This window comes from Streptacidiphilus cavernicola (assembly GCF_042510955.1).
Taxonomy (GTDB): domain Bacteria; phylum Actinomycetota; class Actinomycetes; order Streptomycetales; family Streptomycetaceae; genus Streptacidiphilus; species Streptacidiphilus cavernicola.
Genome location: NZ_JBHFAB010000012.1, coordinates 1 through 205,228, shown reverse-complemented (window position 1 = coordinate 205,228; position 205,228 = coordinate 1). Strand labels below are relative to the sequence as shown.

Here is a 205,228-nt window from a genome sequence, read left to right as displayed (position 1 = left end):
CGACGCGACAAGCCGCCTACGAGCTCTTTACGCCCAATAAATCCGGACAACGCTCGCACCCTACGTATTACCGCGGCTGCTGGCACGTAGTTAGCCGGTGCTTCTTCTGCAGGTACCGTCACTTGCGCTTCTTCCCTGCTGAAAGAGGTTTACAACCCGAAGGCCGTCATCCCTCACGCGGCGTCGCTGCATCAGGCTTCCGCCCATTGTGCAATATTCCCCACTGCTGCCTCCCGTAGGAGTCTGGGCCGTGTCTCAGTCCCAGTGTGGCCGGTCGCCCTCTCAGGCCGGCTACCCGTCGTCGCCTTGGTAGGCCATCACCCCACCAACAAGCTGATAGGCCGCGGGCTCATCCTGCATCGCAAAAGCTTTCCACGCACACCCCATGCGGAGATGCGTCGTATCCGGTATTAGACCCCGTTTCCAAGGCTTGTCCCAGAATGCAGGGCAGATTGCCCACGTGTTACTCACCCGTTCGCCACTGATCCACCCCGAAGGGCTTCACCGTTCGACTTGCATGTGTTAAGCACGCCGCCAGCGTTCGTCCTGAGCCAGGATCAAACTCTCCGTGAATGTCAATGCGACACACAAAGAGCGGCACAGCAACCACCGGAATAGGTGATCCCGTGCACTGCGTCCTCGCTATATAAAACAGTTACTGCCAAATGAAACATTTGGCGTTGACTTTTGGCACGCTGTTGAGTTCTCAAGGAACGGACACTTCCTTCAGGACCCTTACCGGGACCCTCCGGGCGCTTCGTTCTTCGTTCTGTTTCGAGCTTATCAGACCGAACCGTTGTTGTTTCCGGCCCGTTCCGACGAGTGAAACTCTAGCGGAATTTCTCGGTGCAAGCCAATTCCGCGATTCCTTTCGAAAAACCGCATGCCAAAGAACGGCCCTGCGATTTGTTCGAGTGGAGTGTCCGCCCCAGGACCGGCCGCGCTCAGCGCGTTCGGGGCTCCTGATCAGGCAGCTCGACGTACATTAGGCGGCTGCCCTGGCGATGTCAAACCGATTGCTGACGCGTCGTCTGACGTGGTGCGGGGAGCACGAAGTCGCACCAGACGGCCTTGCCGCCGTCGGGGGTGCGGCGGGTGCCCCAGCTGCTGGCGATGGTCGCGATGATGGCGATCCCCCGCCCTGACTCGTCGGCAGGTTCCGCCCGCCTACGGCGCGGCAGGTGGTCGTCGGCGTCCGTCACCTCCACGGTGAGCCGGCGGTCGGTACGGCGCAGCCGCAGCCGCATCGGCGGGTGGCCGTGGGTGAAGGAGTTGGAGACCAGCTCGCTCACCGCCAGCACGCCCAGGTCCAACAGCTCCTCCCCCAGTCGCCAGCTCGACAGCACGCCCGTGGTGAAGGCCCGTGCGCTGGAGACCGCTTCCGCACCGCCGAGCAGGTCGAGCGCCGCGCCGCGGAACAGTTCGCGGGTGTCGGCGTCGTGGTCCGGGAGTTGGAAGACCAGTGCGGCGACGTCGTCGTCGTGGTCGGGGGTGACGCCCATCGCGCGGAGCAGCCGGGAGCAGATGACGTCCGGCATGCCGTGGGCGCCGGAGAGGGTGCGGGCCAGTGCGTCGAGGCCCTCGTCGATGTCCTGGCCCCGGCGTTCGACCAGGCCGTCGGTGTAGAGGACGCCGGTCGCGCCGGTGCCGAAGGGCAGCGTCCCCGAGGTGTGCAGGTAGCCGCCGGTGCCGAGCGGCGGGCCGCAGGACTCCTCGGGGCGGCTGACCGAGCCGTCGGTCTCACGGATCATCAGCGGCAGGTGCCCGGCCGACGAGTAGGTGATCTCCTGCTCGCTGGGGTCGTACACGGCGTAGACGCAGGTGGCGATGAGGGTGGCGTCGATCTCGGAGGCCAGGCCGTCCAGGAGTTGCAGCACCTCGTGCGGGGGCAGGTCGAGCCTGGCGTACGCGCGCACCGCCGTGCGCAGCTGGCCCATGACCGCGGCGGCGCGCATGCCGCGGCCCATCACGTCGCCGATGACCAGGGCGGTGCGTCCGCCGCCGAGGGTGATGACGTCGTACCAGTCGCCGCCCACCGCCGCGTCGGCGCCGCCGGGCTGGTAGGTCGCGGCGACCCGGATGTCGTCCGGTTGTTCGAGCTTCTGCGGGAGCAGGCTGCGCTGCAGGGTGACGGCGGCCTCGCGGTGCCGACGCTCGCTCTCCCGCAGCCGCTCGGTGACCTGGACCTGGTCCGTCACCTCGGCGCCGAAGACCAGCACGCCGCAGACGTCGGCGGCGGCGCTGTTGCGGCGCAGCGCGCCGAAGGGGCTGCGCGGGCTGGTGGTGACCCGTCCCTGCTGGTGCTGGTGGGTCGCGGCGAGGGCGGTGATCTGCTGGCCGAGGTCCTCGCTGTCCCGTACCGGCGCGCAGACGAAGGTGTAGTAGCGCGGACGCTCGGCAGCAGTGGCGGCACTCGCGCCCGCACCCGAGCCGGCTCCAGTGCCGGTCCCCCCGCCGGCACCCGCCGCTCCGCCGCCCAGGACGACCGCGTCGGCCGAACTGGCGGCCGAGGAGTGAGTGACCCTGCGGGCCTTGACCGTGCGCGGACGCCCGGTGCGGAAGGCCTGGTCCATCAGCGGCAGCAGCCCCAGCTCTTCGAGCTCGGGCATGACCTGGTGCGCGGGCACCCCCGTCGGCCGCTGGCCGAAAACGTCCGTGTAGGCGCGGTTGAGGTAGCCGATGCGGTGCCCGGGACCGTAACTGACGGCGACCAGGGCGGGGAGGTGGCCGAGCACGTCCTGGACGGTCGGCCGCTGGTCGGCCCGGCTCTCGCCGCTCTCCTTGGCCGCGACCGCGCTCCCGCCACCGGAGGCACCCGAGCCACCGGAACTACCCGACGCACCCGAGGAGCCCGAACCGTGGGCGTCGAGCAGCTCCCGGGCGGTCGGGAAGCGCGCGTCGGCGCCCCCCGCGCCGTCGACCGGCTCCGTGGTCCGGGGTGGCGTCGAGGCGCGTCGCTGTCCTCCGGGGAGCCGGGCGCTCCAACGCGTGAGATTCACAGGACCTTTCCTGAAAACGTATTCAGCCACAGACCGATCCGGTCCGGTCCTGAGGGGGTCCGGGCCCGGATCTTCCGGCCTGAGGGGTGTTCAGTCGGCGGGCAGTCCCGCTGTGGGGCGCGGGGCGTCCGACCCAGTGTGGCTGATGTCCTCGGCGAGCGACATCATGCCTGTCCGTTGCCTGGCTGTTCCCAGGAGATACCCATCTCCGGTACCTCCTGACCTCTTTCCTGGTCAGCTCGCGGTCGGGCCCGGCCCGTTCACTCCCGGTCCTGCTCCATAACGGTCTCGAACCCGGCGCGTGGCTGTTCCAGTGCGCCCATGGACACGATCTCCCGTTTGAGCACCCCGGCCAGGAACCAGTCCGCCAGCACCCGGGCCTTGCGGTCCAGGGTGGGCACCCGGCGCAGGTGCACCGCCCGGTGCAGCAGCCAGGCGGGACGGCCGTGCAGGGCGCGTCCGCGCAGCTGGGCCACGCCCTTGTGCATGCCGAGCGAGGTGAGCGTGCCCTTGAGCTCGTGCCGGTACTCGGTCATCGGCTCGCCGCGCAGCTGGGCGATGATGTTGTCGGCCAGCACCCGGGCCTGACGCACCGCGTGCTGCGCGTTGGGCGCGCAGGTCTCCCCCGGCCGGGCCAGGTCGGGGACGGCGGCGCCGTCGCCGGCCGCCCAGACGCCGTCCTGGCCGAGCACCCGCAGCTCGGCGTCGCAGCGGAGCCGCCCCTGCGCGTCGCAGGGCAGCCGGGTGGCGCGCAGCACCGGACCGGCCCGGACGCCGGCCGTCCAGACCAGGGTGCGGGCGGCGAAGCGGCTGCCGTCGGAGAGGGTGACCACGCCGTCCGCGACGGATTCGAGCCGGGTGCCGACCCGTACCTCGATGTTGCGGCCGCGCAGTTCGGCGGTGGTGCGCAGGCCGACCTCGGGGTCGGTCTCGGGCAGGATCCGCTTCCCGGCCTCGACCAGCACCCAGTGCAGGTCCTCGGGGCTGACTCCGGGGTAGTGCCGGGTGGCGTAGCGGGCCATGTCCTCCAACTCGGCCAGGGCGCCGGTGCCCGCGTAGCCGCCGCCGACGAAGACGAAGGTCAGCGCGGCCTCGCGGAGCGCGGCGTCCCGGGTGGAGGAGGCCAGGTCGAGCTGCGCCAGCACGTGGTTGCGCAGCGAGACGGCTTCCTCGACGCTGTGGAAGCCGATGCCGTGCTCGGCCAGGCCGGGCACCGGCAGTATCCGCGGGATCGCGCCGGGTGCCAGCACCAGCAGGTCGTAGCGGAGGTCGAGGTCGCGCTCGTGGTGCCCGTGCACCGGCGCGGGGACGGTCACCACCGCGGTCCGCGCGGCGTGGTCGAGGCCGCTCAGCCGTCCGAGCACCACCTGGGCGCTGGGCAGCACCCGCCGGAACGGGACGACGACATGCCGGGGGTCGACCGCACCGGCCGCGGCCTCGGCCAGCAGCGGCTGGTAGGTCATGTACGACTTGGGGTCGACCAGGGTCAGTTCGGCCTCGCCGGGGCGCAGCCGCTGCTGCAGCCGCAGCGCGGTGTAGAGGCCGACGTGGCCCCCGCCGACGAGGAGGATGCGCGGGGGTGGGGCTGGTGGGGTGGTCACCGGTGTCACCGGTCCATTTCGCACCCTCGACGGCCGCTTGTACATAGGCCGCGCGGGAATCCGGTGGGACCGGTGTGCCGCGGGGGGTCGGCGGCGGACGTCCCAAGGGTGGGCAGTACACCCCGGATTGTCCGTAACTGACTCAGTGCTTCTTCCCATATGCCCTGTGTTGCGCCCCTGTTGGCCCGCGGACCGAACCGGGTGGGTGCCTTTTCATCCTCGCGAAGCCCCCTGTTCGGTCCGATCTGCTCTCAACTATGGTCTTGACGTGTGTGCGCCGGTGACCGGCTCACTACATCGTGTGCGTGTCGGGGGGGCATCGCGTGAAGACGGGGTGCCCACGGGGGAGGACGATCGTGATGGCCCAGCAGGAACATACGCTTCCGCACAGTGCGGAGAGGTCGATACCGGAGCAGCGGAACGGACGGCCGGGGGGCCAGGGCATGATGGGCGGCGCCGGCGGCAGACTCCGGGTGGACGCCCGGCGGAACCTGGAGAGCGTGCTGCGCGCGGCCCGCGAGGTCTTCGGCGAACTCGGTTACGGCGCGCCGATGGAGGAGGTGGCCCGGCGGGCCGGTGTCGGCGTCGGCACCGTGTACCGGCGCTTCCCCAGCAAGGAGGTGCTGGTCCGGCGGATCGCCGCGGAGGAGGTCAGCTGGCTCACCGCCCAGGCGCGGGAGTCGCTGGAGGGCGGGTCCCAGCCCTGGGACGCGCTCTCCGGGTACCTCACCAGGGCCGTGGCCAGCGGCGCGGGACGGCTGCTGCCGCCGGAGGCGTTCCGGCACGCCGAGCGGATGGACCGGATCCCGTCCCAGCGCCGGGCGGGTGACATCCCCTCACTGGAGGTCGCGGCGGAGCCGACCGGCGAGAGCGGCGGGGACGCGGACCCGGCCGGGCTGCTGGAGCTGCTGGCGCAGCTGGTCGAGCAGGCGCGCGCGGCCGGCGGGCTGCGGGACGGGGTGACGGTGTCCGACGTGGTCCTGGTGCTCACCGCGTCGGTCCCCCCGTACACCTCGCCCGGTCACGGCGAGGGCGCGGAGGGCGGGAGCGACGGCGGGGACGCGGACGGTTCGCACGGCGGAGGACACGGCGGCGGACAGGGCTCGTCCGCCCGGCTGCTGCGCATCCTGCTGGACGGCCTGCGGGCGGTCTGAGGGCGGTCTGCGGGTGAGTCGGGACGGGACGGAAGGCGGACTGGGGTCGATCTCATGGGCGAACGAACACGCTTACGACTCACGCACGCCGATCCAGGACGCTGCTACCCGGAAGGGTGGTCGGCGGCCGAACGGGCGGTGAGGCCCGGCCCGCCGTGGGAATCTGGGCCCGTGGATCGATTCGGGGACTGCCATGCGCGCTGACGGCCAGGACGACGAGCAGGGAGTCGGCGCGCAGGGGACGGACGACCCGGGGGTCCTGACCACCCCTCACCTGTCCTCGCAGGTACCCCCGCAGGGGCCGCGGCACCGCGCTCCGGACGCTGCGCCGGAGGGCGCGGACCAGGCCGCCGCTGCCGGGCCCACCGCCGCCGCACCCGGCCCCACCGTGCCCGCGCCCGGCGGCCCGGTGGACGACCAAGAGCTGCCCGCCTCCGACGCCGCGCTCACCGCCGCGGTACGGCTCGGCGACGACGCCGCGTTCGAGGAGCTGTACCGGCGTCACGCCGAGGCCGTCCGCCGCTACGCCAGGACCTGCTGCCGGGACGCCTTCACCGCCGAGGACCTGGCCGGCGAGGTGTTCGCCCGGACGCTGCAGGCCCTGCGGGCGGGCAAGGGGCCCGAGTTCGCGGTGCGCGCCTACCTGCTGACCGCCGTCCGCAACATCGCCGCGACCTGGAGCCGCAGCGACCGGCGCGAGCAACTCGTGGACGACTTCACCCTGTTCGCGGCGACCTCGGCCGCCGTCGCCGATGTCAGCGTGACCGATCCGGGCGCGGACGCCTGGGCCATGGCCGGGGTGGACCACTCGCTGGTGCTGCAGGCCTTCCGCAAGCTGGAGCCGAGCGACCAAGTGGTGCTCTGGCACACCGAGGTGGAGCAGGAACCGCCGCGCCAGGTCGCCGAGATCATCGGCAAGACCGCCAACGCGACGGCGGTCCAGGCGTACCGGGCCAGGGAGCGGCTCGCCGCCGAGTTCCTGCAGGCGCATGTCTCCGCGTCGCAGACCCGGGCCTGCGAGGACTACGCGAGCAGGCTGGGCGCGTTCGCGCGGGGCGCGCTGGGGAAGCGCGCGGCGGGGGACGTGCGCGGGCACATGAAGGACTGCGACCGCTGCTCGGCGGCCTACCTGGAGCTGTTGGACCTCAACCAGGGCCTGCGCGAGGTGCTTCCGTCCGGGCTGCTGGTGTGGGTCGGGTCGGGGTACTTCACCGTGCTGGCGGCGGGCGCGGCGAGCGCCGCCGGGGTCGGCATCGGCCTGGGCGCGGCGGGGGTCGCGACCGGCGGCGGCGCGGCGGCGGGTGCGGCGGGCGGTGCGGGCGGCGGCTCGGCCGGGGCCGGGGCGGCGGCCGGGGAGGGGCTGGGGCTTCCGGCGAAGGCCGGGATCGCGGCCGTGGTCACCGTGGTGGCCGTGGCCGCCGTGGCCTTCGCCCTCAGCGGCAGTGAGCACAAGCCGCCGCCGCCCAAGCCGCGCGCGGTGAAGGTGGTGCCCAGTCCGGTGGCGACACCGCCGCCGCCACCGCCGTCCCCGGTCAAGGCCGTTCCGCCGCCCGCTCCGGTGCCCCCGGCACCGACGGTCCGTCCGAAGCCGCGCCCGGTGGTCAAGCACACGGTGAAGCCGACCGTGCCGCCCAAGCCCCCGGCCAAGCCGAAGCCCACTCCGACTCCGACGCCCGCACCGCCGCCCCCGGCCGACTACTTCGTGGACGCGTTGCCGTACAGCGGCGTCGGCGTCAGCAACGGTCCGAGCATCGACGGCAGCGCGTCCAGCGGGGTGTGGCAGCGCAGTCGCGGCGTCCGGGTCGGCGGGCAGTCCTACCCGCGCGGGATCACGGTCCGGGCGCCCTCCTCGGTGACTGTGCAACTCAACCGTCAGTGCCGGGAGTTCGACGCCTCGGCCGGGATCGACGACCTGACCCTCGGCCTCGGCTCGGCCCGCTTCTCGGTGCTGGACGCGACCACCGGGCGGATGCTGTGGCACTCCGGCGTGGTGCACGGGGGCGACAGCGCCGTGCCGGTGAGCGTGCCGCTGTCCGGGGTGACCGCGATCCGGCTGGTGGTGCGCCCGGGGTGGACCGGCCCGTTCGGCGGCTTCGGCGTGGCGGACGTCGCCGACTGGGCGAACGCCCGCTTCAGCTGCAGCTGACGGCAAATCAGGCGGTGGATCAGACCGCGCAGCTGCCGTCCACGCAGCCGTCCGCGTCCTCTGCACTGGCCGCGCCCGCCGCACCGCTCTCGGCTGCGGGTTTGGCGGCGACCGAGGCCTGCTCCAGCGCCCGCAGGAAGGTCGAGGTCTCCTGTGCGCCCTCGATCGCCCAGGTCTGGTCGATGACGAAGGTCGGGACGGAGCGGATGCCGATGGCGCGGGCCTGCTCCAGCTCGGCGGTCAGCTCGGCGCTGCCCTCGTCGGAGGCCAGGTAGTCCGCGACCCGGGTGCGGTCGAGACCGGCCGCGACCGCGATATCGGTCAGCGCGGCGTGGTCGCCGACGTCGACGCCGTCGGAGAAGTGGGCCGCGAGCAGCCGCTCCTTGAGGTCGCCCTGCACCGCGAGGCCGTACTCGGCGGCGGCCAGCCGCAGCAGCCGGTGCCCGTCGAAGGTGTTGACGTGCAGTGCGGCGTCGAAGTCGTAGCTGATGCCCTCGGTCGCGCCCAGTGCGGCGACCCGGTCGTCCATGGCCCGCGACTGCGGCCCGTAGCGCTCGGCCAGCCAGGCCCGGTGCGGGGTGGCCTGCGCCGGAGCGTCCGGGACCAGCTGGTACGGGCGGTAGACCACCTCGACCGGCTGCGGGAAGGCGGACAGGGCGCGCTCGAACCGGCGCTTTCCGATGAAGCACCACGGGCAGGCGATGTCGCTGTAGATCTCGATCTTCACGGTCCGGGGCTCCTTTTGTCTGCTCAGTCAGGATTACCCAACCGGCACGGGCTCCGGCGTATTCCTGGCCGGGACCAGCAGCACCGGGCAGGCCGCGTGGTGCACCAGCGCGGACGCCACCGAGCCCAGCAGCAGCCGGCTGAACCCGCCGTTGCCGCGGGCTCCGACGATCAGGGTGTGGTGCCGGGCGGACGCGGCGAGCAGCGTCTCGACCGGGTCGCCGAGGACCACGTGGAGCGCGGGCGGGGCCGCGGCGGGGTGCCGTCGGACCACGGTGGCGACGGCCCGCTCGGTCACCGCGAGCATGCCCTGGCGCAACCGTTCCGCACTCTCTTCGGCGAGCTCGGCCACGCCGGTGGCGTAGGCGCCGGGAGCGGGGTTCACCACGGAGAGGACGTGCAGCGGGAGCGCGAGCGCGGCGGCCTCGGTGAAGGCGCGGTCCAGCGCCCAGAGCGAACCGTCCGACCCGTCGACCCCGACCACGACCCCGGTCGGAGCGACGACCAGCGGCGCGGCGGGGTCCGCCACGGGCGGGGAGGCCGGGGCCGGGGCTGCCGCAGGTGGGGACGCCGGGCCCAGGTCTGCCGAGGCCGGGGAGACCGGGGCCGGATCTGCCGGAGCCGGGGAGGCCGGAGCCGGATCTGCCGGGGCCGGGCCCGGGGCTGACGGAGTGGTGGACGACGGGGCCGGATCTGCTGGGGTGGGTGGGGTGGCCATGGCACCCATCGTTCGCCCTGCGGCGCGCACAGCCGCTACGGCACGCCGATGGGGTCCCGCCCGGCCTCCCGCCCGGGGTCGCCGTCCCGGTTCCTGTCCGCGGCACCCCCGCCACCGTCCGCACCGCTACCGCCCGCGCTGCCGTCCCCCGGTCCGTCCCAGCCACCGCCACCCCCGCCGTCGCCCGGCGCCCTCGCGCCGATCGCGCGGCGCTCGGCCAGCGGCAGGCCGGTCCAGCAGGAGCCCTGCCGGGCGTGCAGGCGGCGCAGCCACAGCTCGGTGGAGACCACCGCGGCCAGGCCGTCCAGCGGGACCGGACGATCCCCCGCCGCGGCGTGCAGCGCCCTGCGGAAGACCCGGGCGTCCAGCAGGCCGAGGTCGGCCAGCAGCGGGGCCGCGAACATCCGGTCCAGCGCGGGCAGCGCGTGCCGCAGCCCGGCCCGGACGGTGGCGACCGCGGTGTACGGGTCGGGCGGGGCGGACGCCCCCCACCCGGCGGGCAGCGCGGTCACCCCGGCCCCGGCCAGCACCGCGCGCAGGATCGCGTGCCGGGAGCCGGGCTGGATCCGGGCCGACGCGGGGACCAGGCCGCAGGCGCGGACCACCTGGTTGTCCAGGAACGGCGCGTGCAGCCGCTGGCCGTCCTCGGCGACCTGGGCCAGCACCCGGAACTCGGCCGCCTGCCGTTGCAGCGCCAGCCGCGCGCGCCGTTCGCCGGGACGCTCGTCCGGGGCGGTCCGCCGGGTGGCCAGCCGCAGCCGCACCGCGACCGCCGACAGCGCGTCATCGGTCAGCCAGCGGGCCGCCGGAGAGGGATCACACCAGGTCAGCGACTGCACCGAGGCCGATCCCGCGGTGGTCGGGACCCGCCGCCGACGAGCCATCAGCTGGGTTGCGGCGTCCTCAAGACCCTCCGCGTAGCCGGTGCGGGCCAGCCTGCGGGCCGCCCGGAGCACGCTGATCGGGGTGCCGAACGCGCCCTGCAACGGGTGCTCGCCGCTGTCCGCGCGGGCCAGCGCGGTGATCGGCCGCAGCAGCGGGAACCGCTGGTGCTCGATCAGCAGGTCGGCGAGCCGGGCCGGGTGGCCGTCCAGGGCCTGCCGGCCGCCGTGGCCGCCGAGGTGGTCGGTGCCGGCCGCGGCGAGCCGGCCGCGGTGCCGGGCCCCGGCGACCAGCGCCGCGCCCGGCTCGTCGGTGAGCGGTCCGGCCAGGTCGGGGGCGAGCAGGTCGGCGTACGGGAGGGTCTCCGGGCCCCCGGCGACCAGCAGGTGTTCCAGCCGGGCGTCGGCGGAGCCCAGGGCCTGGGCCCGGACCAGCTCCGCGGTGTGCGCCGGGTCGGGTGCGGCCGGGCCGGTCGCGGTGCTGCTGTCGGTCCAGGTGACGACGAGCAGCGGCTGCCCGTCGGCGGCTCCGGCCGCGCTCCCGGTCCTGGCCCAGGAGCCGCGGACAGCGCCGGTGCGGGCCGGCTCGGTGGCCGGGGCGGTGCTGGGCGGTCCGTGGTGCAGGGTGCGGGAGCTGCGCGGGTCGCCCCAGCGCTCGTCCACCGACTGCACCGGCACCGGCAGGTGCCGCGGGTGCGCGCCCGGGTGCGCCCCGGTGTCGGAGCCCGGTCGCGGCGGGCCGCTCACCGGGCGGGGGACGGCCGCCGCGAGCAGGGTGAGCACGGTGGAGGCGCTGCCGCCGGACAGGTCGGTGCTGATCCGCCGGGGCTGGTCGCCGCCGCTGCGGACCCGGCTGCGGACCGCCTCCAGCAGGCTGCGGGTGACCTCGCCGGTCGCGGTGGCCTCGGCCGCTCCGGCCCGGTCCGGCGGGGTTCCGCCGCCCACGCCGGGCCGGTAGGGCTCGAACGCGTGCTCCTGCGGCCGTCCGGCGCGGATGCTGAGGGCCCGCGCGGGCGCGACCCGGTGCACGCCGGTGAACGCGCTGTGCCCGGCCACGATCTCCGGCGCGTCCGGCACGGCCAGCCCGGCGGCCAGGTAGAGCGGATCGGGACGGGCGCCGACCAGGTCGGCCAGCGGCAGCGCGGCGGTGGCGTACGCCGTCCCGCCGCACCAGGGGGTGTGGAACACCGGGCGGACCCCGACCAGGTCGCCGAGCAGGGTGGTCCTGCTGCCCTGCTGCAGCACCACGGTGTAGCTGCCGGGCCAGGCGGTGAGGTGGCGCAGCGCCCCGCCGCTGGCCCTGAGCAGCGCGGCGCGCAGCGCGGAGTCGTCCGCGCCGCAGCGGCCGACCACGGCGAGCCGGGCCGCCGCGCCGTCGGCGGCGGACGGGTCCTCCGGGTCCTCGGGCAGGTCGGGGAAGCCGGTGCCGACCGCGTCGGCGGTCGCCCGGTGCTGCCGGTACACGCGGACGGTGCGGATCTCCTCGGGGCGCCAGTCGCCGACCGCCCACAGCGGGTCGGGGCCGGGCCAGAGCAGCCGCCCGCCGAGCGGGCGCAGGTCGCGCAGGCGCGGCTCGGCGCCGACTCCGGTGCCGTTCCACCCCACCAACCACCGCATCGACGCCTCCTGGGGCTCCGAGACGTGCGCGGCAAGCATCTTGTCGCACCGTCAGGGCTGTCGAAGACATCGTGCCATCAGCGCACCGGGTCAACCTCCGGCGGTGCGCGGTCAATTTCGAAAAAGAACGAAGCGACGTGGGCGCCCGGGTCCGGGCCGCTCCCTCCAGCGACCCGGTCGCGGTCGTCGTCCGAACCCCGGATCCGGGAGGTGTCCGCACACCCCCCGGACCGGACGACCACCGCGCGGGGAGAGCGGCGGCTTCCCCCGACCTGCCCTCCTCGACCGCAGGCCGACCCACACCGGCCATCGAAGCCCCGTCCACGGGCCGCCGGGAGGGGGCACGGCAGGGCGCACTGCCACACGCCGCAGGGGCATGCTCCGGCCGTCCCGCCGGAAGACCGTGAGAGCGGTATCTCGCCATCCGGGACGCAGCCCCTTAACCCTGGGCAGGCGGGGAACTACTCTGGGTGTATGCATGGCGCGGAGCAGGTGCTCGCGCAGCTGACGGGGAACCGGCGGGGAGGTGGCACAGGGCATGACCACCACGGGGCGAGAGCCCAACGAGCGGCTCGGCGCGCTGCTCGCGCTCGCCGGCATCAGCAACGCCGGACTGGCGCGGAGGGTCAACGACCTAGGCGCACAACGGGGTCTGACGTTCCGTTATGACAAGACCTCGGTGGCCCGCTGGGTCGGCAAGGGCATGGTGCCGCAGGGCGCGGTGCCGCAGCTGATCGCCACCGCGATCGGCGGGAAGCTGGGCCGCGGCGTCCCGTTGGAGGAGATCGGACTGGCCGGAAGCGACCCGGCCCCGGAGATCGGCCTCGCCTTCCCGAGGGACGTCTCCGAGGCGGTCCGGCAGGTGACCGAGCTGTGGCGGCTGGATTCCGGCGCGGCCTCCCGCGAGGGCCGCAACCGCGGCTGGTGGGACAACCTGGCCGGAACCTTCTCGGTGACCGCGTACGCGACCCCGGTGTCCCGCTGGCTGATCACCCCGGTGGACGGCTCGGTCGCCCGCGAGGCGGCGGGGCACCTGCGCGCCGACTTCCAGGAGGTGCACGGCGAGGCCGTCCGGATACGGGCGGCGGTGGGCGAGGGCCACTCGTACCGGGTGGGCCACGCCGACGCGTCCAAGCTGCGGCAGGCGGCCGAGGAGGCGCGGCGCTGGGACTCCCGCTACGGCGGCGGCGACTGGCGCTCCTCGATGGTGCCGGAGTGCCTGCGGCAGGACGCCGCGCCGCTGCTGCTCGGCTGCTACACCGACGAGGTCGGCCGCGCGCTGTTCGGCGCGACCGCCGAACTGACCCGGCTGGCCGGGTGGATGGCCTTCGACACCGGCCAGCACGAGGCCGCCCAGCGCTACTACATCCAGGCGTTGCGGCTGGCCCGCGCCGCCGCCGACGTGCCGTTCGGCGGCTATGTGCTGGCGTCGATGAGCCTGCAGGCGACCTACCGCGGCGCGGCCGAGGAGGGGGTGGACCTGGCCCAGGCGGCGATCGAGCGCAACCGCGGCCTGGCGACCGCGCGGACCATGAGCTTCTTCCACCTGGTCGAGGCGAGGGCGCACGCCCGCGCCGGGAGCGCGCACGCCTGCGCCCAGGCGCTGGCCGCGGCGGAGAGCAGGCTCGAACGCGCCCGCGCGGTGGACGACGACCCGCCCTGGATCGACTTCTACTCCTACGACCGGCTGGCCGCCGACGCCGCCGAGTGCTACCGCGACCTCGGTGTTCCGCTGAAGGTCCGTCAGTTCACCGCGCAGGCACTGGCCAGCCCCACCGAGGAGTACGTCCGCTCGCACGGCCTGCGGCTGGTGGTGTCCGCCCTGGCCGAGCTGGACGACGGCGACCTGGACGCCGCGGTCGCCGCCGGGACCCGCGCGGTCGAGGTGGCCGGGCGCATCTCCTCGCAGCGGACCAGGGAGTACGTGCAGGAGATGCTGCGCAGGCTGGAGCACTTCAAGGGCGAGCGCGCGGCGGTCGAACTCGCCGAACGGGCCCGCCTGGTGCTCACCGCCCCGGCCTGACCGCCCGGCGCCGTCCCCCGCCACACTCCCGTCCCGGCCCCGTCCCTGCCCCTGGCCTTCGCGGATGTCCGACCCGCGTGGGACGATCCACCGGTCGGCGCGGAAGCGACAGGCGGCGGAAGGAGCGGGGCGTGCGGTACGACTGCGAGGTCGTGGTGGTCGGCGGCGGGATCGTGGGGCTCTCCACCGCGTACGCGCTGAGCCGGGCCGCGCCCGGGGTGTCGGTGATCGTGCTGGAGAAGGAGCCCGCGCTGGCCCGGCACCAGACCGGGCGCAACAGCAATGTGGTGCACAGCGGGCTCTACTACAAGCCCGGCTCGCTGAAGGCGGAGTACGCCGTCGGCGGCGGCCGTGAGCTGGCGGAGTTCTGCCGCGAGCACGGGCTGCCCTACCGCCGCACCGGGAAGCTGGTGGTCGCGAGCAGCGGCGAGGAGCTGCCACGGCTGCACGCCCTGGCCCAGCGCGGGCGCGAACACGGCCTCGCGGTCAAGGAGTTGGGCGCGCTCGGGATCGCCGAGCACGAGCCGGAGGTGCACGGCGTGGGCGCGCTGCACATCGGCGACACCGGCATCACCGACTACCCGGCGGTCGCGCACGCCTACGCCAAGCTCTCCGGCGCCGAACTGCGCACCGGCGGCCCGGTGGTGGGGATCGCGCGGGGCGCGGACGGGGTCACCGTCAGCACCACCCTCGCCGAGGTCCGCGCCAGGGTGCTGGTCAACTGCGCCGGGCTGTACAGCGACCGGATCGCCCGGATGGCGGGCGACGAGCCGGGCGTGCGGATCATCCCTTTCCGCGGCGAGTACTTCGAACTGTCGCCGCGGACCGCGGAGTTGGTGAACGGCCTGGTCTACCCGGTGCCCGACCCGCTGTTCCCGTTCCTCGGCGTGCACCTCACCAAGGACCTGCACGGCGGCGTCCACGTCGGCCCCAACGCCGTCCCGGCGCTGGCCCGCGAGGGCTACGGCTGGCGGACGGTGCGCCCGCGCGAGCTGGCCGGGACGCTCGGCTGGCCAGGCGCCTGGCGGCTGGCCGCGCGGCACTGGCGGGCCGAGGCGGTGGAGGTGCGGCGCTCGCTGTCCCGCCGCGCCTTCACCCGCGACCTGCAACGGCTGCTCCCCGCGGTGACCGAGGCCGACCTGCTGCCGGTCGCGGCTGGAGTCCGGGCCCAGGCGGTGGGGCGCGACGGAGCCCTGCTCGACGACTTCGCCTTTGCCGAGGCCCCGCGCACCGTCCACGTCCTCAACGCGCCCTCCCCGGCCGCCACCGCGTCCCTCCCGATCGGCCGCGAGGTGGCCCGCCGCGCCCTGGCTGCCCTGGACGGGGACCGGTCACGCCCTTGACCCGGACCACCGCTGCCAGGTCGGCGTCCAGACCTCGGCGTCGGACGGCTCCGGCCCCCGCCTGGCCAGCAGGTAGTCGCGGAACGCGGCGAGCGCCGGATGCGGGTTGTCGTCGCGCCAGATCATCGACAGCGGGTAGACCAGCGCCGGTCCGCGCACCGGGATGCGGCGCAGGTCGTAGCTGTCCGGCCACAGGTAGCGGGTGTGCTCGCCGACCAGGGTCGCCAGTTCCGCGGAGTCGGCGATCTCGGCCAGCAGCACCTCGTTGCCGAAGGCCGGGCCGATCAGGTCGATGCCGAGCCCGAAGGCGGCGGCCAGTTCGTCGAAGTACCCGGTCACCTCGGTCCCCGCGGGAAGTCCCGGCATCCAGATCCGGTGCCCGACCAGCTGCGCGGGGGTGACCGCGCGGGCGTTGGCGAGTGCGTGCCGGGGGCCGACCAGCAGCTGGTGCGCTTCGTCGATCACCCGGGCGGTCCTGAGCGCCTCCGGCAGCCGCAGTTGCGGGGCGACGGCGTGGAAGCTGGCGTCGACCGTCCCGGCCTCAACCGCGCCGACCGCCGCCTCGACGTCCGCGCCCAGCAGCGCCACCACGTCCAACTCGATCTCCGGGCGCGTCCGGTGGAAGTCCTGGAGCAGCACCGCGGGCGCGATCCGCCGGCTGACCACGTCGACCCGCAGCGCGCGCCGACCGGGGCGCACCGACGCGTCGGCCCGTTCCTCCACCCGCAGCAGCTCCCGGGCGTGCGGCAGGAACGCCTGGCCGTCGACGGTGAGCTGGGCGCCGCGGGCGGTGCGGGTGAACAGCCGCACCTCCAGGTCCTTCTCCAGCGCGGCGATGCGCTTGGAGACGGCCTGCTGGGTGATCGAGAGCGCCACGGCGGCCTCCTGGAACTGGCCCGCGTCCACGGCGGCGACAAAGGTGCGTACGGCGTCGAGATCCATGCGCCGAGCCTAGGGCAACAACACGGGGTTGTGGCTCGCCGCTGATTCGGTTGTTTGATCTGCGGTTACCGGCTTGCTTGGATGAGTCAGCTCAACGGCAGGTTGTCCAATAGCGGGGGTGCGGAGCATGGTGGCGAGACGGTCGCTGGGCCGGGACTTCGGCTGGTTGTGGGCGGCCTACGCCGTCAGCGCCTACGGCTCCGGGCTGGGGTTCGGCGCGTTCCCGCTGATCGCGGTACTGGTGCTGCACGCCGGTCCGGCCGAGGTGTCCGCGCTGTCCGCGGTGGGCCCGGCGGTGGGCGCGCTGATCGCGCTGCCGCTCGGCCCGTGGGTGGAGTTCCGCCGGAAGCGGCCGGTGATGATCGCCATGGACCTGACCCGGTTCGCCGTGATGGCGACGATCCCGGTCGCCTACGCCCTCGGCCGGCTCGGCTTCCTGCAGCTGCTGGTCGTCTCGGCGCTGGTCGCCGCGTCCAAGATCGCCTTCAACGCCGCCAGCGGCTCCTGCCTCAGGACGCTGGTCCGGCCGGACGACTTGCTGGTGGCCAACGCCCGGTTCGAGTCGACCAACTGGAGCTCCATCGCGGTCGGGCCGCCGCTGGGCGGCGCGGCGATCGCGGTGTTCGGGCCGGTCACCACGGTGGTGGCGGACGCGCTCAGCTACCTGCTCTCCGCGCTGGGGGTCAGCGCCATCCGCGGCCGGGAGGAACGCCCGCGGCGGACCGGGGCGGGCCGGGTCAGGGCGGGCGAGCTGCTCGATGGCTGGCGGCACATCCTGACCCATCCCGGCCTGCGGGCGCTCTACTTCAACAACCTGCTCGTCGGCGGGTTGATCATGGCCACCGAACCGCTGCTGGCCGTGCTGCTGCTGGGCCGGCTCGGCTTCCCGCCCTGGCAGTACGGCCTCGCCTTCGCCGTGCCCTGCGTCGGCGGGCTCATCGGCTCCCGGCTGGCCCGCCGGGTCGTGGCCCGCTACGGCCAGTACCGGGTGTTCCGGACCGTCGGCACGCTGCGCGCGGTCTGGCTGATCGGCCTGGCCTTCGTCCGCCCCGGCGTGGTCGGCCTGGTCACCGTGATGGCCGTGGAACTGGCGATCATCATCAGCATGAGCCTGTACAGCCCGGTGCTCGCCACCTACCGGCTCGAACAGACCCCCGCGGACCGCACCGCCCGCACCCTGTCGGCCTGGTCGATCGGCTCGCAGGCGTCCATCGCGGTCTTCACCGCGCTCGGCGGACTGCTCGCCGACGCCACCGGACCGCGCACCGCGATCACCGTCGCCGGACTGCTCATCCTCGCCAGCCCGCTGCTGCTGCCCCGCCGCGAAAGCCCTTCGCCGACCGCCGACCGGGAACTCGCCGCCGCAACCGCACAACCGCAGTGACCTGCGGAATCACTGGTCAGCTCGACCCATCCGGCAACAACGGCGTGGTCGTTAGACTGGACCGCACTGTGACCAGCCATCCCACACCCCCCACCGCGCCCGCGCCTGCCGTGCCTGCGCCCGCCGCCGTAGCCGCGCCCGCCGCCACCGCGATGCCCGCGCCGCCCACCGCCCCCGCGGTCGGCGACGACGTCCCGCCGCGTCCCGGCACCCCGGTGTCCGCGGAACTGCACCAGGAGCGCCGGGTGCGCAGCTTCCACCCGCGCAAGGGCCGGATGAGCGACGCCCAGCGCGAGGCGCTGTCCCGACTCTGGACCAGCTACGGCATACGCGTCGACGGCAAGCGCCTGCTCGACCTGGACGCCCTCTTCGGCGTCACCCCGAGCGCCGGCCCGGACGCCACCCCGCCGGCGCCCCTCCCCGTCGTCCTGGAGATCGGCTTCGGGATGGGCGACGCCACCGCCGCCATGGCCGCCGCCGACCCGTCCACCGGAATCCTCGCGGTGGACGTGCACACCCCCGGCCACGGCAACCTGCTGCGCCGGATCGAGTCCGACGGCCTGGCCAACGTCCGCCTCGCCGAGGGCGACGCAGTCGTCCTGCTGCGCGACCAGCTCGCCCCGGCCGCGCTGGCCGGGCTGCGGATCTACTTCCCCGACCCCTGGCCCAAGGCCCGCCACTTCAAGCGCCGGCTGATCCAGCCGGAGTTCCTCGAACTGGCCGTCTCCCGGCTGCGCCCCGGCGCGACCGTGCACTGCGCGACCGACTGGGAGCCCTACGCCGAGCAGATGGCCGAGGTGCTGACCGCCTCGCCCGAGCTGGAGAACCTGTACCCGGACCAGGACGGCGGCTACGCCCCGCGCCCCGACTGGCGTCCGGTGACCAAGTTCGAGCGGCAGGGCATCGACAAGGGACACGTCGTGCACGACCTCCTGTTCCGCCGCCGATGAGCCGCGCCGGGGCCGCGCAGCCCAACCTGCCTGCTGAAACCGCTTACGGCCGACTCCGACGCCCGGCTAAGGTCGTACGGTGAGCAGCCCCCTACCCGACGCCGAGCCCGTCGCCGACCCGGCCGAGATAGCCGACATAGCCGCGCCGCCCGTCCCGCAGCCGGAGCAGCAGCCGCAGTTCCAGCCGGCCGGACGCCTGCGCTACAAGCCGCGCCGCAACCTCTTCGCCAGCCGCACGCTGCGGCTGGTCGCGGTGATCGTGCTGCTGGCGCTGTGCGGGGTGGCGATCATGGCCCGGGTGCAGCGGATGACCGGGACCTCGGGCCTGCTGATCGGGGTGGCGCTGGCCGTGCTGCCGGTGCCGCTGGTGCTCGGGGCCTTCTACTGGCTGGACCGGATCGAGCCCAAGCCGCTGCGCAACCTGCTGTTCTGCTTCGCCTGGGGCGCCTGCGCGGCCACGCTGGTGGCGCTGCTCGCCAACACCTGGGCGACGTCGCTGCTGATCGAGCACCAGGTCGGCAGCGGTGAGACCCTCGGCGCGAGCGTGGTCGCCCCGCTGGTGGAGGAGTCCGCGAAGGGCTCCGCGATCCTGCTGCTGTTCCTGTTCCGGCGGCGCGACTTCAGCGGCATCGTGGACGGCATCGTCTACGCCGGGTTCACCGCCACCGGCTTCGCCTTCACCGAGAACATCCTCTACATCGGCCGCTCGGTCGGCGACGGCAGCAAGGACGGCCAGGGGTTCGCGCTGACCCTGCTGACCTTCCTCCAGCGCGAGGTGATGTCGCCGTTCGCGCACCCGCTGTTCACCGGGATGACCGGGGTCGGCTTCGGTGTGGCGGCGATGACCCGCAAGCGCTGGCTGCGGATCCTGGCGCCGATCGGCGGCTGGGTCTGCGCCATGATCATGCACGGCACCTGGAACGGCTCCTCGACGCTGGGCGGCCTGGGCTTCCTCGGCGTGTACTTCCTGTTCATGGTGCCGGTGTTCGGGCTGATGGTGTGGCTGGTGGTGTGGTCCCGGCGGAGCGAGCTGCTGGTGGTCCAGCGCCAGCTGCCGGTGTACGCGACGGCGGGCTGGCTGCCACCGCAGGTGCCGCTGGTGCTGTCGGCGATGCGGACCCGGCGGCAGTCCGAGGACCTGGCCCGGTTCACCCAGGGGCAGGACGGCGCCAGGGCGATGGCCGAGTACCTGGGCTTCGCGACCTCGTTGGCGTTCCTGCGGCAGCGGGCCGAGCGCGGGCTGGCCGGCCGCGACTTCACCGAGCGGGAGCAGGAGCTGCTGCACCACCTGTGGGAACGGCGCGACCAGGTCGCCGAGGTGTTCGTCCGGGTCGGCGCACAGGAGTGGTACCGCACCCACCCCCAGCCGCCCCGCCCGTACGCCTACCCGGGCGGCTACGGCCTCCCGCAGACCCCCCACCCGGGCTACGGCCCCCCGCCGGGCCCGTACCCCGGCCCGGGGTACGGGTTCGCCCAGCGCCCCGCCCCCGGCGGCCAGGGCTACCCGCAGGCTGGCCCGAACCAGGGCCACCCGCAGCCGGGCCCCGGGTACGGCTACCCGCAGCCGGGCCCTGGATACAGCCACCTGCAGCCGGGCCCGAACCACGGCAACCTGCAGCCCGGCCCGAACTACTCCGCCCCGGGCCACCCCGCCGCGGCCCCGGCCGAGGCCACCGGCCCCAACGGCGGCTACCCGGGCAACGCCCAGGACCCCTTCGCCGTACCCGACTCGAACACCACCCCCCGCCCGTACCAGGCCCCGGGCCCGTACGCAGCCCCGAGCCCGTACGGGACGCCGCCGCCGTACGGCACCCCCGGCCCGTACGCCGCGCCGCCGTACCCGGCCGCCGCCCCCGGCCCGTACCCCGCGCCGACGCCGTACAACGGCCCTGGCCCCGGCCCCTACGGTCCCGCCCCCGGCTACCCGGCCGCCCCGCGCTACGTCACCCCGTCCAGTCATCCCAACCAACCCAACTACGACCCCTACGCCCGCCAGCCCTCCGGCTTCCGCCGCACGAACCGGCCGCAGCCACACCCGCAGGCACAACCCCAGCCGCAGCCGCAGGCCCCCGCGCCGTACCTGCCTGCCCAACCCCTCCCCGGAGCACAGCCGCCGCTGGCCTCCATCCCCCAGCAGCACCGCCACCCCCAGCCCGACCCCGCCCCCGCCGACACCCCGCTCCCCGCGCCGGCCCCCACCCCCGCCGAAGGCGACGGCGTGCAGTGACGGCGCGTACCACCCCCCTCCGCGCCCCCAGCTGATCGCACCGGAACCATCCGGGGCCCTCCCCACGTTGTCCCTCTTAACACCCGCACGCAGCGTGCGGTGACGCCGAGACAGCGTCAGGAGGCCAGCGGATGACAGACGGCATCTATCGCATGGCCGTGGCCAGCGGCCACAGCCACCGGGACACGGTTTCCCTCGCCGGGCAGCAGGTCAGACACTGGCTGAAGGCGCAGCACTACGAGGACCCGGGCGCCGAGGACGGTCGGCACCGGGTCGGCCCGCAGGCCGTCCTCGACTGCGCGCTCAAAGAGCGCATCCGCGGTGCCACCGGCGCGAAGGAATCCGTCGCCCGCTGGCGACTACGCGAGTTCACACCCCAGGGAATCTGGCAGACCTCACTGACCGTCAGCACCCCTCCGACCGGCGCCACCTGGGTCAGACTCGACGCCGAGCAGCTGCCGGTCCGCGGCGCCTCGGCGACGAAAGCCCCGGTGCCGACCCTGGCCAGGGGCCTGCTGGACGTACTCGCCGCCACCGAGGGCGAGCACCCGAACGCCGCCAGGCTGCACGGCCTCCCCACCGTGATCGAACGCGGCGACGTGGACGAGGTGCTGGACGAGCTGTGCGACCCGGACCGGCGGATGCCGATCGTCGTGGCCAGCACCCCGCCCCGGGTCGACTTCGACGACTGGCTCGCCGAGAGCGTCGACCCGCTGCTGCGCGGCTGCGCCGGCCTGGCCGTCCTCTACGCGCTCGCGCCGGGCGCCGAGCGCGACTTCAACCGCGCGCTTGAGCACCACCGGGTGTACGGCGGCGCGGTCCGCACCTACCTCCCCGGCCTGGACCCGGCCTGGGCGCCGGAGGCCCAGCGCCACCGGGTGATGGGCCGGCACACCCTGGACGCCGACCTGCGCCGGGCCAGCGGCCTGCTGGCCTGGCTGCCGCGCCGACTCGCGGTGCAGTCCCCGCTGCCGGACGCGCTGGCCGGGCTGCCCCCGCTGCGCGCGGGCGGCCGTACCAGCGGCCCGGTCGAGGCCAACCCCGAGATCGACGGTGTGCAGCCCGGCTCCCTGCTGGTGGACCACCACGAGGAGGAGGTGCACGAGGAGCGCGCCCGCGCCGAGGAACTGCAGGAGGTACGCCGCTGGCTGCGCGCCGCGGAGGAGCGCGAGTCCCAGCTCGCCGCCGAGTACGACGAGCAGTACAGCGAGCTGCGCGAGGCCCGCACCCAGGTCCGCTCGCTGCGCGGACGCCTGGCCGAGGCCGACGACTCCTCCGCGCCCACCCTGTCGGGGACACTCCGGGAGGACCCGCTCTCCTTCGCCGAACTGGTGGAGCGGATGGACGAGTTCCCGCTGCTCTCGTTCACCGGCGACCCCCGGCTGGCCCGCGAGCTGGACGACCAGACCGACCACCCGACCTGGGTCCGGATGGCCTGGGATGCCCTGCTGGCGCTCCAGGACTACGCCGAGGCGGCCGTCCACGGCGAGTCCGGCGGCGACTTCCGCAGGTGGTGCGAGAACACCCCGGGCGACTGCCATGTCTTCCCGCCGCGCAAGGTGATCCGCGACGAGTCCCGCACGGTGCGGACCAACGGCAAGTGGAAGGGCGAGCGCGAGCTGCCGGTCCCGGTCGAGGTCAACCCGGCTGGCAAGGTCTTCATGGGCGCCCACCTCCGGATAGGCGGCGGAGGCACCGCCCCCCGGCTGCACTACCACGACGACTGCTCCGGCACCGGCCGGATCTACATCGGCTACATCGGCCTCCACCTCCACAACACCCGCACCAACTGACCCGCACAGCCCCCGGACGACTCAGCTCCTACGGGCCCCGCTCAGCGCCGAGGACGGCGCATGAGAGGCTCGGAGCCGTACCGGAACCAAGGAGGCTGACCGACGATGGCAAGGATTCCCTCGTCCCTGGTCGCGGCGAGCGGGCTCGTCGGCGGCTACGGGATCGCCAGGACCACCGAGCGCCGCGAACTGGGCGGCGTGGTCCTGCTCGCAGCCGGCGCGGTCGCCGCGACCCAGTGGAAGCGCGCCGCGGGCCCGACCACCGCGGTCGCGCTCACCGCCCTCTACACCGCCGCGTTCGCCGGCTCGCACCCCCTGGCCAGGAAACTCGGCGCCTGGCCCTCCATCGCCACCGCAGCCGGAACCGTAGCCCTGGCCTCCTGGGCCGCCGCCGACCGCCGCGCCTGACCGTACAGAAAGGCCTACAGGATGCGGGTCGGCTGGTCCGGGTGGCAGACGCCGACCTGGTGCTCGCCCAGGGCTTCGCGGTAGGCCAGGATGTCCTCCACGTCCGTGGTCACGACCAGGGCTCGGCCGTGGTGCGCCGCGACCACCAGCACCAGGGCGTCCACCACGTCGAACTGCTTCTTCGCGGGCAGCTTCACCCGCGCCGCGAGCGCGCCGACCCGCTTGCCGTCGCGCTCGGTGTGGCCCGACGCGCACGGCAGGCAGGGCCGTGATCCGTCGCCCCAGCCCTTGGCCTCGAAGGAGGGCGGCCGGGAGTCACGCGCCGCGTAGACCGTGCAGCCGGCCAGAATCGGCTTCAACGTCGTGTAGTTGCCAGGACCCGGCCGCCACACCTGGCCGAGCACCGGCAGCGGCACGATCGGACGGTGTCCCCCGCGCTCCAGGAACTTGCGGTGTAGGGCGACCGCTCGATCCCGGCCCTGCTCCAGGTGGATCAGCATGCCCGCGTCGTAGACGACCGGCATCAGGCCGCGCCGCGCGGATGCCGTCGGTCCAGCGGCGGGGTGTCGAAGAAGTCGTCGAGAGCCTGGTCGATCGACTCGCTCTCGCCGCGGTCGATCGGCTCGGTCCCGGACTGCGGCCACGGCAGGTCGGCGTCGCGCTGCTCGGCCTCGTCGATCAGCACGTCCAGCGGTGCGAAGGCCCGCGCGACCAGGTCGTCGCGATCCATCGCCGCGCTGATCGCCGCGGACACATAGGTGCTGAGATCGACCCCGGCCGCTTCGGCGTAGGAGCGGACCCGCTCCTTGGTCTCCGCGTCCGCCGCTATCGTGATCATGCTGCGCCTGGCTGCCATGCCACCAGCGTACAACAGCGTTGTACCGCCCGCCGGGGGCTGGACGCACCGAGGGTCCCGCTGTCGGGGGGATGTCAGCGGGACCCTCGGAACTTGTGGGGCCTCGTCAGAGGGCGAGGCCGTGGGCGGAGAGCCAGCTCGACGGGTCGACCGGTTCGCCGCCGGACGGGCGCACCTCCAGGTGCAGGTGCGGGGCGCTGACGTTGCTGCCGGTCGCGCCGACCCGGGCGATCGGCTGACCGGCCGTCACCTGGCCCGCGCCGACGCCGATGGCCGAGAGGTGGCAGTACCACAGCTCGGTGCCGTCCGGCAGGGTCTGCACCACCCGGTAGCCGTACGCCCCGGCCCAGCCGGCCGAGGTGATCACGCCCTCGCCGACCGCCACCACCGGGGTGCCGGTGGGCGCGGCGAAGTCCTGGCCGGTGTGCAGGTGGGCCCAGTAGGAGTCGGACTGCCCGAAGCCGTCGCCGCGAACCGCCCCGGCCACCGGGGCCACCAGCGTGCCGACCGCCGTACGGGCGGGAGTCGCGGTCGCCGTGGCCGACCCGGCGAACGGAGCCGCCTGCGCCTGCCCCGCCCACTGCTGGGCCTGGGCGGCGGCCTGAGCCTGAGCAGCCTGCGCCTGGACCTGCGCGGCCTGGGCCTGCGCCTGAGCCGCCTGCGCGGCCTCCGCCTCCGCCGCCCGCAGCGCCGCCGCGTGGGCCTCGGCGGCCCGCGCCTCCGCCGCGCGCTCGTCCGCCGCCTGCGCCCGCGCCTGGTCGTCCGCTGCGATCTGCTGCGCCATGGCCAGCTTGGCCGCCGCCAGTTGCGCGGCCTGCCGACGGGCCGCGTCCTCCGCGGTGGCGCGCTGCTGGACCGCCTGCGCGCGGATCCGGTCGGCCAGGGCCAGGCCGGGGTCGGTGGCCGGAGCGGCGACGGCGGGCTCGGCCCGGTCGTGCTCCTGGGCGACGAGCGTGGTGCCCCGCGCGGAGCCGTCCACCGCCGAGGCGGGCTGGGCGGCGAGACCGGTTGCTCCGACCGCGGCCATGGCCGCGAAGCCGAGCACGGCCGTGGACTGTGCGGGTGCCCAAGTGGGCTGGTGCGACGCCACGTTCGGCGTACTCCTTTCCTTCCCTCTCGCCGACCGGGTTAGCTGACGGGTTCGGGGAGGAAGGTCCCCTACGACCGGTTTCGGCCGATTCACCCCAGGAAGTACGTGGTTCCCCGGTTCCAACACGCTGGATTAGGCGATCACATGCGACGCCGTCCGTCGAACGGCTGAACTTCGCACTGCGTTATAGAAAGGTAATCCTAGTGACGATTGAATCCAAGAGATCCCGGGGGTGCAGTTGGGGACGGAGCGTCAGTTCTTGGTAAAGAGCCAGTCCACCAGCAGGTTTGCGACCTGGTCAGCGCCGAGGTTCCTGGCGTCGGCGAACTGCTGGGCGCCGGGGGCGGCCCGCTTCGAGCCGTCCGGGGCGAGCACCACCAGAGCCGGGATGCCGTCGCCCGGCAGCGTCACATAACGGGCAGCCAGCTCCGTGTTCCGGTCGTAGTGCCCGACGTCGACGGTGACCAGGTGGTAGTCCCGGGCCAGCAGTTGGTGCACGCCGGGGCTCTGCACCAGCGTGGTCAGCGCCTGGCAGTCCTCGCACCAGGACGACCCGAAGTCCAGCAGCACCGGCCGCCCGTCGGCACGCGCCGCGGCGAGCGCGGCGGCGAGGTCTGCCGCGGCGTCGGCGGACGGGTCGTAGCCCTCGGGGACGGCGGCCGGGGCGACCACAGGCAGCGGCAGGAACGGACGGGCCAGCCCCATCGAGTCCCCGGAGACGCCCCCGGGCCGGTTCGCACCGCCCGCGGGACCGCCGACCGGCCTGCCTCCGACCACGACGCAGCCGCTGAGCAGCAGCAGGCCCGAGAGCGCCGCCAGCACGCCCCGCAGCACCCGTCCCGGCCGACCGGTCATGGTCATCGGACGCGCCTCTCCTCGCCGCCGTGTACGTCGCGTACCTCAGATGCACGCCGATGTACGTCGGACGATCATTCGAGCAGAGGAACCGCCCCAGGACCGGTTCACGCGCCGCCGAGCCACCCGTACGGGTCAGGTCGGGTCACGCCGGGTCAGGTCAGGGTCAGGTACGCCAGGCTGCCCAGCCCGGCCACGAAGCAGTAGATCGCGAACGGGGTCAGCGTCCTGGTCTCGAAGTACTTGGTCAGGAACCGCACCGCGACGTACCCGGCCACGAACGCCGCCACCGCACCGGCCAGCACCTGGCCGCGGATGCCGTCGCCCGCCGAACCCATCAGCGAGGGCACCTTGAGCAGGGCTGCCGCCCCGATCACCGGCGTGGCCAGCAGGAAGGCGAAGCGGGCGGAGTCCTCGTGCCGCATGCCCTTGAAGATCCCGGCGCTGATGGTCACGCCGGAGCGGCTGATGCCGGGCAGCAGGGCCAGGATCTGCGCCGAGCCGATGACCAGCGCCTGCCCCCAGCGGAGCTTGGTGATCCGGCGGTCGGACAGCACGTCAGGATGCACGTTCTCGTCACCGGGAGCCGGGACGGCCGGGTCGTCGCCGGCCCGGCGCCGTCCGGTGCCGCCGCGCCGCAGCCGTTCGGCGACGTAGAGCACCACGCCGTTGAGGGTGAGGAAGATCGCCGCCGGGATCGGCTTGCCGAGCGACTCCCGGAACACCTTGTCGAGCGCGAGCCCGGCGATGCCGACCGGGATGGTCGCCACGATCAGCAGCCAGGCGAGCTTCTCCTCGACGGTCTCGATCCGGCGGTGCCGTATCGAGCTGACCAGGCCGGATATCACCCGGACCCAGTCCCGCCAGAAGTAGACGACCAGCGCCAGTGCGGTGGCCAGGTGCAGCCCGATCAGCACGTTCAGGTACGGGGAGTCGGCGGCGGAGACGTTGAGGTCCGCCTTCCAGTGCCCGCCGAGCAGCGCGGGCACCAGGATGCTGTGGCCGAGGCTGGAGACGGGGAACAGCTCGGTGACACCCTGGAGCAGGCCGACGCCGATCGCTTCCGGGTAGGTGAGCACGGACATCGGCGGCCTTCGACAGAGGACGGATCAACGGGCAGCTCAGAAACTACTACAGCGCTGTAGACCCTCAACCCCCCGCCGACCCTTGTTCATCACCCTGCCGCCCAGCGTTCACCTACCGCTCCCGCACCGCCTCGGCAGCCCCGCCGCCCCGCGGTCAGGCGGCGAGGCTGGGCTCGATCAGGTCCCGGCGGCCGGAGGCCACCAGCGTGGTCCGGCGCACCGCGTTGTCCTGCACGCCGGTCAGCTGGGACCTCAGCCGCAGCGCCAGCGTCACGATCAGCACCGTGCAACCCGCCATCACCGCCAGGTACACCGGAGACAGCCCGGAGCCGACCAGCAGTACTCCGGCGGCCGGGCCCATCGCCACCGCGACCTGCTTGACCAGCGAGAACGCCGCGTTGTAGCTGCCCAGCAGATGCGCCGGGGCCAGATCGGCGACGATCGGGCCGAGGGTCGGCGCGAGCAGCGCCTCACCGACGCCGAACAGCATGTAGACCGAGAGCATCGCCGCGGTCGCGACCGTGCCGTTCGACACCAGCCCGGCCGCGGCCGCGGCCGCCCAGGCGCCGAGCCAGACCAGCCCGGTCGCGGCGATCGCGGTGCTGCGGCGGCGGCGCGCGGTGATCCGCACCACGACCATCTGCAGCGCGACGATGGCCAGCGTGTTCGCGCCCAGCGCCAGGCCGAGCACGGACGGCGAGGTGCCGACCACATCGGTGGCGTAGGCGGCGACCCCGGACTCGAACTGGCCGTAGCAGGTGAAGAAGATCAACCCGGCGAGCACGCAGATCCGGATCATCGCCTTGTCGGCGAGCAGGATCCGCAGGTCCGAGCGCGGCCGGTCGCCGGGCGCGGCGGAGACCGCGGCCGGCACCTCGGGCAGCGCCGGGATGCGGACGCTTCCGGTCACCGCCGCGAGCACCAGGAACATCAGCGCCTCGATCGTGAACAGCAGGGTCAGACTGGCCGGGCGGTTCACGTCGACGATCTGGCCGCCGATCATCGCGCCGATCCCCATCCCCAGGTTGACCAGGGTGAACTGCAGCGCGAAGGCATGCGCCCTGGTGGCCCGGGTGGAGCAGCGGACGATCATCGTGGCCAGGGCCGGCTGCACCGCGGCGACGCCGCCGCCGAAGAGGAAGGCGGACATCAGGATGTGCCCGCTGCCGGTGGCGTGCCCGAAGGCCAGCGCGCCGAGCGAGGCGGTGACCGCCCCGGCGACCAGCACCGGGCGGGGGCCGTAGCGGTCGATGCCGCGACCGGCCAGCGGCAGCGCGACCAGGGCGGCGAGGGCGAACAGGGTGAAGACCAGCCAGGCGGTCATCGAGCCGAGGCCGCGCACCTGGTTCACGTACACGAACATATAGGGGACGGTGAAGCCGCTGCCGAACGCGCTGAGCGCGTTGCCGACCTGCACCTGCCGAATCGTGCGCGCCATGCTGCACCGCCCTTCTCCATGTCGTCCCTGTCCGCTACAGGTTTCCTCCGGAAGAGTACACTACTAAAGTCTTCGGTGAGAAACCTTATAAGTCGGAACCCTTTAGCCTTCGTGCGACACTGGAGGGCATGACCACTGAGCTGCAGATCGACGAACAGGTCGCGGCGTACCAGCGTGAGTTCCCGATGGTCGACCCGCAGGTGGAGACCATCGTCTCGACCCTGACCCGGCTGACCCGGCGGATGTCGGTCGCCTACGGGCGGCAGCTCACCGAGCTGGGCATCAGCTCGGCCGACTGGGAGGTGCTCAAGGCGCTGATCGTGGCCGGCAGCCCGTACCGGCTCGGCCCCGGGGAGCTGGCCCGGCGGCTCGGCCTCACCCCGGCCGCGATGACCCACCGGATCGACCGGATGGCGGCGTCGGAGCTGGTCACCCGCACCCGGGACGAGAGCAACCGGGTCCGGGTCAACATCGAGCTGACCCGGCTCGGCCGGGAGAAGTGGCTGGAGTCGATGCGGATGGCGGCGGTCTTCGAGGAGGAGCTGCTGCAGGACGCGTCCACCGAGGAGCGCGCGGTGCTCTCGGCCCAGCTGGGACGGATGCTGCGCCGGGTCGAGGAGCACCAGCCGGACGCGCTGGGCCGCTGCGACGACCTGGACGACTAGGCGACGGCTTGGGCGGCTTGGACAGCCCGCACGACCGAGGCCCGTCCGGCCCCGGAGCAAAAGTTAGGGCTCACTCACCGCAGGACGCGGTGGGTGAGCCCTCACTCACTACTCGGAGCCTCGGAGCCTCGGAGCGGAATCCGGATCAGCCCAGGCCGACCGACTTCAGCCAGGTCTGGGCCGCGGCCAGCGGGTCGGTGCCGTTGCCGACCTTGGTGTCCAGGTCCAGCAGGGTCGCCGTGTCCAGCTTCGCCGACACCGCGTTCAGCGCATCGGTGGCGGCCGGGGAGAGGGCGCCCTTCTGCGCGACCGGGATCACGTTCTGGTAGCCGAAGAGGCCCTTGTCGTCGACCAGGGTGACCCACTTCTTGGCGGAGATCGTGCTGTCGGTGGTGAAGATGTCGCCGACCTGGATGTTGTTCTTGGCCAGCGCGCCCTCGGTGAGCGGGCCGCCCGCGTCCAGCGCCTTGAAGCTCTTGAAGGTCAGCCCGTAGACGGACTTCAGGCCGGCCAGGCCCTCCAGCCGGGTCTGGAACTCCGGGGCCCCGCCGATGACCATCTCGCCGGCGATCTTCGACAGGTCGGAGATCTTGGACGCCGAGGTCAGGTTGTACTTGGCCGCCGTGGCCGCGTTGACCGTCAGCGAGTCCTTGTCCTCGGCCGGGGACGGGTTGAGCAGGGTCAGGTTGCTCGCCAGCTTGGCCGTCAGCTGGGTGTCGGTGTCGTCCTGCGAGGTCGGCACGGCCTTCGGGTCCAGGTACGCCAGCAGCGCGCCGTTGTACTCCGGCATCACCGTGACCGAGCCGTTCTTCAGCAGGCCGTAGCTGATCTCGCGGCTGCCGATCTGGTACTTGTACGTCACCGCGACGCCCTTGGCCTTGAGCGCCTCGCCGTAGATGTCGGCGAGCAGGGTGCTCTCGGCGAAGTTGTTGCCGCCGACGACGACGGGACCGCCCGCGGAGGCGGAGGCAGAGGGCTTGGCCGCCAGCGGGTTGCTGTCACTTGACTTGGTCGCCGAGGAGGAACCGCAGGCGGCCATGGAGACAGCGGCAGCAGAGGCGATCAGGGCGGCGGCTATGCGTCGGCCGTTGTTACCGTTGGTGATCATGTTCCATTCCGAAGGTGAGGAGGTGCCTGGGCGGTGCGTGCAACGGGTGTGGCAGCGGTTGCGACTGATGCTCTCGGAGGATCAAATCCGTTCGCGTCAGCGGCAGTCAACTGCCGTCCGAGCCTCGACCGGCCCCGTCCGAACCCCCGTTCCGGGCCTGACCTGCCCCTCGACACCCGCAAAGCAGTGATACTGCGATGCGAACCCGTGATCGGGGAAGCACTTTGGTGACTTCGTATCACAATGTTCACAACCCCCACTGACGATCTTTGCCCGTGAGCCGGTAGTCTCCGCGAGGTCGGATTTTCGATGCCGGGATTCCGGTTCGAAACTGACGCACCATCAGTCATCAGGCTCCCGAGCCGATCGAGGAGATTCGCTTGTCCCGGCAGGACGTGCGCCCGGCCACATCGGACGCTCCCTCGACTACCCAGCTCCCCGAGCCGCCGCGGCTGACCGAGAGGGCGCAGGGCGGCGGGTTCCGTGCCGCCTTCGGGTTCGCCATCGAGCGGGTGCCGTTCCGGCAGAAGCTGAACCTCCTGGTGGCCATCCCGGTCGTGGTGATCGCGGTGCTGTTCGCGCTGATCGTCAACGGCCAGGTGCAGAACGCCGAGTCGGCGGGCAACCAGGCCGACCTGTTCCGCTCCAGCGAGCAGGTGGCCCAGCTGGTCGACGACGTCCAGGCCGAGCACCAGCAGGCCAACGTGCTGTCCGCGCGCTTCGACCTGGCCCACATGATGTCCGGCTACAAGTCCCCGAGCACGGCCGCGTTCCAGAAGGCGGTAGCCGCCACCAGGACGCAGACCACCGCCGTCCGCGCCGCCTTCGGCTCGTCGCTGCCCCCCGCGGAGTCCGTCGCGCTGAGCCAGGTCGACGCGCTGGAGATGATCCGCAGCCAGATCGTCTCGGGCGAACTGGTCGCCAACAACATCGACGCCGGGTACGAGCTGGCCGCCGACGGCCTGGTGGACGGCCTCGGCCTGGACACCGACCACAACGGCGACCAGCAGCTGAGCCAGCGCCTCGACGCCCTGCTGCGCACCGACAGCACCCACTCCGCCTACGAGACCAGCCTGCTGTCCGCGCAGACCAGCGGCAGCAACGCGATGATCGAGTTCATGGCCGCCGTCGGCTACCAGGCCCAGTACCTGGAGCAGAAGGACCGCTTCGGCCGGCTCGCCACCGCGGACCAGGCCGGCGTCCTGAACGGGATCGACTACAACCCCGACGAGAAGTTCCTCGACCAGCAGTTCTCGCAGCTGGAGGTCGACCCCTCGCCGCTGACCGGGCTGACCACGGCCGCCGCGCTGCAGGGCGCCGAGCGCGACGTGGTCGAGCCGACCTTCGTCAAGGTGGTCGCCGAGGCGAGCACCCGGCTCGCGATCACCCGCAAGCTGACCGAGCAGATCGCCTCCACCGCGGACGACTCCTCCACCACCGCCTGGTGGCACGCCGCCCTGCTGATGCTGCTGGCGCTGCTGATCTCGGTCACCTGGGTCACCCTGTCGGTGCTGATCCGGCACTCCGTGGTCCGCCCGGTGCAGCGGCTCACCGCCGCCGCGCGCAAGGTCGCCAGCGTCTCCGAGGCCGAGCTGTCCCGGGTCGCCGACGACGACGCGGTGGACGAGAGCCCGGCCCGGCTGGAGGCCCTGCCGGTGGTCGCCCGGGACGAACTCGGCTCGCTGGCCGAGGCGTTCAACCAGGTGCAGGTGACCGCGGCCGGCCTGCTGGAGCGCCAGGTCACCGGCCGCCGCAACATCGCCGAGATGTTCGGCAACATCGGCCGCCGGGTCAGCAACCTGACCACCCGTCAACTCGCGCTGATCGACGGGGTGGAGCGCAGCGAGACCGACCCGGACCTGCTGGAGCAGCTGTACCGGATCGACCACATCGCGGTGCGCATGCAGCGCAACGCGGACAGCCTGATGCTGCTGGCCGGCATCCGCGAGTCCGAGCTGGACGGGCGGCCCGCCGCGGTCACCCATGTGCTGCGCGCCGCGCTCGGCCAGATCGAGGGCTACCAGCGGGTGGTGCTGCACACCCAGTCGGACGCGACGGTGTCCCCCGACATCGTCGGCGACCTGGTGCTGATGCTGGCCGAACTGCTGGAGAACGCCGCGGCGTTCTCGCCCGCGCACAGCAACGTCGAGGTCACCGTGCGGTCGGCGCCGGGCGGGCAGGCCGCGATCGAGATCATGGACCACGGCCTCGGCATGGGCTCGGAGCGGCTGGCCGAGGAGAACGCCCGGCTGGTGCGCCGCGAGCGGCTGGACCTGGTGCCGACCAAGGTGCTCGGCCTCTTCGTGGTCGGCACGCTGGCCCGGCGCTGGGGCATCACGGTCACCCTGACCAGGACCCCCGGCGGCGGCGTGACCAGCCTGGTCACCATCCCCCGCGGACTGCTGGCCGGCCCGATACCCAGCCCGACCCCGGCCCCGGCCACCCCGGCGGCCCTCAGCGTCCAACCGCAGGCCGCTCCGGAACCGGCGGTCGGGCAAGCGGTCGGACAGGCGCCGTACCCCGCGCCGGTCGCCCAGCCCGGCTACCAGGGTCCGGCCCACCAGGCCCCGGCCGCCCAGACGCCCGGCTACCCCGCACCCGCCGGCGACCCGGCGTATCCCGCGTACCCCGGCGCAGCCGCCCAGGCCCAGCCCCCCGGGTACCCGGCCCCCGCCGAACCCGGCTACCCGGCCCAGGCGTACCCCGCCCCGGCCGCCCAGCCCGGGTACCCGACCCCGGCTCAGCTCGGATACCCCGCACCTGCCGCCCAGGGCCAGGCGCAGCCGGCTCCCGCAGCCCAGACTCAGCCCTACCCGGCCCAGGGTTACCCGTCCCCCGCGGGCCAGGCCCAACTGCCCTACCCCGCACCGGTCGCCGAGCCCGGCTTCCCCGCACCGGCCGCCCAGCCCGGCTACCCGACCCCGGCCGCCCAGACGCCCGGCTACCCCGCGCCCACCGGCGACCCGGCCCACTCCGCCTACCCCACCGCAGCCGCGCAGTCCGCGCTCCCCGGCGCGTACCCCGCCCCCGGAGCCCACGCCGCGCCCCCAGCCGGCTACCCGACTGCGACCCCGGCCCCGATTCCCGCCCCAGCGGCCTACACCGCACCGCCCGCACAGCCCGCGCCCCCCGGCGCGTACGCCCCGCCCGCGCCCGTCCCCGCGCCGCCCGCACAGCCCCAGCCCCCCACCGGGTACGCCCCGCCGCCCGCACAGCCCGCGCCCCCAGGCGCGTACCCGCCGCCGCGGAGCGCCCTCGGCTCCGCCCCGGTGTCGATCCCGCTGCCGCCCGCGACGGAGGGCGGCCTGCCGCGCCGCGCCGTGCGCCGTCCCGCCGACGAACCGGTGCACACCCGCACCGCCGAGCCGCTCCAGCAGCCCGCACCCACCCAGCAGGCACCCGTCCAGCAGCCGACGCCCGTCCAGCCGCAGGCACCGGGCCAGCCGCAGGCCCCCGCCGCGAACGCGACCCCCGCCGGCCGCCCCGAGGGCCTGCGCCGCCGGGTCCGCGGAGCGACCCTCAACCAGCCGAACCAGGCCCCCCGGGCCGACGTCGTCCCGGCCGCTCCGCTCCCCGAGCAGAACGCCGAGGAAGTCCGCAACTCCCTGGAGGAGTTCGAGGCGGCCGTGGACCGCGCCCAGCGCGACAGCACGCTGACCGACCTCCAGGTCCCAGATTTCCGCAGTACCGAGCACACCGCACCGCATGACCTTTCGGAAGGAGTGGGACCGTGACCACGCCCACAGACGGCGCAGCCGCCCCCCACGCAGAGACGCCCGACCCGGCAGCCCTGGCCAGCGCGGCCGCGGACTTCACCTGGCTGCTGAACCGTTTCGCCACACAGACGGCCGGCGTCGTGGACGCCATCGCGGTCTCCTCCGACGGGCTGCTGATAGCCGTGTCCCGGCTCCGCGACCCAGCCGACTCCGAGCGGCTGGCCGCGATCGTCTCCGGCATCACCAGCCTTGCCGCCGGCGCCTCCGGCAACTACGGCCTCGGCGCGCTGAACAAGGTCATCATCGACCTGGAGGGCGGGCACCTCCTGGTCTCCGCCATCGGCAACGGCTCGGTGCTGGGGGTGGTGGCCTCCAAGGAGGCCAAGCTCGGCAACATCGCCTATGAGATGACCCTGTTCGCGAACCGGGCCGGGGCCGCGCTCAGCCCGCAGCTGATCATCGAGCTCAAGAACGGCGTGGGCGCGGCCGGTCAGGTCGGCTGACGCTCCGTCAATCCTGCACGTACGGGAACTGGATCCGAGGAAAGGACGACGACCGATGGTGGGCAGCGCGACAACCGCCCAGGGCGGGTACGACACCCCGTCCGCAGGGGTCGTACGCCCCCTGCGCCCGTACGTGATGGCCGACGACGACCCTCCTCCGCCGCCCCCCGAGCCGAGACCGGCCCCCGCGCCGGCCCCGGCCCCCGCGCCACCCCCCGCCCCGCTGCCTCCGGCGCCTCCGTCCCCGGCGCCGGCGCAGCAGTCCGAGCAGGGCCCTCCGGCCGCAGCACCGCCCCCGCCGGAGGCCACCCGCAGCAGCCTCGCCGTCCGCCCGTTCCTGCTCACCGCGGGCCGGGTGGCCGGGGCCGGCTTCGCGGCCGGCGGCGGCGCGGACGCGGGTCCGCTCCCCCTGGAGACCCAGGTGGTCTCCACCACGCTGGGGCTGGACGCGCTGGCCGGACTCACCTTCGAGCGGCACGCCATCATCGACGCCTGCCGCGTCCCGCAGTCCCTCGCCGAGCTGGCCGCCCGGCTCCGGCTGCACCTCAACGTGGTCCGGGTGATCGCCGACGACCTGCGCACCGCAGGGCAGTTGACGGTCTACGCGCCCCAGGCGAACACTGCCCAGGACGTCTCCGTACTGCGGAGGGTTATCGATGGTCTCCGGGCCGTCCCCGACTCCCGAGGGGTCCCCCGTGACAACCGCCCTGCCTGACCCGTCGCCCCTGATCACCACGAGCACCCGGAGCACCGCCGTGTCCACCCGTCCCCCGCTGCCCGTCAAGATGGTGATCGCGGGTGGTTTCGGCGTCGGTAAGACCACCACCGTCGCCGCGATCTCCGAGATCGAGCCGCTGACGACGGAGGCCAGCATCACCGAGGTCGCCGCAGGCGTGGACGACCTCACCCACACCCCGCACAAGACCACCACCACCGTGGCGATGGACTTCGGCTGCATCACGCTCGACCCCACCCTGAAGCTCTACCTCTTCGGCACGCCGGGGCAGGACCGCTTCGGCTTCATGTGGGACGACCTGGTCGAGGGCGCGCTCGGCGGCCTGGTCATCGTGGACACCCGGCGGCTCGACGACTGCTTCGCCGCGGTCGACTACTTCGAGAACAAGGGCCTGCCGTTCGCGGTCGGGGTGAACGTCTTCGACGGCAGCCTCGGCCACGACCTGGACGAGGTGCGCTGGGCGCTGGACATCGGCGAGAGCGTGCCGCTGGTGCTGTTCGACGCCCGTGAGCGCGGCTCGGTCCGGGACGCGCTGCTGGTGGTGCTGGAACTGGCACTGGCCCGCGCCGAGCGCTGACTGACGCAGAGCGAAGGGGCCCCGCCGTCGGCTGGGCCCCTTCCGTATCCGCTACCGCTGCTGCCGCCGCACCCCCGGTGAGACGAACAGCCGTCCTGCCAGCCAGAACAGACACAGCGTCACCAACGCCAGCCCGGCCACCAGGCTCGCCCCGCCGACCACCTGGCTGTAGTCCTCCTGGTAGAGGCCGTCCACGATGTAGCGGCCGAGGCCGCCGAAGGAGACGTACGCGGCGATGGTCGCGGTGGAGACGATCTGGATGGCCGAGGAGCGGATCCCGCTGAACACCAGCGGCAGCGCCACCGGCAGTTCCACCTGGAACAGCACCCGCAGCGGGCCCATCCCCATCCCCCGCGCCGCGTCCACCAGCGAGCGGTCCACCGAGCGGATCGCCTCGTAGGTGGTGACCAGCATCGGCGGGACAGCGAGGGCGACCAGCGGCACCATCACCGGGGTCATCCCGAGGCCCATCAGGATGGTGAGCAGCACCAGCAGCCCGAAGCTCGGCAGTGCCCTGGCCGCGGTGGCGAGGAAGGCCAGGGCGTTGCCGCCGCGGCCGGTGTGCCCGGTGATCAGGCCGATCGGGAGCCCGATCAGCGCGGCGATGCCGAGCGCCTCCAGGGAGTACTGGACGTGCTCGCCCAGCCGGGTCGGGATGCCGTCCTGGCCGCTCCAGTACTTGTGGTCGCTGAAGAAGACATGGGCGAAGTGGAAGAGGTTCACCGCACCGCCCAGGGTGTGAGGAGCCGGCGCAGCAGCACCAGCAGGCCGTCGATGAGGATCGCCAGGACCGCGGTGGTGAGCACCGAGTTCCAGGCCAGGATCGGCCGGTGGTACTGGCTGGCGTCGGCGAGCAGGTTGCCCAGCGCGCCCTGGTTGCCGATCAGCGCGCCGACGCTGACCAGGCTGATGCTGGAGACCACGGCGACCCGCAGCCCGGCCACGATCGCCGGGACCGCGATCGGCAGCTCGACCTGGACGAAGCGGCGGATCGGGCCGAAGCCCATCGCGGTCGCCGCGGCGTGGGTCTCGTCCGCCACCGAGCGGACGCCGTCGACGATCGCGGGGATCAGCACCACCAGGCTGTAGACGGTGAGCGGGATCTCCACGGTGGTGTCGCTCTGGCCGGTCCAGTCGATCAGGACCACGAAGAAGGCCAGCGACGGCAGCGCGTACAGGACGGTGCTGACCCCGAGCATCGGCCCGTAGAGCCAGCGGTAGCGGGCGCACAGCAGGCCGATCGGCAGCGCGATCAGCAGCCCGAAGAACACCGGGATCAGCGCGAGTTGGACGTGCCAGCCGACCAGTCCGAGCCAGCTGTGCTGGAGGTCGCTGGGGAGCTTGAAGAAGTCCCCCATCAGGCGCCCGCCCCGTCCGGCCGCACCGGCACGGCGGCGTCCTCGGCGGCGGTCCCGGCCGGGCCGCCGTCGCCGTCCGGCTCCGCCACCTGGGACGGCAGCAGCACCGGGCGCTCGGCGTGGGCGTCGCGGATGGCGGCGGCGATGGTCTCCTGCGCGGCGACGCCGACCGCCCGGCCGCTCTCGTCCACCGCGACGGCCCACCCGGTGGGCGAGAGCACGGCGGAGTCCAGCGCGGCGCGGAGCGAGTCCCGACCGGCCGTGAAGCTGTGGCCGTACGGGGTGAGCGCGGTGTCGCCGGCCGCGCGCAGCTTGGCGTCGGCCCAGCCGAGCGGGCGCCCCTCGGTGTCGGTGACCAGCAGGTAGGGGGTCTTGCCCAGGTCCAGCGCGGGCAGCGTGCGCTCGGTGAGCTGCTCGGCGGTGCTGTCCACGGCGACGATCGGCAGCGAGGTCAGCTCGACCCCGGCCGCGGTGAAGAAGGACAGCCGCCGGACGCCCCGGTCGGTGCCGAGGAAGTCCTCGACGAACGGGTCGGACGGCGCGGTCAGCAGTTCGGAGGGCGGCGCGTACTGGGCCAGCTTCCCGCCCTCGCGCAGCACCGCGACCATGTCGCCGAGCTTGATCGCCTCGTCGATGTCGTGGGTGACGAAGACGATGGTCTTGCCCAGCTCGGCCTGGATCCGCAGCAGTTCGTCCTGGAGGCCCTTGCGGACCACCGGGTCGACCGCGGAGAAGGGCTCGTCCATCAGCATCACCGGCGGGTCCGCGGCGAGCGCGCGGGCCACCCCGACGCGCTGCTGCTGGCCGCCGGAGAGCTGGTAGGGGTAGCGCTTGGCCAGGGCGGGGTCCAGGCCGACCCGCTCCATCAGCTCCAGCGCCCGGGTCTTGGCCTGCCGCCGGTCCCAGCCGAGCAGCCGGGGGACGGTGGCGATGTTGTCGGCGATGGTGCGGTGCGGGAACAGCCCCGCGTTCTGGATCACGTATCCCATGGAGCGGCGCAGCGCGTTGACGGGTTGGTCGCGGATGTCCGCGCCGTCGAGTGTGATGCGTCCCTCAGTGAGGTCGATCATGCGGTTGATCATGCGCAGGGTGGTGGTCTTGCCACAGCCCGAGGGTCCGACCAGAACCGTGATGGACCCGTCGGGTATCTCGAGCGTGAGACGGTCCACCGCGGTGGTTCCGTCCGGGTACCGCTTCGTCACAGCGTCAATCAGTATCAAAGCAGTACATAACCCTTCGGGCACAGCGCGATAACGGACCCTTATTTTCCGGTCGGTCACGCAGCTGCGTCAACGCTCAAAAGTTCGATCGGCAGCGTCGGCAAGGTACCCTCCGAAACGTTCTCCTTATGTACTACTCACAATCGCTTGCTACATTGCGCAGCCTGGAACCGGACGCCGGGGGCGTGCAGTCCTACTCCCCAATGCACCGTGCCGAACCGAAGGATGTGACCATGAGCGACACCAGGACCGGCGGCCGGGCCGCCGCCCGACGCGGTGACGGGTTCGCATCCTCCGGCGGCAGCGGCATGGAGTTCGGCGGGCGCGCGGCGGCCCGGAAGAGCCGCAAGCGCGGACGCCACCGCGGCCTGAAGATCGCCGCCATGGTCGTCGGCGGTGTGGTCCTCGTCTCAGGGAGCTACCTCGGCTACACGGCCTGGACCCTGGACCACAACATCAAGAGCGACAGCCTCTTCAACGGCACCAGCGGCAACGCCGGTACGGAGAAGGCCGACGCCTTCGGCCGCACCCCGATCAACATGCTGGTGATCGGCTCGGACGGACGCGACAACAAGGCCGACTGCAAGCTCGGCGGCGACTGCGGCCCGGGGGCGAACGCCGACGTCGAGATGGTGGTCCACATCTCCGCCGACCGCTCCAACGCGACCGTGATGAGCGTCCCGCGCGACCTGGTGACCACCCTCCCGGCCTGCACCGACGCCAAGACCGGCGCCCACACCGACGCCCACACCGGAATGATCAACAGCACCCTGGCCTACGGCCCCGGCTGCACCGTGGCCGCGGTCCACGATCTGACCGGAATTCCGATCGACCACTTCGCCATGATCGATTTCAGCGGCGTGGTCAATATGTCGGACGCGGTGGGCGGGGTCAGCGTCTGCGTCGACAACAACGTCTACGACCCCTACTCGCACCTGAAGCTCGCCAAGGGCACCCACGAGCTCCAGGGCACCGCCGCACTGGAGTTCGTCCGGACCCGGCACGGCTTCGGCAACGGCGGCGACCTGGGCCGGGCCGACGCCCAGCACATATTCCTGACCCAGACGATCAACGCGATGAAGAGTTCCAAGACCTTCACCAACCCGTCCCGGATGCTGAACCTGGCCACCGCCGCCACCAAGGCGCTGACCGTCGACGACGGCCTCAAGAGCATCTCCTCGCTGCTCGGCCTGGCCTCCGACCTCAACAAGGTCCCGACCAACCGGATGACCTTCACCACCATGCAGACCGGGGCCGACCCGTCGGACGTGAACCGGCTGGTGATAGGGCCGGGCGCGCAGACCCTGTTCAACACCATCAGCAACGACCAGTCGCTGACCACCGCCTCCGGCGGCAAGAGCGCCGCCGCGAGCGCCACCGCCACGGCCGCCCCGAGCACCCCGTCGACGCCGCCGGGCGAGATCGCGGTCCAGGTCGAGAACGGCAGCACCACCAGCGGCCGGGCCACCGCCCTGCACGACCAGCTGGTCAAGCTCGGCTACAGCAGCGACAGCACCATAGGCAACGCGCCCAGCAGCAGCGTGCAGACCAGCACGGTGGAGTACGGCACCGGCCGCAAGGCCGACGCCCAGCAGGTCGCCGCGAGCCTCGGCCTCGCCGCCTCGGCGGTGAAGCCGGCCAGCAGCGGCAGCAAGGTCACCCTGGTGATCGGCGCCGACTGGCCGTCCGGTGTGGTCTTCCCCGGCGGCACCGCCAAGGCGCCCGCGGCCAACACCAAGGTCGCGCTGGCCAACGCCAGTGCCAAGACCGGCAACCAGGTCAACAGCTGCGCCCATGTGAGCACCCAGGCCACGGTGTCGCTGCCCGGCTACGGCGGGATGAACCCGACCCGGGCCTACGCGCTCAGCCCGAAGGTCAAGAACTCCGCACCCTAGCCTGTCCGGTAGGTCTTCGCAGGCGGGCGGGCCCCGGTCAGATCGGGGCGGCCTCGACCGCCCGTTCCAGCTCGGCCAGGTCGAGACCGTGCTCCCGCAGCACCACCCGGGCCAGCCCTCCGCCCTCCCGGATCAGCCCCAACAGCAGGTGCCCCGGGCCGAGATGGTCGTCCTTGCGGCCCTGCGCGGCCCGCAGCGACAGCGCCAGGCTCCGCTTGGCCCGCTCGGTGAACGGCGTCCTGGTCCGCGCCCGGCCCCGGCCCGCGGCGCCGGACGGGCGGCTGAGCGCACCCGCGCCGAAGGCCGCCTCGACCCGCTCGGTGACCGCGTCCAGGTCGATCCCGATGGCCCCCAGCGCGTCCCCGTCCAACTCCTCGCCGCCGACCCGCAGCAGCCGCTGGACGGCCGCCCCGGCGGTGTCCAGGTCGAGGCCGTGCCGGACCAGCACCGCCACCCCGGGGGAGTCCGGCTGGTGCAGCAGCCCGAGCAGCAGGTGCTCGGTGCCGACGAAGTCGTGCCTCATCCCGCGGGCCTCTTCGGTGGCGGCGACCACGGTGCTCCGCGCGGCCTGAGTAAAGCGTTCGAACATGGCTACTCCTCCCCCTTCCCGAACAGCCCCGGCCCGCGCCGGGAGTGCTTCTTGTGCACGGCCTGCTTGCTGACGCCCAGGCAGACCGCGATGTCCTGCCAGGACCAGCCCTGCGCCCTGGCGTTGCCGACCTGCAGCTGCTCCAGCCGCTCGGCCAGCTCCCGCAGCGCCCGTACGGCCCGGAGGCCGACGGCCGGATCCCTGCTGCCCGCGTCGTCCGCGAGCTGTCTCGTCTCGCTCATGCCGTCAACATACATTGACGATCGCGCCGCCGTCAACCTTCATTGACAGTGCGGCTCAGTCGCCCAGCACCAGCCGCAGCCCGAAGCCGACCACGACCACACCGGTCACCCGGTCCAGCACCCGCCGGGCCGCCGGGCGGCGGAGCCAGCCCCTGAGCACCCCGGCGAACCCCACCAGCAGCGCCGACCAGAGCACCCCCTCGGCCACGTGCACGCAGGTCAGCAGGACCCCCATGGCCAGGTGCGACGCGCCCGCCGGGATGAACTGCGGCAGGACCGCGACATAGAAGACGCCGATCTTGGGGTTCAGCAGATTGGTGAGCAGCCCGCGCCGGAACCCCAGCAGCACCCCGCCGGGCCCGTCCCGCTCCTCGGCGACGTCCGGGTGGGCGTCGACGCCGCCGTTCCCGTCCCTGTCCCGGCGCAGGCTGCCGAGCAGCATCCGGCCGCCCATCCACAGCAGGTACGCCGCCCCGGCCAGCCGCAGCGCGTCGTAGGCGGTCTGCGACGCGGTCAGCAGCACGCTCACCCCGAGCGAGCTGAGCGTGCCCCAACTGAGGGTCCCGGCCTGGATTCCGGCGACCACACCCCAGGCCTCCGGTCGGCCGCGGAGCGCGGCGGTGCGGAGTATCAGCGCGGTGTCCAGCCCGGGGGTGACCGTCAGCAGGCCGACGACCAGCGCGAACGACCAGAGGGCGGCAGAGGCGTCCATGCCCGCGCAGCCTACCGACGCGGCTCCGCGGCCCGGTGCACGGGTGGACAGGCCGTCAGGCCGTCAGGCCGTCAGCGGCAGCAGCAGCACCGGTGCGGTGGTCGGCCGGACCGAGCCCCCGGCCGGTTCCACCGTCACGCCCACCCCGTTCGCGCCGCCGGGCGTCCCGGTCAGCATGGTCGCGCCGTCCACCGCCCCGGACGGCACCAGCCCGGCCGAGACCATCCGCCCGTCCTTGCTGTACCAGAGCTGGTAGACCTTGTGCGACGGCAGCGGAGCCAGCCCCCGGTAGACGAACGCGGTCTGCCGCAGCGCGTCCGAGCTGACGACCGTGCTGCTGCCGCCGCCCTTCACCTGCCCGGTGTGGAAGGTCGCGTCCGGCGCGGCGAGCAGCGCGCTCAGCGCCGACGCCTCGGACTGCATCTGCGCGGAGCGGGTACGTTCCTGCTGCACCTGGTTCTCGGCGTTGACCGCGATCCCGCCCGCCGCCACGGCCAGCACCAGGCAGGCCGCCAGCGCGAGCCGCGGCACGGCCCGCCGCCAGCGGCGCCAGCGCTTCGAAGCGGACGACCAGGACGAGACGTCCACCGGCACCAGCGGCGGCAGCTGCCGCACCTCGGGGATGGCCGCCATGACCCGGGCCCGGAAGTCACCGGACGGGGTCTCCGCCGCGGCCAGCGCCAGCCGGGCCGCGGTCTCCTCCAGCTCCCGCACCTCCTGGGCACAGGCCGCGCAAGCGGCCAGATGCCGGGCGAACTCCTCCGACTCACGGTCGGAGAGCGCGTGCAGCGCGTAGGCACCGGTCAGCGTGTGCAGGTCGGCACTGGTCACGCGGTCACCCCCAGGCAGTCGCGGAGGCGGATGAGTCCGTCCCGCAGGCGAGTCTTGACAGTCCCCAGGGCGGCGCCGAGCAGGTCGGCGGTCTCCTGGTAGGTGCAGCCGCGGTAGTAGGCGAGCAGGACCGACTCGCGCTGCAGTTCGGTCAGCGAGCTGAGGCAGCGGCGCACCTGCTCGCGTTCGAGCCGGCGCTCCACCTGCTCACTGACCTCGTCGAAGGCAGGGGTGTGGTCGCGGGCGGCGGCCCGGTGCTCCCGGTCGGTCGAAGCCTGCGCCGAGCGCACCCGGTCCACCGCGCGGCGGTGGGCCAGGGTCATGATCCAGGACATGGCGCTCCCCTTGTCGGGGTCGAACCTGGCGGCGCAGCGCCACACCTCGATCAGCACCTCCTGGGCCACTTCCTCCGACTGCGCCGGATCCCGGAGCAGTCGGCGGACCAGCCCGAGGACGGGTCCGGCGACGGCCGAGTAGACGGTCTCGAAGGCCCGTTGATCGCCCCTGGAGACGCGTTCGAGCAGGGTCTCCAGAGCGCCGGGACCCGGGACCGCGGGCTGGTCGCCTTGTGCTGCCGCGTGCATGCATTGCCTCCGGGGATACGGGTGTGCACCCATCATTCGGGGCTGCCACCCGAAAGGATTGGTCCGGACGGACATTCATCCGGACCGTCCCGGGTCGGCTACTGCGCCGGGGGCATCAGCACCGTGTCGATGATCTCGACATTGGCGTTCGATGTCTGCACATTCCCGCAGACGATGTTCGCCGTGCCGTTCACCTTGTACATGTCGCCGCTGCCCGCGGTGGTCAGCGACTGCTTCTCCAGGGTCGGGTGGCTGCCGCTGGCCAGCTGCGCCGGGGTGAGCTTCTGGCCCACCACGTGGTAGGTCAGGATCTTGGTCAGCATGGCCTTGTCGGCCAGCACCTTGTCCAGGGTCGCCTTCGGGATCTTGGCGAAGGCCGCGTTGTCCGGTGCGAACACGGTGATGTTCTGCGCACTGTTGAGCGTGTCCACCAGGCCGGCCGCCTTGACCGCGGCGACCAGGGTGGTCAGCTGCGGGTTGTTGGAGGCGGCGGTGGCCACCGGGTCCTGGGCCATCCCGTTGAAGCTGCCCGCGCCGGTCGCCGGGACGGTGGCGCAGGCCGAGCCGAAGGGCTTGTCCGCGGCCGGGCTCGCCGCGGCGGGCGAGGACGGTGCGGCCGAGGTCGCCACCGAACTCCCCGACGCTCCGGCCGAACTGCTGCCGCTGCTGCCGCAGGCGGCCACACCGATCACCAGGCCGGTGGCCGCGGCCGAGGCCACGGCTATCCGGACGGCGCGCGTGGTGCGGTTGGCATGCGTGTTCATGACTGTCTCCTTTATGGCCGGTCTCTCCTAGGTCATTCGTGGCCGGGAAAGAGATGGATTGGTGCTTTTCTTATGATTTCTGGTGATTCGTCAGCCGACGGACACGACCACCGAATGCCATCCGGTCGCCCCGTTCGGCACCGTGCCGACCCGGGCGTCGGTCTGCGTGTAGCCGGTGCGGTCGGTCGCCCTGACCTCGATCTGGTGCGATCCGGGCGTGGCGGGCCACTGCCAGACCCACTGCCGCCAGGTGTCCACGGTGTCCTGCGCGGCCAGGTCGGCGACCTGCCACTTTCCGCCGTCCACCCGCACCTCGACCCGCTCGATGCCCTTGTGCTGCGCCCAGGCGACCCCGGCGACGGCCACCTTGCCGGTGCTGAGCTGCGCGAACGGCTTGGGGGTGTCGATCCGCGACTCGGTCTTGATCGGGGCACGCTGGGACCAGCCGCGGCGCACCCAGTAGGCGTCGTAGTCGGCGAAGTCCGTCAGCTCCAGGTCCTTCAGCCACTTGCAGGCCGAGACGTACCCGTACAGCCCGGGTACCAGCATCCGCACCGGGAAGCCGTGCGCGAAGGGCAGCGGCTCGCCGTTCATGCCGACCGCGAGCATGGCGTCCCGCCCGTCCATCACGGTGTCGACCGGGCTGCCGATCATCATCCCGTCCACCGAGCGAGCCAACAGCTGGTCGGCGGGGCCGCCTTGGGAGGGCGGACGGACCCCGGCCTCCCGCAGCAGCGGGGCCAGCGGCACGCCGATCCAGCGGGCGTTGCCCAGGTAGGGGCCGCCGACCTCATTGGAGACGCAGGTCAGGGTGATGTCACGCTCGATCAGTTCCCGTGCGAGCAGGTCGCGGTAGCCGAGGTCCAACTCCTTGCTGACGCCCTTGCCGTGGATCCGCAGCCGCCAGGTCTCGGCGTTGACGTCGGGCGCGACCAGGGCGGTGTCGACCCGGTAGAACGAGGGGTTGGGAGTGGTGAACGGGCTGAGTCCGGGCAGCTTGAGATCCACCCCGCGCGGCAGCGGGGCAGCGCGGGAGCCTGGCGTAGGAAGCACCACGGACGCCCGCTCGGCGGCGGCCCTGGCCCCGCTGTCGGCGTTCAACCGCCGCCCCAACACCCCGGCCCCAGCCGAGAGCGCGGACGCCGCCAACGCCAACACCATGAACCCGCGCCGATCGAACGTCCCGGCGGGGGAGGCAAGTTGCGGCTGGGCGACGGGCTCTGCCGCGGCGACGGGCTCCGGCTCCGGCTCAGCCGCAGGCGCTGCCGTGGCCTCAGGCTCCACCTCGCCCTCAGGTCCCGGCTTGGCGCCGGACTCCCGCACCGCCACCGGCCCTGCCTCAACTCCCCGCTCCCCCGCAACCCCTGTCCCGGGGCCCCACGCGCCCGCGCGCCCGCGCCCCCCGGGCCCCGCCCCCTCCCCTGCTCCGGGCTCCCGCGCTGTCGCGGCCCCCGCGGTGGCGGCCCCCGCCGTGATCCGCAGCTTCCCCGCAAGGAAGTACAGCACCGCGGCCCCGGTCAGCGCCCCGACCGCGGAAGGGATCCAGTCCCACCGGCCCGCGTCCGGTCGGGACGCCGCCGCGACAGCGCCGAGCAGCCCGAAGACCAGCACTCCGCTCGTGCCGACCCGTCGCCACCGCAACGCGACCACCCCGATGACCAGCGCGAAGCCGGCCAGCAGGGCGAGGATGCCGAGTTGCAGGAACAGCTTGTCGTTCGTGCCGAAGTGCCGGACGGCGAAGTCCTTCACCTGTCCCGGCGTGCGGTCGATGACCGCCCCGCCGACCGCGGTGACCGGACTCGCCTGTGGTCGGATCGCCGAGGACACCAACTCCGCCACCGCCAACGCGGTGAAGGCCGCCACCAGCCCGCTCAACGCGGCCAGCGCCACCCGCAGCCACGGGACCGCGGCCACCAGCCGCCGCACCCGGGTCCTGCCGGATTCCTCCGTGGTGTCTCGTTTTCCGCTCACACGTGCGATTCGGAACCGCCCTCCCCCCGGATTGGCCCCAGCTGCCCCAGCCTCCCCACCTACCCCGGCGGCACCTTGGGCCTCAGCCCCGCCCGCGCACCCGACCCCGCCCGCGCCCCCGCCACCACGCCGCGCCCACCCCCAGCGCCGTCGCACAGCCGACACCGGCCATCAACAGCAGCCAGTTCCGCAGATACGGCAACGGCAGCAGCGTCGCGTTGCCCTTGTGCTGGTTCTCCCGCAGCACCGCGGGCAGCCCGATCGCGGTCAGCGTCACCATGGTGATCAGCCCGACCACCAGCGGGCCGCGCACCCGGCCCGGCACCGCCCTTACCAGCAGGGCTACCGCCAGCAGCACGATCGGCATCCACACCCCGTCGTGCAGCACGATCGCCCCCGCGCCCCAGACCAGCACGTGGAACCGCTGACCGTTGAGATACGGCTCGCCCAGGAACCCGGACACCCCGAAGCCCACCAGCGCCAACCCGCAGGCCAGCACCAGGCCCCGCGCCACCGCCTGCCCGGACGGCCACGCCACCGAGCGCAGCCACTCCCCCACCGGATTCCGCCGCCGCGACGCCGTCACGCGATCACCTCCAGTCGGGACACCCATTTCGTCTGCAGCACCCCGGGCCGGTTCGGCGCGATGATCCGCGCCGGGTAGCCGTGGTCGGCCGCCAGCACCTCCCCGTTGACCCGCAGCGCCAGCAGCGTCAGCGGGTCGCGCACGTAGGAGGCCTCCATCTCGGTCACCCCGTAGGCGCCGCCCTGGTCCAGCGAGACCACCCGGACCCGGGCCGACCCGTCCGCACCGGCCCGCGCCAGCAGGTCGCGGACCCGCACCCCGGTCCACTGCGCGGACGCGCTCCACCCCTCCACGCAGGAGATCGGCAGCCGCGCCGTGTGCTGCGGCAGCGCGGCCAGCTCGGCCAGGGTCAGCGTGTACGGGCGCGGCCCCGCGACGACCAGCCGCCAGTCCGCGCCGGAGACCCGCTCGGTGCCCGCCGCCTGCGCCGTACGGTTGACCGGCAGGCCCTGCGGGCCGATGTCCGGACGCCGCGGGGCCAGCAGGTCGAGCCGCCGCAGCCACGGCACCGTCTGCCCGGCGGTGACCAGGGTGACGGTCAGCACCGACAGCGCCACCCCGCCCAGGAACGCCCGCCGCCCCGGCACCACCGCAGGCCCAGCCCCACTTCCCGCAGCAGCCCCCGCCTCCGCCCTGACCCTGCGCCAGTTCGCCCCGATCTCAGGCCACTTGGCCCCGATGTGGAGCAGCAGCCCACCGATCGCGATCCAGGCCAGCCAGAAGTGCGTCTGCCGGAACGGGAACGGCCAGGGGTACCACTGCAGGGTGTTCAGCAGCCCGGTGAAGACCTCCAGCAGCGCCGAGCCGACCAGCAGCACGATGCCCAGCCGCTCCAGCGCCTGCAGCACGCTCTTCGCCGGGGGCCAGGCGAACAGCCGGGGGTAGACCGTCCACAGCTTCGCCCCGAGCAGCGGGATCGCCGCGATCCCGCTGATCACGTGCAGGCCCTGGGTGACCCGGTAGCCGTTCACCGGGCGGCTGGGCAGGTGGTCCCTGAGCCACCCGGGCGGGTCCTGCAGGGTGTGGCTGAACAGCCCGGTGACGAAGCACACCACGAAGGCCGCGCCGAGCCAGCGCCCGATCATCACGGCGGTCCGCGGCTGGTGCAGCCTGGAGCTGAAGGCGGCCTGGACCTCCGAGGGATGCGGAGGACGCGGCAGCCGCGGCGGACGCGGAACCCGCGGAAGCCGAAGGCGCGGAGGGGACGGAAGGGGGTTTCTTGGCACCCACCCATCAGACAGCCAGGACCCGCCGCCGTCCCCGACCGACGTGCTTACGGAATTCCTACGCCGCGACCCCGCCGTGTCACAACCCTGCAACAGCTGGGCCCGGAACCCAGCCGGGACGGCCGCTCCGCGGTTCCACTCACAGAAAGCCTGCATACGATCGAGGACCGAGCCCAGGAAGACCCTCCCTCGCGCACCCGAGCCCAGGAAGTCCTTTCATGTCCCACCCCGCTCTCCGTTCCGTCGGCCTCGGCTTCCGCCTGCTCGGCGCGAGCGTCCTGGCCGGCGCCCTCGTCGCCGGGATCGCGCTGCCCGCGGTCGGTTCCGTGGGCTTCGGCGCCAAGTCCGCGGTCGACGAGTTCGACAACCTGCCGGATGACCTGATCACCCCGCCGCTGTCGCAGGCGTCGACCATCTACGACGCCGACGGCGGCGTGATCGCCACCGTCTACTCCCGCGACCGCACCGTGGTCCCGCTGAGCAAGATCGCCCCGGTGATGCAGAACGCCCTCATCGACATCGAGGACAACCGCTTCTACCAGCACGGCGCGATCGACCTCAAGGGCACCCTGCGCGCCCTGACCAACAACGCCGACTCCAGCGGCGGCACCCAGGGCGGCTCGACGCTGACCCAGCAGTACATCAAGAACGTCGGGATCGAGAAGGCCGGCAACGACCCGGTCAAGCTCGCCGAGGCGGTGCGGCAGACCACCGGCCGCAAGATCACCGAGCTGAAGTACGCCATCAAGATGGAGCAGACCCACACCAAGGCCGAGATCCTCGCGGACTACCTGAACATCACCTTCTTCGGCAACCAGGCCTACGGCATCGAGGCCGCCGCCGAGCGTTACTTCAGCGTCCACGCGTACCAGCTCACGCTGCCGCAGGCGGCACTGCTGGCCGGTCTGGTGCAGTCCCCGAGCGAGGACGACCCGATCTCCCACCCGGTCGCCGCGCTGGCCCGCCGCAACACCGTGCTGGACGCGATGGCCAGGTACCACAGCATCACCCCGGCCCAGGCCAAGGCGGCCGAGGCGACCCCGCTGAAGCTGAAGACCAGCCTGCCGCAGGGCTGCACCGACGCCAAGCACGGCGAGGCCTTCTTCTGCGACTACGTCGAGCACATCGTGCTGCAGGACCCGGCCTTCGGCGCCACCGCGGCGATCCGGCAGGAGGTGTGGGACCAGGGCGGGCTGAAGATCCACACCACTCTTCAGCCCAAGGACCAGAAGGCGGTCCAGGCCGCGGTCACCGGCCATGTGAACGCCGGGGACAAGGCGGCGGCGGCGATGACCATCGTCCAGCCGGGCACCGGCAAGATCCTGGCCATGGGCCAGAGCCGCCCGTACGGCACCGGCGCGGGGGCCGACCAGACCACGCTGAACTACAACGTGGACCAGTCGATGGGCGGCGGCGGCGGATTCCAGACCGGCTCCACCTTCAAGCCGATCACCGCGGCGGCGGCGCTGGAGCAGGGCATCGGCATGGACCAGACCTACGCCTCGCCGTACTCCGCGGACTACCCGCAGATGACGGACTGCGACGGCAACACCCTCGTGCCCCAGCCCGGCGACCGCAACGACGAGACCAGCCTGGTCGGCCCGTTCAACATGCCGCAGGCGATGGCGCAGTCGGTGAACACGTACTTCGTGCCGCTGGAGGCGCAGGCCGGCCTCTGCAACGTGGTCAAGATGATGAACAAGCTGGGGATCACCACCCAGGCGATGCAGACCTACGACAAGAAGACCAAGACCTACTCGCCGGCCCCGATCCAGCAGGTCCAGTCGCTGACCCTGGGCACCAACAACCTCACCCCGCTGCAGATGGCGAACGTCTACGCGACCTTCGCGGCCCGCGGCACCTACTGCTCGCCGACCGCGATCACCTCGGTCACCGGCCCGACCGGCAAGAGCCTCTCGGTCCCGCAGCCGAACTGCAACCAGGTGATGTCGCAGACCACCGCGGACGACATCACCACCATGCTCAACGGTGTGGTCCAGGACGGCACCGGCACCCCGGTGAAGTTCGCCGACGGCCGTCCCAGCGCGGGCAAGACCGGCACCACCAACGGCAGCAAGCAGGTCTGGTTCGTCGGCTTCACCCCGGAGCTGGCCGGCGCCACGGTGCTCAGCGACACCGGCCTCAAGGTCACCGACCTGGACGACGGCCAGAGCATCGGCGGCCACATTCCCTACGTGGTCACCGGCGGCGGGCTGGCCGGGCCGATCTGGCACGACGCGATGTCCGGCGCGCTGGCCGGGGTGCCGTTCGGCCAGTTCAACCTGGTCCCGCTGCCGGGCGGGGCGAAGCCGTCCAGCCCCTGAGGCCGTGGCCGGACCCGCGCCGGACCCGGCTCGCCCGGGTCCGGCGCGCCCGGGTCCGGCGCGCCCGGGTCCGGCGCGCCCGGGTCCGGCGCGCCCGGGTCCGGCGCGCCCGCCTGGCCGCGCGGCGGCGCGGCGGCGGCGTGCTCGGCGCGCGGCAGCGGCGTGCGGCCGGACGGCGTGCGCGGCGTGCGGCGGCGTGCTGTCCGAGGGCCGACACGCCGGTTCCACCCCCTTCGGACGTGTCCCGACGGCGAGGTCGCACATTCGCAGGTAGCGTGATGCTCAGTAGCAGTCGTGGTTCCCGAGACCTTCTCGCCCGTGATCGCTGATCACGGGCGTTTTCGCTGCCCGCGACGGTGCTCCCGGAGGGTCGCTCGGAGACATGGTGCCCGCACAGAGCGCGCGCTGATGCAACTGCCCTCGCAAGGAGAACAAGCATGGCCAGTGGCACCGTGAAGTGGTTCAACGCCGAAAAGGGCTTCGGTTTCATCGAGCAGGACGGCGGCGGCCCCGACGTCTTCGCCCACTACTCCAACATCAGTGCCCAGGGCTTCCGTGAGCTCCAGGAGGGCCAGAAGGTGAACTACGACGTCACCCAGGGCCAGAAGGGCCCGCAGGCCGAGAACATCGTCCCGGCCTGACGCACCCGCAGGAAACGGACGCCCCGTCCGCGGCTCACACAGCCGCGCACGGGGCGTCCGCGCGTGACGGCGACTTCATCTGCGCCGATATGCGTAGATGTGAACGATATCGATCCCCGGCACGCCCCGATTCGGAACACTTGAGGCCCTTCCTGGGCGAAACCGGTCACTGCATCACCGCCGCGGGACGACTTCGCGACGCTGCTGAGGCAGGACGGCGACGTCGTCCAGCCCTCGACCGAGCCGGGAGACCCGTCATGACCGACCCGCAGTGGCGCACCCTGATCGACCACGTCGAATCCGTCCCCGAGCGCGTCTACGAGGGCTGGGACCCGCACGGCGGCTGGGACAACGACACCCAGTGGGGCCGCGAGTTCGGCGAGAACCTGGTGCCCTGGTGCGTGATCTGGGCCTGGGACATGTACCACGAGGCCGGGCTCACCTCGATCGTGCCGAAGGTCGACAACGTCGTCGTCTTCGCCAACTGGGCCCGGTCGCACAGCCAGTGGTCCGAGTACCCGAGCGTCGGCGCCTGGACCGACTTCGGCAACGGGCACTGCGAGCTGGTCGTCGGCTTCGACGCGACCACGGTCAGGACCAAGGGCGGGAACTCGGTGAAGGCAGGCGCGGCCGACAACGGCCAGGGCAACGGGGTCTGGTCGCACACCCACGCCCGCCGGGACCCGTACGTCGTCGGCTACTTCGCCCCCCGCTTCGCCGACGGCCACTGCCCGCCCACCGCGGACCCGGCCGACCCGCGCGGCGGCAAGGCCGTCCCCGCCTGGCACTGGACCGGCCCCGCCGCCCCTTCGCCGACCGCCCCGACTCCCCCGCCCGCCCCCGGCAAGCCGCAGGCCGGCGTCCCGGCCGTCTCGCTCGCGGCGGTCATCGCCGCCGCCGCGCACGACGGCCCGGCCCCGCAGGGCTCCGCGCTGCACCGGGCCGACGTCCTGCCGGTGGAGCAGGCCCTCGCCGCCGAGGGCCTGCTCGCCGCCCGCTGGGTCGACGGCAGCTACGGCACCGAGACCGTCACGGCGTACGCGGCCTGGCAGCGCCGCTACAGCGACGCGCACAGGCTGGGCTGGACCGGCGCCGACGTCAACGGCATCCCGGGCCGGGAGTCGCTGACCGCGCTCGGCGCCAAGCACCGCTTCACCGTCACCAACTGATCCGTCACCAACTGATTTAGCATCAACTGGCCAGTTGTGACTGGCCAGTTGGCCTACCTCTTGGAATCTCTCGGGAACCCCTCGCGACTTTCCGCGTCCCAGGCGTCACGTTCCGGCAACAACCGGCGACAACCGGCGACGCGCGCCACCGATCCTGCGAGTCTGACGCGAACACGTGTCGCAAGGGGATTCCGAGCATGGCGTTCACCAGGTCGTCCGAGCCGTTCCAGGAGCCGCCGGAGCACCGGTCCCGCTGGCTGTTAGCCACGGGCATCGCAGCTCTGCTGGTCTTCTTCGTGCCGTTGCTCGTCATCATCGCCATGGGCCAGAACTCGACGCCCGCCCAGGCCACCAGCACCACACAGCCCCGGGCCGCCGTCTTCCCGCAACCGCGGCTGATGCCCCCGCTGCCACCACCCGGCGCGCCCTGGCCCCCGCCGCCGGGTGCGCCGGTTCCGCCGGTGTGCACCCTGGAGTACCGGGTCGACCCCGGCGGGGCCACCAGCTGGACCGGGTTGATCACCCTCGGCGGCACGCTGGCCACCAGCGCCTCCGTCCCCGCCAAGGGCTCCCGGCCGGACACCCGGCAGGTCCCGGTGGGCGTCGAGGCCATCGCCCTGCCCGCCGCGCTCGCCCGGGACCACGGCCTCAGAGCCGTGCTGACCACCGGCAGCGGCAGCTTCGACTGCCTGGTCGGGCCCCAGTCCTGACCCCGGGGCCCCTCACTGCCTGGGGGCTTCGTTCCGGTAGGCCGCCGGCAGCAGGGACGTCACGACCTCCGCCGGAGCGGCGGGGCCGGACCAGGCCTCGTAGCGGCCGTTGGTCGCCGGCCTGCATCCGTCCAACTGCTGGTCGACCTCCACCATCCGGGTCCGTGCGGTGTCGGAGAAGACCTCCAGCACCGCGTACCCGCGCACGGCCGGGCAGTTGTACGTGCCGCTGGGCGGCGGTTCGGCCCGGTCGAGGGCCGACCGCAGCCGCTCGACCACGGCAGGGTCGGTGACCAGCACCTGCACCGCGAGGCGGACCGGCGCGGGATCGGCGTCCGTCGGCCGGTACGCGCACAGCCGGAGCCGGTCCGCGGACTGCGGGACCAGCGAGTGGTCCGCCCCGGGTTCGTTCGTGACCAGGGTCTTCGGCATGCCGGCCGGACAGCGGTCCGGCACCGTCGCCCCCGTGCCCGGCTCCGCCCCCGGCGTCGAAGGACTGCCCGGCGCCGACACCAGGGCCACCGGCCCGGGGTCGCCCGCCCTCGGACCGCCGCAGCCCGCGACCCCCGCCACCAGCGCCGGAGCCAGGGCCAGCGCGGCCACCGCGACCACCGGGTTGATCCTCCGCCGTCCCACCATCACGACCGCCTCCCACGTACGTACGCACCTGTTCGTACCGTCAGCGCTCGGACGCACCTCACCCAGACCCGGTTCCACCCGGCAGCCCCAGCACCGGTCACGGCTGTTGGGCGGACTCCTCGGCGGGCTGTTCCACGGCGGGCCGTTCCTTGTCGGACTGTTCCTTGTCGGGCGACTCCTTGGCGCCGTACGCGGCTCGGCTGGCCAGGATCTCCGCGTTGTGCTCGATGGCCCAGCCGGCGAGCGCCAGCGCGGGCGGGATCAGGCTCTTGCCCAGCGGGCTGAGCTCGTACTCGACCCGCGGCGGAACCTCCGCGTAGGCGGTGCGGGAGACCAGCCCGTCCCGTTCGAGATTCCGCAGGGTCAGGGTGAGCATCCGCTGCGAGATGCCGGGGATGTGCCGCTGCAGTTCGGTGAAGCGCATCCGCCCCTGGTCCAGCGTGGCCACGATCAGCATCGTCCACTTGTCGCAGATCCGGTCCAGGACGGCGCGGACGGTCCGGCCGCCGTCCCCGCGGATCATGCAGGTGTGCTCGTACCGCGCCTGCTCCCGCGCTTGCGCCCGCGCCATGACAGCTCCCTGTGCGTAGCTCACATCCGTGTGCCTTTTGTAGGCCCCGCTCCAGTGACTCATGATGGGGCAACTTACGATCCGTAACCATCGGAGGTCCCCCGTGCACGTCGCCTACTGGATCGTCGCCGGGCTGCTGGCGCTGTTCTAGGCCTACGCGGGCGGCAAGAAGCTGCTGCAGAGCCAGGAGCAGCTGCGGCCGATGATGGGCTGGGTCGACCAGGTGCCGATGCCGCTGGTCAGGGCCATCGGGACGGTGGAGGTCCTCGGCGCGCTGGGCCTGGTCCTGCCGCCGCTCACCGGCATCGCGGCCTTCCTCGCCTTCGCCGCCGCGGTCGGCCTGGCCGTGGTGCAGATCGGCGGCATGACGCTGCACCTGTCCCGCGGCGAGGTCCGGGAGATCGGACTGAACATCGGCCTCCTGCTGCTGGCCGCCGCGGCTGCCTGGCTGGGCACCATCTGGCTGTGAACCAGCAGATGAGCCCCCGCATTACCAAAGCCTTGCCCGCCCCGCCGGAAGCTACCTCTCCGCCCTCCCCGGGCATAGCCTGGAACTGCGAAGACGCACGGACTCGCTCATACGAGAGGAGAGTCCCATGTTTCTCTCGATTTCGACCGCCGCCGGGGGATCGGCCCTCACCGGCGCAGAAGCCGTCACCGTCGGCACCGTCGTCGGTGTGGTCATCATCGCGGTGCTGATCCTCGCGTTCGTCCTCGGCTCCCGCCGCAAGGAGCGCGAACCCCGCCCGGACCCGACCCCGCACTCCCCCGAGCGCGACGCCTGGTCCACCCCACCGAGCACCCCCGGCCACGCCCCCCACGGCGACGCCACCGTCCCCAGCCACTACGTGAACCTGCGTCCCTAGCCGGGGGTCGGGGGCAGGGCGGGGGCGGGCTCAGTAGTGCCAGTGGTACCGCCCGCTCACCATCCCGCAGGTGATGGTGTTGCCATGGGCGTCGACGGTCGAGAGCCCGGCGTCCTTGGTCGGGCAGAACTCCCCCGCCCGGTAGAAATTCCCCGACGGGGACTTGAGCACGCCACCACCCGCCCCGGCCCCTGACCCGCCACCGCTCGTCCCTCCGCTCGTCCCCCCGCCAGAACTCGGCTGATGGGTCGCAGCATGGGTAGCCGCATGCGTCGCGGCGGCGTGGGTCGCCTTCGGCGCGGCCTTGACGGTGTGAACCGGAGTAGGACTCGACGTCGGCGCGACCGTGGTCGGCACCACCGCCGAACTCGGCGCACTGACGCCGGCCCCCGACCCCGGCGACAACGTCCCACTCCTACTGCCGACCGCCACCGGCCGAGTCGCGCCCGAGGGCACCGTCTTCGGGGGATCGACGGCGGCCCCGATGGCACCGATTCCAACGAACAGCAGAAGCAGTCCGCCACAGCCGATCCCGGCTATCTTCCACTTACGCCGAGCAGTAACCGGCCGCGTCGGCGGCAACTGCCAAGGCCCTTGCGGAGTGGGGTAGTTGGACACAAGCTGCTCCCTGGATGGTCGAGGGGCGCAACCCTTCCAGAGTTGTGTACGTTCCATGGAGGAAGTAACCGAACAGTTACCGACCCACCCAGGCGTCCCCGTGGAAGTCTTCGCCGCACCCGCACCCGCACCCGCACCCGCACCCGCATACCGCAGCCCGCACCAGCCCGCTAGGGTGTGCAACCTGATCAAGGGGGGCACAGGGCGGGTGCACTACATATACGCGTTCGAATCGAGCACGCGGGACCAGGCAGCCTTGTGGCTCCTCACCGCGGTACTCATAGGTGAGATCGCCACATGGGCCGCCCCGAAACGCACCCGCCCCTGGCAACACGCCCTCGTCGCCACAGCGGTCACCGGGACACTCGTCCTGATCCCGATCATCGCAATTGGGTAGAGCATCTTCGCCTGACCGCGGCACACACGGACATCCCACAAGGGCCCGCAAGGCCATGCCCCTTGCCTGCGATGCAGGAGTCACATCCCAATTACTCGCCATCGAACATCCCCGTCGCCGTCCACTCCACCGTCACCGGCACCGACCCGGTGCGCGACTGCACGAGGCGGGCAGGGCCGAGGACGTCGGGCACGGGTTCCTCCAGGATGGTGGCCGTCCGGGGGACGTTGGTTGCCCGGACGGCCGTCTGTGGGGCGGCCGAGGCCTACAACTGGTACGTCCGGGCACGGTTGGACCGGCTGTGCCTGATCGGCCGCGGGCAGTCCGTTGGACAACGCACGACGGTCGCGCCTGCACCGGAGTCGCTGTGGATCTCGGCGACGATCCGGGCTGACTTGGACCAGGTACCACAGCGGTGGCAGTGGCCTGCGGCGGTGGCGTCCGCCGGGATCCCGGTGTCGCTCACGATGGGCCTCCTTCGGCGTGGTGCGGGCAGGCGCACGGTCGGGCTTGCCAGCCGAGCACCGGGTGCCGGTAGCCGGGGGCTGGGCACTTGGGGCAGCCGTGGACGAACTCCGGGTCTGTGTAGCCGACCTGGCACTCGGCCTGCATGTAGTCGGCCGGGTAGCCGGTGTTCGGCGGCACCAAGGCTGTGCTCATACGGCGCCGCCGAGGTGCTCGGGGCAGGCGACGACGGCCCAGCCGAGGCGACCGCCCTGCGGGGTGCCGGTGTAGACGTGGCCGGCCGCGGTCAGCGGGCCCGCGGTGGTGCCGCAGGCAATGCAGGCTCGGCCCTGAAGTTGGAGCAGAGTGGAGGCGTCGACCGGGAGCGGCTGGACGGGTGGCTGAGGTGGCGCGGTGGCCGCGATATCTGCCATGACCAGCACGTTAGGGACTGGCGATTCACCGTATGGGCACTGATTCTCAGATATTCGCCTGCCGCGGGGCGTGCTTCGCCGGGATTCTCACGGAGCTTCGAGGGCGGCCTGTGCAAGTGAGATCAGGTGCCGTGCCTGGCGACCGAAGACCGCGGTGTCGTTCAGCCACTCCCAGGCCTTGAGGTACAGCTGGACATCCGCCGCGTCGTCCAGCCACATCTCGGTGTTGAGGGTCTCGACCGTCACCAGGCGCTCGTCATAGATCATGAAGCCGTGTCCGGGTGAGCGGCGCATGGGCGCGCGTAGCGGGATGATGCCCAGCGAGACCGTGTCCAGGCCGATCAGTCCGCCGAGCCGGTCGAGCTGCGAGGCCATGATCTGACGGGGGCTGAGCAGGGTGTGCAGGGCCGCTTCCCAGACGAGGAAGTGGGAGCGGCGGTCGCGGTCGTACAGGGCTTCCTGCCGTTTCAGGCGGGCCCGCACGGCGTCTTCGGTGTCGCGGGGCGTCTCGCGGAAGTCGGCGTTCCTGGTGAAGACGCACCGGGCGTAGTCGGCCGTCTGCATCAGGCCGGGGATGATCGCGGGCTCGTAGCAGCACACCGTCTGGCTGCGAGACAGCTCGGTGGTGCCGAGTTCCTGGCGGGCCCGGTGGCCGGAGGCCAGTTGGCGCTTCCAGGTGCGGTACCGGGTCTCGAAGCCGCGCAGGCGGGCGACCAGCTCGGCGGCGACGTCGGGAGCGCCCACACCGTCAGCCCAGGCGCGCAGGTCCTCGGCGGTCGGGGTCTGCTTGCCCGTCTCCAGCTTGGAGACCTTCGACTGCGGCCAGCCGAGGCGTTCGGCGAGCTGGCGTCCAGTGATGCCGGCCTCGGCGCGAAGCTCCTGGAGCCGCGCGCCGAGGGTGACCCGGGCCTGTTGGAAGTCGGTGCTCACATGGCTGAAGGTACCGCCGCCGCGAACACCTGCGCAGGCTGTGCGTAGTGCCAAGCGGCGTCCCTGAGTTGGCACGCACCGAGCACCTCGGCCGAATCCTCGATCAGCTCGACACCGAGCGTGCGGTCCGAGCCGTCGAAGTGCAGCCGTGCCAGGACCTTGGAGTCGAACAGCCAGAAGTCGGCCTGGGGCAGCTTCAACTCCTCAGCCTTGCGCCGCCCGAGGATCCTGATGTCCTCGGGACGGCCCAACGCGCTGACCAGCAGGAAACGCTGATTGTCGGTCATCGGCTCATCCACGATGCGTACCCGCTCGAACCGCTTGCCGAGGGCCTGTTGCCGGGTCACGTTGAGCACCCACGGGCTGTCGGCCACCGGCGGTACGGCACCGGTTTGCAGGAACGCGCGGAAGTCGTCGGTGACCAGGTCAGCGGCGTAGGTACGCCTGCTCTCCAGTCTCCAAGCGGTGTGCTCGAAGTCTTTGAACAGGTGCGCGATGTCGCTGAAGGGGAGCAGTTGCCGCACGTCACGCCTTCGGCGCGAAGCGGGTGAGCAGGTCGCGCGGGACGATCACGAACGTCTCGGAGTCCTTGACGTCCCGCAGCTGCTCCAGCGCCTCCGAGTCGGTGAGGCGGTCGCCCTGGACGACGTAGCGGCCGTCGTCGGTCTCGTACAGGGTCGGGCATTCGCCGTCCTGCGAGGTCGTGCCGATGAACGTGAGCTTCATGGTGATCACCTTTCGCTCGATCCCGGATGCGTTACCGGGCTGCTGCGCACCGTAGCGCTGTTAGGGCGAGAATCAGAAGACCGCCCACGCCGCGCCGCCCCAGCACGCAGTGCTGCGGAGAGCAGGTGCAGACTGGAAGTCGAACCTGCTGAGGAGGTCGACCGGGACATCGCCGGGTTGGCTGCGGGCGTAGTCGGAAGGCTGCGCCAAGGCCGTCGGCAGCACCTCCGGGCTCACCTGCCGCCGGGAACGCGAAAGCGCCCCGACCGGTAAAGCCCAGTCAGAGCGCTAAGCAGCAGCTCAATGCAGGTTTCCCCGTGTTCGATCAGGGTGGGCCGTGTGGGACTCGAACCCACAACCTATGGATTAAAAGTCCACAGCTCTGCCAATTGAGCTAACGGCCCCTCGGCTGGTGGAACCTGTCGGGTGACGACGGCAGCCAGGGTGATCCTACCCGGAGATACCGGGGGCTTGGCCACCGGCTTTCCGTGGCGTCCCCCGCCCGGGTCAGCCACGTCGGGAGGGGCGGCGAACAGAAGGGACGGCGCGAGGGCCGCTGCCCCCGTCCCGTGGTGCGGGCGGGGCAGCGGCCCTCGGATGGTCGGCGCGTGGTCAGCGGTGCGGCTGCGCGCCGGGGGTGTCGCGGGGTGGGTCAGTTCTTCCAGCGCGGCTTGTTGTCGCGGTCGCCGAAGGAGCGGCCGGCGCCGCCCGTGGACGGGCCGCGGTCGTCGCGGCGCTGGAAGCCGCCGGTGCGGTTGTCGCGGTCGCCGAAAGAGCGGCTGCCGCCGGCCGAGGCCGGACGGTGGTCGTCGCGGCGGCCGAAGGACGGACGGCTGCTGCCGGACGCCGGACGGTCGCCGTAGGAGCGGCTGCCGCGGTCGTCACGGCTCTGGTACGGGGTGGACGGACGGCCGCTGCGCTCGCCGTAGCCGCCGCCGGTGTTGCCGCGGCTGCCCTGGTAGCCGCCGGTGCCGCGACCCGCGCTGCCCGAGGACGGACGGTCGTCACGACGCTGGAAACCACCGGAACGGTTGTCACGGTCCCGGTCACCGAACGAACGCCCACCCGAAGACGGACGGTCGTCGCGACGCTGGAAACCACCGGAACGGTTGTCACGGTCCCGGTCACCGAACGAACGCCCACCCGAAGACGGACGGTCGTCACGGCGCTGGAAACCACCGGAACGGTTGTCACGGTCCCGGTCACCGAACGAACGGCCAGCCGAGGACGGACGGTCGTCGCGACGCTGGAAGCTGCCCCGGTCGTCACGGCGCTGGAAGCCGCCGCGGTCGTCGCGGCCACGCTCGTCCCGGACCGAGGTGCTGCGCACCGGACGGGAGTCGTCGGCGTCTCCGGTCGCGCCCTGCGCCGGGACGGACGCCGCGGTTGCGGTCCCCGCCTCGCCGACGGAGGAGGCGGCGGATGCAGAAGCAGTCGCCGCATCGTCGTCGTCCTCGATGCCCAGCTCGGCTCGCTCGCGGGCCGCGCGGGCCTGCAGGCGGTCGGCGTCGGCGCGCAGGTCGGCGGCGTGCTTGGTGGCGCGCTCCAGCTCGCGGGTCAGCTCCTCGACGTCGCGCTCGGCCTGCTTGGCCTGGGTGGCGACGGACTCGGCCTGGACCTCGCTCAGCGAACGGGCGCCGGTGATCTTGATCAGGTCGGCGTCGAAGGCGCCGCCGACGATGTGCCGGGTGGCCTCGACCCCGGCGTCCTCCAGCAGGCGGAACACGCCGCGGCGCTGGTGCGGAAGGATCAGGGTGACGACCGTGCCGGAGCGGCCGGCCCGCGCGGTGCGGCCGGAGCGGTGCAGGTAGTCCTTGTGGTCACCGGCCGGGTCCACGTTCAGCACCAGGTCGACGTCGTCGACGTGGATGCCGCGGGCCGCGACGTCGGTGGCGACCAGGACGTTGACGTAGCCGTCCTTGAAGTCGCCCAGGGTGGCGGTGCGCGCGCCCTGGGTCATGCCGCCGTGCAGGGCGTCGGCGCGGACGCCGGCGTCGCGCAGCTGCTCGGCGACGCGGTCGCAGCCCATCTGGGTGCGGACGAAGATGATCGTCCGGCCCTTGCGGGCGGCGATGGCGTTGGTGACCGGGGCCTTGTCCTTGGGCTTCACGACCAGGACGTGGTGGGTCATGGTGGTGACGGCGCCGGCCGACGGGTCGACCTCGTGCGTCACCGGGTTCTTGAGGTAGCGCTTGACCAGGGTGTCGATCTCGTTCTCCAGCGTGGCGGAGAAGAGCATCCGCTGGCCGCCGGACGGGACCTGGTCGAGGATCTCGGTGACCTCGGGCATGAAGCCCATGTCGGCCATCTGGTCGGCCTCGTCCAGGACGACGACCTCGGTCTCGTCCAGCTTGCAGGCGCCGCGGTTGAGCAGGTCGCGCAGGCGGCCGGGGGTGGCGACGAGGACGTCGACGCCGCGCTCCAGCGCGTAGATCTGGTTGGACATCGAGGTGCCGCCGCAGACGACCTTGAGCCGCAGGCCGAGCACCGAGCCGTACGGCTCCAGCGCGTCGGCGACCTGCATGGCCAGCTCGCGGGTCGGGACCAGGATCAGGCCGCGCGGGTGCTTGGCCGTGCTGCGGCTGCCGCCGAGGCGGGTGAGCAGCGGCAGGCCGAAGCTCAGCGTCTTGCCGGAGCCGGTGCGGCCACGGCCGAGGACGTCCTGACCGGCCAGCGCGTCCGGGATGGTCGCGGCCTGGATCGGGAACGGCTCGGTGACACCCTTCTTCGCGAGAGTGCGGACGATGTCCTGGTGCAGGCCCAGGTCGCCGAAGGTGATCTTGGGGGTGCTGGGCTCGGCGTCGGCCTCGACGGACGCGTCGGACTCGGTGGTGGTGTTCGCGGTGGTGTCGGTTGCGGTGTCGACGGACTCGGTGGAGTCCGCGGTGACGGTGGCGGCGGGAGCCTCGGTGCCGTTTTCGGGCATGGCGAAGCGGTCGTCGTCAACGAGAGACATGAAGAACCTTCCGGGTGTTGGCACGCGCCAATTCCGCGGGGTTCACCTGCAACCGCCTCAATGCGGTCAGCCACGGAGTGCACGGTACGCGCCAGGGCGCCTGTTGGGAGTAAGCAGCGGCGCCGGGCAAATGAAACAAAGTAACGATCTACCAAGATAGCCTACGGCGTACCCGAGGTGCAAACGCCCTCAGGGGCGCCGCAGGCCGGGCCGTTCCGCGGGCGCTGCCGCCCGCTGCCCCTTCCACAGCAAGCCGGCCGCGCCGATTGTTCCCGACTCTCAAGAGCCGGTGCTGGCAGGGGCGGTGGGGGTGGAGCCGGGCGCAGTCGACGGCGCGTCAGTGGGCTCGGTACTGGTGGGGGGCTCGGGCGTGGGGCTCGGGGACGCGCTCGGCGCGCCGGTGGCACCGCCCGCGGCGCCGCCGTCGGCAGCGCCGCCGGGGGTGGGCGCGTCACCGCCGGTGGCCGCCGTCGGCTGCAGCCCGCCGGCCACCGCACCGGCCGGTGGGGGCGTCCCCGGACCGACACTGGCGCCCGCACTGGGGACGGCAGTTGAGGAGGCGTCAGGACTGTCCGCGGGCCTGCCGCCGATCCGGGCGCGCGCCGTGCCGTCCTGCGAGGTGGACGCCGCGGTCGAGCCGCCCACCAGCGGCGTTCCGGCGGAGCCCACGCCACCGGCGCCACCCGTGTCCATGCACCCCGACAACGCGCCCACCGCGAGCGCGGCCAGCACGGCCGCGCCGACCGCCCGGTTCACCCCGGCACGGCCGACTCCGGTACCGCTCACCCCGACATCGATGACTTCGGTCTTCCCCACCGCGCGCGGCCCCGCTTCCCGATCGGTCGACGGCCGCCCGCGACGGCCCCCTCTCCGGATCCAACGGCGGCACCGGGGAAAGGACACGGCCGACCACCCACGCCACCCGGGCGACCCGCCCGTCAGCCGTAGCCGAGGGCGTGCAGCCGCTCCTCGTCGATGCCGAAGTGGTGGCCGATCTCGTGCACCACGGTCACTCCGACCTCGGCGACCACCTCCTCCGTGGTCGCGCACATCCGCAGCGTGGGGTTGCGGTAGACGGTGATCCGGTCCGGCAGCACCCCGGCGTACCAGTCCCCGCGCTCGGTCAGCGGCGTGCCCTCGTAGAGGCCGAGCAGCTCGGGCCGTCCGGGCTCGGGGTCGTCCTCGACGAAGATCACCACGTTGTCCATCAGCCGGGTCAGCTCGGGCGGGATCCGGTCGAGTGCTTCGCCGACGAGCTCCTCGAACCGCTCTCGGGACATCTCCAGCACGGCGCTCCTCAGGGACGGTCCGCGGACGGTACGAGGTCAGGACCCCGCCGACCGGGTGGACGCTTGGAAACCATTTTGGCGATAACCGCCCCGATCCCATATGCTTCTGAACGTCCCCGACGGCCGCAAGGAAGCCGGGAGGGCCAGCGCCCTCATCGTCTAGTGGCCCAGGACGCCGCCCTTTCAAGGCGGTAGCACGGGTTCGAATCCCGTTGGGGGTACGCATTAAACCGCGTGCAGGTTCGCCTGTACGAGGCCTCGTGGAGCAGTTGGTTAGCTCGCCACCCTGTCAAGGTGGAGGTCGCGGGTTCAAGTCCCGTCGAGGTCGCAGTGGCCCTTTTCGAGGGTTCACGGCCAGGTAGCTCAGTTGGTACGAGCGACCGCCTGAAAAGCGGTAGGTCGGCGGTTCGACCCCGCCCCTGGCCACAGCGCAGGACAGCAGCCCCGGTGAGATCGCTCACCGGGGCTGCTGCGTTGCGCTGCCGTTTCAGTCGTTGGGCCGCAGCTGGTCGGCCGGGATCAGCGAGAACGCGGTAGCCCCGTCGAGCGACTCGCGCAGGATGTCGGCGTGGCCCGCGTGTCGGGCGATCTCCTGGACCAGCTGCAGCATGATCCAGCGGGCCGAGCGCCGGGCCCCGGCCGGGAACCAGGGTGCGGTCGGCAGCGGCACGGTGACGTCCAGGTCCGGCAGCGCCGCGATGATCTCGGCGGTCTCGGCGGCGACGGCGTCGGCGAACTTCAGCACGTCGTCCACGCTCTCGCCGTCCACCAGGCGGAACGAATCGCCCCAGTTCGACCCGTCCCGCTGCACCAGCGGGGGGCGTCCGGCCAGGTTGACCCTGGTCCAGGAGCTCTCCACCTCGGCGCAGTGCTTGACCAGGCCGGCCACCGACAGCTCGCTCACGGTCGGCCTGGCCGAGGCCTGCTCCTCGGTCAGGCCGCCCACGGCCCGCCGCAGCGCACCCCGCTGGGCCTCGACGAACAGGAGCAGCGCATCGCGCTCGTCGGCCTCTGCGGCGACAAGGGTCGGCATGGGAACCACCTTCCGTTCAACTGCTGTGCGTGTAGTCACACGCTAGAGGCGAAATGGGCCTACCTCCGACCTATTTGACCTTTTCGACCTGTTCCGGCTCATCAGCGCCGCTCCGGCCCATCGGCGCCGTTCCGGCTAATCCGCGGCCAGGGCGTCGGTGGCGGCGCGACCGGCGTCGACCGTGCGGCGCAGGAAGCCGATCAGCAGCTGCAGCTCGGCGGCCGAGTAGTCGTCGCAGAGGGCGTCCATCGACGCGGTCATCCCCCCGTAGAGGTGGAACAGCTCGGCGCTGCGCTCGCGCAGGGCGCGGACCAGGACGGCGCGGCGGTCGGCCGGGTCGCGTTCGCGGACGATCCAGCCGCCGCGCTCCAGCCGGTCCAGGATGCCGGTGGTGGTGGCCGGGTGCAGACCGGCCCGGCGGGCCAGCGCGCCGGGGCTGAGCGGACCGTGACGGCTGATCAGGTCCAGGCAGTCGACGTCGACCTCCTTGAGCTTCAGCCTCGCTCCGACCTGGGTGTTGAGCAGGGAGAGCTGGACGCTCAGCTCGCGCAGCGACTCCCTGACCGAGGTGCTGAGCCGTCGGCGCCCGCGCGGGTCCGCCTCGTCCTCAGATTCTACGGAACTCATATGATATCCTTCTCGTAACTTATGGCCTTCAGGTCAAGCGTATCCCGACCAGGGCCGTCAGGGAGAGACGCCGGAGCAGGGAACCCAGGAGAGGGCAACGCCATGATCGTGATCACCGGAGCGACCGGAACGGTGGGCCGGGAGACCCTGAAGCTGCTGCGGGACGGCGGCAGCCGGGCCGTCGCGGTCAGCAGGGACCCGGAGCGGGCGACGCGGGGCGAGTCCGCGCTGCCCGAGGGGGTGCGGGTGGTCGGCGGCGACCCGTCCGACCCCAAGACGCTGGCACCGGTCCTGGACGGGGCCGAGGCGCTGCTGCTCAGCCCGCGCGCGGTCGGCTCCGCCGGCGCCGAGCTGCTGGGCCTGGCGGCCGAGCGCGGGGTGCGGCGGGTGGTGGTGCTGTCGGCGGTCACCGTGGAGTACGGCGGCGGGTACGCGCGGTTCGCCGAGGGCTTCCGGGCGGTCGAGGACGCGGCCAAGGCGTCCGGCCTCGACTGGACCCTCCTGCGCTGCGCCGACTTCAGCGCCAACGCCCTGGCCTGGATCCCGCAGGTCCGGGCGACCGGCACTGTCCGCGGCGCCTACGGCGGGGCGGCGACGGCCGCGATCCACGAGCGCGACATCGCCGCCGTCGCGGTCCGGGCGCTGGTCGAGGACGGGCACGCCGGGCAGGCGTACGCGCTCACCGGCCCCGAGCTGGTGAACCAGCGCAAGAAGCTCCGGCTGATCAGCGAGGCCCTGGGCGAGCAGTTGGCCTGGCAGGAGATCGCCCCGGAGCAGGTCCGGCAGGGGATGCTCGCCCAGGGCCTGCCGGAGGACGTTCCCGACCGGCTGCTCGGCTACCTCGCCGAGTGCCTCCAGCGACCGGGACCGTCCACCGACACCGTCGAGCAGCTGCTCGGCCGACCGGCCCTCGACTTCGAGCAGTGGGCGGTCGACCACGCCGCCGCATTCCGGAAGTAGAAGCAAGCGGAAGTAGAAGCAAGCAGAAGGAGAGCAGCGATGACCGAGACCATCGACTTCACCATGATGTACGCGACCCACAACGCCTTCCGCCGCGACCTGCGCCGGCTGGCGGCGGCGGCCTCTGACCGGGACGGCCCCGGCGCGGTCCGGGCGGGCTGGGAGAACTTCAAGGCCCAGCTGCACCTGCACCACTCGGTCGAGGACACGCACCTGTGGCCGCGGCTGCAGCGCGCCGTCACCACGCCCGACGACCTCGCCCTGCTGCAGGACATGGAGGCCGAGCACGCCCTGATCGACCCGCTGCTGGCCGCCGTGGACGCGGCCCTGGACTCGGCCCCGGACCGAGCCCCGGCCGCGGCCCCGGCGACCGGCGGCGCGCACATCGGCGCGACCGGCGGCGCGAACGCTCTGGCCGAGGCGCTGGACCGGCTCGCCGCCGCCCTCGGGCACCACCTCGAACACGAGGAGGAGGACGCCCTGCCGCTGATCCAGGCGGAGCTGACGCCCGCCGACTGGAAGGCCTTCGCCAACGAGATGCGCCGCCGCCAGGGGGTCAAGGGCGCGGCGGTCTACGTCCCGTGGATCCTGGACGGCGCCCCGGCCGAGGAGCGGCGGCGCTTCCTGGGCGCGCTGCCGGCCCCGGTGACCGCGCTCAACCGCCTGCTCTGGCAGCCGCGTTACCTGCGCCGTCGGCTCTGGACCAGCTGACCGGGAGCGGTCCGCGCGGAATCTCCACACCCGCTTCGGCCGGACTTCCGCCGTCCGTCCCCAGAGCTTCGGCCGATCTTCGCCCCGGCGTCGCGGCGCAGGTCGGCCGGGGCCCCGCGGAGGGCCTAGGCTTACCGCATCCAAGGCGGGGACGGGGGCGGAATGACGTTGCTGATCGCGCATCGCGGGGATCCGCTGATGCTGCGGGAGAACACGCTGCCGTCCGTCCTGTCGGCGATGACCGAGGGCGCGGACTGGGTCGAGGTCGACGTCAAGCTGACCCGGGACGGTGTGGCGGTGCTGCTGCACGACGACACGCTGACCCGGCTCTGGGGGCACGAACTGCCGGTGGCCTCGCTCTCCTTCGCCGAACTGGAGGCGCTGACCCGGGACGACCGCTGGCGCATCCCGACCCTGCGCGAGGCCCTGGAACTGGCCTGCGGCACCGGGGTTCCGCTGATGGTGGACGTGCCCAGGCCGGCCGAGGCGCTGGCGGCGGCGGAACTGGTCGGCTCGCTGGGCTGCTTCGCGACCGCGGTGTTCACCGGGCCGCCGGTCGCGCTGGCCCTGGTCCGCGAGGCGGCGCCGCAGGCCTGCATCGCGATGAGCTGGGAGTCCCCGATGCCGCCGCGGCCCGCGCTGCTGCACCGGGTGCGGCCGGACTACGTCAACCCGCACCACCGCTGGCTCACCAGCGGACGCATCGCCCGGCTGCAACGGCGCGGGCTGAAGGTCAGCACCTGGACCGTGGACTCCCCGCGCCGGATGGCGGCGCTGGCGGCGGCCGGGATCGACGCGATCATCTCCAACGACCTGCGCTCACTGCGGCACGTGCTGGCCCTGCACTCCCCCGGCCGCCCGAAGAAATAGCCGGGGAAATCGCGCGCGACCAACGCGTGGTAATAATAGTTCGAATACCCCGTATGCCACGGGAATGTGCGTCCGGCAAATAGTGAGCTGTATATTCCCCCGGTAAAGCTGGTGTTGCAATCACGGGGGAAGACAGATGAATGGCGACCCCACGCCCCTGCCGGAACGATTCAGCGCATGGGACCGCCGCCGGGCGGGCTGGGGCGGGGCCATCTACCGCGGTCGGGCCCTGCCGGGGCCGGACGACCTGGTGCTGATGTCCAACGACTACCTCGCCCTCGGCAGCGCCCCCGAGGTGCTGCAGGCGCAGGTCGACTCGCTGCTGAGGCACGGCAACGGGCTGATGATGTCCGGGGCCTTCACCGGGGACGACGATCCGCGGCAGGCCCTGGAGCAGCGGTTCGCGGAGCTGATGCGGGCCCCGGCGGCGATGCTCTGCCAGTCCGGCTGGGCCGCGAACGTCGGCCTGATCCAGGCGGTCGCACCGGCCGGGTCGCCGGTGTACGCGGACGTCACGGCGCATATGTCGCTGTGGGCCGGAATTCAGGCGGCGGGCGCGCTCGCGCGTCCTTTTCCGCACAATGACCTGGAATATCTCGAACGGCTGATCGGACGGCACGGCCCCGGTCTGATCGCGGTGGACGCCCTCTACAGCGTCACCGGCGACCTCTGCCCGCTGGCGGAGCTGGTCGCGGTCGCCGAGCGGACCGGGTGCGAGGTGGTCGCGGACGAGTCGCACACCCTGGGCGTGCTCGGTCCGCAGGGCGCCGGGCTGACCGCGGCGCTGGGCCTGACCGAGCGGGTCGCCTACCGGACGGTCAGCCTGGCCAAGGCCTTCGCCGGACGGGCCGGGCTGATCGCCTGCTCGCGGCGGGCGGCGGACTTCCTGCCGTTCCACGCCTATCCGGCGATCTTCAGCTCCACCCTGCTGCCGCACGACCTGGCCGGTCTGGCAGCGGTGCTGAATCGTATCCTCACCGCTGACGACCGGCGCGAGCGCCTGCTCCGGCAGTCCGCCGCGCTGCGCGCCGGGCTGACCGCCGTCGGCTACAGCATCGCCCCCAGCGAGAGCTGGATCGTCCCGCTCCAGCCGGGCACCGAGCAGCGGATCTCGCTGCTGCAGCACCTGCTGGACGGCGAGGGGGTGTTCGGCGCCCCGTTCATCCCGCCCGCCGTGGGCAACAACCGCTGCGTGCACCGGCTCTCGGTGCACTCGGAGCTCACCGACCGGGACCTGGACCGGGTCCTGGACGCCTGCGCCCGGGTCCGCGACAAGGCCGGGGTGCAGGACTGGAAATCGACCCGCCGCATGTGCGCGGCGACCCCTACCGAGACCTGACCGAGGAGTAGCGCCACCATGCAGGACACCCACGACCTGGCCCACGACCGGATCACCAGGATCACCCGGATCGTCAGCGACCACCTGGAGATCGAGCCGGACGAGATCGCCCCCGGCGACCGCTTCGTCGAGGACCACGGTGCCGACTCGCTCGCGCTGATCGGCGTACTGGCCGCGCTGGAGGCCGAGTTCAAGGTCGGCATCGACCAGTCCGAGCTGCCGCGGATGACCGACATCAGCAGCGTGGACCGGGTCATCGCCGAGATCAGCGGCTGGTAGCGGACCGATGCCCGCTGCCCGCGACACCCGTCCCCCCGTTCCACCCCAGCGCCGCCGGGTCGTCGTCACCGGGCTCGGCGTGGTCTCCAGCATCGGCATCGGCCAGGCGGAGTTCGCCGCCGGGCTGCGCGCCGGGCGCAGCGGGGTCAGTCCGATCACCGCGTTCGACACCACCGGCTACGCCCACGCCAACGGCTGCCAGGTGCTCGGCTTCCGTCCCGAGGAGTGGATCCACCGGGTGCCGACGGCCGAGCTCGGCCGGGCCGGGCGGTTCTCCGCCGCGGCCGGGCGGATGGCGGTGCTGGACGCCGGCCTCACCGGAGCCGACCTGCGCGGGGTGCGCTGCCAGATCTCCATCGGCACCACCGACGGCGAGTCCTTCGACCTGGACCGGCTCACCGCCGCCGAACTGGCGGGCGGTCCGCGGTCGTTGGACCCGAAGCTGGCCAAGCGGACGGCCTCGACCCGGCTCTCGGTCGCGGTCGCCCGCGAACTCGGCCTGGACGACGCCGAGGTGCTGACCGTAGGCACCGCCTGCTCGGCGGGCAACTACGCGATCGGCAACGGCCTGGACGCGATCCGCGGCGGCGAGGCCGACATCGCGCTGTGCGGCGGCGCGGACGCTGTCTGCCGGAAGACCTTCACCGCGTTCTACCGGCTCGGCACCATCGCCCCCGACTGCTGCCGCCCGTTCGACGCGGACCGGCAGGGCATCCTCACCGGCGAGGGCGCCGGGGTGCTGCTGCTGGAGAGCCTGGACTCGGCGCTGGCGCGCGGGGCCCGGATCTACGCCGAGGTGCTGGGGTACGGGCTGAACTGCGACGCCTCGCACCCGGTCGCGCCGAACCAGGCCAGCGTGGCCCGCTGCATGGAACTGGCGCTGGCCGACTCCGGGGTGAAGCCGGAGGAGGTCGACCTGGTCTCCGCGCACGGCACCGGGACCAGGGCCAACGACATCACCGAGTCCCGGGCGATCCGCGAGGTCTACGGCGACAGCCCGCCGCGGACCGTCTCGCTGAAGTCGATGTTGGGTCACACCATGGGCGCGGCAAGCGCGTTGGGTGCCATCGCCTGTGCGCTGGCGATCACCCACGGCTTCATCCCGCCGACGGTCAACCACCGCCGCACCGACCCCGAGTGCGCGATCGACTGCGTGCCCAACACCGCGGTCACGGCGGACCTGCGGATCGTGCAGAACAACGGCCTGGCGTTCGGCGGCAACAACGCGGTGGTCGTCCTCGGAAAAGGAGCAGCAGGATGCTGACCGTCACCGGCTGGTCCGCGGTCTCCCCGTACGGGCTGGGCCGGGACGCCTTCACCGAGGGCGTGCTGGCCCGGCGGCCCACCGGCGCCGCGCCGGATCGGGCCCGTTATCCGACGCCGGACGAACAGGCCTGCCTGGTACCGAACTTCGACGTCCGGCAGGTACTGGGCCGGAAGGGCACCCGGGCGATGAACCGGGTGACCGGTCTCGCGGTGAGCGCCGTCGGCGCGCTGGCCCGCCCCGACGGCGAGGGCCCCGGGACCGCGCTGGTGCTGGGCACCACCACCGGCAGCCTGCAGTCGATGACGGACTTCACCCGCGCCTCGCTCACCGGCGACCGCCCGTTCGACGTCGACCCCACCGTCATCCCCAACAGCGTGATGAACTGCGCCGCGGCCCAGTGCGCCATCTGGCACCGGATCGAGGGCCCCAACACCACACTGGCCTGCGGGCGGCCCAGCGGGCTGCTGGCGCTGGCGTACGCGCGCCGGCTGCTGCGGAACGGGCGCGCGGACGCGGCGCTGTGCGGGGCGGCCGAGGAGTACACGTCCGCCCGGTCCTGGATCGAGCACCACAGCCGGGACGGCGCCCCGGCGCTGCTCGGCGAGGGCGCGGCGGTGCTCCGGGTCGAGCTGGGCGGCGGCGGCCCCGACGGCGAGCGCGGCGGCGGCCGGGGCGCCCGGTCGAGCGCGGTGCTCGCGCTGCACTCGCGGGTGCGGCTGCCCGGCGCGGACACCGCGGCGGTGGTCGCCGCGGTGGTCCGGCAGGCGCTGTTGCAAGCTGAACTGACGGCTGATCAGGTCTGGGCGGCGATCCCCTCCGGCCTCTGCGCGGAGGAGACCACGGCGCTGGAGGCGGCGTTCGGCGCCGACCCGCTGCACCGGGTGCCGCCGGTCGCGGAGCTGCTCGGCGACACCGGTGCGGCCTCGGCCGCGTTCCAGCTCGCCACCGCCCTGGCGCTGGCGGCCGAGGCGCCCGGACGGATCGCCGTGGTCACCTCGGTCGACCCGGACGGCATGGTCGCCGCCGCGGTGCTGCGGCTGGCCCAGGAACCCCAGGCACACCATGAGCCACAAGTACCCCGGGAACCCCAGAACTCGCAGCAATCGCAGGAGGAGCAGGCATGAGCGGGATCGCACTGGTCAGCGGTGGCTCGCGGGGCATCGGCGCGGCCACCGTGCTGCGCCTCGCCCAGGACGGCTGGGACGTCGGCTTCTGCTACCGCTCCGACGAGCAGGCCGCCCAGCTGGTCGAGAAGACCGCGGGCGAGTACGGCGTCCGGGTCCGGGCAGTGCGGGCGGACGTGGCCGACGCCGCCGACTGCAAGGAGTTCGTGGCCCGGATCGAGGACGAACTCGGCCCGGTCGGCGCGGTGGTGAGCAGCGCCGGGATCACCAGGGACCGTCCGCTGGCGCTGATGGACGACGCCGACTGGCACCAGGTGCTGGACACCAACCTGGACGGCGCCTTCCACCTCTGCCGGGCCGCGGTCTTCCCGATGATGAAGCGCGGTCGCGGCTCGGTGGTCACCCTCTCCTCGGTCTCCGGGGTGTACGGCAACGCCTCGCAGGTCAACTACGCGGCGTCCAAGGCCGGGATCATCGGCTTCACCAAGGCGCTGGCCAAGGAGGTCGGCCGCTACGGCGTCCGGGCCAACGCGGTGGCCCCCGGCCTGATCGACACCGACATGACGGCCGCCCTGCCGGAGAAGGTCCGCGCGAAGCTGCTCGGCTCGGTGGCGCTGCGCCGCTTCGGCACCGCGGCGGAGGTCGCCGACCTGGTGGCGTTCCTGGTCTCGTCGCAGGCCGCCTATGTCACCGGCAGCGTGCTGGAGGTGCACGGTGGCATCTCGCTCTGACACCTCCGGCCGGGACTACGACGCGGTGGTGGTCGGCGGCGGGATGGGCGGGCTGGTCTGCGCCGCGTACCTGGCCGTGGCCGGGCGGCGGGTGCTGCTGGCCGAGCAGCACGACGTGGTCGGCGGCAACAGCCAGGTGTTCCGGCGGCGCCGCCGCTACGAGTTCGACGTCGGCGTGCACTACCTCGGCGACTGCGGCCCGGACGGCATCCTCCCGGCGATCCTGTCCGGCCTCGGCGCGGCCGGCCGGATCGGCTTCCGGCCGATGGACCGGGACGGCTTCGACCGGCTGCTGCTGCCCGGCCTGGCGGTGGACGTCCCGGTCGGCTGGGACCGCTACCGGGAGCGGCTGACCGCCGCGCTGCCGGGCGAGGCGGCCGGGATCACCCGCTGTCTCGCGGTGCTCCGGGCCGCCGCCGAGGACCTGCGCGGCAAGCTCACCGGCCGGTGGCAGCCGGGCGACGCCGCCCACCGGGAGCTGCTGCTGCACAGCCCCGGCACGCTGGGCGCGCTGTTCGCCCGCTGGGGCCTGTCCCCGCGCGCGGCGACCCTGCTCGCCGCCCAGTCCGGCAACTACGGCAGCCCGCCGTCCAGGACCCAGGTCGTGGTGCACGCCGCGATGCTGGACCACTACCTCCGCGGCGCGTACTACCCGCTCGGCGGCGGCCAGATGCTGCCGGCCACCCTGGTCGAGGTGATCGAGGCGCACGGCGGCACGGTGCGCACCCGCTGCCCGGTCGAGCGGATCGCGGTCGGGGACGACCGGCGGGTGCGCGGCGTGCTGCTCGCGGGCGGCGAGAGCGTCCGGGCCCCGGTCGTGGTCTCCAACGCGGACTACCGCAGCACCGTGCTGACGCTGTGTCAGCCGAGCGTCTTCCCGGCCTCGGTGGTGTCCAGGACCGAGGCGGCCGGCTCCCGGGCCGCCGTCGCGGTGGTGTACCTGGCGCTGGACCGGCCGCTGGAACTGCCCAACGCCAACCTGTGGTGCTGGGCCGACGACGACGTGGAGCGCTGCTACGCCAGGGCGCTGGCCCCGGCGGCGGACGGCACGGCGGCGGACGGCGGGCAGGCCGCCGAGGTGCCGTTCGCCTTCCTGTCCTTCGCCTCGCTGAAGGATCCGGGCAACCCCCTGGTCTGCCCGCCGGGGCACAGCAACTTCCAGGTGATGACCCTGGTCCCGCCCGACGACGGCCGGGAGCTCGCGGGCTACCGCCGCGACCGCGACTACCTGGCCGCGAAGGCCCGGCTGACCAACGCCCTGCTGGACGCCGCGGAGCAGGCCGTCGGCCCGTTCCGGGACCGGATCACGCACCAGGAGTCGGCCACAGCGCGGACCAACCGGCGCTACACCGGCAGCGGCTCCGGCAGCCCCTACGGCCTCGACCACTGGGGCGGGCCCGGCCGCCGCCCGGACGTCAGGACGTCCGTCGAGGGCCTGTACGTGACCGGGCGGGACACCCGGCACCAGGCGGGCATCGCCGGAACCGCCGTCGGCGGCATCACCGCCGCCGGCCATGTGCTGGGCCGCCCCGGGCTGCTGCCCGAGGTGTACGCGGGCGCGGTGCTCGGCGACCCGGACCTGCTGCCGCGGCGGGGCGCCGACTTCGACCCGCTGCGGGTCTCCCGCGGCCTGGCCCGCCGGGACGCGCGCGGCCTGGCCCGGATCGACCCTCCCGTGCTCGCGGGCCGACCGGGACGACCGGGGTGACCGCGGGGTGACCGCATCGGCCGGAGCACCGGACGACACCGGGGCAGCCCGGTGTCGCTGGGACCAGGCTGCCGTGGTCCTGCCGCCCCCCGGCGACAGGACCTGACTCCCTACTGATGCTCTGGAGCGCCCGTTCCGTTGCCCGGAGATCCCAGAAGATTTTCCGGCCCGCTAACGGGCGGCCGGACGGCCCGCCAGCACGCAGTCCCCGCACAGCGACGCCGGCCCGGCCGGGTCGCCCGCCGCCCGGTAGATCAGGCAGCAGCTGCGCCGACGGAACCCCCCGGGCCCGGAGAGAGCGGCGTCGCGCAGCGCGGGCTGCCGCAGCAGCACCCCGGCCAGCGCCCGCCCGCGCGCGGCCACCGGGCCCGGCGCGGTGGCCGCCAGCGCCGCCGCCGCGCCGTTCACCGCGGAGGCGACGTTCCCCCACAGCACCCGCCGGGAGACCGAGAGCCCGGCCGCCGCCTCCAGCACGGCCCGTACCGGGCCCTCCAGCAGGCCCGCGCCGAGGGCCGCGCCCACCAGGGCCGGTCCCTGGTCCGCGCCCCGCAGCGCGTCCGCCACGGCCCGTTCCGGGAGCGACAGCGGGAAGCCGCCGCCGAGCACCGGCTGCCACCACAGCTCGTCGAGACCGGCCACCAGCGCGCCGCCGTGCAGCGCCGCGAAGCCGACCGCGGGCGACAGCAGCCGGGCGGCCAGGCCGAGCTGGGCCACCGACGCGCCCACCCGCAGCTCCAGCGCCTCGGGCCGCCGTCCGGCCCCGGCCGCGAGGTAGCCGCGCACCGCCTCGGCCCGCTCCCGCAGCACCGCCGGGTCCTCGGCCAACTCGGCCATCGGCCGCCAGGGCAGGGCCGGACGGGCGCCGTCCGGATGCGTCCCGAAGCCGAAGAACGGCCCCAGCGCCGCGACCCGCTCCACGACCGCCACCAGCGCCTCCCGGTCCCCCGTCGCGTCTCCCGCCATCTCTCCCGTCCCATCCACCGGCCGAGCCTACGCGGCGGACGGGGTGTCAGCCGCCGCCGACCGCGGCGAACGGGCACACTCCGGGGGTGACCACAGACGACCGGCCGACCGGACACGACGAACCGCACCACGAGGGGCTCGGCAGCAGGCTCAACTGGCTCAGGGCCGGGGTGCTCGGCGCCAACGACGGGGTGGTGTCCACCGCCGGCATCGTCCTCGGCGTGGCCGGGGCCACCGGCGACCGGGAGACGCTGCTCACCGCCGGGCTGGCCGGGCTGCTCGCCGGGTCGCTGTCGATGGCCGCCGGGGAGTACGTCTCGGTGAGCACCCAGCGCGACTCCGAGCGGGCCGCGCTGGACCTGGAGCGCCGCGAGCTGTCCCGGACCCCGGAGGCCGAACTGGACGAGCTGACCGGGCTCTACCAGGACAAGGGCCTCAGCCCCGAACTGGCCCGGGAGGTGGCGGTCCAGCTGACCGCGCACGACGCCCTGGGCGCGCACGCGGAGACCGAGCTGGGCATCGACCCGGACCAGCTGACCGACCCCTGGCGGGCCGCCTGGGCCAGCTTCCTGTCCTTCACCGTGGGGGCGCTGCTGCCGCTGCTGGCCATGGTGCTGCCGCCGACCGCGGTCCGGCTCCCGCTGACCGTGGGCGCGGTGCTGGCGGCGCTGGCGCTCTGCGGCTGGGTGAGCGCCCGGCTCGGCGGGGCGCCGGTGGCCAGGGCGGTGCTGCGCAACATGGCCGGCGGGGCGGTGGCGATGGGGGTGACCTACCTGGCCGGGACCCTGCTCGGCGCGGTCGGCGGCTAACCCGTCAGCTACCCGCCGATGCCCGGCCGATGTACGGCCCGACCTGCGGTTAGACCTCCGGGCTTGATATGCAGTACAGTCTGACGAGTCAGCACAGCCTGGCCTCGTGGAGCAGTTGGTTAGCTCGCCACCCTGTCAAGGTGGAGGTCGCGGGTTCAAGTCCCGTCGAGGTCGCAGTCGATCAGCCCGAATCCTTCCGGATTCGGGCTGATCTGTTTTCCCTGACGCGGCCTCAACAGGTGTGACACGCGTCACTTAAGTTTTCTTGAGACATCCTCACCTTGGCGTGCCCGCGTCGGGCATCCATTTTATATGTGCCATGGCACCGCACACCCGAACAACACAGAAGCCGTACCGAACCCGGCGGAGTTCGGTACGGCTTCTGTGTTTCAAGATCTCCGTTTCCGCGTGCCGATGCGGGAATGGAGCGGGTTACTTCTGCGATACGAGGCCTCAGGCCTCGCTGCGCTGCTGGGGAATGCCTGCAAGCAGGGCACGCACCTCAGCCTCGCGGTAACGACGGTGCCCACCGAGCGTCCGGATCGACGTGAGCTTGCCGGCCTTGGCCCAGCGGGTGACCATCTTCGGGTCAACGCGGAACATGGTGGCAACCTCAGCCGGTGTCAGCAGCGGTTCGGCGTCAGGCGTACGAGCGGTCATGAGCGGCCTCCTCGGGAGAACCGAACCAACGCGGTTCTTTCCTTCAAATTCTGCACCTTGGTCTGCGATGCCCGAAATGGCACATGCCTACCCAATCGGTAATAGGACGAACGGCTTGTCCTCGGCACTACAACTACACCATCCGTCCAGTCCCAACGGCCAAACCGTCGGATTCAACCCCCCTGTGGGGCCAAGCTCGACGGATAGCCATGGACCATGCCATAACGGACAGTCACTCGGGAGTGACCATCTGTCATGCCATGAACCAGACCCCCCGCGTCCCCCGCGAAGTTCTCTCGATCCCCTGTGGACCCGCCTGCTGAGTGCAGCGGCCACAGTGAGGCTGGTTGTCCTATTTTGACACCCTGAGGGCACTTCGCGTCAACGGTGAGTCACGTCACGTTCGTGGGGTATTGACCCGATCCAGGACTTTGGTCCCATGTGGGCGGGAGATAAGCCATGGTGAGACGTATGAGGGAAGGATGCCACGGGGGTTCACCAGTGGTCTGGTCCATCCCTGGCGCGATCTGTCGTGGCGGAAGTCCGCCACAACCGTGTCAAGTCCGACTCGCCGGGCATCCGGCGGACGCCCGCCCGGCGGTCAGTTGGCGTACTGGAGTTCCTGGATCCGGCGCCAGCGCTCGGTGACCGCGCGGTACGAGCGCCCGGCGGCGGCCCCGTCCCCGGCCCGGAGCGCGGCGATGCCGTCGGCCACGTCCTGCACCGAGCTGTCCTCGGCCAGGCCCTCCTCGGAGATGGCGTTGACCAGGCCGCCGTAGTCCAGCTCCACCAGCGAGCGGGGGTGGAACTCCTCCAGCCAGCGGCCGACCTGCTCCACCCCGGCGACCATCGGGCCGTCGTCCAGCGCCTCCCGGAGCACGCGGTAGCCGCGGGCGACCCTCCTGCGCGCCTGCGCCATCGGCGTCCGGTAGCGCATGACCGGCGCGATCCGCCGCTTCACGCCCCCTGACTGCCCCTCAGCAACGGCGTCCGGGGCCTCCCCGTCCGCCCCCGCCGGGTCCTGCTGCCAGTGCGCCGGGGCGAACTCCCGCTCCTCGGGCCCGAACAGCAGCAGCCAGCGGACCGGGACGTGCCAGGTGCTGGTCAGGATCCACGGCCGCCCGTCCGGGTTCTGCGCCCGCCAGCGGTCCCAGTCCGCCTCCGCCTGCTGCCGCACCACCTGCGGCACCACGGCGTCCAGCAGGGTCGGCGGAAGCAGCTCCTGGAGCTCCTCCAGGGCCATCCAGCTGCGCAGCCGGGTCCGCCACGGGCAGAGGTAGGTCACCCCGCCCGCCGCGTGCACGAAGGCGTCCCTGCTCTCCTGCTCGGGGACGGCCACCGGCGGGACCGCGATCAGGTCCGCCAGCCGCTGCCGGCCCTCCTCCAGCGCGGTCGCGCCCGCGACCGCGCTGGGGCCGAGCCGCTCCGCGGCGTAGCCCTGCCAGTACGACCGCTCGGGCTCCCGGAAGGCAGCCAGCGGCTCGTACACGCGCAAGTGGGCGGCGTAGGGAGGACGCACCGAGGTTCGCAGCACAGTCACGTCTCGCATCGTCGCACGGAGCGGCCCCGGTGGGGCCCGGAAGGCACCGCTCCGCACCCCGGCGGGCGGGAGGTCCTAGGCTGCAGACACGACGCCCGCACCACCAAGCAGCGGGCGAGAGTCGACAATGGAGTCACCACCGTGACCGATGTCAGTGAGCGCTCCGGCGTGCTGCGCCGGATCTTTTCCTCGGAGTCCGACGCGGCCCCGGGCGACAGCCACGAGCAGGTCGTCCTGTGCCACGACCGCGACAGCGGCCTCAAGGCCGTCATCGCCATCCACTCCACCGCCCTGGGCCCGGCCCTCGGCGGCACCCGCTTCCACCCGTACGCCTCCGAGGAGGAGGCGGTGCAGGACGCGCTGAACCTGGCGCGCGGGATGTCCTACAAGAACGCCCTGGCCGGGCTCGACCTCGGCGGCGGCAAGGCCGTGATCATCGGCGATCCGGCCACCGTCAAGACCGAGGCGCTGCTGCGCGCCTACGGCCGCTTCGTGCAGTCGCTCGGCGGGCGCTACGTCACCGCTTGCGACGTCGGCACCTACGTCGCCGACATGGACGTGGTCGCCCGCGAGTGCGACTTCGTCACCGGCCGCTCCCCCGAGAACGGCGGCGCCGGGGACTCCTCGGTGCTGACCGCCTTCGGCGTGTTCCAGGGCATGCTGGCCTCGGCGCAGCACCAGTGGGGCGCGCCCAGCCTGGCCGGCCGCAGGGTCGGCGTGGCCGGCATCGGCAAGGTCGGCCACTACCTGGTCGAGCACCTGGTGGAGGAGGGCGCCCGGGTGGTCGTCACCGACGTCCGCGGGGAGGCGGTGGACCGGGTCCGGGCCGCCCACCACGGGGTGGAGATCGAGGCGGTCGCCGACGCCGACGCGCTGATCCGCGCCGACCTGGACGTCTACGCCCCCTGCGCGCTCGGCGGCGCGCTCAACGACGCGACCGTCCCGGCCCTGACCGCCGCCGTGGTCTGCGGCGCGGCCAACAACCAGCTGGCACACCCCGGCGTGGAGAAGGACCTCGCCGACCGCGGCATCCTCTACGCGCCGGACTACGTGGTGAACGCCGGCGGGGTGATCCAGGTCGCCGACGAGATCGACGGATTCGTCTTCGAGCGGGCCAAGGCCAAGGCCGCGAAGATCTTCGACACCACCCTGGAGATCTTCCAGCGGGCGCAGGCGGACGGGGTGCCCCCGGCCGTCGCCGCGGACCGCCTCGCCGAGCGCCGGATGTCCGACGTCGGCCGGCTCCGCTCGATCCTGCTGCCCGGCCGCGGCCGCTAGCCGTCGGCCGACCGCCGCGCACAAGAACGGCGTTCTCACCTGATGCACCCGTCCGGGGGATCGCGCATCCCCCGACGGGGGACAATCGTCCCGGAGCGGCCCCTTCCGGCGCTCCGGGACGAGTCCTGCGAAAGCCGCTCAATACCCCTCTGACCTGCATCATTATGGTTACAACCGGGGTCAGGGTGCGGCATGTCGTACGGGCGGCGTACCGTACGGCCCTGTAAGCAGGTACCGTTATTGCTCTAAGGACCGACCCTCTCACTCCGGCGAGGGGTCGTTCCTCATCATGAACGCGTGTCAAGACTCGGGGCCATGAGCCCCGTCGTTGAGGGGGTCGAGCCATGGGGCGCGGCCGGGCCAAGGCCAAGCAGACAAAGGTCGCCCGCCAGCTGAAGTACGGCGACGTGGGTTTCGACCCGTCTCGCCTGGCCAACGAGCTGGGCGCATCGCCAACGAGGGAACCGGTCAACCCGGAGCCCGTCGAGGACGATGAGGATGACGACGACGATCCCTACGCCTTGTACGCACAGCTGTACAACGGCGAGGACGACGACGAAGAGGACGAACGCCAACACGGCTGACCTCTTCCGTTGCAGCCGATAGCCGATCCGGCCAGACCGGATCGGCAATTCGGCATTCCCAAGCTGCGCCGTTGGGGTCTTTGTTGGTGGCTCGGGTGCTCGGGTGCTTGGACGGGGGGCGCCCGCGCTGTCGGCTGACGCCCCCGTACCGCTCACTGTCCTACTCGGCGTACGCCCCGTACAGGGCCGCGCCGCCATTGCTCCACTCCCCGGCCCGGTCGACGACATCGCCGAGCACCCAGGCCTCGACGTCGCGGTCGGCCAGCACCGCGAGCACCGCGTCCACCGACTCCGGCGGGACCACGGCGACCATGCCGATGCCCATGTTCAGGGTCTTCTCGATCTCCAGCGTCTCCATCCGGCCGACCTGCGCCACGGTCCGGAACACCGGCAGCGGGGTCCAGGTGCCGCGGTCCAGCCGGGCGTGCAGGCCCTCGGGAATGACCCGGGCCAGGTTGGCCGCCAGGCCGCCGCCGGTGACGTGCGAGAAGGCGTGGACCTCGGTGGAGCGGGCCAGCGCCAGGCAGTCCAGCGAGTAGATCCGGGTCGGCTCCAGCAGCTCCTCGCCGAGGGTCCGGCCGAACTCCTCGACCTGGCGGTCCAGCTTCCAGCCGGCCTCGTTCAGCAGTACGTGCCGGACCAGCGAGTAGCCGTTGGAGTGCAGCCCGGACGCGGCCATGGCGACCACCACGTCACCGGCCCGCACCCGCTCCGCGCCGAGCAGCGCGTCCGCCTCGACCACACCGGTGCCGGCGCCCGCGACGTCGTACTCGTCCGGGCCGAGCAGCCCGGGGTGCTCGGCGGTCTCGCCGCCGACCAGGGCGCAGCCGGCCAGCACGCAGCCCTCGGCGATGCCCTTGACGATCTGGGCGACCCGCTCCGGGTGGACCTTGCCGACGCAGATGTAGTCGGTCATGAACAGCGGCTCGGCGCCGCAGACCACCAGGTCGTCGACGACCATGCCGACCAGGTCGTGGCCGATGGTGTCGTGCTTGTCCATCGCGGCGGCCAGCGCGACCTTGGTGCCCACGCCGTCGGTCGCCGAGGCCAGCAGCGGGCGCTGGTACCGCTTCAGCGCGCTCGCGTCGAACAGCCCGGCGAAGCCGCCGAGGCCGCCGACCACCTCGGGCCGGGTGGCCTTGCGGACCCACTGCTTCATCAGCTCGACGGCGAGGTCGCCCGCCTCGATGGAGACGCCGGCGGCGGCGTAGGTGGCGCCGGGCGTGCCGGGTGCGGGGGTGGTCTGGTCGCTCACGAGAACGGCCCTCTCAGGGGTTGTCAGTACTGAACTACGGGCGGCGCGGGGCTACGGGCGGCGCAGCGCGTCGGCGGCGCCGATGCCGCCGAGCATGGACTGCACGCCGTCGGCGTCGGAGCGGTTCTTCGGGGCGTTGCTGCGGACCGCCGGGGGCTTTCCGGCCGAGGCGATCTCCGCCTCCAGCAGGTGCTTGCCGAGCAGTTCCGGGTCCGGCAGCTCCATCGGGTACTCGCCGGTGAAGCAGGCGGTGCAGAGCCGCTCCTGGGGCTGGTCGGTGGCCTCGACCATGCCCTCGGTGCTGATGAAGGCGAGCGAGTCCGCGCCCAGCGAGGCGCCGATCTCCTCGACCGACAGGCCGTTCGCTATCAGTTCGGCCCGGGTGGCGAAGTCGATCCCGAAGAAGCAGGGCCACTTGATCGGCGGCGAGGAGATCCGGATGTGCACCTCGGCGGCGCCGGCCTCGCGGAGCATCCGGACCAGGGCGCGCTGGGTGTTGCCGCGGACGATCGAGTCGTCCACGACGACCAGCCGCTTGCCCTTGATGACGTCCTTGAGCGGGTTGAGCTTCAGCCGGATGCCCAGCTGGCGGATGGTCTGGTTGGGCTGGATGAAGGTCCGCCCGACGTAGGCGTTCTTCACCAGGCCCGAGCCGTAGGGGATGCCGCTGGCCTCGGCGTAGCCGATCGCGGCCGGGGTGCCCGACTCCGGTGTGGCTATCACCAGGTCGGCCTCGGCCGGGGCCTCCTTGGCCAGCCGGCGGCCCATCTCCACCCGGGAGAGGTGGACGTTCCGCCCGGCGATGGTGGTGTCCGGGCGGGCCAGGTAGACGTACTCGAAGACGCAGCCCTTGGGCTTGGCCTCAGCGAAGCGGGAGGTGCGCAGGCCGTTCTCGTCCACCGCGATCAGCTCGCCGGGCTCGACCTCGCGGATGAAGGAGGCGCCGACGATGTCCAGCGCCGCGGTCTCCGAGGCGACCACCCAGCCGCGCTCCAGCCGGCCCAGCACCAGCGGGCGGATGCCCTGCGGGTCGCGGGCGGCGTAGAGGGTGTGCTCGTCCATGAAGACCAGCGAGAAGGCGCCCTTGACCTTGGGCAGGATCTGCCGCGCGGTCTCCTCGATGCTGAGGTCGGGGTAGCCCGCCAGCAGCGCGGTGACCAGGTCGGTGTCATTGGTGACCGCGGAGCGCCCGGAGCGGGAGACGTGCTGCTCGCCGGGGAGGCCGGCCACCATCTCGGCCAGCTCGGCGGTGTTGACCAGGTTGCCGTTGTGGCCGAGCGCCAGCGAGCCGCGGGCGGTGGCCCGGAAGGTCGGCTGGGCGTTCTCCCACACCGAGGAGCCGGTGGTGGAGTAGCGGGCGTGGCCGACCGCGATGTGGCCGAGCAGCGAGCCGAGCGAGGTCTCGTCGAAGACCTGCGAGACCAGGCCCATGTCCTTGTAGACCAGGATCTGCGAGCCGTTGCTCACTGCGATGCCCGCGGACTCCTGTCCGCGGTGCTGCAGGGCGTAGAGCCCGAAATAGGTGAGCTTGGCGACCTCTTCACCGGGGGCCCAGACACCGAAGACGCCGCAGGCGTCCTGGGGGCCCTTCTCGCCGGGAAGGAGGTCATGGCTGAGTCGTCCGTCACCGCGTGGCACGGTACCGAGTCTAGGGCAGTCCGGGAGTGCCGACCGAACGGCGGACGGCGCGCAGCTCACCGGCGCCCGGCGGAGCCGCTCGGACGCGCGTAGACCGGGACGCTGCCGACTCAGCCCATCACCGGGAGTAGCGGCGAGAGGTCGCTGCGCTCGCCGCTGGCCGTGAGTTCCGCCACGTCCACCGCCTCGGCCCAGCTGCGGCGGCCGGTCGCCAGCCGGATCCAGACCAGCGGCGAGGTCTCCACCACGTTGGGCGGCGTGCCCCGGGTGTGCCGGGGTCCGGCGACGCACTGGACCACGGCGAACGGCGGGATTCGCAGCTCCACCGCGCCGCCGGGGGCCTGCGCGGCCAGGGCGTCGGCGAGCAGCCGGGTGGCCGCGGCGAGGGCCTGCCGGTCGTGCGGCAGGTCGGTGCCCAGCGCGGCGGCCAGGTCGTCGCCGTGGACCACGGTCTCCACCAGGCGGGTCACCAGGTAGTCGGAGAGCAGCATCGGGCCGAACCGGATCGGGATGCGCAGTCCCGGGGCGTGCTCCTCGGCGAGGAGCCGCAGGGCCCGGTCCACCGAGGCGTCCAGCGCCGCGGCCAGCTCGGCCGGCGGGCCGCCGTACGCCCCCGCCGCCTGCTCCTCGGCGTGGTCGGCGATGGCGGGGGCGCCGGAGCGGGTCGCGGCGACCCAGTCGGTGGGGCTGAGCGGCTCGCCGGGGCCCGCGTCCAGGCCGAGGTTGCCGGACAGCGAGTCGAAGACCGAGCCGAGGTGCGCGACCAGTTCGCGCACCCGCCAACTGCCGAGCCCGGTCGGGCCGTCCAGCCGGGCCGCGGCGTCCGGGCCTGCGCACAGGCGGTGCACGGCGCCGCGCAGCAACTCCGCCTGGGCGGCCAGCGCGGCCCTGGTCCTGGCCGGATCGTAGGTCCTGGCACGCGGCTTGGATGTGCGGGCGGCTGGCGGCATGTGAGCGAGCGTAGGCAGGAATCCCGCTTGCCGCCAGGACCCCACGGCGGCGACGCTGCTGTCATGAACGCCGAACCCGCTGTTCGAACCGACACCCCGCCCGACCAGGCCCCCGCCCCGCGGTCCCGTGCCGCGCTGCTCGCCGCCGGGGCGGCCGGGGTGACCGTGGTGCTCTGGGCCTCCGCCTTCGTCGGCATCCGCGCCGCCGGGGAGGCGCTGCAGCCGGGGCCGCTGGCACTGGGACGGCTGCTGGTCGGCAGCCTGGTGCTGGGCGCGTTCGTCGGCTACCGGCGCGAGCCGTTCCCGGCCCGCCGGGACCTGCCCTGGATCATCGCCTGCGGGCTGCTCTGGTTCGGCCTCTACAACGTCGCGCTGAACGCCGCCGAGCGGCTGGTGGACGCGGGGACGGCGGCGATGCTGGTCGGCGTCGGCCCGATCCTGATGGCGCTGATCGCCGGGGTGGTGCTGCGGGAGGGCTTTCCGCGCCCGCTGATGGCCGGGATCGTGGTGTCCTTCGCCGGGCTGCTGGTGATCGGCCTCTCCTCGTCCGGGGGCGGCGGCTCGGTCGGCTGGGGCGTGCTGCTCTGCTTCACCGCGGCGCTGGCCTACGCCGTCGCGGTGGTGATCCAGAAGCCGCTGCTGGCCCGGGTCTCGGCGCTGCAGATCACCTGGCTCGCCTGCACCGTCGGCGCGGTGGCCTGCCTGCCGTTCGCGCCCGCGCTGGTCCGCGAGTCGTCGCACGCCTCGGCCGGACCGCTGCTGTGGACCGCCTACCTGGGGGCGCTGCCGACCGCCGCCGCGTTCACCACCTGGGCCTACGCCCTGGCCAGGACCAGCGCCGGACGGCTCGGGGTGACCACCTACCTGGTGCCGCCGATCTCGATCCTGCTGGGCTGGCTGATCCTCGGCGAGGTGCCCGCGGTGACCGCCCTGGGCGGCGGGGTGCTCTGCCTGGCCGGGGTGGCGGTGTCCCGGCTGAAGTTCGGCCGGGCCTGAGGCCCTTGACCTGGAGCCCGCTCCAGGTGTGAAGCTGGTGCCCATGGCGGACTACCTCTCCCCGGGCCAGGTCGTGGAGCGCAGCGGCTTCAGCCTGGACACCCTGCGGTACTACGAACGGATCGGGCTGCTCGACCGGATCGAGCGCGGCCCCGGCGGCCGGCGCCGCTACGCCGACGACGACGTCGAGTGGCTCGCGGTGCTCCGCTGCCTGCGCGACACCGGGATGCCCATCGCGCAGATGAGCCGGTACGCCGAGCTGGCCCGCGGCGGCGACTCCACCCTGGCCGAGCGGCTGGCGCTGCTGGAGGAGCACGACCGGCGGGTCGAGCAGCACATCGCCGACCTGCGGGCGCAGCAGGCGCACGTGCGCGAGAAGATCGGCTGGTACCGGACGGTCACCCCTTCGGCATCGTGATGTGCCGGAGCTTGTCCGGGTTGCGGACCAGCCGGATCGCGGTGATCCCGGTCTCGTCGAGCTCCAGCACCGCCACGTTGTCGGGCACCCCGGCCGAGCCGGTCAGCAGCCCCGGCTGGCCGTTGACGTCGACCCGGTGCACCACGGTGCCCGCGGGCAGCCGGTTCCGGTCCAGCACCCCGAGGATCCACCGGGCCGCCCGGTCCGCCCCGACCACCGGGCGCAGCGCGGCGCGGACCCTGCCGCCGCCGTCCGACCACACGGTGACGTCCGGTGCCAGCAGTTCCATCATCCGGTTCAGGTCGCCGCCGACGCAGGCGGCCAGGAACTCGTCGGTGACCCGGCGGCGCACCTCGGGAACGGCCTCGTAGCGCGGCCGGCGGGTCTGGACGTGGCCGCGGGCCCGGCTGCCGACCTGACGGACCGACACCTCGGTGCGCTCCAGCATCCCGGCGATCTCGGCGTAGGAGAACCCGAACGCCTCCCTGAGCACGAACACCGCGCGCTCCAGCGGCGAGAGCGACTCCAGGACCACCAGCACCGCCAGCGAGACGTCCTCGGCCCGCTCCAGCACGCCGCCGGCGTCCGGGGCGGTCACCACCGGCTCCGGCAGCCAGCTGCCGATGTACGACTCGCGCTGCACCGCGGCCGAGGAGAGCCGGTTCAGCGCGAGGTTGGTGACCGTGCGGGCCAGGTAGGCGCGGGGCTCGGCGACTCCGTCCGGATCGACGCCGCTCCAGCGGAGCCAGGCGTCCTGGACGATGTCCTCGGCGTCGGCCACGCTGCCGAGCATCCGGTAGGCGATGCCGAACAGCACCGGGCGGTGTTCCTGGAACAGGGCGAGGGCGTCAGCGGTCACGCCGGAAAACTATCGCAACGGCAGCGCCCCCGAGGGCCGGGCGGCCTTCGGGGGCGCTGCGGTGACGGTCCGTCAGGCGAGCAGGGCCTCGATCACGCCGGTGTGCGCCGCGCGGATCTCCGCCAGCGGCAGGGTGAACTGCCCCTGCACCTCGATCACATCGCCGTCCACCACGCCGATCCGGGCCGCCGGGAGGCCGCGGACGCCGCACATCTCGGTGAACCGCAGCTCCTCGCTGCGCGGGACGGCCACGATGGCGCGGCCCGCCGACTCGGAGAACAGGAACACGAATGGGTCCTGGCCGTCCGGGACCACGATCCGGGCGCCCTGGCCGCCACGCAGGCAGCTCTCGGCGAGGGCCTGGACCAGGCCGCCGTCGGAGAGGTCGTGCGCCGCGTCGATCATGCCGTCGCGGGAGCCGGAGATCAGGATCTCGGCGAGCAGCCGCTCCCGCTCCAGGTCCAGCTTCGGCGGCAGGCCGCCGAGGTGGTCGTGCGCGACCTGGGACCAGGCCGAGCCGCCCAGCTCGTCCGCGGTGTCGCCGAGCAGGTAGACCAGCTGGCCCTCCTCCGCGAACGCGATCGGGGTACGGCGGTTGACATCGTCGATCACGCCGAGCACCGCGACCACCGGGGTGGGGTGGATCGCGACGTCGCCGGTCTGGTTGTAGAGCGAGACGTTCCCGCCGGTCACCGGGGTGCCCAGGACCAGGCAGGCGTCGGCCAGGCCGCGGGTGGCCTCGGCGAACTGCCACATCACGTCCGGGTCCTCGGGGGAGCCGAAGTTGAGGCAGTCCGAGATCGCCAGCGGCTTGGCGCCGGTCGCGGCGACATTGCGGTACGCCTCGGCCAGGGCCAGCTGCGCGCCGGTGTACGGGTCGAGCTTGGCGAAGCGGCCGTTGCCGTCGGTGGCGACGGCGACCCCGAGGTTGGTCTCCTCGTCGATCCGGATCATGCCCGAGTCCTCGGGGGTGGCCAGGACCGTGTTGCCGAGCACGTAGCGGTCGTACTGGCTGGTCACCCAGGACTTGTCGGCCTGGTTCGGCGAGCCGACCAACTGCAGGACCGCGGAACGGAGTTCGTCACCCGAGGCGGGGCGCTTCAGCCGCTCCGCGGTGGGCGCGTCGGCCTGCAGCGCGTCCTGCCAGGACGGCCGGGCGAACGGGCGCTGGTAGGTCGGGCCGTCGTGGGCGACGCTGCGCGGCGGCACGTCCACGATCTGCTCGCCGTGCCAGAAGATCTCCAGCCGCTCGCCCTCGGTCACCTCTCCGATGACGGTGGCGATGACGTCCCACTTCTCGCAGATCTCCAGGAAGCGGTCGACCTTGCCCGGCTCGACGATGGCGCACATCCGCTCCTGCGACTCGCTCATGAGGATCTCCTCGGGCGAGAGCGTGGCGTCGCGCAGCGGGACGGTGTCCAGCTCGACCCGCATGCCGCCGGAACCGGCCGAGGCCAGCTCGCTGGTGGCGCAGGAGAGACCGGCCCCGCCGAGGTCCTGGATGCCCAGGACCAGCTTCTCCTTGAAGATCTCCAGGGTGCACTCGATCAGCAGCTTCTCCTGGAACGGGTCGCCGACCTGCACCGCGGGGCGCTTGGCCGGACCGGTCGAGTCGAAGGTCTCGGAGGCCAGCACGGAGACGCCGCCGATGCCGTCGCCGCCGGTCCGCGCCCCGTACAGGATGACCTTGTTGCCGGCGCCCGAGGCCTGCGCGAGGTGGATGTCCTCGTGCTTCATCACGCCCACGCAGAGCGCGTTGACCAGCGGGTTGCCCTGGTAGCAGGGGTCGAAGACGACCTCGCCGCCGATGTTCGGCAGGCCCAGGCAGTTGCCGTAGCCGCCGACGCCCGCGACGATCCCGGGCAGCACCCGGCGGGTGTCCGGGTGGTCCGGGGCGCCGAAGCGCAGCGGGTCCATCACCGCGACCGGGCGGGCGCCCATGGCCAGGATGTCGCGGACGATGCCGCCGATCCCGGTGGCCGCGCCCTGGTAGGGCTCGATGTAGGACGGGTGGTTGTGCGACTCGATCTTGAAGGTGACCGCGTAGCCCTGGCCGACGTCGACCACGCCGGCGTTCTCGCCGATGCCGACCAGCAGCGCGTCGGTGGCCGGCTTCTTGTCGCCGAACTGCTTGAGGTGCACCTTGCTCGACTTGTACGAGCAGTGCTCGGACCACATCACCGAGTACATGGCCAGCTCGGCGCCGGTGGGGCGGCGGCCGAGGATGTCGCGGATCCTCGCGTACTCGTCGGCCTTGAGGCCGAGTTCGGCCCAGGGCTGCTCGGAGTCCGGGGTCCCGGTCGCGTGCTTGACAGTGTCGAGGGACATCAGGCGTTCACCAACTGCTTGAGGATCGACGCGAAGAAGCCGAGGCCCTCGGTGCTGGGCCCGGTCAGCGGCTCCACCGCGTGCTCGGGGTGCGGCATCAGGCCGACGACATTGCCCGCGGCGTTGCTGATCCCGGCGATGTCGCGGTAGGAGCCGTTGGGGTTGAGGTCCAGGTAGCGGGCGACGACCCGGCCCTCGGCCTCCAACTCGTCCAGCGTCCGCTCGTCGGCGACGAAACCGCCCTCGCCGTTCTTCAGCGGGACGGTGATCTCCTGGTTCGGCCGGTACGCGTTGGTCCAGGCCGAGCTGGTGTTCTCGATCCGCAGCCGCTGGTCCCGGCAGACGAAGTGCAGGCTGTCGTTGCGGGTCAGCGCGCCCGGCAGCAGGTGCGACTCGCAGAGGATCTGGAAGCCGTTGCAGATGCCCAGGACCGGGAGCCCGCCCCTGGCCTGCTCGATGACCGTCTCCATCACCGGCGAGAACCGGGAGATCGCGCCGCAGCGCAGGTAGTCGCCGTAGGAGAAGCCGCCCGGCAGCACCACGGCGTCGACCTGGTGCAGGTCCTGGTCGCGGTGCCAGAGCGCGACCGGCTCGGCGCCGGCCAGCCGCACCGCGCGCTGCGCGTCGCGGTCGTCGAGGGAGCCGGGGAAGGTGACGACGCCGATGCGTGCGGTCACTTCTCCTCCACCCTCACGGTGAAGTCCTCGATCACGGTGTTGGCGAGGAAGGTCTCGGCGGCCTCGCGGATGCGGGCCAGGGCGGCGTCGTCGACCGGCCCCTCCAGCTCCAACTCGAAGCGCTTGCCCTGGCGGACGTCCGCGATCCCGGCGAAACCGAGGCGCGGCAGCGCACGCTGCACCGCCTGGCCCTGCGGGTCGAGGATCTCCGGCTTGAGCATGACGTCGACAACGACGCGTGCCACGGGTACTCCCGGTGATGTCTGGTGCGGGGGAACGGGGCGTCGCCCCCGACCACTCTACTGGGGGAAGCGGGAGGCCCTGGATGATCGCACGGTGCAACGCGCGTAGAACAGGGGTGACGTGCGGAGGTTCACACAACTGGCTACCGGCGGGTACGGCGGCAAATCATGTCGGAAATTGCCTCATTCGCCGCATTCCGATGGTTTCCCTCCGGTGACGGCAAGGTCTCGAACCGACACGGAATAGCAGGTCGAAAAACTTGCCTCTTCGATTTTGGGTCCCTTTGGGGGCAGAATGGCGGGCACCGGTCGCAGTCGAGACGCGCTTCCGGCAGAACAGGTGGCTCCACACCCTCGTGGATGTCCACAATGTACCTCCGACCTGCGGGTTTAAGCCGATGTCAGCACATCGGCGAAATCCGAGAGGATTGGCTTCCATGGCTCAGCGCGTAGTGGTGACCCTCTCCGACGACATCGACGGTGGGACGGCCGAAGAAACCGTTCACTTCGCTGTGGACGGGAAGTCGTACGAGATCGACCTGTCCGCCCGAAACGCGGAAAAGCTGCGTGATCTGCTCGCTCCTTACGTGGCGGCCGGTCGTCGGCAGGCCCGGAGCGGCAAGGCGCTGCGGCGCACCGAGATCGCCCCCGACCCGGCGACGGTCCGCGCCTGGGCGCAGTCGCGCGGCATCGACCTGCCCGCGCGGGGCCGGCTGCCCAAGCACGTCTACGAGGCCTTCGAGGAGGCGAGCTGAGCCGAGCCGAGCCGACGGCCCATCAGTTTCGGACAAAGTGGACTTTCGCGGACGTTCCTCGCTAAACACCCATCCTCGTGGATCAGCCCCGATCCATGGGCTAGTGTTCTCTTCAGCGGAACACGCCGGAGACGCAAGCCGAAAGGCCCAGGTCAACGGGGTGGGCTCGCAGGTGTAGCTCAGTAGTAGAGCGCTCCCCTTCCAGGGGAGAGGCACAGTGTGCAATCCCTGTCACCTGCTCGATCTCGACCGCCGAAAAGCTGGCGCAAGCCGCGATTCGGATCAGGTAGAGTAGTCAGCGCCGGACACGGTGCGACGCCATGCGGATGTGGCTCAGTGGTAGAGCATCACCTTGCCAAGGTGAGGGTCGCGGGTTCGAATCCCGTCATCCGCTCCAGCCTGAAGGGGCGAACTCGAAAGAGTTCGCCCCTTCAGTGTTTTCACCGCTTGCCCGTCAATCGCTCTGCCCGTCAACCGCCCTGTCCTGCCCCATCAGGCCGACGGGGCAGGACAGTTACGGGTCAGGCCCAGTTCTGGCCGGTGAGGCGCTCGTACGCCTCGACGTACTTGGCGCGGCTCTGCGCGATGATCTCCTCCGGCAGCGCCGGCGGCGGCTGCTCCGAGTGGCGGTCCCAGCCGGAGGCCGACGAGGCCAGCCAGTCCCGGATGAACTGCTTGTCGAAGGAGTGCTGCGGACGACCCGGCTCCCAGTCGTCGGCCGGCCAGAAGCGGGACGAGTCCGGAGTCAGCACCTCGTCGCCGATGACGAGTTCGCCGTCGGCGAGGCCGAACTCGAACTTGGTGTCGGCCAGGATGATCCCGCGGTCCCTGGCGATGTCGCGGGCCCGCCCGTACACGGCCAGGGTGGTCTGCCGCAGCTGGGCCGCGGTGTCGGCGCCGACCCGGCGGGCGATCTCCTCGTACGGGACGTTCTCGTCGTGCTCGCCGACCTCGGCCTTGAGTGCCGGGGTGAAGATCGGCGCGGGCAGCTCCGAGCCGTCGACCAGGCCCTCGGGGAGGGCGATCCCGCAGACCGTCCGGTGCTGGTCGTACTCCAGCAGGCCGGAGCCGGTCAGGTAGCCGCGGGCGACGCACTCGACCGGCAGCATCTCCAGGCTGCGGCAGACCAGCGTGCGGCCGGCCCAGTCGGCCGGGGCCCCGGCCGGGACCTCGGTCGAGAGGACGTGGTTCGGCACCAGGTCGGCCAGCCGGTCGAACCACCACAGCGAGAGCTGGGTGAGGATGCGGCCCTTGTCCGGGATCACCGTGGGCAGCACCCAGTCGAAGGCCGAGGTGCGGTCGCTGGCCACCATGACCAGCTCGCCCGCGTCGTTCCGGTAGAGGTCGCGGACCTTCCCGGTGTGCAGATGGATCAGGCCGGGCACCTGCACCGGCTGAGGCTTCTCGACGAATCCGCTCAAGACATGTCCCTCGAATGGCTGGGGTGGGGTGGCCGACCTGAGTCTTTCACAGCGGTTCGCGGGGGGATCCCGGTCAGTGCGCCCCGCTGATCAGTGCACCTTGCAGATGCGATCCAGCAGGTTGGCGGTGGCGCGCTGGATCCGCTGGTCGGTGTGGCCGGGCCGGTCCAGCGCGGGCGACCAGGCGAAGGTGCCGCTGGCGAAGACGTACGCGCCGCCGGGGGCCCGGTAGAGCGAGGTCTCCTGGTGCCGGGGCACCCCCCTGGCGTCCTTGTAGGGGGAGTGCGCCAGCAGCGTGCGCTCGGTGTACGCGGGCAGGGCGACCCGGGGGAAGTAGCGGTCGGACTCCCCCGCGACCAGGCCGGGGACCGGGTCGCCGTCGTGCAGGCCGGTGCCCTCCCAGAGCCAGTGGTGGGTGTTGCGGACCAGCATCGGCACCGGCTCGGGCACCCGGCCCGCGTACTGGATGCCCAGCAGGTGCTGCTCCGGGCGGCCCAGGTCGCGCCACAGCACCGATCCGGACCCGGCGCCGCCGGGTCCGCCGGGGTCGGCGGAGTACTGGCGCTTGCGGCAGGTCAGCAGCCGGTCCGGCTCACCGGTGGCCCCCGGATCCAGCTCGACCTGCCAGTACATGGTGTTGGCGCTGAGGAAGACCAGCGAGGTGCCGCTGTCCCTGGCCTCCTCGACCGCGCTGCGCATCGGGGCGGACCAGTACTCGTCGTGGCCGGGGAAGACCAGGCCGCGGTAGCGGGTCGGGTCGATTCGCCCGGCGTGCAGGTCGGTGGCGTTGGCGTAGGCCAGGTCGTAGCCGTAGCGCTCGGCCCAGCGGATGAAGTCGTAGGCGTGGCCGATGTGCAGCGGCAGTCCGGCCCCGGCGTACGGGCGGTCGAAGGACACCGTGGTCGCCGCCCCCTCCTCGCCCAGCAGCTCGCCCTGCCCGTTCCAGGCGTGGTAGAGGCTGGCGCCGGTGCGGCCGTCCTCCGGGTAGAGGTTGTAGGCCTGCCAGGTCACGTCCGGGAGCAGCAGCAGCAGGTCGGCCGCCTTGTCCGCACGGACGGTGAACGGGATGTGGCTGCGGTGCCGGTGGTCGGCGGTGGTGAGCACCGCGACATACGCGCCGGGGCTCCAGTGCGGCGGGATCTGCAGCCGCCAGGACATCCACCAGTGGTGGCAGGAGACGGTCTTGCCGGCCACCATCGGGGCGGGCTGGATCAGCCCGGAGACCCGCGGGCTGGCGTCCACGTGGCGTGCGCCCGCACCGCCGTAGTGGCCGATCCGGTAGACGTCGACGGTGAACTCCTGGCCGGCGCCCACGCTGACCCGCAGGTCGAGCGAGCCGCCCAGGTCGGCGGCCCCGGCGGCGAAGCCCTTGATCTGGCCGCCGACGTCGTCGGAGGTACGGGGGCGGCCGAGGGCGGGGCGCTGCTCCGCCTCGGGCGTGGACCGGGCCCGGGGGAGCAGGCCCTGCGCCTGGCCGAGGTCGACGTACCAGGGGACCATCAGTCCGGTGTCGTCGAAGTACTGGTCCGTGCCGCGCAGCCAGGGCAGCGGTCCCTGGCCGAACGGGTCGGTGACGCCGTGTGCGAGTGCTCCCGACTCCCAGCGGCGGATGTGCTCCGCGCTCACGCTCCGCTCCCCCTGCCTGCCCTGTGCGCCTGCCGCTGTCACCGGGTGCGGCAGCGTGGGTCGTTGGTGCGGTTGGACTGTCCTGAGGGACTCTCGGGTCCCGTGGTGCCCACGTGGTGACGGAGCGTCACCCTGTGCGATCGTCAACTCACCGCGTGTACACCCATCGTACGTGCTGACGACCTGTCATCGTCAGGGCAGGCGCACCGGCTTCTCCACCCTGATGCCGATGTCGTCCAGCCAGGCCCGCAGCGGTTCGTCGTCGCCGTGGTCCACCGCGAGCGAGACCGGGGCGGCCAGGTCGGACCTGCGCACCCCGCCCACCAGCAGCACCGGGCCGTCCAGCCAGTCGAGGCCGGCCCGCGCCGCGCCGCAGTCCACCGCGGCGCAGCTGACCAGCGCGGTCAGGTGCTCGGCGAGCAGGTCGCGGCCGGTGCGCGGGGGCTGCAGCTGGAACTCGGGGGCGGCAGCCGCGGCACGGAGCCGACGGCTGGTCAGCTCGCTCGCCAGCTCCTCGGCGGCGCCGTCGCGGAGCCGCCGCAGCAGCCGGTCGATCGGGCCGTCGTGGCTGTCCTGGCCGTCCGGCGGCAGCAGGCCGACCAGCTCGTCGGACTGGGCCCGCCAGATCCGCTCCACCACCTCGACCGGGTAGTCGGCCCAGTCCACCGGCGCCCAGCGCTCGGTCGGGTCGGCGCCCGCACCGGCTCGGCCCCGGTCGGTGCGGTCCGGGTCGGCGCCGTGGAACAGCCGGGCGGCGAGCAGCGAGACCGCCTCGTCGATCCGGCCCGGCTCCTCCAGCAGGTCGCAGGCCGGGCGCTCGCCGAGGCGGCTCTCGAAGCCCTCGGCCAGCCGGTCGCGGCGGGACAGCTCGGTCAGCGCGGAGACCACCCCGGCGTCCAGCCGTCCGGGCCAGCGGCCGATCCGCCAGGCCGGCAGGGCGACCCGGGTGAGCAGCCGGTCCCAGCCCGCGTAGGCCAGGCCGACCTGCTCCTGGGCGGCGATCCGCAGCCCGTAGTCGACCTGCCTGGCCTGCTCGGAGGCCCAGCTGGCGACGGCGCGCTCCATCTCCGCGGCGTGCCCGCGGCAGCGCCGCAGCAGCAGCCCGGCCACCCGTCCCAGCAGCGCGGAGCCGGGTCGGCGCCAGGCCGGGGCGGCGGCGGTCCGGTCCGCGGCGAGGCCGAGCACGGCGTCCAGGGCCCGGACGAAGCGGCGGGCCTCGGCTATGTCGGGGTCGGCGGAGCAGGCCGTCCCGGCGACCACGGGGGCGAGCAGGGCCCGCAGTTCGGCGACCCGCATCCACCACATGAACGGGGAGCCGACCACCAGCGTCGGCGCGGGCGGCGCGGCGCGGTCCCGGCCGAGCGCGTCGGCGTGCGCCCGGCCGGGGGCGACGGGCGCGGCCTCAGCCGCCGGGGTGCCGGGGAGCGGGTCCTCCAGCCAGCTGTCGCAGTCCGGGGTGAGCGCGATCCGGGCCGGCGCGGGCACGTCCATCCGCTCGGCCAGGTCACGGACCATGCGGTAGAGCTCGGGGGCGGCGGACTCCGCGATCGGGACGGCCGGGACCTGGGGCAGCGTCACCCGGCGCAGCAGCAGCCCGAAGCCGAGCACCCCGAGCAGCACCAGCACGGCGACCGCGGAGACCGCCCAGCGGGCGGCGTCCCAGCCGGGGGCGTCGGCGGAGCCGGACGCGCCGAGGTGTCCGGTGAGCCCGCCCGCGACCAGCACCGCGGCGGCGGCCGTCGGCAGCGCGGCGACCGCGAGGGCCGCGCCGCGAACGCGCAGCACCGCCTGGGCGCGCTGCCGCGCCGCTTCGCCTCCGGCCATGTCCGGTCACCCCCAACCACGACTCGACGGACCCCACGGATGCCCGCTCGTCCGTCCACAGTGACGACGAGCGACCAGGCCGTGACGTTCCAGGAACGGTCCCGAACCACTCGGATAAGTGATTCCCGCTGACCGCAGCCTCCCCCTTGCGCGCGCCAGCGGCACCCCGGGCCGAGGCCCCGGGCGCTCCGGTCCTGCGCACCATACGGCCGGACACGGCCGCACGTCAGCCGGATGAGGTTCCCTTCACCCGAACGGTTGGGAGCTTGCACCTGTTGCCGTCGACTGGCACACCCGCGGGGCCGACCTGGGGTATTGGGCCTGCCGGGTGGTACGCGGCCGGGCGGTGGGCCGGCGGCCGTGGGCTGCCGGTCGGTCGGGCTGCCGGTGCCTCAGAGCCCGGCGGCGATGTCGCCGCGGTGGTGCGAGCCCTTCAGCTCGATCCGGGACGCGGCGGCGTAGGCGCGCTCCCGGGCCTGCGGGATGTCCCGGCCGGTCGCGGTGACCGAGAGCACCCGGCCCCCGGCGCTGAGCACGGTCCCGTCCTCCGCCGCCGCGGTCCCGGCGTGCAGCACGTAGGCGGTGCCGTCCTCGGCCTCCGCCTCGGCCAGGCCGGTGATCGGGTCGCCGCTGCGCGGGGACTCCGGGTAGCCCTCGGCGGCGATCACCACGGTCACCGCGGACCCGTCGCGCCAGCGCAGGTCGGGGAAGTCGGCCAGCCGCCCGGTGGCGGCGGCGTACAGCAGCCCGTTCAGCGGGGTCTTCAGCCGGGCCAGCACGACCTGGGTCTCCGGGTCGCCGAAGCGGGCGTTGAACTCGATCACCCGGACCCCGCGCGAGGTGATCGCCAGACCGGCGTAGAGCAGCCCGGAGAAGGGGGTTCCGCGGCGGCGCAGCTCGTCCACGGTGGGCTGGAGCACGGTCTCCATGACCTCGTCCACCAGCTTGGGGTCGGCCCACGGCAGCGGGGAGTACGCGCCCATGCCGCCGGTGTTGGGCCCCTCGTCGCCGTCGTAGGCGCGCTTGAAGTCCTGGGCGGGCTGCAGCGGGACCACGGTGCTGCCGTCGGTGACGGCGAACAGGGAGACCTCGGGGCCGTCCAGGAACTCCTCGATGACCACCTGCTCGCAGGAGGCGGCGTGGTCCAGCGCGGCCTGGAGGTCGGCGGTGACCACGACGCCCTTGCCGGCCGCCAGGCCGTCGTCCTTGACCACGTACGGCGGGCCGAAGGCGTCCAGCGCCTCGGCGGCCTCGGCCGCGGTGGTGCAGAGGTAGGAGCGCGCGGTGGGCACGCCCGCGGCGGCCATCACATCCTTGGCGAAGGCCTTGGAGCCCTCCAGCCGGGCCGCCTCGCCGCTCGGCCCGAACACCGGGATGCCGCGGGCCCGTACCGCGTCGGACACCCCGGCCACCAGCGGGGCCTCCGGTCCGACGATCACGAACTCGGCGCCCAGGGCGACCGCGAGCTCGGCCACGGCCGTCCCGTCCAGCGGGTCGACCGGGTGCGTCAGCGCGACCGCGGCGATGCCGGCGTTGCCGGGGGCGCAGTGCAGCCCGGTGACCTCGGGGTCGAGCGAGAGGGCACGGCACAGGGCGTGTTCGCGGGCTCCGCCGCCGATAACAAGGACCTTCACAGGGGTGAGCTTAGTGCCTGCCCCGCGGTGGGCCCGCGACGGTGCCCGGTCAGGTACGCTCCTGCGGGCCACCCACCCGTACGAGTGAGAATGCGCCGCGCCGACCAGGGTGCCTGTCAGGGCTTTCGTTGACGGTTTCGTACCTGAATCCGAGCGGATCGCCCCCATGGTCAGCCATTTGGCGGTAAGAAGTGGTGTTTGGAACCAGGAGGGCTGAAGGCAGTGCTTGTGTCAGTGGCACCTGGGACGATCGAGCCCGATGGGCCGAAGGACAGGGAGTTCCCACGGTGAGCCAGCCCGAAATGCAGCCCGAAGAGAGTCCGTGGAGCACGGACTCCGGAGTCGACGAGCAGGTCAGCCCTGCCCCGGTGCCGAAGCCCGCCGCGTCCGGCGGCCGTGATCTCAGCACCCGTCAGTTCCCGCTCGGGGACTGGGGCGAGCCCGCCGAACGCCTGGAGGAGCTCTACCGCTGGTCCGAGGAGCGCGCGGTCGAGGCGATCGACTGGTACGCCGCGGACCGCCGCTGGAAACGTTTCGGCGCGCGGACGCTGCGCTACCTCGCCGCGGTGACCGGCACGGCCGGGGCGGCGCTGCCGCTGGTCGGACTGACCCACGTCTGGAACGACGCGGCGAGCTGGGGCTACGTCGGGCTGCTGGTGGGCGGCGCCTGCCTGGCCGCCGACCGCGGCTTCGGCCTGACCAGCGGCTGGATGCGGGACGTCAGCACCGGCCAGGCGCTGCAGCGGCGGCTGGAGGCGTTCCAGTTCGACTGGGCCTCGGAGTGCGTGCGCGAGGTGCTCGGCCCGACCGAGGGCACCGCGAGCGAGGCGGCCGAGCGCTGCCTCGGCGTGCTGCGCCGGTTCTGCGAGGACGTCTCGGACATGGTCCGCACCGAGACCTCGGAGTGGATGCTGGAGTTCCGCGCCTCGATGACCCAGCTGCCGACGCAGACCCCGGGCTCCTGGGGTGGCCGGGCCGAGGGCTCGGGCGCGCAGGTCCGGGTGCTGCCGCCGCTGGGCGGCCGTCCGACCATGCCGCGGCAGCGCCCGCCGGAGTCCCCGCTGCGGTAGGCGGGGGCCCGGGTGAGGGGAACAGCTGAGGGGGACGCCGGTGGCGTCCCCCTTCCGCGTGCGTGCTGCGGTGGTGCGGCCCGGCGGCGGTGCGTGCTGCGGTGGTGCGGCCCGGCGGCGGCTCAGGCGAAGACGACCATGGAGCCCTGGCCGAGGGCGCGGATCGTTGCCGCGTGCAGCCCGGTCCAGGCGTGCCGCTCGCGGGCGAACGGGCCGTCGCCGTCGGGCGGCGGGAACGCCGGTCCCTCCAGCGTGGTCGGAGCGACCGGGCGGACCGGCACCGGCGGCAGCTGGTGGTCGATGCCGATCCACGGCGCCACCGCCTCCAGCTCGCGCAGCAGCCCGTGCAGCGAGCCCAGCGGGCCGCCCGCGGCGAGCAGCGCGTCGTCCACGATCGGCTTCTCGAACTCGATCGGGACGTACGCGCCGGCGTGGTCGAAGTGCCAGACCAGGTGCGAGTTCTCGGCGGTGTCCTCGAACATCTCCAGCAGCTGCTCGTAGTCGCCGCCCAGGGCGTCGACCGGGGTGACCGGCAGGTTGGTCAGCTGCAGCAGGTACGCGCGGCGCAGGTAGTGCAGCGACTCGTAGTCGAACGCGGCGATCGGCTCGACGTCCCCGCTGAGCCCCGGCATGTACCGGAACACCGGCACCGGCGGCAGCCCGTGCGCGGCGAGCGAGGCGTTGTAGATCGCCAGATCCTCGGCGAAGGGATTCTCCGGACTGTGGACGAGCACGTCGACGAGCGGGACCAGCCAGATGTCACAGGCCACGGGCACTCCTGGGTGCGGCTGCACCGGTTGGGGCTTGGATCCCACACGATATCCGCCCGGTGGGGCGGGCGTCATGAGGTCCGACAGCAGCCCGGCCGCCGGTCCGGTCAGGCGCTCCCGCGCTGGGCCGGGACCACCGGGAGCACGTCGAACCCCGGCAGCGGGTCGACCGCGGCCTCGCCGCACAGCTCGGCCATCTGCCGCAGCGACTCGCGGTTGTAGGCGATCATCATCCGGTGCACCGCGGCCCGGTCCTTGGCGATCAGCCGCTCGGTCAGCTCCAGGTGCCCGGACCAGCAGTGCGCGCCGAGGTCGGCGCGTCCGCGCAGGTAGGGCGCGGCGAAGATCCAGTACTGGACCCGGAGCCAGTCCAGGTAGCCGGTGAGCTTGCGGTTGCCCACCAGCGCGGCCAGCTCGCCCCAGAACCGCCGGTCGCAGCCGACCAGCACGTCCAGCTGCCCGGTGCGGGCGGCGCGCATCGCCGCATCGGCGCGGCGCTGCAGCGAGGGCATCCGGCTCCAGTCGATCACGCTGAGTCGGCTGCCCAGGGTGCGGAACATCCCGTCCGTGACCAGGGTCCTGGCCTCGACGATGTCGACGAACTCGGACCAGGTGAGCTTGGGCACGGTGAAGCCGCGGTTGTGCTCCATCCACAGCAGTTCCTGTGCGGCCAGGTCGACCAGGGCCTCGCGGACCGGGGTCGCGGACACCCCGTACAGCTCGGCGATCTCCTTGACCGTGAAGTGCGTGCCCGCCGGGAGGCGTCCGGCCATCATCTCGTCGCGGAGCGCGCCGGCCACCTGCTCGCGCAGGCTGCTGCGCTTGACCGAGGCACGGGCGGCGAAGGACGGCGGTCTCGCTTCGGGCGGCACTGCGGTTCCCCTCCCTGGCCCTGGCACGGACTCTCAAGACTACGGCCCCGAACCCGCCGTGACAGGCGGATTTCGGGGCCGTGGCCGGGCGGGGTCGGATCAGACGGTTGATCAGTGGGTGGTTCCGTGGGTGGTTCAGACGGTGTGCGCGTCGGCGAGGGTGAGCACCTCGTCGAGGATCGCCAGACCCTCCTTGACCTCCGCCTCACTGCTGTTGCACGGCGGCACCACGTGCAGCCGGTTCATGTTGACGAACGGCCACAGCCCGCGCTGCTTGCAGGCCGCGGCCAGCTCGCCCATCGGCGCGGCAGCCGCGCCCGCCGCGTTGTACGGGGTCAGCGCCTCGCGGGTGGCGCGGTCCTTGACCAGCTCCAGCGCCCAGAACACACCCAGGCCGCGGACCTCGCCGATGACCGGGTGACGCTCCGCCAGCTCGCGCAGGCCGGGGCCGATCACGTCCTCGCCGAGCCGCTTGGCGTTCTCGACGATGCCCTCCTCGGCCATGGCGTTGACCGTCGCCACCGCGGAGGCGCAGGCCAGCGGGTGCCCGGAGTAGGTGAGGCCGCCGGGGAAGGGGCGCTGGGCGAAGGTCTCGGCGATCGCGCCGCTGATGGCGACGCCGCCGAGCGGGACATAGCCGGAGTTGACGCCCTTGGCGAAGGTCAGCAGGTCCGGGACGACGTCCCAGTGGTCGGCGGCGAACCACTCGCCGGTCCGGCCGAAGCCCGCCATCACCTCGTCCAGGATGAAGACGATGCCGTGCCGGTCGCAGATCTCACGGACCCCGGCCAGGTAGCCGGCCGGCGGGACCAGGATGCCGGCCGTGCCGACGACGGTCTCCAGGATGATCGCGGCGACGGTCTGCGGGCCCTCGAAGGCGATGGTCGCCTCCAGGTGCGCCAGCGCCCGCTCGCACTCCTGCGCCTCGTTCTCGGCGTGGAAGCTGGAGCGGTACGCGTACGGGCCCCAGAAGTGCACGATGCCGGACACGCCGGTCTCGTTGGCCCAGCGGCGCGGGTCGCCGGTCAGCGCGATCGCGTTGGCGGTGGCGCCGTGGTACGAGCGGTAGGTCGACATGACCTTCTGTCGACCCGTGTGCAGCCGGGCCATCCGGATGGCGTTCTCGTTGGCCTCGGCGCCGCCGTTGGTGAAGAAGATCTTGTCCAGGTCACCGGGGGTGCGCTCGGCGATCAGCCGGGCCGCCTCGCTGCGCACGTCCACGGCGAAGGCCGGGGCGAAGGTGCACAGCTTGGCCGCCTGCTCCTGGATCGCGGCGACGACCTTGGGGTGCTGGTGGCCGATGTTGGTGTTCACCAGCTGGGACGAGAAGTCGAGGAAACGGTTGCCCTCGTAGTCCCAGAAGTACGAGCCCTCCGCGCCGGCGACGGCGAGGGGGTCGATCAGGGCCTGCGCGGACCACGAGTGGAAGACGTGGGCACGGTCGGCGGCCTTGACGGCCAGCCCCGCTGCGGAGTCGACAGAGATGCTCATGGCCGCAGCCTACGGAGCAGGGGCTTTGCCCGGCAGCGACAGCCTGTTCGCCGATCCGGGGGGAGGGCTACAGGCTGTCAATCGACTCGACCGACGTGCTCGGCGTGCTGCGGGTCAGGGCCTCGGCACGCTGTCAGGTCGCGCTCGGCATGCTGTAGGTGAGGAAGACGGTCCGCTCGGCGTGGCGGTCGTAGACACCGCGGGCGCGGTAGTTGTTCTCCGCGGTGTTCCAGCGGACCGTGCCCCAGCCCTCCTCGGCGGCGATCCGCGCCAACGCGGCCAGCAGCGCGTCCGCCGCGCCGCTGCCCCGGCGGCCCGGGTCGACGAAGAGGTCGTCCAGGAACCCGGCGGTCCCCCGCAGCGGCGAGTCGTACGCCCGGTAGTGGGCCAGCCCGAACGGCGGCCCGTCCGGCACGTCCCGAACCACCAGGCACCGGGTCCCGCGCGCCGGATCCTGGATCCAGGACCACACCCGGTCGTAGTCGGCCTCCGCGAGTTCCACCCGGTAGAAGGCGGCGTAGCCCGCGAACAGCTCACGCCAGCGCGGGCGGTCCGCGGTCCGGACCGGGTCGATGATCAGATCCGACATGACGGGAGGTCAGCCCTTCGCGAGACGGTCGGTGAGACGAGCCTTGGCCTCCGGCCACTCGTCCGCCAGCAGGGAGAAGTAGACGCTGTCCCGCCAGGAGCCGTCCGGGCGCAGCCGGTGGCGGCGCAGCACGCCCTCGCGCTGCGCGCCGAGGCGGGCGATGGCCTGCTGAGAGCGGATGTTCAGGTGGTCGGTCTTCCACTGCACCCGGCCCATACCGAGGTCCTCGAAGGCGTGGGTGAGCAGCAGCAGCTTCGCCTCGGTGTTCACCGCGGTGCGCCAGACGGCGCGGCCGTACCAGGTCCAGCCGATCTCCAGGCGCTCGTCGACCGGGGCGATGTCCAGGAACGTGGTCCACCCGACGGCCTTTCCCGAGGCGAGGTCGATGACGGCGAACGCGAGCTGGTCGGGCGCGGCGGCGAGGATGCCGTCGGCGATGGCGCGCAGGTCGGCCTCGGTACGCGGGGTGGCGACGGACAGCCAGCGCCACACCTCGTCGTCTCCGCCGCCTGCGGCGAAGAGGTCGGGGACGTGCAGCGGCGTGAGCGGCTCCAGGCGGATGTGACGGCCACGGAGGACGGTGGGAGCGGGGGTCTTGGCGGGCATGACTCGACTCTAGGGAAGCTTTGAACTAAGCGCAATTAATTTCTGCATTAGTGCAAAAGTGGACGGGTGAGGGCGCAGACGTGACGTAAGGCGGGTCGGCCTTCGCCGTTGAGCGGCCTCCACGCCGTCTCGCGCCTCCGGCGCAAAGCAGCCAACTACAGGGGAGCGGGGTCGTGGCTGGGGTCCGTCCCCGGGCAATGGCAAGGGTGGAGGGGAGGTAGGGCCCGAGGCGGGGAGATGCGGGGCGGGGAAATGCCGGGGGTAGGCGACGGCGCCCTGCCCCCGCTCCGCTCCCCCGTAGTCGGCTGCTGTGCGCCGGAGGCGCGAGACGGTGCGATAGCCGCCGGACGGCGAAGGCCGACCCGTCCGACGTTGCGCGGATACGCCGACGGCCCCACTGCCAGGGGGTGCGCGGTGGGGCCGTCGTCCCGCAAAGCTCTGCGGGGTGTCGCGGCGGGGCTACGACAGGAAGGAGCGGATCTGGATGGTCTCGGTCCGGCCGGGGCCGACGCCGATCGCGGAGATCGGCGTGCCGGACATCTCCTCCAGCGCCTTGACGTACGCGCGGGCGTTCTTCGGCAGGTCCTCGAAGGTCTGCGCCTTGGTGATGTCCTCGGACCAGCCCGGCAGGTTCTCGTAGATCGGCGTCGCGTGGTGGAAGTCGGTCTGCGAGTAGGGCAGGTCCTCCACCCGCTTGCCGTCGATCTCGTACGCGACGCAGACCGGGATCTGCTCCCAGCCGGTGAGCACGTCCAGCTTGGTGAGGAAGAAGTCGGTCAGGCCGTTGACCCGGGTCGCGTAGCGGGCGATCGGGGCGTCGAACCAGCCGCAGCGGCGGTCACGGCCGGTGGTCACACCGCGCTCGCCGCCGATCCGGCGCAGCGCGTCGCCGTCCTCGTCCAGCAGCTCGGTCGGGAACGGGCCCGAGCCGACGCGGGTGGTGTAGGCCTTGAGGATGCCGATGACCCGGTCGATCTTCGTCGGGCCGATGCCGGAGCCGGTGCAGGCGCCGCCGGCGGTCGGGTTGGACGAGGTGACGAAGGGGTACGTGCCGTGGTCCACGTCCAGCAGGGTGCCCTGGCCGCCCTCCATCAGCACGACCTTGTCCTCCTCCAGGGCCTTGTTCAGGACCAGGACGGTGTCCGCGACGAACGGGCGCAGCTTCTCCGCGTAGCCGAGGTACTCCTCGACCACGAGGTCCACCGGGACCGCGCGGCGGTTGTAGAGCTTGACCAGGATCTGGTTCTTGTCGTGCAGGGCCGCTTCGACCTTCTGCAGCAGGATGCTCTCGTCGAAGAGGTCCTGGACCCGGATGCCGACGCGGTTGATCTTGTCGGCGTAGGCCGGGCCGATGCCGCGTCCGGTGGTGCCGATCTTGCGCTTGCCCAGGAACCGCTCGGAGACCTTGTCCAGGGTCCGGTGGTAGGGCGTGATCAGGTGCGCGTTTCCGGAGATGAGCAGCTTGGAGGTGTCCACACCGCGGTCCTGCAGACCCACCAGCTCGGAGAACAGCACGCCGGGGTCGATGACCACGCCGTTGCCGATCACCGGTGTGCACGTCGGGCTGAGGATGCCCGAGGGAAGCAGGTGCAGTGCGTACTTCTGATCGCCTACGACCACCGTGTGACCGGCGTTGTTGCCACCCTGGAAGCGGACTACGTAGTCGACCGAGCCACCGAGGAGGTCGGTGGCCTTCCCCTTGCCCTCGTCGCCCCACTGAGCGCCGACCAGCACGAGTGCGGGCACAGGCGTACACCCCTTTCGGGCGGGGCACAACAGACGGCGGAAGGCCGCCGTTCTGGCCCCGGATAGACCAAGCCCCTGGCGCAACAGCGCAAGGGGCTCTTACACCGAGAGATTACCCGAGGAAGGAGCGCGGTGTCGGCTGCACATTCGGCGGAAGACGCTCTGCTGGTGGTGGTGTCCCCCGCCGCCCTGGCCCTGGACGGGGAGTCCGTACGGGTGGCCAGGGACGTGCTCGGGGCCACGTTCGAGGTGACGCTGGCGGTGCCGGGGAGCCTTGCCGATCTTGAACGAACGCTTTCACGAAGGGGTGGAAAGCGACTCGTTGTGATCGGTGATGACCGCGCTCTGCATCAGGTGGTGCAGCTGTTGCACGAGCACTCGGAACTGGGGGCGGGACCGGTCGGGATCATCCCGGTCGGAATGCGCGAAAAAGTGATCCTGGCCAGGTCACTGGGGGCGGCGGGACGTCCGGTGGACGCGGCCAGGGCCGTCGTCCGAGGCAGCGCGAGGCCGCAGGGACTGCTCGTGGACGAGAACGGCGGGGTGGTCCTCGGCGGGCTCCGGATCCCCGGCAGGCCCGGACCGGGACACGGCCCCGGAGCAGCGGCGGAGCCCGGACGCGGGACGTCCGCGGAAGCGGACGGAGCCGCCGCGGCGGAGCGTCCCGGGGTGCCGCGGGCACGGGACGGCGAGGCCGCAGGAATTTCGCTCAGGGCGAACAAAGCTGGGGCCGGGCGGGGCGCCGCCCTGCCCTCGCTCTGCGCGGGCTGGGGCAGCCAGCTCGGCCGGGCGGCACGGGCCGTCGCCGCACAGCTGTACCCGGCCCGCAACGTCCACGGCCAGGCCCTCCGGGTCGAGGCGGACGGACGGCTGCTGGCCGACCTGGACCAGCCGATCATGCTGGTCGCCGCGTGGAACGCGGGGACCCGCGGGGGCAGCCCGGGTGGCGGCGTCGGCTCCGGCGGCGGCATCGGCCCGGGTGGCGGCGGCATCGGCTCCGGCGGTGGCGTCGGCCCGGACGGCGTCAGTCCGGGTGGAATCGGACCGGGTGGGCTGATGGAGGTGCTGGTCAGCGCGCCGTCCGCGTCCGGGGGGCTGCTGCGGGCGCGGGCCCGGCAGATCACCGTCACCGGCGGGCTGGGCGCCGACTTCAGCTACGAGGCCGACGACACCCCCGGCGGCCCGGTGCACCAGCGCACCTGGACGGTCGTGCCGGCCGCCTGGCAGCTGACCGTGCCCCCGGCCGCGTAAGACCTGTCCGGCGGCCCGGCCACCCGGCCCCCGCCCGGCCCCATCGGCTCTACCCGGCCAGATGCAGCCGGTCTCCGTCGCGGGTGATGCCGATCCGGGCCAGCGCCTGGGTGGCCGGGCCGCGGAGCACCGCCCCTGACGAGGCGTCAAAACAGGAGCCGTGGCAGGGGCAGACGAACTTCCCGTCCTTGGGCGGGTCGACGGTGCAGCCGGAGTGGGTGCAGACGCCGGAGAACGCCGCATACGTCCCGGCCTCGGGCTGGACCACGTAGACCGGATCGCCGCTGCCCGCCGCGACGGTGCGCACCCCGCCGCCGACCGGGACCGACCCGACCGGGACCGAGGGCCCGGCCGGGGTGGAAGGCCCGGCCGCGGTGGCGGAGGGAGCAGCCCCGGTCACCGCGTCGGAGCCGGGGACGACGTCCGAGCCGGAGGGCGCCGCCGCGGTCGGGGTCGCTCGGGGACGGCTGCGGGCCACGGCCGCGCCGGTGATCAGCCCGGCGCCGGCCACCGCCAGCGCGGCGATGCCGCTGTCGATCAGGATCTGCCGCCGTCCCCGGTCCCCGGCCGCCACCGCTCGGCGGGCCAGCAGCCCGTCCAGCGAGAGCGCCGGCGTCCCGGCCAGCACCAGCGGCAGCCAGGCCATCAGGTAGACCAGGTCATTGCCCAGGTAGTACGGGTGCACGCCCCAGCTGACGCTGAGGAACAGCGACAGGTTGACCAGGGCCCCGCCGACCGCGGCGATCCTGCCCCACAGGCCGAGCAGCGTGCCGAGGCCGATCGCCAGCTCGCCGAAGGCCATCACCAGGCCGGTCGGCGTCGGAGTGCGGACGGCGAGGTCGAGCAGCGGGCCGATCGGGCTGTGCCCGGCGACCGCGTGCGCCTGGGACGCGAACGACCCGGGGTCGGCGAGGCCGCCCAGGTAGTGCGGGTCGGCCAGCTTGTCGAGACCGGCGTAGACGAAGGTGACGCCCAGGAACAGCCGCAGCGGCAGCAGGGCGTGGCGGGCGACGGAGGTGCTGTCCAAGGCGGCTCGCCTCTCATGACGGGGAGACAGGGAAGGTGTGAACGGAGTGCGGTGACGCTTCGTCAGTCCGCTGAGGTACTGTCGCCCGCGTCCGCCGCGGCGCTGCGGCAGTTGCTCCGGGCCTCGCCGCCCAGTTGTGAGCAGAGCTTCGAACCCGCCGAGTCGTCGGCGTAGTTGACGTCCCAGTAGCTGACCATCCCGGCCATGCAGGTGTACCGCTGACCCGGTGACGCCTTCTCGCACTGCGCCGCCGCCCACACCGGGCGCTCGATGTTGTACTTCATCAGCCGCGACCCCGCGCCCTTGGTGCAGGACGCCCGGCCGCCCTGGTCCGGTGCCCGGAGGCACCAGGCCAGGGCCTGGACGTAGGCCTCGGGATGGGCGGTGTAGTCGTGCCGCTGCAGGAAGTAGGAGGGCGCGTAGTAGTAGCAGCCGCTCTGGAACACGGCCGGCTGGTCGGGGCAGGGGTAGAGCGGGTCGGCGGCGAGCTTGTCCGCGGGGAGCTTCGCCATCGCCCGGGGATCGGTCTCGTCCGGCTCGAACAGCTGCATGAACACCCCCTCCGAGCAAGCCACCACCTCGCTGGTCTGCGGAAAGCGGTCACACAGCCGCTCCGCGCCGGTGACGTCGAGGTTCGCCACGAACATCGCGCCGTGCCCGATGCCGTGGATGCAGGACGCCGTCTGCCGCGGGGCGCAGAGCGTGGTGACGGCCGAGGCCGGGTTCGGCGACTCCGACAGCTTCTGCTCCACCACCCCGTGCAGGTAGCCGGAGCCGCAGACGTCGTCGCGGTAGGAGACCGCCTTGGCGAAGTCGCCGTGGTACTTGGCCAGGGCGGCGTGGCCGATCTCGTGCGCGACCGGGTGGCAGAAGCCGTCGACGTAGGGGTCCTTCCGCGTGATCCGCTCCAGGTCGACCAGGGCGGTGTGCGGGTCGGTCCGGTCCGTCTCGGCGACCAGGTAGTTGCGCAGCGTGCTCAGGGTCCAGACGGCCGGGGTGCCGCTCGGCGACGGGATGCCGCTCGGCGACGGGGCGGGCGTCGCGGTAGAGGCGGGCGTCGCGGTGGGCTGTGCGGTCGCGGCGGTGCCGGGCGGCGCCCCCGCGCCGCCCGCGGTCGTCAGCGTGCCCGCTGTGGCAGCCGTCCAGGGCGTGGTCGCGACCGCCCACACACCTGCCACGTAGAGAAAGAAGGCGACGAGAAAGACCAGCGGCCGGTACATCCGGGGCCCCCTGCGGATGGATTGCCTACACCTGTATCCGGTACACGCACGGTCCTGGTCCGACGGTTCCTGATGGCAGACTGCAAGGTATGAGCATCCACAAGAACCTTCTCGGCGGCCCCGAACCGACGCTGCTCACCGAGGACGAGCAGCCGTACCGCATGCTCGCGGAGGAGTCCGCCTCGCCGGTCCAGGTCGCGGCCGAGTTCCCGACGTTCTCGCTGGCCTGGGCCATGCTCGCGGACGACGCGTTCGCCGCGGGACACGTGGTCGAGTCCTACGCCTACGCCCGCACCGGCTACCACCGCGGGCTCGACTCGCTGCGCCGTGCCGGCTGGAAGGGCCACGGCCCGGTCCCCTGGGACCACCGCGCCAACCGCGGGTTCCTCCGCTGCCTGGCCGCGCTGGCCCGCGCCGCGGACGCGATCGACGAGACCGAGGAGGCCGAGCGCTGCTGGAGCTTCCTCAAGGACAGCACTCCCGAAGGCTACGCCGAGCTGCGGCAGTAGCCGCGCGACACGCGAAGGGGCCCGGCGCACCGTGTGCGCCGGGCCCCTTCGTATGCGGTGTGATTCCGTCGGTGCAGATCGGTCGGTGCCGATCCGTCCGCCGGGGCCGATCGCCGGGCGGCTACTTCAGCCGGGTGCCGGCCGAGCGCAGGCTCTGCGTGGCCTCGACCACGCGGGCGGCCATCCCGGCCTCGGCGAGCTTGCCCCAGGTGCGCGGGTCGTAGGTGCTCTTGGTGCCGACCTCGCCGTCGACCTTCAGCACACCGTCGTAGTTGCGGAACACGTGGTCCACGATCGGACGGGTGAAGGCGTACTGGGTGTCGGTGTCCAGGTTCATCTTCACAACGCCGTTCTCCAGCGCGGTGGCGATCTCCTCGGCCGAGGAGCCCGAGCCGCCGTGGAAGACGAAGTCGAACGGGTCGGTCCTGCCGTACTGCTTGCCGATCGCGTCCTGCAGCTCGCGCAGCAGTTCCGGCTTCAGCACGACGTTGCCCGGCTTGTAGACGCCGTGGACGTTGCCGAAGGAGGCGGCCAGCAGGTAGCGGCCCTTCTCGCCCAGGCCGAGCGCCTCGGCGGTGCGGACCGCGTCGTTGACGGTGGTGTAGAGGTTGTCGTTGATCTCGTGCGAGACGCCGTCCTCCTCACCGCCGGTCGGGGTGATCTCGACCTCAAGGATGATCTTCGCGGCGGCGGCCTGGGCCAGCAGCTCCTGTGCGATCGTCAGGTTGTCGTTGAGGTTCTCGGCCGAGCCGTCCCACATGTGCGACTGGAACAGCGGGTTCTCGCCGCGGGCCACCCGCTCGGCGGAGATCGCCAGCAGCGGGCGGACGTAGCCGTCCAGCTTGTCCTTGGGGCAGTGGTCGGTGTGCAGCGCGACCGTGGTGGGGTACTTGTCGGCGACGATGTGGGCGAACTCGGCCAGCGCGACCGCGCCGGTGACCATGTCCTTCTTGTACTGGCCGCCCAGGAACTCCGCACCACCGGTGGAGATCTGGATGATGCCGTCGCTCTCGGCCTCGGCGAAGCCGCGCAGGGCGGCGTGCAGGGTCTGGGTCGAGGTGACATTGATGGCCGGGTAGGCGAATTTTCCTGCCTTCGCCCGGTCCAGCATCTCGGCGTAGACCTCGGGAGTTGCGATAGCCACGGGTGATCCGCTCCTGTCGGTGATGCGTCTTCGGATACTGCGACCCCGACCAGGAGTCGGGCACCTGCGTCATTGTCCCATCCCCGGCCCCGGGCTTCACCCCCGCGGGGGACACGCATCGCTTCCTGCGCCGTTGGCGGGTCTGAATGGATTAAAAAGGATCATCAGGGCATCAGTGTTGAGATCCGACGAAACCGGTGGCGCGTGATGGCGGGACGCACAGGACGCACGGCAGCACGCGTGACGGCAGGGAAGGGACGGGGAGGCCTGGCGGTGCGTGCGGGACGGCTGGCGGCGCGGACGGGACGGCTGGCCGTGGTGCTCGCGGTCGCCGCGGCGCTGGTCGGCGCGGGCGCCGGGGGCGCGGCGGCGGTGCAGGCGCCGAACGCCGCCGCGGCGAGTGCCCCGCAGGACGCCTGCGGCGCGCTCGCCGCGGACCGGGCGACCGCGCCCGCCGAGCGCGGGCCTTCCGGCGCGGACGCGAAGGCCGCCGGAACCGCCGCGCAGACCGTCTCCTACCGGCAGCCGACCCAGCTGCCGATCGGGCTGTGGTCAGCCGCCGCGATCACCCTGCGGGTGCCCGCGGGCACCGGGACGGTCCGGCTCGACCTCGTCAGCAAGGGGTTCAGCACCGACTCGGTGGAGGTCCAGCACTGGGTGCCGACCGCGCACAAGTGGGTGGACCTGGCGGTCAGCGGCGGCGCGGGCGACTTCCCGACCAAGGGCGGCTTCAGCTTCCCGCTGAGCACCACCGCCGCCGTGGCGAAGCCCTTCGCGCGCACCGTCGCGCTGCGGCTGCAGGACCTGGACCGGCCCGGCAGCCTCGCCGTCACCGCTTCCTACACCGACGCGCACCACCACGTGTACCGCGCGCCGGTGCTGCGCTCGACGGTCACCCGCCCGCAGACCCGGGTCACCGGCTGGCCCGCCCACGCCGTCCTGGTCCGCGGCGGCGCCGCGCAGAAGGTCACCATGACCGTGCACAACACCACCGACCGCGCCTACCCGTCCGTCGCCACGCTGTTCTACGCCTACGGGATGGGCGGCAACCAGGTGCTCGCACCGGACGACCTGGTGCTGCAGCAGTACCTGGCCGGGACCGGCTGGATCCGGCTCCCGCTGACTGCCAGCCCCTGCGACCCGGGCATGAGCGCGGTGCCGCGCCCGGTCGCGGGGACCCGGCTGGCGCCCGGCGCCACCGAGACGGTCCAGCTCAGGCTGGCCGTCGCCGCGACCGCGCCGCCCGCGGTGACCCACGCGGAGGCCGGGTTCTCGGTGCAGAGCGGGGACGCCACGCTGGCGTCCACCTCCCTGCCCTTCACCCTGCGGGCCCCCGCGGTTACCCCGGCCGCACCGGGAGACCACGGGCAGAGGCGTTAGTCTGCGCGGGTGACCACCATGACCCTCGCGTTGGGCGTCTCCGACCTCCTCAACGCCAAAGCCCTGATCTCCCAGGTCGGCACGGTCGGGCTGCTCGCGATCATCTTCGCCGAGACCGGGCTGCTCGTCGGCTTCTTCTTCCCCGGCGACTCGCTGCTGATCCTCGGCGGGGTGGCCGCGTCCAGCGCGGGCTACCAGGTGCTGGGCGCGCAGATGCCGATCGGGGTGCTGCTGGTGGGAGCCCCGCTGTGCGCGATCGCGGGGGCGCAACTGGGTCACCTGATCGGCGCCAGAACCGGGCCGAGGCTTTTCAACAAGCCGAACTCACGGCTGTTCCGGCGCGAGCACGTGGAGAAGGCCGAGGCCTACTTCGTGAAGTTCGGCCCGGCCAAGGCCGTGCTGATGGCCCGTTTCATCCCGGTCGTCCGGACCTTCCTCAACCCGGTCGCCGGGATGCTGGAGATGCCCGCGCGGACGTTCCTGCTCTGGAACGTGATCGGCGGGGTGATCTGGACCGAGGCCATGCTGCTGATCGGCTACCAGTTCGGCGCGTCGCTGGCCCCGGTCATCGACACCTACCTGATCCCGGCGATGGCGGTGATCGTGCTGCTGTCGGTCGCGCCGATCGTGGTCGAGGTGCTGCGGGAACGCCGCAGGAAGGCAGCGGGGGCGCTGCCCGAGCAGGCGGCGGAGGGCTCCGCCCTGCTGCCCCCGGCCGAACCGGCGGGGGCGGCGGGCTCCGCAGGGGGCGGCGGCGGACGGCACCGCAAGCGCTGACGCCGGGCCGGCCCCCGCAGGCTCAGAGGCCGAGGTCGGTCAGTTGGTAGGCGGCGAGGTACGGCAGGCCCTGGGCCTCGACCGTCGGGGCGGCACCGCGCTCGACGATGACCGCGACCGCGACCACCTCGCCGCCGGCCTCCCGTACCGCCTCGACCGCGGTGAGCGGCGAGCCGCCGGTGGTGGACGTGTCCTCGACCACCAGCACCCGGCGGCCCTTGACCTCGGTGCCCTCGATCCGGCGCTGCATCCCGTGCGCCTTCTGCGCCTTGCGGACCACGAACGCGTCCAGCCGCTGCCCGCGCGCCGCGGAGGCGTGCAGCATCGAGGTGGCGACCGGGTCCGCGCCCAGGGTGAGCCCGCCGACGGCGTCGAACTCCAGGTCGGCGGTGAGGTCCAGCATGACCTGGCCGACGAGCGGCGCGGCCTGCCCGTCCAGGGTGATCCGGCGGAGGTCGATGTAGTAGTCGGACTCCAGGCCCGAGGACAGGGTCACCTTGCCGTGGACCACGGCCTTGGATTTGATCTGGTCGAGAAGCGCGTCGCGGTGGTTGCTCATGAGGCCCCAGCTTAGGGCTCGCGTCAGTGCGCGACCCGCCAGGTCCAGGTGGTCCGGGCTTCCAGCGGGTCGACCATGGTGACCAGACGGGGGGCGGTGTTGATGCCGTTCGGGGGGCCGGTCTGCGGCTCGACGCAGAGGGCGTCGTCCGGCTCGTCGAAGACCACCAGCCAGTCGCAGTCGGCGGTGATCTCCAGGCTCAGCTCGCCCTCCCAGACCACGGTCGCGGCGACGCCGTCCGGCAGGCCGAAGCAGTCGTCACGCGGGCCGGGGACGGCGTCGATGCGGCGGCCGGTGGGGAGGTGGTCCGCGCCGCGCTCCTCCTGCCAGGCCGGGGCGAAGTCCAGTCGGGCCTCGGCACCGCCGTCGGTGAGCTGCTTGCGGAACCAGGGGTGCCAGCCGAGCTGCGCCGGGAAGGAGTCGGCGGCGGTCTCCACCGAGAGGGTGGTCCGCAGCGACTCGGCCGTCAGCTCGAACAACTGGGTGACCCGGCCCCGGTACGGCCAGGGGTCGGCCAGGTCGTAGTAGAACGCCGCGCTGACGGTCGTGCCGTCGTCCGTGACCGGCGTGGCTGCGCGCCATGCGGTGCGGACGCCGGTGCCGTGGATGGCGTGCGGCGGCATGTCGACCGGGAGCCGATGCGCCACCTGGCCGTTGTTCCAGCGGCCGTGGTCGACCCGGCCCGCCCACGGCACCATCGGGAAGGAGCCGTACCCGAACACGCCCTCCTCCCGCGCGGCCACGCCCTTCGCCGTCACCGTCTCCGCGGTCCGCAGCAGCTCGGTGCCGCCGACCCGAAGGCTGCCGAGGCGGCAGCCTTCGCCGGGGAGGACGGTCAGCTCGACCTCCCCGGCGGCGAGTCGGACCGGCGCGGTGCCGCTCTGTGGCAGGGGCCGCGACCCGGGCTGAGGCTCGGGCTGGGGCTCGGGCTGGGATGCAGCGGCCGGGGTGGTGGGTAGCGGGGCGGAAGGTGACACGGGGCCTCCAGGCGCGGTGGGTCGGTTTTCGGTGGAGCGGGCGGCGAAGGTCAGTGCATAGAGCTGAGCGCTGGTCAGTGAGTATTCACTCACGTCGGCCTGACGCCCTCTCAACTGGATCCCAGCGACAAGCGGGGGCAAGCGCGTCCGCAGTGTCCGCCGCGTCAGCCGCGTCTGCGGATGGTGCGGACCAGGATCACGGCACCGCCGAGCAGCGCCACTCCGCCGCCCACCACCCACGGCAACCGGCTGTGCTCGACGTCCGCGGACGGCGGTTCGCCCATCCGGCGCTCCGGCGAGCCCCACCGCGCCGCCGCCCGGGAGCGCGCGCTCCGCGGCGGGAGGGCGGGGCCGTACCGACCGCTGGGCGGGGCGTGGTCGACCTCCTCCGCGCTACGGCCGACGATGCTGCGGCGGTTGCCGGGGGCCTCCGGCCAGGGCTCGTTCAGGGCAGCCGCGGCGTTGAACGCGGCGGGCTCCTCGATCATGAACAGCCCGGACTCGTCCGGGACCTCCAGGTCGGCCAGATCGGCCAGGTCGGAGAGGTCCGAGAGGTCGGCCAGGTCACCGAGGTCGGTCAGATCGGCCAGGTCGGTCAGATCGCCGAGGTCGATCGGCTGGTACGACTCGTCCGCTCCCCCGACGACGCCGGGGCCGAGCCCGCCGGTCACCTCGGGGTCGGCGGTCATCGCGGCACAGAAACGATCCAGCAGGCGCCGGGCGGCGAGCACCAGTGCCTGCGGCGGGAGATCCTCTATCCGGCCCTTGCCGCCGAAGTCGCCACGGAACACGATCCGGGTCCCCACCGGGCCCTCGGTGAACGTGCTGACCTGCAGCGTTCCCGCGACCTCGCCGCTGCCGACGGACTGCACCGCCCGGATCAGGAACACCGGGTCAGCGTCTCCGGAGTCCCCGGCGTCCCCGGTCAGCCGGAGTTCGCTGCGGTAGGTGATGGAGTTGCTGCCGACCCGGAGTTTGAGGCGTCCGGCCAGCAGCGGAAGGTCGTGCCCCTCCTGGCCCGCGGGCTCCTGCGCGGTGAACCCGGGCAGGCATCGGGCCAGCACATCGGGCCGTCGCAGCGCCCGGCGGACGGTGTGCTGCGGCAGCGGTACCAGAACCTCATGCTCCATGTCTTGGAAGCCTACAGACCACCCGGCGCGGGAGGAGTGCACAATGCGGCGAGTTCCACAGAACGCGCGACCCTCGGCACGGGTACGGCGGCAGCATCACCGCGGGTGCGGCGACAGCCTCCGCGCACCCTCACCGCGGGTGCAGCAGCGTGGACGGGGCCTGGTCGCGGACCGGGCGGCGGGTGTCGGCCAGGGTCTCGGCCAGCCGCAGCGCGGCGGCGTCCAGGCTGCCCGGCACCGGGACGGCGTCGCTGGACGGCCGCAGCACCGGCTGCTGGACCGAGGCCAGGATGAACCCCCAGTCGGCGGGCCCGTCGCAGCCGCGGTCGGCCGGGACGGAGTAGTCGACCGTCCGCAGCCCGGTCGAGCGGAGGGTGCCGTCCGCGTCCCAGTAGGCGCCGTCGGCGACCGACCCGGCGTGGACGGCGAGTCGGCCGCCGGGGGCCAGCATCCGCTGGACCAGGCCGTAGAACTCCTGGGTGTAGAGCTTGCGCCCGGCGTCCAGGTCCGGGTCCGGCAGGTCGGCGACGATCACGTCGTACGGCTGCTGCCGTCCGGACGCCGCCGTGCGCAGCCAGGCGAAGGCGTCGGCGGTCACCACCCGGACCCGGGGATCGGCCAGCGCGTGCTGGTTCATCCGGGTCAGCACCGGGTCGGTGCGGCCGAGCCGCAGCACCTCGGGGTCGAGCTCGACCACGGTGACCTCCTGGACCCCGGGGGTGCGCAGCGCCTCGGCCGCGGCCAGGCCGTCCCCGCCGCCGAGGACCAGGACCCGGGCGTGCGCGCCGACCATCGCGGGCTGCACCAGCGCGGCGTGGTAGCGGGCCTCGTCGGCGCCGCAGACGGCGAGCCGTCCGTCCAGGAACATCCGCAGCGCGGGGAGGCTGCGACCGGCCGTCGACGCCGGCAGCGGGTAGCCGTCGGCGGCCTTGCGCTGCGGCGGGACCTGCCCGGCGGGCGCCCCGCCGGCGACGGCGCCCGGGACGCCGCTCGGCCCGCTCGTGGTGCTGTCCGGCCCGGTGGAGCCGCCCACGGAGCCGTCCCCCGCGCTGCCCGCGGCGGCGCTCGCCCGGTCCGGACGCGGCGGTGGCGGACCGCCCGCCGGGCCGGTGAGCACGATCTCCTGGTAGCGGCTCTGCGCCGCGAAGCGGATCGGCGCCCCGTACAGGGCGTGCCTGGCCGCCCGTTCGAACGCGCCGGTGAGCGCCGCGGCGACGGCGAGGACCACCAGCACCGTCCCGCAGATACCCCAGAGCAGGGCCCGGACCCGGCGGGAGGGCTCCCGGGGGAACAGCCAGAGCACCACGAAGCCCCCGGCCACGGCGTTGACCCCGCCGGTGACCAGCGCGCCGGTGGCCTGTCCGAGCAGCGGCAGCAGCAGGAACGGGAAGGCGAGCCCGCCGATCAGCGCGCCCACGTAGTCGGCGGCGAAGAGGTCCGCGACGGCGCGTCCGGCGTCCTGCCGGCGGATCCGCTGGATCAGGGTCATCAGCAGCGGGATCTCCGCGCCGATCAGCATCCCGATCAGCAGCGAGAAGCCGACCAGGGCCGCACGGTAGTGGCCGATCCAGACGAAGCAGCCGTACAGGGCCAGCACCGAGAGCCCGCCGACCAGCGCTAACGCGCTCTCCACCAGCGCGAACGAGGTGGCCGGACGGCGGGTGAAGCGTTTGGCGAGCAGCGAGCCGACGCCCATGGCGAAGACCATCACCGAGAGCACCACGGACGCCTGGGTGACCGAGTCGCCGAGCAGATAGCTGCCGAGGGCGACCAACTCCAGCTCGTACACCAACCCGCAGGCGGCGCAGACGAACGCCGCGAGCAGCACCAGCAGCCTGGCGGCGCGTCCGCCGACGGCCGACGGCTGCGAGGGTCCTGCTGAATGGTTGATCACGAACAAACGTTAGGCGACGTCAGGGCACGGCCACCTCCCCCGGAGGGGTGATAGGCAGGTGCACATCATTGACACGTCGAGCGCCTGGTCTAATTCGCCGCGAATCATCCGGAAATGCGATCTGCTACGCGGCGGCCCCGTCCCTGAGTTTCAGCGAGGAACGGGTGCACACCAGCCGTCCTTCCTGCGGATACGCATGCCAGGTGCGCCAGGAGACCTCACGCTCGCCGCCGCCCGCCAGCAATGCGGTGAAGGCCGTGGGATCGCCCGGAAACACCCCGGCGAGACCGTACGGATGGTTCTCCACCAGCGCCAGCAACTCCTGGGCGCGGCAGGCGAAGCCCTGGACCGGAAGGCTTTCCACCCGGGCGGCGAATTCGTACTCCCAGTCCTGCAACCGCTCCGCGGCTCGGGCCGGAAGCGGAGTGCGGCGCCCCGGAAGGCAGGCCACCGTCTCCGAGCAGCGGCTCGTACCGGCTCCGAGAACCACCTGGTGGGAGGCTCCGAGCAGGCGTAACTGGAGGTCCACCGGGCCGATCCGCAGATCCAGCACGGCCAGTGCGGGCAGTTCCGCGGCGCCGAGGCGCCAGGCCAGGTCACCGGCACGGGTGTCGGTGTAGGAGGTGTGAAGGGTGGTGAGCATTCTTGGCTCCGCGTACTCGGGTCACTCGAGGGCGCCGGGATCGGAACAGCCGTCCTGGGCATAGTCGCCCTGCGACAGCAGGTCAATCAGGGGACGTCATAAGCAGGGAAGCACGAATACTCCGCGTCGGTAGAACATTTACCCAACTTCGACGGCCCGGCATCATTCCCCGGTGGATTGCTTGCCCTTGTGACTGAAGCCGTGTCCAAGTCTGCTCGTTGACGTGGGAAAACCTTCCCGCCGAAGCCGGAGCGGTCTATCCGGTCACATGCCGAGGGCAATCAACTCCGGCACATTCCGCCACAGTTCATCACTCCTACGAGGGTCACTCGCACGGCACAACCCGCTGTCAACCGGCATCGCACGACCACTCCGCGGAGTGACCGCGAGCCCGCGCACCCGCCCGGCGGCGGAATGCGCGATGATCGGGACGCACAGCGGCCCTGCCGCACCGCCCGTCACCGCACCGCACTGCCCGTCACCGCACCGCACTGCCCGTCACCGCACCGCACCGCCGCACGAGCGCAACCACGACGCCGAGGAGCTGGAATGAGCGCGAGGCCGCTGCTGAACCGCCGTCTGAACGGCCTGGGAACAACCATCTTCGCCGAGATGTCGGCCCTCGCCACCGCGACCGGGTCGATCAACCTCGGCCAGGGCTTCCCGGACACCGACGGCCCGCGCGAGATCGCCCAGGCCGCCGCCGACGCGGTACTGAACGGCCGGGGCAACCAGTACCCGCCCGGCCCCGGCATCCCCGAACTGCGGACCGCCGTCGCCGAGCACCAGCAGCGCTGCTACGGCCTGACCTACGACCCGGACAGCGAGGTCCTGGTCACCGCGGGCGCCACCGAGGCCATCGCCGCCGCGATGCTCGCCCTGCTCGAACCCGGCGACGAGGTCATCGCCTTCGAGCCGTTCTACGACTCCTACGCCGCCTGCATCGCCATGGCCGGAGCCACCCGCGTCCCGCTAACCCTGCGCGCACCCGACTTCCGCCCCGACCTGGACCGGCTCCGCGCCCTGGTCACCCCGCGCACCCGGCTGCTGCTGCTCAACACCCCGCACAACCCCACCGGCATGGTGCTGACCCCGGACGAGCTGTCCGCCATCGCCGAACTCGCCTGCGAACGCGACCTGTTGGTCGTCACCGACGAGGTCTACGAACACCTGGTCTTCACCGGCGGCCACCACCCCATCGCCGCCCTGCCCGGCATGCGCGACCGCACCGTCACCATCTCCTCCGCCGGCAAGACCTTCTCCTTCACCGGCTGGAAGGTCGGCTGGGCGACCGGCTCGCCCGACCTGATCGCCGCCGTCCGCACCGCCAAGCAGTACCTGACCTACGTCAGCGCGGGCCCGTTCCAGTACGCCGTCGCCGAAGCGCTGCGCCTGCCGGACAGCTACTTCACCACCCTCCGCACCGACCTGCTGCGCAAGCGCGACCTCCTCGCCGACGGCCTGCGCGCCGCCGGCTTCGAGGTCTACACCCCGCAGGGCACCTACTTCATCACCACCGACATCACCCCCTTCGGCGAGAAGGACGCCTACGCCTTCTGCCGCACCCTCCCCGAACGCTGCGGCGTCGTCGCCATCCCCAACTCCGTCTTCTACGACGACCCCGACGCCGGACGAAGCCAGGTCCGCTTCACCTTCTGCAAGCAGGACGACGTCCTCAGCGATGCGACAGCACGGCTGCGGCGTCTGGGGGGCTCGGCAGTGCTCACGTCACCCGGTGACGCCGGATAGTGGCCCGGCCGTCCGTTGGAGCTCCTCCAGTGAGGGCATGCCCTCAGCGAATCCCCACGGCGACCTGACTGTCACCGACCTCGACGCACGACGGGTCTGCTGATCGACGTGCCCGATGACGCGGAGAGCCAGGCTGTCGCACGGCTGATCACCACCCGGATGGTTCGCGAGGCTGCTGCGGCTCCGGCCAGTTGGTGGGACGCGGACGAACCGCGGCTGCCCGACGAGTGGCGGCGGGTGGCGGCGGTCCTGAACACGGGGCTGTGGCTGACCCCTGACGAGCTCCAGGCACTGAGCGATGCCGACGGCCGACCGACCCGGCACGAACTGATCCGAATCTCGGACACCCCCGAGCCGTGAACCCCCCGCCGGCGAACCGGTGCAACGCCTCTTCCTGCACACCAGGCGCCGGAGCGCCTACGATCCGCGGCGGGGGCGTCAACCGGAGGGGAGGATCGGTGGACCACATCTGCCCGTACCGTTGCGGGCCGGCACGGCGGAGGGGGTGTTCGTGGCACCGGACAGTGATGTGACCGAACAGCGCGAGCCGGCGTGGTACCGGGTCGCGCTGCGGACGTGGCGATCGGGCGGCGGTGTGCTGCCGACGACGCGCGACGGGGCCGAGATCGCGGTCATCGCCACAGTGGTCTGCTGGCGGATCATCACCCTGGCGCTGATCCTGGTCGCGGTCCCGGATGCCTTCGCCCACTCGTCGCGGATCTGGATCGACGTCACGCTGCTCAGCCTGGTGGTGGTGGAGTCGGCCGTCGCGATGGTCCGGATCATCCGCTGCCGCAACTGCATCAGTCTGCGGTGGGCCGTCACCGAGACCGTACTGGGCGTGGCGTGCCTCCTGGCCGAGCCGCTCTACGTCCCCGTCGACGACCGGGTCTCCACCTGGGTCGGGTGGGCGCCGGCTCTCGCCGTGAACGTCACCGTGACGGCGGCGGTGGCGTGCCGGCGCAGTTCGCACACCCTGATGCTGGTGGGGCTGCTCGCGACCGCGTACGTAGCGGTCAGCTACCCCGCGGTGGGCCAGAGCGCGGATCGCGGAACCGTCGTCAGCAACACGCTCACCTATCTCGCGTTCGGTCTGCTCGTGCGCGGGATGGCCAACATGATCCGCCGGTTCGGAAGGGACGCCGACGAGGCGCGCGACGCGGCCAGCGAGGCCCGTGCCCAGGTGGAACTCGAACGGCACCGTCGCCTGCTGCACGACCCGGCGAGCCTGCTGCGCTACCTGGCCGACCCCGATCTCGACCCGCGCCTCGCCGGAGTCGTCCGCGAGCAGGCACTGGCCGAGGCGAACCGCATCCGCGCGTTCCTCGACCCCGAGCACACCGTCCCGGGCTCCCGCAGTGCCGCGGACGGCGAGACGTCGACCCTGTTGGCCGATGCCGCACGGGCCGCGGCTGCCGGGTTCACCGACCTGCCCATCGAGTTGGTGCTGCACCTCGCCGACGGCGTGCAGCTCAGCCCGCCCGCCTCGCGGGCGCTGACCGCGGCGACCGCGACCGTGCTGCACAACGTGCGCCGCCACGCCGGGCCCGGCGCGAGCGTCGTGGTGCACGGTGACCACCACCCTGGCGACGGCTCGTGGGAGATCACCATCCGTGATGACGGACAGGGCTTCGACCCGTCACGTACCGCGCCCGGCTACGGTCTGCGCGAAGTCGTCGGTACCGCACTGGCGGAGCACGGCATGAGCAGCCACATCCACTCCCAGCCGGGAAACGGCACCACTGTCACCATCCGAGGAGCCGCACGATGACCACCGGACCGACCGCCGGCGCCCCCACCCCCCAGCGATGCGTTCGGGTCGCGGCCGTCGATGACGACACCGTCATCCGACGCGGGCTCCCGCTGCTGCTGCGGAACGTCGACGTCGTAGGCGGCTACCCGAGCATCGACGGCCTCCTCCAGGACGCGCCGCAGGTCGAGGTGGTGCTGCTCGACCTGGTACTCAGAGGCACTGGCGGTCCCGGACCCGTCCAAGGGGCCGCCGCCATCCGCGCTGTCGCGCGCGCCGGGTACCGGATCCTGATCTACACCAACGAACGCCGCCCCGCCGTCCTGGTCACCTGCCTGGCTGCCGGCGCCCACGGCATCGTCCACAAGGCCGAACCCGTCGACGCGCTGGAGGCGGCGATCGCCGCGGTGGCCGACGGGGAGGTGGTGATCACCCAGGCCCTGGTCGGGCTCGCCGAACTCGCCGAACGCCGCGGTGAACTGCCCACCCTCACCGAACGGCAGCGCCAGGTCCTCGCCGCCCGGTCCCGCGGCGAACGGTTCCAGTCGATCGCCGACCGCTTCTACATCACCCGCAAGACCGCCGAGGAACACATGGCCGTCGTCAACGGCAAATTCGCCGACTTCCTCCGTGACCACTCCCCGGCGGACCTCGAACGACTCCTCGGCATCGCGCCCGGCGACGTCCTCGGGTAGCCGCCGGTACCCGGGCTATTCCGGGTTCAAGCCGGGCCCCGTCCTCGGCCAGGCTTGGTCGGCAGGAGACGACTGCCGGCGATGGCCGGTGAGGGGACGGTACGGATATGGGATTCCTCGCCAATCGTTCGAACGCACGCAGGACCGAGCCGCTGGTGATGCCCCTCGGTCCGTGGCTCGACGAGGCGCACCGCAAGGCGCCGTTCGTGCCGAAGGACCAACTGCTCGGGTGGGCCGGAATCGGCACCGTGCTCACGGCGCCGCTCACGTGCAACACCAGCGTGATGCCCGACGGCAGGCAGAACTCCCTCGCGCGGTGGTTGCGCGAGCAGCCGTCGATCCTGCGTTTCGACAGCTCGCCCCGCGGGAGCAGCACCCTGGACCTGGGCGGCGTCCGCGGGCTCGGCGAGTGGAAGCGGGACTGGTCGTTGCGGTTCACCCGCTCGGAGTCGGCCGGTCAGTGCGTCACCGATGTCCCGGTGTTCGCGACCAAGGACAACGTGATCGTGAACCCGGAGGCCCTTGAGAAGACGCGGGGAGTCCTCGCCGGGACCCTCGCCCAGGGACCTGCCCTGCGTGTTCGCGAGGGCCGGCCGGACGCGGACGGGCAGATTGCGACGATCCGGCTGGATCATGCCGGCTCGCCCCTGGAGAACGACTTCCACATGCCCCCGCACCCGTCGGCGGCGGCGCCCTGGGCCGTCACGGCATCATCCGCGTCGGTCCTTGAGGCGGCGGGGACGTTCCGGTTCCGCACCGCCCCGGGTGACGAACCGGGGCTGGACCTGATCTACCTGGCCGCCGACGGGGATCCGGCCCGCGGTGTGCTGCGCGTGCGGCAGAACGGCCCGGAGGCCTGCCTGCTGGACGCCCCGCCCATCGGCGGCGACGTCTCCGTGCAGGTCCGTTGGAAGCGGCGCCTGGCCACCACCCTGAACTGGCTCAGCATCTCCAGGAAGCTTACGGACGCGGCGTCGCAGCTGGCCCAGTTCCGTGACGCGGTCATCGGCGACACGGGGACGAAGCAGGGATGGCAGCCGGTCTGGACGGACCAGATCCTGGCCCCGGCCTGGCAGCTGACCCCCGGCAGCGGCGAATTTCCGGTGTGCGTGCGGCTCCGCAGCGAACGAGGTTTCCAGGGAGCGGACTGCGGACGACGGGCCATGGACTCCGTCGCCGCCTTCCGCCGCGGTTTCGGCGGTATCAGCGGGAAGAACACGGTCTGGGGCTCACGTCGCCCCTCCCGCCTGACCCTGGACCAGGGCAAGAGCCTGCTGTCCCGAGTGCGGTTCGGATGCCACACCGAGGAGTCCGACGCGGTGTCCGGAGCGGTGGTCCCCGACCCGGCCCACTTCTGGGAAGTGCAGTGGCAGATGGTCGACGGCTCCTGGAACGACACCGTCCTGACCGTCACCGGCATGACCCGGATGCGGGATCTGCTCCCGTACGCCCAGGAACTGCAGGCCTACCTCGACGCGTACTGCGACCTCGCGCTCGGCTACGACCCCGACATCCAGTTCACCACGGTAGCCATCGCCTACTGACCGGGTCCGACCATCCGACACACAGAGAACGGGGCCCCGCCATGTCCGACCCGTCCAACCCGTCCAACCCGTCCAACCCGATCACCGAACCGAAGCGCCGCCCCAGCCAGGTCAGGCGCGCCGGCGAGGGCCTGCTGGTCGCCGGCCTGGGCGCCGCCGCATGGGTGCTGTTCTTCCTGATCAGCTCCCTGGTGCACATCCGCTTCCTGCCGCTGCCGGTGATCGGGCTCCTCATGATCGCCGCAGGCCTGTACTGGGCGTTCAGCCGGGACAGGCACGGCACCGGATCCGGCGGGGCCGACTCGTGACGGCGTCCCCCCGCACGGCCCACGGCAGGAGCGCCACCATCACCCTCCAGAAGCGGAGTTGAACGTGAGACGAGTGCCCTTGGCGGCCGTCCTCGCAGCGATCGTCGCACTGAGTGCGTGCAGCAGTCAGGACGGTTCGACAGGAGGTGCCGCCGACGCGTCGCCGACAGCCGAAGCGTCGACCGCCCCGCGGGCGTCGAGTGCGCCGGCAGTGACGCCGAGTTCGCGTGCGCCCGCGGTGTCGGTGCTACCACCCGGGCAGCAGACCTACCAGGCCACGCAGACGACCGGCGACGGCTACAAGCAGACGATGAGCCTGACCCTCCACCCCGCGATCCCAGGACGCGATCTCGCCGTCCTGAAGGCCGCCTGGTCCGCCGTCGGAGGCATCGGGCCGGTTCCCTGCCTGGACGCGTCCGACATCAGCGGAACCACCGTCGTCACCATCCCGACGCACAGCAGCGTCTACGCCGTCGGCACTCTGACGATCACCAACAACACCGCCGACTTCGGAAGCGGCGGCATGAGGTGGGACTTCATCGTGCCGGGCCTCTCCTACGGCGCGGCGATGGGTTTCGGGTACTCCGACGGACCCGAATGCGACGGCCTGGACTCCGGAACGCTCACCAGCCCCCACTGGACACACGACACCTGGGGGCCGGTCCCGGTCGTGGTCGCGTACGGCGACATCGTCAATCCCAACCACCCCGACGGCGACTACAGCACCGTGGCGAAGGCGCCGCTCCAGCTGCTGGATACCGGCACTCTCCAGACCCTCGCCATCACCTCCGGCGGAACACCGGTCACGACCATCGCGATCGTCCCTGCCAGTCCTGCGTGGCTCCAGCAGGCACAGGGGCCGGGATAGTCGGTACGGGGTCATCTCGTCGGTTCGGACGGACAGGGCGAGCGCGCATCCCGGCTCCGCGGCCGAGTCAGCGGGCGGCGTCGGTGTTCTTGCGGCGGGTGGCGCGCAGGGCTCGGCGCAGGGAGAGGGCGAAGAGGGCGGCGACGGCTGCCGGGGGCAGCCACCAGGCGTTGGTGCCGGTGTGGGTCAGGGCTGCCGTCGCCGCGAGAGCAAGAACGACGCCCAGGGCGATGCGCCAGTCGTCGCCGACGACGAAGTCGTACCAGAACGCGGCGAAGGCTCGGATCCGGGTCATCGCAGGCTGCCTTCCACGGGTGGCGAGTCGGGCGCGGGTGCCGTCGGCGTCCCGCCGCGGCGCAGCAGCGCGGCGCAGCCGACGGCGAGCAGGGCCACCGCCGGGACGATGACCAGCAGGGCCGTGTCGGATCCCGGCCAGTGCGCGCCAGCGCCCTCGGTGGACCAGAACAGGCCGAAGGAGGTCAGCATCGTGCCCACGGCGAACTTCATGGTGTTCTCGGGCACCCGGGCCAGCGGTGCCCGGATCGCCACGCCGACCGCGGCGACGGTCAGCACGGCGGCGAGCGCACCGAACACCGCGAGCGGGACGTCGCGCTGGTTGTCGCCGAAGGTGACCACGATGAAGGCGACTTCGAGCCCCTCCAGGAAGACCCCCTTGAAGGACAGGGTGAAGGCGTACCAGTCGCGGACCCTCCCGCGCCCGCCGGTGGCCGCGGCCCCCGCCGCGGCGACCTGCTGGGCGTAGGCCGCGTCCTCGTCGTGCAGGGCTTTGTGTCCGGAGGCGCGGAGCACCGCCTTGCGCAGCCACTGCAGCCCGAACACCAGCAGCAGCGCGCCGACCAGCAGCCGCAGTGGATCCAGTGGGATCAGGCCGATCGCCGGGCCCAGCACGGCGACCACGGCCGCGAGCACGACCAGCGCGGCGGCCGTCCCCTGCAGGGCAGAGCCCCAGTGCCGACTGGTGCCCGCCGCCAGCACGATGGTCAGCGCCTCCACGGCCTCCACCGCGCAGGCCAGGAACACCGTCAGGAAGAGAACCCAGGCGCTCATCCGGTCGACGGCCCGTCAGTTATGTCCAACTCCGAATCCGAGCCCAGCAGTTGACGCAGCAACTGCTCGTCCCCGGAGGACAGGTCCTGAACGAAGCGGGCGAGCACCGCGCCGCGGTTCGAGTCGGACTCCAGCTCCCGGCGCATCCGCCGGGCGGTCAGCCCGTGGCTGTCGGCGACCGGCGCATAGGCGAAGGCCCGGCCCCGCTTGGTGCGGCCGAGCAGGCCCTTGGCGCGCATCCGGGAGAGCACGGTGACCACCGTGGAGTAGGAGAGGCCGCCGCCCAGCCGCCGCAGCGCCTCGCCCGCGGTGAGCGGTTCGCCGGACGCCTGCAGCAGCGCCAGCACCTCGGCCTCCAGCGCCCCGACCGGTCTGCGTTCGTCAGCCACAGCCTCAGCCCCTCCCCACTGAACTTCTACGATCTTGTAGAAGCAGAGTCTGCCACGCCAGACCCGCCACCGCCCACCCGCTTACCCACTCGCTTGCTATCGTCGCCAGCGCACCGGGCCAGGACGGTCCGGACGGCTTCGGGGGAGGAACACCGAATGGACAGGCCCAGCTACGACGCGGTGCTGTGCGACCTCGACGGAGTGATCCGGTTCTACGACCACACCGAGGTGCACGCGCTGGAACGCGCCGCCGGGCTGCCCGAGGGCAGCACCGCCGAGGTCGCGTTCGCGCCGGAGGCCGACCTGCCGCTGCTGCTCGGCCGGATCAGCAGGGACGACTGGGTGGACGCGATCGCCCGCGGCCTGGCCGGACGGACGTCCGCGGAGCAGGCACGCGCACTCGCGCAGGCGTTCGGCTACGCGCCGTCCTGGGCGGACGCCGAGGCGGTGGCGCTGCTCCGGCAGGCCAGGGAGCGGACGCCGGTGGTGCTCGTCACCAACGCGACCACCTGGCTGGACGGCGACCTCGCCCTGCTCGGCCTGGACGACCTCGCCGACGCCGTGGTCAACAGCTCCCGCGTCGGCGTCGCCAAGCCGGACCCGCGGATCTACCGGATCGCCGCGGCCGAGGCCGGGGTCCCGCCGGAGCGCTGCCTGTTCGTGGACGACAACGAGGCCAACGTCGAGGCGGCCCGTGCGCTGGGGATGACCGGGGTGGTCCACACCGACCCCTCCGACCTGCGGCGCGCGCTGGCTGGCTAACGTTGTCGCGATGACCAGGGACCGCACAGCCGCAACCGCCGACGCCGCGGGCCCTGCCACCGGAGCCCACCCCGAGCGCACCGACGCGTCCCCGTCCCCGTCCCTGCCCCCGGGGCGGATACCCGTCCGACGCCTCGCCGCAGGCGTCGCCGGGTACGCGGCGGTGCGGGCGCTCGGGCTGCTGGCGCTGCTGCTGTACGGGCAGGCCCGGCACCGTTCGATGATGTTCCGGCTCGGCAGCGCCTGGGACGCGGGCTGGTACGTGCGGATCGTGCACACCGGCTACACCGTCTCCAACGGGCTGATCGGCAAGGACGGCATCCCCTACTCGCCGCGGGCGTTCTTCCCGCTGTTCCCGGCCCTGGCCGAACCGCTGCACCGGCTGCTGCCGCTCACCGCGGGCGGCGCGCTGGTCCTGGTCGCGACCGTCGCCGGGCTGGTCGCCGCGGCCGGGGTCTACGCCTGCGGCGCGTACTGCCACGGGCACCGGGCCGGGGTGGTCGCCGCGGTGCTGTGGGGGGTGCTGCCGCTGGCCGCGATCGAGAACATGGCCTACTCGGAGTCGCTGTTCACCGCGTTCGCCGCCTGGACCCTGTACGCGGCGCTGACCCGGCGCTGGCTGACCGCCGGAGCCCTGTCCGTCCTGGCCGGGCTGACCAGGCCGACCGCGATGGTGCTCACCGCCGCCGTCGCGGTCGCCGCGGCGACCGAACTCGCCCGCTGCCGCCGGGACGGCGACGGCGACACCCCGTGGTGGCGTCCGCTGGTCGCCGTGCTGCTGGCACCGCTGGGCTGGGTCGGCTACATGCTCTGGACCGGCTGGAAGGTCGGCTCCTGGACCGGCTACTTCCACATCCAGGACGCCTGGGGCTCCAGCTTCGACGGCGGGGCCTCGGCCGTCCGCCGGCTGCTCCACCTGATCGCCGGGACGCCGACCCACCCCGCCGCGGCCACCCCGCTGACCGGCGCCGCGCAGCACACGCCGCACATCGCCGCCGCCGTCTCGGCCCTGACCACGGTGGTGATGGCGGTGACGCTGCTGGCCTGCCTCGCCCTGTTCGTCCTCGCGGTACGGGGCCGACAGCCGCTGGTGCTGCTGGTCTACAGCGGCGCGCTGCTGGTGCTCGACCTGGGCAACTCCTCGTCCAGCCCGCCGCTGGCCCGCTTCCTGCTGCCCGCGTTCCCGCTGCTGTTCCCGCTGGCAGCACGGCTGGCGGGCCACCGACCCCACCCGCGAAGGCTGCCGAACGCGGTGCCCACCGCCGTGCTGCCCACCGCCGTGCTGGGCGGCTCCGCGCTGCTCTCCGCGCTGTACGGGATCGTCGTGGTCTTCCTCGCCGCCGCCCCGTCCTGACCGCGCACGACGCCCTCACCCCGATTTAGCCCGATTTACACCTTCTGGTACTTACGCAGCGTCAGAAAGGCCGCCACGGAGGTCAGCCCGATGCCGATCACCAGCATCAGCGGCATCACCCGGAACACCGGGCCCCAGCCGATGAAGTTGATCAGGGTCACCTGCGAGCTGAGGAACCGGTCGATCAGCAGGTACTTTCCGAGCGCCAGCAGCCCCGACGCCAGCACCGAGCCGACCACCGCCGCGAACACCACCTCGGCGATGAACGGCACCTGGACGTAGAAGTTGGACGCGCCGACCAGGCGCATGATCCCGGTCTCCCGCCTGCGGCTGAACGCCGAGACCCGGACCGTGTTGACGATCAGCAGCAGCGTCACCGCCAGCATGATGCCCATCACCACCAGCGCCACCACCTGCGCCCCGTTGAGCAGCCGGAACAGCGGCTTCAGCACCTGGCTCTGGTCCTCGCCGTAGGTCACCCCGGGCATCCCGCTGACCTGTTCGGTGATCTCCACGTACTGCCGGGAGTCCTTGAGCTTGACCTCCAGCGCACCGCCGAAGGCGTCGGTGTTGACATAGGGGAGCAGCGGCGAGTTTGCGAACTCCTTCTTGTACTCAGCCAGTTGATCCTCCGGCTTGAGCTGGTAGATCTTCTGGACCAGCCCGGTCTTCTCCAACTGCTGCCGCGCGGTGTCGATCTGATCCGTCGTCGCCGGGCCCGAGGCGCAGTTCTTGTACTTCGGGTTCGCCACGTCGTCCTTGGCACAGAAGTACACCGAGACCTCGACCCGGGAGGCCCAGTACCCCTGCATGGCGCCCACCTGGTCCCGCAGCAGCAGGGCCGCCCCGGCGAGGGCGAGCGAGAGCGCGACGCTGATGACGACGGCGACGGTCATCGTGAGATTTCGGCGCAAGCCGACGGCTATCTCGGCAAGGATGAACTGCGCGCGCATGACGTCCCGTCGGATCGAGGGCAGGGCCGGTAACAGCGGCCCAGTGTAGGCGGAAGCCTGTTCGACCCATGGGGCCAGCCGAACCTTCGCACACAATTCTCAGCCTCCGGCAGCGGGACCGGCCGGGAACCGACCCGTCGGCGCACACGCCGAAGGGCCGGCACGCGTCATGCGTACCGGCCCTTCGGGAGCCCGGTGTCAGTCCTCGGAGGAGTCGCCCTCGGGGGCGTCGCCGTCCTCGGTGTCCCCGTCCTCGGTGTCGACGTCCTTGGCCAGGCCGAGGCGGTCGGCCAGCCAGGCGTCGAAGCTGACGGCGGCCTGGGTCCAGTTGGCCGTCATGGCGACGAAGTAGTTGATGTTGACGCCCATGCCGACGATCATCTGCGCCTCGCCGATGACCCGGACCACGCCGTCGTCGTGGGTGTGCGTGTAGACCTTCGGCCACAGGGTCTCGCGGTTCCACTCGTCCAGGGCTTCGAGCAGCTCCTGCTTGGACTCGATCGGGTGCGCGCGGTCGTAGAAGGCGCGGACCGCGAACAGCTCCTTCTGCTCGCCGCGGAACATGTAGTACACGCGGAAGCCGTCCCAGGGGGCGAGCAGGTCGCCCTCCTCGTCCACCGCGTGCTTCAGCTCCATCTGGCCGAGGAGCTGGATCACCAGGTCCTGGTCGGGGATGACCACCGGCGGCGGGCCTTCGTCACCCGTCGACTGCGGCGGCTGCTGCGGCGCCCCGAAGGAGGGGATGGAAGACGGGTCGATGCTCATGATGGGCCGAGTTTCCCTTCGAATGGACTTACCGGCACCATCCTGCCTCATGCCCGCGCCAAGGCGAAGCCGTCCCCACAGACACGCGGACCACGGTCAACCGGGGGGGTTGCGGGGCAACCGGAGGACGCGGGGGGTGACGGGGGACGCGGGCGCGGGACGCGAGCGCGGGACGCGGGCGCAGTGAGGCGGGACGCGGGACGCGGGCGCAGTGAGGCGGGACGCGGGACGCGGGCGCAGTGAGGCGGGACGCGGGGCGCGGGCGCGCGGAGTGCCAAGGCGGGGACGGTAAGACGGGTGCGGTGAGGCGGGCGCGGGACGCGAGCGCGCGGAGCGGCAAGGCGGCGCGGGACGCGAGCGCGGGACGCGGGGACGGTAAGACGGGTGCGGGGCGCGGAGCGGCGAGGGGGCGCGGGAACGGGGACGGTAAGACAGGCGCGGGGTGCGGGCGCGGGACGCGGAGTGCCAAGGCGGGCGCGGGACGCAGAGGCGGTGAGACGGGCGCGGGGCCCGGCCAGCGCTCCGCTCCCCCCGCGTAGTTGGCTGCAGTGCGCCGGAGGCGCGAGACGGCGAGGAGCCCGCGCTACGGCGAAGGCCGACCCCACCAAGCGCCCCGCCACCAAGCACCCCACCGCCGTGCGGTGCCGCCGCGCCCCGCCGCCGGGTGCGGCACCGCCGGGATGCGGTGCCGCCGTGCGGCGGCGGGCCAGAGCCCCGTACCGGGCGGGCCCCAGCCCAGCTCGGGCCACTGCAGGCTGCTGGCGGCTACCCTTCCCCGGGCCCCGGCTTCTCGAACGACGTCACACCCACGCCACCGTCATCCACACCACTCGCCTCCGACTCCCCCGGTTCCGGCGCCGCCGCAGGCGCCCCCGCCGGAGCGTTCTCCGCCCGCCCGACCGTAAGCCGGTCCGCTCCCCCCTCCGCGTCGACCTCGACCGTGTCGCCGTCGCGGACCTCGCCGGAGAGGATCTCGCGGGCCAGCTGGTCACCGATCGCGGACTGCACCAGCCGCCGCAGCGGCCTCGCCCCGTACGCCGGGTCGTACCCGGTCAGCGCCAGCCACTCCCGCGCCGCCGGGCTCACCGCCAGCGTCAGCCGCCGGTCGGCAAGCCGCTTCGCGAGCGACGCGACCTGCAGGTCGACGATCCGGGCCAGCTCGTCCGTCCCCAGCGGGTCGAACACCACGATGTCGTCGAGCCGGTTCAGAAACTCGGGCTTGAACGCCGTCCGCACGGTCTCCAGCACCCGGTCCCGCTTCGCGGCGTCGTCCAGCGCCGGGTCGATCAGCCACTGCGAGCCGAGGTTCGAGGTGAGGATCAGGATGGTGTTCCTGAAGTCCACCGTCCGCCCCTGACCGTCCGTCAACCGGCCGTCGTCCAGCACCTGGAGCAGGATGTCGAAGACCTCCGGGTGCGCCTTCTCCACCTCGTCCAGCAGCACCACCCCGTACGGACGGCGCCGGACCGCCTCGGTCAGCTGCCCGCCCTCCTCGTAGCCGACGTAGCCGGGGGGCGCCCCGACCAGCCGCGCCACGCTGTGCTTCTCGCTGTACTCGCTCATGTCGATCCGGACCATGGCCCGCTCGTCGTCGAACAGGAAGTCCGCGAGCGCCTTGGCCAGCTCGGTCTTGCCGACCCCGGTCGGCCCGAGGAACAGGAACGACCCGGTCGGCCGGTCCGGGTCGGAGATGCCGGAGCGCGAGCGCCGCACCGCGTCGGACACCGCCTGGACCGCAGTGGTCTGGCCGATCAGCCGCCGCCCCAGTTCCTCCTCCATCCGCAGCAGCTTCGCGGTCTCGCCCTCCAGCAGCCGCCCCGCCGGAATCCCGGTCCAGGAGGCGACCACGTCGGCCACATCGTCCGGGCCGACCTCCTCCTTGACCATGGACGCGCTGCTCGCCTCCGTCCGCGCGACGTCCTGCGCGGTCGCCAACTCCTGCTCGGCGGCCGGGATGTCGGCGTACATCAGCCGGGACGCGGTGGTGAAGTCTCCGTCGCGCTGCGCCCGCTCGGCGGTGCCGCGCAGGTCGTCCAGGCGCTCCTTCAGCTCGCCCACCTTGTTCAGGGTCGACTTCTCCGCCTGCCAGCGCGCGGTCAACCCGGCCAACTGCTCCTGCCGGTCGGCCAGATCGCGGCGCAGCCGATCCAACCGGTCGACCGACGCGGCGTCGGACTCCTTGGCGAGCGCCATCTCCTCCATCCGGAGCCGGTCGACGGCGCGCTGCAGCTCGTCGATCTCCACCGGAGAGGAGTCGATCTCCATCCGCAGCCGGGACGCGGCCTCGTCCACCAGGTCGATGGCCTTGTCCGGCAGGAAGCGGGAGGTGATGTAGCGGTGCGACAGCGTGGCCGCGGCGACCAGCGCGGCGTCCGCGATCTGCACCTTGTGGTGCGCCTCGTAGCGGGACTTCAGCCCGCGCAGGATGGCGACGGTGTCCTCGACCGACGGCTCACCGACCATGACCTGCTGGAACCGGCGCTCCAGGGCCGCGTCCTTCTCGATCCGCTCGCGGTACTCGTCCAACGTGGTCGCGCCGACCATCCGCAGCTCGCCGCGGGCCAGCATCGGCTTGAGCATGTTGCCGGCGTCCATCGCCGAGTCGCCGCCGGCGCCCGCGCCGACGAGCGTGTGCAGCTCGTCGATGAAGGTGATGACCTGCCCCTCGGACTGCTTGATGTCGGCGAGGACGGCCTTCAGCCGCTCCTCGAACTCGCCGCGGTACTTCGCCCCGGCGACCATCGCGCTGAGGTCCAGCGAGACCAGCCGCTTGCCGCGGAGCGACTCCGGCACGTCCCCGGCGACGATGCGCTGGGCCAGGCCCTCCACCACCGCGGTCTTGCCGACGCCGGGCTCGCCGATCAGCACCGGATTGTTCTTGGTCCGGCGGGACAGCACCTGCACCACCCGGCGGATCTCCTGGTCCCGGCCGATGACCGGGTCCAGCTTGCCGTCGCGGGCGGCCTGGGTGAGGTCGGCGCCGTACTTCTCCAGCGCCTTGTAGGTGCCCTCGGGGTCGGCGGAGGTGACCCGCGCACTGCCCCTGACCTCCTTGAACGCCGCCAGCAGGGCCTTGGCGGTGGCGCCCTCGGCCTTGAGCGCGTCGGCCACCGAGCCGCCCTCGGCGGCGAGGCCGACCAGCAGGTGCTCGGTGGAGACGAAGGCGTCGTCCAGGTCGGCGGCGCGGGCGGCGGCCTCGTTCAGGGTGTTCACGGTCTGCCGGGCCAGCTGCGGCGCCGACACCGTGGAGCCCTGCGCCGAGGGCAGCGCGGCAGCCTGGCGCTGGACGGCGGAGCGGAGCCGCACCGGGTCGGCGCCGACGGCCTCCAGCAGCGGGCGGGCGATGCCCTCCGGCTGCTCCAGCAGAGCGAGCAGCAGGTGCACCGGGGTGACATCGGGATTGCCTGCGCTCGACGCCTGCCGAATCGCGGCCGACAGGGCTTCCTGTGCCTTGGTGGTGAGCTTGCTCGCGTCCACGCTGGGGTGTCCTCCTGTGCTCGTGGTCGGGCCTACGCGGAGTATGTGCCTCTATCAGCATGACATAAGTTGAGTCTATTCCACTCAACCTGACGGGCGCGGCCCGACCAGCCCCCGCCCAGCTGCCCACCTCAGCCGTGCTCCTCCGCGTGCATGTGGTCCACGCACACCGCGATGCAGAGCAGCAGCGGAATGTCCGCGTCGTCCTCGACCTGGATGCCGTAGGTGTCCCGGATGGAGAACCACTTCTTGCTCACCTTGGCGAGCCGACGGCCGTGCTCGTCCTCGATCTCGAACTCGTGGTCGAGGAAGTCACCGCTGACCTCCCACTCGCGACCGTCCTCAAGATGGGCCTCGTACTTGTCGCGGAACGGGGTGAACAGCTTCTTCTTGACGGTGGCGATGGTGTCGCCGTTGCGCTCGATCTTCATCGCCTCGCGGACGGTGACGATCTTCTTCTTGATCACCGCGACCTCGACGCCGTTGGCGTCCTTGAGCTCGAACGTGTCAGAGATCCGCAGCACCTTGCCGTCGACGAGGAATGCCTTGTCGCCGTGCTCGGTGGTGATCCAGTGGTCGTCGCCGACCGAGAACATCCGCTCACGCATCAGGAACTTCATGACGTACCGCCTCCGGGGTCTCGTCCTACACCGGATAGGACGATTCCCCCCGGAGCCTAGTTCCTGACGGTCCCTCCGCCCACGCGCTACGCGCCACGACCGCGGCCCCGTTGGCGTGACAGCCCGCCATGATCCGGTGCCTGGTTCAGCGGTGGACGGCGGCCACCCGGGCACGCAGGTCCACATCAGCGATGGTCTCGATGCCTCGCCAGGACGAGTCTGTGACCTCCTCTGCCTGGAGCTCAGCCACGTCGCTCACCGTGGTGAACATAAACCGGAAGTCGATGTGCAGGTGAGCGTCCTCCCCCTTGTCCTCGTTGGCGGGGATGGGGTGCACGTCGATATGAACCGGCACATCGGAGACGGGGGTGACGTTCTCCGGACAGATGCCGGTCTCCTCCTCCAGCTCGCGCAGTGCCGCGTGCATGAGGTTCGGGTCGTCGTCCTCGACGTGCCCGCCGGGCAGGAGCCACTTGTCCAGGGCGAGGTGGTGGATGAACAGGACCCGGCCGCTGGGGTTCGTCAACACCGCACCGGCGGTGACATGGCCGCGGTACTCCTTGCGGTTGGTGAGGTCGTCCACCTCCTCCAAGAGGACCAGGGGGACGGACATTGCGGGGCCGTCCTGCGGATGCCCTTCCAGGTAGGCGGCGATGGTCTCGCGGATGTGGTCGGACGTGATGGGCATGCGGATCACCTGCTGAAGTAGTTGAGCCATGTCGCCGCGATGGCCGCACGGTCTTCGGACGGGACTTCGTGGATACCAGGATCGAGGTTGCCCCGCGTCAACTGGCTCAGCGCCGCGATGATTTCGGCCTGGACCAGGAAGATGAACGGACCGACGCTCGCGCCGTGCAGGAAGTTGACGGCGTTGCCGCCGTTGAGTAGATAGAAGTAGTGACCCGTGGTCTGGTAGCGGGTCACGTAGTCGCCGGCCGTCGCACGGGCGTACACCTCGGGCAGGCCCGCAAGCTCGAGCTCATCCTCGCTGCTGGTGACCGTCGCCACGTAGGCGCCGTTCCGCAGGTGCGGGAAGTCCTCTCCGTGCAGGGACACAGCACCCGTGGCGCAGAGAACCAGGCCCGCGCCGGTCAACGCACTCTCGCGGTCGCGTGCCACCGCGAAGCCCTGGGCGAGCGCCTGGGTGCGGCGGACGGGATCGATGTCGTAGACGGTGACCTGAACCCCTTTGACATGCAGCAGCCGGGCGATGGACGAGCCGAGCTTGCCGAATCCGATCACCAGCGCGCTGCGGCCATGGAGGATGTCGCCGCGCCCGCGCATCAACGCCTCCGTGGAGAAGACCACCGACTGACCGACGAGGAAGTCCTCCGGGTCCTTCAGCGGGGAGCGGGCCACGGACACCACTGGGCACGGCAGCTTGTCCAGTTCTGCGTACCGGCGGTGACCGTTCTCGGTGTCCTCCACGACGCCCAGGAGTCGGCCGCTGAACCGGGCCGCGACCTCGGCCAGCGCCGGCGCGAAGTAGCCACCCACGTCCAGGAGGACGACGGACTCCCCAGCGGCGTGCGTCTCCAGGTAGTCGATGGCGGCGTCGGCGTCCGCGAAGAGATCACGGGTGAGCGTGTCGCAGGGCACCGTCTGCTCTATCTCGCGTCGCACGCCGGGGTGGATCGACTTGGGCTTCGGCAGCACCGCGCGAAGCTGCGATGCCTGGGCGACCGCACGAACGAAGCAGGGCCGCTCTGGCAGCAGGTGCGTGATCAGGAAGCTGGTGACGGGACTCTCCGCCGGGAACTGCGCCGTGACCCTTGCGAAGTAGGCGTCGAGCCTTGCTCGTTCAAAGGACTCCATGGTGCTCCCTCGGTGGCAGTGGCGGGGTCTCTGACCCGGTGGCCGAGTTGTGGTCGTCACCCAAGCGGCCGACAACCAGTGAACTCAGCCGAAGCTGCGGGCGGTATACATCCGCGCACGTAGAGTGGTATACGCGGTTTACAGCTTCAGCGCAGAGGGGCGGCGATGGCAGCGCAGAGAACGCCCAACCACCCTCTTAGGCAAGCTATTTCAGCCACCAGGTGGACTTACGAGGCGCTCGCCTCTGCCGTGCGACGCGTAGCAGCTGAGAACGGCGACGTGCTGCGCACGAACAAGTCCGCCGTGTCCCACTGGGTGGCCGGCGCAGAGCCCTCGGGTCAGGTGAGCCACTACATCGCCGAGGCGATGTCCCGGCGAGCGGGCCGACGGATGACCCTGGCAGAACTCGGCTTCGCCACCCCCGAGGAATCCCTGGCCACGAGCAGCGACCCCGTCGAAGCGGCAGCCAACCTGGGCCGCGCCGATGTCGAGCGCCGCCACTTCCTCGCCGTGGCGGCGTTCACCACGGTCGGAGTGGCGATGCCCCTGACCTACGACCCCGAGCCCGTCTCCCGTCTCCTGCGCGCTCGCACCGGCTCGGTACAGGTCGGCCGGGAGGAGATCGAGGTCATCCGACGGATCACCGCAGTGTTCGGCGCGGCTGACGAACTGCTGGGCGGAGGCCACGGCCTGACAACCGTCAGCGCCTACCTCGCCGACACCGCCGCCCCCATGCTCAGCGGGCGCTACCGCGACGAGCAGACCCGCCGGGAAGCATTCGGTGCCGTCGCCGAGCTGACGTACCTCGCCGGTTGGAAGCACCACGACTTGGGCCAGGAGGGCGCGGCCCAGCACTACTACCAGGTGGGTTACCAATTGGCGTGCGAAGCAGACCCCCACGGGCATGCCGGGTGGATGATGCGGGCCCTCGCCCACCAAGCCCTCAGCCTCAAGCAGCCCCGCAACTGCGCCGCACTTGTCGAGAACGCCCTGAACCGCAGTCTCGGCCACGTGGACGGCACCACCGAAGCGCTGCTTCACATCACCCACGCCCGAGCATTCGCCGCCACAGGCGAGAAGCCCGCGGCAGCCCGGAGTCTGCTTGCCGCCGAGAACGCGCTGACCCGACAGGCCGACCCCCAGCCCAGCTTCTCCCTGGCGAGCGGGCCAGCAGCGGGAACGGTCGCCAGTCATACCGCCCGGACCCTTACCGACCTGGGCGACCACGCCGGCACCGAGAAGCAGCACCGCGCCGCACTGCTGCGATGGGACGCGGAGAAGTACAAACGCGTGCACGCATTGACGTACGCGGACCTCGGTGACAGCCTCGCCGCCCAAGCCCGCGCGGACGAGGCCGTCGCCACCTGGAGCAGCGCCCTGGACCTCATGGACGGCGTGACCTCGGACCGCACCCAGAAGGCCGTCTCAGCCATGCGGCCGGTGCTGGCGACCTACCGTAGACGCCGTGTACCAGGAGCAGCCGACCTCGAACGCCGCATCCGCGACGCCCTGACCTGACCTGCCACCCCAGCCGCCAAAGGAATCCGCAGTGGTCCAGCCCACGACAGAGCAACCCACCACGCTCCCCCCTGCGACCGAGTCGATGACCCTGTTGGTCGCCGCCGTCATCGTGCACGACCTGGACAACCGGCGGGTCGTGCTCCTCCAACGCGGACCCAGGGCCAAGTTTGCCCAGGGCAAGTGGGACCTCCCCGTCGGCAAAAGCGAACCGGGCGAGTCGATCACCGAAACCGCCGTCCGCGAGCTCAAGGAGGAGACCGGCCTGACCGTTGACGCTGACGCCCTCCGCTTGGTCCACGTCATCCACGGCGCACGCGGAGTCGAGTCCCCCAACGGCTTTCTCACCGTCGTCTTCGCCGCCCACGAGTGGTCCGGTGAACTGACCAACAACGAGCCCGCCAAGCACGCGCAGGTGGCCTGGGTGGACGTGGATGCCATTCCGGAGCTGTTCGTCCCCACCACGGCCGCCGCCCTGCACCGCTACCTGACCGGCGGCCCGAGCGTCTCCACCGATTCCTGGACCGAGCAGCACAAGACAGACGGCCGCTGACCGTTTGGACTGGTCAGGGGCCGCTACAAGCAGAGACCCGAAATAACTGCACCGCCCGATGAGGTTGGATACAGGTATGGCTACACGTGCACGGGTACGCGCCCCCGAACTGGTCGGTGCTGGTGGTTGGCTCAATACCGGCGGTAGGGACCTCACTCTCGGCGATCTTCGGGGGAAGATCGTCCTGCTCGACTTCTGGACCTTCTGCTGCATCAACTGCCTGCACGTCCTGGACGAGCTGCGGGAGTTGGAGGAGAAGCACCGGGACACGCTGGTGATTGTCGGGGTGCACTCGCCGAAGTTCGTGCACGAGGCCGAGCACCAGGCAGTGGTGGACGCCGTGGCGCGGTACGACGTGGCGCACCCGGTGCTGGACGACCCAGAGCTGGCGACCTGGAAGCAGTACGCCGTGCGGGCCTGGCCGACACTGGTCGTGGTCGACCCCGAGGGCTATGTGGTGGCCCAGCACGCCGGCGAGGGCCATGCCCACGCCATCGCCGCGCTGGTGGCGGAGCTGGAGGCGGAGCACGCCGGCAAGGGGACGCTGCGCCGCGGCGACAGCCCGTATGTGCCGCCGGCCGCCGAGCCCGGGGCGCTGCGCTTCCCGGGGAAGGCGGTACGGCTGCCGCACGGCGGCTACCTGGTCGCGGACTCGGGCCACCACTCGCTGGTCGAGCTGGCCGAGGACGGGGAGACCGTGCTGCGGCGGATCGGCGACGGCGAGCGCGGGCTGGTCGACGGCGCGCCGGGGCAGGCGCGGTTCAGCGAGCCGCAGGGGCTGACGCTGCTCCCGGAGGGCGGCGACGTGATCGTCGCGGACACCGTGAACCACGCGCTGCGCCGGGTGGAGCTGGCCTCGGGCCAGGTCAGCACGGTCGCCGGGACCGGGCGGCAGTGGTGGCAGAACTTCCCCACCGCGGGCCCGGCCCGCGAGGTGGACCTGTCGTCGCCGTGGGACGTGGCCTGGTTCGACGGGCAGGTCTGGATCGCCATGGCGGGCACGCACCAGCTGTGGACCTACGACCCGGCGACGGAGACCGTGGCCGTCGCCGCCGGAACCACCAACGAGGGCCTGGTGGACGGTCCGGTCGCGGAGGCCTGGTTCGCCCAGCCGTCCGGCCTGGCCGCGACCGAGGACCGGCTCTGGGTCGCGGACTCGGAAACTTCAGCCATTCGCTATGTTTCACGTGAAACACGCACGGTGACCACCGCCGTCGGCACCGGCCTGTTCGACTTCGGCCACCGCGACGGCGACGCCGCGCAGGCGCTGCTGCAGCATCCGCTCGGGGTGACCGCGCTGCCTGACGGCTCGATCGCGATTGCCGACACCTACAACCACGCACTGCGCCGCTACGACCCGGCGAGCGGTCAGGTCAGCACCCTGGCCACGGATCTGCGCGAGCCCAGCGGCGCGGTGGTCACCGACGGTGACATCGTGGTGGTGGAGTCGGCCCGGCACCGGCTCACCCGGCTCCGGCTACCCGAGGAGGCGGTCCAGGTCGAGGCCGCCGCGCATCGCACCCGGCGACCGGCCACCGAGGTCGCGCCCGGGGCGCTCCAGTTGGATGTGATCTTCACACCCCCGGCCGGGCAGAAGCTGGACGAGAGCTACGGCCCGGCCACCCGGCTGCTGGTCAGCGCGACGCCCCCGGAACTGCTGCTGGACGGCGGCGGCGCCGACACCGCGCTCAGCCGCGGGCTCCGGCTGGACCCGGCGGTCGGCGCGGGGGTGCTGCACATCAGCGCGATGGCGGCGAGCTGCGACGACGACCCGGCGATCGAGTACCCGACCTGCCACGTCCACCAGCAGGACTGGGGCGTCCCGGTGCGGCTGGTGGACGGGGCGACGGACCGGCTGCCGTTGGTCCTGGCCGGGATGGACGAGTAGCGAGGGCCGGGGTTGGGGGCTCGGGGGGCTGAGCCGGGGCCCGGAGCCAGAGCCAGGACCGGTGCCCGGGGCCCCGGGGCCGGAGTTCGACGCCGGGAGCCCGAGCCCCGGAACAGGCCCCCGAGCCCCCAACCCCGGCCCGGGTGCCCCCGCCCCGCCCGGGTGCTCCCGCCCCCGGTCAGCCCTCGAGGAATGCCTTCAGCGCTGCTGCAAGCAGGAACGGGTCGTCCGCGCCGCACAGTTCGCGGGAGGAGTGCATCGACAGCGCGGCGATGCCGCAGTCGACCGTGGCGATCCCCAGCCGGGCCGCCGTGATCGGGCCGATCGTCGTGCCGCAGGGCATCGCGTTGTTGGAGACGAAGGTCTGCCACGGCACCCCGGCCCGCTCGCAGGCCGCCGCGAAGACCGCGCGGCCGACCCCGTTGGTGGCGTAGCGGTTGTTGACGTTGACCTTGAGGATCGGGCCGCCGTTCGGCAACGGGCGGTGGCCCGGCTCGTGCCGCTCGCTGTAGTTGGGGTGCACCGCGTGGCCCATGTCCGAGGACAGGCAGACCGTCCCGGCCAGGGCGCGGGCCCGGTCCTCCAGGGTGCCGCCGCGGGCGAAGACCGAGCGCTCCAGCGCCGTCCCGAGCAGCGGGCCCTGCGCGCCGGTGTCGGACTCGCTGCCGTTCTCCTCGTGGTCGAACCCGGCGAACACCGGGATGTACGGGAGGTCCGCCCCGCCCGTGGCAGCCGCCGCCAGCGCGGCCGTGGCCGCGTGCACCGAGAGCAGGTTGTCCAGCCGCGGCGCGGCCAGCAGCTCGCGGTCGCGGCCCAGGTAGGACGGCGGCTGGATGTCATGGACCATCAGGTCCCAGCCGGCCACCTGCCTGGGGTCGAGCCCGGCGGCCTCCGCGACGTAGCCGATCAGCGAGCCCTCGTCCGGCTGCCCCAGACCCCAGATCGGGGTGAGGTGCCGCTGCTTGTCCAGTGCCAGGCCGTCGTTGACGCCGCGGTCCAGGTGGATCGCCAGCTGCGGGACCCGCAGCAGCGGCTCGTCCAGCTGCACCAGCCGGGCACTGCCGTCGCGCAGGGCCAGCCGGCCGGAGAGGCCGAGGTCGCGGTCGAGCCAGGTGTTCAGCGGCACGCCGCCGTAGATCTCCACCGCGACCTGCCGCCAGCCGGCCGCGCCGGTGTCCGGGATCGGCTTGACCCGCAGGTTGGGCGAGTCGGTGTGGGTGCCGACGATCCGGAACGGGGTGGCCGGGGTGGTGCCCTCGGGGGTGTACCAGGCGATCATCGCTCCGCCGCGGATCAGGTAGCGGCCACCGGGGGTCGCCTCCCACACCGCCGTCTCCTCGACCTGCCGGAAGCCAGCCTTCTCCAGTCGCTCCGCGGCACTGGCCACCGCGTGGTACGGCGACGGGCTGGCCCGCAGGAAGGCGATGAGGTCGTCGGTGTGGCTGCGGTCGAAGGCGACGCGGCCCGCGCCGGCTGCGCTGGTCAATGCTGCTCCAGGGGTGAGGGGGGTCCCGGGACGGGACGGAGCCGGACGGGTCCAGGGCTCCGTGATCTCCATGGTCTCGGTGATCGGGGAGCCCGCGGGCTCCGATGCGTCCGAGCCTACGCCCGGCCCGGCGCCCGACCCGTCAGTAGCCCGAGAGCCGCCGCTGCCGGTATATGCGCTTCCCGGTTCCTTGTCGGACATCTGTACGTCGAATCCCGGTCACCGCCGGGTCGGCCGCCGGGTCGGCCACCGCGCGGGAACGCCCGAGGGCCCCGGGCGCACTGCGCCCGGGGCCCTCGGCGGGGACTGCGAAGGGACTGCGGAAGGACGGTTCAGAACGCCTCGACCGGCAGGTCCATGATCGCGTTGTCGATGCCCTCGGCGATCAGCCGCTGCGCGTGCACCGTCGGCAGCACGGTCCGGCTGAAGAAGCGCGCCGCCGCGACCTTGCCCTGGTAGAACGCGGTGTCCTTGGCCGAGGCACCGCCCTCGGCCAGCTTGGCCTGGGCCACCGCGGCCTGGCGCAGCAGCAGCCAGCCGATCACCACGTCGCCGGAGACCAGCAGCAGCCGGCTGGTGTTCTGACCGACCTTGTACATGTTGCGGGTGTCGGTCTCGACCGAGGCGAGCTGGTTCAGCATCGCGCCGACGATGGCCTCCAGGTCCCCGGCCGAGGCGGCGAGCTGCTCCCGCTCGTCGGCCAGGTCGTCGCCGCCGAGGCCGTTGGCGATGGACTTCTGGATCTGCTCGGACAGCGCGGTCAGCGCCTGGCCCTGGTCCTTGACGATCTTCCGGAAGAAGAAGTCCTGGCCCTGGATCGCGGTGGTGCCCTCGTACAGGGTGTCGATCTTGGCGTCCCGGATGTACTGCTCGACCGGGTACTCCTGCAGGTAGCCGGAGCCGCCGAAGGTCTGCAGCGACTGGGCCAGCTGCTCGTAGGACTTCTCCGAGCCGTAGCCCTTGACGATCGGCAGCAGCAGGTCGTTCAGCCGCTCGGCCGCGTCCGCGGACTCGCCGCGGGACTTCAGCAGCTGGATCTCGTCCTGGACGCTCGCGGTGTACAGCACCAGCGCGCGCATGCCCTCGGTGTACGCCTTCTGCGTCAGCAGCGAGCGGCGGACGTCCGGGTGGTGGGTGATGGTGACCCGGGGGGCCGCCTTGTCCAGGAACTCGGCCAGGTCCGGGCCCTGCACCCGCTCCTTGGCGTACTCCAGCGCGTTCAGGTAGCCGGTGGAGAGGGTGGCGATGGCCTTGGTGCCGACCATCATCCGGGCGAACTCGATGATCCGGAACATCTGCCGGATGCCGTCGTGCTTCTCGCCGAGCAGCCAGCCCTTGGCCGGGCGGTCGGCGCCGAAGGTCATCTCGCAGGTGTTGGAGGCCTTGAGCCCCATCTTGTGCTCGACGTTGGTGGCGTAGGCGCCGTTGCGCTCGCCCAGCTCGCCGGTCTCCCAGTCGAAGTCGTACTTCGGCACGATGAAGAGGGACAGGCCCTTGGTGCCGGGTCCGGCGCCCTCGGGGCGGGCCAGCACCAGGTGGATGATGTTCTCGGACATGTCGTGCTCGCCCGAGGTGATGAAGCGCTTGACGCCCTCGATGTGCCAGGTGCCGTCGGCCTGCTGGACCGCCTTGGTGCGGCCGGCGCCGACGTCGGAGCCCGCGTCCGGCTCGGTGAGCACCATGGTCGCGCCCCAGCCCTTGTCGGCCATCAGCTTGGCGACCTTGAGCTGCTCCTCGGTGCCCTCGTCGGCGACGACGCCGGCGAAGGCCGGGCCGGAGGAGTACATCCAGATCGCCGGGTTGGCGCCGAGCACCATCTCCGCGTACGCCCAGATCAGGCTGTTGGGGGTGGGGGTGCCGCCGATGGACTCCGGGATGCCGAGGCGCCACCACTCGGCGTCCATGTAGGCGTGGTAGCTCTTCTTGAAGGTCTCCGGCACCGGGGCCGTGTTGGTCGCCGGGTCGAACACCGGCGGGTTGCGGTCCGCGTCGGCGAAGGAGGCGGCGAGCTCGTTCTCGGCCAGGCGGGATATCTCGGCCAGGATGCTCTTGGCCGTCTCCACGTCCATGTCCGCGAAGGGACCGCTGCCGTAGACCTCGTCGCGGCCGAGCACCTCGAAGAGGTTGAACTCGAGGTCGCGCAGGTTGGACTTGTAGTGACCCATCGAACTTCTCCGGTCATCGCGTCGGTAGGTGCCGGGATCATAATGCTACCCGTAGGTAACTTAATTCAACCCCACTGGGCCGTCAGGGTGGCTGTGAACTCGATAACCTTGGGCACGTGTACGGCTACGAGCAGACGACGAACGGCGCCGGACCCGGCTACCAGGGCGGCCCGTACCAGCAGGGGCCCCAGCCCGGAACGGGCCAGGGGATGGGCCCCGGCATGCCCGGGGCCGACATGGGCGGCTACGGGCCGCAGCAGCCGCAGCCCCCGCTCTACCCGGAGCCCTCGCCGCCCTCGCTCGCCGACGCGGTCCGCGCCTTCACCTCCGGCGGGCTGCCGGTCGAGGACTTCCAGTCGATCTTCATCACTTCCAAGGTGTACTGCCCGCGCGGCGAGCGGCCGGGCTTCCTGGCGCTGCACAACACCCCGCAGCCGGTGATCCCGATGTTCAGCTCGCTCAAGGAACTGCGCCGCTACGCGGGCAAGGAGTCCAAGTACTTCACCGTCACCGGCGCCGAGGTGCTGGACCTGCTGCCGACCGGCTACGGCTTCGCGATGGACATGGAGGGCGAGCACCGGATGGTGTTCGACGCCAAGGCCGTGGAGCAGATGGTCGACTTCACCATGCGGAGGATGTACGGCTGACCCGGCCCGGTGGGGTCTGGTTGAAACTTCAACTTGCTATCGGTTGACGCATCAACTAATCTCGGTGCTGTCGGCAGAGCCTGCCGCCACGCATCGAGGAGGTCGTCATGCCTGCTGTGACCGTCGAGAATCCGCTGGCCCTGCCCCGCATCGCCAGCGCGGCCGAGGGCGCCGAGTCCCGCCGCGTGGTCCAGGTGTCCACCGCGCCGAGCGGCTTCGAGGGCGAGGGCTTCCCGGTCCGCCGCGCCTTCGCGGGCATCGACTACAAGCGGCTCGACCCGTTCATCATGATGGATCAGATGGGCGAGGTGGACTACCAGGCGGGCGAGCCCAAGGGCACCCCGTGGCACCCGCACCGGGGCTTCGAGACCGTCACCTACCTGATCGACGGCACGTTCGTCCACCAGGACTCGCACGGCGGCGGCGGTGTGATCACCGACGGCGACACCCAGTGGATGACCGCGGGCTCGGGCCTGCTGCACATCGAGGCCCCGCCGGAGTCGCTGGTCATGAGCGGCGGACTGTTCCACGGGCTCCAGCTCTGGGTCAACCTCCCGGCCGCGGACAAGATGATCGCGCCGAAGTACCAGGACATCCGCGGCGGCAACGTCAAGCTGCTGGCGTCCGCGGACGGCGGGGCGCTGGTCCGGCTGATCGCCGGAGAGATCGCGGGCCACCAGGGCCCGGGGGCGACGCACACGCCGATCACCATGATCCATGCGTCGGTCAACCCCGGCGCCGAGATCACCATCCCCTGGCGGGCGGACTTCAACGCACTCGCCTACGGGCTGGCCGGCAGCGGCTCGGCGGGCCAGGAGGGCCGACCGTTCCGGATGGGGCAGGCGGTCGTGTTCGGCCACGGCGAGTCGCTCACCATCCGCGCCGACGCGGTCCAGGACTCCCGGAGCGAGAACTTCGAGGTGGTTCTGCTCGGCGGGCAGCCGATCCGTGAGCCGATGCTGCAGTACGGGCCGTTCGTGATGAACACCCACGCCGAACTGGCCCAGGCCTTCGACGACTTCCAGGCCGGACGACTGGGGACGGTTCCGACCGGAGCCTGAGTCATCTGGCTCTGCCTGTTCGTCCGGCTGGCGTCAGGGCATCCGGGCGTAGAGGACGGTCGCGTCGTCGCGGACCTTGCCGCGCGGCCAGCGGGTGCAGTCGGCGTCCTCGGCCTCCACCTGGCGCACCCGGCGCAGCAGTTCGGCCGGGCCCTGGTCGTCCAGCAGGGCCAGTGCGTCCGGCCAGCTGCCCAGGTCGAAGCGTTCGACGTAGCGCGAGGCCCCGTCCGACAGCGCGGCCAGCGAGCGGAGTTCGGCCAGCGGGACCGAGCCGGTCTCCGCGTGCTCGGCCGCCTTGGGCAGGGCCGCGGCGATCCACGGCCCGCGCCCGGTGTTCCTGGCGGCGCGCACGGCCAGCGCGTAGCGCATGTGCAGGGCCGCGCGCTCCGGCGTGCCCGGGGGTGTGGCGTGCACCTCGCGGCGCAACGAAGCCCCGGCCGGGAAGGGCTGGTTGTCGCCGACCACGCCGACCGTGCCGAAACGATCCAGCACCAGCAGCGCGTCCCCCAGCACCAGGTACTGCAGCGCGGGCCCGTGCCGGCGGACCGCGACCACCATCGCGGCGGGGGTGTTGGGGTGCGCCAGGTCGCAGCGCGCCCCGTGCAGCGACGCGGTCTCGGCGATGGCGTCGCTGAGGCACTGCGCCATGGTCCGGTCCGGCCGGTCGACCATCCTGGCCAGCAGGTGCACGCCGAGCCGGCGCGCGTACCAGGCCGTCCCGTGCTCGCAGCCGGACTCCATCGCCGCAGGCGAACTCGAACCGTCCAGCAGCACCAGGGCCTCCGGCGTCGCCGCCGCGTAGTCCTCGCTCACCCGGTCCGGGCGCTGCGACTCCCCCGCCATCTCCACCCGCATGGCCACCAGTGTGCGCGCGGGACCCGGTCCGGGACAGGGCTTCGACTCCGTTGTCCCCCGCAGCGGTGGCCCGGCTGCCACTGCCGTTCGATCCGGTGCGCGGGCCTCGATCTCATCTCAACTCGGCGGCGAACCTGCCGGGCGCCCCTCGACAGGCGCATACTGCTGGTAATGACCAGAACCGCCGCGACCCGGCGCCACATGCCCACCAGTCCCTTCAAGGCACCTGCCGAACCCCCGACTCCCGAGGTCTTCACCGTCGGGGATCTGGTGACGGACGACCAGCACGGGCTCGGACGGATCATCGGAGTCGAGGGGGAGACCGCGGTCATGGTCGACTTCGGCTCCCGTCAGCTCCGCATCCCGACCCCCTTCAGCAAGCTCAGCAAACTCTGACGCACGGCTTGCGGTAGAACCCGGCCAGGCAGATCGCTGATGGCCGGGTTCGTCGTGCCCGGCCGACGGACAGCTCGGGTTTACCGTGCCCACACGCGCCGGCTGACATACTCCCCGGCGTGGGTGGGACGGTGTTGCTCAGGGTCGCGCGCGCGGCGGTGTTCGCCGGCGTGTCCCTTTCGCTGTCCGCGGGCGGCCAGTTGCTGGCCACCGGCGCGCCCCTGCCGGTCGCCACCGCGCTGTGGGCCGGGCTCGCGGTGTTCCTGCTGGCGCTGCTGCTGGCGGCCGAGGGCGAACGCGGCTACGCCAGGATCGCGGCGCTGCTGGTGCCGTTGGAGCTGGTCCTCAACGCCGCCTTCAACATCGGGCAGGCGAGCTGCGGTCCCGGCGTCCCGCCCGGCCGGGCCCTGAACGGGCTGCCCACCCTGCTGCTCTGCGGCGGGGGCGACCTGCACGGCCCCACCGCCTCCCCGGTCGGACCCGGGCTGCTGCACCTGTCGCTGCCGAACGCGCTCTCGGCCTGGCAGTTCGCCCTGCTGCTGGCCGTGCACCTGCTGGCGGCGCTGCTCGCCGCGCTGTGGCTGCGGCGCGGCGAGGCCGCGGTGTTCCGCACCCTGCGGACGGTCACGGTGCTGGCCGCGGTCGCGCTGGCGCCGCTGCGGGCGGTGCTGCTGGCGCTGCTGGTCCCGGTGGCGCGGACGCCCGGGATCTCGGCGCCCCCGGCACCGCGGCGGAGCCGACCGGGCCCCCAGGACGTACTGCTGCGCACCGCGCGGCGGCGTGGTCCGCCGCTGCTGCCTGGCATGCGCTAGGCAGCGCGCCTCTCCTTCTCACGTCCACGACGTCTCACGTCGACGACGTCTCATCGCTGCTGCCTGCGCGTGCCCGGAAGCACGTTCCCCGTACCTCTCCCGGAGCAGGAAGCGATGACAGCCATGCCTACGAAGAAGACCAACAGCAAGAAGACCAACAGCAGCTCGGCCCGCGACCGGGTCGCCGCCGCGCGGGAGCGCGAGCGCAGGACGGCCACCCGGCGCAGGAACGCGGTGATCGCGCTGACCGCGGCCGTCGTGGTGGCCGCGGGCGTCGGCGGCAGCATCGCGCTGGCCGACGGCGGCTCGTCCGCGAAGGCCACCGCGCCGAGCGCGGCGGTGACCGTCCCGGCGAACACCTCGGGCCCCGGCGGCACCGTGATCGTCTACGGGAAGGCCGACGCCCCGAACACCCTGGACGTCTACGAGGACTTCCGCTGCCCGATCTGCGACAAGCTGGAGCGGACCGACGGCGCGACCATCAGGCAGCTGGCCGACGACGGCACCTACAAGATCCAGTACCACATGGGCACCTTCCTGGACGACAACCTCGGCGGCTCGGGGTCGGTGACGGCGCTGGCCGCGGCCGGGGCCGCGCTCAACGAGAGCCCGGCGAAGTACGAGGCGTTCAGGACCGTCCTCTACGCCAACCAGCCGGACGAGCAGAACGACGGCTTCGCCAACACGGACACCCTGCTGGCGCTGGCGTCCAAGGTCCCGGGCCTGCGCAACGCCGCGTTCGACGCGGCGGTGCGGAACGGCACGTACAAGCCCTGGGCGGAGAAGGTCGGCGCGGCGTTCAGCAGCAGCGGGGTGACCGGGACGCCGACGGTGCTGCTCAACGGCACCACGCTGACCCTGTTCGACAACAGCGGCAACCCGGTCAGCCCGGCGCAGTTCGAGGCGCTGGTGCGGCAGACCGCGGCGGCCAAGAAGTGAGGGCGGGGCGGCGGTACGCCTGGCTGCTGGTGCTGGCCGGCGGGGTCGGGCTCGCGGCGGCGGTCACCCTGACCCTGGAGAAGATCCGGGTGCTGGAGAACCCGTCCTACGTCCCCAGCTGCAACATCAACCCGATCATCAGCTGCGGATCGGTGATGGGCACCCCGCAGGCGTCGGCCTTCGGCTTCCCCAACTCGCTGATCGGCGTGGCCGGCTTCGCCGTGGTGGTGACGATCGGCGTCGCGGCGCTGGGCGGGGCCCGGCTGCCGCGCTGGTTCTGGCTGGGCCTGCAGGCCGGGGTGCTGTTCGCGATCGGCTTCGTGCACTGGCTGATCTTCCAGACCCTCTACCGGATCGGCGCGGTCTGCCCGTACTGCATCGCGGTGTGGGCGGCGGTGATCCCGCTGTTCTGGTACACCACCCTGCGCAACCTCAGCCGCCGGGTGATCCCGCTCCCGGAATCCTGGCGACCCGGCCTGGCCGCGGTCGCCCGCTGGCACTGGGTCGTCCCGGCCTGCTGGTACCTGGCCATCGCGCTGATGGTGCTCAACCGCTTCTGGTACTACTGGCAGACGCTGCTCTGAGTTGGGCGGGTCCCGGTGCGAAGCCGCGGGGGCGGGGCGGTTAACCTGGCGCGTCGTTGGCGGTGCAGGGGAGGAAGCCGGGTCATGTCCGCTGGGTGGGCCGAGGTGCTGGGAGAGGTCGCCGCTACCGGGCGGCGGTTGCGGCGTGAGGAGTTGGAGCAGCTCCGGGCGGACGGGGACCGGGCCGCGGCGACCGGGCGGGGGCTGGCCGAGCTGATCGACGAGCAGTTGGCCGCGGCCGGTACGGTCTGGGCCGGGCGGACGGTGGAGGCCGCGTCGATGGCGGCGCTGCGGGCCGGGGTGGCCGCGGTGGCCGCCGGGCACGGGCGGGCCTACCGGCACCGGCTGCACCGGGAGGAGGCCTCGCGCCGGGAGTTCCTGGCCGACCTGCTGAGCAGCCGCAGCGACCTCGGCCGGCTGGCCGAGCACGCGGAGCGGTTCGGCCTCAACCTGGCCTGCGCGCATGTGGTCGCGGTGGCCGAGGGCGACGGCTACGACCTGGAGGACCCGCTGGTCCGCGGGGTGGAACGGCAGTTGCTGGGACGTTTCGGCGACCAGGAGGTGCTGCTCGCGGTGAAGCACGGGCGGCTGGTCTGCATCGTCCCCGGCGGCGCCGGCGAGACCCCCGCGGTGCAGGCGTTCGCGGCGCTGACGGAGGGGCGGCGGGTGGTGGTCGGCCGCCCGCACAGCGGGCCCGGCGGGGTGGTCCGCTCGTACGAGGAGGCCAGGACCGCGCTGGAGCAGGCGACCCGGCTGAATCTGGCCGGACGGCTGCTGCGGGCCGCGGACCTGCTGGTGCTGCCGGTGCTGCTGCGGGACCGGGACGCGTTGGAGGACCTGGTCCGCAGCGTGCTGGGGCCGCTGACCACGGCCAGGGGCGGGGCGAAGCCGCTGCTGGACACCCTGGCGGTGTACGCGGAGTCCCGGTACGTGGCGGCCGAGGCCGCGCGGCGGCTGGGGCTGAGCGTGCGGGCGCTGTCCTACCGGCTGGAGCGGATAGCGCAGTTGAGCGGGCTCGATCCGGACGACGCGTTGCAGCGGTACACCTTGGAGACGGCGGCGCTCGGGGCCCGGCTGCTGGGGTGGCCGGCCGAGGCCGGTCATCCGGGGTAGCGGCTGGTGAGCTGCTGCCAGCGGGTGTCCTGGGACGGGGTGCTCCGGCCGCGGAGGCGGGCGAGTTTGAGCAGGTTGGCCTCCGCGGCGCTGCCGAGGGTCTGCGCCTCGGCGAGGTAGTGGTCGTCGATCAGGGCCTCGATCTCGGCGTCGTCGAGGACCGGGTCGATCCGCGCCGCGAGCGCGGCCATGGTCCGGTACGAGCCCTGGAGCCGGAACGGCGGCTCGGTGCGGGCGGCGTCCTGCTGCGCGGCGGAGGCGATGTAGGCGCGGTTGACGATGAGCACGGTCCGCTGCACCCGGTGCAGCCGGGTGAGCACCGCGAGGATCCGGTCCAGGTCCGGCAGCGGGCGGCTGAGCTGGTCGGACTGGGCGGTCGGGTCGCCGGTGGCGATCCGCAGCAGCAGCCGCAGGTCGGCCGGGTCGCCGCCGACCAGCGGGGCCAGCACCGGGTTGGCGCCGAGCGCGTTCTCCAGGAAGCTCAGCGCGAACAGCTCGTCCCGGCCGGTGAGCACCTCGCCGAGGTTCCACACGTCGGCGCGGTTGGCGAGCATGTCGGGGATCTGGAACCGCTGCCCGCTGCTGGTGTAGGGGTTGCCGGAGAGGCAGACCGCGAAGCGCCGGCCGCGCAGGTCGAAGCTGTGGGCGGCGCCGTCGCTGACCGCCTCGATCCGGCGCTGGGCGTCGCACAGCGGGATGAACTTCTGCAGCAGCTCCGCCGAGACGTGCTGGATGTCGTCGAGGTGCAGCAGGACGTTGCTGCCCGCCCGCAGCGCGAAGACGATCTTCTCGACCTCGCGGGCGGCGGCGGCGTCCGGGGCGCGGCCCGGGTCGAGCGAGGTGGTGCCCGCGCCGAGGGCCGGGCCGTCGACGCGGACCATCAGCAGGCCGAGCCGGTCGGCGACGTACTCCAGCAGGGTGGTCTTGCCGTAGCCGGGCGGGGAGAGCAGCAGGAGCAGGCCGCTGCGGTCCGGGGTGCGGGAGTCGGCCGCGCCGAGCTGCTTGGCCAGGTTGTCGCCGAGCAGCGGGAGGTAGACCTGGTCGATCAGCTGGTTGCGGACGAAGCCGGCCAGCGGGCGCGGGCGGTACTCGTCCAGCCGGAGCCGGGTGCGCTCGGCACTGAGGGCGTCCGCGCGCTGTCGCTGGAAGGCGCGGTGGGCCGGGACCCGCTGTTCGCGGAACTGTGCTGCTCGATACGGGAGTTCGTCGATCCTGACGGTCAGTCGGCCGCCGTCCTCGATCCGGGGGTGGCTGCCGAGCAGGCCCTCGACCGTCTCGGCGAGCGGGGCGGTGAGGTCGTAGCGGGGCAGTGTCGGGGCGCAGAGCAGGGCGGTGGCCTCGGCGAGGTCCGCGGGCGGGGTGGTGGTGGCCTCGGCGTAGGCGGTGAGCCAGGCGGTGGCCAGCTGGTGCTGGGCGGCGAGGTCGCCGCCGAGCCCGGCCAGGTCGTCGGCGAGCTGTGAACTTCCCAGGGTGCGTTGGAACTTGTCGAGCAGGGTGCGGGCCGCGGTGCTGGTCGCGAAGCCGTCGGGGGCGGCGGCCAGCTCCTCCAGCAGGTACCCGCCCGCGGCGGTGCCCGCACCGGGGCCGGGGCCGCCGGTGAGCAGCGGGAGGCCGGCGGCCGCGGTGAACTCGGTGACGGCCTGCCGGAGTTCGGCGGCGAGCTGGTCCAGGGCCGGGGTCGGGCCGAAGGTGCTGCGGGCCAGGGCCAGTGAGCGGGCGCGGCGGCGCCACCTGTCCCTGGCCGCCTCGTGCGCGCCGTGGGCCCAGAACAGCTGGGCGGCGGCCCGCTCGGCGGCCGGGTAGCGCAGCAGCCCGGCGCCGGCCCGCAGCCGCAGCAGCGCGTCCAGGATCAGCGCCGCGTCCTGGTCGTGCACCCCCCGCTCGTAGCCCTCGTCGTACGCCCCTTCCGCCGCGTGGCGGACCGCACTGATCAGCGAATGGTCAAGCTCCTTGTCCAAAAGCGACGTCGCCAGGTACTCCCCCCGGTACAGCTCGGGTGATTCGCTGACCAGCGGCTGGGTCCAGAACTCCCGCCCGGCCAGCAGACCGGCGTCGGTCGCGGCGCGGCGGTAGCCGGTGCCGGTGACGGAGAAGGCCAACCCGCCGTCGCCGTCCGGGAGCAGGGTCAGCTCCAGCGGCTCGCGGCGGACCGCGAACCGGTGCCGTCCCAGCCGGACGGTCGCGCCGCCGTCGTCGGAGAGCTCGGCCCGGTCCCGCAGCGCCCGGACCGCGGTCTGAGCGGCGGCGGTGAGGCCGTCCTCCAGCTCGGCCGCGCGCACCGGGTCCGCGAGCGCGCGCAGCTCCGCCGCGGCGGCGCGGACCCGGACCGCCATCGGGTCGGCGGCCAGCGCGGTGTGCACCTCCTCCGGGGCGCGCAGCCCGGCCAGCCGCCGGGCCAGCGCGGTCAGCGCGCGCGCCGCCGACACCGCCAGCCGGTCGGCGCGGGCCGCGGCCTGGTCCAGCAGCGCCTGCCGCCGGGCCGCGAAGACCTGCTGCACCTCCTCCCGACGGACCGTCAACTGCTCGGCCAGGTCCTCGGCTTCGGCGAAGCGGGCGTCCAGGCCGTCCAGCCGCAGCAGCAGCCGGGCCAGCTGGTCGTCGGCCGCGGCCGGGGTGTCCGCGGCGGCCAGCGCCGCGGTCGTGGCCTGGGCCAGCAGCGCGGACTCGGCGGCGAACCCGGCCCGGTGCTCGCTGTCCAGCAGCGTCCTGCGGCGTCCCTCCAGCACCGCGCGGGCCCGGTTGACCGCGGCCAGCACCTCGCCGATGTTCAGCAGCACCGCCGTCGCGGCGGCGGTGGCGCCCGGGTCCTCGGGTTCGGCGTCGTCCGACTGCGCGCCGGTGACCAGGTCGGTGACCCCGGACAGGGCCTCGGCCTGCTCGGCCAGGCGCTCGGCGAGCCGGGTCGCCTCGGCCGCGGTGCCGACCGCCGCCGCCTCGTCGGCGGCGGCCCTGGCCGCGGCCAGCGGACGGGCGAAGGCGTCCGCCTCCGGATCGGCCAGGAAGGCCAGCGCGCGCCGGGTGGCCGAGCCCAACTCCTCGGCCAGGGAAGCCTCCACGGCCTCCAGTGCAGCCAGGTCGACCCGCGGCAGTTCGCGCAGCAGCCGGGTCCGGCCCTGGGCCCGGCGCAGCTCGGTGAGCAGCGCGGTCCAGGCGTCGGCGTCGCCGCGGGTCTCCCCCTGCGAGCGGCGGAGCAGCGAGGCGGCCTGCTCCCCGGCCTCGGCCACGGCGTCGGCCGCCCGCGCGGTGAGCGCGCCGATCCGGGCCTGCTCGGCCCCCACCTGTTCGGCCGCGGCCCGCAGTTCGGCCAGCGGTTGCAGCAGCGGCGCGGGCAGGTCCGGGTCCTCCGGCCAGGAGTCGCCCAGCCAGTGGTGCCGGTCGGCGGCCTTGGCGCAGGCGTCGAGCAGCACCCCGGCGTCCGGGTCGGCCGCCCCGGCCAGCCGGACCACGTCCAGGCAGTCGGCGATGCCGCGGACCAGGTCGGCGTTGCCGATCCGGGCCAGCGGGCCGGTGCCGACCGGCTGTTCGGCGGCGAACTCGGCGCTGCTGAACGGGGTGCGCCAGAGCTGGACCTCGTGCCCGCGGACCGGCTCGCCGGCCGGCTTGAGCAGCACCAGCGCGCCGTCCGCGAGCAGCGCGTGCCCGGCCCCGTAGAGCGGGGCGGCGGCCTCCCGGCGCAGGGTGTTCCAGGGCAGCAGCAGCACCTGCGACCGGCCGGGCCGGCGCAGCACGTAGAGCAGGTCCTCGCCGTTGGGCGCGGCCACCACCGCGTCGAATCGCAGCCCGGCGGTGTCGGTGCGGAAACCGCGGTGGGTGCCGTCGGCCAGCTCGTAGCCGCCGGGGAAGATCAGCCCCTGCTCGGCGGGCAGCAGCCGGCAGCCCTGGGCCAGCGCGTCGCGCCGACGCACGCCCCCGGTACGGGTGTTGACGACCAGGTAGCGGTCCTCCGGCTCGTTGTAGGGCCGGATCCGGAGCAGCAGCAACGGCGCCAGCGGGGCGTAGGCGACCGCCGCGTCGGCGAGGCTCTGCAGCGGCTCGTCCACCGGCTCCCGGTGCAGCAGCCGCCCGTCCGCCGCGCGGACGGTGAGGCTGCCGCCGGTGGTGGCGACCGAGACGCCGGAGTCGCCGACGGCCACCCGCTCGTCCCGGTGCTGCTCACGGCCGGTGGGAATCCAGTCCAGCTGCTCGAAGGCCGGGGGCCGGGGCAGGTCGCGCTCGCCGTAGGCGTCCAGGTACTCGACCCGGTCGTCGGTCACCTGCCAGCGCAGGACCCGCAGGTCCTCCCCGGCCGGGTCGGTGGCGAAGACCGCGAGCAGCCGCCCGGCCGGGGTCCGGCAGAGGTCGACCAGCCGGGCGTCGCGGAAGTAGCGCAGCAGCTCGGCCAGGTCGTGCCGGAACCGGTCGTCGTCCAGCAGCCCCGGGGCCTCGGCCGGGCCGCCGTCCGGGGCGTGCAGCGACAGCATGCCGTCGGCCAGGGTCGGCGCGGACGTCCCCAGCAGCAGCACGCCGGGGCGGACCGGCACCACCCCGCAGGCCACCGCCTCGCCCCGGGTCCGCAGCCGGGCGGACCCGGACAGCTCCAGGGCCGGGGCGCCGAAGACCTCCTGCCGCCGGGCGTTCAGCGCCGCGACCCGCCGCCCCAACTCGGCGGCCCGGTCGGCGAGCCGTGCCCGCAGTACCTGGTAGGTGCCGTCCTCGACGCCCATGGCTTGTTCCGACTCCTCGCGCTGTGTCGATCAGGAAACTGCTACTGGGCGTTGCCGTTGAGCACCGGCGGGACCACGGCGGCGACCGCCGCGTCCGCCCCGTCGCCCAGCAGCTTCTGCAGCGCCAGCAGGTTCAGCGGGCCGCCCTTGCCGAGCGCGGCCAGCACCTCGGTGGCGTCGGTGGTGAAACTCTTCTGCCCGCTCAGCCACTCCGCGCCGAGCGCCTTCAGGGTGTCCGAGCTCTCCACCGCCCCGTCGATGCCCCGGCCGAAGGACACCGCGTTGACCATCCGGTCCAGGAACACGCTGTCGCCGCCGACGATGTCGATGGTCGCGCTCTCCAGCCCGGCCGCGAGCACCGAGGCCTGCGCCTCGGCGACCTGGCGCTGGACGTCGAGACCGGCCATCCGGATCTCCTTCTCCGCGGCCAGCCGCAGCCGGAACTCCTCGTGCTGGCGCGACACCTCGTCCAGCGCGGCCATCGCCGCCGCCTTCTCCTTGAGCCCGGCCGCCTCGCCGAGCAGCCGCTCCCTGATCCCCGCGGCGTCGGCCAGCGCCTTGCTCTCGGCCACCGCCGCCTCGGCCATGCCGACCTTCTCGACCCCCTGCGCCTTCTGCAGCATCCCCTCGGCCTCGGCTTCGAGCCGGACCCTGATGCCGACCGCGTCGGCCTGCGCCTGACGCTCCGACACCTCGGCCGCGGCCAGCCCGGCGGCGCCCGCGGTGGCCCGCGCGCCCTCGGCGATCCGGATCGCGGCGGAGGCCTCCATCTCGGCCCGCTGCTGCGCCGCCTCGGCCAGCACCAGCTGCTCCTTGGCGTGGAAGTGCGCGGACTTCTCCGCGGCCTCGGCCGCCCTGGTGTCCTTGAGCAACGCCTCCTGCGCCTCCGCCTCGGCCGCGATGACCACGGCGTCCCTGGTCCGCTCGGCCTCCTGGACCACCCGGACCCGCTTGATCTCCTCCTCCTGCTCGGCCACCGTCCGGTCCACCGCGACCCGTTCGCGGACCACCTCGGCCACGGCCCGGCGCTCGACCTCCAGCTGCTTGTCCTTCCCGGCCCGGGACAGCTCGACCTCGCGTTCCCGGTTGACCACCTCCAGCAGCCGGTCCTTCTCGATCCGCTCGGTCTCGATGGCGATCACCCGCTCGCGGTTCTTCTCCGCCACCGCGATCTCCCGGGCCTGGTTCTCCCGCTGGACGCCGAGCAGTTCCTCGGTGCGCAGCATCGCGCTGTGCGCCTTGAGCCGCTCCTCCTCCTGCACCTGCGAGGTGGTCGAGTCCTCCTTGGCCCGCAGCGTCTCGACCTCGCGGCGCTGCCGGATCTCCGCCTCGGAGCGGCGGCGCTCCAGCTCCAGGACGGCCTCGCGGGCGTCCACGTTCTGCCGGGTGATCTCCTTCTCCTCGTTGCGCTGGAAGTCGTTGGTGCGGATGTGCTCCAGCGCGGTGAGTTCGGTGATCTTGCGGATGCCCTGGGCGTCCAGGATGTTCGCCGGGTCGAGCTGGACCAGCGGGGTCTGCTCCAGGTGGTCGATCGCCGCGTCCTCCAGGTGGTAGCCGTTGAGGTCGGTGCCGATCGCGCCGATGATCCGGTCCCGGAACTCCTCGCGCTTGGTGTAGAGGTCGACGAAGTCCAGCTGCTTGCCGACGGTGCGCAGCGCCTCGGCGAACTTGGCGGCGAACAGGTTCTGCATCGTCTCCTGGTGACTGGCCCGGTCGGTGCCGATGGCCTGGGCGACCTTGATGACGTCCTCGGCGGTCTTGTTGACCCGGACGAAGAAGGTGATCTGGATGTCGGCCCGGATGTTGTCCTGGCAGATCATGCCCTCGCGGCCGGTGCGGGAGATCTCGATGGTCTTCACCGAGATGTCCATCACCTCGGCGCGGTGCATCATCGGCAGCACCATCGCGCCGGTGAAGGTCACGTCGACCCGCTTGGGCTTGGAGACGATCAGGGCCTGACCCTGCGTCACCTTGCGGAACAGGCGGCCGAAGAGCAGCACCGTGCCCAGGCCGATGAGCAGGAGGACGGCGACGAGCACGCCGATTCCGATGGTGACAACAGACATGACTGGTCCTTCTCCGGACTGGATGTGTTTGAGTCAGCTGGACAGGGCCGGGAGGTCCGGGATCACCCGGAAGAACTCGCCCTCGTCGTCGTAGTCGTAGATCAGCGCGAACGCGCCCTTGGTGAGGACCCGGCCGGTCCCGGACGCCTCCTCGGCGGTCTGCCGGACCTGGACCACCGCGGCGGAGCCGTCCGCCGAGCGGACTTCGGCCTGGCCGAAGTCCGGGCCGACCCGGCCGGTGCGGATCACGCAGCCGAGGCCGACGAAGTCGCGCCGGGACGGCGGCGGGCCGGGGTCCGGCGTGAGCCGCCGCAGCGGCCACGCCAGCAGGCGGGTCCCCAGCCAGCCGACCGCGAGTGCCGCGGGCAGCAGGGCTCCCCCGAACCTGCCGTCCAGCAGCACCGCCCCGAGCAGGGAGCAGAACCAGGACAGGGCGACCAGCAGCGAGACCCCCACCGTCACCGGCACCCCGCCGAACCCCAGCAACCGCGGCCCCCCGTGCCCGGCCCGGCCTCCCCCGTGGAGTCGAGCCGCGCCCCCGTCCCCCCTGCCCCCGTGCCCGGCGGCACCCCCGAGCCCGCCGTGCCCCAGGGCACCCCCGTGACCCTGGACCCCCTGCCCGGCGGCACCCCCGTGGCCCGGGACCCCGTGGCCGGCGCCACGACCCCCCTGGCCACCCCCGTGGCCGTGACCACCCCCCTGGCCGTGGCCGTCCCCGTGGCCGTGACCACCCCCGTGCCCCCCGTGACCGCCGCCGCCATGGCCACCGCCCCCGTGGTGCACCCCCACGCCGCCGACCAGCACCAACCCCCAGTACCCGACGACCACCACGAGCGCGCAGCTGAACACCCCGGTGGGGAACCCCGTCACCACCCCCACGAACCCGCCCACGGCGTGTCACTCCGCCCCCTGCAGCGACCGGCACGGACCCTCTCGGCCGTACCTGGCCGAGGGACAGACTGGCAGGGCCGGAACCCGCCCCGCACTGCATGATCCCGGCAGTCTTGACACGTCCTTAACATCCGGATCCCGGCACCCACCGGAACCGGTACCAACCCTTCCGGCCAGCGGTTTCAAGCCACCAACCTCAGGCCACCCCCCGCGGCCGGAACTGCACACTGATCCGAGGCCCCACCGCCCGAGCCGTCTTCGGCACCGCGTGGTCCCAGGTCCGCTGACAGGACCCGCCCATCACCACCAGATCCCCGTGCCCCAACGCCAGCCGCACCACCGCGGCACCCCCACCCCGCGGCCTCAGCGCCAGCACCCGCGGCTCGCCGACCGAGACGATGGCGACCATGGTGTCCCGCTCCGCCCCGCGCCCGAACCGGTCGCCGTGCCAGGCCACGCTGTCCCGGCCGTCCCGGTAGTAGCAGAGCCCGGTGGTGCGGAACGGCTCACCCAACTCGGGCCCGTAGTGCGCGCTCAGCGCCTCCCGGGCCCGGCCCAGCAGCGGGTGCGGCAGCACCGCCCCCTCGCTGTAGTGGGCCAGCAGCCGCGGCACGCCGACCACCCGCTCGTACATCTCGCGCCGCTCCTCGCGCCACGGCGCGTGCTCCGCCAGGTGTTCGAACACCTCGTCCGGCCGCGGCAGCCAGCAGCGCAGCACCTCGACCCAGGCCCCGTCCGCCAACTCGGTCCGCCGCGCCCGCGCCAGCCCGCCGAAACGCCCACCACCGGCCCCACCGGAAAACAGCGAACCCTGGAACACCACCGTCATGGGTCCCAGGGTACGCCCAAGTTCGAATACTCGTTCGAATTTACTTCACAGTGTCGAAGAAGGCCCGCACATCCGCCACGAACAGCTCCGGCTGCTCCAGCGCGAGGAAGTTGCCGCCGCGCTCCAGCTCGCTCCAGTAGGTGACGTTGTGGTCCCGCTCCGCGAACTTCCGGATCGCCACGTCGGTGCTCAGCGCGACGGCGACACCCGTCGGCACCGTGCCGCGCGGCTTGGGCGCCCACGCGCTCGCGTCGTGGCCGGACTCGTAGTAGAGGTTGGCCGAGGAGCCGGCCGTGCCGGTGAACCAGTAGACGCTGATGTTGGCGAGCAGCCGGTCCCGGCCGACCGCGTCCTCCGGCAGGTCCGCGGTCTCGTCGGTCCACTCCTTGAACTTCTCGGCGATCCAGGCGGCCTGGCCGACCGGAGAGTCGTTCAGCCCGAAGGCGACGGTGTGCGGGCGGGTGGACTGGATCGCGTTGAAGCCCATCTTGTCCTCGCGGAAGGCTTCGAGCCGGGCCAGCCGCCCCTGCTCGGCCTCGGTCAGACCCTCGAACTCGGCCGGGTCGCCGGACGGGAAGGTGATCAGGCCGTTGACATGGATGCCGATCACCCGGTCCGGCGCCTGCCGGCCCATGTCCGCGGCGATCCAGGCCCCGCCGCCGGTGCCCTGGACGCCGTAGCGGTCGTAGCCGAGCCGGTCCATCAGCTCCACGAACGCGCCCGCGATGCGACCGGTGTTCCAGCCGGCCTCCTGCATCGGGCCGGAGAATCCGGTGCCGGGAGTGGAGGTCACCACCACGTGGAAGTCCTGCGACAACGGCCGGATCACCTCGGCGAACTGGACCACCGAGCACGGCCAGTCGTGCACCAGCAGCAGCGGCACGGCGTCCGGGTTCTCCGAGCGCACGTGCAGGAAGTGCACGTTCTGGCCGTCGATCTCCGTGGTGAACTGCGGGTACTCGTTCAGCTCGATCTCGGCCTTGCGCCAGTCGAAGCCGTCGGCCCAGTAGTCCGCCAGGCCCTTCAGGTAGTCGTTCGGCACGCCGCGGCTCCAGCCGGTGCCGGGGACCTGGCTGCCCCAGCGGGTCCGGACCAGGCGGTCACGCAGGTCGTCCAGCTCTGCCTGCGGGATGTCGATCCGGAACGGGTGGATCCTGGCGTCGGTGCTCGCGCTGTTCTTCGTGTGCTCCATATCTCAGACTGTAGGGTGCATATAGGCAGGTTTGGTTCCTAATAGGACGACAGGCGACAGCCCATGTTGGACACTTCAGCGCGACTGCTGCGCCTCCTCTCGTTACTCCAGACGCCCAGGGAATGGCCCGGCTCCGAGCTGGCCGAACGGCTCGGGGTGAGCGGGCGGACGGTCCGCAAGGACATCGACCGACTGCGCGAATTGGGCTATCCGGTGGACGCGACCCGGGGCTCGACCGGGGGCTACCGGCTGGGCGCGGGGGCCGCGATGCCGCCGCTGCTGCTGGAGGTCGAGGAGGCGGTCGCGGTGGTGATCGCGCTGCACACCGCCGTCCAGGGCGCCGTCCCGGGCACCGAGGAGACGCTGCTGCAGGCGCTGGCGAAGCTCAAGGAGGTGCTGCCGGCCCCGATGCGCCGCCGGGCCGGGGCGCTGCAGGCGTACACCGTCCCGGTGCCGGTGGACCAGGCCGGGCCCACCGTCACCGCCGAGCTGCTGAGCACGCTGGCCGCCGCCTGCCGGGACCGGGAGCGGCTGCGCTTCGACTACCGCGGACACGACGGGACGCCGAACCGCCGTGAGGTCGAGCCGTACCGGGCGGTGAACTGGGGGCAGCGCTGGTACCTGGTCGGCTGGGACGTGGACCGCGCGGACTGGCGCACCTTCCGGGCCGACCGGATCGAGCCCCGGCTCCCGGCCGGACCCCGCTTCGAGCCGCGCGACTTCCCGCACGGGGACGTCGCCGCGTACGTCTCCCGGCAGGTGGCCGGGGCGGCCTGGCGCTACCGGGCCCGGGTGACCGTGCACGCCTCGGCGGAGGAGGTGACCGACCGGATCAACCCGGCCGTGGGCACGGTGGAGCCGGTGGACCCGGACACCTGCGTGCTGGACACCGGCGCGGACACGGTGGAGACGCTGGGCGTCTACCTGGGCATGCTGGGCCTGGACTTCGACGTGGACCACCCTCCGGAGCTGGTCGCCCACCTGCGCGAGCTGTCGCTCCGCTACGGCCGCGCGGCGCCGCCCGCGACTACGGGTTGATCGCCAGGAAGACGAACGCCGCGAGCAGCACCAGGTGCACCCCGCCCTGCAGCCGGGTGGCCCGGCCGGGGACCACGGTGAGGATGCTGACCATGACGGTCAGCGCCAGCAGCACCAGCTGGGTGGAGCCGAGCCCCAGCAGCAGCGGCCCGTCCAGCCAGATCGAGGCCACCGCGATGGCCGGGATGGTGAGCCCGATGCTGGCCATCGCCGAGCCGTAGGCCAGGTTCAGGCTGATCTGCATCTGCTGCCGCCGCGCAGTGCGGGCCGCGGCCAGCGTCTCCGGGGCGAGCACCAGCAGCGCGATCACCACGCCGACGAAGGAGGGCGGGGCGCCGACCGAGTGGACCACGTCCTCGATGGTGTGCGACTCCACCTTGGCCAGGCCGACCACGTCGATCAGCGCCACCATCAGCAAGCCCAGGCTGACCAGGGCGGCCGAGGTGGAGGCGGGCGGCGCGTGCTCCTCACCGGCGGGGCCGCCCTCGACCGGCAGGAAGAAGTCGCGGTGCCGCCCGGTCTGCATCAGCACGAACATCGTGTAGAGCGCCAGCGAGGCCAGCGCCGCGAAGGTGAGCTGGCTGCCGGAGAAGCGCGGCCCCTTGGCGCTGGTGGTGAAGGTCGGCAGCACCAGCGCCAGCGCGCTGAGGGTGGCCACCGTCGCCAGCGCGGCCCCGCTGCCCTCCGGGTTGAACAGCGCGACGCCGTGCCGGATCGACCCGAGCAGCAGCGAGATCCCGACGATGCCGTTGGTGGTGATCATCACGGCGGCGAAGACGGTGTCCCTGGCCAGCGAGGCGGTCCCGGAGTCGCCGGAGACCATCAGGGTGACGATCAGCGCCACCTCGATCACCGTCACCGCGACCGCGAGCACCAGCGACCCGAACGGCTCGCCGACCCGGTGCGCCACCACCTCGGCGTGGTGCACCGCGGCCAGCACCGCCGCGATCAGCACCACCGCCACCACCCCGGCCACCCAGGGCCCGACGTGCCGTCCGAAGGTCAGCCCCAGCACCACCAGCGCGACCGTCGGCGCGACCACCGTCCAGGACAGCAGCGGGGAGCGGCGGCGCGGGGCTTCTGACATGTGATCACCCTGGCACAGCCGCCCCGGCACTCCCGGCAAGGCGTTAGGGAGTCGCTAAGATCCATGACGATTCCTTAGCACTGGCCCTATTTGTCCGATTAATCGTAGGACGTGGGGAGCCACCATGGCTCTCAGGCGCAGCGGCGCCGCCCCCTGCGGATCGGACTCGTCATGGAACTGCCGGAAACCCTGGGCTACCGGGTGAAGAAGCGCCTGCTCGGCAAACCCCTGGTCACCGAGCAGCTGAGCCACGAGAAGCTCTCCAACCCGGTCGCCCTCGGCGTCCTCGCCTCCGACTGCATCTCCTCCTCGGCCTACGGGTCCGAGGCGATGCTGACGATCCTGATCCCGGTGATCGGCATCGCCGCGTTCACCCTGCTGCTGCCGGTCACCCTGGCCATCCTCTGCGTGCTGACCCTGCTCACGCTCTCCTACCGGGACGTGGTGACGGCCTACACCCGGGCCGGCGGCTCCTACGTCGTCGCCCGGGAGAACTTCGGGCCCAACGTGGCCCAGGTCGCCGCGGTGGCGCTGCTGATCGACTACATCGTCACGGTGGCGGTGCAGACCGCCGCGGGCACCACCGCGCTGCTGTCGCTGGTGCACCTGCTCGGCGGCGACGCCTACAACTGGGTGGACTCCTACCAGCTGCCGATCTCGCTGGCCGTGGTGGCGCTGCTGTGCTGGGGCAACCTGCGCGGCATCCGCGAGGCGGGCAAGGCGTTCGCCGCGCCCGCGTACCTGTTCATGGCCGGCATGGCGCTGCTGTTCGTGGTCTCCGGCATCCGGCTGCTGCTGGGCGACCTGCCGCACGCGAACGTGCACGCCGGCGGCGCGCTGGCGCTGGGCGGCGCGGGCGACCACAGCAGCCTGCTGATGGGCGCCTCGGTGTTCCTGGTGCTGAAGGCCTTCGCCAACGGCGGCACCTCGCTGACCGGCCTGGAGGCGATCTCCAACGGGGTCAGCGCGTTCCGCAACCCGCAGGGGCCGAACGCCAGGAAGACCCTGGTGGCGATGTCGGTCACGCTGGGCACCCTGGTGCTCGGGGTGTCCGGTCTTGCCTACCTGACCCACTCCATCCCGTTCAGCACCGGCAACCCCAGCGTGCTGTCCCAGGAGGCCAACCTGGTCTTCGGCAGCAGCTGGTTCGGCCAGGCCGGGCTGGTCTTCCTGCAGCTGGCCACCGCGCTGATCCTCTACACCGGCGCCAACACCTCGTTCAACGGCTTCCCGTTCCTGGCCAGCTTCGTGGCCGAGGACTCGTTCCTGCCGCGGCAGCTGACCCGGCGCGGGCACCGGCTGGCCTTCTCGTCCGGCATCCTCACCCTGACCGGTGTCTCGGCCGCGCTGCTGATCGGCACCGACGCCAAGCTGGACAGCCTGCTCGGGCTGTACGCGATCGGCGTCTTCACCGGCTTCTTCATGGCCGGGACCGGCCTGGTCAAGCACCACTGGACCCGGCGCGAGCGGGGTCGCACCGCCAAGCTGGTGATCAACGCGCTGGCGGCGACGGTCTCCCTGGGCATCGTGCTGACCTTCGCGGTCACCAAGTTCACCGAGGGCGCCTGGCTGGTGGTGGTGCTCTTCCCGATCGGGGTCTGGGCGCTGATCCGGGTCAACCGCCGCTACCGCGAGGAGGCCGCGGCCCTGGCCGCCGCCCCGGCCGACACCACCAGCCCGCGCCACCGCCGCCAGGTGATGTACATCCTGGTGGACCGGGTCGACCTGGCCGCGCTCAAGGCGATCCGCTACGCCCGCTCGATGCGCCCGCAGGAGATCCGCGCGGTGCACTTCATGATCGACAGCCGGGAGGCCGAGAAGCTGGCCGCGCAGTGGACCGACGCCGAGGTGGGCGACCTGCCGCTGGAGATCGTCCAGTGCCCGGACCGCAGGATCACCCGCTCGCTGCTGGAGCTGATCCACCGCAGCACCTCGGAGCAGCGCAGCCAGATCACCCTGCTGATCCCGGAGCGCAATTACTCGCCGATCCTCGGCCGGCTGCTGCACCGCCGGACCGCCGACCACATCGCCCGCGCGGTCGGGAAGCTGCCCAACGTGGTGGCGACCATCGTGCCGTTCGACGTGGTCGAGGCGCACGAGGAGCTGGAGGAGGCGGAGGCGGCCGGGGTGCGGCTCACCCACGCGGGCCGCTGACGCCCGCCCCGGCACGCGTCCGGGCCCGGCAGCCTGCGCGGCTGCCGGGCCCGGACGGGGTGGAGGGATCAGCGCGCCTCGCGCACCACGACCGTGTCGTCGGCCAGCACGTTCGGCTGCGGGTGGGTGAACAGGTGCGCCCCGGCCGCGACCACGCCGCCGACCAGCGGGGCCACGATGAACAGCCAGACCTGCGACATCGCCGGGCCGCCGGCGAAGATGGCCGGGCCGAGGCTCCGGGCCGGGTTGACGCTGGTGCCGGTGAGCGGGATGCCGACCAGGTGGATGACGGCCAGCGCGATGCCGATCGGCAGTCCGTCGAAGCCGGTCACCGCGATCCGGTGGGTCACCGCGAGCACCACGAACACCAGCAGGAAGGTCAGCAGCACCTCGGCCAGGAACGCGCCGCCCAGGTTGATGTGGGTCTGGGAGCGGCTGCCCCAGCCGTTGCTGCCCATCTTCCCGTGGGTGACCAGGCCCGGGATCTGCTTGGCCATCAGGAACACCAGCGCGGCGCCGGCGATGCCGCCCAGGAACTGCGCCACCCAGTAGCCGACGGCGGTCTGCACGGTGATCCGCTTGGCCACCAGGAAGCCCAGGGTCACCGCCGGGTTCACGTGGCAGCCGGAGATCGGCCCCAGTGAGTAGGCGAGGGCCAGCAGGACGAATCCGAAGGCCAGGGCGACGCCCAGGTCACCGATCCAGGTGCCCGCGAGCACCGCGGCCCCCACTCCGAACAGGACCAGCAGCAGCGTTCCCAGGAACTCGCTGATCACCGCGCGCCTGTCTACGTCCTCCATGGCCTTTCCTTCCGTCGCGGGTCGTTGGGCGGCTGACGACCCGCGCCTGCCACCGCTTTCCCACGCTGGACCCGGGTCCGCGGGGGCGCACGCCGGGCTGCTCCATTAGGGACGCGGGCCCCCGGGGCGCCGCCGGGGCCTACTTCACGGTGAGGGTGCCGTGCATGAACTGGTGGATGGTGCAGATGTAGGGGTAACTCCCGGGCGTGCTCGGCGCGGTGAAGGTGGCGGTGGCGCCCGGGGCGATGGTGCCGGTGTCGAAGGCCTTGTTCCCGGTCGCGGTGAGCGTGTGCGCGGTGGAGTCCTTGTTGACCACGGTCAGCTTCTGGCCGGGCTTGACGGTCAGGGCGTCCGGGGCGAACGCGAAGTTGTGGATCACCACCTCCGTTCCCGACCCGGTGGCGGTGGCGGCGCTGCTCACCGCGGCGGCGGCGCTGCTGGCGGCCGAGGTCACCGTCGTGCTGAGCTGGTTGCTGGTGCTGCCCCCGCTGGAGCACGCGGACAGCGGCAGCAGGAGCAGGCCGAGCAGCAGCGGGAGAAGGCGACGGGATCGGAACACGGACGGCCTCGGATTCCTCGGATTCGGACAGGATGTCCCGCCAGTCGATCCCCGCTCCCCCCGCTCCGCAACTCGACCGGCCCGCCGCCCGCCGTCGCCCGCCGCCGCCCCGCACGGTCGTGCCCGATGAGCGGCCGGGCACCGGCTCGGGCATCCTGAGGGCATGCCGCGTGACCCGGAGCTCGCCCCCGAGGTCTTCGACCAGGCGGTGGTCATGATCGCGCTCACGGTCGGACCTGAGCAGCGCCTGGCCTACCTCAACGAGGCGTTCCGCCGCCTCTTCGGCGACCGCCCGCTCGGCGTCCCGGTCCGGGAGGCCTTCGCGGACGAGGAGTCCGACGCCTTCTTCGACCTGCTCGACCAGGTCTACACGGACGGCCGGGCCCGCCAGGCGACCGCCCCGCACGCGGCGAAGCGGCTCGGCGAGCAGGACGAGCGCCACCTCCTCTACAGCGCCTCGCCGGTGCACTCCCGGTACGGCCGCGGCGTCCTGGTCGCGCTGATCGACGCCACCGCCGAGATCAGCGCCACCCGGCGGGCCGAGCTGCTCTCGGAACAGCGGCTGCAGACGCTGCGCCGCTACCAGGCGCTGGTCTCCGCGGTCTCGCAGATGGTGTGGGTGGCCAGGCCGGACGGGACGATGAGCGAGCTGGTGCCGGGCTGGGAGCGGTTCACCGGGCAGCCCTGGAGCACCTCGATGGACCGGGGCTGGCTGGACGTGGTGCACCCGCAGGACGCGGACCACCTGGTCGAGGCCTGGGAGCGGGCCACCGCGGCCGAGGAGATGTTCGAGGCCGTGTTCCGGATCCGCGCCGCGAACGGCGAGTACCGCCATGTGGAGAGCCGGGCCGTGCCGGTGATGCACGAGGGCCAGCCGGTGGAGTGGGTCGGCGCCACCGCCGACATCGAGGACCGCTGGCGCAGCCGGCTGCGCGAGGACCTGCTGGCCCGCGCCGTCGCCGTCACCAGCACCTCGCGGATGGACGACGCCTTCGCCGCGATGGCCGCCGTGGTCGTCCCCGACCTGGCCGACGCCTGTGCGATCTTCCTGATCACCAACCCCGGCAAGGGCATCGGCGGCCGGGTCACCGCCACCCGGGTCGCCGCGGTCACCCGTCCGGGACTGCCGCCGCTGCCGCCGATGCTGCGTCAGGAGTACCTGCTGGGGCCGCAGGCGCTGCAGACCGTCGGCCGGCGCACCCCGATGCTGCTGGCCTTCGAGCCGGAGTCGCCGCCGCACAGCGTGGTCCCCACCGTCTCGGCCGGCTGGCTCGGCCGGACCCAGGCCACCGCGCTCACCCTGGTGCCGATCGTGATCGACGGCCGGGTGGTGGCGCTGGCGGCGGCGGCCGTCTGCGAGACCCGACCGCGCCCGGACCAGGCGTACATCACGCTGCTGCACGAGGTGCTGCAACTGGCGCAGGTGCCGCTGAGCCAGTCGCTGGAGCTGCAGCGGGCCCGCCAGGTCGCGCTGTCGCTCCAGCGCGCGCTGCTGGCCAGCACCCCGGACGTGCCCGGGGCCGACCTCGCCGCCCGCTACCAGCCGAGCAGCCGCACCGCCGAGGTCGGCGGGGACTGGTACGACGCCTTCCTGCTGCCGGACCGGTCGCTCGCGCTGACCATCGGCGACGTGGCCGGGCACGACCTGGCCGCCGCCACCGGGATGGGCCAGCTGCGCAGCATGCTCCGCGGCATCGCCTACAGCCACGCCGACCGGCACACCCCGGCCGAGATCCTGTCCGAGCTGGACGTCGCCGCCACCGGCCTGGACGTCGCCGACTTCGCCACCGCGATCCAGCTGCACCTGGTGCCGGAATCCGGCGGCTGGGCGCTGAGCTGGTCGAACGCCGGGCACCCGCCGCCGCTGCTGCTGCCGGTCGAGGGGCCTCCGCTGCTGCTCGGCGACGGCGAGGCCGACCTGCCGCTGTGCGTCGACCCGAGCGGGAAGCGGACCACCCACCGGCACCGGATCGGGCCCGGGGACACCCTGCTGCTGTTCACCGACGGGCTGGTGGAGATCCCCGGCGAGCACCTGGCCCAGGGCCTGGAGCGGCTGGCCGGGGAGGCGGCGGCGGGACGCGGCCTGCCGGTCGCCGACCTGTGCACCGACCTGCTGGTGCACCTGCCCGACGGCCGGGACGACATCGCCGTGCTCGCCTTCCGGCCGCACCCGGCGGACCCGCCCCCGGCATGACCGAGGCCGCCGGCCCTGGAAGTCCAGGACCGGCGGCCGGGGTCACCCGCTGGCGAACGTACGGCCGTGCTCAGGGCTGGCCGGTGGGGGGATCGGTGTTGATCTGCTTCTTGATCTGCTCCTGGGCCTTGTCGACCTGGGAGGCGTACTTGCCTCCGGTCTTGGAGTCGAACATGTCACCCGCCTTGTCCACCGCCTGGTGGGCCTGTGCTTCATGGCCCTTCAGCATTCCCTTGAGCTTGTCGATCACGGACATACGTCCTCCTCGATTTCGGGTCAGGCCCTTCCAGAATCCGCGCAACCGCCCGGTCCCGCATCTTGGACGCGTCCGCCCGGCAGGCTCAGGTGTTGCTGCTGCCGGGTTCGAGGTTGACCCAGGAGAAGATCGCGCCGACCTGGTAGCCGTCCTTCTGGGTGGCGAAGGTGAAGTTCAGGCTGGTGTCGCCGGGGCGCAGCAGCTTGGAGATGTCGATCCGGTCCGAGTCGTAGCCCAGCTGGTTGACGTAGTTCGGGGTCCGGACGAACTGGTCGCTGGGGATGGACTCGCTGATGGTGGAGTTCATGAAGTCGTTGGCCGGCTTGTCCGGGGTGGACAGCACGGTGCGCGGACCGTGGGTGGACTGCACCGTGACGGTGTCGCCGGTGTAGGTGCGGTCGCCGTCGTAGGCGAGGAAGCCCAGGTTGGCGGCGATCTGGCCGGTCTTGGGGACCTTGATGCCGGTGATCTTCGAGTTGAGCGGCGCGGCGTTCGGCAGCTCGATCTGGAAGCCGTCCGACAGCTGGATGTTGCGCAGCGGCTTGTCGCAGTTCTCGTACGCCACCACCAGGGACCAGCCGCCCCAGCTGTGGTCGGCCACCACCGAGTCCATGTCGGCGACGATGTAGTTGCCGTTGCCGGACGACTTGACCAGGTCGGTGACGTCGGCCGAGGCCTGGTAGCCGTGCTCCATGGCGTCGCCCTCGCCGACCCCGGTCATGTAGCCGAGGTCCTTGTACGAGGGGTCGGTGTTGACCTCGTGGTACTCCTTGCCGTCGGGGGTCTTGAACAGCACCCCGTCGACCTGCGACAGCGGCAGGATGGTCTTGCCGAGGCCGCGGGTACCGCCCCAGTACAGCCGGGCGTACTTCACCGTGGAGCCGGGCAGCAGGTTGAGCTGCGCGCCGCTGGAGGAGTACAGCGTCTCGAAGCCGCCGCCCTCGGACGGCGGCAGCGGGAACTTGCCGGGGTACTGGTTGATGTACTTCATCATGTAGTTGTTGTTGTAGATGCCCTGGCCCACGCCCTTGCGGGCGTCCAGGCAGGAGGCAACGCCCTTCTTCAGCGGTGCCTTCTTCTCGTCGCAGGTCATCAGCGTGTTGCCGATGCGGGTGATCGAGCCGTGCATCACCGCGTGGTAGCGGGTGGTCATCGGGATGGGGTGCTGGCCGGTGTCGCCGACGGCCCGGTGCTGGGCGTGCACGGGTCCGACCCGGTCCGGGGCCGCGGCTCCGGAGCCGGTGGCCAGGGCCAGTTGCGCCACGACGGCGGCACAGGCCGCTGCGACGGCCGCGGTGGCGCGAAGGAGTCTGCGCGAGGTCGGACGCGTGCCTACGATGCGGTGGTCCACGGGATCCTCTCTGTTGTTCTTTTATCTGAAGATGACTCAGATGTGATAATCATCCGAGCACGAAGCATCGAGCGCTGACCGCTATTCGTCCGTTCGTGGGCGTGGCCGCGGGAACGGAACCCCCCTGGCCGGAGCGGCTCTTGTACGAAAGGTGGCGCGGGCCGCCGGGCGGCCGGGGCCGGACGTTGACACCGTCCGCGCATGCCCGTTGACTGCTCGTGTCGTCGCCACACCGGGAGCACAGGGCTCCTCAGGGACTCGCGGCGGCCCGAAGGACGCTCTCCTGTTGACGACAGCGACCGAAATCTTAGGGATTCAGTCCTGCCCGCCGGCCGCCACGACGGCCGAAGTCTTCGAGGTCCGGCCCTACACCCCGCACTGCCGGGTGATCCACGCCGAGGGCGACCACGCCGTGATCGGCGTCTCCCCCGGCAACAGCTACTTCTCGGCCCAGCGCCTGACCGACCTCGCCCACTGGGGCGTCCGGCACTTCGACCGGGTCGACTTCGTCTACACCGACCTGCACGTCGCCGAGATGTACCAGGCCTTCGGCTACAGCGCCGACGACGCCCGGCGCAAGGCGGTCAAGAACCTGCGCGGCGTCCGGGCCAAGGTGACCGCCGCGGTCGAGGCGGTCGGCGGCGGCGGGCGGCTCGCCGCCCACCCGATGTCGGAGTTCACCGGCAACCCGGCCTACCAGCGGATCCACCGGCACCTGCGGAGCCTGCTGGACACCGACCAGGAGTTCCTCGGCGCCTGCCGGGCGCTGGTCGACTCCTTCCTCTCCGCCAAGGTCCTGGACGGGAAGGCAGGCACCGAGCGGCAGCGCGCGGTCTGCCTGGAGTACGTCTGCGCGGAGGCCCCGCTGTTCCTGGACACCCCGGCCATCCTGGAGGTGCCCTCCTCGCTGAACTGCTACCACCAGCTGCTGCCGATGGCCGAGCTGCTCTACTCACGCGGGTCAGGGCTGCGCGCCTCCCGCAACCAGGGCCACGCCGTGGTGACCCCCGTCGAAGGAGACCCCGATGTCCGTTGACACCCTCACCGCCTTCCCGTTCTCCTGGCGCGGGGACCGGCTGCCGGAGGAGATCGCCGGACTGCGCCGGGAGCCGGTCAAGCGGGTGCGGACCATCGCCGGGGACGAGGCCTGGCTGGTCTCCTCGCACGCGCTGTGCACCCAGGTGCTGGAGGACAGCCGGTTCAGCCTCAAGGACACCTCGGCGCCGGGCGCGCCCCGGCAGTACGCGCTGACCATCCCGCCCGAGGTGGTCAACAACATGGGCAACATCACCGGGGCCGGGCTGCGCAAGGCGGTGCTCCGGGCGATCAACCCCAAGGCCGACGGCCTGGTCCCGTGGATGCGCTCGTACGCGTCCGAACTGGTCGAAGGGCTGCTGGCGCAAGGGGCGCCGGCGGACCTGCGGGCCGGCTTCGCCAACCCCTACGCGGAAGCGCTGCACTGCCGCATCCTCGGCATCCCGCAGGCGGACGCCGCCCGGCTGGCACCCAGCCTGGACCTCGCGTTCATGAACTCGGCCTGCCCGGTCACCGGCGCCCGGCTGAACTGGGACCGCGACATGGCCTACATGGTCGAGCGGCTCGACGACCCGGCCACCACCGGGCTGATGGCCGAGATCGCGGCGCTGCGCGGCGACCCCGACTACGCCCACCTCACCGACGAGATGCTGGCCACCGTCGGGGTGACCATGTTCGGCGCCGGGGTGATCTCCACCTCGGCGTTCCTGACCATGGCCGTGGTCTCGCTGATCCAGCACCCGGAGGCGTGGGCCGAGCTGCGCGCCGACCCGTCCCGCGTCCCGGCCGCGGTGGACGAGCTGCTGCGGATCAACCTGTCGATCGGCGACGGGCTGCCCCGGCTGGCGCTGGAGGACGTCCTCCTCGGCGACGTCCTGGTCCGGGCGGGCGAACTGGTGCTGGTGCTGGTCGAGGGCGCCAACACCGACCCGGAGGTGTTCACCGACCCGGAGCGGATGGACATCGGCCGCGCCAACAGCACCGCGCACCTCTCCTTCGGCGGCGGCCGGCACTACTGCCCCGCCACCGCGCTGGGCAAGCGGCACGCCGAGATCGCCCTGGAGACCCTGCTCGACCGGCTGCCCGAGCTGCGACTCGCGGTCCCGATCGAGCAGTTGGTGTGGCGCACCGGGTTCATGAAGCGGATGCCGGAGCGGCTTCCGATGCTGTGGTGAGCCACCCTGCCGCAGCAGGCTCGTTTTCTGGCCCCGGTGCGGCAAGACTGGTCACTCGGGGGCCGGAGCGGGGCGTGGTCGGACGCCGGGGAAGGCAGGGCCGATGGGTTCGCACATCGAGCGGGAGCGCAAGTTCGACGCGGCGGACGGCGGCGCGGCCCTGCCCGACCTGCACGGCCTGCCCGGGGTCGGCGCGGTCCGCGCGGCCTCGGCCGAGGAACTTGACGCCGTCTACTACGACACCCAGGACCACCTGCTGCGGTCCCGCCGGATCACCCTGCGCCGGCGCACCGGCGGCCATGACGAGGGCTGGCACCTCAAGCTCCCGGCGGGTCCGGACAGCCGCCGGGAGATCCAGCTGCCGCTGTCCGGCGAGGGACCGGACGAGCCGGTCCCGGCGGAGCTGGCGCTGCGGGTCCGCGCCCGTGCGCACGGCGCGGCGCTGGTCCCGGTCGCCCGGCTGCACACGCTGCGGCGGCGGAGCCTGCTGCTGGACGCGGCCGACCGGCCGCTCGCCGAGATCGCCGAGGACGCCGTCACCGCACACCGGCTGCCGCCGGGGCCGTCCGGCGGGAAGGGCGGCGGCGGGGAGCGGAGGTGGAGCGAGGTCGAGGCCGAGCTGAGTCCGGGCGCCCCGGAGGAGCGGGGCACCGGGCTGCTGGACGCGATCGAGGAGCGCTTCGCCGGGGTCGGGCTGCACCGTTCCTCCAGCGCCTCCAAGCTCGAACGCGCGCTGGGCGGCACGCGGGTCGCCCCGCCGACTGCCGCCCCGCCGGCTCCCGCTCCGGCTTCCGGCAGCATCGGCGCGCTGCTGGCCGACCGGCTCCGGGAGCAGGTGGAGACGGTGCTGGTGCTGGACGGGGCGGTCCGCCGCGACCGCCCCGACTCGGTGCACCGGATGCGCGCCGCGGTCCGCGGGCTGCGCACCACGCTGCGGGCCTTCCGGCCGTACCTGGACCGGGCCGCCGGCACCGAACTGGACCTCGAACTCGGGCGGCTGGGACGGGTCCTGGGCGAGGCCAGGGACAGCGAGGTGCTCGGCAGCAGGCTGGGCGAGCAGCTGGCGGCGCTGCCCGCGGTGGAACGCCCCGGACCGATGGCGCAGCGGATCGGCGACTGGTGCACCGACCGCTACCGGCGGGCCCACCGGCTGGCGCTCGCCGAGCTGGACAGCCCCCGCTACTTCGCCCTGGTCGAGGCCCTGGACCGGCTCGCCGCCGCACCGGGCCTCACCGGCCGCGCCCGGCGGCCGGTCGCACCCGAGCTGCGCCGGGTCCTCGCCCGGGAGCAGCGCCGGGTGGCCCGCCGGATCGCCGCCGCGCGCACGCTGCCGTCGGGCCCGGAACGCGACGAGGGCCTGCACGTCGCCCGGAAGGCCGCCAAGGGCGCCAGATACGCGGGCGAGACAGCCGAACCGGCCGCCGGAAAACCGGCCCGCCGCTTCGCCCGCCGGATGAAGGCCGTGCAGACCCTGCTGGGTGACCGTCAGGACGCGCTGGTCGCAAGGGAGTTGATCCCGATCATCGCGACCTGGGCGGAGACCGCGGGCGAACCCGGCTTCGGCTACGGCGTCCTCTACGCGGCCGAAGCCGCCGTCCTCGCCCGTACCGACGCCGAACTCCCCGCAGTCTGCGCGGCGGCGCTCGACCCCGGGCTGGTCCGCTGGGGCGCCGCCGGCTCCTAGCCGGACCGCGGCACCGGCCCGGTGGAGGCGCGGGTGACCAGCTGGGTGGCGAGCTCGACATGGAGGGTGTCGACGGTGTGCCGGTCCAGCAGCCGGGTCAGCAGCGAGACCGCCATCCGGCCCATCTCCTCCAGGGGCTGACGGACCGTCGTCAGCGGGGGCTGGGTGCTGCGGCTGAGGTCGCTGTCGTCGAAACCGGCCACCGAGAGGTCCGCCGGGACCCGGAGGCCGCGCTCGTGGGCGGCCCGCAGCGCCCCCGCGGCGACCTTGTCGTTGAACGCGACCAGCGCGGTGGGCCGTTCCGGCAGGTCCAGCAGCTCGCCCGCGGCCCGGTAGCCGTGCTCGACCGTCGGCTCGACGCTGCGCAGCAGCTCGGGGACGGGGAGCGCGCCGGTCGCGGCCAGCGCCGAGGTGTGGCCGACCAGGCGGGCGTCGCTGGCGAGCCACTCGGTCGGCCCGGCGATGACGCCGATCCGGCGGTGGCCGAGCGAGGTCAGATGGGCGGTGACGCTGCGCGCCCCGGCGAAGTTGGCGGCGGAGACCGAGGCGATCTCGCCGGGCAGCGCGGTCCTCGGGTCGACCACGACGAACGGGAAGCCGGTGGCGCGCAGCTCCTGCAGTTCCTCGCCGGGCTCCGGCGGCAGGATGAGCACCGCTCCGGCCACGGTCGGGTCCTGCGGCAGCCCGGCCAGGACCCGCGCGCCCTGCGCGGACCCGCCCGCGCCCAGCACCAGCCGCCGGTGGTGCAGGTCCAGCGTCTCGGCCACGGACGAGACGATCACGCCGAAGTAGTCGGTCAGCACATACGGGCAGCGCACGTACACCGCACCGTGGTTGGCGCCGCGGCGGGCGGGCGCGGGCGCGCCGAGGCGCTCCCCGGCCCGGCGGACCCGCTCCTGGGTCTCCGGGGCGACCTGGACATGGCCGTTCATCACCCGGGACACCGTCGCGATGGAAACGCCGGCCTCGGCGGCGATGGCCCGCACCGTGACGTGGCTCGCCTTCGGCCTAGCCACCTGTTACAGCGTTTCGTTTCATGGCCGGGAGCCTACTGCACCGATCACCGGCCTGGTTCCGGTACCTGTACGAAGCCTTGACAGCCCTCCGACACGGCGCTTACCTGTGTTTCGCGTGGGTTCCAGAAATAGTTACATTCTGTTTCACAGAGAGGAACGATCGTGTCCCGCATCAGGTTCATCTCGGCGTCACTGGCCGCAGCGGCGATGGTCTCGGGCTCGGTGATCGGGCTCGGGACCACCGCTCATGCCGCCACCGGCTCCGCGGTCTCGGTCTGGGAGACCACGGCCGACCAGAGCAAGCTGCTCGCCCCGCAGACCGGCGCGGTGTTCGCCGACGGCGGCGGCACCGGCAGCCAGACCATCACCGTCAACGCGTCCACCGGCTACCAGTCGATGACCGGCTTCGGGGCCTCGCTGACCGACTCCTCGGCCTGGCTGATCGCCAACTCCCCGCAGCGCAACACGATCATGAGCAAGCTGTTCGACCCCAGCCAGGGCATCGGCCTGGACTTCCTGCGGCAGCCGATCGGCGCCTCCGACTTCGCCCGCTCGCTCTACAGCTACGACGACATGCCGGCCGGGCAGACCGACCCGACCCTGGCGAACTTCTCGACCGCCCACGACAACGCCTACATCCTGCCGCTGCTGCAACAGGCGCTGCAGCTCAACCCGGCCACCACGGTGATGGCGACCCCGTGGAGCGCGCCGGGCTGGATGAAGACCAGCGGCTCCATGATCGGCGGCACCCTGAACAGCGCCGACTACCAGGTCTACGCGAACTACCTGGTGAAGTTCCTCCAGGCGTACAAGGCGGCCGGGGTCCCGGTCTCGCTGCTGACCCCGCAGAACGAGCCGGAGTACTCGCCCTCCAACTACCCCGGCGCGACCTTCTCGGCCGCCGACGAGACCAACCTGATCGCCAACTACCTCGGCCCGGCGATCAAGGCCGCGAACCTCGGCACCGGCATCCTCGGCTACGACCACAACTGGAACGACACCTCCTTCCCCTCGACCATCCTGGGCAACAGCACCGCCGCCCAGTACACGGTCGGGACGGCCTGGCACTGCTACGGGGGCGACCCCAGCGGGCAGACCACGGTCCACAACGCCTTCCCGACCAAGGACACCTACTTCACCGAGTGCTCCGGCAGCCAGTCGGCCAACACCGCGAACACCTTCTCCGACTCGCTGGACTGGCAGACCGAGAACCTGATCATCGGCGCCACCCGCAACTGGGCCAAGTCCGTGGTCACCTGGAACATGGCGCTCGACCCCAGCGGCGGCCCGTCGATGAACTGCACCACCTGCACCGGCGTGGTCACCGTGAACAACGGCAACGGCACCGCCGCGTACAACGCCGAGTACTACGTCCTGGGCCAGGCCAGCAAGTTCGTCAAGCCGGGCGCGGTACGGATCGACTCCAACACCTTCGGCAGCGGCAACCTGGAGGACGTCGCCTTCCGCAACCCGGACGGCTCGATCGCGCTGATCGCCCTCAACGCCGACGCCTCGGCCGCGCACACCTTCAACGTCAGCCAGAACGGCCAGTCCTTCAGCTACACCCTCCCGGCGAAGGCGGTGGCGACCTTCACCTGGACGCCCGGCAGCAGCACCGGCGGGGGCGGCACCGGCGGCATCTCCAGCACCGCCTGGTACCAGGTCGTCAACGCCAACAGCGGCAAGTGCGTCGACGCCACCGGCGGCGGCACCGCGAACGGCACCGCCGTGCAGCAGTGGACCTGCGGCAGCGGCAACCACAACCAGCAGTGGCAGTTCCAGCCCACCGACAGCGGCTACTACAAGGTGGTCACCCGCAACGCCACCACCGAGGCCTGGAACGTCACCGGCGGCACCGGGGCCACCGGGGACGGCGTGCCGATCCAGCTCTGGACCTACGGCGGCGGCAGCAACGAGCAGTGGAAGCCGGTCCAGCACGCCGACGGCAGCTACAGCTTCACGCCGCGCAGCAACCCCGCCGAATGCCTGGACGTCACCAATGTCTCCACCGCGGACGGCGCCCGGTTGCAGCAGTGGACCTGCAGCGGCGGCCCCGCGCAGAGCTTCAGCCTGGCGGCGCAGAACTGACGTTGCGTCAGCAACGATCAGCTCCGCGAAGTCCTGCAACGGCGGGTGCTCCAGCAGCACCCGCCGGCTGCCGCGGCGGGAGGTGACCACGCCCTCGGGCCCCGGACGGAACCTATCCTGCCGCTGCCGACTCCAGGGCGAGCAGCAGCCGCTTGGCGTCGGCGCCGCCCGCGTACTGGCCGGGGCTGCCGTCGGAGCGCACCACCCGGTGGCACGGCACCACCAGCGGCAGAGGGTTGGTCGCGCAGGCCGTCCCCACCGCCCGCACCGCCCTGGGGCTGCCGGAGGCAGCAGCCACCTGCGCGTAGCTGGCGGTGTGCCCGTAGCCGATGTCCGGGAGGCGGGCCAGGACGTCGCGCCGGAAGCCCTTCGCCAGCCGCAGGTCCAGCGGCAGTTCGAAGCGGTACCGACGACCGGTGAAGTACTCCTCCAACTGGCGGCTCGCCCCGTCCAGCCGGGCGGGGGCGCGGAGGATCCGCGGGCTGACCGCGTCGGACAGCTGCTGGAGCGCCGCGTCGTGGTCCTGGACCGCGAAGGCGATCCTGACCAGGCCCTGTTCGGTCGCGGCCAGCAGCAGTGCGCCGACGGGGGTGTCCAGGGTGCGGTAGGCGACGTCCAGCAGGCCCGCGTCCCCTGACTCCGCGGCCAGCCGGGCGTGCAGCCGGGCCAGTGCGGGGCCGTCCTGCGCCTGGTCCCCGGACAGCGCGGCGGTGATCAGGCGGGTGCCGTGGCTGTCGAGATCGGATGTTCCGGTCATCGTCAGGACCTCTCTCTCGGGTACGAGCCGCGCAGGGCTCTGATGCCGTCGGCGGCGGCTCTGCGGGCCGCGTCGGTGCTGCCGCCGATCAGCGCGGCGATCTCCTTGTAGGGGAGCCCGGCCAGGTAGTGGTAGGCGACCGTCTGCCGCTGGCGCTCGGGCAGCGCCTTGAGCGCGGCCCACAGGTCCGGGTCCCAGTCCTCGGGTCGGCCGGTGCGGCTCGGCCGCTCGGGCAGCGCCGCCACCGGGACCGCGCGGCGGCCGGCGGCCCGGACCACGTCGATCGCCTTGCGGTGGGCGACGGTCACCAGCCAGGCCGTCAGGTCGGCGTCCCCGGGCAGCTCCGGGTACGCCTTCAGGGCGGCGAGGAAGGTCTCCGACCAGGCGTCCTCGGCGTCGTGCGGACCGACCACGGCCCGCACCACGCGCAGCACCATCGGCCCGTGGTCGGTCACCAGTTGTTCGAACGGTGGCTTGCTCACACCGGGTAAACGATCGGGCGGTGCGAAACGTGAGCCGCGGCCCGCGGCCGGACCGGGGCCGGGGCCGGATTCAGAACAGCCGGGCTTCCCGCTCCGCCGCGGGCTCCTCCAGCTCCAGCAGGAAGCGCTTGCGGTCCAGGCCGCCCGCGTAGCCGCGGAGGCTGCCGTCGGTGGCGACGACCCGGTGGCAGGGGATCACCACCGACACCGGGTTCAGCGCGTTCGCGGCGCCGACCGCCTGGGCCAGCGCCGGGTCCCCGAGCTGCCGGGCCAGGTCGCCGTAGGAGCGGGTCTCCCCGTACGGGATGTCCAGCAGCAGGTCCCAGACCCTGCGCTGGAAGTCGTTGCCCTGCGGGGCGAGCGGCAGCGCGAACTCCGACCGCGTCCCGGCGAAGTACTCGCCGAGCTGCCGCCGGACCTCCTCGAAGCCCTGGTCGGTCCGCTCGCCGAAGGTGTCCGCGGACGGGCGCCGCAGGTGCCCCTCGAAGTACAGCCCCACCAGCGCCCCGTCCTCGATGACGGCGGTGAGACCCCCGGTGGGCGAGTCGATGACGGTGTGCGTCCTCATGGCCGCGCCACTCCCCTTCCTTCCGTTCCCCTCCATGGTGGGCAGCCGCTGCCGGCCGCCCCTCACCGGGTAGACGCCCCGCAGGCGCGAAACGTGAGGCCCGCTGGGGCCCGCTACCGGTCCAGCCGCAGGCGGAGCCGGCAGACGGTGGCGCCGGTGCCGCGTCTGACGGCGCGTGAGATCAGGGCTCCGCGCTGGTTGTGCAGGGGCCAGTGCCACCAGTGGGCCGGTTCGACCTCGGGGATCAGCACGGTGATCCGGTCGTAGCTGTGGGTCGTGCCCATCTCGCGCAGGTAGCCGACCAGGGGCGGGTCAGCTCGCGCCGGGCCGCCGGGACGGACACCAGCGGCACGCCCGGCGCCCACAGCTCCCAGTCCCGGCGCAGCGCCTCGGCCGCGGCCCGTTCCTCGGCGTCGGACTCCCGCGGCTCGACCGTCACCGCGACCACCTCGTCGCCGAGCGAGACCGCCGCCGACAGGCCCTCCTGGGTGAGCCGGGACAGCGTGCCGACCGGCACCACGACCAGCGAGTGCTGCCGCCACGGCGGCTCGGGGACCAGGCCAAGACCCAGCTGCCGCCCGATCCGCTGGTACGACCTGCGCACCGCCGCGAACAGCAGCACCAGCAGCGGCAGCACCAGGCAGATGATCCAGGCGCCCTCGGCGAACTTGGTGAGCGTCTCCACCGCGGTCGCGCTCGCGGTCAGCAGCGCGCCGAAGCCGTTCAGCAGCGCCCTGCCGCGCCAGCCGGGCACCTGCCCGCGGGCCAGCCACCAGTGCCGGACCATGCCGACCTGGCAGATGGTGAAGCCGACGAACACCCCGATCGCGAACAGCGGCACCAGCGTGTTCACGTTCCCGCCCGAGCCGACCAGCAGCAGCGCCGAGGCGAACGCCAGGGCCAGTACGCCGTGCCGGTAGACCTGGTGGTCCGCCCGCAGCGCGAAGACATGCGGCAGGTGGTTGTCCTTGGCCAGCAGCCGCAGCAGCACCGGCAGCCCGCCGAAGGAGGTGTTGGCGGCCAGCGCCAGCAGCAGCATGGTGGCGAACTGGACCAGGTAGAAGCCGAAGCCGTGGCCGAGCGAGGCGTCGGTCAGCTGCGCCAGCACGGTCACCCCGGCGACCGGCCGCAGGTGGAACCGGCCGATCAGCACGGCCAGGCCGATCAGCATCACCCCGAGCACCACGCCCAGCGCCACCTCGGTCCGCTGGGCCCGCTTGACGCCGGGGCGGCGGAAGGACGGGACGGCGTTGGCGATGGCCTCGACCCCGGTCAGCGCGGAGCAGCCGGAGGCGAACGCCCGGAGCAGCAGCAGGACGCCGACCGAGGTGGCGTCACCGGCGAGCTGCGAGGCGTGTCCGACCGCGAGCGTCCCGACCGGGGCGTCCCGGAACAGGCCGACCACGATCACCCCGAGGACCGACAGCACGAACACCGCCGTCGGGATCATGAACACCCGGGCGGACTCGGCTATCCCGCGCAGGTTCACCCCGGTGACCGCGACCAGAACCAGCAGGCACAGCCAGACCCGGTCGCCGTAGAGGGAGGGGAAGGCGGAGGTGAGCGCGGCGACCCCGGCGGTGACCGAGACGGCGACGTTGAGCACGTAGTCGATCACCAGCGAGGCGGCGGCGACCATCGCGGCCCGGCGGCCCAGGTGGGTCCTGGCGACGGCGTAGGCGCCGCCGCCGTCCGGGAAGGCGGCGATGACCTGGCGGTAGGAGAGGGTGAGCACGCCCAGCAGCCCGGCGATGGCCAGGGTCACCGGGAGGGTGTAGCCGAGCCCGTGCGCCCCGGCGGCGGCCAGCACCACCACGATCGCCTCGGGGCCGTAGGCCACCGAGGCCATCGCGTCCAGCGAGAGGGCGGCCAGGCCGCCGAGCGAGGACAGCCGGTGCCGGTCTTCGGGGTCCGGGGCGGCGGGGTCCGCGCCGGGCGCGGCGGGGTCCCGGACAGCGGCGGCGGCGAGGGCGGCCGGGACGGCGGCGGCGGTCGCGGTCGCCGCGGTCGCCGGGCCTCCGGGAGGCTCGTCGTCCGTGCTCGGGCCGAGCCCCGAGGCCGTCGCTTCACCGGGTACGGACATCGTGCGGCTCCTCGCGCTCGGGCGGTGCTTCCGGGGCGGTGCATCCCCAGGCTCGGGCGACGATGGCACAGCTGCCCACTGCCCTGACGCCTTCTTGACGCGATCACGGGCCGTTGCTGACGACTCCTTGACGAAGCCGTCAGGCCTTGGCGCCCGTCACCAGCCGTTCGCGGTCGAACACCGCGGACACCAGCCGCCAGCCGACGACGTCGATCAGCAGCAGGGCCGCACCGAGGCCCAGCGCCACCCCGAGCGTCGGCCGGATCACGTCGAAGCCCATCAGCGCGGTCACCGCGAGCGGCGGCAGCCCGGCCAGCGAGCTGAGCTGCTGGGCGACCCGGACGTCACTGGCCCGGGTGGAGACGGTGATGCCGGCCCAGATCGACCAGCCCGCCAACAGCGGGGTGAACAGCAGTTGGGCCAGCAGCCGCGGCGCCTGGAAGATGTCCGAGGCCACGTTCTGGTGGGCGAACAGTCCGACGAAGGCCAGGAAGACCCCGTACATCGTGTAGGAGATCAGCAGCGTCGGGACCAGCGCCGCCAGGGCCTTGCCGAGCAGGAACTCCTCGCGCCGCACCGGCGTGGTGAGCACCGGTTCGAGCGTGCCCTGCTCCCGCTCGCCGACCACCGCGTAGGAGGCGACCACCGCCGGGACCAGGGTCGGGATCAGCATCAGGTAGAGCAGGGACACCCCGACCACCGCGTTGATCTTGCTCGCCGGGGCCGCGGCCGGGAGCGCGAAGATGCTGACGACCGGCGCGATCATGAAGACCACCGGCATGACCGCCATGGTCGAGGCGATGAACCGGTTGCGCCGGTAGTCGCGGACCTCCTTGCGGGCCACGGCCCGGATCCGGGCGCCGCTCAGGCTCATGGTCAGGCTCATCGCGCGCCCGCCTCCACATCCGTGTCGATCAGCTGGAGGTAGACGTCCTCCAGCGAGTGCCGGGACGGGCTCAACGCCAGCAGGTCCGCACCGGCCGCGACCAGCGCCCGCGCGGCTCCGGCCGCGGCGGCCTCGGCGTCGGAGACCGCGAGCAGGTAGGCGCCGTCCTCGGCCCGCTGCCAGCCCTCGACCCCCGGCAGCGCGGTGAAGACCCGCTCGGGTTCGGCCAGCGGCTCGCGGGTCCTGACCTCAAGGCTCTTGCTGAACAGCCGTTCCCGCAGCTCGTCCGGTCGGCCGATCATCCGCAGCGTGGTGTTCATGATCGCGACGCGGTCGCACAGCCGCTCGGCCTCCGCCAGCCGATGGGTGGTCAGGAAGATGGTCACGCCGCGCTTGCGCAGCGCGTCGATCAGGTCGTGCACCTCGCGCGAGGCCACCGGGTCGAGACCGGAGGTGGGCTCGTCCAGGAACAGCACCCGCGGGTCGCTCAGCAGCGCCCTGGCCAGGCCGACCCGCTGGCGCAGCCCCTTGGACAGCGAGCGGCACGGGTCGTCGGCCCTCTCCAGCAGATTGACCGCGCGCAGGGCGCGCTCGATCCGCTCGCGCGGTTCGGACAGCTCGTAGAGACCGGCGAAGAACTCCAGGTTCTCGGCCACGCTCAGCCGCAGGTACAGGCCCGGGGACTCCGGCATGACCGCGATCCGGCGGCGGATCTCCACCCCGTTCTCCGGGGTCAGCTCCAGCCCGGCGACCGTCGCCGTGCCCGCGGTGGGGGCCAGCAGGGTGCCGAGGGTGCGCACGGTCGAGGTCTTCCCCGCGCCGTTGGGCCCGAGGAAGCCGAACACCTCGCCGTGGTCGACGCTGAAGGTCACGTCCGCGAAGGCGGTGCGTGCGTCGAAGCGCTTGGTCAGGCCCTCCGCCATGACGGCGGGCGCTATGTTCTCTCTCACACTTAAAGTGATATCACTTTACTGGGGGAGGGTCAACGGGGCCTTCCGGGGCCTTCGGGGGGCGTCCGCGCCGGGGCAGGCCGCCGACGTTGCGGGGCAGCCGTCCGGCGTCCGCCAGCGCCTGGCGCAGCAGCAGTTCGATCTGCGCGGTGGTGCTGCGCAGCTCGGCCCCGGCCCACTTCGCCAGGGCGTCGTGGACCGCGGGATCGAGGCGCAGCAGGATGCTCTTCCGCTCACTCACGGCGCCGCTTACTGGTAGAGGGTTCCGGTGTTGACCACCGGCTGGGTCGTGCTCTCACTGCACAGCACCACCAGCAGATTGCTGACCATCGTCGCCTTCCGCTCCTCGTCGAGCTCCACCACGCCCTGTTCGGCGAGCTGGTCCAGGGCCATGTGCACCATGCCGACCGCGCCCTCGACCAGCCGCTGCCGCGCGGAGACCACCGCGTCGGCCTGCTGGCGGCGCAGCATCACCTGGGCGATCTCCGGCGCGTAGGACAGCCGGGTGACCCGGGACTCGACCACCGCGACACCGGCCACCGAGACCCGTTCGGCGATCTCGGCGGAGAGCCGGCCGGTGATCTCCTCGGCGTTCTCCCGCAGCGAGAGCCGGGTCTCCCCGCGCGCGTCGTACGGGTAGGAGCCGGCGATGTGCCGCACCGCGGTCTCCGCCTGCTTGGCGACGAACGCGACCACGTCCTCCACCGCGTACACGGACTTGGCGGTGTCGGCCACCTGCCAGACCACCACCGCGGCCATCTCGATCGGGTTGCCGTCCGCGTCGTTGACCTTCAGGGTGACCGTCTCGTGGTTGCGGATCCGGGTGGACACCCGCTGCCGCTTCGCGAACGGATTGACCCAGCGCAGGCCGTTGCTGCGGACCGTCCCGAGGTAGCGGCCGAACAGCGTCACCACCCGGGTCTGCCCCGGCGCCACCGCCGTCAGCCCGCCCAGCACCAGCACCCCGGCCACCAGCAGCACCGCTCCCAGCGGCGGCACCGCGCCGAGCGTCACCGCGCCGCCGACCACCAGCACCAGCCCGACCGGCAGGGCGACCCCGCCGGGCAGGCTCTTCGCCGTACGCTCACTGATCGCGTCCATCCGGGGCCACCCCTGTCTCTGTTCCTTGCCGCGCGGCGCGCTGTGCCGTGCGGCAAGTATAGAGATATCACTTAATGCGGGGCCGGGCTCAGCCGAAGTAGCCCTGGACGTCGGCGATCAGGTCGACGCTGCCGGAGTGGTTGTAGAGGGCGATGTCGCCGTCCGCGCCGATCGGGACCAGGGCCAGGTTCGGCACCGTCGCGCCCGGGGTGAGGTTGAGGCTGGAGCTGGTCGGCCGGGTTCCGCCGTCCGCGTAGGCGGTGACGTAGGTGGCCGCGGTGGGGCCGGTGCCGGTCAGGTTGACCAGCACCGCGGTCGCGTTCGCCGGGACGCCGTGCAGGCCCGCCACCTTCAGTCGCAGCGTCGCGCCGGGGCCGACCTTCGCCTTGGCCGCCCCCGTTCCGTCGACGGTGTCCAGCACCCGGGTCGGCGCGAGCGGGATGTAGCTGGAGCTCGGGACGGCCACCGTGCTGTACCAGCCAGCCAGGTCCACGATCAGGTCGACGCTGCCGCTGTGGTTGTAGAGGGTCACGTCGCCGTCCGCGTCGACCGGTGCCGACACCAGGTTGGAGACCGTCTGCCCGGCGCCCACGTTGAGGATCGAGGTGTCCGGACGGGCCGTACCGGTCGCGTAGGCGGTGATGTAGGTGCCCGCGGTGGCGCCGGTCGCGGTGACGTGCAGCAGCGCCGCGCGGGTGTAGCTGTCCAGGCCCACGTGCACGACCGTCCCTTGGCCGGGGCCGACCTTCACGTGCCCGCTGCCGCCCTGCCGGGTGTCGAGCACCCGGGTCGGCCCGGTGGCCTCGAAGTAGGACCCCTGCGGGACGGACCCGTCGTTGACGCTGGTGTAGTACCCCTGCACGTCGGCGATCACCTGGACCTGCCCGGAGGCGTTGTACAGCGACACCGTGCCGTCCGCCCCGATCGGGACCGTGACCTGGTTCTGCGTGGTCTGCCCGACACCGAAGTTGAGGTTGGACACGGTCGGCCGGCTGGTCCCGCCCGGGTACGCCGACAGGTAGCTCGACCGGGTGGCGCCGGTCTCGGTGACGTTCAGGGTCACCGCGGCGGCCCCGTGCGCCGGGATCCCGCCCGCGCCGGCCACCTTGAGCCGCACCACACCGCCGGGCCCGACCGCCGCCTTCGGCGCACCGGTGCCGGACCTGGTGTCGAGCACCCGGGCCGGGTGCAGCGGCACGTACTGGTTCCCGGCCGTGACCAGTTGCGAGACCTGCGCGGTCCGGCCGCCCCGGTCGGTGATCGTCGCGGTGACCAGGTAGGTGCCCGGCTTCTGGTAGTCGTACGTGCCGTAGAGGGCGGTGCCGAGGTCATGAGCGCCGGTGCCGTCGCCGTAGTCCAGCCGGACATCGCTGACCGGCCAGGGGCTGGTCGTCGCCTCCAGGTTGGCGTAGACGCTCAGCGGCCGGTCGACCTGGTCGTCGCCCAGGAGCATCGACGGCGTCAGCGGCCCCGGCTGCTCCACCGCGACCGACGTGTACGCGGTGCGGACGGCGCCGAACGGCAGGTTCGCCGTCACCGTGACCTCGTAGGAGGAGAACGGGCGGGCAGTGGCGTAGGTGTGGTCCACCGAAGCGGAGGACGAGTCCACCGGCTGGCTGCCGTCGCCGAAGTCGTAGTGGTAGCTGACCGGTGAGCCCCAGGGGTTGGACACCGCGGCGGTGAGGGTGACCGCGAGTGGAGCCGGGCCCTGGACCTCGGAGGGGGTGACCGAGGTGATCGCGAACGGGTCCTGGACCTCGATCGCACCGCGGTCCACGTAGCCGCTGCCGGTACCGGTGTTCGGGGTCCCCGGCACGTCCACCCGGGGCAGGTTGTTCAGCGCGAGCGGGGTCTCCCCCGGCGCGTTCGCGTCGGCCGAGTCGACCGCGGGGGAGGTCGCGGCCGGGGTGCCCGCGGTGCCGACGGTGCCCGCGGTCAACTGCGGGTCGCTGTTGAGGTCGTGCGTGCCCTCGGTGGTGCCGACGGTGAGGGCCGCGGCGGTCGGGTAGTCCACGCCGTTCCACCGGTACGCCGGGGAACCGGCCTGCGGGAACACCAGGTTGTAGTCCAGCGAGCTGCCGGGCGCCGAGTCCGCCGACACGTTCAGCTCCGGCGCCCCGGCAGCGGTCGCGGGGAGGCAGCCGGAACCGGCCACCGCGGCGGAGGAGGACACGCCGTCCCGGGAGGCGATGTTGTTCTCGATCAGCGCGCCGCTGGACCCGCCGCCGAGGACCAGGGCGGAACCGCAGTTGGTGGCGAGGGTGTTCCCGACGACGCGGGCGCCCGGCGCGTCCGTGGCCACGATGCCGGCCCCGTTGCCGAGCAGCACCGAGCCGGTGACCGTGGTTCCGGTGGCCGCGCCGTCGGTGGCCGCGCCGCCCACCGCGACGCCGGCGTTTCCGTATCCGGTCACCCAGTCGTGGGCCAGGGTCACCGCAGAGGAGCCGCCGCCGACGGCGATGCCGGTGGCCGCGTTCCCCGCCGCGGGGCTGGTGTGCTGCATCCAGGTGTTCTCGACGGTCACGTCACTGGAGTCGGTCAGCTGCACCGCGTCGCCCGTGGTCAGCATCGACAGGCCGCGCACCACGACGTCGTGCACCCCGGTGAGGACGATGCCCTGCGCACCCTCGTAGTTGATCCAGGCCGCACCGGACCGCAGGCCCCAGTTGTCGCCGTGGGTGATGGTGATCGGGGCGCCGGGTTCGCCGGAGTGGGTGACGTCCAGCTCGCCCTTGTACTGCCCGGACGCGATCTGCACGGTCTGCCCCGGCTGCGCCGCGTCCACCGCCGACTGCGGCGTGCAGTACGGCGTCTGCTGCGACCCGCGGCCCGCGGCGGTGTCCGAGCAGACGTCACCCGCCGTCGTCCCGACGTAGATGGTGCTCCCAGCGGCGCCGTCGGCCGCGGCCGAGCCGACCGGCAGGGCCAGCTGGAACAGCGAGCCGGAGAGCAGTATCGATCCGAGCAGGGCGACAGGACGCCGGAGACGCATGGTGACTTTCCCCCGAGAAGAGCACGCCGACCATGGGCGCGCGACACCTGCGGATGTTCCCATACTGCATCCGTGATTTCCACTGGTCGCGGCCAGGTTCACGGGGAACTCCGACCTTCCGTCAGAAGAGCGTCGGCGGACCGGTCGGGACCGGCTCGGGCAGCGGGTCGAGGTCGGGGACGAGGGCTCGGACGCCGTCGTGGAAGCGCCGGGCGAGGGCGAGCGACTCGTTGTTGTCCGGCGTGTGGATGAAGACCGTGGGCGAGCGGCCCTCGCGCAGCCAGTCCACGACCGTGCCGGTCCAGTGCTGCCAGCCCTCCGCCGTGGGCCGCGCGCTGTCCCGGCCGATGTAGCGGACCACCGGACGTCCGGTCAGCGCACGGGTCCTGCGCGGCAGCCGGGGCTTCTTCTCCCAGGCCTCCCGTTCCGCCGCGCTGGTCGGCGGGGCGGCGAACAGGTCGGTGGTGTCGAAGGAGGTCCACTCGGCGCCGACGTCGTCCAGCACCCGCTCCAGCCGCTGCTCCCAGCGCGGGTCCTCGAAGAACGCCGGGTGCCGGACCTCGACCGTGCAGCGGAGCCCGCGCGGCAGCCGGTGCAGGAAGGCGGCCAGCGTCCCGAGGTCCGACGGGCCGAAGGACGACGGCAGCTGGACCCACAGCGCGTGCACCCGCGGGCCGAGCGGCTCGACCGTGTCCAGGAAGGCCCGCAGCGGGCCGTCGGCGGCGTCGCCGAGGCGGAGCACATGGGATATCTGCTTGGGGAGCTTCAGCAGGAACCGGAAGTCCGGCCCGGTCTGCTCGGCCCAGGAGCTGACCGTGTCGGCGGACGGCGTCGCGTAGAAGGTCGTGTTGCCCTCGACCGCGTTGCACCAGCTCGCGTAGGCCCGCAGGCGCTCCCGGGGCGGGAGCGGGTGCGGCAGGAAGCTGCCCTGCCAGGCGGTGTGGGCCCACATCGCGCATCCGACGTGGAGTTGTTCCATCCCCCGACCCTAACCGAACCCGCGCGGCGCCCCGCCGCCCGGTCCGCAGCCGCAGCGCGCCCCACGCAGCGGCTGCGGACCGGGCCCAGCGCCCTGCTCAGCGCAGCTGCGCCCGCAGCGCGGTGACCCGGTCAGCGGCGGCACGGAACCCGGTGGCGTCCAGCGCCCCGCTGTTCAGCGCGTTCACCAGCGCGGTGGTCGCGGTCTCGCCCTGGCCGACGTTCTGCGAGGAGCACAGCAGCAGGTCCATCCCGGCGCCCGCTGCGGCGACGGCGCGCTGCGCCATCGTGCCGAAGCTGTCCAGTGCCTTGGCCTCCAGCGCGTCGGTGACCGTGACGCCGGTGAACCCGAGCCGGGTGCGCAGTTCCTGCTGGACGATGGTGGGGGACATGCCCGCCGGGCGGGCCGGGTCGAGCGCCGGGTAGACGGCCCAGCTCAGCATGATCAGTTTCACCCCGGACGCGATGGCCGCCGGGTAGGGGGCCTCGTCCACGCCGCGCAGCGTGGCCAGCGACTCGTTCACCGTGACCGGCCCCAGGTCGGTGTTCTGGCCGCGCCCCGCGGCGCCCAGCCCGGGGAAGTGCTTGGCGGTGGCGGCGACGCCGGCCTGCTGCTGGGCCGTCAGAAACGCCCTGCCCATGGAGGCGACCACGGCCGGGGTGCTGCTGAACGAGCGCTGCGCGCTGTCGGCGAAGTCGCCCGCGCTGTGGTAGACGTCCAGGACCGGTGCGAGATTCAGGTTCATCCCGACGCCGGCCAGATTGCGGGCGGCGTCGGTCCCGGCCGAGGCGGCGACCGCGGGGTTGCCGGTCGCGCCGATCTGCTTGGCCGACATCGTGGGGGCACCGGGCAACCTCCGGATCTCGCCGCCCTCCTGATCGGTCATCAGCAGCAGCGGCTCGTGGATCGGGCTGGCCGCCTGCGCCTGCCGCAGCTGGGTGATCGCCGAGCGCAGCTGGGCCTCGCTGGAGACGTTCTGCCCGAAGAAGATGACCCCGGCCGCCTCCCCTTCACGGATCCGCTGGAGCAGCGCGGCCGGCGGGGTCAGGCCGGGATAGGAGTAGATGATCCGCTGCCCGGCGAGCTGCTCCTGGCTCAGCGCCACCGTCCGACTGGGCGCCGGGACCGGCACCGGCGCCTTGGGCACGACCGACGACGGCGTCCCCGCACCGGACGACGTGCTCGGCGGAACCGCGGAACTGGCCGCCCCGGTCGACTGCGACGGCGACCCCGCCGCCGAGCCGGACGACGGGGAGGCGCTGGGCGTCGTGGTCGTGGGCGTCGGCGAGCAGCCCGCCGCGAGCCCGCCGATCAACAGCGCGCCGACGAGGGAGAGGCGCAGCCTGCCGACCCGCCGGTGTGCCTCGGGCCCGGAGTGGACGGGCATCTGCGTTCTCCTGTGCGGCTCGACACCGGATCCCCTGGTCAGGCAGGGAAGGGCCGGTCGTGGCCCGGACGGCTGACAGGGGCCGCGTACGGCTCCGACCTGACCCCGCGCCCGTCCAGCTTTCCTCGAACCTATACCCACCGCCACGCCTTTCGTCCGCCCCCGCGCCGACGCCGACCCGGTCCGATCCGCCCGAGCCCCAGGTCGGAGCCGCGCCGGGCGCAACCGGCGGCAACGGCCGCAGTCACCCGTACGGAGGCACCGGGATCCCGGCGGGCACCGGCCGACCGAGCCTGGCTACGGCCGCGAAAAAGCGGGTGCCCCACTGTCGGAACCGCTGACAGCGGGGCACCCGCGCGAGCAGGGCGGCGAACGGCGGCCCGCCTCCGTTGAGCCGGGCCGAGCGCGCTAGTGGTCGCCGCCCGTGGAGCCGGTTCGGGCTTCGTCCGCGAGTCGGCCGGAGGGGCGGGGGATGTCCGCGTCGGTGTCGGCCTGCGGGTCGACGTCGCCTTCGCCGAGCACCGCGGCCTCGGCTGCGGCCACGGCCGCGACCGCGTCCGTCCCGGGCTCGCCCGCGGCCTCGGCGTCGGCCTGGGCGCGGGCCTGGTTGCCGGAGACCAGCCGCAGCGGGACCTCCTTGAGCATCATCGAGAACACCACCGCCAGCAGCAGCAGGACGGCGACGACCGCGAACACCACGTCACCGGCCTGGGAGAAGCCGACGAAGAACGGGTGGCTCAGCGGCTTGGCCAGCCCGTTCAGGAACGAGGTGTCGTCCAGCCCGCCACTCAGGTGCTGGTGCAGCGAGGCGAGTTGGTCGGGGTGGGCCTTGGCCGCGGCGAGGAAGGACGGGTCACCGGCCGCCTTCGCGTACTGGCCGCTGATCTTGGTGCCGGCCAGCGAGAACAGGATGGACAGGAAGATCGCGGTGCCCAGCGTGCCGCCGACCGAGCGGAAGAACGTGGAGGCGGCCGAGGCGACGCCCATGTCCTGCGCCGGCACGGCGTTCTGCATCGCCAGCACCAGGCTCTGCATGTTCAGCCCGAGGCCGATGCCGAAGACGGCCATGTAGATGTCGGTCTGCCAGAGCGGCGTGTCCGCGCCGATCGTGACCATCACGCCCATGCCGACCACCATCAGGATCGACCCGATCACCGGGAAGATCTTGTAGCGGCCGGTCCGGGCGATCAGCTGGCCCGCGCCCAGCGAGGCGAGCATCAGCCCGGCGACGAGCGGCAGCAGCAGCAGCCCGGACTTCGTCGGCGAGGCGCCCTTGACGATCTGCAGGTAGAGCGGGATGACCGACATCCCGCCGAACATCGCCATACCGATGATCGTCACCTGGGCCGAGGCGACCGAGAACGTGCCGCTGCGGAACAGCCGCAGCGGCAGCAGCGCGTCGTCGCCCATCCGCCGCTGGACCCAGATGAACAGGGCGAGCCCGGCCGCGCCGGTCAGGTAGCAGGCGAACGAGCCTGCCGACGACCAGCCCCAGCCCTGCCCCTGCTCGGCCACGACCAGCAGCGGCACCAGGCCGACGACCAGCAGCGCCGAACCCCACCAGTCGATCCGGCGCTCGCGGCGGACGTGGTCGAGGTGGAGCACCTTGGCGATGACGACCAGCGCGAAGGCGGCGATGGGGACGTTGATGTAGAAGATCCAGCGCCAGCCCGCGGCACCGAGGAAGCTGTCGGTGCCGGAGAGCAGCCCGCCCAGCACCGGGCCGAGAACGGAGGCGCTGGCGAAGACGGCCATCATGTAGCCCTGGTAGCGGGCGCGCTCGCGGGGCGGGATGATGTCGCCGATCACGGCGAGGGCGAGCGGCATGATGCCGCCGGCGCCTATGCCCTGGAAGGCGCGGAACCCGGCCAGTTCGTACATCGACTGGGCCAGGCCGCACAGGGCCGACCCGACCACGAAGATCACGATCGAGAGCATGAACAGCCGCTTGCGGCCGTAGATGTCGGACAGCTTGCCGAACAGCGGCGCGGCGATCGTCGAGGTGATCAGGAACGCGGTGGTCACCCAGGCCTGCGCGGACAGGTCGTTGAGGTCGTTGCCGATGGTCTTGATCGCGGTCGAGACGATCGTCTGGTCCAGCGCTGCCAGGAACATGCCCAGGACCAGCCCGGACAGGATCGTCAGGATCTGACGGTGGGACAGCGCGCCGTCCGTCGGCGGTCCCGCCGGTCGGGTTGCGGTGGCGGTCATGCGGTACTGCCTTCTTCCGGTTCGTCGGTACGGGCGGGGTGCCGCGCCGCATCAGTCATCCATTGGGTGTGGGTGAGGTCGAAGGCCGCAGTGAACCGCTCCAACTGGTGGGCGAACTGCCGCAGTTCCTCGGGGGTCCAGTCGCTCAGCACCTGCTCGAAGAAGGCTGCCCTGGCATGCTCGTGTTCGGCTATCACGGCTCGGCCCGCTTCGGTGACGACCAGCAGGCTGGCCCGTCCGTCCACCGGGTCGGCCCGGCGCTCCAGCAGCCCGCGCGTCACCAGCGCGGCGACCTGGCGGCTGACCGTCGACAGGTCCGACTGCACCCCGACAGCCAGCGCGCTCGCCCGCATCGGCCCCTCGGCCGCGGCGGTGCGCAGCAGCACCTGGGTCGCCGAGTCGATGTTGTCACCGGCCGCGGCCAGCAGCCGCGCCTTGGAGCGCCGCACCGTACGCAGCAGCTCGGTCAGCGCGTCCGCGACCGAGGCCACTCCGGCCCCGCTGCCGCCGTTCCAGGCGACGCGGGGGCCCGCCCACCGCCGCTCGGCGGTCGACGCCGCGGCGCCGCCGGTCTGGTCTGCCATCGCCCACCTCTCGACTCCTCTACATACTTGTATAGCACAAGTACTTGGTGCCTACAACTATCACTGTCGCCGCCGCCGCCGGACGGTCGGGCCCAGGCATTCCGTTCAGAAGGCGTACCGGACGCGCAGCCAGGGCGCGCGGGTCGCGATCAGGCCCCGTAGCCGGGCGAGGGCGTCCTGCTTGATCCGCAGGGCGTAGCGGACGTTGACGGCTCCGTTCTGCGAGCGTTTGGCCTCCTGGGCGGCCGGCTGCCACAGGACGTCCTCGGCGCGGGGGTGCCAGCCGAGGTTGACCTCGTGGAGCTGCTGGTTGTGGGTCAACATGATCACCTCGGCGGCCGACTGCTCCTTCACCCGGGCGGGCAGGACGTCGTCGAGGTGGTCCAGCAGGTCGGCCCAGTCCTGCTGCCAGCCGGGGCGCAGCACTACCGGTGAGAGGTTGAAGTGGACCTCGTAGCCCGCGTCGAGGAAGTCGGCCGCGGCGGCGATGCGTTCCGCCACCGGGCTGGTGCGGATGTCCAGGAGGCGGGAGTCGCTCGCGGGCATGATCGAGAAGCGCACCCGGGTGCGTCCTCGCGGATCGAGTGCGAGCAGGTCGGGGTTGACGAACTTGGTGGCGAACGACGCCTTGGCGGTGGGCAGTCCACGGAAGGCGGAGACGAGGTCGGCGGTGTTGTCGCAGACCAGGGCGTCCACGGAGCAGTCCCCGTTCTCGCCGATGTCGTACACCCAGGACTGGGCATCGCACTGGTTGGGCTCCCGCTTGGGGCCCTGCGCCCTTACGTGCCGCCGGATGTGGGCGACGATCGCCTCGATGTTGGTGAACAACGTGATCGGGTTGGCGTAGCCCTTGCTGCGCGGGACGTAGCAGTAGGCGCAGGCCATGGCGCAGCCGTTGGAGCCGCCGGGGGCGATCCAGTCGGCGGACCTGCCGTTGGGGCGGGTCGCCAGGGTGTGCCTGACGCCGAGGACCAGGGCCTCGGTCTTGATCCGGGTCCAGCGGGCGACGTTGCCGTCGTCACCGTGCAGGGAGGGGATGCGCCAGTGACTGGGCACCTCGGTGACCGGGACCCCGGGCAGCCCGGCCAGGATCTGCCGCCCGCGCGGCGTGACCAGAGCAGCCGGCTCGGCGTACACCTCCCGCACGTCCAGCATCCGCCGCGCCTGCGGACTGCCCCGGAACCCGCCGGCGCCGGCGGACGGGGCGGAGGGCGGCGTGTCCTCGTACGCGAAGAGGGCGTACTGCTCGGGTTCCTGTGGTGCGGGACCCGTCGGGGGCTGGGTCAACGGCGGTGCTCCTACGGACAGCGGTGACGTCCGGCGATTACCGGGACAGCGGTCATTCTCGCAGCGCCTCTCGTCCTCGTGTCGGTTCTGCTGAGCGGGTGCGCGGGGAGCCGCGGGGACGGCGGGGACGGCGGATACGGCACCCGCAACGACATCGCGGTGGTCTGGCCGAGCGACGGGGCGGCGGGCGCGGCGGCTGACAGGGCGACAGGCGGGGCGGCGGGCGGCACAGCCGGTGGCGCCCCGATCGTCATCGCTGTCCTGTCCGACCGCGGCTCCGCGGGCGCGTCCTCCGACGACTCCCTGATCGCGGACGCCACCAAGGCAGCCCTCGCCGCACTCGGCCGGGCCGCGGGGAACGGGAACGGGTAGCGGGGTACTGCGGGCTGCGGGCCCGGCTCCGCCGGACGGGTCGGGTTTCACGGTCCGGTCGCAACCGGGACCGCGCGCACTGCGTTGTATACGGAGGAGAGCAGCGGCTGTGGGGGCGCTGTGCGTGGCCGGGCTTGCAGGAGGGCGGAAGCGTGATGCGAGGGCTGGTTCGCACGGGGGTCGCGATGACGGCCTGTGCGGCAGTGGTGGTGGCTGCCGCCGGGGTCGCGGGGGCCGCGGGGGCTTCGGCGCCTGCGGAGTCAGGCTCCGCGCGGGCGGCGTCGACCGTCGCGATGTCATCCGTCCCCGTACCGGGGTCGCTCCCCGCCGTGGTGGGCGGCGCCGCGCGGGTGGGGGCCGCGCCCGCGTCGCAGCGGCTGACGGTGCAGGTCTGGCTCAAGCCGGACGCGGCGCGCGCAGCCGCGTTCGCGGACGCGGTGGCCACGCCGGGCAACCCCGCCTTCCACCACTACCTGAGCCCGGACGGCTACACCGCCCGCTTCGGCCCCACCGCCGCGCAGGCGGGGGCGGTGGCGGCGTGGCTCACCGGCCAAGGGCTGACGGGGGTTCAGGTCGACCGTGGCCGCGCCTATGTGACGGCGGCCGGACCGGTCCCGGCGGTCGAGTCGGCCTTCCGGGTGCGGATCGGCCGGTACCGGGCCGGGGACGCCGGGGGCGCCGGGAACGGCTCGGCGGACTCGGCGCCGGTGTTCACCGCGAACGACCGCGAGGCGTCGGTGCCTGCCTCGCTGGCCTCGGACGTGCTGGACGTGACGGGGCTGAGCAGCACGTCCGCCGCGACGACCGACACCGCCACGCCGAGCCGCGCAACGACCGGAACGGCCACGCCGAGCCGCCCGGCGACCGGGGCGGCGGCCAAGACGGCGACGTGCTCCGGGTACTGGGCGCAGCACGGACACGCCGTGCACCCCGCGTACCAGGGGCTGACCCGGGCCTCGCTGCCGGTGTGCGGGTACTCCGCCGCGCAGCTCCGCGCCGCCTACGGGGCGGAGTCGCGGGACACCGGCCGGGGCCAGACCGTGGCGCTGACCGAGGACGAGGCGCCGACCGCGATGTTCCGGACGCTGACGGCGTACGCCCGGAGCAACCACCTTCCGCTGCCGAAGCCCTCCCAGTTCCGGCAGGTCCAGGCCGGGGCCAGCTGCCAGACCCCCTCAGCGGCAGCGGACCGCGCGGCAGCCGACCGTGCTGCTCAGTCGCCCCCCGTCGACGTCGAGGCGGAGATGGACTCCGAAGCCGTGTACGCCATGGCGCCGGGCGCGGACCAGGTGATGGTGGTGGGCACCGGTTGCAGCGAGGACCAGGCGCTGCTGGACGCGGTGTCGGCGGTGCTGACCGGGGACGGCCACCACCCGTTGGCCACCGTCGCGTCGAACTCCTGGCAGATCCCGCTGGGAGAGGTGTCGCCGCGGACCGTGCACGCCATCGACGTACGGGCCGCGGCCGAGGGCGTCGGCATGTACGTCGCCTCCGGCGACACCCCCGGCCTGACGGTCACCGACTCCGACCCGTACGCGGTGGCGGTCGGCGGCACGACCCTCGGCATCGGGGCCGCGAAGAACCGGCTGTTCGAGACCGGCTGGTCCGACGACTCCGGTTCGCTGGACGGCGGCCGATGGACCGACATCGGGGTCAGCGGAGGCGGCGGGGGCGTCAGCGACGTCTACCGGCAGCCGTCGTACCAGCGCGGCGTCGTCCCGGCCTCGATGGCGCGGGTCCGGGTGGGCAAGAAGACGGTGCTCGGCCGGACCGTGCCCGACATCGCCGCGGACGCGGACCCCGACACCGGCATGCTGGTCGGCTACACCGACACCAGCACAGGCACGGACACCGGAACGGCCAGCAGCGGCAGGACGGGCCGCTACCGCACGGTGTCGAGCGCCGGCACCAGCCTGGCCACCCCGCTGGTCGCGGGCCTGGTCGCCGACGCCCAGCAGGGGCAGCAGTCGCCCTACGGCTTCATCAACCCGCTGCTCTACCGCCTGGCCAGGACCGGGGCGTTCCACGACGCCCTGCCAGTCAGCGCGTCCGCGCCGGAGCTGGACCGGGCCGCCTACCTCGCCCCCGACGGCACCTTCACCACCGCGGGCGTCGACGTCTTCGACGCCCAGCACCGTCCCGACACCCAGCAGGTGACCGCCAGGGGCTACGACACCATGACCGGCGTCGGAACCCCGAACGGCGCCGCCTTCATCGCCGCCCTGCGCTGCCTGCGCTGCCTGCACTGACCGCCGCAGGGCGTCCGGCGGTCAGGGGGTGATCAGACCGCGTTCGTAGGCGCGGAACAGACGGCGGGGGACCAGGTGTTCGCGTCCGTCCAGGACGACCGGTACGAGGTGCGGAGCGGTGGCCTTCCACTGGGCTCGGCGGTGGCGGGTGTTGCTGCGGGACGTCTTGCGCTTGGGCACAGCCATGGCGGGGCTCCTTGGTCGCCGGTCATCCTTGGTCGCCGGTCATCGTGGGCTTTGTCGGGGGTGTGCGTCAGCCGACCGGGGTGAGCAGGTCGGCGAAGGCGTCGGGCAGGTGCTTCCAACCCCGCTGGCCGGTGCGCAGTTCGGCGTCGGTGAGCAGGCAGGAGTCCAGCAGGTCGGTGATGCCCTGCTGGTCCAGGTCGGGGGCGGTGAAGACGAGTTGCTGGATCCGGTCGCCGTGCTGGGGGTGCCAGTCCAGGGCCGCGGCGGCGCAGCGGGTGGGCGGGTAGTGCTCCCAGTCGGCGTCGGACAGGGCGGCCAGCCAGGGGCCGCACTCCTCGACCGCGAGGTTGGCGCCGGCCGCGTCCCAGGCGAGCAGGGTGTCGGGGCGGTTGGCGATCCAGAACCGGCCGCGGCTGCGGTGGGCGGCCGGGACCAGCTGGTCCAGCGCCTCGAACAGCCGGGCCGGGTGCAGCGGGCGGCGGCGGGTCCAGAGCAGGGTGGCGACTCCGGCCTGGTCGGCCTGCTGCGGGAGCAGGGCCAGGGCGGGGTTGACCCGGTCGCGGGCCGCGGGGACGTCGAAGCCGCCCAGCGCGGCACGGGCCAGGACGCCGGTGTCCAGGGCCACCAGGCGTGCGGTGGGGTTGAGTTGGTGCAGCATCGCCAGTCCGGCCAGCCGCTGCCGGCGGTCGGGTTCGTGGCGTGGGGCGAAGGGGACGGCCAGGACGGTGGCGTACTCGATCTGGTGGGCCAGGGCCTCAGCTCGGGTGCGGTCGTCATCGGGGCCGGTGTGCAGGGCGTGTTCGCACAGGGTGTCGGGCACCGACAGGTCGGGGACGACCCGCAGCGGGTCGGCCGCGGTGACCACTCCGGCGATCTCCACGAACTCGTCCATGCAGCGGCCGTCCCCGACCTCCGCCGCGGCGATCACCTCGACCACCGGGTGCGGGTCGCTGCCGCCCCACAGCTCCACCACGGCGAGGGTGTGCCGTCCGGCCTCGGCGATGCGGCGCAGCTCCGGCAGCAGGTCGGCGCGGATCGCGCAGCAGGGGCAGTCGTTGACCAGTTCGGCGTCCACGTCCTCGGCCAGTGGACCGGAGGTGGTGCGCTGGGTGCGGTGGACCCGGTGCTGGTCGGCGTGGGTGAGTTCGTGGTGCAGCACCACGACCCGGGGCTGGGCGGCGAGCAGTTCCAGGACGGCCTGGCGGCGGGCGGCCCGGTCCAGCCCGGCGACGACCACCACCGGCAGCCTGACGTCGGTGCTCATCTCCGGGCTCACCAGCTGGACTTGCGCACGCCGGGCAGGAATCCGGCATGCGCCTGGGCACGCAGGTTGACCCGGGACAGGCCGAAGGCGCGCTGGTAGCCGCGCGGGCGGCCGTCCACCGCGTCGCGGTTGCGGACCCGGGTGGCGCTGGCGTCGCGCGGCTGGCGCCGCAGCTCCGCCTGAGCGGCGGTCCGGTCCTCGGGCGCGGTGGTCGGGGCAGCGATCAGCCGCTTGAGCTCCGCACGGCGCTGAGCGTAGCGGGCGACCACCAGGCGGCGCTGCTCATTCTTGGCGGTCTTGCTGGCCTTGGCCATCAGACCTTCACCCCCTGGGCGCGCAGCCGGGCGACCGCGCGTTCGATGCCGAGCTTGTCGACGGTCCTGATGCCCTTGGCCGACAGCGTCAGCCGCACGTGGCGGCCCTCGCCGGGCAGCCAGTAGCGCTTGGACTGGATGTTGGGGTCGAAGCGGCGCTTGGTGCGCCGGTGCGAGTGCGAGATGGCGTGGCCGAAGCCGGGCTTGCGGCCGGTCAGCTGGCAGTGCGCGGACATGGCGGCTCCACGGTCGGGGGTCTGGGGTCTGAGGTCGGGGGTCAGTGGCCAGGGCCGGAGTCGGGGCAGGTGGGATCCGGGGCACGAAAATCCGGGGCCGCGGACGGGAATGCCCGCCGTGGCCTTCTGGTTGAGCTGACTGTACACCAGATGAAAACGACTTCCATTTCACTATAGTCTCCCGGATCACGGACCCACCCACCCCACCGAGGACCGAAGGGATGTCCCGCATGGCCCGCAACGAACTCCGCCCGATCGTCAAGCTCCGCTCCACCGCGGGGACCGGCTACGCGTACGTCACCCGCAAGAACCGCCGCAACGACCCGGACCGGATGGTGCTGCGCAAGTACGACCCGCAGGCCCGCCGCCACGTCGAGTTCCGCGAAGAGCGCTGAGGAAGGACCCAGAACCATGAAGCCCGGCATCCACCCCGAGTACCGCCCCGTGGTGTTCCGCGACAAGGTCGGCGAACTGGCCTTCCTGACCCGCTCCACCATCGCCGGTGACCAGACCGTCACCTGGGACGACGGGAACACGTACCCGGTCGTCGACGTGGAGATCTCCTCCGCCAGCCACCCCTTCTACACCGGCAGCGCCCGCGTCATGGACACCGCAGGCCGCGTCGAGCGCTTCCAGCGCCGCTACGGAGGCGGCGCCCCGGCGGCGGTGCGCTGAGCTACTGGGCACGAGGCACTGGGCCCGACTCGGAGGTCAAGATTCGGTAATGGTTTTCATCTCTACTAGGGTTTGAGTAGAGATGAAAACCATTACCATCTAGCGTGGTCAGTGAGCCGCCCGACTGACACCCTGACCTGCCCCGAGGAGAACTCCGCCATGACCGCCCCCCTGTCGCCCGCAGGCCGCCGGCGCCCGCACCTGCTGATAGCCGCCGCGACCGGCGTCGCCACCCTCGCCGCGTTGAGCGCCTGCTCCACCTCCCCCGAGGCCGTGTCGTCCAGCAGCACCGCCTCGGCAGGCGCGTCGGGCACCGGAGGCGGTTCCACGGTGATCCAGGTGGTCGCGGCGGAGAACTTCTGGGGCAGCATCGCCTCCCAACTCGGCGGCACGCACGTGCACGTGGACAGCATCATCACCAACCCGAACACCGACCCGCACGACTACGAACCCACCGCCGCCGACGCCCGCACCGTCACCACGGCGCAGTTCACCATCGTCAACGGCATCGGCTACGACGCCTGGGCGGACAAGCTGCTGGCCACCAACCCCGGCAGCGGGCGCACCGAGTTGAAGGTCGGCGACCTGGTCGGGCTCAAGCCCGGCGACAACCCGCACCGCTGGTACTCCCCGGAGAACGTGCACCAGGTGATCGAGGCGATCACCGCCGACTACAAGAAGATCGACCCGGCCAATGCCGCGTACTTCGACCAGCAGAAGGCCGCCTTCGAGACGCAGGGCCTGGCCCAGTACAACCAGCTGATCTCCGAGATCAAGAGCACCTACGCGGGCACCCCGATCGGGGCCTCCGAGTCGATCGTGACCCCGCTGGCCGACGGGCTCGGGCTGACCATGAAGACCCCGGAGACCTTCCTGGACGCGATGAGCGAGGGCACCGACCCCACCGCCGCCGACAAGGCCGCCATCGACCAGCAGATCAAGAACAAGCAGATCAAGGTCTACGTCTACAACAGCCAGAACTCCACTCCCGACATCACCGCCCAGGTGAAGCTGGCCACGTCCGAGGGCATCCCGGTGGCCACGGTCACCGAGACGCTGTCCCCGGCCGGCGACACCTTCCAGCAGTGGCAGGTCGCCGAGTTGCAGGGGATCAAGGCCGCACTCCACCAGGCCACCGGGAAGTAGGAGGAGTCGATGAACCCGAACCCGAACGCGATCACCAGGACCCGCGGCCGGGCCGCCCACCCCGCGCCTTCCCCGGCGGCGGGCTGCGCCGTCCCGGGCGACGCCGTCCCGGCGGGGGGTCGTCCCACGCCGACGGGCGACGCCGTCCCCACCCCGGCCGGGGCCTCCGCCCCGGTGGTGTGCCTGTGCGGCGCGGCCGTGCGGGTCGGCGGGCGGACCCTGTGGTCAGGCGTCGACCTGGAGGTGCAGGCCGGGGAGTTCATCGCCGTCCTCGGCCCCAACGGCGTGGGCAAGTCCACCCTGGTCAAGGTGCTGCTCGGGGTGCAGCCCGCGGCGGCCGGGGAGATCACGGTGCTCGGCGGGCTGCCCGGCCGGTCCGGCAGCCGGGTCGGCTACCTGCCGCAGCGCCGCAGCTTCGACGCCGGGCTGCGGATCCGCGGCATCGACATCGTCCGGCTCGGCCTGGACGGCGACCGCTGGGGCGTCCCGCTGCCCCGGGGCCGGCGGCGGCGCGCGGCCGAGGAGCGGATCGCGGAAGTGATCGAGCTGGTCGGCGCGGGCGCCTACGCGCACCGTCCGATCGGCGCCTGCTCCGGCGGCGAGCAGCAGCGGCTGCTGATCGCCCAGGCGCTGGTCCGCCGTCCCGAAGTGCTGCTGCTGGACGAGCCGCTGGACAGCCTGGACCTGCCCAACCAGAGCGCGGTCGCGGCGCTGATCGGCCGGATCTGCCACCAGGAGCGGGTCGCCGTGGTGATGGTCGCCCACGACGTGAACCCGATCCTGCACCACCTGGACCGGGTGGTGTACATCGCCGAGGGCGGCGCGGTCTGCGGTCCGCCCAGCGAGGTCATCAACTCCGAGACCCTGTCCCGGCTCTACCGCACCCCGGTCGAGGTGCTGTCCACCACCGACGGGCGGCTGGTGGTGGTCGGCCAGCCCGAGGCCCCCGCCCTGCACAGCGACCGGCACGCGGGCAGCCTGGGCGGGGTGGGCAACCTGGGCAGGTTGATCTGACATGGGATCAGTCAGCTTCTCCTGGAATCTTGTTGACGACTTCCAGCAGATGTGGTCGTACCCGTTCATGGTGAACGCCTTCCGCGCGGGCGCGGTGGTGGCCGTGGTCGCCGGGGTGACCGGCTGGTTCATGGTGCTGCGCCGGCAGACCTTCGCCGCGCACACCCTGTCCGCGGTCGCGTTCCCCGGCGCCGCGTTCGCCACGCTGGCCGGGATCAGCCTCAGCCTGGGCTACTTCGGGTTCTGCGTCGCCGCCGCCCTAATCCTGGCCGCGCTGCGGCGCGGCGGAACGGTGAGCGGAACCGCGTCCGGCGACGCGGGCGGATCCGAGGAGAGCGCGGCCACCGGCGTGGTCCAGGCCTTCCTGCTGGCCTGCGGCTACCTCTTCATGGCCCTCTACAAGGGCCTGCTGGCGGGTCCGCAGGCCCTGCTGTTCGGCAGCTTCCTGGGCATCACCACCGGCCAGGTCACCACCCTGGCCGTGGCCGCGCTGCTGGTCCTCGCGGTACTCGCCGTGATCGGCCGCCCGCTGCTGTTCGCCTCGGTGGACCCGCAGGTCGCCGCCGGACGCGGGGTGCCGGTCCGCGGCCTGTCCACCCTGTTCCTGGTACTGCTCGGCGTCGCCACCGCCGAGGCCGCGCAGATCACCGGCGCGCTGCTGGTCTTCGCCCTGCTGGTACTGCCCGCCGCCACCGCCCAGCAGCTCACCGCCCGGCCCGGTCGGAGCCTGCTGCTGACCGTGGCCATCGGCTTCGCCGTGACCTGGGCCGGGCTGGTCGCCGCGTTCTACTGGCCCTACCCGCTGGGATTCTTCGTGACCACCTTCGCCTTCGCCGCGTTCCTGCTGGCCCACGCCGCCCGCGCGCTGGCCGCCGCCACCGCCCGCCGCCGACCCGCCCTGGCCCTGGCGGCCGTGGGGGCCGTGGGGGGTGCGGCATGACCGGCCCCTGGCAGTACGGCCTGACCGGCCCGGGGCAGTACGGCGCGACCGGCCCGGGGCAGTACGGCACGACTGCGCTCGCCGACAGCGCCGTCCCCTCCGTGTGGACCCAGCCGTTCTTCCACCACGCTCTGCTCGCAGGGACGTTCATCGCGCTGGCGGCCGGCCTGGTCGGCTACTTCCTGGTGCTGCGCGCCCAGGTCTTCACCGGCGACGCGCTCAGCCACGTCGCCTTCACCGGCGCCATGGCCGCCCTCGCCGGAGGCTACGACCTGCGGCTGGGGCTGTTCGTCGGCTGCGTCGGCGCCGGGCTGCTGCTGGCCGGGATCGGCCGCCGGGGCAAGGCCGACGACGTCGTCATCGGCAGCGCCTTCGCCTGGATCCTCGGCCTGGGCTCCTTCTTCCTCACCCTCTACACCACCTCCGCCAGCGGCATGGGCAACGGCGGCGCGGGCACCACCGTCCTGTTCGGCTCGATCTTCGGGCTGAGCGGCGGACAGACCCTGGTCGCCGTCCTCGTCGCCGCCGCCATCAGCGCGGTGCTGCTGCTCATCGCCCGCCCGCTGCTGTTCGCCACCGTGGACGAGTCGGTGGCGGCAGCCCGCGGCGTCCCGGTCAAAGCCCTGGGCCTGGGCTTCCTCGCCCTGGTCGGCGCCTGCGCCGGAGAGGCGACCCAGGCGGTCGGCTCCCTGCTCCTGCTCGGCCTGCTCGCCGCCCCGGCCGGAGCCGCCGTCCGACTGACCGACCGCCCCTTCCGCGGCCTGGCCCTCGCCGCGGGCCTCGCAGTCGCCGAGATGTGGGCCGGCCTCGCGGCGAGCGCCCTGATCCCCCGCTGCCCGCCAAGCTTCGCCATCATGGCCGCCGCCACCGCGGTCTACGCCGCAACCTACCTCCGCCGCCCGGCGGCCCGCCCCGCGGCGGCCTCCGCGACCGCGGTGATCTAAACCCTCGCGCGCGCGGACGCCAGTGACATCGAGCCGGCCCTCCTTGAGGACTGGTTTTTGAACCCCGCGCGCGGACGCCAGCTCAGAACCACTTCGGCCACGGGCCGCAACTGTGATTCGGTCCAGCGCAGCGCCTACTGCTTCGACCCACGCGGCCCACGCTGCACGCCGGCCGCGCCAGAAACCCCGTGCCACCACCTGCCCGTCACATCTACGCTGCCGCCATGGATCGTGAGCAGCGGGTGACAGGTGCCGTGGTCGGCTCGGCGGTCGGTGACGCGCTGGGTGCGCCCTTCGAGTTCAGCAGGGAGCGCACCTTCTCCGCGCGCTTCCCGCAGCCGGACCCCGACAACGAGATGTGCGGCGGCGGGAGTTGGGAGCCCGGCGAGGCCACCGACGACACCCAGATGGCCGTCCACCTCGCCGAGTCCCTGCTCGAACGCGACGGCCTGGACCTGCCGGACATCTTCGACCGCTTCCAGCGCTGGGCCACCGACGATCCCATGGACATCGGCCTGCAGACCGAGAGCGTGCTGACCAACGGCCACCCTTGGGACCTCGCCGCCGCCTTCCACTTCCAGACCCACCACCGCGCCGCAGGCAACGGCTCGTTGATGCGCGCCACCACCTCCGCCGTCTACTTCGCCCGCGCCGGACAGCACACCACCATGGACGTGGCCCGCCGCATCGCCGCCCTCACCCACGGCGACCCCGCCGCCTGGGAAGGCACCGCGATCTTCCACGAACTCGTCCGCATCGCCCTGGACGGCGACGACCCCCTCACCGCCCTGCCCGACATCCTGCCCCTGATCGCCCCGGACCAGCGCGAGCGCTACGCCGTCGTCCTCGCCCCCGACTGGCACCCCGACCAGGCCACCGAGTTCAACGGTGCCGTCTGGCCCTGCCTCGGCTCCGCCGTCTGGGCCCTCCGCACCACCACCACCTTCGACGCCGCCCTCCGCACCGCCGTCGACCTCGGCGGCGACACCGACACCGTCGCCGCAGTCACCGGCGGCCTCGCAGGCGCGGTCTACGGGCTGGACGCGATACCCGCCCCGTGGACCCGCCCGCTCCATCTCCTGCTACCGGGATCCGACGGCCGGGAACTGGACTTTGCCGACCTGGTGAAGCTCGCCGCACGCTTGGGCTTGGACACCCTGCCGGACGAGTAGCTCAGCTGTTGGTACCGACCTCGCTGTGATCGTTTCCGGTCAGCCGGCGGTGAGGGAGGTGCGGACGCGGTCGATGGCGCGCAGGACTTCGTCGCGGTTCTTCGCGTGCTTGATCCAGACGGGCAGGCGGGCGACGAGCGTCATCTTCCGGCGGCTGTCGTACCAGGGGGTGCGTTCCCGCAGCGTGGCCGATACGTAGTGGTGGATCAGGGTGAGGTGCTCCGGGTTGTAGGCCCACAGCCAGCCGTGCCGGGTCTCGGTCTGGAGTCGCAACGCGGTACCGAAGTAGGGGTCGGTCATGCCTCTGCGGGTGCCGCGAAGGAAGACCAGGCGGTGGCTGAGCGTGGCCCTGGTCAGGCCGCAGTGTCGGCAGACGAGGCGGCGAGGGGCGAACGCCGGCCGATGTCCAGCCTCCGGGTCCCGGCCTGCCGGGATGACCCGCGCGCTGCTCGCACAGCGCGGGCAGGTCACGTGGATGTCGTGGAGGAAGTCGTACTCCGTGCTGCGGGGATCCCGGAACCGGCGCGTCTGCGATGGCGTGGACACCCTGCGAGTATCAGACACCGTGGAGTCGGACGGCTACGGATTTGTGGCCCGTGGGCAGTTGTGCGCAGCGTTGTGCTCGATCGGGCGAGCCCGGAGCAGCGACGGGAGTCGTGGGCGCTGATCGAGCCGGGCTGCCGCCGCGGCAGGAACAGTCGCCGGGTCCGCGGCCGGTATCGGACCGACCGTGCCCGCAAGGAGTGTTCGGTGCGCTGCTGCCGCGCGGGAGTTCCGGGCAGTGGCCAACGCACGGGTACGAATCCTGGGCCCTGACCATCCGTGGACCCGGGTTGCCGAAGAAGCCGCCGAACGGCTCCAAGGCCATACCGGCTGAGCCCCTGCTCCCCGCCAACGCGGGGGTGATCCGCCTGCTCTGCGGGCACTCGGTGCCGTACTCGGCTGCTCCCCTGTCAGCACACCAGCGCCGACGAGGGCGGAGCAACTGGCTTGCCTGTCCCGATCTGCTTGGGACACGCTGACCTGAAATCGGTGAGACCCGGAACCCCGAGTCTTCGGCCCGGGGGTTCCGGGGGAACAGGGGCGAGAAATGAGCAAGAGAAAGAGCACGCCACCCTGGGCGCAAGTGCCCACCGGAATCACGATCTTCGCAACGCCGGAAGGCTGGCGACACAGCATCTGGGCAGGCGGGTTCATCTGCGGACGCCTGGACCTGCCCGCGGAGGCCGGCGACGACGACGCGAAGGCAGCCGCACGAACGATGGTCGTCAGCCTCGCCGCAGACATCCACAACGTCACCCTGGAGATCGACTGGACCGCCGGCAAGACTCCCCGCTCCTGGAACGGTACGGCGCGCCCAGCAGAACAGTGAGGCCCAACGCCGGCTCCTCACCCTGCGGGGACTTCGCCTTCGGCTCCGTTGCCTCCGTCTCCCTGGGCAGCGTGGTTGGACGGCCACCCAGTCCGGCCTGATCCCGGACAGGACTACCCGGAAGCCCGCTCAGTCCCAGGAGTTGAAGAGCACCTCGCCCAGTCTGGTGGCGCGCCAGTATCGGATCTGCATCCATTCGGCAGGGCGCAGGTCCGAGGTGTCCACCTGACTGAGCGGCGAGTTGAGCAGGTGAGCGGACATGACTGTGAACCCCGCGTCCGTGAAGATGTTCGACCAGACCGGAGGGTCCTGGAACTCGTCCACATAGCCCGGCCGCGGGTCGGCGGCGGCGAAGGCGATGAGCGGGAGATAGGCATGGCACAGGACGACGACGTGTGTGCCGTTTCGTTCCACGACCGTGGCCGTGTGGAAGCTCCGTGGATACGCCTGCCGAACGAACTCGCCCACCTGCCCGCCCGTGACCCGGGCAGCCATGTACCAGGCAGCCCGAAATGCTTGCAGGTCGGTCTCAGGGAGCAGGTCGTCCTTGGCGCCCCGAAATCCGGTTGCGCCCCTCGCCAGCTGGAACACCACAATCCTCCGCTACACCGCCCCGCGGCACCCACCCTGAGGCTATCCCGGATGCCGCCTCCGTCGCTCATCAACTGCCGGGTGGCCACGGCCCGTTCAAGAGGGTGCGGGCCTCCTGGATGATGCGGTCCCTGTAGGTGTCGCGGGGCAAGGTGTAGTCCGGTGTCCAGTCGTCGTACTCGCTGATCCAGCCGATGATCGGGAGCAGCGCGTCGGGGTGACCGAGCCTGTTCCAACCCTCGTACCAGATGAGGTGGCCGCCCTCGGCGGGGTGCAGGCTGCCGTTGGCGATCAGCTGGAGCCACCAGCGGACCAAGGTCCAGCGAGCGGCCGGTTGCGTGTCGGGGATGCTGGGCGCGAGGTCGAGTTCATCGATGACCTGGACGAAGAGGTCGTTGGCCAGGGGTTCCTCGTTGCGGGTCAGGCCGGCCAGAACCCGCAGGGCCGGGGTGTCGACGTCCAGGACGAGGGCGACCAGGGCGGCTTGGATGAGCTGGTCGGAGCCGACCATGCCGCCGAGGCGCTGCTCGATGGCGAGCATGCGCAGGTGGTCGACTGCCTGGTCCGCACTGAGGGCGTAGGGGTCATGGGGCGCAGTGAGGACGATCTCTCGCGACGTCCCGGTCCCGCCGAGGAAGTAGGACCAGAAGGGCACGCTCGCTCGGGTGCGGCTGAGGTCGACTGCGGGTCCGCCGAACTCGTGGTGGAGATAGTCGGCGAGGTGGTTGCCGTAGTAGATGATGTCGGTCTGCATGACCGAGAGCACGGGATGGCCGCTCTGCCCGGCGCCGGCGGGCAGGTAGCGGTGCCCGAAGACCGGAACCAGTTGCGGGGCGGCAAGCATATGCTCGCGGGCGAGCTGCAACGCTTCTCCGCGGTTCTCAGGCCGCTCGCCCCAACCGGGGTACCAGAAACCGTTGTGCTCGACGTCGAAGAGGACCCCGCCGGCAGGTGCGTCCAGGCGGTCACGAAGCTCCTGCGGATCACCGTCACGCCAGTCCGGCCAGGACCCGCCCAGCGGCAACCCGGCCCGAAGGAAGACCCGATGATCGTCCGCGAAGGTGAACCCGTACCGGCGTTCAACCTCCTTCAGTTCGGCTTCGCTCAGTCCGGGACCGACCTCGACAGGCAAGGCAGCGAGCAGGGCAGACGCCGCCTCATGGGTCAGGGACTCGGGCTGGATGGCGGTCACAGGCCGGAGCATAGCTGCGGCCCTCTCGCTGGCCAGTACTGACGCGGGTATCGCAGCGAGCACCACTTTGCGAAATGTCGCCAAACCTGCGCGGCAGTCGCGATCGGAGGGAGCAGACCTGACTCCAGCACCGCCAAGCCCCGATCGGCTTCGGACGGCCGAGCGCCCGGAGCGCTACCTAGGGCTGATGCCGTCTCGAATCAGTCCCACGACCCGGTCGCTGTCTGCGAGGTTGGGAAGCACCGCGTCCGCCCCGGCGTCCTCCAAGTCGGTCGAGCTGCTCTTGCCGGAGGCGACGGCGAGGGAACTGGCGCCGACCGCGCGCCGCGGCAACGTCAGCGGGCGTGTCGCCGATGACCAAGACCTCGGCGATGTCGCGCAGCAGATCATCGCTGCGGCCCGCGCGCACGAAGGCGATTCGGACGAGCGTGGCCCGGTCATCCGAGTCCTCCGCATATCCGCCCAGGTCGAAGTCGATGTGCCGGTCCAGGCCGAAAGTAGCCAGCTTGGTCTGGGCGACACGCCGGACGTTGCCGGACACGATGCCCTGTCGGACGCCGGGAAGCGCGGCCACGCCGCCGACCTCTACTTCCTGCTGCGCTCCTACCTTCGCCGCACCGGTCGAGTAGACATGTCGATGCTGGCCGCAGACCGGGCCATGCGCGCGGCCGAGGACGCAGACGACCCGCTGCGCATCGCTGCAGCCCAGGGAATCTGGGTCACGTCCTGCTGACTGCTGGCGATGCTGAGCAGATCAGCATCCTCGGCGTCGAGCAGCTGCAGCCGCAAGTGGACGTCGGCGACGAGGAGTGCGCGGCCATGCAAGGTGCGTTGCACCTGGTCTCGGCTGTGGCGTGCGTTCGGCGCCGAGACTGGTGGAAGGCCCGCGACCGGGTCCGGGAGGCGCCTTACCGGCAGCTGAGCGCGTCGGCGAGGGCAATGTGATGTGGACTGCCTTCGGGCCGACGAACGTGGCGCTGCACATGGTTAGCATCGAGAGGGAAGCCGGCGAGGCGTCGGACGCGCTCCACCGCGCCGACGCGATCGACACCGGCGGTATTCCGTCCAGGGAACGGGCCTTCACTCATCTGATCGAGGTCGCCCGATGCTACGACCTACGGCGGAAGGACGCCGGTGTGCTGCTGCAGCTCCTGCAGGCAGAGGATCTCGCTCCGGAAGATCTTGCGCGGACTCAGGCCGCCCGGGAGATGACGGTTGGTCTGCTGCGCCGAGCCCGCCTGCTACACGCCCGGCAGGCCGAGGCCTTGGCCGGACGGATGGGGATGCTCTGACCCGTGCTGAGAGCACAGCCGTGCCCACAGCACGGGTCATGATCCGGGACCGCCCGTAGCGTCGTTTTCAAGACAGCGACGACCTACGGAGCCCCCAATGCCTCAGGCACACCCTGACGACGAAATGTTCCTCGACAGCCTGAGGTGGATTGCGGGTTCGTATACAATCTGCCCGCCTGACCGCCGCCACCATCAGCTCGCGACCGAGGTCGACCACATCGAGCAGGGCACGCTGATCGGTCCCGGGATTCTCTACTGCCGCACCGATCTCGCCTACCGACTTGTCCTCGATCGCGCCCAGGCCGGCATGGATGGCGTCGAGAACTACCAGTCGAGCCTGCGCAGCGTTCCCTGTGGCTGATGCGACGGGGCTGGGTAGCCCTCGCTGCTCCTTGTAAGCCCAGAGCGCCGCCCGTCCGCAGTCACCCCATCGGCTGCGGGCGGCCGGCTCTGCGTCTGGATCCGAGACCGTCTCCACCGGCGGCTTGACCTGCCAGGTTCCATGATCAATCTGGATGCAATCTGGAGATCAACCCCCTAGGCAGCCGGATCACCCCCGCGTTGGCGGGGAGCAGCAGAGCGCGGAGCTCGTCCTGACCTCGATGAGCGGATCACCCCCGCGTTGGCGGGGAGCTGTGAACGACGGCGGTTTTCCCCAGGGGTGGTGTCGGCGTAATTCTCCAACCCCTGGGGCCGCCGCAGTCAGGCTGCGGACTGCTGGCTGATCTTCTCGGTGGGGGTCCTCGGTCGCTTGTT

188 protein-coding genes, 7 tRNA genes, 1 rRNA gene, 3 pseudogenes and 1 riboswitch are annotated in these 205,228 nt (G+C 72.5%); of the genes and pseudogenes, 86 read left to right on the top strand and 113 right to left on the bottom strand.

Annotated elements, in window-relative coordinates; all coding sequences use genetic code 11:
* The 3 genes from ACEZDE_RS18145 to ACEZDE_RS18135 form a co-directional block, all read right to left on the bottom strand.
* Positions 1-573: ribosomal RNA gene (locus ACEZDE_RS18145) — 16S ribosomal RNA — on the bottom strand; the annotation flags it as partial.
* Between the two features lie 434 nt (positions 574-1,007).
* Complete coding sequence (locus ACEZDE_RS18140; RefSeq protein WP_380537336.1) at positions 1,008-2,735, bottom strand: ATP-binding SpoIIE family protein phosphatase; 1,728 nt, start codon at positions 2,733-2,735, stop codon at positions 1,008-1,010.
* A gap of 524 nt (positions 2,736-3,259) precedes the next feature.
* A complete protein-coding gene (locus tag ACEZDE_RS18135) occupies positions 3,260-4,645 on the bottom strand; it encodes an NAD(P)/FAD-dependent oxidoreductase (RefSeq protein WP_380537331.1) in 1,386 nt (461 codons plus the stop codon).
* Positions 4,646-5,043: 398 nt separating this feature from the next.
* On the opposite strand from ACEZDE_RS18135, the gene ACEZDE_RS18130 reads away from it, so the two are divergent.
* The gene (locus ACEZDE_RS18130) at positions 5,044-5,754 is read left to right on the top strand and encodes a TetR/AcrR family transcriptional regulator (protein ID WP_380537330.1); all 711 of its coding nucleotides are present in this window, start codon (positions 5,044-5,046) and stop codon (positions 5,752-5,754) included.
* A gap of 193 nt (positions 5,755-5,947) precedes the next feature.
* The gene (locus ACEZDE_RS18125) at positions 5,948-7,900 is read left to right on the top strand and encodes a sigma-70 family RNA polymerase sigma factor (RefSeq protein WP_380537329.1); all 1,953 of its coding nucleotides are present in this window, start codon (positions 5,948-5,950) and stop codon (positions 7,898-7,900) included.
* Positions 7,901-7,919: 19 nt separating this feature from the next.
* Here the strand turns inward: ACEZDE_RS18125 and ACEZDE_RS18120 are convergent, their stop codons facing one another.
* From ACEZDE_RS18120 to ACEZDE_RS18110, 3 genes are read right to left on the bottom strand one after another with little or no spacing between them, the layout of a single operon-like run.
* Positions 7,920-8,627, bottom strand: a complete 708-nt coding sequence (locus ACEZDE_RS18120; RefSeq protein WP_380537328.1) for a DsbA family oxidoreductase — start codon at positions 8,625-8,627, stop codon at positions 7,920-7,922.
* Between the two features lie 33 nt (positions 8,628-8,660).
* Positions 8,661-9,344: a universal stress protein gene (locus ACEZDE_RS18115; protein ID WP_380537327.1), complete on the bottom strand. Its 684-nt coding sequence runs from the start codon at positions 9,342-9,344 to the stop codon at positions 8,661-8,663.
* Between the two features lie 35 nt (positions 9,345-9,379).
* Positions 9,380-11,842 (bottom strand): asparagine synthase-related protein, encoded by a 2,463-nt coding sequence (locus ACEZDE_RS18110; protein WP_380537326.1) that lies wholly within the window; start codon positions 11,840-11,842, stop codon positions 9,380-9,382.
* Positions 11,843-12,380: 538 nt separating this feature from the next.
* Between ACEZDE_RS18110 and ACEZDE_RS18105 the strand changes: the two genes are divergently transcribed.
* Together ACEZDE_RS18105 and lhgO are read left to right on the top strand one after the other, a co-directional pair.
* Positions 12,381-13,865 (top strand): MFS transporter, encoded by a 1,485-nt coding sequence (locus ACEZDE_RS18105; RefSeq protein WP_380537325.1) that lies wholly within the window; start codon positions 12,381-12,383, stop codon positions 13,863-13,865.
* 131 nt (positions 13,866-13,996) lie between these two features.
* Positions 13,997-15,208, top strand: a complete 1,212-nt coding sequence (gene lhgO / locus ACEZDE_RS18100; protein WP_380537324.1) for an L-2-hydroxyglutarate oxidase — start codon at positions 13,997-13,999, stop codon at positions 15,206-15,208.
* On the opposite strand, the gene ACEZDE_RS18095 is transcribed toward lhgO, so the two are convergent.
* Positions 15,197-16,150 (bottom strand): LysR family transcriptional regulator, encoded by a 954-nt coding sequence (locus ACEZDE_RS18095; protein ID WP_380537323.1) that lies wholly within the window; start codon positions 16,148-16,150, stop codon positions 15,197-15,199. The two genes, lhgO and ACEZDE_RS18095, sit on opposite strands and share 12 nt — an antisense overlap.
* A gap of 127 nt (positions 16,151-16,277) precedes the next feature.
* Here ACEZDE_RS18095 and ACEZDE_RS18090 point away from each other — a divergent pair, with 127 nt between their 5' ends.
* From ACEZDE_RS18090 to ACEZDE_RS18070, 5 genes are all read left to right on the top strand, one after another.
* Complete coding sequence (locus ACEZDE_RS18090) at positions 16,278-17,534, top strand: MFS transporter (RefSeq protein ID WP_380537322.1); 1,257 nt, start codon at positions 16,278-16,280, stop codon at positions 17,532-17,534.
* Positions 17,535-17,602: 68 nt separating this feature from the next.
* Positions 17,603-18,484 carry a tRNA (guanosine(46)-N7)-methyltransferase TrmB gene (gene trmB, locus ACEZDE_RS18085; protein ID WP_380537321.1) on the top strand — a complete coding sequence of 294 codons (882 nt, stop codon included), beginning with the start codon at positions 17,603-17,605 and terminating at the stop codon, positions 18,482-18,484.
* A 79-nt stretch (positions 18,485-18,563) separates the two neighbouring features.
* A complete protein-coding gene (locus ACEZDE_RS18080; RefSeq protein WP_380537320.1) occupies positions 18,564-20,711 on the top strand; it encodes a PrsW family intramembrane metalloprotease in 2,148 nt (715 codons plus the stop codon).
* Between the two features lie 131 nt (positions 20,712-20,842).
* A complete protein-coding gene (locus tag ACEZDE_RS18075; RefSeq protein WP_380537319.1) occupies positions 20,843-22,504 on the top strand; it encodes a hypothetical protein in 1,662 nt (553 codons plus the stop codon).
* A 105-nt stretch (positions 22,505-22,609) separates the two neighbouring features.
* Complete coding sequence (locus tag ACEZDE_RS18070) at positions 22,610-22,912, top strand: hypothetical protein (RefSeq protein ID WP_380537318.1); 303 nt, start codon at positions 22,610-22,612, stop codon at positions 22,910-22,912.
* 14 nt (positions 22,913-22,926) lie between these two features.
* On the opposite strand, the gene ACEZDE_RS18065 is transcribed toward ACEZDE_RS18070, so the two are convergent.
* The 6 genes from ACEZDE_RS18065 to ACEZDE_RS18040 all read right to left on the bottom strand — a co-directional run bounded on the left by ACEZDE_RS18065 (position 22,927) and on the right by ACEZDE_RS18040 (position 28,236).
* Complete coding sequence (locus ACEZDE_RS18065; protein ID WP_380537317.1) at positions 22,927-23,436, bottom strand: hypothetical protein; 510 nt, start codon at positions 23,434-23,436, stop codon at positions 22,927-22,929.
* Entirely contained in the window at positions 23,436-23,768 is a 333-nt protein-coding gene (locus ACEZDE_RS18060) for a hypothetical protein (RefSeq protein ID WP_380537316.1), read from the bottom strand. The genes ACEZDE_RS18065 and ACEZDE_RS18060 overlap by 1 nt, the downstream gene beginning before the upstream one ends.
* 106 nt (positions 23,769-23,874) lie before the next feature.
* Positions 23,875-24,858, bottom strand: coding sequence for a M23 family metallopeptidase (locus tag ACEZDE_RS18055; RefSeq protein WP_380537315.1), 984 nt, complete (start codon positions 24,856-24,858; stop codon positions 23,875-23,877).
* A 12-nt stretch (positions 24,859-24,870) separates the two neighbouring features.
* A riboswitch (cyclic di-AMP (ydaO/yuaA leader) is annotated at positions 24,871-25,007 on the bottom strand.
* Positions 25,008-25,110: 103 nt separating this feature from the next.
* Entirely contained in the window at positions 25,111-25,719 is a 609-nt protein-coding gene (locus ACEZDE_RS18050; RefSeq protein WP_380537314.1) for a thioredoxin family protein, read from the bottom strand.
* A 149-nt stretch (positions 25,720-25,868) separates the two neighbouring features.
* Positions 25,869-26,798: an undecaprenyl-diphosphate phosphatase gene (locus ACEZDE_RS18045; RefSeq protein ID WP_380537313.1), complete on the bottom strand. Its 930-nt coding sequence runs from the start codon at positions 26,796-26,798 to the stop codon at positions 25,869-25,871.
* A 154-nt stretch (positions 26,799-26,952) separates the two neighbouring features.
* Complete coding sequence (locus ACEZDE_RS18040; RefSeq protein ID WP_380537312.1) at positions 26,953-28,236, bottom strand: MFS transporter; 1,284 nt, start codon at positions 28,234-28,236, stop codon at positions 26,953-26,955.
* 128 nt (positions 28,237-28,364) lie between these two features.
* Between ACEZDE_RS18040 and ACEZDE_RS18035 the strand changes: the two genes are divergently transcribed.
* Complete coding sequence (locus tag ACEZDE_RS18035) at positions 28,365-28,901, top strand: MarR family winged helix-turn-helix transcriptional regulator (RefSeq protein ID WP_380537311.1); 537 nt, start codon at positions 28,365-28,367, stop codon at positions 28,899-28,901.
* A 145-nt stretch (positions 28,902-29,046) separates the two neighbouring features.
* Here the strand turns inward: ACEZDE_RS18035 and ACEZDE_RS18030 are convergent, their stop codons facing one another.
* Positions 29,047-30,009: an ABC transporter substrate-binding protein gene (locus ACEZDE_RS18030; protein ID WP_380537310.1), complete on the bottom strand. Its 963-nt coding sequence runs from the start codon at positions 30,007-30,009 to the stop codon at positions 29,047-29,049.
* A gap of 380 nt (positions 30,010-30,389) precedes the next feature.
* On the opposite strand from ACEZDE_RS18030, the gene ACEZDE_RS18025 reads away from it, so the two are divergent.
* The 4 genes from ACEZDE_RS18025 (at position 30,390) to ACEZDE_RS18010 (ending at position 35,541) form a co-directional block, all read left to right on the top strand.
* Entirely contained in the window at positions 30,390-33,743 is a 3,354-nt protein-coding gene (locus ACEZDE_RS18025; RefSeq protein WP_380537309.1) for a HAMP domain-containing sensor histidine kinase, read from the top strand.
* Positions 33,740-34,228, top strand: a complete 489-nt coding sequence (locus ACEZDE_RS18020; RefSeq protein WP_380537308.1) for a roadblock/LC7 domain-containing protein — start codon at positions 33,740-33,742, stop codon at positions 34,226-34,228. Before ACEZDE_RS18025 ends, ACEZDE_RS18020 begins: the two co-directional genes overlap by 4 nt.
* Before the next feature lie 223 nt (positions 34,229-34,451).
* Positions 34,452-34,943: a DUF742 domain-containing protein gene (locus ACEZDE_RS18015; RefSeq protein ID WP_380537335.1), complete on the top strand. Its 492-nt coding sequence runs from the start codon at positions 34,452-34,454 to the stop codon at positions 34,941-34,943.
* A 70-nt stretch (positions 34,944-35,013) separates the two neighbouring features.
* Positions 35,014-35,541, top strand: coding sequence for a GTP-binding protein (locus ACEZDE_RS18010; RefSeq protein ID WP_232242408.1), 528 nt, complete (start codon positions 35,014-35,016; stop codon positions 35,539-35,541).
* A 51-nt stretch (positions 35,542-35,592) separates the two neighbouring features.
* Here the strand turns inward: ACEZDE_RS18010 and ACEZDE_RS18005 are convergent, their stop codons facing one another.
* Genes ACEZDE_RS18005 through ACEZDE_RS17995 form a run of 3 tightly spaced genes read right to left on the bottom strand, consistent with a single transcriptional unit; the run spans position 35,593 to position 38,119 of the window.
* Positions 35,593-36,264: an ABC transporter permease gene (locus ACEZDE_RS18005; RefSeq protein ID WP_380537307.1), complete on the bottom strand. Its 672-nt coding sequence runs from the start codon at positions 36,262-36,264 to the stop codon at positions 35,593-35,595.
* Positions 36,261-36,899 (bottom strand): ABC transporter permease, encoded by a 639-nt coding sequence (locus ACEZDE_RS18000; protein ID WP_380537306.1) that lies wholly within the window; start codon positions 36,897-36,899, stop codon positions 36,261-36,263. The genes ACEZDE_RS18005 and ACEZDE_RS18000 overlap by 4 nt, the downstream gene beginning before the upstream one ends.
* A complete protein-coding gene (locus tag ACEZDE_RS17995; RefSeq protein ID WP_380537305.1) occupies positions 36,899-38,119 on the bottom strand; it encodes an ABC transporter ATP-binding protein in 1,221 nt (406 codons plus the stop codon). The genes ACEZDE_RS18000 and ACEZDE_RS17995 overlap by 1 nt, the downstream gene beginning before the upstream one ends.
* 233 nt (positions 38,120-38,352) lie before the next feature.
* Between ACEZDE_RS17995 and ACEZDE_RS17990 the strand changes: the two genes are divergently transcribed.
* Positions 38,353-40,014, top strand: a complete 1,662-nt coding sequence (locus tag ACEZDE_RS17990; protein ID WP_380537304.1) for an LCP family protein — start codon at positions 38,353-38,355, stop codon at positions 40,012-40,014.
* A 37-nt stretch (positions 40,015-40,051) separates the two neighbouring features.
* Here ACEZDE_RS17990 and ACEZDE_RS17985 read toward each other — a convergent pair whose 3' ends face one another.
* The 9 genes from ACEZDE_RS17985 to ACEZDE_RS17945 all read right to left on the bottom strand — a co-directional run bounded on the left by ACEZDE_RS17985 (position 40,052) and on the right by ACEZDE_RS17945 (position 47,378).
* Entirely contained in the window at positions 40,052-40,603 is a 552-nt protein-coding gene (locus ACEZDE_RS17985; RefSeq protein ID WP_380537303.1) for a Clp protease N-terminal domain-containing protein, read from the bottom strand.
* A gap of 2 nt (positions 40,604-40,605) precedes the next feature.
* Positions 40,606-40,845 carry an RNA polymerase subunit sigma-70 gene (locus ACEZDE_RS17980; protein WP_380537302.1) on the bottom strand — a complete coding sequence of 80 codons (240 nt, stop codon included), beginning with the start codon at positions 40,843-40,845 and terminating at the stop codon, positions 40,606-40,608.
* Between the two features lie 55 nt (positions 40,846-40,900).
* Positions 40,901-41,557, bottom strand: coding sequence for a LysE family translocator (locus tag ACEZDE_RS17975; protein WP_380537301.1), 657 nt, complete (start codon positions 41,555-41,557; stop codon positions 40,901-40,903).
* 63 nt (positions 41,558-41,620) lie between these two features.
* Positions 41,621-42,388, bottom strand: a complete 768-nt coding sequence (locus ACEZDE_RS17970; protein WP_380537300.1) for an anti-sigma factor — start codon at positions 42,386-42,388, stop codon at positions 41,621-41,623.
* Positions 42,385-42,972 carry a sigma-70 family RNA polymerase sigma factor gene (locus ACEZDE_RS17965; protein ID WP_380537299.1) on the bottom strand — a complete coding sequence of 196 codons (588 nt, stop codon included), beginning with the start codon at positions 42,970-42,972 and terminating at the stop codon, positions 42,385-42,387. The genes ACEZDE_RS17970 and ACEZDE_RS17965 overlap by 4 nt, the downstream gene beginning before the upstream one ends.
* Before the next feature lie 98 nt (positions 42,973-43,070).
* Positions 43,071-43,736 (bottom strand): fasciclin domain-containing protein, encoded by a 666-nt coding sequence (locus ACEZDE_RS17960; protein ID WP_380537298.1) that lies wholly within the window; start codon positions 43,734-43,736, stop codon positions 43,071-43,073.
* 90 nt (positions 43,737-43,826) lie between these two features.
* Entirely contained in the window at positions 43,827-45,707 is a 1,881-nt protein-coding gene (locus ACEZDE_RS17955; RefSeq protein ID WP_380537297.1) for a molybdopterin-dependent oxidoreductase, read from the bottom strand.
* Between the two features lie 82 nt (positions 45,708-45,789).
* Positions 45,790-46,293, bottom strand: coding sequence for a hypothetical protein (locus ACEZDE_RS17950; RefSeq protein ID WP_380537296.1), 504 nt, complete (start codon positions 46,291-46,293; stop codon positions 45,790-45,792).
* Complete coding sequence (locus ACEZDE_RS17945; RefSeq protein WP_380537295.1) at positions 46,290-47,378, bottom strand: molybdopterin-dependent oxidoreductase; 1,089 nt, start codon at positions 47,376-47,378, stop codon at positions 46,290-46,292. The genes ACEZDE_RS17950 and ACEZDE_RS17945 overlap by 4 nt, the downstream gene beginning before the upstream one ends.
* A 359-nt stretch (positions 47,379-47,737) precedes the next feature.
* Here ACEZDE_RS17945 and ACEZDE_RS17940 point away from each other — a divergent pair, with 359 nt between their 5' ends.
* The 4 genes from ACEZDE_RS17940 (at position 47,738) to ACEZDE_RS17925 (ending at position 52,363) form a co-directional block, all read left to right on the top strand.
* Positions 47,738-49,843, top strand: coding sequence for a transglycosylase domain-containing protein (locus ACEZDE_RS17940; RefSeq protein WP_380537294.1), 2,106 nt, complete (start codon positions 47,738-47,740; stop codon positions 49,841-49,843).
* A gap of 437 nt (positions 49,844-50,280) precedes the next feature.
* Positions 50,281-50,484, top strand: a complete 204-nt coding sequence (locus ACEZDE_RS17935; RefSeq protein ID WP_380537293.1) for a cold-shock protein — start codon at positions 50,281-50,283, stop codon at positions 50,482-50,484.
* 257 nt (positions 50,485-50,741) lie between these two features.
* Positions 50,742-51,653, top strand: a complete 912-nt coding sequence (locus tag ACEZDE_RS17930) for a hypothetical protein (protein WP_380537292.1) — start codon at positions 50,742-50,744, stop codon at positions 51,651-51,653.
* Between the two features lie 197 nt (positions 51,654-51,850).
* Positions 51,851-52,363, top strand: coding sequence for a hypothetical protein (locus ACEZDE_RS17925; RefSeq protein ID WP_380537291.1), 513 nt, complete (start codon positions 51,851-51,853; stop codon positions 52,361-52,363).
* Between the two features lie 12 nt (positions 52,364-52,375).
* Here ACEZDE_RS17925 and ACEZDE_RS17920 read toward each other — a convergent pair whose 3' ends face one another.
* Both ACEZDE_RS17920 and ACEZDE_RS17915 read right to left on the bottom strand, forming a co-directional pair.
* Positions 52,376-53,002, bottom strand: a complete 627-nt coding sequence (locus tag ACEZDE_RS17920) for a hypothetical protein (RefSeq protein WP_380537290.1) — start codon at positions 53,000-53,002, stop codon at positions 52,376-52,378.
* 97 nt (positions 53,003-53,099) lie between these two features.
* Positions 53,100-53,573 carry a winged helix-turn-helix transcriptional regulator gene (locus ACEZDE_RS17915; protein WP_380537289.1) on the bottom strand — a complete coding sequence of 158 codons (474 nt, stop codon included), beginning with the start codon at positions 53,571-53,573 and terminating at the stop codon, positions 53,100-53,102.
* 103 nt (positions 53,574-53,676) lie between these two features.
* Between ACEZDE_RS17915 and ACEZDE_RS17910 the strand changes: the two are divergent.
* Both ACEZDE_RS17910 and ACEZDE_RS17905 read left to right on the top strand, forming a co-directional pair.
* Positions 53,677-54,042, top strand: a pseudogene (locus tag ACEZDE_RS17910) (DoxX family protein).
* Positions 54,043-54,169: 127 nt separating this feature from the next.
* Positions 54,170-54,439 (top strand): DUF6479 family protein, encoded by a 270-nt coding sequence (locus tag ACEZDE_RS17905; protein WP_380537288.1) that lies wholly within the window; start codon positions 54,170-54,172, stop codon positions 54,437-54,439.
* A 30-nt stretch (positions 54,440-54,469) separates the two neighbouring features.
* Here ACEZDE_RS17905 and ACEZDE_RS17900 read toward each other — a convergent pair whose 3' ends face one another.
* The 10 genes from ACEZDE_RS17900 to ACEZDE_RS17855 form a co-directional block, all read right to left on the bottom strand.
* Positions 54,470-54,610 (bottom strand): hypothetical protein, encoded by a 141-nt coding sequence (locus tag ACEZDE_RS17900; RefSeq protein ID WP_380537287.1) that lies wholly within the window; start codon positions 54,608-54,610, stop codon positions 54,470-54,472.
* A 1,306-nt stretch (positions 54,611-55,916) separates the two neighbouring features.
* A complete protein-coding gene (locus ACEZDE_RS17895) occupies positions 55,917-56,114 on the bottom strand; it encodes a hypothetical protein (protein WP_380537286.1) in 198 nt (65 codons plus the stop codon).
* Positions 56,111-56,332 carry a hypothetical protein gene (locus ACEZDE_RS17890; RefSeq protein ID WP_380537285.1) on the bottom strand — a complete coding sequence of 74 codons (222 nt, stop codon included), beginning with the start codon at positions 56,330-56,332 and terminating at the stop codon, positions 56,111-56,113. The genes ACEZDE_RS17895 and ACEZDE_RS17890 overlap by 4 nt, the downstream gene beginning before the upstream one ends.
* A gap of 87 nt (positions 56,333-56,419) precedes the next feature.
* Positions 56,420-57,262 (bottom strand): helix-turn-helix domain-containing protein, encoded by an 843-nt coding sequence (locus ACEZDE_RS17885; RefSeq protein ID WP_380537284.1) that lies wholly within the window; start codon positions 57,260-57,262, stop codon positions 56,420-56,422.
* Positions 57,259-57,786 (bottom strand): DUF6879 family protein, encoded by a 528-nt coding sequence (locus ACEZDE_RS17880; protein ID WP_380537283.1) that lies wholly within the window; start codon positions 57,784-57,786, stop codon positions 57,259-57,261. The genes ACEZDE_RS17885 and ACEZDE_RS17880 overlap by 4 nt, the downstream gene beginning before the upstream one ends.
* Position 57,787: 1 nt before the next feature.
* Positions 57,788-57,988, bottom strand: coding sequence for a hypothetical protein (locus ACEZDE_RS17875; protein ID WP_380537282.1), 201 nt, complete (start codon positions 57,986-57,988; stop codon positions 57,788-57,790).
* Positions 57,989-58,319: 331 nt separating this feature from the next.
* A tRNA-Lys gene (locus ACEZDE_RS17870) sits at positions 58,320-58,392 on the bottom strand.
* A 248-nt stretch (positions 58,393-58,640) separates the two neighbouring features.
* Positions 58,641-60,944: a DEAD/DEAH box helicase gene (locus tag ACEZDE_RS17865; RefSeq protein ID WP_380537281.1), complete on the bottom strand. Its 2,304-nt coding sequence runs from the start codon at positions 60,942-60,944 to the stop codon at positions 58,641-58,643.
* A gap of 279 nt (positions 60,945-61,223) precedes the next feature.
* Complete coding sequence (locus ACEZDE_RS17860; RefSeq protein ID WP_380537280.1) at positions 61,224-61,730, bottom strand: hypothetical protein; 507 nt, start codon at positions 61,728-61,730, stop codon at positions 61,224-61,226.
* Positions 61,731-61,882: 152 nt separating this feature from the next.
* Entirely contained in the window at positions 61,883-62,233 is a 351-nt protein-coding gene (locus ACEZDE_RS17855; protein ID WP_380537279.1) for a metallopeptidase family protein, read from the bottom strand.
* A gap of 148 nt (positions 62,234-62,381) precedes the next feature.
* On the opposite strand from ACEZDE_RS17855, the gene ACEZDE_RS17850 reads away from it, so the two are divergent.
* The 3 genes from ACEZDE_RS17850 to ACEZDE_RS17840 all read left to right on the top strand — a co-directional run bounded on the left by ACEZDE_RS17850 (position 62,382) and on the right by ACEZDE_RS17840 (position 62,659).
* Positions 62,382-62,454 (top strand) — tRNA-Glu (locus ACEZDE_RS17850).
* 33 nt (positions 62,455-62,487) lie between these two features.
* Positions 62,488-62,561 (top strand) — tRNA-Asp (locus tag ACEZDE_RS17845).
* 24 nt (positions 62,562-62,585) lie between these two features.
* Positions 62,586-62,659: transfer RNA gene (locus tag ACEZDE_RS17840), tRNA-Phe, on the top strand.
* Positions 62,660-62,720: 61 nt separating this feature from the next.
* Here the strand turns inward: ACEZDE_RS17840 and ACEZDE_RS17835 are convergent.
* Both ACEZDE_RS17835 and ACEZDE_RS17830 read right to left on the bottom strand, forming a co-directional pair.
* Positions 62,721-63,266: a DinB family protein gene (locus ACEZDE_RS17835; protein ID WP_380537278.1), complete on the bottom strand. Its 546-nt coding sequence runs from the start codon at positions 63,264-63,266 to the stop codon at positions 62,721-62,723.
* 135 nt (positions 63,267-63,401) lie between these two features.
* Positions 63,402-63,893: a MarR family transcriptional regulator gene (locus ACEZDE_RS17830; RefSeq protein ID WP_380537277.1), complete on the bottom strand. Its 492-nt coding sequence runs from the start codon at positions 63,891-63,893 to the stop codon at positions 63,402-63,404.
* Positions 63,894-63,995: 102 nt separating this feature from the next.
* Here ACEZDE_RS17830 and ACEZDE_RS17825 point away from each other — a divergent pair, with 102 nt between their 5' ends.
* The 9 genes from ACEZDE_RS17825 to ACEZDE_RS17785 all read left to right on the top strand — a co-directional run bounded on the left by ACEZDE_RS17825 (position 63,996) and on the right by ACEZDE_RS17785 (position 72,882).
* Positions 63,996-64,853 (top strand): NAD(P)H-binding protein, encoded by an 858-nt coding sequence (locus tag ACEZDE_RS17825; RefSeq protein WP_380537276.1) that lies wholly within the window; start codon positions 63,996-63,998, stop codon positions 64,851-64,853.
* 39 nt (positions 64,854-64,892) lie between these two features.
* On the top strand, positions 64,893-65,564 hold the full coding sequence (locus ACEZDE_RS17820; RefSeq protein ID WP_380537275.1) for a hemerythrin domain-containing protein: 672 nt from the start codon (positions 64,893-64,895) through the stop codon (positions 65,562-65,564).
* A 162-nt stretch (positions 65,565-65,726) separates the two neighbouring features.
* Complete coding sequence (locus tag ACEZDE_RS17815; RefSeq protein ID WP_380537274.1) at positions 65,727-66,434, top strand: glycerophosphodiester phosphodiesterase; 708 nt, start codon at positions 65,727-65,729, stop codon at positions 66,432-66,434.
* A 136-nt stretch (positions 66,435-66,570) separates the two neighbouring features.
* On the top strand, positions 66,571-67,773 hold the full coding sequence (gene cqsA / locus ACEZDE_RS17810; RefSeq protein ID WP_380537273.1) for an alpha-hydroxyketone-type quorum-sensing autoinducer synthase: 1,203 nt from the start codon (positions 66,571-66,573) through the stop codon (positions 67,771-67,773).
* An 18-nt stretch (positions 67,774-67,791) separates the two neighbouring features.
* A complete protein-coding gene (locus ACEZDE_RS17805; RefSeq protein WP_380537272.1) occupies positions 67,792-68,052 on the top strand; it encodes an acyl carrier protein in 261 nt (86 codons plus the stop codon).
* A 7-nt stretch (positions 68,053-68,059) separates the two neighbouring features.
* Positions 68,060-69,316: a beta-ketoacyl-[acyl-carrier-protein] synthase family protein gene (locus ACEZDE_RS17800; RefSeq protein ID WP_380537271.1), complete on the top strand. Its 1,257-nt coding sequence runs from the start codon at positions 68,060-68,062 to the stop codon at positions 69,314-69,316.
* Positions 69,310-70,443 (top strand): beta-ketoacyl synthase N-terminal-like domain-containing protein, encoded by a 1,134-nt coding sequence (locus tag ACEZDE_RS17795; protein WP_380537270.1) that lies wholly within the window; start codon positions 69,310-69,312, stop codon positions 70,441-70,443. The genes ACEZDE_RS17800 and ACEZDE_RS17795 overlap by 7 nt, the downstream gene beginning before the upstream one ends.
* Positions 70,440-71,174 carry a 3-oxoacyl-ACP reductase FabG gene (gene fabG, locus ACEZDE_RS17790; RefSeq protein ID WP_380537269.1) on the top strand — a complete coding sequence of 245 codons (735 nt, stop codon included), beginning with the start codon at positions 70,440-70,442 and terminating at the stop codon, positions 71,172-71,174. The genes ACEZDE_RS17795 and fabG overlap by 4 nt, the downstream gene beginning before the upstream one ends.
* Positions 71,158-72,882, top strand: a complete 1,725-nt coding sequence (locus tag ACEZDE_RS17785) for a phytoene desaturase family protein (protein WP_380537268.1) — start codon at positions 71,158-71,160, stop codon at positions 72,880-72,882. The genes fabG and ACEZDE_RS17785 overlap by 17 nt, the downstream gene beginning before the upstream one ends.
* A gap of 171 nt (positions 72,883-73,053) precedes the next feature.
* Here ACEZDE_RS17785 and ACEZDE_RS17780 read toward each other — a convergent pair whose 3' ends face one another.
* A complete protein-coding gene (locus ACEZDE_RS17780; protein WP_380537267.1) occupies positions 73,054-73,863 on the bottom strand; it encodes a (2Fe-2S)-binding protein in 810 nt (269 codons plus the stop codon).
* A gap of 68 nt (positions 73,864-73,931) precedes the next feature.
* On the opposite strand from ACEZDE_RS17780, the gene ACEZDE_RS17775 reads away from it, so the two are divergent.
* Entirely contained in the window at positions 73,932-74,654 is a 723-nt protein-coding gene (locus tag ACEZDE_RS17775; RefSeq protein ID WP_380537266.1) for a VIT1/CCC1 transporter family protein, read from the top strand.
* A gap of 100 nt (positions 74,655-74,754) precedes the next feature.
* Positions 74,755-74,828 (top strand) — tRNA-Asp (locus ACEZDE_RS17770).
* 279 nt (positions 74,829-75,107) lie between these two features.
* Here the strand turns inward: ACEZDE_RS17770 and bldC are convergent.
* Both bldC and ACEZDE_RS17760 read right to left on the bottom strand, forming a co-directional pair.
* Complete coding sequence (gene bldC, locus ACEZDE_RS17765; RefSeq protein ID WP_380537265.1) at positions 75,108-75,314, bottom strand: developmental transcriptional regulator BldC; 207 nt, start codon at positions 75,312-75,314, stop codon at positions 75,108-75,110.
* 601 nt (positions 75,315-75,915) lie between these two features.
* Positions 75,916-76,863: a hypothetical protein gene (locus ACEZDE_RS17760; RefSeq protein WP_380537264.1), complete on the bottom strand. Its 948-nt coding sequence runs from the start codon at positions 76,861-76,863 to the stop codon at positions 75,916-75,918.
* Positions 76,864-76,995: 132 nt separating this feature from the next.
* On the opposite strand from ACEZDE_RS17760, the gene ACEZDE_RS17755 reads away from it, so the two are divergent.
* Together ACEZDE_RS17755 and ACEZDE_RS17750 are read left to right on the top strand one after the other, a co-directional pair.
* Positions 76,996-78,132, top strand: coding sequence for a Glu/Leu/Phe/Val dehydrogenase dimerization domain-containing protein (locus tag ACEZDE_RS17755; RefSeq protein ID WP_380537263.1), 1,137 nt, complete (start codon positions 76,996-76,998; stop codon positions 78,130-78,132).
* A gap of 344 nt (positions 78,133-78,476) precedes the next feature.
* The gene (locus ACEZDE_RS17750; RefSeq protein ID WP_380537262.1) at positions 78,477-78,716 is read left to right on the top strand and encodes a DUF3073 domain-containing protein; all 240 of its coding nucleotides are present in this window, start codon (positions 78,477-78,479) and stop codon (positions 78,714-78,716) included.
* A gap of 160 nt (positions 78,717-78,876) precedes the next feature.
* Here the strand turns inward: ACEZDE_RS17750 and purM are convergent, their stop codons facing one another.
* The 3 genes from purM to ACEZDE_RS17735 all read right to left on the bottom strand — a co-directional run bounded on the left by purM (position 78,877) and on the right by ACEZDE_RS17735 (position 82,559).
* Positions 78,877-79,971 (bottom strand): phosphoribosylformylglycinamidine cyclo-ligase, encoded by a 1,095-nt coding sequence (gene purM, locus ACEZDE_RS17745; protein ID WP_380537261.1) that lies wholly within the window; start codon positions 79,969-79,971, stop codon positions 78,877-78,879.
* A 51-nt stretch (positions 79,972-80,022) separates the two neighbouring features.
* Entirely contained in the window at positions 80,023-81,609 is a 1,587-nt protein-coding gene (gene purF, locus ACEZDE_RS17740; protein WP_380537260.1) for an amidophosphoribosyltransferase, read from the bottom strand.
* Between the two features lie 110 nt (positions 81,610-81,719).
* Complete coding sequence (locus ACEZDE_RS17735; protein WP_380537259.1) at positions 81,720-82,559, bottom strand: maleylpyruvate isomerase family mycothiol-dependent enzyme; 840 nt, start codon at positions 82,557-82,559, stop codon at positions 81,720-81,722.
* A gap of 63 nt (positions 82,560-82,622) precedes the next feature.
* Here ACEZDE_RS17735 and ACEZDE_RS17730 point away from each other — a divergent pair, with 63 nt between their 5' ends.
* Both ACEZDE_RS17730 and ACEZDE_RS17725 read left to right on the top strand, forming a co-directional pair.
* Positions 82,623-83,555, top strand: coding sequence for a DMT family transporter (locus tag ACEZDE_RS17730; protein WP_380537258.1), 933 nt, complete (start codon positions 82,623-82,625; stop codon positions 83,553-83,555).
* A 43-nt stretch (positions 83,556-83,598) separates the two neighbouring features.
* Positions 83,599-83,973, top strand: coding sequence for a MerR family transcriptional regulator (locus ACEZDE_RS17725; protein ID WP_380537257.1), 375 nt, complete (start codon positions 83,599-83,601; stop codon positions 83,971-83,973).
* On the opposite strand, the gene ACEZDE_RS17720 is transcribed toward ACEZDE_RS17725, so the two are convergent.
* The 4 genes from ACEZDE_RS17720 to purS form a co-directional block, all read right to left on the bottom strand.
* Complete coding sequence (locus ACEZDE_RS17720; RefSeq protein ID WP_380537256.1) at positions 83,954-84,832, bottom strand: RNA polymerase sigma-70 factor; 879 nt, start codon at positions 84,830-84,832, stop codon at positions 83,954-83,956. The genes ACEZDE_RS17725 and ACEZDE_RS17720 overlap by 20 nt on opposite strands.
* Before the next feature lie 72 nt (positions 84,833-84,904).
* A complete protein-coding gene (gene purL / locus ACEZDE_RS17715) occupies positions 84,905-87,160 on the bottom strand; it encodes a phosphoribosylformylglycinamidine synthase subunit PurL (RefSeq protein WP_380537255.1) in 2,256 nt (751 codons plus the stop codon).
* Positions 87,160-87,837 carry a phosphoribosylformylglycinamidine synthase subunit PurQ gene (gene purQ, locus ACEZDE_RS17710; RefSeq protein ID WP_380537254.1) on the bottom strand — a complete coding sequence of 226 codons (678 nt, stop codon included), beginning with the start codon at positions 87,835-87,837 and terminating at the stop codon, positions 87,160-87,162. Before purQ ends, purL begins: the two co-directional genes overlap by 1 nt.
* Complete coding sequence (gene purS, locus ACEZDE_RS17705) at positions 87,834-88,082, bottom strand: phosphoribosylformylglycinamidine synthase subunit PurS (RefSeq protein ID WP_380537253.1); 249 nt, start codon at positions 88,080-88,082, stop codon at positions 87,834-87,836. The genes purQ and purS overlap by 4 nt, the downstream gene beginning before the upstream one ends.
* 434 nt (positions 88,083-88,516) lie before the next feature.
* Between purS and ACEZDE_RS17700 the strand changes: the two genes are divergently transcribed.
* The 3 genes from ACEZDE_RS17700 to ACEZDE_RS17690 all read left to right on the top strand — a co-directional run bounded on the left by ACEZDE_RS17700 (position 88,517) and on the right by ACEZDE_RS17690 (position 89,231).
* The gene (locus ACEZDE_RS17700; protein ID WP_380537252.1) at positions 88,517-88,834 is read left to right on the top strand and encodes a histone-like nucleoid-structuring protein Lsr2; all 318 of its coding nucleotides are present in this window, start codon (positions 88,517-88,519) and stop codon (positions 88,832-88,834) included.
* Between the two features lie 168 nt (positions 88,835-89,002).
* Positions 89,003-89,074: transfer RNA gene (locus tag ACEZDE_RS17695), tRNA-Gly, on the top strand.
* 82 nt (positions 89,075-89,156) lie between these two features.
* A tRNA-Gly gene (locus ACEZDE_RS17690) sits at positions 89,157-89,231 on the top strand.
* 124 nt (positions 89,232-89,355) lie between these two features.
* Here the strand turns inward: ACEZDE_RS17690 and ACEZDE_RS17685 are convergent.
* The 4 genes from ACEZDE_RS17685 to purD form a co-directional block, all read right to left on the bottom strand.
* Entirely contained in the window at positions 89,356-90,255 is a 900-nt protein-coding gene (locus ACEZDE_RS17685) for a phosphoribosylaminoimidazolesuccinocarboxamide synthase (RefSeq protein WP_380537251.1), read from the bottom strand.
* Between the two features lie 90 nt (positions 90,256-90,345).
* Positions 90,346-91,881, bottom strand: a complete 1,536-nt coding sequence (locus tag ACEZDE_RS17680) for a N,N-dimethylformamidase beta subunit family domain-containing protein (protein ID WP_380537250.1) — start codon at positions 91,879-91,881, stop codon at positions 90,346-90,348.
* A 192-nt stretch (positions 91,882-92,073) separates the two neighbouring features.
* Positions 92,074-93,705: a hypothetical protein gene (locus ACEZDE_RS17675; protein ID WP_380537249.1), complete on the bottom strand. Its 1,632-nt coding sequence runs from the start codon at positions 93,703-93,705 to the stop codon at positions 92,074-92,076.
* A gap of 392 nt (positions 93,706-94,097) precedes the next feature.
* Complete coding sequence (gene purD / locus ACEZDE_RS17670; protein WP_380537248.1) at positions 94,098-95,339, bottom strand: phosphoribosylamine--glycine ligase; 1,242 nt, start codon at positions 95,337-95,339, stop codon at positions 94,098-94,100.
* A 287-nt stretch (positions 95,340-95,626) separates the two neighbouring features.
* Here purD and ACEZDE_RS17665 point away from each other — a divergent pair, with 287 nt between their 5' ends.
* Entirely contained in the window at positions 95,627-96,409 is a 783-nt protein-coding gene (locus ACEZDE_RS17665) for an SLATT domain-containing protein (protein ID WP_380537247.1), read from the top strand.
* 122 nt (positions 96,410-96,531) lie between these two features.
* On the opposite strand, the gene ACEZDE_RS17660 is transcribed toward ACEZDE_RS17665, so the two are convergent.
* The 6 genes from ACEZDE_RS17660 to ACEZDE_RS17635 all read right to left on the bottom strand — a co-directional run bounded on the left by ACEZDE_RS17660 (position 96,532) and on the right by ACEZDE_RS17635 (position 102,483).
* Positions 96,532-97,179 carry a hypothetical protein gene (locus ACEZDE_RS17660; protein ID WP_380537246.1) on the bottom strand — a complete coding sequence of 216 codons (648 nt, stop codon included), beginning with the start codon at positions 97,177-97,179 and terminating at the stop codon, positions 96,532-96,534.
* A gap of 107 nt (positions 97,180-97,286) precedes the next feature.
* On the bottom strand, positions 97,287-98,051 hold the full coding sequence (locus tag ACEZDE_RS17655) for a GntR family transcriptional regulator (RefSeq protein WP_380537245.1): 765 nt from the start codon (positions 98,049-98,051) through the stop codon (positions 97,287-97,289).
* Positions 98,052-98,186: 135 nt separating this feature from the next.
* Entirely contained in the window at positions 98,187-99,542 is a 1,356-nt protein-coding gene (locus ACEZDE_RS17650) for an aspartate aminotransferase family protein (RefSeq protein ID WP_380537244.1), read from the bottom strand.
* 133 nt (positions 99,543-99,675) lie between these two features.
* Positions 99,676-100,131, bottom strand: a complete 456-nt coding sequence (locus tag ACEZDE_RS17645) for a GNAT family N-acetyltransferase (RefSeq protein WP_380537243.1) — start codon at positions 100,129-100,131, stop codon at positions 99,676-99,678.
* Positions 100,132-100,140: 9 nt separating this feature from the next.
* Complete coding sequence (locus ACEZDE_RS17640; protein WP_380537242.1) at positions 100,141-100,737, bottom strand: GNAT family N-acetyltransferase; 597 nt, start codon at positions 100,735-100,737, stop codon at positions 100,141-100,143.
* Between the two features lie 459 nt (positions 100,738-101,196).
* The gene (locus ACEZDE_RS17635) at positions 101,197-102,483 is read right to left on the bottom strand and encodes an adenylosuccinate synthase (RefSeq protein ID WP_380537241.1); all 1,287 of its coding nucleotides are present in this window, start codon (positions 102,481-102,483) and stop codon (positions 101,197-101,199) included.
* Positions 102,484-102,849: 366 nt separating this feature from the next.
* Between ACEZDE_RS17635 and ACEZDE_RS17630 the strand changes: the two genes are divergently transcribed.
* Positions 102,850-103,734: a hypothetical protein gene (locus ACEZDE_RS17630; RefSeq protein ID WP_380537240.1), complete on the top strand. Its 885-nt coding sequence runs from the start codon at positions 102,850-102,852 to the stop codon at positions 103,732-103,734.
* 49 nt (positions 103,735-103,783) lie between these two features.
* Here the strand turns inward: ACEZDE_RS17630 and ACEZDE_RS17625 are convergent, their stop codons facing one another.
* The 3 genes and pseudogenes from ACEZDE_RS17625 to ACEZDE_RS17615 form a co-directional block, all read right to left on the bottom strand.
* Positions 103,784-104,041, bottom strand: a complete 258-nt coding sequence (locus ACEZDE_RS17625; protein ID WP_380537334.1) for a QcrA and Rieske domain-containing protein — start codon at positions 104,039-104,041, stop codon at positions 103,784-103,786.
* Positions 104,042-104,311: 270 nt separating this feature from the next.
* Positions 104,312-104,791 (bottom strand): annotated as a pseudogene (locus ACEZDE_RS17620) (DoxX family membrane protein); the annotation flags it as partial.
* Positions 104,792-104,823: 32 nt separating this feature from the next.
* Positions 104,824-105,981: a hypothetical protein gene (locus ACEZDE_RS17615; protein ID WP_380537239.1), complete on the bottom strand. Its 1,158-nt coding sequence runs from the start codon at positions 105,979-105,981 to the stop codon at positions 104,824-104,826.
* A gap of 89 nt (positions 105,982-106,070) precedes the next feature.
* Between ACEZDE_RS17615 and ACEZDE_RS17610 the strand changes: the two genes are divergently transcribed.
* Positions 106,071-106,490, top strand: a complete 420-nt coding sequence (locus tag ACEZDE_RS17610; RefSeq protein ID WP_380537238.1) for a DUF3151 domain-containing protein — start codon at positions 106,071-106,073, stop codon at positions 106,488-106,490.
* Positions 106,491-106,611: 121 nt separating this feature from the next.
* Here the strand turns inward: ACEZDE_RS17610 and fbaA are convergent, their stop codons facing one another.
* Positions 106,612-107,634, bottom strand: coding sequence for a class II fructose-bisphosphate aldolase (fbaA, locus tag ACEZDE_RS17605; protein WP_380537237.1), 1,023 nt, complete (start codon positions 107,632-107,634; stop codon positions 106,612-106,614).
* A 273-nt stretch (positions 107,635-107,907) separates the two neighbouring features.
* Between fbaA and ACEZDE_RS17600 the strand changes: the two genes are divergently transcribed.
* Both ACEZDE_RS17600 and ACEZDE_RS17595 read left to right on the top strand, forming a co-directional pair.
* Positions 107,908-109,014, top strand: coding sequence for a hypothetical protein (locus ACEZDE_RS17600; RefSeq protein WP_380537236.1), 1,107 nt, complete (start codon positions 107,908-107,910; stop codon positions 109,012-109,014).
* 18 nt (positions 109,015-109,032) lie between these two features.
* On the top strand, positions 109,033-109,791 hold the full coding sequence (locus ACEZDE_RS17595; protein ID WP_380537333.1) for a DedA family protein: 759 nt from the start codon (positions 109,033-109,035) through the stop codon (positions 109,789-109,791).
* A 22-nt stretch (positions 109,792-109,813) separates the two neighbouring features.
* On the opposite strand, the gene pyrE is transcribed toward ACEZDE_RS17595, so the two are convergent.
* From pyrE to ACEZDE_RS17570, 5 genes are all read right to left on the bottom strand, one after another.
* The gene (gene pyrE, locus ACEZDE_RS17590) at positions 109,814-110,350 is read right to left on the bottom strand and encodes an orotate phosphoribosyltransferase (protein WP_380537235.1); all 537 of its coding nucleotides are present in this window, start codon (positions 110,348-110,350) and stop codon (positions 109,814-109,816) included.
* A 23-nt stretch (positions 110,351-110,373) separates the two neighbouring features.
* A complete protein-coding gene (locus ACEZDE_RS17585; RefSeq protein WP_380537332.1) occupies positions 110,374-111,240 on the bottom strand; it encodes an aldose epimerase family protein in 867 nt (288 codons plus the stop codon).
* A 251-nt stretch (positions 111,241-111,491) separates the two neighbouring features.
* Positions 111,492-112,457 (bottom strand): CoxG family protein, encoded by a 966-nt coding sequence (locus ACEZDE_RS17580; RefSeq protein ID WP_380537234.1) that lies wholly within the window; start codon positions 112,455-112,457, stop codon positions 111,492-111,494.
* 130 nt (positions 112,458-112,587) lie between these two features.
* Positions 112,588-114,351, bottom strand: coding sequence for a spermine/spermidine synthase domain-containing protein (locus ACEZDE_RS17575; RefSeq protein ID WP_380537233.1), 1,764 nt, complete (start codon positions 114,349-114,351; stop codon positions 112,588-112,590).
* Between the two features lie 124 nt (positions 114,352-114,475).
* On the bottom strand, positions 114,476-114,994 hold the full coding sequence (locus ACEZDE_RS17570) for a DUF2617 family protein (RefSeq protein WP_380537232.1): 519 nt from the start codon (positions 114,992-114,994) through the stop codon (positions 114,476-114,478).
* Positions 114,995-115,543: 549 nt separating this feature from the next.
* Here ACEZDE_RS17570 and ACEZDE_RS17565 point away from each other — a divergent pair.
* The 7 genes from ACEZDE_RS17565 (at position 115,544) to ACEZDE_RS17535 (ending at position 121,908) form a co-directional block, all read left to right on the top strand.
* Entirely contained in the window at positions 115,544-116,743 is a 1,200-nt protein-coding gene (locus tag ACEZDE_RS17565) for a pyridoxal phosphate-dependent aminotransferase (protein WP_380537231.1), read from the top strand.
* A 108-nt stretch (positions 116,744-116,851) separates the two neighbouring features.
* Positions 116,852-117,103, top strand: a complete 252-nt coding sequence (locus ACEZDE_RS17560; protein WP_380537230.1) for a hypothetical protein — start codon at positions 116,852-116,854, stop codon at positions 117,101-117,103.
* A 151-nt stretch (positions 117,104-117,254) separates the two neighbouring features.
* Positions 117,255-118,514: an ATP-binding protein gene (locus ACEZDE_RS17555; protein ID WP_380537229.1), complete on the top strand. Its 1,260-nt coding sequence runs from the start codon at positions 117,255-117,257 to the stop codon at positions 118,512-118,514.
* Positions 118,511-119,188: a DNA-binding response regulator gene (locus ACEZDE_RS17550; RefSeq protein WP_380537228.1), complete on the top strand. Its 678-nt coding sequence runs from the start codon at positions 118,511-118,513 to the stop codon at positions 119,186-119,188. Before ACEZDE_RS17555 ends, ACEZDE_RS17550 begins: the two co-directional genes overlap by 4 nt.
* 158 nt (positions 119,189-119,346) lie before the next feature.
* Complete coding sequence (locus ACEZDE_RS17545) at positions 119,347-120,732, top strand: hypothetical protein (RefSeq protein WP_380537227.1); 1,386 nt, start codon at positions 119,347-119,349, stop codon at positions 120,730-120,732.
* 41 nt (positions 120,733-120,773) lie between these two features.
* Positions 120,774-121,040 carry a hypothetical protein gene (locus ACEZDE_RS17540; protein ID WP_380537226.1) on the top strand — a complete coding sequence of 89 codons (267 nt, stop codon included), beginning with the start codon at positions 120,774-120,776 and terminating at the stop codon, positions 121,038-121,040.
* A 211-nt stretch (positions 121,041-121,251) separates the two neighbouring features.
* On the top strand, positions 121,252-121,908 hold the full coding sequence (locus ACEZDE_RS17535; protein WP_380537225.1) for a hypothetical protein: 657 nt from the start codon (positions 121,252-121,254) through the stop codon (positions 121,906-121,908).
* Positions 121,909-121,975: 67 nt separating this feature from the next.
* On the opposite strand, the gene ACEZDE_RS17530 is transcribed toward ACEZDE_RS17535, so the two are convergent.
* From ACEZDE_RS17530 to ACEZDE_RS17520, 3 genes are read right to left on the bottom strand one after another with little or no spacing between them, the layout of a single operon-like run.
* Positions 121,976-122,203, bottom strand: coding sequence for a hypothetical protein (locus ACEZDE_RS17530; RefSeq protein ID WP_380537224.1), 228 nt, complete (start codon positions 122,201-122,203; stop codon positions 121,976-121,978).
* Positions 122,200-122,976, bottom strand: coding sequence for a COG4280 domain-containing protein (locus tag ACEZDE_RS17525; protein ID WP_380537223.1), 777 nt, complete (start codon positions 122,974-122,976; stop codon positions 122,200-122,202). The genes ACEZDE_RS17530 and ACEZDE_RS17525 overlap by 4 nt, the downstream gene beginning before the upstream one ends.
* Positions 122,973-123,365 (bottom strand): BlaI/MecI/CopY family transcriptional regulator, encoded by a 393-nt coding sequence (locus tag ACEZDE_RS17520; RefSeq protein ID WP_380537222.1) that lies wholly within the window; start codon positions 123,363-123,365, stop codon positions 122,973-122,975. Before ACEZDE_RS17520 ends, ACEZDE_RS17525 begins: the two co-directional genes overlap by 4 nt.
* Before the next feature lie 156 nt (positions 123,366-123,521).
* Between ACEZDE_RS17520 and ACEZDE_RS17515 the strand changes: the two genes are divergently transcribed.
* Positions 123,522-124,127 carry an HAD family hydrolase gene (locus tag ACEZDE_RS17515; protein ID WP_380537221.1) on the top strand — a complete coding sequence of 202 codons (606 nt, stop codon included), beginning with the start codon at positions 123,522-123,524 and terminating at the stop codon, positions 124,125-124,127.
* 10 nt (positions 124,128-124,137) lie between these two features.
* On the top strand, positions 124,138-125,481 hold the full coding sequence (locus tag ACEZDE_RS17510) for a hypothetical protein (RefSeq protein WP_380537220.1): 1,344 nt from the start codon (positions 124,138-124,140) through the stop codon (positions 125,479-125,481).
* 35 nt (positions 125,482-125,516) lie between these two features.
* Here ACEZDE_RS17510 and ftsX read toward each other — a convergent pair whose 3' ends face one another.
* The 6 genes from ftsX to ACEZDE_RS17480 form a co-directional block, all read right to left on the bottom strand.
* Positions 125,517-126,434 (bottom strand): permease-like cell division protein FtsX, encoded by a 918-nt coding sequence (gene ftsX, locus ACEZDE_RS17505; RefSeq protein WP_380537219.1) that lies wholly within the window; start codon positions 126,432-126,434, stop codon positions 125,517-125,519.
* Between the two features lie 198 nt (positions 126,435-126,632).
* The gene (locus ACEZDE_RS17500) at positions 126,633-127,199 is read right to left on the bottom strand and encodes a type III secretion system chaperone family protein (protein WP_380537218.1); all 567 of its coding nucleotides are present in this window, start codon (positions 127,197-127,199) and stop codon (positions 126,633-126,635) included.
* Between the two features lie 765 nt (positions 127,200-127,964).
* Positions 127,965-130,676 (bottom strand): ATP-dependent chaperone ClpB, encoded by a 2,712-nt coding sequence (clpB, locus tag ACEZDE_RS17495; protein ID WP_380537217.1) that lies wholly within the window; start codon positions 130,674-130,676, stop codon positions 127,965-127,967.
* Between the two features lie 131 nt (positions 130,677-130,807).
* A complete protein-coding gene (locus tag ACEZDE_RS17490; protein ID WP_380537216.1) occupies positions 130,808-131,296 on the bottom strand; it encodes an LURP-one-related/scramblase family protein in 489 nt (162 codons plus the stop codon).
* Between the two features lie 145 nt (positions 131,297-131,441).
* A complete protein-coding gene (locus ACEZDE_RS17485) occupies positions 131,442-131,984 on the bottom strand; it encodes an NUDIX hydrolase (RefSeq protein ID WP_380537215.1) in 543 nt (180 codons plus the stop codon).
* Positions 131,985-131,989: 5 nt separating this feature from the next.
* The gene (locus ACEZDE_RS17480; protein WP_380537214.1) at positions 131,990-133,111 is read right to left on the bottom strand and encodes an adenosylhomocysteinase; all 1,122 of its coding nucleotides are present in this window, start codon (positions 133,109-133,111) and stop codon (positions 131,990-131,992) included.
* 165 nt (positions 133,112-133,276) lie between these two features.
* Between ACEZDE_RS17480 and ACEZDE_RS17475 the strand changes: the two genes are divergently transcribed.
* The 3 genes from ACEZDE_RS17475 to ACEZDE_RS17465 all read left to right on the top strand — a co-directional run bounded on the left by ACEZDE_RS17475 (position 133,277) and on the right by ACEZDE_RS17465 (position 137,070).
* On the top strand, positions 133,277-134,629 hold the full coding sequence (locus tag ACEZDE_RS17475; protein ID WP_380537213.1) for a tetratricopeptide repeat protein: 1,353 nt from the start codon (positions 133,277-133,279) through the stop codon (positions 134,627-134,629).
* Between the two features lie 85 nt (positions 134,630-134,714).
* Positions 134,715-135,182, top strand: coding sequence for an NUDIX domain-containing protein (locus tag ACEZDE_RS17470; protein WP_380537212.1), 468 nt, complete (start codon positions 134,715-134,717; stop codon positions 135,180-135,182).
* 76 nt (positions 135,183-135,258) lie between these two features.
* The gene (locus ACEZDE_RS17465) at positions 135,259-137,070 is read left to right on the top strand and encodes an NHL domain-containing thioredoxin family protein (RefSeq protein ID WP_380537211.1); all 1,812 of its coding nucleotides are present in this window, start codon (positions 135,259-135,261) and stop codon (positions 137,068-137,070) included.
* A 178-nt stretch (positions 137,071-137,248) separates the two neighbouring features.
* Here the strand turns inward: ACEZDE_RS17465 and ACEZDE_RS17460 are convergent, their stop codons facing one another.
* Both ACEZDE_RS17460 and ACEZDE_RS17455 read right to left on the bottom strand, forming a co-directional pair.
* On the bottom strand, positions 137,249-138,556 hold the full coding sequence (locus tag ACEZDE_RS17460; RefSeq protein ID WP_380537210.1) for a M18 family aminopeptidase: 1,308 nt from the start codon (positions 138,554-138,556) through the stop codon (positions 137,249-137,251).
* A gap of 332 nt (positions 138,557-138,888) precedes the next feature.
* Positions 138,889-140,721, bottom strand: coding sequence for an acyl-CoA dehydrogenase (locus ACEZDE_RS17455; protein ID WP_380537209.1), 1,833 nt, complete (start codon positions 140,719-140,721; stop codon positions 138,889-138,891).
* 116 nt (positions 140,722-140,837) lie between these two features.
* Here ACEZDE_RS17455 and ACEZDE_RS17450 point away from each other — a divergent pair, with 116 nt between their 5' ends.
* Both ACEZDE_RS17450 and ACEZDE_RS17445 read left to right on the top strand, forming a co-directional pair.
* Positions 140,838-141,368, top strand: coding sequence for an SseB family protein (locus ACEZDE_RS17450; protein ID WP_380537208.1), 531 nt, complete (start codon positions 140,838-140,840; stop codon positions 141,366-141,368).
* Positions 141,369-141,475: 107 nt separating this feature from the next.
* Positions 141,476-142,429 carry a pirin family protein gene (locus ACEZDE_RS17445; RefSeq protein WP_380537207.1) on the top strand — a complete coding sequence of 318 codons (954 nt, stop codon included), beginning with the start codon at positions 141,476-141,478 and terminating at the stop codon, positions 142,427-142,429.
* 33 nt (positions 142,430-142,462) lie between these two features.
* Here ACEZDE_RS17445 and ACEZDE_RS17440 read toward each other — a convergent pair whose 3' ends face one another.
* Positions 142,463-143,284 (bottom strand): integrase, encoded by an 822-nt coding sequence (locus tag ACEZDE_RS17440; RefSeq protein WP_380537206.1) that lies wholly within the window; start codon positions 143,282-143,284, stop codon positions 142,463-142,465.
* A gap of 171 nt (positions 143,285-143,455) precedes the next feature.
* On the opposite strand from ACEZDE_RS17440, the gene ACEZDE_RS17435 reads away from it, so the two are divergent.
* From ACEZDE_RS17435 to ACEZDE_RS17415, 5 genes are all read left to right on the top strand, one after another.
* Positions 143,456-143,680, top strand: a complete 225-nt coding sequence (locus ACEZDE_RS17435) for a hypothetical protein (RefSeq protein ID WP_380537205.1) — start codon at positions 143,456-143,458, stop codon at positions 143,678-143,680.
* A gap of 119 nt (positions 143,681-143,799) precedes the next feature.
* Positions 143,800-144,492: a hypothetical protein gene (locus ACEZDE_RS17430; protein WP_380537204.1), complete on the top strand. Its 693-nt coding sequence runs from the start codon at positions 143,800-143,802 to the stop codon at positions 144,490-144,492.
* 123 nt (positions 144,493-144,615) lie between these two features.
* The gene (locus tag ACEZDE_RS17425; RefSeq protein WP_380537203.1) at positions 144,616-145,431 is read left to right on the top strand and encodes a thioredoxin domain-containing protein; all 816 of its coding nucleotides are present in this window, start codon (positions 144,616-144,618) and stop codon (positions 145,429-145,431) included.
* Complete coding sequence (locus ACEZDE_RS17420; protein ID WP_380537202.1) at positions 145,428-146,015, top strand: vitamin K epoxide reductase family protein; 588 nt, start codon at positions 145,428-145,430, stop codon at positions 146,013-146,015. The genes ACEZDE_RS17425 and ACEZDE_RS17420 overlap by 4 nt, the downstream gene beginning before the upstream one ends.
* An 84-nt stretch (positions 146,016-146,099) precedes the next feature.
* Positions 146,100-147,128 carry a PucR family transcriptional regulator gene (locus ACEZDE_RS17415; protein WP_380537201.1) on the top strand — a complete coding sequence of 343 codons (1,029 nt, stop codon included), beginning with the start codon at positions 146,100-146,102 and terminating at the stop codon, positions 147,126-147,128.
* On the opposite strand, the gene ACEZDE_RS17410 is transcribed toward ACEZDE_RS17415, so the two are convergent.
* From ACEZDE_RS17410 to ACEZDE_RS17390, 5 genes are all read right to left on the bottom strand, one after another.
* A complete protein-coding gene (locus ACEZDE_RS17410) occupies positions 147,116-151,831 on the bottom strand; it encodes a DNA repair ATPase (RefSeq protein ID WP_380537200.1) in 4,716 nt (1,571 codons plus the stop codon). The genes ACEZDE_RS17415 and ACEZDE_RS17410 overlap by 13 nt on opposite strands.
* 41 nt (positions 151,832-151,872) lie before the next feature.
* Positions 151,873-153,897: an SPFH domain-containing protein gene (locus ACEZDE_RS17405; RefSeq protein ID WP_380537199.1), complete on the bottom strand. Its 2,025-nt coding sequence runs from the start codon at positions 153,895-153,897 to the stop codon at positions 151,873-151,875.
* Positions 153,898-153,930: 33 nt separating this feature from the next.
* On the bottom strand, positions 153,931-154,365 hold the full coding sequence (locus ACEZDE_RS17400; protein WP_380537198.1) for a hypothetical protein: 435 nt from the start codon (positions 154,363-154,365) through the stop codon (positions 153,931-153,933).
* 619 nt (positions 154,366-154,984) lie between these two features.
* Positions 154,985-155,617, bottom strand: a complete 633-nt coding sequence (locus tag ACEZDE_RS17395) for an alpha-ketoglutarate-dependent dioxygenase AlkB (RefSeq protein WP_380537197.1) — start codon at positions 155,615-155,617, stop codon at positions 154,985-154,987.
* 40 nt (positions 155,618-155,657) lie between these two features.
* Positions 155,658-156,809, bottom strand: coding sequence for an epoxide hydrolase family protein (locus ACEZDE_RS17390; RefSeq protein WP_380537196.1), 1,152 nt, complete (start codon positions 156,807-156,809; stop codon positions 155,658-155,660).
* Positions 156,810-156,872: 63 nt separating this feature from the next.
* On the opposite strand from ACEZDE_RS17390, the gene ACEZDE_RS17385 reads away from it, so the two are divergent.
* Positions 156,873-157,847, top strand: coding sequence for a helix-turn-helix transcriptional regulator (locus ACEZDE_RS17385; protein WP_380537195.1), 975 nt, complete (start codon positions 156,873-156,875; stop codon positions 157,845-157,847).
* On the opposite strand, the gene ACEZDE_RS17380 is transcribed toward ACEZDE_RS17385, so the two are convergent.
* Positions 157,837-158,934, bottom strand: a complete 1,098-nt coding sequence (locus tag ACEZDE_RS17380) for a calcium:proton antiporter (RefSeq protein ID WP_380537194.1) — start codon at positions 158,932-158,934, stop codon at positions 157,837-157,839. The two genes, ACEZDE_RS17385 and ACEZDE_RS17380, sit on opposite strands and share 11 nt — an antisense overlap.
* A gap of 171 nt (positions 158,935-159,105) precedes the next feature.
* Between ACEZDE_RS17380 and ACEZDE_RS17375 the strand changes: the two genes are divergently transcribed.
* Complete coding sequence (locus ACEZDE_RS17375) at positions 159,106-161,088, top strand: APC family permease (protein ID WP_380537193.1); 1,983 nt, start codon at positions 159,106-159,108, stop codon at positions 161,086-161,088.
* 68 nt (positions 161,089-161,156) lie between these two features.
* On the opposite strand, the gene ACEZDE_RS17370 is transcribed toward ACEZDE_RS17375, so the two are convergent.
* Together ACEZDE_RS17370 and ACEZDE_RS17365 are read right to left on the bottom strand one after the other, a co-directional pair.
* Entirely contained in the window at positions 161,157-161,888 is a 732-nt protein-coding gene (locus ACEZDE_RS17370; RefSeq protein ID WP_380537192.1) for an MIP family channel protein, read from the bottom strand.
* Positions 161,889-162,027: 139 nt separating this feature from the next.
* Entirely contained in the window at positions 162,028-162,447 is a 420-nt protein-coding gene (locus tag ACEZDE_RS17365; protein WP_380537191.1) for a cupredoxin domain-containing protein, read from the bottom strand.
* A 163-nt stretch (positions 162,448-162,610) separates the two neighbouring features.
* Here ACEZDE_RS17365 and ACEZDE_RS17360 point away from each other — a divergent pair, with 163 nt between their 5' ends.
* Positions 162,611-164,641 (top strand): SpoIIE family protein phosphatase, encoded by a 2,031-nt coding sequence (locus tag ACEZDE_RS17360; protein ID WP_380537190.1) that lies wholly within the window; start codon positions 162,611-162,613, stop codon positions 164,639-164,641.
* A 70-nt stretch (positions 164,642-164,711) separates the two neighbouring features.
* Here the strand turns inward: ACEZDE_RS17360 and ACEZDE_RS17355 are convergent, their stop codons facing one another.
* Positions 164,712-164,897: an antitoxin gene (locus tag ACEZDE_RS17355; RefSeq protein ID WP_380537189.1), complete on the bottom strand. Its 186-nt coding sequence runs from the start codon at positions 164,895-164,897 to the stop codon at positions 164,712-164,714.
* 85 nt (positions 164,898-164,982) lie between these two features.
* Entirely contained in the window at positions 164,983-166,248 is a 1,266-nt protein-coding gene (locus tag ACEZDE_RS17350; protein ID WP_380537188.1) for a hypothetical protein, read from the bottom strand.
* 286 nt (positions 166,249-166,534) lie between these two features.
* On the opposite strand from ACEZDE_RS17350, the gene ACEZDE_RS17345 reads away from it, so the two are divergent.
* The 3 genes from ACEZDE_RS17345 to ACEZDE_RS17335 all read left to right on the top strand — a co-directional run bounded on the left by ACEZDE_RS17345 (position 166,535) and on the right by ACEZDE_RS17335 (position 170,142).
* The gene (locus ACEZDE_RS17345; RefSeq protein WP_380537187.1) at positions 166,535-167,284 is read left to right on the top strand and encodes a tRNA-dependent cyclodipeptide synthase; all 750 of its coding nucleotides are present in this window, start codon (positions 166,535-166,537) and stop codon (positions 167,282-167,284) included.
* Positions 167,274-168,458, top strand: a complete 1,185-nt coding sequence (locus ACEZDE_RS17340) for a cytochrome P450 (protein WP_380537186.1) — start codon at positions 167,274-167,276, stop codon at positions 168,456-168,458. The genes ACEZDE_RS17345 and ACEZDE_RS17340 overlap by 11 nt, the downstream gene beginning before the upstream one ends.
* A gap of 103 nt (positions 168,459-168,561) precedes the next feature.
* Entirely contained in the window at positions 168,562-170,142 is a 1,581-nt protein-coding gene (locus ACEZDE_RS17335) for a CYTH and CHAD domain-containing protein (RefSeq protein WP_380537185.1), read from the top strand.
* Here the strand turns inward: ACEZDE_RS17335 and ACEZDE_RS17330 are convergent.
* Positions 170,139-171,158 (bottom strand): LacI family DNA-binding transcriptional regulator, encoded by a 1,020-nt coding sequence (locus ACEZDE_RS17330; RefSeq protein WP_380537184.1) that lies wholly within the window; start codon positions 171,156-171,158, stop codon positions 170,139-170,141. The genes ACEZDE_RS17335 and ACEZDE_RS17330 overlap by 4 nt on opposite strands.
* 162 nt (positions 171,159-171,320) lie before the next feature.
* On the opposite strand from ACEZDE_RS17330, the gene ACEZDE_RS17325 reads away from it, so the two are divergent.
* Entirely contained in the window at positions 171,321-173,246 is a 1,926-nt protein-coding gene (locus ACEZDE_RS17325; RefSeq protein WP_380537183.1) for an RICIN domain-containing protein, read from the top strand.
* A 112-nt stretch (positions 173,247-173,358) separates the two neighbouring features.
* On the opposite strand, the gene ACEZDE_RS17320 is transcribed toward ACEZDE_RS17325, so the two are convergent.
* From ACEZDE_RS17320 to ACEZDE_RS17255, 14 genes and pseudogenes are all read right to left on the bottom strand, one after another.
* Entirely contained in the window at positions 173,359-174,003 is a 645-nt protein-coding gene (locus ACEZDE_RS17320) for a methylated-DNA--[protein]-cysteine S-methyltransferase (RefSeq protein WP_380537182.1), read from the bottom strand.
* A gap of 2 nt (positions 174,004-174,005) precedes the next feature.
* The gene (locus ACEZDE_RS17315; protein ID WP_380537181.1) at positions 174,006-174,485 is read right to left on the bottom strand and encodes an RNA polymerase sigma factor; all 480 of its coding nucleotides are present in this window, start codon (positions 174,483-174,485) and stop codon (positions 174,006-174,008) included.
* Between the two features lie 70 nt (positions 174,486-174,555).
* Positions 174,556-175,053, bottom strand: coding sequence for a methylated-DNA--[protein]-cysteine S-methyltransferase (locus ACEZDE_RS17310; protein WP_380537180.1), 498 nt, complete (start codon positions 175,051-175,053; stop codon positions 174,556-174,558).
* 113 nt (positions 175,054-175,166) lie between these two features.
* Positions 175,167-177,136: pseudogene (locus tag ACEZDE_RS17305) on the bottom strand (APC family permease).
* A 139-nt stretch (positions 177,137-177,275) separates the two neighbouring features.
* Complete coding sequence (locus ACEZDE_RS17300) at positions 177,276-178,022, bottom strand: ABC transporter permease (protein ID WP_380537179.1); 747 nt, start codon at positions 178,020-178,022, stop codon at positions 177,276-177,278.
* Complete coding sequence (locus ACEZDE_RS17295; protein ID WP_380537178.1) at positions 178,019-178,972, bottom strand: ABC transporter ATP-binding protein; 954 nt, start codon at positions 178,970-178,972, stop codon at positions 178,019-178,021. Before ACEZDE_RS17295 ends, ACEZDE_RS17300 begins: the two co-directional genes overlap by 4 nt.
* Before the next feature lie 13 nt (positions 178,973-178,985).
* Positions 178,986-179,213 carry a hypothetical protein gene (locus tag ACEZDE_RS17290; RefSeq protein ID WP_380537177.1) on the bottom strand — a complete coding sequence of 76 codons (228 nt, stop codon included), beginning with the start codon at positions 179,211-179,213 and terminating at the stop codon, positions 178,986-178,988.
* An 8-nt stretch (positions 179,214-179,221) separates the two neighbouring features.
* Positions 179,222-180,073, bottom strand: coding sequence for an SPFH domain-containing protein (locus ACEZDE_RS17285; protein ID WP_380537176.1), 852 nt, complete (start codon positions 180,071-180,073; stop codon positions 179,222-179,224).
* 88 nt (positions 180,074-180,161) lie between these two features.
* The gene (locus ACEZDE_RS17280) at positions 180,162-183,065 is read right to left on the bottom strand and encodes a PKD domain-containing protein (protein WP_380537175.1); all 2,904 of its coding nucleotides are present in this window, start codon (positions 183,063-183,065) and stop codon (positions 180,162-180,164) included.
* A gap of 121 nt (positions 183,066-183,186) precedes the next feature.
* Positions 183,187-184,044, bottom strand: coding sequence for a DUF72 domain-containing protein (locus tag ACEZDE_RS17275; protein WP_380537174.1), 858 nt, complete (start codon positions 184,042-184,044; stop codon positions 183,187-183,189).
* Between the two features lie 97 nt (positions 184,045-184,141).
* On the bottom strand, positions 184,142-185,431 hold the full coding sequence (locus tag ACEZDE_RS17270; RefSeq protein WP_380537173.1) for a glycoside hydrolase family 3 N-terminal domain-containing protein: 1,290 nt from the start codon (positions 185,429-185,431) through the stop codon (positions 184,142-184,144).
* Positions 185,432-185,839: 408 nt separating this feature from the next.
* Positions 185,840-187,642, bottom strand: a complete 1,803-nt coding sequence (locus ACEZDE_RS17265) for an MDR family MFS transporter (RefSeq protein WP_380537172.1) — start codon at positions 187,640-187,642, stop codon at positions 185,840-185,842.
* The gene (locus tag ACEZDE_RS17260; RefSeq protein ID WP_380537171.1) at positions 187,639-188,226 is read right to left on the bottom strand and encodes a MarR family winged helix-turn-helix transcriptional regulator; all 588 of its coding nucleotides are present in this window, start codon (positions 188,224-188,226) and stop codon (positions 187,639-187,641) included. The genes ACEZDE_RS17265 and ACEZDE_RS17260 overlap by 4 nt, the downstream gene beginning before the upstream one ends.
* A 105-nt stretch (positions 188,227-188,331) precedes the next feature.
* Positions 188,332-189,513 (bottom strand): spore photoproduct lyase family protein, encoded by a 1,182-nt coding sequence (locus ACEZDE_RS17255; protein WP_380537170.1) that lies wholly within the window; start codon positions 189,511-189,513, stop codon positions 188,332-188,334.
* Positions 189,514-189,591: 78 nt separating this feature from the next.
* Between ACEZDE_RS17255 and ACEZDE_RS17250 the strand changes: the two genes are divergently transcribed.
* Together ACEZDE_RS17250 and ACEZDE_RS17245 are read left to right on the top strand one after the other, a co-directional pair.
* Entirely contained in the window at positions 189,592-189,885 is a 294-nt protein-coding gene (locus tag ACEZDE_RS17250; RefSeq protein WP_380537169.1) for a hypothetical protein, read from the top strand.
* Positions 189,886-190,178: 293 nt separating this feature from the next.
* Complete coding sequence (locus ACEZDE_RS17245; RefSeq protein WP_380537168.1) at positions 190,179-192,134, top strand: S53 family peptidase; 1,956 nt, start codon at positions 190,179-190,181, stop codon at positions 192,132-192,134.
* A 21-nt stretch (positions 192,135-192,155) separates the two neighbouring features.
* Here ACEZDE_RS17245 and rpmF read toward each other — a convergent pair whose 3' ends face one another.
* The 4 genes from rpmF to rpmB form a co-directional block, all read right to left on the bottom strand.
* Positions 192,156-192,320, bottom strand: a complete 165-nt coding sequence (gene rpmF / locus ACEZDE_RS17240) for a 50S ribosomal protein L32 (RefSeq protein WP_380537167.1) — start codon at positions 192,318-192,320, stop codon at positions 192,156-192,158.
* A gap of 67 nt (positions 192,321-192,387) precedes the next feature.
* Positions 192,388-193,584, bottom strand: coding sequence for a CobW family GTP-binding protein (locus ACEZDE_RS17235; RefSeq protein ID WP_380537166.1), 1,197 nt, complete (start codon positions 193,582-193,584; stop codon positions 192,388-192,390).
* 8 nt (positions 193,585-193,592) lie between these two features.
* On the bottom strand, positions 193,593-193,898 hold the full coding sequence (gene rpsN, locus ACEZDE_RS17230) for a 30S ribosomal protein S14 (RefSeq protein WP_380537165.1): 306 nt from the start codon (positions 193,896-193,898) through the stop codon (positions 193,593-193,595).
* Positions 193,898-194,134, bottom strand: a complete 237-nt coding sequence (rpmB, locus tag ACEZDE_RS17225; RefSeq protein WP_380537164.1) for a 50S ribosomal protein L28 — start codon at positions 194,132-194,134, stop codon at positions 193,898-193,900. Before rpmB ends, rpsN begins: the two co-directional genes overlap by 1 nt.
* A gap of 230 nt (positions 194,135-194,364) precedes the next feature.
* On the opposite strand from rpmB, the gene rpmG reads away from it, so the two are divergent.
* The 7 genes from rpmG (at position 194,365) to ACEZDE_RS17190 (ending at position 200,025) form a co-directional block, all read left to right on the top strand.
* The gene (gene rpmG, locus ACEZDE_RS17220; protein ID WP_380537163.1) at positions 194,365-194,529 is read left to right on the top strand and encodes a 50S ribosomal protein L33; all 165 of its coding nucleotides are present in this window, start codon (positions 194,365-194,367) and stop codon (positions 194,527-194,529) included.
* 16 nt (positions 194,530-194,545) lie between these two features.
* Complete coding sequence (locus tag ACEZDE_RS17215; RefSeq protein ID WP_380537162.1) at positions 194,546-194,809, top strand: type B 50S ribosomal protein L31; 264 nt, start codon at positions 194,546-194,548, stop codon at positions 194,807-194,809.
* Positions 194,810-194,968: 159 nt separating this feature from the next.
* On the top strand, positions 194,969-195,955 hold the full coding sequence (locus ACEZDE_RS17210; RefSeq protein WP_380537161.1) for a metal ABC transporter solute-binding protein, Zn/Mn family: 987 nt from the start codon (positions 194,969-194,971) through the stop codon (positions 195,953-195,955).
* A gap of 9 nt (positions 195,956-195,964) precedes the next feature.
* Positions 195,965-196,969, top strand: a complete 1,005-nt coding sequence (locus ACEZDE_RS17205; RefSeq protein ID WP_380537160.1) for a metal ABC transporter ATP-binding protein — start codon at positions 195,965-195,967, stop codon at positions 196,967-196,969.
* 1 nt (position 196,970) lies between these two features.
* A complete protein-coding gene (locus ACEZDE_RS17200; protein ID WP_380537159.1) occupies positions 196,971-197,909 on the top strand; it encodes a metal ABC transporter permease in 939 nt (312 codons plus the stop codon).
* Positions 197,906-198,853 carry a metal ABC transporter permease gene (locus tag ACEZDE_RS17195; protein WP_380537158.1) on the top strand — a complete coding sequence of 316 codons (948 nt, stop codon included), beginning with the start codon at positions 197,906-197,908 and terminating at the stop codon, positions 198,851-198,853. The genes ACEZDE_RS17200 and ACEZDE_RS17195 overlap by 4 nt, the downstream gene beginning before the upstream one ends.
* Before the next feature lie 224 nt (positions 198,854-199,077).
* Positions 199,078-200,025 carry an ADP-ribosylglycohydrolase family protein gene (locus ACEZDE_RS17190; protein ID WP_380537157.1) on the top strand — a complete coding sequence of 316 codons (948 nt, stop codon included), beginning with the start codon at positions 199,078-199,080 and terminating at the stop codon, positions 200,023-200,025.
* Positions 200,026-200,064: 39 nt separating this feature from the next.
* Here ACEZDE_RS17190 and ACEZDE_RS17185 read toward each other — a convergent pair whose 3' ends face one another.
* Complete coding sequence (locus tag ACEZDE_RS17185; RefSeq protein ID WP_380537156.1) at positions 200,065-200,325, bottom strand: hypothetical protein; 261 nt, start codon at positions 200,323-200,325, stop codon at positions 200,065-200,067.
* 790 nt (positions 200,326-201,115) lie between these two features.
* Here ACEZDE_RS17185 and ACEZDE_RS17180 point away from each other — a divergent pair.
* Complete coding sequence (locus ACEZDE_RS17180; protein ID WP_380537155.1) at positions 201,116-201,397, top strand: hypothetical protein; 282 nt, start codon at positions 201,116-201,118, stop codon at positions 201,395-201,397.
* A gap of 129 nt (positions 201,398-201,526) precedes the next feature.
* Here the strand turns inward: ACEZDE_RS17180 and ACEZDE_RS17175 are convergent, their stop codons facing one another.
* Both ACEZDE_RS17175 and ACEZDE_RS17170 read right to left on the bottom strand, forming a co-directional pair.
* On the bottom strand, positions 201,527-201,988 hold the full coding sequence (locus ACEZDE_RS17175) for a hypothetical protein (protein ID WP_380537154.1): 462 nt from the start codon (positions 201,986-201,988) through the stop codon (positions 201,527-201,529).
* Positions 201,989-202,058: 70 nt separating this feature from the next.
* Positions 202,059-203,180, bottom strand: coding sequence for a hypothetical protein (locus ACEZDE_RS17170; protein WP_380537153.1), 1,122 nt, complete (start codon positions 203,178-203,180; stop codon positions 202,059-202,061).
* Positions 203,181-203,412: 232 nt separating this feature from the next.
* Between ACEZDE_RS17170 and ACEZDE_RS17165 the strand changes: the two genes are divergently transcribed.
* The 3 genes from ACEZDE_RS17165 (at position 203,413) to ACEZDE_RS17155 (ending at position 204,833) form a co-directional block, all read left to right on the top strand.
* The gene (locus ACEZDE_RS17165) at positions 203,413-203,913 is read left to right on the top strand and encodes a hypothetical protein (protein WP_380537152.1); all 501 of its coding nucleotides are present in this window, start codon (positions 203,413-203,415) and stop codon (positions 203,911-203,913) included.
* A 211-nt stretch (positions 203,914-204,124) separates the two neighbouring features.
* A complete protein-coding gene (locus tag ACEZDE_RS17160) occupies positions 204,125-204,472 on the top strand; it encodes a hypothetical protein (RefSeq protein ID WP_380537151.1) in 348 nt (115 codons plus the stop codon).
* A 124-nt stretch (positions 204,473-204,596) separates the two neighbouring features.
* On the top strand, positions 204,597-204,833 hold the full coding sequence (locus tag ACEZDE_RS17155; protein ID WP_380537150.1) for a hypothetical protein: 237 nt from the start codon (positions 204,597-204,599) through the stop codon (positions 204,831-204,833).
* Positions 204,834-205,228 lie beyond the last annotated feature (395 nt).

Bases quoted from the DNA above. Each gene is read 5' to 3' on its own strand.
- ACEZDE_RS17405 (WP_380537199.1), bottom strand. From the start codon at position 153,897: ATGTCTGTTGTCACCATCGGAATCGGCGTGCTCGTCGCCGTCCTCCTG.
- ACEZDE_RS17640 (WP_380537242.1), bottom strand. From the start codon at position 100,737: ATGCCCGCCAAGACCCCCGCTCCCACCGTCCTCCGTGGCCGTCACATC.
- ACEZDE_RS18075 (WP_380537319.1), top strand. From the start codon at position 20,843: ATGACAGACGGCATCTATCGCATGGCCGTGGCCAGCGGCCACAGCCAC.
- ACEZDE_RS18125 (WP_380537329.1), top strand. From the start codon at position 5,948: ATGCGCGCTGACGGCCAGGACGACGAGCAGGGAGTCGGCGCGCAGGGG.
- ACEZDE_RS17580 (WP_380537234.1), bottom strand. From the start codon at position 112,457: ATGGAGCATGAGGTTCTGGTACCGCTGCCGCAGCACACCGTCCGCCGG.
- ACEZDE_RS17485 (WP_380537215.1), bottom strand. From the start codon at position 131,984: ATGCCCATCACGTCCGACCACATCCGCGAGACCATCGCCGCCTACCTG.
- ACEZDE_RS17155 (WP_380537150.1), top strand. From the start codon at position 204,597: ATGTTCCTCGACAGCCTGAGGTGGATTGCGGGTTCGTATACAATCTGC.
- ACEZDE_RS17275 (WP_380537174.1), bottom strand. From the start codon at position 184,044: ATGGAACAACTCCACGTCGGATGCGCGATGTGGGCCCACACCGCCTGG.
- ACEZDE_RS17615 (WP_380537239.1), bottom strand. From the start codon at position 105,981: ATGTACCGGCCGCTGGTCTTTCTCGTCGCCTTCTTTCTCTACGTGGCA.
- ACEZDE_RS17965 (WP_380537299.1), bottom strand. From the start codon at position 42,972: ATGCACGCGGCAGCACAAGGCGACCAGCCCGCGGTCCCGGGTCCCGGC.
- ACEZDE_RS17795 (WP_380537270.1), top strand. From the start codon at position 69,310: ATGCTGACCGTCACCGGCTGGTCCGCGGTCTCCCCGTACGGGCTGGGC.
- ACEZDE_RS17235 (WP_380537166.1), bottom strand. From the start codon at position 193,584: ATGAGCACCGACGTCAGGCTGCCGGTGGTGGTCGTCGCCGGGCTGGAC.
- ACEZDE_RS17875 (WP_380537282.1), bottom strand. From the start codon at position 57,988: ATGAAGCTCACGTTCATCGGCACGACCTCGCAGGACGGCGAATGCCCG.
- ACEZDE_RS17915 (WP_380537289.1), bottom strand. From the start codon at position 53,573: ATGGCGCGGGCGCAAGCGCGGGAGCAGGCGCGGTACGAGCACACCTGC.
- ACEZDE_RS17725 (WP_380537257.1), top strand. From the start codon at position 83,599: ATGGCGGACTACCTCTCCCCGGGCCAGGTCGTGGAGCGCAGCGGCTTC.
- ACEZDE_RS17370 (WP_380537192.1), bottom strand. From the start codon at position 161,888: ATGGAGGACGTAGACAGGCGCGCGGTGATCAGCGAGTTCCTGGGAACG.
- rpmF (WP_380537167.1), bottom strand. From the start codon at position 192,320: ATGGCTGTGCCCAAGCGCAAGACGTCCCGCAGCAACACCCGCCACCGC.
- ACEZDE_RS17530 (WP_380537224.1), bottom strand. From the start codon at position 122,203: ATGACCCGGATCCGAGCCTTCGCCGCGTTCTGGTACGACTTCGTCGTC.
- ACEZDE_RS17750 (WP_380537262.1), top strand. From the start codon at position 78,477: ATGGGGCGCGGCCGGGCCAAGGCCAAGCAGACAAAGGTCGCCCGCCAG.
- ACEZDE_RS17540 (WP_380537226.1), top strand. From the start codon at position 120,774: ATGTCCGACCCGTCCAACCCGTCCAACCCGTCCAACCCGATCACCGAA.
- ACEZDE_RS18115 (WP_380537327.1), bottom strand. From the start codon at position 9,344: ATGGCCACCCCACCCACCCCAGCAGATCCGGCCCCGTCGTCCACCACT.
- ACEZDE_RS17935 (WP_380537293.1), top strand. From the start codon at position 50,281: ATGGCCAGTGGCACCGTGAAGTGGTTCAACGCCGAAAAGGGCTTCGGT.
- ACEZDE_RS18040 (WP_380537312.1), bottom strand. From the start codon at position 28,236: ATGGCGCGCACGATTCGGCAGGTGCAGGTCGGCAACGCGCTCAGCGCG.
- ACEZDE_RS17825 (WP_380537276.1), top strand. From the start codon at position 63,996: ATGATCGTGATCACCGGAGCGACCGGAACGGTGGGCCGGGAGACCCTG.
- ACEZDE_RS17360 (WP_380537190.1), top strand. From the start codon at position 162,611: ATGCCGCGTGACCCGGAGCTCGCCCCCGAGGTCTTCGACCAGGCGGTG.
- ACEZDE_RS17200 (WP_380537159.1), top strand. From the start codon at position 196,971: ATGGGATCAGTCAGCTTCTCCTGGAATCTTGTTGACGACTTCCAGCAG.
- ACEZDE_RS17270 (WP_380537173.1), bottom strand. From the start codon at position 185,431: ATGCCCGTCCACTCCGGGCCCGAGGCACACCGGCGGGTCGGCAGGCTG.
- ACEZDE_RS17280 (WP_380537175.1), bottom strand. From the start codon at position 183,065: ATGCGTCTCCGGCGTCCTGTCGCCCTGCTCGGATCGATACTGCTCTCC.
- ACEZDE_RS17470 (WP_380537212.1), top strand. From the start codon at position 134,715: ATGACCCTGTTGGTCGCCGCCGTCATCGTGCACGACCTGGACAACCGG.
- ACEZDE_RS17890 (WP_380537285.1), bottom strand. From the start codon at position 56,332: ATGGCAGATATCGCGGCCACCGCGCCACCTCAGCCACCCGTCCAGCCG.
- ftsX (WP_380537219.1), bottom strand. From the start codon at position 126,434: ATGCGCGCGCAGTTCATCCTTGCCGAGATAGCCGTCGGCTTGCGCCGA.
- ACEZDE_RS17570 (WP_380537232.1), bottom strand. From the start codon at position 114,994: ATGCTCACCACCCTTCACACCTCCTACACCGACACCCGTGCCGGTGAC.
- ACEZDE_RS17245 (WP_380537168.1), top strand. From the start codon at position 190,179: ATGTCATCCGTCCCCGTACCGGGGTCGCTCCCCGCCGTGGTGGGCGGC.
- ACEZDE_RS18065 (WP_380537317.1), bottom strand. From the start codon at position 23,436: ATGCCGGTCGTCTACGACGCGGGCATGCTGATCCACCTGGAGCAGGGC.
- purL (WP_380537255.1), bottom strand. From the start codon at position 87,160: ATGTCCCTCGACACTGTCAAGCACGCGACCGGGACCCCGGACTCCGAG.
- ACEZDE_RS17410 (WP_380537200.1), bottom strand. From the start codon at position 151,831: ATGGGCGTCGAGGACGGCACCTACCAGGTACTGCGGGCACGGCTCGCC.
- ACEZDE_RS17260 (WP_380537171.1), bottom strand. From the start codon at position 188,226: ATGGCAGACCAGACCGGCGGCGCCGCGGCGTCGACCGCCGAGCGGCGG.
- ACEZDE_RS17645 (WP_380537243.1), bottom strand. From the start codon at position 100,131: ATGTCGGATCTGATCATCGACCCGGTCCGGACCGCGGACCGCCCGCGC.
- ACEZDE_RS17835 (WP_380537278.1), bottom strand. From the start codon at position 63,266: ATGCCGACCCTTGTCGCCGCAGAGGCCGACGAGCGCGATGCGCTGCTC.
- ACEZDE_RS18035 (WP_380537311.1), top strand. From the start codon at position 28,365: ATGACCACTGAGCTGCAGATCGACGAACAGGTCGCGGCGTACCAGCGT.
- rpsN (WP_380537165.1), bottom strand. From the start codon at position 193,898: ATGGCCAAGGCCAGCAAGACCGCCAAGAATGAGCAGCGCCGCCTGGTG.
- ACEZDE_RS17160 (WP_380537151.1), top strand. From the start codon at position 204,125: ATGTGGACTGCCTTCGGGCCGACGAACGTGGCGCTGCACATGGTTAGC.
- ACEZDE_RS17210 (WP_380537161.1), top strand. From the start codon at position 194,969: ATGACCGCCCCCCTGTCGCCCGCAGGCCGCCGGCGCCCGCACCTGCTG.
- ACEZDE_RS17940 (WP_380537294.1), top strand. From the start codon at position 47,738: ATGTCCCACCCCGCTCTCCGTTCCGTCGGCCTCGGCTTCCGCCTGCTC.
- ACEZDE_RS17525 (WP_380537223.1), bottom strand. From the start codon at position 122,976: ATGAGCGCCTGGGTTCTCTTCCTGACGGTGTTCCTGGCCTGCGCGGTG.
- ACEZDE_RS17300 (WP_380537179.1), bottom strand. From the start codon at position 178,022: ATGAGCCTGACCATGAGCCTGAGCGGCGCCCGGATCCGGGCCGTGGCC.
- ACEZDE_RS17895 (WP_380537286.1), bottom strand. From the start codon at position 56,114: ATGAGCACAGCCTTGGTGCCGCCGAACACCGGCTACCCGGCCGACTAC.
- ACEZDE_RS17190 (WP_380537157.1), top strand. From the start codon at position 199,078: ATGGATCGTGAGCAGCGGGTGACAGGTGCCGTGGTCGGCTCGGCGGTC.
- ACEZDE_RS17945 (WP_380537295.1), bottom strand. From the start codon at position 47,378: ATGATCGGGCGCTGGCTCGGCGCGGCCTTCGTGGTGTGCTTCGTCACC.
- ACEZDE_RS17735 (WP_380537259.1), bottom strand. From the start codon at position 82,559: ATGCCGCCAGCCGCCCGCACATCCAAGCCGCGTGCCAGGACCTACGAT.
- ACEZDE_RS17595 (WP_380537333.1), top strand. From the start codon at position 109,033: ATGACCCTCGCGTTGGGCGTCTCCGACCTCCTCAACGCCAAAGCCCTG.
- ACEZDE_RS17800 (WP_380537271.1), top strand. From the start codon at position 68,060: ATGCCCGCTGCCCGCGACACCCGTCCCCCCGTTCCACCCCAGCGCCGC.
- ACEZDE_RS17830 (WP_380537277.1), bottom strand. From the start codon at position 63,893: ATGAGTTCCGTAGAATCTGAGGACGAGGCGGACCCGCGCGGGCGCCGA.
- ACEZDE_RS17610 (WP_380537238.1), top strand. From the start codon at position 106,071: ATGAGCATCCACAAGAACCTTCTCGGCGGCCCCGAACCGACGCTGCTC.
- ACEZDE_RS17550 (WP_380537228.1), top strand. From the start codon at position 118,511: ATGACCACCGGACCGACCGCCGGCGCCCCCACCCCCCAGCGATGCGTT.
- ACEZDE_RS17380 (WP_380537194.1), bottom strand. From the start codon at position 158,934: ATGTCAGAAGCCCCGCGCCGCCGCTCCCCGCTGCTGTCCTGGACGGTG.
- ACEZDE_RS17820 (WP_380537275.1), top strand. From the start codon at position 64,893: ATGACCGAGACCATCGACTTCACCATGATGTACGCGACCCACAACGCC.
- ACEZDE_RS17980 (WP_380537302.1), bottom strand. From the start codon at position 40,845: ATGAGCGAGACGAGACAGCTCGCGGACGACGCGGGCAGCAGGGATCCG.
- ACEZDE_RS17515 (WP_380537221.1), top strand. From the start codon at position 123,522: ATGGACAGGCCCAGCTACGACGCGGTGCTGTGCGACCTCGACGGAGTG.
- ACEZDE_RS17805 (WP_380537272.1), top strand. From the start codon at position 67,792: ATGCAGGACACCCACGACCTGGCCCACGACCGGATCACCAGGATCACC.
- ACEZDE_RS17760 (WP_380537264.1), bottom strand. From the start codon at position 76,863: ATGCGAGACGTGACTGTGCTGCGAACCTCGGTGCGTCCTCCCTACGCC.
- ACEZDE_RS18135 (WP_380537331.1), bottom strand. From the start codon at position 4,645: ATGTACAAGCGGCCGTCGAGGGTGCGAAATGGACCGGTGACACCGGTG.
- ACEZDE_RS17905 (WP_380537288.1), top strand. From the start codon at position 54,170: ATGTTTCTCTCGATTTCGACCGCCGCCGGGGGATCGGCCCTCACCGGC.
- cqsA (WP_380537273.1), top strand. From the start codon at position 66,571: ATGAATGGCGACCCCACGCCCCTGCCGGAACGATTCAGCGCATGGGAC.
- ACEZDE_RS18130 (WP_380537330.1), top strand. From the start codon at position 5,044: ATGATGGGCGGCGCCGGCGGCAGACTCCGGGTGGACGCCCGGCGGAAC.
- ACEZDE_RS17195 (WP_380537158.1), top strand. From the start codon at position 197,906: ATGACCGGCCCCTGGCAGTACGGCCTGACCGGCCCGGGGCAGTACGGC.
- ACEZDE_RS17920 (WP_380537290.1), bottom strand. From the start codon at position 53,002: ATGGTGGGACGGCGGAGGATCAACCCGGTGGTCGCGGTGGCCGCGCTG.
- ACEZDE_RS17545 (WP_380537227.1), top strand. From the start codon at position 119,347: ATGCCCCTCGGTCCGTGGCTCGACGAGGCGCACCGCAAGGCGCCGTTC.
- ACEZDE_RS17185 (WP_380537156.1), bottom strand. From the start codon at position 200,325: ATGACCGACCCCTACTTCGGTACCGCGTTGCGACTCCAGACCGAGACC.
- ACEZDE_RS18010 (WP_232242408.1), top strand. From the start codon at position 35,014: ATGGTGATCGCGGGTGGTTTCGGCGTCGGTAAGACCACCACCGTCGCC.
- ACEZDE_RS17975 (WP_380537301.1), bottom strand. From the start codon at position 41,557: ATGGACGCCTCTGCCGCCCTCTGGTCGTTCGCGCTGGTCGTCGGCCTG.
- ACEZDE_RS17985 (WP_380537303.1), bottom strand. From the start codon at position 40,603: ATGTTCGAACGCTTTACTCAGGCCGCGCGGAGCACCGTGGTCGCCGCC.
- ACEZDE_RS17960 (WP_380537298.1), bottom strand. From the start codon at position 43,736: ATGAACACGCATGCCAACCGCACCACGCGCGCCGTCCGGATAGCCGTG.
- ACEZDE_RS17435 (WP_380537205.1), top strand. From the start codon at position 143,456: ATGACCAGAACCGCCGCGACCCGGCGCCACATGCCCACCAGTCCCTTC.
- ACEZDE_RS17925 (WP_380537291.1), top strand. From the start codon at position 51,851: ATGGCGTTCACCAGGTCGTCCGAGCCGTTCCAGGAGCCGCCGGAGCAC.
- ACEZDE_RS17990 (WP_380537304.1), top strand. From the start codon at position 38,353: ATGAGCGACACCAGGACCGGCGGCCGGGCCGCCGCCCGACGCGGTGAC.
- ACEZDE_RS18045 (WP_380537313.1), bottom strand. From the start codon at position 26,798: ATGTCCGTGCTCACCTACCCGGAAGCGATCGGCGTCGGCCTGCTCCAG.
- pyrE (WP_380537235.1), bottom strand. From the start codon at position 110,350: ATGAGCAACCACCGCGACGCGCTTCTCGACCAGATCAAATCCAAGGCC.
- ACEZDE_RS17395 (WP_380537197.1), bottom strand. From the start codon at position 155,617: ATGACGGTGGTGTTCCAGGGTTCGCTGTTTTCCGGTGGGGCCGGTGGT.
- ACEZDE_RS17320 (WP_380537182.1), bottom strand. From the start codon at position 174,003: ATGACCGGAACATCCGATCTCGACAGCCACGGCACCCGCCTGATCACC.
- ACEZDE_RS17265 (WP_380537172.1), bottom strand. From the start codon at position 187,642: ATGACCGCCACCGCAACCCGACCGGCGGGACCGCCGACGGACGGCGCG.
- ACEZDE_RS17650 (WP_380537244.1), bottom strand. From the start codon at position 99,542: ATGAGCATCTCTGTCGACTCCGCAGCGGGGCTGGCCGTCAAGGCCGCC.
- rpmB (WP_380537164.1), bottom strand. From the start codon at position 194,134: ATGTCCGCGCACTGCCAGCTGACCGGCCGCAAGCCCGGCTTCGGCCAC.
- ACEZDE_RS17500 (WP_380537218.1), bottom strand. From the start codon at position 127,199: ATGAGCATCGACCCGTCTTCCATCCCCTCCTTCGGGGCGCCGCAGCAG.
- ACEZDE_RS18000 (WP_380537306.1), bottom strand. From the start codon at position 36,899: ATGGGGGACTTCTTCAAGCTCCCCAGCGACCTCCAGCACAGCTGGCTC.
- ACEZDE_RS17675 (WP_380537249.1), bottom strand. From the start codon at position 93,705: ATGGCCGGAGGCGAAGCGGCGCGGCAGCGCGCCCAGGCGGTGCTGCGC.
- ACEZDE_RS17510 (WP_380537220.1), top strand. From the start codon at position 124,138: ATGACCAGGGACCGCACAGCCGCAACCGCCGACGCCGCGGGCCCTGCC.
- ACEZDE_RS17205 (WP_380537160.1), top strand. From the start codon at position 195,965: ATGAACCCGAACCCGAACGCGATCACCAGGACCCGCGGCCGGGCCGCC.
- ACEZDE_RS18070 (WP_380537318.1), top strand. From the start codon at position 22,610: ATGGCAAGGATTCCCTCGTCCCTGGTCGCGGCGAGCGGGCTCGTCGGC.
- ACEZDE_RS17335 (WP_380537185.1), top strand. From the start codon at position 168,562: ATGGGTTCGCACATCGAGCGGGAGCGCAAGTTCGACGCGGCGGACGGC.
- ACEZDE_RS18105 (WP_380537325.1), top strand. From the start codon at position 12,381: ATGACCACCACGGGGCGAGAGCCCAACGAGCGGCTCGGCGCGCTGCTC.
- ACEZDE_RS17480 (WP_380537214.1), bottom strand. From the start codon at position 133,111: ATGGAGTCCTTTGAACGAGCAAGGCTCGACGCCTACTTCGCAAGGGTC.
- ACEZDE_RS18060 (WP_380537316.1), bottom strand. From the start codon at position 23,768: ATGGCAGCCAGGCGCAGCATGATCACGATAGCGGCGGACGCGGAGACC.
- ACEZDE_RS18095 (WP_380537323.1), bottom strand. From the start codon at position 16,150: ATGGATCTCGACGCCGTACGCACCTTTGTCGCCGCCGTGGACGCGGGC.
- ACEZDE_RS17815 (WP_380537274.1), top strand. From the start codon at position 65,727: ATGACGTTGCTGATCGCGCATCGCGGGGATCCGCTGATGCTGCGGGAG.
- ACEZDE_RS17490 (WP_380537216.1), bottom strand. From the start codon at position 131,296: ATGAAGTTCCTGATGCGTGAGCGGATGTTCTCGGTCGGCGACGACCAC.
- ACEZDE_RS17930 (WP_380537292.1), top strand. From the start codon at position 50,742: ATGACCGACCCGCAGTGGCGCACCCTGATCGACCACGTCGAATCCGTC.
- ACEZDE_RS17700 (WP_380537252.1), top strand. From the start codon at position 88,517: ATGGCTCAGCGCGTAGTGGTGACCCTCTCCGACGACATCGACGGTGGG.
- ACEZDE_RS17385 (WP_380537195.1), top strand. From the start codon at position 156,873: ATGTTGGACACTTCAGCGCGACTGCTGCGCCTCCTCTCGTTACTCCAG.
- ACEZDE_RS17180 (WP_380537155.1), top strand. From the start codon at position 201,116: ATGAGCAAGAGAAAGAGCACGCCACCCTGGGCGCAAGTGCCCACCGGA.
- ACEZDE_RS17730 (WP_380537258.1), top strand. From the start codon at position 82,623: ATGAACGCCGAACCCGCTGTTCGAACCGACACCCCGCCCGACCAGGCC.
- ACEZDE_RS17415 (WP_380537201.1), top strand. From the start codon at position 146,100: ATGTCCGCTGGGTGGGCCGAGGTGCTGGGAGAGGTCGCCGCTACCGGG.
- ACEZDE_RS17340 (WP_380537186.1), top strand. From the start codon at position 167,274: ATGTCCGTTGACACCCTCACCGCCTTCCCGTTCTCCTGGCGCGGGGAC.
- ACEZDE_RS17390 (WP_380537196.1), bottom strand. From the start codon at position 156,809: ATGGAGCACACGAAGAACAGCGCGAGCACCGACGCCAGGATCCACCCG.
- ACEZDE_RS17455 (WP_380537209.1), bottom strand. From the start codon at position 140,721: ATGGGTCACTACAAGTCCAACCTGCGCGACCTCGAGTTCAACCTCTTC.
- ACEZDE_RS17355 (WP_380537189.1), bottom strand. From the start codon at position 164,897: ATGTCCGTGATCGACAAGCTCAAGGGAATGCTGAAGGGCCATGAAGCA.
- fabG (WP_380537269.1), top strand. From the start codon at position 70,440: ATGAGCGGGATCGCACTGGTCAGCGGTGGCTCGCGGGGCATCGGCGCG.
- ACEZDE_RS18030 (WP_380537310.1), bottom strand. From the start codon at position 30,009: ATGATCACCAACGGTAACAACGGCCGACGCATAGCCGCCGCCCTGATC.
- ACEZDE_RS17445 (WP_380537207.1), top strand. From the start codon at position 141,476: ATGCCTGCTGTGACCGTCGAGAATCCGCTGGCCCTGCCCCGCATCGCC.
- rpmG (WP_380537163.1), top strand. From the start codon at position 194,365: ATGGCCCGCAACGAACTCCGCCCGATCGTCAAGCTCCGCTCCACCGCG.
- ACEZDE_RS17565 (WP_380537231.1), top strand. From the start codon at position 115,544: ATGAGCGCGAGGCCGCTGCTGAACCGCCGTCTGAACGGCCTGGGAACA.
- ACEZDE_RS17465 (WP_380537211.1), top strand. From the start codon at position 135,259: ATGGCTACACGTGCACGGGTACGCGCCCCCGAACTGGTCGGTGCTGGT.
- ACEZDE_RS18110 (WP_380537326.1), bottom strand. From the start codon at position 11,842: ATGCGGTGGTTGGTGGGGTGGAACGGCACCGGAGTCGGCGCCGAGCCG.
- ACEZDE_RS17865 (WP_380537281.1), bottom strand. From the start codon at position 60,944: ATGTCTCTCGTTGACGACGACCGCTTCGCCATGCCCGAAAACGGCACC.
- ACEZDE_RS17375 (WP_380537193.1), top strand. From the start codon at position 159,106: ATGGAACTGCCGGAAACCCTGGGCTACCGGGTGAAGAAGCGCCTGCTC.
- ACEZDE_RS17310 (WP_380537180.1), bottom strand. From the start codon at position 175,053: ATGAGGACGCACACCGTCATCGACTCGCCCACCGGGGGTCTCACCGCC.
- ACEZDE_RS17425 (WP_380537203.1), top strand. From the start codon at position 144,616: ATGCCTACGAAGAAGACCAACAGCAAGAAGACCAACAGCAGCTCGGCC.
- ACEZDE_RS18050 (WP_380537314.1), bottom strand. From the start codon at position 25,719: ATGACCATGACCGGTCGGCCGGGACGGGTGCTGCGGGGCGTGCTGGCG.
- ACEZDE_RS17475 (WP_380537213.1), top strand. From the start codon at position 133,277: ATGGCAGCGCAGAGAACGCCCAACCACCCTCTTAGGCAAGCTATTTCA.
- ACEZDE_RS17285 (WP_380537176.1), bottom strand. From the start codon at position 180,073: ATGGACGCGATCAGTGAGCGTACGGCGAAGAGCCTGCCCGGCGGGGTC.
- ACEZDE_RS17440 (WP_380537206.1), bottom strand. From the start codon at position 143,284: ATGCGGGTGGAGATGGCGGGGGAGTCGCAGCGCCCGGACCGGGTGAGC.
- ACEZDE_RS17215 (WP_380537162.1), top strand. From the start codon at position 194,546: ATGAAGCCCGGCATCCACCCCGAGTACCGCCCCGTGGTGTTCCGCGAC.
- ACEZDE_RS18090 (WP_380537322.1), top strand. From the start codon at position 16,278: ATGGTGGCGAGACGGTCGCTGGGCCGGGACTTCGGCTGGTTGTGGGCG.
- bldC (WP_380537265.1), bottom strand. From the start codon at position 75,314: ATGACCGCTCGTACGCCTGACGCCGAACCGCTGCTGACACCGGCTGAG.